Source organism: Paraglaciecola sp. MB-3u-78 (assembly GCF_002835935.1).
In the GTDB taxonomy this organism is placed as follows: domain Bacteria; phylum Pseudomonadota; class Gammaproteobacteria; order Enterobacterales; family Alteromonadaceae; genus Paraglaciecola.
Genome location: NZ_PJCF01000004.1, coordinates 634,385 through 865,070 on the forward strand (window position 1 = coordinate 634,385; position 230,686 = coordinate 865,070).

Sequence of the window (230,686 nt, forward strand, 5' to 3'; positions counted from 1 at the left end):
GATGACTTGTTAACTATTCCGTTACTTAAAAATAGTGCTGATTTGTCTGAGCAAGAGCGACAAGACGAATTGGATAATAATGTTCAAGGGTTATTAGGTTATGTCGTGCGTTGGGTTAATCAGGGAGTAGGGTGTTCTAAAGTCCCGGATATCCATAACGTAGGCCGCATGGAAGACCGAGCGACCTTGCGTATATCCAGTCAACATATCTGTAACTGGTTACATCATGGTTTATTGCATGCTGATCAAGTTTTGGAAACCTTAAAACGTATGGCTGTTGTGGTAGATTCTCAAAATGAGCAGGACAGTTCATATATTGCCATGGCACCTAATTTTGATTCCAGTTTAGCTTTTCAGGCGGCGGTTGATCTTATTTTTCAAGGTGAAAAGCAACCAAGTGGTTACACCGAACCTTTGTTACATAAAATGCGTAATCAGCTGAAGCACAGTTTAGCTCGTTAATGTTAACCAACGCCAAAGATTGTCATGGTAAATAAAAAAAATGAGGTGGGCGATATTCGTAAAAAGAATAAAGCGCTCATTCTTGATGCAGCAAAAAAAGAATTTGTTACTTTCGGATTTAAAGGTGCGTCAATCAAACGTATCGCCGAAAGAGCCAACATCCCCCGAGCCAACATCCATTACTATTTTGCACACAAGATGGAGTTGTACCAAGAATTGCTCAGTAATATTGTGAGTATATGGAACTCTAAATTTGACTCCCTGAGCATCGATGATGATCCTAAAACTGCTTTGTCAGCTTATATACGCTCAAAAGTGATGTATTCCCGTGATGAGCCAGACGCATCACGAATTTTTGCTAGTGAGATAATTCACGGGGCGCCTGTCCTGAAGGATTACCTTTCCAACGACTTTAAAGTCTGGGTGCAAACCAAGGTTGATGTTATTCAATACTGGATCAAGCAAGAGCTCATCGACGATATTAACCCTCACCATCTATTGTTTTTAATCTGGGGAGCCACTCAACACTATGCAGATTTTAATGTTCAGGTACTGGCCGCTATGGATAAGCAAGAACTGGATGAACAGAGTTTTGAAGCTATTGTTGACTCCATCACCGCTATTGTTTTGAAGGGCTGTGGCGTTAAACAATGACATCATGATTTCATTGTTTGATAAATGGATTTTATAAAAGGTGTTAGATAAACAGTTGTGTCAGCATCCGCAAGCCGGTGATGAGTAATACCACGGCAAACACTTTTTTTAGGAGCTTGGCGTCCATTATGCTGGCTAACTTAGCGCCTATTGGCGCAAAAATAACCGTTAGCGGCACAATACATAGGAAACCTAATAAATTAACTAATCCATAGGTGCCAATGGGAGCATCATCAGGCGTGACGCCGAATGTCAACATAGTCATGGCAGCTGGAAGAGAGATAATAAGGCCTATACCGGCAGCAGTGCCTACTGCTTTATGTGCAGGATAACGATAAGCGGTAAGTATGGGCACACTAAATGTTCCGCCGCCGATTCCAACCATAGCGCTAAAAAAGCCAATACAACTGGCAATTACCCGTTGACCAATTTTTCCGGGTAATGAGTCAGCCTTCGATGTTTTGTTTGCTCGAAATAACATATTAAGTGCGGATAAACTGGCTACCACACCAAACAATACGCTAAGCCATTGGCCACCATATTCGGTGACTAACAAGCTACCGATAATCACGCCAATCAAAATATACACACCCCAAGACTTAAGTAAGTTAAAATCTACGTTACCTTTTTTATGGTGAGACTTAATGGCACTAAGCGAAGTCGGGACAATAGTCGCTAATGAGGTGGCTGTGGCAATCAACATGGCACTTTGGGGCGAAACGTCGAAGCTTTGAAATAGAAAATACAACACTGGCACAATCACAATGCCACCACCAACGCCTAATAAACCAGCTAACAACCCAGCAAAAACCCCAGTTGTTATTAACGCAAAAATGGTTGGCAGATTGCCAAGTAAAACATCCATAATGTACTCTTAGTTTAATGATTGGGTGACATCGCTAATGCAGTCTTTTACAACGTCGCTGCGAAGGCTTTGCCGTCACTACGAGGGTCAGTTGCCGCTGCAACAGAATTGTCAGGCCTTAATACCACGGCGCCAGCGTGGCCCATTAATTCATTGCATGCTGCAACGGTCAAGACTTCATGACCTTTAGTTACTAATTCATGAATAACATCTTGCGGGATATCTTCCTCAAGCTTCAAATTATGGCTGTTTTCACCCCAAGAACGACCTAATAACCAGCGGCTTGCAGCAATGGCCTTAGGCAATGCTTGATGACCATACACGTAACGACTAAACACGGCGGCTTGTGTTTGCGGCTGACCTTCTCCGCCCATAGTCCCGTAACTTAAACGTCTACCATCTTTTAGTTCAGCAAAAGCAGGGTTGAGGGTATGAAAAGGTTTTAAACCAGGTTTGAGCTGCTGAAGATGATCAGGCTCGAGACTAAAGGAGGTACCACGGTTATTCCAAACAATGCCCGTTTGTGGCAATACAACACCACTACCAAATTCCCAGTAGATACTTTGAATATAGCTAACCATTCTGCCTTCTTGATCGCAGGCCCCCATCCAAACAGTATCGCCTGTTTTGGCAATGTGCGGCCATGGTAGAGCCTTATTTAAGCGGACCTTTTTTGCCAGTTGATTGAGCTTTTCTTCTTGTAAATAATGCTCTAAAGGAAAGGCTAAACGAGAAGAGTCTGTCAATACTGCATCTCGCACTATGAAGGCTTGTTTAGTGCATTCAACCAATAGGTGAATAAACTCAGCTTCAGTACTTGCTTGATGCTGAACCTTATCGAATAAGCCCAAGATGATAAGCGAAGCGATACCTTGGGTCGGTGCCGGCAAGTTATATAATTTGCCGGCAGACGTATTCAAGCTCAAAGGCGTGACCTGTTGCGCTTGATAATGGTTAAAATCGCTTAATTGAATCGGTGAGCCAACAGTGCTTAAATCTTCCGCCAATAATTTTGCAATGTCACCATGATAGAAATCATCAAGGCCATTTTTGACTAGGGTTTTTAATGTTTGAGCAATTTTTGGAAGTTTTAGTATTTTACCTTTTCTTAAACTTTTACCTTTAATCAAAAATTGTTCGAAATTGTCTAACTTATGCAAGTCATCAAACGTTTTCTCACTGGCATTTTGCAAACTCTGGGTCACTTCAACGCCCCATTCAGCTTGACCTATGGCAGTGGATAATAATTGTTCTAACGTAAGGGCTGACTGCCAACTGTGACTAATATCTAATGCTTTTTTCCAACCCGCAACCGCACCTGCCATATTTAAACAGGCACGAGGGCCACGACTCTCTATCATTTTTTGCCCTGAATAAAAATCAAGGTCGGCGCTTTTTGCCGCAGTACCACTGGCGTCTATGGCAATCGGCTCTTTGCCTGGCTCACTGATGAGCCAAAAACCGTCGCCACCTAAACTATTCATATGTGGGTAAACAACCGATATTGAAGCTGCCGCAGCGACCATCGCCTCTATGGCCGTTCCACCCTGTTGTAGAATATTTTGCCCTGCCTGGCTGGCTGCATAATGTGGTGCAGTAAAGGCAATAGATTTTGATGTAACACTCAATGTTTTGATCCCTGTAATATCTTCATCATTTTATTTATGGCTGTTTTGCTTGTCACTTTCCACTAATAGGTACGCCGCATAAACGAGATGGAAGGCTCCAGAGCCGAGTCGATCTAATGTACACCATAGGCTTTTACAGTCACTGATCAGAAATAAGACCGAGGTTGAATGAAAATAGCAGGTAACTATCTTTAGTTAGTTGTAAAAATCATGAATTTTTATACAAAATAAACCAATGCTTAAAAGTTATTTTTGATAGCATAATAACATTATAAAATATCTAAAAATGATGTTTAAGTAATCATATGTTTGTTATCAATTCGATTGTTCAATCTTGTTAGGCCTCCTATGTTAGCTAATCTTCCTTTTTATGAACTTAACCAGTTGAAAGTGATGGTGTTGGCAGGTACTGGTATTTCTGCTGAATCTGGATTAAAAACCTTATTAAAAGGGCATGAATTTGATTGAACATGTACAACAATATTGGGTAGAGTTTTTAACCATAGCTAGTGTGCACTTGCTGGCTGTCGCTAGTCCCGGCCCAGATTTTGCCATAGTATTGAAACACAGCATTAGTTTTGGTCGCAGAGCAGCCATCATTACCAGTATTGGTGTGGGGGTCGGTATTCTCATCCATGTGGGCTATTCATTATTAGGTATTGGTATTTTAATAAAGACAACACCTGTGCTTTTTCAAGTATTTAGTTATGTTGCTGCTGCGTATTTGCTGTATTTAGGTTGGGGGGCGATTAGAAGCCCTGCGCCTAAGCACTTAAATAATGTAGAGCTTGAAAAAACTGTTCAAATTATTTCTGATAACAAAGCCTTTATGGTGGGGTTTTTAACCAATGGTCTTAATCCTAAAGCCACGCTGTTCTTTCTATCGGTATTTGCCGTTGCAGTATCGCCAGATACACCCAATGTAATTAAGCTTGGGTACGGATTATATTTGGCTGTGGCCACAGGTATCTGGTTTTGTGTGCTGTCTTTATTTTTAAGTTCTAAAAAAGTCACACTGTTTATTGGAAAAAAAGGTTATTGGTTTGACAGAGTTATGGGAGTTGTTTTGATTTTGTTGGCGATAAAACTGGTTATGCCTGTATAGTGCGCTTTTATAAAGTTACGTAATAGAGATCCTTAAGTAGGAATATAAGTGGAAGAACAAAAACAGTTTGAAATACAGGGCGGCAGCCTTGAAAAGTCTCTAAAGGGTGAAACCCAATTAGATTTAAAAGCAATTGCTGAAGAGGCATGGAATTTATCCAAAAATACTAAGACAGCCGTTTTACACGGTGTGTTGTTGTTGTTTTTTATCGCCATTATATTTGCGTGGATATTGCAATCTTTCTTTGGCATATCCGATTTAAGTGTTGTTCCTCAGAGTATGATGATTTCACTCAAAGTCGCAGGTATTATTGTGACAACACCCATAATAGCCACTATGTTCTTGTTAGGTATTTCACATAGTGTAGGGATTAAGCCAAAGTTTTTATCCATTTTAAAAAATGTAATAGGCTCTATTTTAGTTATTTTACTGGCTCTGTTATTAGCCGCGATGTCAGATGTTGGCTCTTTTGTTGGTTCACAAATTAGTGTTTTGTTAGGTGTGGCGGTGTTGTTTTATATTAATCTTGCCACAGGTTTTTCAATTATGTTGTTGATTGAAAAAAGGCTAGCTCCGAGTCAATCTGTGATCCAGTCTTTAAAAGTGTTCCACAAATATTGGATGCCACTTTCAATGTTTTATATAATGTATTACCTTTGTTTGTTTTTAGGTGCATTGACCTTAGGTTTTGCCTACATTTGGATAATTCCATTTTTTATCAATATGAAAGGTATTTTATATCGGGAATTATTTGGCGTTAAGGTGCTTAGTGTTAAGAATCAATCTAACCCTGATGAGGCTGTCTTTCATGCGTGATTTTGTTAAAATATCGGTTGTCACAGTTGCGGTGCTAATCAGCACAATAACCTTAATCGTTTTACTTCAGCAATCTAAAACAGAAGATGTTGCAGAAGACATTATAAGCCTTGATGGATTGCACATACCCCCATTAGATAGCAGTGTGCAAGCGGTTCCCACGTTTTCTGGTTATGCTGATGTGACTGATAAAAAACGGGCATTCTTCGCTTATTTACAACCTGAAATTCAAAGACAAAATGCCATCGTTTTAAAAGAACGTGAGATGGTGTTTGCGTTACATGAAGTGTTCCTGAAACATCAAGCGTTTAATAAGCATCAACAACAAGTATTTAATAAATTAGCAAAAAAATACCATTTTACAAGTGATAAAAAACAATCTTTAGAGCAGACACTAGAAACCTTAATAAGAAGAGTTGATACCATACCTGAGGCCCTTATTTTGGTTCAGGCTGCGAATGAATCAGGTTGGGGAGACTCAAGGTTTGCCCAACAGGGGTACAATTTTTTTGGTCTTTGGTGTTTTAAAAAGGGCTGTGGTTTTGTACCGAAACAACGCAATGATGACGCAGTTCATGAAGTGGCAAAATTTAGAGATTTATCTCATGCGGTTATGACTTACATACGTAATCTTAATCGTCACTATGCTTATAAAGACTTACGTGTAATAAGACAAAACCTCAGACAGGCTGACAAACCTGTTACTGCAAGAGCGTTAGCTGCAGGCCTATCAAGCTATTCTGAGCGGGGACAAGAATACATTGATGAGTTACTCAGCATGTTGCGAGTGAATAGAAAACATATGGATACAGCGGGTTGAAAATAATTATATTTATAATAGGGCATTTGATTTTAAGTACCTATGCTACAGCAGATACTTTAGAAGTAGAATATTCAAGTTTTTATAGTCACGTTAAAAAACTGGATGATCCTGACACAGACGCATTAAGATTTGCCTTTGGATTTCAACATATTGCCCAGAAACGCCTTTGTCACATCATCAGTGCCAATATAGTCACGCAAAAACAAACATTGCCATTAACGGTTGAAAATAATGATCGTTTTACGGTACCCACAGATAAAATTCTTAAAATGGCTAAGGCACAGGTGATCATCGAATTAGATGACCAGGCAAATCGATGTGATATGTCAGTGCAGCTAGAGACGTTACCGAGTTTTCTGAAGACACAATACAGCCATGATGAGTTGTTATTGTTGTTTAATCAGTATCAGGCCTTTTTTGATGAGATGGGGAGTTTCTTGGCGTTTATGATGCCTTCAGCAGAAGGTTTATCGTTTCACTTTGATGAAGAAGTAGGTTTACCTGAAAGCTTACAACCCTTAATGAATAAAGAGGGAGCGTTAGCTTTGAGCAAGACATGGCTAATGCAAGCCAAGGGACTAGAATTACCTTATAAACCGTTACGCATAACCGCTATTGTTGAAAAATAAATAATTGAAGTGATGTATCTATGCAGGGACGGTGAATTTACCCCTGCATAGGTTCATTAAATACTATTACATTATCCTTGAGAATAAACGTCTACTTCCACCTGTACTGCGACCGCGACGCATTTGAGAACGAAGCTCCGTTCTTTTGCTAGTTAACCAACTGTCTCTATTCACATTCGCTTCGGCGCCTCTGCGGTTTTCTTCAGTGGTTCGGTATTTACAAAATTGTTTATAAGCCGATAAATCTTGTGACAACTCTTGAATAACCAATTCGATCATGATGGCATCATCCACATAACCTAAACCTGGAATGTTGTCAGGAACTAAATCCTCTGGTTCACTAAAATAGGCAAGGGAAGTTAAAATTTCATTTTTTTCATCTTCTGGCATTTGCCATTCAGGATCTTCCAAAGCTGATATAAGGGTTTCTAGAGATTCCATTCTGTGTTTTACAAAATCAGGCAAATTAGCCTGTTCCATTTCCGCACAGACGGCACGTGCTTTCTTTAATACTTCAGCCGGTGGATATTCACTGGCCTTTTCCATAGCGGCTTTCATCATGGAACGAAAATGATCTAAATCACTGTCAGAAAGTTCGAAACTAATTTGAATTGGCATGTTGGCATTCCTTGTTTTGTTGTTAGATTGATACATTAAAGAGCAGTCGAGGGTCTGTCAATTATACTGTTCAAATAACACATTTAATCAGTACCTAATTGATACTTAATTTGGTCTGAAATTCTATGAACACTCGCACGACCATGTTCAATGAGTTCTTTTGCTCGATAAAATTCCATCATGCCGAAATCTCGAAGTTGCGGTTCAATTAGAATGTCAGGTGGATCGCCAGCTAGGCGAGAGCGTGTGACTCTTGCAGATAGAATATCTAATGAACCTGACATAGCATTGATAATAGATGGGGCAGGAGGTACAGCAATATGATCCGCACTCAATATATCTGCTCCTTTTGGTTGTTCGACATTGGCAGATTCAAGTATCTCTAAACATTCTTTAGTCAAACATTCTTGGTCTGTATTTAAGTTTTGTGCAGTTGGTTTAGGGGGATCTCCATCCTTATGAAACCATTGTTGGATTTGTTGCTGACTACGTTTAAAAAAATCTGATGTCTTTTTTTGGTTATTCCCATGATCAATCGGATTAGCGACTAGAGATTGTGGTCTAAAGTCTGCACTTAAATTAACCGCAATCACAACATCAGCCCCTAACAATCTGCACATATTAACAGGCACAGGGTTGACTACCCCCCCATCAACTAACCATCTATTCTCAAATAAAAGCGGCGGAAACAAGCCAGGAATAGCACAGGACGCTTTAACGGCTTCAATCACAGAACCACTCATAAAATTAACTTCTCGGCCACTGTATAAGTCAGTAGCAACTGCTGCAAAAGGTTTATTTAACTCTTCAAAGGTTTCAAAACTAAAATTATCTTGCAGTGCTTTAAATACTTTTAGGCCACTCACTAGACCCCCTTTATAAAAACCGACCCCCATCAAAGCAAACACCTGCCAATCTGTTAGGCTTTCAACCCACTCTGATAAGGCTGGCAACTTTCCTGAGGCGTAAGCTGCTCCTACATAGGAGCCGATAGAGCACCCCGAAACTACATCTATCTCGATACCCATTTCTTCGAGAGCTTGGATCACCCCAATATGCGCCCATCCTCGTGCGGCACCACAACCTAATGCTAATCCGATTTTCATATGTTTATTCTTTTAATCCTAAATGTTGGTTATAACAAGTGATGCTACTTTTCCCAACTTGGTCGTTTCGGGTGAAGTCAGTTCGGGAGGATCAAAACCTATGTCACCATTTTTGAATGGTGTTGATTGGGTTTTTAAATCCACGAAATCAAATTGAGTGTTGTCTGCTAAGTGTGAAGGCACCACATTTTGTAACGCTTTTGACATAGACTCTATTCTGCCGGGAAAACGCTGTTGCCAATCTTGCAACATGCTTTTAATGACTTTTCTTTGGAGGTTTTCTTGTGAGCCACAGAGATTGCATGGAATAATGGGAAATTTAAGATGCTGGGAATAAAGTACGATATCTTGTTCAGCGCAATAAGCCAGAGGTCGAATGACCATTTGCTTACCATCATCACTGACTAATTTAGGCGGCATAGATTTTAGCTGACCACCATTAAACATGTTCAGAAAAAGAGTCTCCAACATATCATCCCTATGATGTCCCAGTGCAATTTTAGTCGCTTTTAAACGAGTGGCGGTGTTGTATAGAATTCCTCGGCGCAGCCTGGAACAAAGTGCACAGGTTGTTTTACCTTCAGGCACTTTATCAATCACGATTGAATAAGTGTCTTCTTCAACCACCTCAAAATCCACACCAAGCTGGGTCAGGTATTCTGGCAATACATGTTCTGGAAATCCAGGTTGTTTCTGATCAAGATTGACTACAATAAGACTAAAAGAAATGGGTGCTACTTTTTGCATATGTAGCAACATATCCAACATAGTGTAGCTATCCTTGCCGCCAGATAAGCAGACCATTACTTTGTCGCCATCTTCAATCATATTAAAATCAGCTATCGCTTTACCAGTATTATGTCTGATGCGTTTTTGTAATTTATCGAAGCTTCGGGTGTTTTTTTGTTTAATGCTGGATAATTGATTCATGAATATGGCTTATATTTTATAGACTAAAAAGGTTGCCTCAGGTGGCGGGGTAATTATACTGGAAAATTTCCTTCTTTCTAAACTAAACCTTTGTTTAATGGATATGTTGTTTTTATGTCTTATAGTTTATCAATAAAAAATCTGTTTTTTACTTGGTCAAAACAAACTGAATTTGCTCTGAGGATAGCTAATTGGCAGGTTGAAACAGGGAACAATGTATTTTTATATGGTCGTTCAGGTGAAGGTAAGTCTACACTGTTGAATTTAATTTCTGGCATTGAAAATCGTTACACAGGCAACATTCAAGTCTTAGGACAAGACATGGCCAAGTTAAGCCAAAGGCAAAAAGATACTTTCAGAGCGAATAATATTGGCATCATATTTCAACAGTTCAATTTATTGCCTTATTTATCTGCAGAACAAAACATACTCTTGGCTCAGCGATTTAAGAGTGTGAATAAGTCACCCCATGCAGATCAATTAGCTGCAATATGTGAACGCTTAGAATTAAGTCGAAATTTACTTAAGCGAAAAGCAATTGAGCTAAGTGTCGGTCAACAACAACGTGTAGCCGTTGCTCGGGCATTGTTTGCAACACCTGCGCTTATTATTGCCGATGAGCCCACCTCGGCGTTAGATACTCAAACCAGGGAACAATTTATTCAGCTACTTTTAGACTGCGCTCAAACCTCAACTGTTGTATTTGTGAGTCACGATATGTCTTTAGCGTCACACTTTGATCAACAATTGGCTCTAGCAGATTTACAGCAATCAAGGAGTGAGGGTGATGCTGCTTAAATTAGTTCTGGCGAGTCTATGGTCCCGTCGGGTTATGGCTATTCTGACCTGTACCTCAATTGGCATAAGTATGTTGGTGCTTATCGGTGTTGAGCATCTGCGTGCTGAAGTAAAGAACAACTTTGAACGCACTGTATCAGGGGTCGATTTGATTGTTGGCAGTCGTACCAGTGGGATTAATTTATTGTTGTTTTCGGTGTTTAAAATTGGTAACCCTAGCAACAATATACAATGGAAAACGTACCAAGATATTGTTAATAGAAACCAAGTGGCTTGGTCGGTACCGCTTTCGATGGGAGACTCTCATCAAGGGTTTTCTGTGATCGGCACTACAAATGACTATTTCAAATATTTTAAGTATGGCGACAAACAACATATTTCCTTTGTACAAGGTGAGTCTTTTAAACGGTTATATGAAGTGGTATTAGGCGCAGATGTCGCTAAGAGTCTGGGTTATAACATTAATCAATCGTTAGTCATGTCCCATGGCACAGGTAAAGTCAGCTTTACCCATCATGACAATCATCCATTTAGAGTGGTAGGTATATTAAAGTCCACAGGCACACCAGCTGATCAATCTTTGTATATTCCCTTACAAAGCATCGATATCCTTCATCAAACACAACACATTCATGATGAATTGTTAACAGAAGTGCCTTTAGGTCAAAAATATCAACCACAGCTCAGTGCATTTTTGCTTGGCAGTAAAAGTAAAATAGCCGTTTTACGATTGCAGCGTGATATTAACCAATATAAACAAGAGCCTCTTAGTGCAATTCTACCGGCTTTGGCTCTTCGAGAGCTTTGGAAAATAGTTGGCGCAGTCGAAATTAGCTTGAGGGTTATTTCATGGCTAATATTAGCTACGGCGCTTATTTGTATGACAACCATGCTATTGGCTTCAATGAAAGAAAGGGAAAGGGAACTAGCAGTGCTACGGGCTTTGGGTGCTAAGGCACATATCATTATTTTACTGATTGGCACTGAGGCCTTATTACTTACATTACTAGGGTCATTGGCAGGTTACCTGTTAGTCACTGTGGGGTTATTTCTGGGCCAACCTTTACTTGAACATCATTTTGCTTTGTATATCAGCCCATATGTGGATCTGACCTCTGTAGGACGATTTTTCTTAATAGCCGCATGCGCGGCTATTTTGTTGTCTTTTATCCCAGCAGTATCGGCTTATAAAAAGTCATTACTCAGTGGCCTCAAGCAATAGGCTCTATTGGTAAATGCCTAACATTTGACGGGGGATACAAAACCATCAGGTTTAATCGCTAATACGTCACAATTAAGCTTATCAATCACATGTTCTGCAGTGTTACCTATCAGCGCGGCAGAAATACCTTGCCTGCCAACTGTGCCAAGCACCACTAATTCTGCATCCAGTTGTTTAGCGTATTTTGGGATCACGTCCTCTGGCAAACCAATATCCACATGACAATGTTCTTTACTTATATGATGTCTAGTAGCGTGAATTTGCATAAAGTGTTCATGATGCTGCTTAGCTGACTCATCGTAAGTTGTGGGATCAAACTCAGGAATTTCGATGACAATATTGGCGGGTGTGCCAGGATAGGTATTTACTAAGTGGACATTTGAAGATAATAACTTAGCAAAATGTAATGCTTGTTTAGTAATTTCTTCATTTAATGAAATGTGCTCTTCGACATCCACTCCAACGTTAATTGCGGCAATAATTTGACCTCCTAAGGGCCAGTCATGCTCTTTTACCAACAATACAGGAACAGGTGCTTTGCGCATGATATGCCAGTCGGTTGGAGTGAAAATAACGGATTTTAATGAATCGTGTTCTTTTGTCCCTTTAACAACTAAATCGTAGCCTTTATCTATGACTTCATAAATGATGCTTTCATAAGGTCTATTATGCCAAACGATTTTTACATCGATGCTCACGCCTTGGGTACTGAATTGTTCTGAAACTAAATTAACTAACCAGTCAGTTCTATCATCTATAACGGCCTGTCGCATATTTTCACGTTCGTCCATCGACAACATGGTGGTCATTTCATATGAAAAGTCATAGATAGTTAAGAATGCTGTAATACTGGCGCCATTAATCTTGGCTATTTCAATGGCTCTGGCCAGTGATTTTTGAGTAGGAAGTTCTGGCTCTATAACGGCTAATATTTTTTGATAATTCATACCGGACCTTTATATAAAAATAGCGAATAAGAAGTTAACTAAGCTTATGAAATTATTTAAGATTATTCCAGTTGTAATACAGTAAAAACGCTGCGGTTTTATTGAATTGAAGCAGAGATGGCTTGGAATAATTGGTTTATAGCGAATACCATTAATAATAAACCCATTACTACTTTTGCTTTAGGGTTCTGCATTAATTGTTGAATTTTGTTGAACCCGGTAGCCATTAATATCATTATCGGCAAAGTGCCTAGACCAAAACCAGCCATAATGATGGCTCCTTGTAACGCAGAACCGCTTGCCAGAGACCAGGTAAGTACCGAATAAACCAATCCACAGGGTAACCATCCCCAAATCATGCCATAGGGTAGGGCGTGTAATGGGCTTTTAAAAGGTAATAACTTTTTTGACCAAGGGCGAATACATTGCCAAAACTTGCTACCAAGTCTTTCAATGTTGCTAAGACCTTGCCACCAACCCGCAACATATAGGCCTAACAAAAACAGAAAAACCCCGCTAACAAACTGCAAGATTACAATACCCTGATTGATTTGTTGAGAAAATAAATATCCAGCCCAGCCCGTAAGAGAGCCAGCAATAATGTAGCTTATAATCCGACCAAAATTGTAAGCTAAAGTATAAGGTAATAGTGCTGAATTTTTAGGCACCGCGTAAGTAAAAGCACCCACTATTCCTCCGCACATCCCTACGCAGTGAACCCCACCGGCTAAACCAATTAGGAAAGCTGAAAAAAAACTTAAGTCATTCATCACTTTTGTTTGGATCGGGTTGTGGTTTTGATGGTTTTTTAGGTAGGTCATCATCGAACAAAATACTGCTTCCGTGACGTTCTAAATCCTCAAATTGATTGGATTTAACTGCCCAAAAAAACACACCTATCGCGATACTCACTAGTAATATGGCGAGTGGGATCAAAACATAAATGCTGCTCAAAAGTAGGCTCTCTTTTATTTTAGAAGTCGAGTGGAATTTACCACTACTATTAAAGAACTCAGGGACATACCCAATACTGCCATCCAAGGGCTAAGTAAACCCATAACAGCCAAGGGTAATATTAATAAATTATATCCTATCGCCCAGCCGATATTTTGTTTGATTTTAGTTTTACATCTTGCCGCTATACTAAATATTGTTTGTAGCTTAACCAGTTCGTTATCGAGTAACACGATATCTGCAGATGATTTAGCTAAATCTGAGCCTGCTCCTAAAGTAATAGATACATCAGCTTGAGCTAATACTGGACCATCGTTGATCCCATCTCCAACCATCAATACCACATGATTATTGCTCTGAGCGTCTTTAATCGTTTGTAATTTATCTTTTGGGCTTTGTTCAGCTAACCAATTATTAATGCCTAACTCTGCGGCAACAGATTTCACTATAGGTGCAATATCACCACTAATTAAATTAACGTTGTAGGGTTTTAGTGCGTTTATTAATGCAGTACCCTTGGGCCTAAGTTTGTCGGTTAATAAAAAACCACAAAGTAATCCATTGTCTGACTGCAGAAAAACATTACAAGCAGACATACTATTTGGGACCGGAATATCCATAAAGCTAGCCGCTCCTAGTTTATAAAAAATACCTTCTATTATGCCACTTACACCTTTACCCATTTCACTTTGAAAATCAGTTACTGTGAATGGGCTCTCATAAAGACTAAATGCCCGAGCAATAGGATGAGATGAATACTGTTCTATGCTTGCCGCTATTTCAAGATAATCACTATCAGGTTGTTTACTTGGGTTAATGCACTGAGTGATAGTGAATTTTCCTTCCGTTAAAGTCCCAGTTTTATCTAAACCAATCCAGTCCACTAACGTAATTTGCTCTAACGCATCGCCTCGCTTTAATAACACACCTTTGCTGTTTAAATTAGCAATAGCACAAGATAAGGCGGAAGGTGTGGCCAGTCCTAAAGCACAGGGGCAAGTAGCAATTAATACCGCGACCATTACCCAAAGCGCCTGAGAAGAGTCGATTTGTTGCCACACTACATAACTAATACATGAAATCAGTAACACCACGACAACAAAATATTGTGAGAACCGATCTGCTAAACTAGCAATCCTTGGCTTAGTACTCATGGCTTGAGTCTGTAACTTACTAATTTGATTAAGAGTAGAATGTTGCAAGCTTGCTGTAACCCTCACAGTCAAGGTACCTAATTGATTTAAGCTACCCGCTAAAACTTGATCTCCGGTGTATTTACTAATCAAATCAAACTCTCCCGTTAACATAGCCTGATCAAGTTGACCTTGTCCTTGGATAATAATCCCATCTACAGGGACCAATTCACCAGCTTTAACTAAAACGAGTTGCTGTACCTTTAAGGATTTAGCCAACACTGGCGTGAGTACATCACCCTCAATCAAAGTGGCAGTAGTGGGCATATACTCGAGCATATTGGCTGATGCCTGGGCTGCTTTATAGCGAGCACTATGTTCAAGATACCGGCTAACCAGTAGTAAAAATACAAACATACATAACGATTCAAAATACGTTTGCCCAGTATTTTGTGCAGTGGCAAACACCCCTGATATATAAGTAATGCCTAAGGCCAAAACAATAGGCACATCCATATTAAAGGTGTGAGCACGTAATCCTCGAATGGCACTGGTATAAAATTCTGAGGCTGAGTAGACGATAACCGGAGTGGTCAATAACAAACTAATCCAATTAAAGTATTGCTTAGTTTGAGGGTCTATATGGCCAAACAAATCAAAAAACGCGCCTACGTTTAACATCATGACTTGCATCGTCATTAAACCAGCTAAGCCTAGTCGTTTTAGAAAGGCTTTGTTTTCCTGCCTGAATGTAGCTTCATGTTGTTCGGGTTGAAAAGGTTTCGCGTGATAACCTATTTTATCAATATGGCTCAATATTTGGCTAAGTTTTAGTTGCTGATTATTCCAGGTTACGCTTGCACGTCTGGCAGAAACATTAACACCGACTTTCATGATCCCGTTTAATTTAGCCAGTTGTTTTTCGATTAGCCAACCACATGCCGCACAATTAATACCGCTAATGGTTAATTGAATTTCGCTTGCGTCATCCTGACTTTCAACAAATTCTTGCAATATACTATCGTCATCAAATACTTTAAGTTTTTGTAACAACTCATCTTCGTTTTCTGAGGCCTTTTCTGCAAATTCACTTCGATAGTGATAATAATCTTCCAAACCATTATTCACTATTGCATCTGCCACGGCGCAACAGCCAGGACAACAAAAGGATTGCCGTTTTCCCAGTACGTTAGTGTGATAGTTATGTTGTGGGGCTACATGCAAACCACAATGAAAACACTTAACCAGCATTGTGATTAAGGATTTAAATCAAATGGATTTGTTTGCGGCAGAGAAACCACTTTTTGAATTTTCCAATTTTCGTTGAAGGGATGTAAACTCAATTGCCACTTACCCAGAACATCTCCCGTTAATGGCGCGCGGTATACCCCATTGGCATCACGAAACAATGTCACTGAAAAATCCTTGAACTTTTGTGTGGAATGAAAAAAGTCTAAAGTCAGAGCTTCACCATTTTCAGGTTCGCCACTGATAAAAATGACTTCAACGTAATCTGAAAAGACTTGGGTCTTAGTTGATATATTGAGGATTTTAGCTTGTTCTAATTTTTTTATTTTGAGATTGATAGCTCTCCCTTCTTTATAATAATCATCAATGACCATGCTGTCTTCGCCAGTAAATGCTAAATTCATCATAGTAAAGCTGAGAACCATAGATGTGAGCGGCACAATGATTAGAAACCAGGGCCAGAACTGTTTGTACCAAACTTTTGGAATATCAGATTGCATGTAAAGAAACTACTCAATGTTAAAATAAAAATAAAAAGGCCCCGTAAACGGGGCCTTCAGTAAATTACTTCGTTACTATTTGTCCTGAGATAAACTGTATACGTATGCACTAACCAGATGGATTTTCTTTTCTCCTAGTGTGGTCTTAAATGCAGGCATTACACCGTTACGACCATATCTAAGGGTTTCTGTAATCGACTTATCAGTACCTCCATATAACCAAATTTGGTCGGTTAAATTAGGGGAGCCTATCATTTGATTGCCTTTGCCATCTTGACCGTGACAAGCAGCACAAACAGCAAACCTACCTTTGCCTCCATCTACCATTGATTGGTTTAAACTTGGGTCATCAACATATTTTTGACCGCTTAACTTTCTATTACTTAAACTTAGAACATAAGCCACTAGTTCTTCGATACCATCCTCACCGTGTGCAGCTAATTGAGCCGGCATCATGGCCTTACGACCATTGATTAAGGTTTCAGTGATTTTTTCAGGTGACCCACCATATAACCAATCATCATCAGTTAAATTTGGAAAGCCTCTTTGACCCCGAGCATCAGAACCGTGGCACTGTGAACAATTTTGGCTAAACAAACGTTGACCAATTTTGAGTGCTTCAGGATCTTTAGCTAACTCAGGAATAGGCTGTTTATAATAAGCTTCAAAGATTGGGGCAAAAAGTTCATTAGCAAACTCAACTTCCCTATCATATTGATTTATCACTCCGTTGGTTTTATTTGCCTCAGTTGCTGCTCTAGACTCGGCCAATGATTGAATGTTTTGATTAGAACTTTGCCAGTTAATCAATCCTTTATAATTGCCTAAGCCAGGATACAAGGCTAAGTAAATGAGTGCCCAAACGATACAAATATAAAATAAGATCGTCCACCATCTAGGTAGCTGGTTATTGAGTTCGATAATGCCATCAAACTCATGATGCATATCGTCACCCTCTGCAACACCTGTTTTATTGGATAAACACCAGCGAAGCAATAAAAAACAACCTAATATTGACCCCAATGTGATCACAGTGATCCAGATACTCCAAAAACTACTCATTTACTTTAGACTCCCGCTTATCTTGTTGTGGCTCATCATCAAAGATAAGCATTTCGGCCTCGTCAAAACTTGCTTTTGACTTTTTACTATAGGCCCACCAAACGATTCCAATAAAACACACGAATACTAATACAGTGTAAATACTGCCACTTATTGCATAATCCATGTTATTTCAACGCCGTGCCAAGTGACTGTAGATAAGCGATAAGCGCAACCATTTCAGTTTTACCCTTAACGGCTTCTTTAGCCCCAGCAATGTCTTCATCGGTATAAGGCACACCAAAATCTCTAAATACTGATAGTTTTTTTGCTGTTAACTCACCGTCTAGAGTATTTTCCATCAACCAAGGAAAACCAGGCATATTAGACTCTGGTACTAAGTCTCTGGCGTTAATGAGGTGAATTCTATGCCAATCGTCGCTGTATCTACCACCAACACGGGCTAAATCTGGCCCAGTACGTTTAGAGCCCCATAAAAACGGGTGTTCCCATACTGACTCACCCGCAACTGAGTAATGACCATAACGTTCTGTTTCAGAACGGAAAGGGCGGATCATTTGGCTGTGACATCCCACACAGCCTTCACGAATATAGATATCTCGGCCTTCCATTTGCAGAGCGGTATAGGGTTTCAAACCATCAACTGGCTCCATCATTTGTTGTTGGTACATCAGCGGAGTAATTTGCGCCATGCCACCCAAACTAATGGCTACCAGTATAAGAACGGTCAATAGACCAACGTTTTTTTCAACTAACTCATGTGCGTTTTTCATAGTCTATCCTCCTTAAGCCGGTTGTACTTCTGGTTCAATTGCCTTTTCTTCGCTCTCACTTCTAATGGTTTTGTAAACGTTGTAAGCCATGATTGACATGCCTACCACAACTAATACACCGCCGATAAAGCGAACTAGATAGAATGGTTTGGAAGCTTCAAGTGATTCCACAAAACTATAGGTTAACGTTCCGTCGGAGTTGATTGCACGCCACATCAAACCTTGTAATACACCAGACATCCACATGGCGACTATGTATAACACCACGCCAATTGTGGCCAACCAAAAATGTACGTTGATCAATTTAATACTGTACATTTTGGGTTTATCAAACAAAACAGGGATCAGGTGATAAATAGAACCAATAGATACCATAGCAACCCAACCCAAGGCACCAGAATGCACATGGCCGATAGTCCAATCTGTATAATGTGATAATGCATTTACAGTTTTGATCGCCATCATAGGGCCTTCAAACGTCGACATGCCGTAGAAGGACAATGAAACAACAAGGAAGCGTAATATAGGATCGGTACGCAGCTTATGCCATGCACCTGATAAGGTCATAATACCGTTTATCATGCCGCCCCAAGAAGGTACGAATAAGATAATAGACATGGCCATACCTAAAGACTGAGTCCAGTCAGGTAGTGCTGTGTAATGTAAATGGTGTGGTCCGGCCCATATATAAAGAGATATCAGCGCCCAAAAATGTACTACTGACAACCGATATGAATAAACAGGGCGGCCCGCTTGTTTAGGTACAAAATAATACATCATGCCTAAGAAGCCAGCTGTTAGGAAAAAGCCAACCGCATTGTGCCCGTACCACCACTGGATCATGGCATCAACCGCGCCAGCATAAATAGAGTAGGACTTTGTCAAAGAAACAGGTATAGCCATACTGTTAGCGATATGCAATACCGCAACAGTTAACATAAAGGCACCAAAAAACCAGTTAGCTACATATATATGAGAAACTTTTCTGATAACCATAGTACCAAAGAAGTTAATCACATAAGACAACCAGACTATGGTGATTAATATATCAATAGGCCATTCAAGCTCGGCATATTCTTTTGAACTGGTCAGTCCCATTGGAAGAGTTATTACAGCGAGTACAATGACAAGCTGCCAGCCCCAAAAAGTAAATGAAGCCAGTTTGTCGCTGAACAACCTCACATTGGATGTTCGCTGAACTACATACAAAGATGTAGCAAATAAGGCACATCCGCCGAAGGCAAAAATAACCGCATTAGTATGCAACGGTCTTAACCTAGAAAATGTTAACCATGGAGTGTCAAAGTTCAACGCAGGCCAATATAGCTGAGCGGCAAGTAACACCCCTACGGCCATACCAATAATTCCCCATACTACGGTCATCACCGCAAATTGCCGAACTACTTTATAGTTGTATTCGGGATGTACTTGAATAGCTTCACTCATTTAATGAATCTTCCGCTCTTGTTAACAATAAATTTACAGGCTTGTTACAAATAAGATGCAACCAGAGGTTGGTACTTATTTTATTTTCTAAGATATTGATATTAAATCCAATAATCATTATAACCCTATATATAGTAAGGTTATGTCTTTTAAAAAGAAAGGTAAAAACACTCTTGTTACTTACCTTTTTTTTTATCACACTTAACAGGTCTTTAGTTTAACCGCTGTGCAATTTTGAATCCTACTTTTTTTGCTAGAATATTGCTTCCTTTGCTCGTTTTTACAGCAGCTGTAGGTATATTTTTAAATTATACAGATTCCCCATCAATAAAATCGACAAAACAGTGCAACATTGATCTAACGCAAGAATGTATTGTATTTAATAATGGCCAACAGATTTCAGTTCGATTTCTACAAGAGATTGAGGTAGAGGAAGAACTATTACTCACTATAACTGTTCCAAATAATACAAAAATCAAACAAATGTGGGTGCAAGGTATCAATATGTATATGGGGAAAAATGCCGTTCTTAATGACTCTGTTTACGCAAAGGAAGATAAAAAGGTTTACAACGCGCGTTTATTTTTAGGCTCTTGCAGCGAACCAGCTATGAGATGGCAGTTAATCATCCAGACCTTAGATAATAATGAATTAGAGCAATCTTGGTTTTTTAATTTTTCTACAGACAGAAACAAAAAAAACTGAATGAGCGCAGGCTGGTTCAGTTTTTTAAAATCAGTTATGTTATTTACATCTGTGATTGCAAGTAATTCGCCAAGCCTAAACGTTTTATCAAACCTATCTGCTGTTCAAGCCAATAGGCATGATCCATCTCAGTGTCGTCTAGTAAAATCATCAGCATGTCTCTAGTGACATAATCCTGCTCTGTCTCACAAATACTAATGGTATCTTTCAACGCTTGTGCAACGGCATATTCCACACGCAAATCACTTTCTAACATCGAAGGTACATCTGACCCTATCATCAGGCCGTCACGATCGACCATATTAGGCGTGCCTTCTAAAAACAGCATACGCTCTATTAATTTTGTCGCGTGGCCCTTTTCATCGTCAAATTCATGGGATATTCGCGTATATAACTTACTAAAACCCCAGTCTTGGTACATTTGAGAATGAATAAAGTATTGATCCATGGCTGCCAACTCATAAGCGAGTAGGGCATTAAGCTGATCAATTATGACTTTTTTACCTTGCATGTTAATCCTCCTCAACTTGGCTTTGTAGATATTTTTCTAAACCTAAATGCTTAATTTGATATTGCTGGGTTTCAATCCAATCAATATAGTCTTCCTCGTAGCTTAAAATGGAAACAAGCAAATCACGAGACACAAAATCTTGTAAACCTTCACATACGTTGATGGATTGTTTTAATAAGGGAATTTGTAAGTTCTGAAAGGCCATATCGCAGGTAAGCATTTCGACAGTTTCTTCACCTATCATTAATTTGCCCAACATTTGTAAGTTAGGTAACCCTTCCAGAAACAAAATACGTTCTATTAATTGGTCAGCTTGCTTCATGTCTTTTATGGATTTTTTATAAGCCGCGTTATTTAATTTTTCTAATCCCCAGTTTTTAAACATGCGAGCATGTAAAAAATATTGATTGATAGAGGTGAGTTCAAAGGTAAGTATTTCACTTAATACAACTAATACTTGTTTATCGCCTTTCATTCTAGGTAATCCATGAGTAATAACTAATAAAACAAATCATAATGGTAAGCGCTATAAAAAACCACTAGTTAATAAAAAAATCATCTTATAAAACAATGTGATACATAATGATAACGATTATCATTATGTATCACATTGTTAAGACTTTATGTAACGGGGTAAAAGTTGCAGACTTTCCTCAGCAAAACCTGTTCCTGCTTCGGTGAAAAAGTTAAAAACTTTATCTGAACCTGCATCTATAAGTGGTTGTATTTCATCTTCATAACGAGCAATTGAGGCTATTTTCCCTGTGTAATTTGCGTGTTGAAGTTGTTCAGTAATATTGCAAATATCTTCAATAGAAGGTAAGGCCAGTAAGATTAACTGTATTTGGGTTAGGTCCATATTCTCCCATAAATCGACGTCCTCGCCGTCTCCTACCATGGCCTGATAGCCTACTTTTTTTAGTTGATGTATGCGGCTACGGTCTGCATCCATTCCCCAAACTCTATTACCCACCATGCTGTTTAACGATAAATAAGCACCTTTGCCAACTCTTCCAAGACCAATCACGATAATTTCAGCCCCAACGGGTTGTACGTAGACATCCTCATGCAATCGATGTGGACTTTCAAAAGATTTAAGTCGATTTTTAAATTTGGTGTATTGGTTATGTGAGGTTTTGTAAAATAAGCCAGTTAACACGAATGAGAACGATACGGCCAAAGCCAAAACCACTAACCACTCGGCACTTAACCAGCCTAGACTTACTAACAATGCTACTACAATCAGACCAAACTCACTGTAATTTGATAACACCAGGCTGGCTAAATAACTGGTGCGAGCCCTTAATTTTAAAAAAGTAAATAACGAAAAAAATAAGGCAAATTTAATGGGGATAAACAGGCAAAGTATTATGGCCGTATAGATTAAATCTAGGGTGGGGAGTGCACTAAAACCAATGGTTAGAAAAAAACCTACTAGAAAAATATCTTTGAAATTCATAAGAGCTTTGGACATTTCTGCAGACTTTGCATGTGTCGCGATAAACATTCCGAAAATTAAAGCACCCAGATCGCCTTTAATTCCTAAGGCTTCGAAAAGCTCATAACCACCTAAAGCAAACATAAACCCTGACAATATGAGAAGTTCGCCGTGACCTACACGTTCCAAAATTATGGACCATATGGGTTTCGCGAAAAATAATAATAACAATAATAACGCCCATATAGATGGTACTTTACCCGTTGCTATAACCAAAAACAGCACCGCTACAATATCCTGCATAATCAACACTCCAATGGCTAACTTGCCATGACGGGTCTTGATTTCACCACTTTCTTCGAGAATTTTAACAATACAAACGGTGCTACTAAAACTGAGTGAAAAAGCAAGTAGGGCTTGTGTTGACCAGTCTAAGTTAGCAAAAGCCGCTAATCCAAGCCAAGACACCACAAATAATAGTAAGTTGATTAATGTTACCCATACAACTGAGTGAAAAATACTGCCTAACCAGACTTCTTTTTTATACAAGTCACGGACATTAAGTTTTAAGCCAATGGTAAACAACATCAATGTTATGCCTAAATTGGCGATTGTCTGCAAAGCGTCTGTTGAATGAAAGCCGAGGTAATTTAAAGTGAAGCCAGCAATCAAATAACCTATCAATGGAGGTAACCCAACTAATTTCAGACCTAAACCACAGATAAAGGCTAGGAGAATAAATGCGAATTCCATATGAACTCTATGACAATAAAAAAGTGACTATTATGGTAACGATTTAATTTAGGAAAGCTAGTTGAACAATACACAGGAAAAGTTTGAGTAATAATTAAAGAATCTTTGCGATGGTCGGTTATTCATCGAATAAACTAATCATTAATTACCATTGTTTGACAAGAATCAATATCCCATCGAGCAACGCCTGCATTATAGACTTCCAAAATTGGTTTTATCATCAGTTATTAATATTCATTAGCAGTGATTGGCAAAGACTGTTTTCGCCATTGTCATCTCAAGTCAGCTTTCATAATCAGTTGAAACTATTGAAAAGGGACGTTAGGTCATGAAATTAATCTATTTAAGGCCTCAGCAACATGACATTTGTACTAAACATCATTAATTCAGCGTCGACTATTATTGTCGTCTAAATAGGGATCTAAAAATGAGAATAGATAAATTTACTAGTAAGCTGCAGCTAGCCCTGTCTGATGCACAGAGCTTAGCTTTGGGTAATGACAATCCAACCATTGAACCAGTGCACTTATTGTTTGCTTTGCTCAATCAAGATGACGGCACCGCAAGGCCTTTGTTACATAAAGCCGATGTTGATATTAACAAACTTAGATCACAGCTAGGTGAATCTCTTGAGCGCATCGCTAAGGTAGAAGACGGTAACGGGGATATTCATGTCTCTAATGAACTTTCTAGACTGTTTAATCAAACAGACAAATTAGCGCAGAAACGCGGTGATAAATTCATTTCAAGTGATTTGTTTTTACTGGCTTGTACGCAAGACAAAGGACAAGTCGGAAAGTTGATGAAAGAAGCGGGTGCAACAGAACTCGCTATTGAAAAATCTATAGCCGATACGACAGGAGGACAGCCTATTAATGATGCTAATGCCGAAGAACAACGAGATGCTTTAGATAAATATAGTATCGACGTTACAGAACGAGCCGAGCAGGGAAAACTTGATCCCGTAATTGGTCGTGATGATGAAATCAGACGTGTTATTCAAGTGTTGCAGCGTCGCTCAAAAAACAACCCTGTTTTAATTGGCGAGCCGGGTGTGGGTAAAACGGCCATTGTTGAAGGTCTAGCCCAACGTATTGTTAATGGAGAAGTACCTGAAGGGTTAAAAGGACGTAAATTATTGTCTCTGGATATGGCTGCCCTGATTGCAGGAGCTAAATATAGAGGAGAATTTGAAGAGCGCCTAAAAGCGGTTTTAAATGATGTGGCTAAACAAGAAGGCAATGTCATTTTATTCATCGACGAAATCCACACTATAGTAGGAGCAGGAAAGAGCGACGGTGCCATGGACGCAGGCAATATGCTTAAACCCGCGTTGGCACGAGGCGAGCTGCATTGTGTGGGTGCAACAACCCTTGATGAGTACAGAAAATACATTGAAAAAGATACCGCACTAGAGCGTCGTTTTCAGAAAGTGCTAGTAGAAGAACCTTCGGTCGAAGATACCATTGCAATTTTACGGGGCTTAAAGGAGAGGTATGAAGTACATCACGGTGTTGCGATCAACGACTCTGCCATTGTTGCTGCCACCACGCTGTCACAGCGGTATATTACAGATCGCCAATTACCAGACAAAGCCATAGACCTCATTGACGAAGCTGGATCACGGATTAGAATGGAAATTGATTCTATGCCGGAAGTAATGGATAAGCTAGACAGACGCTTAATCCAATTAAAAATTGAACGTGAAGCATTAAAAAAAGAAACCGATGATGCATCTAAAAAAAGGCTAGACAACCTTGACGAAGAAGTAAACAGTTTAGAGCTGGAATTTGCTGATCTCAAAGAAACGTGGACCTCTGAAAAAGCCTACGTGCAAGGTGAAACACACATTAAGGAAGAACTGGAGCAAGCGAGAAGAGAGCTTGAGGCTGCAGGTAGGGCAAGTGATCTAACCCGAATGTCAGAAATTCAATATGGAAGAATACCCGAGTTAGAAGCGAAATTAGTGGTGGCGAGTCAGAGCCAAACCCAAGAGATGACGTTATTAAAAAATAAAGTAACGGACGAAGAAATAGCTGAAGTTGTCTCAAAGTGGACAGGTATACCTGTTTCAAAAATGCTGTCTGGAGAGCGTGAAAAACTGCTTAAAATGGAAGAAGCACTGCATAGCCGAGTCATTGGACAAGAGGAGGCTATCACTGCTGTATCAGATTCCATAAGAAGTTCAAGAGCGGGGCTGGCTGATCCTCAAAGGCCAAATGGCTCATTTTTGTTTTTAGGTCCGACAGGTGTGGGTAAGACTGAATTAACCAAAGCACTTGCTGAATTTTTGTTTGATACAGAGGATTCTATTGTACGCATTGATATGTCTGAATTTATGGAGAAACATTCGGTTGCTCGATTAGTTGGAGCCCCTCCTGGATATGTTGGCTATGAGGAAGGAGGTTATCTAACCGAAGCTGTCAGACGCAGGCCTTACGCAGTTGTATTGTTAGACGAAGTCGAAAAAGCCCATCCTGATGTATTTAATATATTGCTTCAGGTACTTGATGATGGACGCCTGACTGATGGACAAGGACGCACTGTAGATTTTCGGAACACGGTAATTGTGATGACTTCAAATCTTGGAAGTCATTTAATTTTAGATGTTGCAGGTGAAGAGAATTATGATGAAATAAAGACCAGAGTGTTGGAAGTAGTAGGTCAACATTTCAGACCAGAGTTTATCAATAGACTAGATGAAATAGTGGTGTTCCATCCACTTAAACAAGACCAAGTAAGAGAGATAGCAAAAATACAATTAAACTATTTACATACTCGCTTGGCGGAAAAGGACTTGTCATTAGATATTTCAGAAGAGGTTGTTGATGTCATAGCTGATGCAGGTTTTGACCCAGTCTACGGAGCCAGACCCTTAAAAAGGGTCATCAAAAACAAAATTGAAAAAGAGTTAGCAAAGCGCATTCTTGGAGGTGAATTTAGTCCAGGGGATATCATTAATATTGAGATGAAGGACAGTATTGTGGTGTTTTCTAAAACAATAAAAACCGACTAATTTAATCTGATCGGGTATCGCTCTATTTTTGATTGGCTGGACGTCAACTTCCATGTGGTTGGTGACGAAAGTGGTTTTGCCACGCAAGTTTCCTCCAATCAGTTACCCAATGATCGGTTCTCAAGCACGTCGAGAAATGACACTGCTAATTATTGAATATGAATTGGCAACAGGGGCACCACATCTGTATGCATTTTATGATGATTTACATCTCATAGAGCAGCAAGTTATTTTGAATCCCGACAAGGAGAGATGAACATGAATACGCATAATGAACATTTTGTTGGTGCTGTGTTTAACAATATTGATGATGCCAACGCCGTTGTGGAGGATATGATCAAACATGACTTTCCAATGGATCAGCTCTCCATCCTCCACAATGCTGGCGGACAGGGTGATGACACTCTTGGTATCGCCTATACCAATGAAAAGGAACGTTTTAAGGTCTGGGGTTTGGAGGGCGCGCTGGGTGGACTATTAGCAGCAGCCGCCAGCATGTTTTTGCTGCCCGGCGTAGGGACTGTGATTATTGGTGGGCCGTTGCTCAATGCTGTGGCCAGCAGCGCTGTTGGTGCCGGTCTAATGACAACTGGCGCTGCCTTGACTCACCTGACCATCGCCCAGCGTCGTCTTGGTATTCCCGAAGACAAGTTAGAAACACTGCATCGGGCAGTTATGGACGGTAAGACAGTGCTGCTTATGCACTGTGGTAATGACGACCCAAAAGTCTGGCATCAACGTCTAGTTTGGACAGGCGCAGACCCTATTTTTACTATGCCTTGATGTGATGTGATGTTATTTAGTTACCTTATTATCAAGTATCTGTTTTAGTCCTTGCATGAAATCCATAGGAATGGGGAAAATGATTGTGCTACTTTTATCGCCTGCAATTTCAGTCAGTGTTTGTAAGTACCTGAGTTGTAAAGCCTGAGGTTGTTTTGCCAAAGTTTTTGCCGCGCTTAGTAATTGCTCAGAAGCCTCGTTTTCTCCTAGCGCATGAATAACTTTAGCACGTCGGGTTCTTTCGGCTTCTGCCTGCTGGGCAATTGCGCGGATCATGCTTTCGTCTAAATCTACGTGTTTTATTTCCACATTAGACACTTTGATACCCCACGCATTGGTTTGTTTATCCAAAATACTCTGAATATCACCGTTAAGTTGATCTCTTTCCGCGAGCATATCGTCTAGCTCGTGCTGACCTAAAACAGATCGCAAGGTGGTTTGTGATAATTGACTCGTCGCAGCCAAAAAGTCTTCTACTTGGATGATTGCCTTCTCTGGATCAACCACTTTAAAGTAAACCACTGCATTGACTTTAACAGATACATTATCCCTAGAAATAACATCCTGTGTAGGTACGTCCATCACAATGGTACGTAAATCAACACGAACCATTTGCTGTATTAGCGGGATAACAATAATCAACCCTGGTCCTTTTACTTTTTGAAAGCGGCCTAAGAAAAAAATGACGCCTCTTTCATACTCGCGCAGTACTTTAAAAATTGAAAAAACAAACAAGGTGATAAAAAATGCCAGTGGCATCCAAACATAGTCAAAAGTAAATGTAGTGTCCATTTTAGTGCTCCAATTGTTTTAAAACATTTAACGTGAGTCCATTTATTGAGGATACGGTAACTTTATCTCCGGGTATAAGGGGCTCGTTTGCTTGTACCTGCCATAATTCCCCTTGTAGTCGCGCTAAAGTAATGTCTTCATGAATGGATTCAATTTCAGCTGTTTCACCCAATAAAGTTTCAATACCGCTAACCTTGGTTTGCTGACGAGATTTGAACAACATGCCAAATGTTAAGAAAACAAAGGCGAGACTGGAGATAGCAACAGAGAGGATAATAGGCCAGGCAATTTGAAATGCAGGCTCAGGTGTATCTATAAGTATGACTGAACCCATAACAAGACTCACTGCTCCAATAATACCCAATATGCCAAAGCTGGGAGAATATACTTCGGCTATCATCAACCCTATACCTAACAGAATGAGTGCCAAACCGGCATAATTTATCGGCAATACTTGAAAACCATACAATGCAGTTAGTATACAAACTGCACCGACAAGACCAAATACACCTCCCCCAGGATTTGAAAACTCAAAGATTAAGCCATAAATACCGATCAGTATTAATATGAAAGCAAAGCTAGGATCCCCAACTACTGAAAGAAATTTTTGTCGCCAATTTGCTGATATATTAACAATATTAATATCATTCAAATTAAGTGCGCTCTGCTGCCCGTTTATCACAACAGCGTACCCATTTAATTGTGTCAATAAATCATCTATGTCATCAGCAATAATATTAATGATGTTTGCTTCTAAGGCATCTTTCGCAGACATACTGGCTCCCGACAAAACGGCTTCCGCTGCCCACTCACGATTTCGACCTCTAAGGTCTGCGAGGCCTTCAATATAAGCAGTGGCATCGTTCACTATTTTGCGTGTCATGGCATTATTAGTATTGGATTGATTGATTTGTTCATCAGGATCAGTGGGTGCCCCAGATAAACCTATTTGCACAGGTGTCGCAGCACCCAGATTTGTGGCTGCTGACATTGCCGCAATATGAGTTGCATACAAAATGTAAGTGCCAGCACTAGCGGCTCTAGCTCTTTTAGGATGAACATAGCCAACGATAGGGATGTTTGAAGACAATATGCGTTTAATAATACTGCGCATCGCATTATCTAAACCACCAGGCGTATCGAGTTTCAGAATAATAAGAGTGGGCTGGATGGGGGAGTTATCACTATGGGCCAGATCAATAGAGGAAACGACGTACTCCATAGTCGCCACACCTATTGGACCCCGAACATCAAGTATCCAGACGTCATGGGTAGCGGAACTAAACCGAGAAAAACACAAAAATAATAAAAACATCCAAATACGTAAAATAAACATGTTTTTTACTCAAATTGACCAACAAGTTCAATGTAGAAGTTAATCAAGACTTTACTGATACTTGTTTTTAGTCATTTGACACAGATCAACACTTAATAAGAAAGTACCTAGGACGTTACGACGTCATCATTATTCTCCAATAATAAATATGAAATACGTGGTCCTTTATAAATGCCCAACTTAAAAAAAACATACTCTGCCTTGCTGCAACTAGCCTAGTTCTAATCTGGGTGTAACTGAATGCTGTCCTGTTTCTTATGAGGATAACCTAACCAAAACGGGAGTAATTATTTGATACTCTTTTGTGACGTCCTTAGCAAAACGGTGTTTTATTAACCGTTCAAAAAGTGCTGAAAAATTAATGCCTAATAAATAATACTAATTTGCAGTTGCTTTCGATGCTCAGTGAATGAACTTAAATGGGGGGGTATTTTGTAGTATCAAGGCTAAAAGGGTTACGCGTTACCATTTGTGCGTAATTAATACTAGCGTGAATGCCCATGTAAATAAGGTATCAAGGTATGAAACAACGATTAGGACTCATGACCTATTCAAGTCAAGCTTTAGCATCTTTATGTTTCGTAAAATTGCCTTTTTAACATCAGTCTTGTCACAGAAGCTATGAGTAATTAGGTGCCATATTCATCTCTCTCTCATTCATAGTAGGTGTCAGCGGGATAAATTTTCTATAGACCTGCATCTGATATTCGAGCATATTAATGTTTGAAACTCAGCCTGTTTAATAAACTGACAAGCGGGTTTGACCGAATTGGAGACCTTCTTTAAATTGCCTGTTGGTCTTAATAAACATGGAAAGTACGCCAAAGCGGACGGCAGTTAACGAAAGTTTACTGTGACCAAAAAGTAAACTCGCGGGGGCTCAAAAAGAGCTTCTGTTGTCCTATAATCTATTTTCGATTTATTACCTATTATCTCGATAAAAAGATATCTAATTCGATTGTGCTTTGATTCTTATTAGTTGATTTTTGGCATTTTTATTGTCTGGTTGTAGCGCCAGCACTTTGTTATAAAACTCAATTGCTTTTTTGCTATCGCCAAGTAACCAATAAGCTTCGGCCAAACTATCATAAGTATTGGCACTGGTAGGAAACAACTGAGTATTGAGGGTGAAAACTCCCACTGCTTGGTCCAATTTTTTCCGTCCTATTAGTTGATATCCCCAGGTATTCAAATCGACCTCAATCAGTTTGATAGCACCTTGGCTTTGCATTTCCTGTGCGACATTAGAAATATTGGCATAGCCTTGTATTTCTAATTGTGTCCACAAAGGTTTAATTGATAAAGGTAAACCAAAACCATTTTCGGCTTTCATGTCGGCGATATAAACCCCGGCAATTTCATCAATAAAAGTTGATGGCAATGAACCAGATAGATTAGTCAGTACCACAATTAATAAATTGTCATGAGGATAAACAACTAAAGCCGAACGATTTGCACCAAGGGGAGCCACCGCAGAGTGTTCCGCACGGCTTATTACAGGCCAACCTAAAGCATACCCATTAACCAGTTGGTTGAACCCCGCAGTCTTTCCATCAACTAGTATGTTGGGTTCCCAAAGTTTTTTAAGACTATCACTTTTATCAAAGAGCTTATTCGCTTGAAGTGCGATAACCCTTTGAGCTAATTCCTTAGCACTACTTGTCATGCCCGCAGTGGTGCGTAAAGGTGGCGCAAATTCTGCGCTCAGGTTAGTCAACTGCCCCGTTTTTACATAAGTATAAGCGCGCGCTTGATTGGGTACGACCGTTTCAAAATGGGCAAAACCCGCTGGCACTTATGCAAGGCCGTGAGAACAGTCAATCAACACTTTCATCAATTAAAAGTCGAGCAAGCACCGGATAAAACCTTTATCGGGCGTATTGAAAAAGAATTTATTCCAGGCATCTTGCCTTTCACCCTGCGGGCCAGCTATAGCTGTTCTAAATTGCTCCCGACAATTTGGTGATTTTTTGGGTTATCGATTTGTCCTGCCAGAATTAGGCTTAGCAGAAAAAACGATAACTAACGCGGTGAATAAAGTGCGTCAGCCCACTTTATTTATAGAGAAGGAGCAAAAGAAAACGGCCCCCAAAAGAGCCGCTATGCTTGATGATTATATTACCCGCTGGTTACGATGGGTAGTTGCAGGGCTGGATGACAATCCGATTAATATTGTTTTCTATATCGAGTAAATGACAAGCCCGCTAAACCCAGCAGCACCAATATAACCGAACCGGGCTCGGGGACTGTCACGCGGTTGACAAATTTGATACCCGAGCCGGTGAACGAATCGTAGTACGAAGGCGGGGTTATAGTATCGTTAAATAAATAATACTCCGCTGTGCCACTAAACCGATTAAAACGGAAAAAACTTACTGGGTTCGGCGCAAATGCATAAAATTCCGATGTGACCATTACACCGCCACTAACCGAAAATAAATTGTTAGAAACGTTATAAAACGGAGCTAAAAAATCGATGTAATCCGCATCCCCGTCGACAATAGTGATAATGACGCCGCTGGCCGCCTGCAATGAGGCGTTGTCCACTAACCCCAATATCTCGCCGCTAATCTTACCATTACTAGATTCCCACGAAAAATCAAATATCAACGACGCATTGGCGACGCCCATCCATCCCGCTAATGCTATTGCTCCTAAAAGCTTTGTGACCTTCTTAAACATACCGTTATCCTTTTAAAAATTAATTAAATGGAACTACAAGTCGTGCGCTCAAAAATATGCAAGAAAAAAGCCACATAAATAAAACCAATCTAATTCAACAGCTTAGTATTCTTAATACAATAAACATGGGATTAATTGTGTAAAAAAACCTGACTCATCCATTTGGATTAAGTTGTTATGTTGATTGCGCGTGCCATTCAAGGGCACTGCCATCACTTGATGTGCCGTTGTTTGCTAATAAGGCGGTGTGTAAGGGTGACGTTTGATGGCATGTCATTCATGATGTTGACTGCTCGGTATTTGAACAGTTGATTCAGATATCATTTTACTGTGAACGGCTGAGATGAGCGAAAGCGGGCATAGGATTGAATGCCCGCGACTGTCTGTAATTCGCTCATTGTCGTCAGTCGCCATTTTGCTAACGGCAAGTTTCCGACAAAGCAGACATTAGGAAAATCACTGAACTATGATTTTTTGAACAATCTATAGGTGTTATGTAGCGCCTACACCAGCGTCCTAGTTTTCTGACTGACTGCGGTTTTCATGCATGACTTATCTCGAATTTATTATCAAAATTCATTTTTTGTAGGAATGGATAGACAGAGTCCAATTCCTCTTTACCGACCTTCGACAAATCAACTTTATATATCCCAGTCATAGTAGCAATTTCTATATCTTTGGATGAAAGGGTAACTCGAACCAACATGCTATCCTCTTCATCCGTTTCTTGCCCCTCAAGAGAAACACGAACGCCCCTTTCTTCTTCAATTACAAGGGATTCAAACTTAGGGGTTCTCATTAATATGAGACTACGAACTCCTAAAGCTTCATCCTCAAGGGCAAAAGAAAGAATTAAGTCTACATCTTCATCGTCGATTGATATAAAGCTAGCTCGTTTCATCTCATATTCTCAGATCTATGTGGGCAACAGTTGATTAGTGTGAACTTGCAAGTTAGGTTACCTTATAATATAAACGGTGACTTAAATCAAAAGCTTGAGTAGTTATTTAGTGGCTAAGGCGTGCCGTAGATCCATTATAGTCATTGGCCGATATTCACTGACTGGGAACTAAGTGCCAATTGCCGTCATTCGCCATTGGTTTTGTAATCGCAATAAGTTTCAATAAAGCGGACTCTGAATTAACTGGCTCGCTAAATAGTTTCTACTTAAATTGACTGTATACAAAATCAGGTCTAATGAAATTTATTGAATAATGTCTATTTCGCTTCCTATTATATAATTTTATCTGGTCTCACTTTGTTTTTCTCAAAACGCTAAGTCATTCATTTAATTATTGAAAATATTATACCCATAGTATTTAATAGGAATCATAAAAGTCGCGTTAAAGTCAGGCTCATCTTGCTTTTTTAGGTTTTCATGTTTTTGTAACTACAAAAGTAAAGAATATGTAATTAAATCAATTGGTAAGTAATGAGAATGGTAGCGATTAAAAGTAAAACGAGCAATTACATATACGAAATGCTTTTTAATAAGTGTTAGGCGCCCCCGGTCTACTCAAATAGAATTTTAAAGGATGTAGTGTGAACAATAACAAAATAGGCTCTCTTTTTTTCGTACATGTGTTGATTATCCTGTGCTGCTCTTCTGCTATTGCTAATGAGAATATTGAGTCTAAGAATATTGAGACTCTGATACTTTGGAATGAGGAGGTTTGGTGTAAAGGTCGAGTCGATTTAGTGTCTCAGTTAGTAGCGCCCTCTTACACTCGACATGAGAATCAAGGAACTCGTAGCGTAACTCCTTCAGAATATGTGCTTGAGATTTTGGCGTTACGGAAACGTAATATCGAATTATTCTTGCCAAATGATATTGGCGTAGACGGAAACTTAATATGGACAAGATGGTCCATGCGTGCAGACGGACCCAATGGAGACAAAATAACTGGAAGGGTATTACAAACCTATCGATTCAAAAATGGAAAGCTGGCCGAAACATGGTTAGTATTTACTGCCGGTGAAATGTGGTCAAAAGATGAGCCGTTTACGAGTTGCAATATTTCCGAACTATTTAAGAGTAGATAAATGGGACGAGTGCCTAACAAAACCATGAATTCGTTCGCTTCGCTCACTGGGACGCTTCGCAGCAAGCTGCTTCGCGCCCATTATGGTAAGCGTTATGTTTCTTCCAACTGGACTAAGAGTAAAAATATACATATGATTTCTGTTAAAAAACAACCCACAACAAACGCAAGCGCGCTAATTGGTATGCCCCGAGTCTTTCGCACCATTACTTGCCTTATGCTGCTCGTTCTCGCCTCTTGCTCGACGCTCCAGGACCCGCAAAGGTCCAGGAATATCGCAATGGCGGAGGACTTGTTCGATAAAGTCAACTCAGCTGATCCGTACACTGCTCAGGATCTGCTTCACCCGGATTTTAGCTTCATGTACATGAGTCAGCTTCCTATCTCTGACGTTAACTACAACCGGGATACCTTCTTTACCGTCTGGCTTCCGACTGTGGGCAGTCTTGCTCCTAAAGGCATTGTCTTTGAGACTGTCGGTACAATTGCAGATAACCATGGAGTTGCTCTAATCAGGACCGGCGACGCGGAGGGAATTAACGGAGAGTACGACAATGCCTACGTTTTTATTTTCAAGATGAAGGACGGTAAAATCCACTCGATCGAGGAGTACAACAGTGATCTTCTGACCGCGACCCGCCTTTATAACAATAAACTCGTCCCTTCAAATTGAGTCAATAATGTTGTCCGCGAATAGCAAAACATAATAATCAGATCAAAAAGGACGCGCGTTGCGCGCCTATTATTCAAGGAGTTAATGTCCGCTTTACAGCGAAAGTTCGATGAAGAACTGGACATCCTCAATGACTGCAACTCGCTCATTGCTGTCAGTCAACTTATTCAAATCAAACCGAACTCGCCATACTCTATCTAATGCAAAATCGAATAGCATCAAAACATCTAATTAGCTTCATATAGGAAACGGCTATCGGGTAAAAGGCAATGAAAAGTCTCTATCATATAGGCTAGTAGTAGTTAATGTTTGGCTTAATGGTGTCTTGCCCCGACATAAAAGGCTTTGCTCAAGTTGCTATACGTCCACGAGAGACTGTACTCGTGAATTATTTGTGGTTTTAGTTTGTATAGAGGCTGAAAGGGGTTAGCTTGTTCACTTCTGTTAGCTGGTTGTTGTCGTATAAAAATTCAAACTTACTGCCTGTGGTGATTACTTTAACAAGCTTAGGGCTAAAGAGTGCATAGCAATCATTATGTGGATTCCTAACAGAGTTATAGACTAGCCCGTCCTTTTTGTCGGCTCTGAGTTTTAATGCTAGTGTCTGACTGGTGTCGTAATCGTTTGATTGGTGTGCATTTTTGTTGTTGCGTATATCGGCAAGCTTAGCGCTAAATGTCACTAAAAGCTCTTGAGCAATAAAGCGCTCTGTTTTTAAATCAGGAGTTTCTGCTAGTGTTTTTGCGTAATGGTAGGTTACTTCGAGTATGGCGGTTTCTATGGTGTTTGCCACGTACAAAACGCCAAATGCCGTATTGTCTGAGAATCGGCTTGGCTGGCTTGGTGACAAGTGAACAAAGGGCGCGACTGCGTATGAACACCCTTGAATATTGAACGGTATTTCAGATTTATTTAGCAGGGCGTAATTACCTGTTTCTGCTTTTAGTCGAGGATTCACTCTACTTTGTAATTGGTATAGGATCTCAAAGTCTTCGAAGTCTGCCGCATCTTCGTAAATAGCAATTGGCGGAAACTGGGTTCCTATTATGCGTTTCCCTTTGGTGTTACTGAGTACTTCTGTATTCACCATTGACCTCTTAACGCGTAGATATGTTTTGTAACAGCAATTAAGTTTTCCATGCTCCCTTCGAGGATCATAGACTTAGGGGGATTGCTATTGAAGAGAGGATTTGAGTTCTTCATGTTGATGTAGCCGTAAATATTTTCTGGGTTAGAGAAAAACATGCGAAGCCCTGCGTGAATGTTGAGCACGTATGACACTCTATCGAGCGCATCTCGGTTTAGTTTAGTCTTTTCAGGTGAGGCAAGGTAGCGCTGAAGCGTGGGTTTTGGAGTGCCCAATGTAATCGCCATTTCCGCTTGGTTAAAGCCCCATAGCTTCATTATGTTGGCGCAGGCGCTTATTCCTACTCCATCAGGATTCTTCGTTAGTTTTGTTGCTATGGCTGTATTCATGGTGACTTGCCTATAAAGCATCAAGTGATGCTTTATATTAGCATAGGTGTCATTTGATGTAAAAATAAAAATAAAAATAAAAGTAAAATAATTTCGGGTTGTTTGCTCTATGTTTTTGGTCTTCAAAAGGCGATTATTGTGGCGTTAATGCCGTCTTGCTTCGGCAAATCAATAATTTCGCCTACTTCACGGGGAAAAATAGCACTATTAGATAATTCTGATTCAACGAAACCTAATTGAGTAGCGCTGACTTTTGATAATTCATAATAATGTTTGTTCTTTTTTAATAGAGTTGATAATTTTAAGCTGCAACGTATCAATATAGACCTCAACATCTACTGGCGGTTCTATACCAATTTCGCCTAGTCTATTTATAAATACCAAATAAGCATTTTGTGCCACTACCGGACGTTTCAAATCATTCCCCAAGCGAGATGCAAAAGGTTGTTTGCCAATTATCGATGAAATTAACTGTAGGGCGGCTTAGAGCCTAAAACCGGACAGTCGAGCGTTAAACCTGAAGGAGAACTTTGTGCCAAAAGCCGACATAAGGTTCTAGTCTAGAAAAGGCTTAAATCGACCTAAAGCGGTCGTAAAAGAATTCGAACTATCAGACTATATTGAGCGAATAACAATCATACGATTAATCAAATGTGACTGACGGCAATGAGCGATCCAATGTCATTAACTTAAGCTTATTTTGCGTATTTACAACAAGTTACCTAGTTGATAATCTGTCGATGAATTAAAAATTTAGAGAAATTACCAATGAGCTGTTCAGTATTTAATTCAAATAGTACAAAATTTAACCACTAAAATTCATTCAACTGAGTTTTTAGAAAAGCATCGTAAAAAACCTACCGATTTCACACGAAATCGCACCCTTACTTTTCCACGTTTAATGAGTTTTATGTTGAATGCTCTCAATAGTTCAATTCAGGCTGAACTTGTTCGGTTTTTCAATGTTATCGATGATAGCTACTTGTCAACAAAATCAGTTAGCACCGCTGCTTTTTGTAAAGCAAGAATGAAACTATCTCATCAGGCATTTATCGAGTTAAACGATGATTTAGTTCAAGCATTCTATGAAGCTGCAACCATCGATAAATGGCAAGGACACAGACTGTTAGCCGTTGATGGGGCAGTCACACAATTACCAACCTCTAACGAACTACTTAAGCATTTTGGTAAAGCTCGCTCACATGCTGCTATGCCTGCCGTTCGTCTTTCTCAACTTTATGATGTTAAGAATAATATTACGGTAGATTTACAGGTCGAGAGCCATTCAACAGGAGAGCGTGAAATGGCACTAAAGCATTTAAATAAAACCCAAGCAGGCTATTTAGTCGTTTACGACAGAGGTTATCCAGCCGTTTGGTTTTATAAGTACCATAGGCTAAAGAATGTTGATTTCTGCATGCGCATTGTTCAAAGCTCTAATGTGGTTAAAGCCTTCTTAGAAAGTGGAAAATATAGTGATGTCGTTGACTTTCCTTGTACTGAGAAGTCTCTTCGCCGATGTAGAAAAGATAAAATATCGACAGAATCACTACGTTTACGATTAGTGCGAGTTGATCTGCCATCAGGTGAATCGGAGATTTTAGTTTCGTCATTAACAGATCTACAAGCTTATCCTACTGCTCTTTTTGCTGATTTATATCACCAACGCTGGGGAGTTGAAGAAGATTACAAAGTATTGAAAAGTCGCCTTAATATTGAAAATATTCTAGTGTTTCTGTTGAAGGTGTTTTACAAGACTTACACGCTAAGCTATTAACTAAAAACCTTGCCGCTTGTGCAATACATGATGCAAAACAAAAAATAAAGAAAGCTAAAAACAATAGGCTCTATGAATATAAAATCAATTTCACCTTTGCAGTAAATCAGCTCAAAGATAATGTTGTACAGTTCACAATGAAGCTAGCTGGGCTTGAATTATACGAACTGTTAATAAGCAAAATATCAAAGAATTTAAGTGTCATTCGACCCAACCGTAAGTTTTTTCGACAAGACCGTAGAAACAAGACAAATAAGTACCCAATGAATTATAAACGTATGTGTTAAATCCTTAAGTTAATGACATTGCAGTGCCAGGAGCAGACCTTACCGCGCACTCGCAGTGTGCTAACTGTTTAAGCTCTTCAACCCAGTTATCAACAAAAATAAAGTGACGACTATGAGCAGCTATCCATGGGCTAAGGGATCGACTGGCTCACACTTCTTTGGCTTTAAAACGAAAAAGCCACCTCTGTGAGATGGCTTTTTCTCTGTGACTATCAGTTAGCCGTCGGCAGTTGGGCTGCCGCAGGAATGCAGGGTATTAAGATTGACGTCTTCTAAGTGCAAAACCTAAACCAGCAAGCCCTAATCCAAACAAAGCGATGGTTGAGGGTTCTGAGACAGCCTGTGAATCACCATATATGTCCTGTTAACTAATGCTTAGCTACCGTCACCGTAGTTTCAGCAACCGTGGTATTACCGGTCTCATCAGCGCAAATAACCTCTACGGTGTAAGTGCGACCGTCTCTAGATCCATCGCGTTCAGAACGTAACTCGATGTTCAAGGTCGCTCCAACCTCGGTTAAATCCCATCCGTAGTCCTCGGCGGTATTACCGTCACCGGTGTCATTCAAATCCTCGCTGCTCGATATTTTATTGATCCTGCACACGGGCATAGAATTGTCACAGCGATCGCTAGTTATCACCGCTACGGCAACCTTATTCATCTTGTGATTAGGTGGCCACAGATTGGGCATTGATACGGTGACGGATTCAATCACCGGCGGGGTAGTGTCTTCAATAACAACATTGCTGCTGCAACTGGCCGTCAATTCCACTTCATCCGTCGCTACATACTCCAACGATGTTAAGCCCATGGGAAAGCTGGCCATGTCGTGGGTCGAGAGATTCACGGCGGCACAAATATCCGTACCCGTGGCCATGGCTGGTGTCACAGTAGCACTTCGGTTGCCAGTACATTCAGCCACAATATTCGCCGGGCAAGTGATCTCCGGTGGCGTAGTATCCTCAATGGTGACCGCAAACCCACAGGTGCCCTCGTTCCTTGCGGCGTCAAAGCCGCTACAGCTGACCGGGGTCGCACCAAAGCCAAAGGGGTGCCCGGGGGCCACACTACAGCCAGCAAATTCAGCGCCCGCACAGTTATCCTGGACTATTTCTCGAGGCTCGAAGGGTACAGAGGTACCTCTCAAGTCGCCCGCGGCATAAGGCCATGGCAATTCCTCAGGCCATTCATCAGGTTTAACCGGGGCGGGCTGTGTCACTGGCTTACATTCAGCGACGATATTTTCCGGACAGTACAGGGTAGGCGGCGTATCATCAACGACCGTCACGGTGCCAGTACAAGAAGAGAGTAAATTACCACAACTATCAGAACCGCCGGCACCTAAAATAACGGCTGTAGTGCCCAGTGCATAGGGGGCATCAGGCGTTTGTGGAAACGTAAAGTCGACAGTATTTTCGTCCGCAATGGTGGCGTCCCGGTCTGATTCACAGAACGCATTGGCACTGACGATAATATCCTGGCAACCTACAGCCGTATTGGTGGACGGCAACGGAATATGCTGACCCTCTCCACGTTTCCAGACATTGACAAAACCCATTGCCGAGTTAAACAGCGGTGCAAGTTCAGCATTCGATATTCCAATCCCACTGAGGTCAGCGACCATATCGGGCAACAAGCCAACATGAGCCAGACCATCGTTATTAAAGTCGAAGGTACGGGTACCGGTCTTTTGCGCTTCAAATTCATCAAAACCTGCCAGCTCGAAGGGGTACGCGAGGCGGTTATTGGCCAGCCCCTGCTTGGCTCGTTGCACATGGTCTTGAGCACAGGCATCGTAACCAAAGCGCGGTCCCACATGACCAGCCACGCCATTAAAGTCACTGCCCATAGCCACCGGGCCTTTCATGACATCCACCCCATACTGATACATCTGTGCCCAGGTCTTAGAGGAATGTGTACAATCGTTGGTAATGGTATTGCCATTGGCGCTGGAATACTGCACTGGACCTTCACCGTAATTGCCTTCCTGCTGATCATCTTTCAGCATTGCGCCGATCATGCCTCCCAGCTCGGCAATGCGCTCAAGGTGGGCCCGTGTGCGCATCCGCTCGTGGCGCACTTCTGGCTGGTTGAGGTCAAAAAACTGGACGTGGCTGGCGATCACCGGCCGACTCTGCTCTTCTGCAATAGCCAGTGTGGCATCGAGTGCCTTGTTGGACATATGATCAACATCCACCAGGATGCCCTTGGTCATCATATATTCGATGGTACTCGCACCCAAGCTTGTCAATCCATTATGGTTACAGTGGGCAGCTGCGGGAGGGAGAGAAGGGCCTTCGGGTAAATTATCAAATGAGATTAAAGCCAGCACCCAGGGCAAGAAAGGTCCAAGCTCCAGTCCATAGCCCTGATCACCGCAGTCTTCCACCGTCCACCAGGCATTCTCGGAAGCCGCATTACCCGCATGAATCGCATCCTGCCAGGTAGCTGGCGCACCAAATGCGTTGTCGAAATTGTGAATAGGGAAAATCACGCGAACGCCCTTATCGTAATACTTATCGACTTGCTGCTGGACATACTCCTCGGGAGTTTGCGGCCGGGTATCCATCTCAATGATGACCTGACCATCGTCATCCAATTGCTCGAGGTCGTCCTCATCAAGCACCGGTATTTCCATTCCTTCTTCATCAAGTACTGCAAATTCAAACTCGCCAACCGGGCAACCATCTTTTTTGCAATCGAACAAATTGGCCACTTCGATACCGAGTACCACCGCCAGTTTGCCCTCATCAATGATAGCCTGGGCGTCGCTTGGGTCTGTCACAATCCGGAACCATCCCATGCCCTTACCGCCGTGTTTATCATCAATAAACTTTTGGAAGGCAATGGTGGCGTCAATTTGGGCATCGACAGGGCCCATCTCATCGGCGCAATCAACACCATCGTCTTCGGCCCCCGTAGACAGACACAACGCCTCGTTGGTGACAGCAAATTGCACCATCAAGCGCAGCCCGCCCCGCCACGCGCGCTCCAGCCATTTGTAGTACATCTGTTGATGGGTAGTACTGCTCCAGGTGGGCCAGGTATTAAAAGTAGGTGAGCCATAGTTAAGCCCTCCCACGGGCTCAAAATTATGGGAACCTTTAAGGTCACTGGTACCGAAACCCAAAGCATCCCCTGTTAAACCATGGATACCATGCAGGTCGAAATCATCCTCTTTACTGAGTGCCTTATTGAAGCCCAAATCTATGCCTTGGTCATCCACGGCATAGGGCTTACCGGCCAGCACTTTGCCACCATGAGCCAGGTGGCCAAACATATGGGCGTGCAGGTCGGCATAGCCCTTACCACTTATGGCATCACAGGCTTCAACCTCAGTCTCACCCAGCCAGCCAGTGGTGGGTTCCGGATAATCAGAATATGGCTTGCCCAGGTCGACGCAGCTGTGCCCTGCCGAAACCGGGTTAGCAACCAGGTTACCGATCCCGCAGGAGGAATCTCCGGCCACACCCGGGACTTTAGTCAAGCCAGCATTGCAAGCACGACTATCTGTCGTATATTCACCAATGAAGTCACAGCAGGCTCGCTGACCATTACCGCCGCAAGCGCTAGGCTTGGTACACCAACCACTGGAAGGACCAAACTCCAGTGGATCCTGATAGCGGTCACCGCCAATTTCAATAAGGCCCGCCGCACAGGACTTGCCAGCAATGAGACCGTCGCCGATGGTGCAGGCTCGCTCACCTTCATTGCCACAGGACGTTGGTTTCCAGCAGGTTCCCGCGGAAGCGCCGACGAACCACGAGGGGCTGGGGCACGCACCGCCGTACACATCCAGCACTTCGATATTGCCTGTATCACAAGGGGTGAATCCTTCTGTCTCACCTACACAACAGGCGCGCTGACCGTCACCACCGCATTGATCCAGATTATCCGGAGTACTAAAACCACAGGTACCATCCGGAAAGCCACCACACTGAAAGCTCCATACCGCTCCAGTTTCCCGAAGACCGGAATCACAAGAAGGTACTCGTTCACTCAGGCAACAGGCACGCTCACCAAACCCCCCGCAGCCAGCAAGGGCTTCTGAAGTCATAAGGGTAAGCAACAGTATTGCCAGGCACAATTGCAGTGGCGTCAGCAGATTCTTCTTCAGTAGGATTAACATGGGATCACCCGTTTATTTGTTGTTTGTTTTAATAGGCTATATGCAGCCAATAACATTACATCTTTGTTTACCGCGTTTAATTCATCAGTTGCTTGCATATGCCCGGGCCTTGATCCATGGTTTGCACCCCGGCGGCATCTTCTTTCCTAGTATGCTAATCGTCATTCCAGACCACGCTACCATGACCGTTGGCTTGCTTGATACTGACTGCCATCTGCTCGTTGACGTAGGTGGCAAAATCCAGGCTGTACAGCTTGTCAGACTCAATCGACAGGGTCAGACTCGTTGAAGCAGTGCGTTAACAGAGTTCAACGTCTCTGACCCATTGGTTCGGTTGCTCGTTATCATGGGTCTTGTTAATTTGTAAAAAAGCTGACTTGCCTATTATTCCCCCCCGTTGAACAACGTGCTGAGGAATTCCAGGTAAATTTAATCGAGGTAATCTAGCCATCGCCACACAGCCATAAAATGCAGAATAACTGGAGTATAGAACGCTAACTCACCAAATCAACGAATCTGTCCGAATATAGGTAAAATAAAATGTCATTTTCTAAAATCAAAATACATGATGCCTTGTACTTTCCATATTGACATCTATTTTATATGCTTAAGGGAGTGAAAGTCGGCTATTTTTCGTCTATTAATCAACTGTTTCCACGTAATTCAGAATTCAAGACAAGCGCCTCCCGCTGTTGTGCAAACCAGTTTTGTTTATGATGATGAACGGCTTTTATTCAAACAGACTTATCTGAGGTAGTGCTCTACTTTGTGGGGGCAATAATTCAACGACTTTGTCATTTTTTGTATTCAGGCCACTGAGTACCATTGCTGTTGCTACGGGAATTTCAATGCTTCCAGTGCCTGAGGCTGACAGTCCGTTGATCGCTCTTTGCCGTCAGTTATGTATGATTAATCGGATGATTGTTTTTCACTCAATATAATCTGATAGTTTGAATTATCTAACGACCGCTATAGGTCGTTAGCTGTCCTTTTGGGCTGCGAACTAGACTGACAATTTATCGCGAAAATCAGTTTAACTGAAGTGACTCCGAATGATGGGTATTGGCACATTTTCGACGCTCAGCGAATGGCTCCAATGAGCGATCAGCGGACATACGTCTAGGCGGTGTAATATAACAAGGTCACACCGCGTTAGCGGAATATCAATCGACGCCTTTTCAAGTGCTGTGCCCCCTTGATTTTAAGTATGTATGCTTTGAGCGACGCACTGTCAGGTTCTTTTACATAATTTAACTCTGGAATATTCCCTTGAAATTGATAATTCATTGCCTATTTAACGCTGTAACCTGCGTAGCCAGTCACACTTATCATCATACGGAGTTGATTTCAGTCAATTACTTAGTGATTATTGTGTCAGGTTTTTTTACAATGTTCGAGTGAAGTTAGTCACTGCCGAGAGCGGAAGCTATCTCGATGTCGCAAAGTTAGCATAGGGTCGAAAGCGACTTAAATGGGCCTGAGTGGCGCCAGATCAAGCGCTCGGGTAGGTTTGTGAGTCGGTCATGGGCAGTAACTCTAAAGATAGGCTCGCTAACCCGTTAAGCGATAAATAACAGTAACTTGGGCGTTGAATTCACGCTTAGCTTATAAATGAAAGTTAGTTTGCTGCGCTGTAAATACCATTTAATTAAACCCTCCGGGGGATGAAGGATATTTTTTGATTTAGTAGATAGTTCTTACAAGCCGCAATAGATGTTTTGTAGTTGTCAGGCAAACGAAACATATTAAGAAGTGGCGGGCCTCGCCAGCCGTCATCGTAGTTGCGGTCAGGCCTTGATAGCGGATACTCAGCTAACAGAAGCTTTTTTGAGGTGATTTATGTCAGTATTTTTTACATCTAAAGCTAGAAAAAATTTAATGAATGTTTAGATGTTTGTAATAATAAAATATTTTTATTTGGCCTGATTATTGCTTCTTGTTGATTTATTAACTAGTTAAATTAAGGCATTATAATGAAAGGTTTGATACATATGTTGCGTTATTTTTGCATCGCTATTCCGATGTTGTGTTACGCGTCGTTCTCCCATGCGGGGTTGATAACTTCGTTCCATTTTTCCATATTGGGATCACCATTTGAACTTTCGTGGGTATTACCTTCATCTCCTACCCCCGACTTGTACAATACAAGTTATTTTGAGATAAATGACGTGAGTGTTTACAACGTGGCTACCGGTGAAACACTATCGGCCACGTTTTACGGCTATGCTAATCCCCAATGGGGCGGATTCGAGTTGGCCAACAACGTTCTTAACATCATAAGAATGGAGGGCTCAAAGATTTATTCAGGATCTCCAAATAACCCCGTATTTGTTAATGGAACGTATTTCCACACCGACTACGCCGATAAGGTACTTGTGGTGGCAGATGTAATTGATGTCCATGAACCCGCGTCGCTCGCACTTTTTGCACTAGGATTGTCAGGTTTGGCATCACGTCGATTGAAGAAGAAAGCTTAATAAAGCTTCACGATCTAAACCAATTATCAAAAAGTATCTGCCAATTGGGTAGATGCTTTTTTTGCTCATAAAGCTGCGTTAATCGATGCAGGTGATTGTGTACCGTTCGTTTTGACACGGTTAATTTATTTTTGCCAAATTGATACCCTAGAAAATCAAAACTTCTTGACATCTTTTCAATAAATGTCTCGTCCGGCGCTTGCTCGACCTTTAAACGGACCTGCGGGGTTCTGAGGTAAACCTGCGGGGTCACCCATTAGCCAGCCGGTGTCAATAGAGCGTCAGTAATCGGAGCGCCCAGGCAAGCATAAAGTTATGTGACTCTGCTTCGGTGTACCGGTTATATTATTCGCAATATTTGTTTTTCTATTGGTCGTGCTGGATAAATATCCGCAACAGTCACCCATCTGGATCTAGGTCGAGAAATACTTCTTCCTTCCCCCACGTACCTAAGTACGCCACAAAAACCTCAGTTCCCCTAACGGCGTTACGCATATTATCCAATGCGATATTACGCACAGAGTAAGTGGCTAAGCTTGCACTTTCCAGACCCAAAGTGGCTTAACATGTGGGCGAATAAAAATAAATACCGGCATCATCCTCCACTCAGAGTGTGATGGCTTGTTATCCAACCCCGCAAACGGGCTGAATGATGCCAGTAAACTAGTGAAACACTCTATCGATATCGAATGCCTCGTTGTTCTTTAACATATGAAATACTGCCCGTGAGAGTTTGTGTGCCACTGCGCGTATGGCGACTATCCCATTACGTTTTTGTCTTTTACGCTCATAAAAACCTTTTGCTTGGTTGTTGAAACGCACCATGTAGTGAGCGGCTTCTGAAAATGCCCACGATAGATATTTGTTTCCTGCCTTGCGATTACCAGTGCCTTTTTTCTTGCCGTTACTTTCACGAATGCTATTCACGCAGCGGCAATAAGACGCGTAATTCCCTGGCGAGTCAAAACGCTGAATATCGCCAGTTTCGAGCATAATGGTTAAACCCAAAATCGGGCCAATACCTGTGACTGATGTGAGTAACTTATATTCATTTTTGAGTGATACACCTTCCAAAACTTGTTGCTCGACGAGTTTAATTTGTGTATCCAACGTACGCATCAACACCAGATTACTATTGGCAGAATGGTAAAGGTAACCGTCTTTTTCGAAGGGAAGCACAAAGCCTTTTCTACGAATGGCAGTACACGTTTGTTTATAACCTAGCGAGCGCCAGATTTGGTTTTGAATACTGAGAGCGTGAGTAGAAGCATGTCTGACAAGTTGCCGTCTTCGCCTGAGTAAATCTCTTACTTGGCGATATTCTGGCGGGTAAATATAGCCCGTAGGTAGAATGTTTAAACGCATTAGGTGCGCCAAGTGAAAAGCATCCTGATGGTCACCGCTGTATTTTAATCCATCGTATTGCTTCACCGCTGTGGTGTTCACTAGCTCTACCTTGAAACCATTTTCTATCAGCCCATCGACGAGCCAATACCAGTTAAAAGTGGATTCAACGGCCACTGCCTTCAGCTCCTTTTTATAGGGCAATAGTAACGCAATGGTTGTATTTAAATCATTGTCGATGCGCTTATCCACTAGCTTGTTATCCTCTTCATCAATGACAACCACTACGTGGTTGTTTGAATGTAAATCAATGCCGCAGTAATATGACATTACAGTCTCCTGTTTTCGTTTGGTTTAGGAACCTACAGCTTAGCTGGAACTTAAACTAGGAGGCTGGCTAGAGGATTATCAGGTTCGCTGAAACGTACCATTTGTCACCAAGTTTACCATTCAACCTGTTAAGTTATTTAGTCTGCTTTGGGCGTATAGCCGAAGTAACAATCAAAGGTACCCAATGACCAGTTGAACTCACAGCACAAACCCGACCAAAAGCGGGTTTAAACTAGTTGTTCGAGTTTCAAACATTAATTCCCAGTTTCAAACTTTAATATGCTCGTACATCTCATACTATTGTTCGTGAACCGGACCACCACTTTATAAAGTGGTTTTCACAAGGCACTTGAACACTTGTATGAACGGCAATGACCCGTGGTGTGTAGTCCTCAACCTGACGATTTGATTGCAACTCAATTCGGTATATAAAGCCATTAAGTGAACCGGGTATCGCTGTTTCACAATTCATCTTTTGACAGAAAGGGGAGTGCGTTGGATTTTTAGCATCTGCAAATAGTTGAACTTCAATATAATCAACAGGCACGTCACCCAAATAAACAGATACAACAAAACTTCTGCTATCCGTATGTTGTTCTACCCGTAAATCACCCCAAAGAATATTGTCACCATAGTGGGCTAATTGAGTTTGCCATTGTTCTAATTTATGGGCTAATTCAACTCCGTTTTCATTGCGCATCTTGTAGTCAGCCAGGGCTGGGAGATACAGCTTTTCGGTGTATTCGCGTAACATGCGGTTGCTACTGAATTTTGGGGTCAGGGAAGACATGCTATTACGGATCATTTGTATCCACTCAATCGGTATACCTTCTACATCTCGATGATAAAATGCAGGTATAATTTGGTCTTCTAATAAAGTATATAATTGTTGCGCTTCGATTTGATCCCAATCACTTTCATGGTGTTGTTCCCCGTCACCCAGTGCCCAACCCACATCGGCCGTATAGGCTTCTGCCCACCAACCATCCAATTCTGAAATGTTAAGCCCCCCATTTACTAACACTTTCATACCACTGGTTCCACATGCTTCCCATGGACGGCGGGGGGTGTTTAACCAAAGATCTACACCCTGAACCATATGTTGTGCCAGTCTAATATCATAATCTTCAAGAAATACTATGTGTGGCCTTACATCGGGACGTTGCAAAAAGGAAAACCATTCTTTAATAAAATGTTTGCCTGTATTGTCTTTAGGATGTGCTTTGCCAGCTATGATGATTTGTAGTGGCATTTGGGTATTGGACAATAGATTGATTAAACGTTGTTGATCAGACAATAACAAGTTTGGGCGTTTATACTCAGTAAAGCGTCTGGCGAAACCCAAGGTCAGAATATTTGGATCGAGTATTGTTTGAGCCTGTTCAATGGGTTGACCACTATTAGGTGAACGTCTTTTTTGATCGCTTAAACGACGGCGAACATAATGTATTAAATCTGTACGCTGTTGTCCCCGTAAACTCCAGATTTCATTGTCGTCCAGTTTTTCAATTTTACTATCCAGACACTCTTGTGCGCCTAACCAACGGTCTTTGCCACAACTATCAGTCCATACTTTGTCGGCCAATGCTGAATCCCATGAAGGCATATGCACGCCATTGGTAACATGACTTACGGGGATTTCAGCCAATGGCCAATCGGGGTAAAGTCCGGAAAAAATCTTTTTACTTACCACACCGTGTAATTCACTCACGCCGTTAATTCTGGCGCAAGTGCGAGCCGCTAGATAGGCCATATTAAAACGTTCATTATTATCATCAGCAATCATTTTACCCATATTTAGCAAATGTTCAGGGTTGATCCCGAGAGTATCGGCATAGTGCTGTCCATAATGTTCCAATAAATCAGCAGGAAACGTATCAAAGGCAGCTGCTACTGGCGTATGGGTCGTGAATATGTTGCCCGCGCGCGTTGCCCAAAGTGCCTGCCAAAAATTCAAATTGTTTTTGTTCATAAAACAGCGAGCACGTTCTAGGGCTGCAAACGCAGCATGGCCTTCATTTAAGTGGCATATTTTGATATCCAGTTTCAAGGCTTCGATAACTTGCCACCCACCCACGCCCAAAACTATTTCCTGTATCAAGCGTAATTCCTCAGAGCCTGCATACAGTCGTCCTGTTATGGCTTGATCAACTGGGTTATTTAATGGGTCATTACTGTCAAGTAAATACAAGGTAGTGCGCCCAACTTGTGCCTGCCATACTTGCAGGTATAAGATCCTCCCAGGAAGAGTAATTTCAATGGTTAACCATGCACCATCTACCGTTATAACAGGCTGTAAGGGTAGGTTTCGTGAATCGTTGTGTGGGTACATTTCATGCTGCCAACCCTCACTGTCTAAGTATTGGCGAAAATATCCTTCATCATATAATAAACCGATACCAATCGCGGGAACCCCCAGATCACTGGCGGTTTTTAAATAATCTCCGGCTAAAATACCTAGGCCACCAGCATATAGTGGCAATGCCTCAGATAAGCCAAACTCCATACTGAAATAGGCAATCTGAGCTTGTTCACTTTTAGTGAAATGCTGTTCTGCCCAACAATCTTTAGTCAGATAGTCTTCACGGGCACCCAATAGGGTGTTCAGGTGTTTAGAAAAATCTTCATCAGTATGCAATTCAGTTAGGCGCTTTACTGATAGTTTTTGCAATACAGCATAAGGGTTACGGGTTAACGTCCATGTTTTGGTATCTAAGTATTGCCAAAACGTGTCTCCATCGTGGCTCCATGTCCATCGTAAATCGGTTGCCAAAGTTAAAATTTGTTTAACCAAAGATTCTAATTCGAGTGGAATATTTCGAGCAAGGAGAAGCATGATGATTGAACCGATATCTGACTTATTGAGTGATTATCTAGCATCTTTATTTTTAACTGTTGACTAAGATCAAAGATGGCGCATTTTAGTATTAAGAATTTTATCTGGGTTAATCATTTATAGGTCCAACGGGATGCTAAGTGCCCAATTTACCATTTCATCATGGTTCATTTGTTTATCTGTTCGCGCGAGTTCTTCATTTCGATAAAATATACCTATGGTTTGAGCCGCAGATATTCCAAGTGCGATAGCGGTATTCTTTTCGCTATCTATATTGATTCTAGCAAGCCTAATATGTGGCTCTAAGGTCCCAACACAGTCATCAAACGCCAATATCATTTTAGTGTTAGGACTGGATAAAACAGACCAGAAAAGGATCATCAGTGGAATGTCATTACGTGTCATAAAGTGACTGATATTAACACCAGATAATTCTATGGATTTCCCCATGAAAAGAATTTGGTGACATTTTCCACACATCGGTTTGCGTACTATGTGTTGATACTGAAGTCTGTTGATAGCCCAACAGATTGGACATGCGATTTGAATATGGGTTTTCATTTAAACTTTTCCTCTAGGCCATTATTTTTTTTGACAAACGATAGTTGCGTAATTTTTCAAGTTTGTGTCCGTATAATGCTAGATGCGCTCTATTGCCTTCCATTCTGCATAAATGTGAATTTTATTAAATGATGGAAATGATCCCACATGTTTTTACAACTAAAATTACATACTTACCAAGTTAAGTATTGACGCTGATCAAATTTCATTTTTGTATTTTATTTAGTTTTGAAAAAGACAAAGATACATTGGGCTGTTTTATGAAAGGGTTAATGATTTGTGGGCTTTGGCTAAACGTTTTATTTTCTTCTTTTATTTACTCACAACAAACAGATACTGACGCCCATCAAGATTTTAGTTGTACCAGTATTGAAGTGTTTTCAAGACAAGGCTGTCCCCACTGCAAAACAGCATACCAAGCACTTGATAACCTGACCTCCTTGCATCCTGAACTTAGGGTAAGCAAACGTGATATTCAGCAAACTCCAGCAAACTGGGCACGTTTTGTTAGTCTTAACGAGGCCCATAAAATAGATAAACCCGGTGTGCCTTCCTTTTATATGTGTGGTCATTTTTGGGTTGGCTTTGACCACGTATTCACACCACAGCAAATATTGATATATTCTGGATTAGAAAAAACCGATCGCCGTAATGATGTGTCCCCTTCAAACTCGGTGCGGATGCCAATTTTTGGAGACATTACTGCTCAACAGTATGGTTTACCACTTTTTACTGTTGCGACGGGTTTGTTAGATGGCTTTAATCCATGTGCTATGTGGGTTTTGATGTTTCTGTTGTCAATGCTGGTCAATGTTAAAAGTCGTAAACGTATGGTCATCATAGCTGGTACTTTTGTGCTGGTCAGCGGTCTTGTATATTTTGCTTTTATGGCTGCATGGTTGAATCTTTTTATCATTATCGGGATTTCCCGAAATGTTCAAATTTTGATTGCAGCCATTGCCATAGTTATAGGTAGTATTAATCTAAAGGACTACTTTGCCTTTAAGAAAGGGTTAACCTTGGGTATTTCTGAAACATCAAAATCAGGTCTATATCAGAGAGTGCGTAATATTGTGCAAGCACAGAATATGACCGTGGCTCTTTTGGGGGTAATAATGGTTGCTGTGTTGTTCACTCTACATGTTAAATAAAAATACCAGTGACATTTCAGCCAGACTTTCCATTTTTGAGGTTTCTCATATAAGTTAGATAAACGACCCATATCTTTAATGGAACTGATATGGCAAGTACGTCTTTCATCAAATACCCCTGTGTTAGGACAGCTGCTGATGAGTCCAGTATTTGATGAATATCAATATTTGTCCGCTAAAAACCTCCAAAGTAGTAATTATTATTGATAAAAAATTGTCTATTTAAAAGAGTGAAATCTATGAGTATAAAACTTGGTTTTAGTGCTTATTCACCAGCACAAATTGCTGCAATGGTGGATGAAATAGGTGTAAAAAAAGCGACCATGCCCTTATTACCTCTTGTGATGTTGGGTTTTTTAGCCGGTGCCTTTATTGGACTAGGTGCAATGTTGTATGTGTTGATTAAATCCGACATCACACTAAGTTTTGCCAGCACGCAACTTTTAGGTGGATTGGCATTTTGTCTGGGACTGATTTTAGTGGTTGTAGCGGGGGCAGAATTGTTTACCGGTAATAACTTAATTGTTATGGCATGGGCTGATAACAAAATTTCATTGTATGGGTTGCTTAGAAATTGGACGGTAGTCTGTATCGCCAATTTGTTTGGTGCGGTGGGTATGGCAACCCTTGTTTATTTATCAGGCCACGTAATGATGAATGACGGAGCGGTAGCTGAGCAGTATTTGAATATCGCTGCGAGCAAAAGTGCCTTAACAAACACAGAGGCTTTGTTTCGCGGGATACTATGTAACGTGTTGGTATGTATAGCGGTATGGATGGCAATTGCAGGTAAAACAGTAACCGACAAAGTGGTAGCTATAATCTTTCCCATAACCGCATTTGTCGCCGCTGGGTTTGAGCATAGTGTGGCGAATATGTATTTTTATCCCATGGCTCTGTTGATCCAACATTTTTCTATCCTAGAAATACCAGGAAGTCTTATCACTTTTTTGGACTTCTTTCGAAATATTTTTTTTGTGATCATCGGTAATATAATCGGTGGTAGTGTTTTTGTTGGATTGGTATATCACATTATCTATCAGCGAAAATTTTGAGCTAATGCAGTTTTTTTAGGATAAAGGGCATAAGTTTGATACCCGTCAAAAAACTGTTTCGAATAGTTATTTTAATAGATGTTAATTTTTTAATGGCTAGGCTGACTATTTATGAGTCAAACTCAGGTTAACAGTATCTGTCCTTTTTGTGGGGTAGGTTGTGGTATTGCACTTGTGGCGAGTGACAATAATATCACTGCAGTTCAGCCTCTTAGTAAGCATCCTATTAGTCAAGGAAAGTTGTGCGCAAAGGGTTGGAATACCCCCTTTGGTATCAACCATCATGATCGGTTAACGCAACCTTTAATGAAAGTAGATGGCGAGTTTAGGGTAGTGAGTTGGAAACATGCTCTAAGTCATATTGCCGAAAATCTTAAACAGTTCATCTGCGAAAGTGGCCCACAAAGTGTCGGTCTTATTAGTAGTGCCAGAGCAACCAACGAAGATAACTACGCGGCGCAAAAATTTGCCAGAGCCGTGTTAAAAACCAATAACATAGATCACTGTGCACGTATTTGCCACAGCCCCACAGTCGCAGGTCTCAAAAAGACCTTAGGCTCGGGTGCGATGACAAACAGCATTGATGATGTGGGCAAAGCAGATGTGATATTGGTGATTGGTGCCGACCCCACTGAAAACCACGCAATAATTGGTGGGAAAATCATGAAAGCCAAGCTTCGAGGGGCAAAGCTTATTGTGGTTGATCCCCGTCAAACACGCCTTGCCAAAGTGGCTGACTTGCACCTGCAACTTAATATTGGAACGAACATCGCACTCCTAAATGGCTTGTTGAATATTATCTTTGCACACGGTTGGCAAAATGATGAGTTTATCGCACGCCGTTGTGAGGGGGCTGACGCTCTCAAGGCCCATGTTGCAGATTATACTGTTGAAAAAGTATCTGTCATTACCGGAGTCGATGGCGCTGATTTAGTCAAAGCGGCAAAATTGTATAGTCAAGCAAATGCCGCATTTCTTGCTTATGGAATGGGCATAACCCAATTTGTTAGCGGTACAAATAATGTGATAGCTGTATCAAACCTTGCGCTTATTTGCGGGCAAATTGGCCGCGAAGGAACAGGCATTAACCCGTTACGTGGACAAAATAACGTGCAAGGTGCCTGTGATATGGGGTGTTTACCTAATGTTTATCCTGATTATCAAAGCGCCAATGACGAACAGGTTAGATCAAAATTTAGTCGAGCATGGCAAACAGAAGTAGCTCGATTGCCGGGCTTAACATCATTAGGAATGAGTCATCAGGCACGGCATGGCAACTTTAGGGGATTACTTATTTTTGGTGAAGATCCAGTCGTGACTGATCCTGACCGCAATAAAGTGGCTCAGGGGCTGCGGGCAATGGATTTATTGGTAGTGATTGAATTATCGATGACAGAAACTGCAAAAATGGCGGATATCGTATTGCCTGCTGCTAGTTTTGCTGAAAAACGAGGCACCTTTACTAACTGCGAACGCCGTGTGCAATTGATCCACAAGGCCGTTTCACCTCCTGGTGAGGCGAAGATCGATTGGCAGATACTGAGCGAACTAGCAAAGGAAATGGGGTTTCCTGAATTAATGAATTGGCAAACAAGTGAACAAGTTTTTGATGAAATGTGCAAATTAACCGACTCCTTTAGTGGTATGTCATATCCTCGTTTAAAACAAAATAATGGCCTGCAATGGCCCTGTAACAATGAATATCCAGATGGTAGTCGTTGTTTACATTCAACAACTTTCCCCATAGGTAAAGGTAAACTTATACCTGTCTACCATGTGCTGACAGACGAAGTACCTGATGCCGAATATCCGTATTGGTTTACCACCATGCGCTTGCACTTCCATTATGGATGCGGCTCTATGACCCGCCAATCACCGTTGTTAGAGCGTGAGACACCTATTGGACTGCTGTTTATTCATCCACAGGATGCATTGGATTTAGGATTGAAAAATCATCAAGGGGTGACGGTTTCATCAAGGCGTGGGTGTGTCGAAACAAGGATTGAATTCAGTAACCAAGTGAGTCCAGGTTTGTTGAGTATGCCTTATCATTTTAAAGAAGCACCTTCCAACTTTTTGACTAACGATGCAATGGATCCGATCACAGAAATGCCGGAACTTAAGGTCTGTGCTGTCAACATTATTCCATTACCTGAAAACCAACCGCCACGTTCATCTGTATTAAGTGATGCAGGGAGTAGAGTGTCCCAATGATTGAAAGATACAATATTGTCAATAATCGTTATTTACTCAAAGACTTAGGTGTTTTAAAACATCATCTTGCTAAGTATTATTCGGTAGTGCAGATCCAAAAAGATGCCGATGGTGAGAAACTGTGGACAGAACAGTTCGGTGATAAAATTGAGCCATTATTTGGTCATAATCACTTACCTTTGACGTCTCCCAAAGGTTTTTTGTTTGCCGAAAAAGAAGTGCTCTATAAATTTGATGGCGAAACCTTCAAAACCATTCTGCCGCAAGTTCAGCCAAAAGTAATGTTTGGTGTTCAGGCCTGTGATTTAAGCGCTATCGCCTATCAGGATAAATTTTTTGAACACGACCCCTATTATCAGAAAAGGCGTGAAAATATTCTTCTTGTTGGGATCGATTGTGAGTCACCTTGCGTTACTGGATTTTGTGTTCAAGTTGATGCGGGACCACATGTTAAAGATAATACAGCCGACTTGGTGTTAAGCCGTTTAAATGTGGATGACGCTAATGGATCCTCTGAATGGCTAGTGATCGCGGCGACTGAAAAAGGTATTAACAGCATTAAAGGTATGACGTTAGATAAGGCCGATAACAAACATCTTAAATTACGAACAAAATTGTTAGAAAAGGTACGTTCTGAGTTTGTTGATTATAGTTATATTAGTAACGCTATTGAGTACCTAAACAACAATTCAGTTCCCGCGCAACTCTGGGAAGAATTAAGTGTACGATGTTTGGGGTGTTCTGGTTGTACCAATCTTTGTCCTACCTGTTCTTGTTACACTACTTATGACGTTGTTGAACAACAACCAGAGAAGCCCGTATCAATATCCAGAGAAGTGAAGCTAGAGGTTACCAAGTCCGAGACAATAAGATGTTGGGATTCCTGTCTGTTTGAAGGTTTTCAAAAGGAAGCCAGTGGTCATAATCCTAGTCAAAAGGCCGCCCAAAGAGTTGAAAGGTTTTGGTTTCATAAGTTTTCGGATGAATACCTACCAGAATTCCAACGATACGGCTGCGTGGGTTGTGGGCGATGTGAACAGACCTGTCCTGGCACCATTGGAGTGCATTCAGTCATGAAAAGGATAGATCAACAATGTTGCAGCTAACACCACAAACGATACGCATAGTTGATGTGTACGATGATGGCAGTCATGCAAGGCACTTTACCTTTGAACCCAAAGGGTTTGTGCATGACAACCCCATAAGCATTGGTCAATTCTTTATGTTGACATTACCTGGCGTTGGACTTGCCCCTTTTACCTATACATCTATTCCTGACAAAACAGGTCGTTTTAATGCTCTGATTAGAAATGTCGGACATTTAACCGAAAAGTTATTTTCCTTAGGCAAAGGGGATGTGTTGGGATATAACGGTCCATTTGGTAGAGGGTGGCCAGTCGGCCTGATTAAGCATAAAGAAGTATTAATTGTTGCAGGTGGTTGCGGGTTAGCGCCCGTAGCAGCCACCATTGACTACTTAATCAATAATGGCTATTCGAAGTCAGTCACATTGTTATATGCTACTCGCGACTCAGCCTCACAAGTACTCAAAAAAGAAAGAACTCGCTGGTCCTCTAGTATCAAACTGATTGAAACGCTGGAGGTAGGAGGGGATAGCGACCACTCTGGTTTGCCGACACAATACTTATCCCATCTTCTAAACAAAGATGATCAATATCCAGACATTGTGCTTACCTGCGGACCGGAAGCGATGATGATGGCGGTTGCCAATTCCTGTGTAGACTTAGGCTTAAAAACGTCAGACATTTGGATGTCAATTGAACGACGAATGCGCTGCGGTGTAGGGCTATGTGGTCATTGTTATGTGGCCAATAGTTACGCGTGTCAACAGGGGCCTACTTATCGCTATGATGAGTATCTGGCACTTGAAAGTAAAACAGTGGCCTTTGAAAAGGATAAAGTTCTATTTCAGTACTGCTAAGTGCAATACTTTTTTGACACAGTTCATGTTTTCAAAATATGCAAAATTACACTAGTAATGCTGAGTTTAATCAATGATATAGAGTGAATTATGATAAGTCGGTCTAGTTATTTAAATCCATTTAACTCATTTAAGTACAAGTATCATTGTTCACGGCCGGTGCCAATCCACATCGCCAAAATGAAACCATTTATATTTTGATATGAATCAATGTCTCAATAAAAACCGACCACAGTCTTTAAAGGTAGCGGAACCAAAATTTAGCGCTCTGAAGTTTTATAGTCTAGTGTTTGTGAAAGACCGACTAGCGAAGCACTGAAAGACGGTAACCAAGGCTGATAAATCTAAGAATAGTATTCAGAAGGAATAAAACCATGAAAACTAATTATGGTTCTACTGTAGATAACAAAAAAAACGATAATAAAAAAGATACGTACTCCTCATCAAATCAGGATGTTAATCCTTATTGGCCTAAGGCTCAGGTCTTACCCTCAGCAATCAATAGTAGGTCTGTACAGAGTAAACCCAGTTTCTCCGTATTTTTTGCTTTAAGAAAGGCCTTAAAAAGTAAATTTATTCGCAATGACTCCCACGCAAAGTAAATGTCCCAATATATTATCGCCTGTTTCACTGCACTTATGTCGACTCATATTATTAGAGTAAAGGTAACTGAATAGCGGCTTTATGCTTAACCACCAGTCACTATGCGATTTAATTATTTGAAAATTTGAATGCAGTTATTTATGTTCCCAATCAACTTGCTACACAAAAGATTAATCAGTTAGCAATTCTCTTAGGTATTAACACCGATGATATCGAGACTTTCGCAGCCCCATGACTTTTGGCTCTAATTTGATCCTGTTTGGCCTACATTTTGACACGGATCAATGTTTCTGTTTTGAACTGTCGTTTAATGAAGTTGTATTGGTGCATTGATTAAGTGATTGTTTGTTTAAAACAACCACCACCTTCTATTTCAAAGAGTACTGATGTGCAGGAAGAAAAAAGCTTTGTATCCAAGGAAAAAGACCAACATGTTCTTCAATAAAACACCCACTTTAAGTTATAAATCGATTATATAAACGCTTTGGATTGATTATGTTAAAAACTCTTTCACTGTTATTACAGCAAGCGACACAAAATGTGCAACTTATCACCGCCAGAAAAGCAGCTCACGACCGCAGTCAAAATAAAGGATTATTGATCGATGTGAGGGAGTCCGCAGAACATTTCGCCTCACCTGCTATCGGCGCGATCAATATACCTCGAGGTGTACTAGAAATAAAAATGCTGGAAATCGAAAAGGACCCTAATCGACCCATTTACCTGCATTGTGCATCTTCACTGCGCGCAGCATTAGCAGCCGAACAATTAGCCAGAGTGGGCTATACAAATGTCAGTGTCATCAGTTGTAAAATGGATGAAGTACATAAAATGCACCAATACTCACAAGAACCGATTTAGGGTTGCAAGTATTTCCCCTTGTCTGCATAACGTTTTTAAATACTTATCAAAAAATCCCCGGCTGTTTCGCCCTTCCAAAAAGTTCTTAACCTCCAGCATTGATTACAGATTCATCAACTAAAAAAAACTAACCTGAGAGCCTTTTTACTGGGGCGAATTTTGATACAGATCAAATCGCCCAAGCCTTGTTTGATTAAGCTTATTAGAGCTTTTGGGGAAATTGGAGCCAGTATGGATTATGTCACTATAGAGAAAAAAATAAATAGACAAGATAAGCCACCAAATATGCAAGGTTATCTACAAAGTTATGATGATTTTTCTTGGCAGCAGGCTAATGCGTTAATTAAGGGCTACAAAAACGGGATTAACATTGGTTACGAAGCGGTTGATCGTCATGTTGAGGAAGGACATGGTGAGCAAACTGCGATAATTTTTTTAGGGAAAAAAGGCCAAAGACAAATTTTATCCTATCGACAGCTGCAACAAAGTAGCAATCGGTTTGCTAACCTACTGAATCACTTACAGGTTGAAAAAGGACACTTACTTTGTAGTTTGACAGACCGAAGCTCAACTATGTATACCGCTATTATTGGTTGTTTAAAATCCGGCGTAGTGTTTTGTCCATTGTTTGCTGCATTTGGGCCTGAACCAATAAAATCTAGAATGAAAATAGGGGGTGCCAGATTACTCCTTACAAGCGCTCGACTTTATTGTAAAAAAATTGCCTCTTGGCGCGATGAATTGCAGTCTTTACAACAGGTGTTACTTTATGACTGCCAAGGTCAATGCCCTGAAGGGTGTGTTGATTTAGACCTAGTACTAAGCCAATACAGTGATGACTACCCAATATGTGAAACAGCCGCACAAGATACCGCTCTTTTGCACTTTACAAGTGGCACAACTGGCAAACCCAAAGGCGTGGTTCATGTTCATGAAGCCGTTATTTATCATAAATATTCAGGCTACTGTGCTCTAGATATTCATCCTCAAGATATTTACTGGTGTACCGCTGATCCAGGATGGGTGACAGGAATATCATATGGGGTCATTTCGCCATTATGTAACCGGGCCACACTTATCGTTGACAATGCTGAATTTGACCCAATTCGCTGGTATAGCATTTTGCAAATAGAAAAAGTCAATATTTGGTATACCGCACCCACCGCCATTCGGATGTTAATGAAGTCAGGAAGCGAATTATGCCAACAGTATGATTTATCCGCATTGCGGTTTTTAGCGAGTGTAGGCGAACCTCTTAACCCAGAAGCAGTCGTTTGGAGTCAAGAGTTCCTAGGAAAACCTTTTCATGATAATTGGTGGCAGACTGAAACGGGTGGGATCATGTTGGCTAACTTCATTGGTGAAAATGTTAAACCTGGTTCAATGGGCAGACCATTACCAGGTATTCAAGCATCGATTGTTAAGACAGATAAACAAGGGCATATCATCAAAGTTATCACTCCTGGTGAATCGGGAGAGTTAGCATTTAAGCCAGGTTGGCCGTCAATGTTCCGTAATTATCTCAACGAAACCGAACGTTATCAGAGTTGCTTTAAAGATGATTGGTACCTAAGTGGTGATTTAGCCTATCAGGATGAAGACGGGTATTTTTGGTTTGTGGGTCGCAGTTCAGACTTAATTAAGTCTGCCGGTCATTTAATTGGACCCTTTGAAGTCGAGAGTGCATTAGTAGAGCATCCTGCTGTGGTTGAAGCTGGAGTCATAGGCATACCAGACCCAGTATCAGGTGAAATAGTCAAAGCCTTTGTGTCACTCAAATTCGGTTACGAACCTAACGAAGCTTTACTTAAAAGCATCATGGCCCATGCACGGAAAAAGTTGGGATCGGCTTTAGCGCCAAGAACCATTGTTATTAAACAAAATCTACCCAAAACCCGTAGTGGAAAAATCATGCGCAGATTGTTAAAAGCCCGCGAACTTGGATTGTCTGAAGGTGACCTTTCTACTTTAGAAAGTGACGAAAACGACAGCATCAAACCAAACAATGAAGACTATCTATATGAAGAAAAAAAGCCATGAATATTGATAACAGTAAAGTCCATATGGGCATAGCACACATGCAATTTCTGTTCAAACAAATGTTGCGCATAAGGCGTTTCGAAGAGAAGTGTGCCGAACTCTATACTCAAGAAAAAATTCGAGGATTTTTACACCTCTACATAGGTGAAGAGGCAGTTGCAGTCGGTGTGATGCAAGCATTAAAAGCCGAGGATGCAGTATTTGCCACTTACCGAGAGCATGGACATGCCTTAGCCCGTGGTTTAAGTATGGATAAAGTTATGGCTGAAATGTTTGGCAAAGTCACAGGCAGCAGTAGAGGCCGTGGTGGCTCGATGCATATTTTTGATGTGGAAAAACGCTTTTATGGAGGCAATGCTATTGTTGCCGGAGCCTTACCTTTAGCGGTTGGTTTAGCCTTAGCCAACAAGATGCAGAAAAAAAATGATGTTGTGGTGTGTTTTTTTGGTGAGGGTGCAGTTGCAGAAGGGGAGTTTCATGAAAGTCTTAATTTGGCTCAGCTATGGCAGCTACCCATCTTATTTGTGTGTGAAAACAACGGCTATGCGATGGGCACTGCTCTGGCTATTTCAGAGTCAGAACGACACATATTCCGTAAAGCACAAAGTTACGGTTTAAAGTCACATGCGGTTGATGGAATGAATGTGGTTGAGGTTGAATCAGCTGCAACCCAATATTGTCAAAGAATTCGAAAAGGTGACGGACCCTGTTTATTGGAGTGTAATACCTATCGTTTTCGTGGTCATTCGATGTTTGATACTCAGCTTTATCGAGAGTCTGATGAAGTAGAAGCATGGAAAAGAAAAGGCCCTATTATGAAGTTACAGCGCTGGCTTGAAGCTAATGGAAAACTAAGTAGCGCTGAATTAAAACAGATCGAAGATCAGGTTGCTGATGAAATTAACCAATCCATAGCTTTTGCTGAGCGTAGTGAGATTGAAGATATATCTGACTTGTATCTTGGCGTTTATGGAGAGTCAGAATCTTGAAAAATCAAAGTTTAACGTATCGAGAGGCCCTCAAAATCGCTATTTCTGAGGCAATGCGTAACGATGAACGTGTCTTTCTGATGGGCGAAGATGTGGGTAACTACGGTGGTTGTTATGCGGTATCCAAGGGGTTATTAGAGGAATTTGGAGCTGATAGAATCATTGATACCCCCTTGTCTGAATCAGGCTTTGTTGGCGCGGGCATAGGTGCAGCTATAGGTGGAATGCGTCCAATAATCGAAGTAATGACAGTTAATTTTAGCTTGTTGGCACTCGACCAAATTGTTAACAATGCGGCCACATTGCGGCATATGTCTGGGAATCAAATTGGTGTGCCTTTGGTTATACGTATGGCCACTGGAGCGGGCAAACAATTAGCTGCACAGCATTCCCATAGCTTGGAAAATTGGTACGCACATGTGCCAGGCATCAAAGTACTCGCGCCTGCTACAGTGGCAGATGCTCGCTATATGCTTTCAATGGCTCTGAAAGACCCAGATCCCGTCATACTCTTTGAACATGTCATGTTGTATAACGATTCAGCTGCTACTCCAAAACCAGAAGATTGCCCCGACATGCATCAAGCCTGTGTCAGAAAAGCCGGCAATGATATTAGCTTAATTACTTACGGTGGCTCCCTTTCAAAAACATTGCATGCTGCCAGTGAATTAGAGAAACAGGGGATAAGTGCAGAGGTAGTTGATTTAAGGTGTCTGCGCCCACTTGATACTCAAACCTTGTTTAAATCGGTGGATAAAACCCATCGAATGATAGTGGTTGATGAAGGATGGCGTACCGGAAGTTTAGCAAGTGAAATATGTGCATTAGTCGCAGAACATTGTTTTTGGTCTCTGGATGCGCCACCAAGCCGTGTTTGCAGTAAAGAAGTTCCCATTCCTTATCCGCAACACTTAGAGCGCGCCGCAACTCCGCAAGTTGCGCAAGTGGTCGAGGCTGCTTTGACATTGTTAAACCGAGATGTCACTTAATGAAAATACTCACTATGCCTTCTTTTGGTGCTGATATGGCTGTGGGCACTATTGTCAAATGGAACGTGAAACCAGGCGACCCAGTATCTAGAGGCGATATCATTGCCAGTATTGAAACCATGAAAGGTCTCATTGATATGGAGGTATTTGACGACGGTATCATTGTTACATTACTGGCGGCTGAGGGGGAAGAGTTAGAAATTGGCCGTCCTATCGCAGAACTTCAGTTAAAAAACGAAGAAGACTCAAATAATAGTTCTGTACAAATAGTGGAAAGTGGTGACGCTCATAGCGTTGACGTTGGATCTAATACAGCAGTTAATCAAGAGGGGGCTAGCAACTCATCAGATAGTCAAAATGATGTAACTAAAGAGAGTAGGGTGCTCACTGACGTAGAAGTCAAAAGTGGGGATAGTATAAATACTCGACGGCCAAAAATATCACCCGCAGCCCGCAATAAAGCAGAACAGTTAGGCATTGATTGGCGACAACTTTCTCAAGGAACAGGGCCAGATGGCGCTTTGTTGTTAGATGATATAAATATTGCAGATACACAATCTGCAGAGCCCGCATTGGATAGTGTGAAAGGCCCTAAGGATATGATGCGTGATGCCATTGCTGCCAATGTCAGTCGTTCAAAGCGAGATATTCCTCATTATTACCTGCAATTGGATATGGTGCTAGACAACACATTAAATTGGTTAAGTCTACACAATGCAGATTTGCCTCCCAGTAATCGCATATTAAGCAACGCGGTTATCTATTCAGCTATTGCTCGTACATTAAGTGAGTTTCCTGCGTTTAATGGTTTTTATCGTGACGGCCACTATCAGCCATCTGACTCTGTACATTTGGGTAATGCGATTAGTTTACGACAAGGCGGATTAATGGTTGCAGCTATTCATAATGCACAAAATCTAGGGCTGTTGGAGTTGATGGAAAAAATCAAAGACCAAGTAAACCGAGCTAGAAAGGGAGGGTTACGCATGTCTGAAATGCAAGATGCGACGGTCACAGTATCCAACCTTGGAGACAGAGGAACAGACAGTATTCAAAGCATTATTTATCCCCCTCAGGTGGCTATCATTGGCATTGGTAGGCAGCGCATCGTGCCTTGGGTAATAGATAACGTGGTTAGCAGTGCCACCATTATAAGCATGAGTCTTGCAGCCGATCATCGAGTAAGTGATGGTCATTCTGGGGCGCGCTTACTCAACAAAATTAACAAACTTCTACAAACACCCGAGAAACTAGTATGAAAAACCTCCACTCACTGAAAGACCTCGTATGTAAGCTGATATTGGATATTGCCCCTGAAGCAGATATGCAGAGTCTTGATCCTAACGAGGAATTAAGAGAAGAGCTTGATTTGGACTCGATGGATTTTATGAATCTATTGGATTCAATCGCAAAAGAAACGGGAGTGAATGTGCCTGAGAGTGATTATGCAAAAGTGAATTCGTTACAATCCTTGACTGAATATATTGCCACTCGGAGATAGTTTTTCCTTAAAGTGACGGGGTAAGCTTTGAACAAAATTAAAGTTTAAAAACGTACGATTAATTAAATTGTTTTGAATCTAGCATTTTTGAAAGTTTGTTAAGCTCTTCCATTAGTCTGTTTTCCTTGACCCTGAGTTCACCTAATTCAAAAGTGATTTCAGTTTCTCTGTGTATGATTTGTTCGTAAGTCATCATGCTTGTGCCATGATTCTTTTCTTGATGTGACTATTCTAAACGTCTGGTAAGAACAGCTCTGTCTAGTAACTCTAGCTTCTCAGAGAATCGTGACCAGAATAAAAGAGATAAATAAAAGGCGTTCTAGTCAATTTAAATAATAGTATTCTCGCCAATCTGCCTTTATATCAACAGTCCTTACCTCCACTCCCTTTCGCCAGTGCGAGGCGGCTTGGACAATGGGGCTATTATCACTACGGTTGGTTAAAAGACCCCTGGGGTTGAGGCATTGACTTGCCATTTACACACTGGGTTTACCCCAAAATCTAACCAGACTGAAAACGTCGTATATCAAATGGCTTAATCGGCAGCTCTGTTTGTCCATCAAGGATCAGCTGCGAGATAATGCGTCCCACTATGGGAGATAATTGAAATCCATGAGCGGAAAAACCAAAGGCATGGAATACGCCATCTGCTTTTGAGCTTGCGCTGATGACAGGAATATTGTCAGGCATAAAGGCTTCGATCCCCGCCCAAGCTCGCACAATACGCACGTTGGCCATATGAGGAAAAAATGTGCTGACGGTTTGGGCACTGGTCTTAAGTTTGGCAAAATTTATCTCGGTCTTTTGTTGTTGCATATCCAAATGGGCTAAATGGGCACCACCAATGATAACTGTTCCATTTTGCATCTGTTTGAAGGACAGTTTATGGCCTACCGCACCCACCACAGGTTTTAGAAAAGGGGGCAGGCGTTCGGTAACCATTAACATGGGGGCTTTAGGTGTCAGGGGTACTGACTCATCAAATGCGCAGGCAATTTTGTTGGCCCATGCACCCGCACAGTTGACAATATTGACGGCTGTGTAGGTTCCCTGATTGGTATTGAGTTGCCAGCCACCAGTGATTTTATCGATACTTTGGACTTCAACTTTGCTATGTATTTTGGCACCCAGGGCGCTTGCTTTATACCTAAATGCACTCGTCGCATGAAAAGGACGAGCTGAACCATCATCGGGGTTATAAAGCGCACCCACGCAGCCAGCAATAAGTTGCGGCACCAGGCGATAGAGTGTGTCTTTATCAATAATACGCTCGTGAGAATAACCTTTTGCTTGCAACGCCCCGACACGCTTTTGTAAGGTATTGAGCTCTTCTTGTGTTTCGGCAACGCGTAGCTGACCATTAAATTCTACATCACAATCCCTATCGACCAGACTGCGAATGTTTTTCCAAATTTCAGCGGCGGCGATGGTAAGGGGGATTTCATCCATATGCCGATTGAGTTGGCGCAGTCCGCCAGCATTGACGCCTGAGGCATGGCGGCCAGGACTGTCTTTTTCTAACACCGTTGCTTTCACGCCACGCAGTCCCAGGTGAACAGCCGTGGACAGCCCCATGAGACCGCCACCGATGATGATGACCTCTGATTTCATTTTGCTTCTCCCGCTTCGTGTAGATCAGCGAGCTGCTCTATCGTTAACGGTCGAATGGGCGGACGGATACGATAGCCCTCATTTTTCTCGATATCATTGCCAAGCTCATGGGCAACAAGTTGGCTGATAGCGTTATCGCATTGGCGGCCCTGACACGGACCCATTCCGCAGCGGGTGAGAAATTTAATCTGATTAGGATCGCGATGGCCATCTTCAATGGCCTGACGGATAGTCCCTGCTGTGATCTCTTCGCAGCGACAAATTAGCGTGTCATTTTCAGGTTCAGCTAATAGGTTGGGGGCAGGGCGAAAGAGTGCCTCAAGAAAGGGCCGAACATGTAAATCCTCAGCCAACCAGCGACGGTCTTGATGAGCCTTTTCATCTCGTTCTTTACTGCCAATACAACCGAGCAGGTGGGCACTTTCTAATCCGGCCAGGCGGCCAGCATGTCGCGCAGCGACAGCACCACCTATTCCGGCGCTATCACCGATAACGGCAATCCCCTCAATGGAACTATTGCTCCACGGGTCTATCGTCGCTCGCCAACACAGCTGGGATGGCGACCAATAATGATGGCACCCCGTGCTGCGACTCAAATGGCTATCGGGTATTACGCCAAAATGGCTCATCAATAAAGGGGTTTCAATCCTTTTACGGCCACCATTATGGGTAAATTCTACGGCTTCGATTGACTCCTTGCCTAGTGCGCACAAATCAGCAACGCCACTATAAAACGGGACGCCGGCTTTTTTTAGCTCTAGCTGATATTTAAGTCCTTTAATAAGGTAGTGGTATGCAAGTAAAGCCCTAGGTAAGTGAGGCAGTGCGGTCCAGAAGTTGCGCTTTGGGCTTAAATCAACAATGGCATTAATCGTGACTCCAGCGTGCATATACTGCCAGGCAAGTAGCAGCAGCAAAGGGCCTGAACCGGCCACTACCACACCGTTGTTGGGCACAATGCCGGCCGACTTTAATAATATCTGTCCAGCCCCTGCGGTCATGACGCCGGGCAAAGTCCATCCGGCAAAGGGGACCGGGCGCTCCATGGCACCGGTGGCAATAATGACACGATCGGCCCTCAGCAGCGCTGCCTGGTTGTTATGTAATATGCCAATTTCCCGCTGCGCATCAAGACTCCAGACGGTTGTACTGGGCTGGTGTATCGCCTTGCTCGCGTTAAAGTCTTCTACTAACATTCGGCCATATTGGTAATCCGGACCCAGTAATTTAGCCCGCTGCGGGGGAATGTCAGTAATTGCTCTATATACCTGACCACCGGGTGATGCTTGCTCATCTATGAGCAGACACTCCACTCCCGCATTGGCTGCCGTAGTTGCTGCGGCGAGTCCTGCCGGGCCGCCACCAATGATAACAAGTTGATGGTGGGCCATTAAATGTACCCCCTACCGCGACCCAGCTGACGGCGAATTTGCATGCCTTCCTTGACCGGTATTTGGCAGGTCTGCCGATTGGGTGTGCCATCAACTTCCATAAGGCATTCGAAACACACGCCCATCATACAAAACGGTGCGCGGGGCTGGCCAGATAATGGCGTTGTGCGACAAGATTGAATACCCGAAGCCAGAATGGCCGCGGCGACAGTTTCCCCTGCTGCCACGCGCACAGTCTGGCCATCGATCTGAACTTGGATCCATTGTCTGCCGGGCTCGTCTAATCGACGAAAAGAGGAAGGCATAGTTTTTTACCTGCGGTTAAATTTGGGGGGTTATAAACGTATTTTTTTGGCAATATCAGGATGCTCAAAAATCATCTTATGTTGTAACGCCAAGGATTTACCCACACCCGCATCCCTGGCTTTACGATACATAGTAAGCGCGATAGCAACATCTAGGTACGACAGGCCAACGGCGTTAAAATAGATCCGCTCTTGCTCTGACTCTCGGCCAGGTTTATCACCTGCCACTAATTCATAAAGATCAGCATGTAAATCGTGACTACCAAGTAAGCCTTCTTTATACATCCTGCTTAATGTTTGTGTGCGGTGCATCACCGTTTTCCAATCGTCACAGACAATTTTGTCGCTTTGTGTGACAACCGCATATTCGTCTTCCCACCCACCCACGTGGCTATAAAAAGCGCCGGGCTTGACCCAATCAGCCTTAAGCAGTGGCGCTTGAGCGCTTGTGGCTGTCACCAGAATATCTGCATCTTCCATCGCTGATTTGGCATCACCCTTTGTTGGGATAAACTGCATATCCGGCAGGACTGGCGAAAGTTGCGCGATAAACTCATGCTCTTCAGCTTTGCTTAACGCCGAAACACGGCAAATTTTCAGGCTGGGGCGTGCCACTTTCATGGCCAGCAAATGCATTTTTGCCTGCTCACCTGCGCCGATAAAACCAATGGTTTGTGCATCCTTTTTCGCAAGATACTTGGCCGCAACCGCACCGACCGCACCAACCCGCATGTTGGACGCAAGCGTCCCATCCATAACGGCAACAGGAAAGCCATGTTCGATTTCAGAGAGCACAAAGATAGCGCAAAGATTTTGCAAATCGTATTTACGTGGGTTGTCAGGAAAGACAGATACCCATTTCATACCACATATTTTTTCGTCTAACATGGTCGCGGGTAAGCAGTTGATCCGCTCTTGTGTATGGGGATCGAAAATCTGTACAATTTTTTCAGGAAACATAATTGAGCCTTTCTCGAAAGCAAGTAAGGTTTGCTCCACGACATCCATGATGCGTTGCATATCAAAACAACCTGAATCGAGTAAATCTTCCTGGGAAAAATAATTAAAATCGACTTCGTGATTACGCACCGTTTTACTCTCCAATAAAGGGCTTTGGGTGGGGGAGGCCGCCCCATCGAGGCATTCGACCAAAATACTCAATATATAAAATTGTAGTTAAAAAGCGGTAACTAGCGAGCGATGCAATGAAAAATAGGCTGTGGGGGCCTAAAACCAGCATCTGCTAAACAATTTAATGAATACATATCAAAAATATGTGGATGCAATGTCTGCTCTGACAACTGAGCATTAACGGGGAACGAGGAACGGGGAACGAGGAACGGGGAACGGGGAACGGGTAACGGGTAACGCAATAAAATGCTACTGAGCGTCCCGGGACGGGTGAATTTAAAAGGAATGCCCAGCCTGATATTCATCACATTACTGGGCTCGTGAAATAATGAAATTGTGGTGCTATTTCTATTGGTCACCCTTACGCTATGAGTGGTGCTAGTATGGTAATGCACGCCCTATCGAAGGTTAGCGACGCGGCGTTAAATATGTTGTTGTCACTATGTGCGCGCGCGGCGGCATGGGTGCTGCAGGATTGTTCGAAGTGTTATAACATCTAAGCCATTTATGGGGCATTTACCGTCCCTTTTTTATCTTAAACTTGTAGCATAATTAAGCATGTTAGTCATACCAAAGGCTACAAATTTGGCGTTTTTTAAATTTTGACGTTTTTTAAATTTTGGCGTTTTTTAAATAATAGGGAGCATATATGAATAACTTTTTTTCGGTTGCTGGAAAAATTGCAGTAGTTACCGGTGGTTCAAGCGGAATAGGCGCAATGATTGCCCGTGGTTTTGTTGAAAATGGCGTAAAAACCTACATCACTTCTCGTAAACTTGAGCAGCTACAACACACTGCTGATGAACTATCCGCTTTAGGTGAGTGTATCGCTATTCAATCTGATTTATCAACGATGGCTGGGGTTGACGCATTTGCAGATGAGATGCTTAAGCGAGAGTCAAAAATCGATATATTAATTAATAATGCCGGTGCAGTCTGGGGAGCCCCAATTGAAGATTTCCCCGAATCAGGCTGGGACAAAGTCATGGATTTAAATGTAAAGTCTATATTCTTTCTAAGCAAACGTTTATTACCCGCATTACGTGAAGCTGGAGAAACAGATGAACCTTCGCGTATCGTGAATATTGCCTCGGTCAATGGGATCACCCATCCGCATATGAACAATTATTCTTATTCGGCGAGTAAAGCAGCGGTTATCCAATTAACACGCCATATGGCAGCAGACCTTCGTCCAAGCAACGTTAATATCAATGGTATTGCTCCTGGGTTTTTCCCCAGCAAAATGACAAAACATGTAATGGAACATGAACAGAAGTTTTCCAATAATCTCCCTGCTCGCAGAATTGGTGAACTGGCTGATGTGGCTGGCACTGCCATTTATCTTTGCTCACGTGCGAGTAACTATGTATGTGGTCACACGGTAGTTTTGGATGGTGGACAAGTGGCTAATGCAGGCTGAGTTTAGATAAAATAAATATTTTAGGTTCAGACTCTGTGTCTATCTTAATAAAAATTTGACTCTCAGTTTATCTCAGTGTTAAACAAAAAAAGCGCAAGGGTTTAGTTTGCGCTTTTTTTTTCTACAAATTTTCGTCTTCGCACCATGGTAAAGCATGACAAGTTTAACGGATTTACGTTAGCTAATTTGACGTTCTTGATCTTTCCAATAAGGCGCTCTTAACTCGCGCTTGAGAAGTTTGCCGCTTGGATTGCGCGGTAACGCATCGACAAAATCAATACTCTTAGGCACCTTATAACCCGCAATTTTACTTTTGGCGTGGGTAATAATATCTATCTCACTCGCGGTACTACTGGGTTTGAGTACCACTATCGCCTTGACGGATTCGCCCCATCTTTTATCAGGCACACCAATCACCGCTACATCAGCAATGGCTTCATGGGAGAATAATGCATTTTCTACTTCTGCTGGATATACATTTTCACCACCAGACACAATCATGTCTTTGATCCTGTCATGGATAAACAAAAAGCCCTCTGTATCAAGGTAACCAGCATCGCCAGTATAAAACCAGCCGTCCTGAATAGATTTAGCCGTGGCGTCATCGTTTTTCCAGTACCCTTTCATCAGGCTACCTGAACGATATAGGATTTCGCCCACAACATTGGCGGGAGCATCTTGACCGTTCTCACCAATGATCCGAAATTCTGATGTAGGAGCAGGTTTGCCACAAGAACGCAGTTTACCCCGAGCCGGATTGTGATCTTCTGGGCCTAATATAGCACCTGAACCACTGGTTTCGGTCAGACCATAAATCTGATAAAAGTCACAATCAAAAATTTCTTTGGCGGTAATTAACACCTCTTCAGAAATAGGGCTGCCGCCATACATCATGATGTCTAAGTTTGAAAAGTCTCGCTCACGCACGCCGGGAATAGAATTGAGATACAAGATCACCGCCGGTACAAATAACGTATATTTGACCCGATACTTTTCAAGAGAATCTAGAATGACCATAGGATCAACATCTTTCATCACAATGTTTGTGACACCTTGAAGCAGACCCAACAAGGCAGTATTGAGACCAGCAACATGGAAAACCGGCATCGCCACCATGCAGGTCTCACCGCTTTGCCAGTCACCAGCGCCCCCTAGTGCGCCTTGATTGGCTGCGTCTAAATAGTTTCCATTGGTTAGCTGTACGCCTTTAGGGTGGCCTGTTGTGCCGCTGGTATACATCTGCACCATATCGTCGTCTAAGTCGATAGACAGCATAGGATCCGTTTTATCTTGCGCATCTCGCCAGTCGATATAATTTGGCCATGTTATATGGCCGCCATCGATGGCAATGATTTTAGTCAGAGTGGTAATGTTTGTGGCAATTCGTTGGACCGTTTCATAAAATTCAGCCCCAACAAATAACACTTCAACTTCTGCATTGTTAAGAATGTATTCTATTTCAGGGGGGGCAAGTCGCCAATTTACCGGTGTGGTAACAACATTCGCTTTGGCGGCACCCATCAACACTTCAAAAAAGTAATCGCTGTTTTTACCCATAAACCCAATTCGTGAATTGGGGCTGCATTTAGCGGCGATTAACCCGTTTGCTACTTGACTGGCCAAGCTATCAAAGTTTTGGTAGCTGGTTTCGCGTTCTTCAAAAACATGCGCAATGCGTTCACTATTAATACGGGCTTGATAGCGGCTAATATCTGCAATACAGTTAATTTCATTCAAGTTGATCACTGTCACTTTCCTTCTGTTAGTCAACATCTGTTGTTTTGTTAATCCAGAGTCCTGGTTCCTCTGATCTCAAAAAGTGAAATTGCCGGATATTAACCCCCTCTTTTGAGAGTGGATTTTCGATGGCTGCTATCGATCTAGGTTGCGTCCATATATTCGACATGCCATCGCTAGGGATCCCCACAATCCCCTTCAGCGCTGCTCACTCAATCATTGTTTCACATGTGGAGATTACCAATAATAACAACACTGAGCTTTTTTACTACCTATCCCAGTTCGACGAAAAAAAGACGTGATTTCTCTTCAAACTAGGAAATAAAAGGGTCAGATCCAAATTAAATCATTAACCGGTCACCCATAATAACGAGCAGCCCAAAAATCAGCATATGCTAAACAATGTATTACCATGGGTGATGAGATGGGCGCTCCCTATTAGGGCGTGAATGAGCATATGAAGCCGCAGTTTAATACGCGCTTAAAGCGCAATCAGTTGCACGACTTTATGCGCCAGCAACCACATACTAGGGTCGTGATACAGGCCTTTTATTCATCCCATTACTGGGCTCATGAAATCGTAAAACGTGAAAACGTGAAATCACTCAATCTATCCAATATTGCACAGTGCAAGACCTGACACCTAGAATAGAGCAAACTTAGTTTTGATAGTTTTAATGATTAAATGACTTGAGTCCTTTTTAACCTTGATGTTTCGAAGTGCTGATGCTAATGCTAGTATCGACTTGTTGTTATGTAGCAGCATTGAATTAAGGGAATAATAGTGAGCAAAAGCAATTATCGGCCTAAAGGGTTACCTCGTCATCAGCAGCCTTGGTTCGTTTCTGTTTGGCGTAAAAAATAACTCATAGATTTTGATAGCTTAAAACTGGGGTCAGTAAAACTGGGGTCAGGGTCAACTTAACTTAACATCCTGAAATATATGCTGAAATATCTGTGGTCAGAGTAAACTTTTAAGTACTAAAGTATCAGCTGAAATAGATGACTATTGAATAAAAGGGCTGAAGCATACCCATCCAAACATCATGATAATAAAACACTAACAGAACTAGATACCAAAGGCAGCTATATAAACGTTGCTGAGCTAATGACATTACAGCTGAATATTTAGAGCCAGTTGAATGGATTGAATCTACGTCTTTAAGTAAGGCATTTAGTGAAACGGGATTATTCAAAAAATCAAAATTCCGTCTGCAAACCCACAGCGTCTAAATGGGGACATACAGTAGAACGAATAAAAACGCAGTTTAAGATTCAATAGAAAGTCCCATAAGCATTACAAACACGAGACATTCATGATCGATTTATACTTTTCATATCATGAATGACGAATAGGATAAGCCTTCAATTTATGTATTTTAAACTCTGATTGTTTAGAACTTAGCGTTAGGTCACGTTTACAGTAGGGAGCAATTCCAGATTAGTTACACACAATTCCAGTTCTGGAATACATTTGCCAAAGGTAAGAACCAGCAATCCAGAAATATATTCAATTTAACATAATATACATTATAGGAACTCTAGTATGGTGTTCCTTTATAGGCAGTATATCGACATGTGACATTTCGAATTTAGATTTGGATCAATCTACTTAACACATTTAGCCTTAACGCTGATTGATTTTAAAAATAACTCTATTTAAAAATTATACATTATCTAATATATATTAACGTTCGCTAAGTAAATTGCATTAACTCTTACTATGCCTCGTACTGATTCGTTCACGTAGTTGAAAATTTTAGCCTCACAAACGCGACTAAATGATCAAAATTCACATTTAAACAGTCGGTTACAGCGTGACTGTTAATGGTTTTTTAAGGGGCCTAGCTAAAACCAAACCCATTAAGGTTTTATGGCTACTTTAAGTACACCGTCTCTTTGATTGGCAAAAAGTTCATAGGCATCCTCGATTTGATCGAGTAAATAATGATGGGTAATGAGTGGTTTGAGATCAATACGCTCGGCAGCCACCACATTCATCAGTCTACGCATGCGTTCCTTTCCACCTGGACATAAAGAAGTAATAATTTTGTTATCGCCTAGGCCTGCATGGAATGCATCAAGGGGGATGGTTAGGTTTTCAGAATACACGCCAAGGCTAGACAATGTGCCACCGGGTTTAAGTGCCCTCAAGCAGTTTTCAAACGTCAATTGTAGCCCTAGCGCTTCAATGGCAACATCAACCCCTCGCCCCTTGGTAATGCGCATGATTTCTTCGACTGGGTCGGTTTTATGGTGGTCAATAACAAAATTTGCACCTAACTGTCTGGACATTTCCATACGTCGAGGGACGGATTCTACTGTTATAATGGTAGTTGCCCCGCGTAACTTAGCGCCTGCAGTAGCACATAAACCGATAGGCCCTTGAGCAAAAATGGCAACAGTATCACCGATTTTTATGTTACCTGCCTCAGCTCCTGCAAAACCGGTAGACATGATATCAGGGCACATAAGTACTTGCTCATCACTCAATTCATCCGGTACTGGGGCTAAGTTTGCCATTGCATCTGGAACCAACAGAAATTCGGCTTGAGCACCGTCAATGGTATTCCCAAAGCGCCAACCTCCGAGGGCCTTGATGCCATGTCTGCAGCTCCCGCCATCTTGTGAATGTAATCCATCTAAACACGCGTAAGAATGCCCACTTGGGCAAATGGCACCAGCAATAACCCGCTGTCCCTCTTCATATCCCGCTACATTAGCTCCGATTTTTTCTATTATGCCTACAGGTTCATGGCCTATAGTTAAGCCTTTGGCTACAGGATATTCGCCCTTTAGTATATGAACGTCTGTGCCACAAATGGTAGTGGTTGTTACCCTGATTAATACATCGTTGGGCCCAACGTTTGGTATCGGTTTGTCATCTAGGACAATTCTTCCTGCCTCTACAAATATGGCAGCTTTCATCATTTCAGTCATAACACCTTACTCCGTTATTTAGTCGTGAAAAAATTAGCATCTTTACTGATTTGGACTTTGATCTCAGTCAAAGCAAATCACGGCTACTAACACTTAGAGGAATAACTCATTCTGTCCACGACTTAATAATGATTGGCTTTGTTGCTGCAATGCATAGAGATATCCGTGTACGCAATTTTTATTGTTAATACCAAAACCTATACTGTATTTATACGCTGATACGCCAGTCGAACCTGCTTTTCAACCTCAATGATGGTAAATAATGCGACACCTACACCGAAGATCAACACGCCATCCCAAAAAGGAATGGCGGCGGCAGCAAATACGGATTGTAGTTGAGGTAGGTAGGTGATCGCGAATTGGGCAGCCGTAACGGCAATCACCACAGACCAGACGACTTCGGTGCCGCGTAACGCCTTCCAGGTCAGCGAAGTACCGTGGATATTGCGGATGAAAAACAGGTGGAATATTTCCATTACCACTAGGGTATTGAGTGCGATGGTGCGGGCGAGTTCTACTGAATACTCTTGGTCGATGGCGTAGTGGTATGTATCGAATACGCCGCAAAGGAACAAAAAGGATACCAACACAATATGCCAGATCAAATCATTGGTCAGTAGCGGTTCTTCTCGCGCCCGCGGTGGGCGGCGCATCGTATTATCTTCGGTCGGTTCAAAGGCCAATGCCATTCCCAGAGTGATAGCGGTAATCAGGTTTGGACTGAACAGCTCATTACCCATCAATAATTATAAGGAACAGCAGCAAGAAAAAACCGAGTAGGTCAATCTTTGACCCCCATCAATATATTTCTTCTCTAACATGCCATCGTAGACATTCGCACTAACCTTTTTGGTGAGTGACATTCGATGCAAGGAGATGACACATGAATACCTCTCTTTTTAACGGCTTGTTTTTTTTACTGCTTGTTCTGTTAACACTGGGTTTATTCGCTTGTGAGTCAGGACCCGAATCGCCAAAAGGTTTTAGTCTTCCACAAGGCGACATTGCTATGGGAGAGACAACATTTTTGAAGTATCAATGTCTGGCTTGTCATACTCTTGATGGAGTTGAAGACGAATCCGTTATTAAAGTTTTCGAGCAGCCAGTGAGACTGGGAGGCCGTTACTCAATAGTCAAAACCTATGCCCAGTTGGTGACATCTATTATTAATCCGTCACACAAACTCGCCCCCCGCTCTATCCATTTAGAAAGTGTGGTAACTGAGGACGGACTCTCCAAAATGCCGATATTTAATGATGTTATGACGGTCACTGAACTGGTGAATATTGTTGCTTTTTTACAACCTAAATATAAAGTGAAACCTATGCAGTACACTCAATATCATCATTACCATATTCCGTAATATCGCATTTTATATTCTCGTTGAGCCATTATATGAATAAGGTTCCCCAATCAGAGTTGCAGCCTGGAATACAACCCGCGTTGGCGGCCTATAATTTGACTAAAATTTACCACAGCGGTGAAGTGGAAGTACAAGCTCTTAGAGGGGTGAACTTCGAACTTTATCCGAAAGAATTGGTGGTGCTGTTAGGGGCTTCAGGGAGTGGTAAGTCAACTTTATTAAATATATTGGGGGGCCTTGATTTACCTACATCAGGGCAGATCCTCTATAACCAGCAAGATTTAAGTAAGGCCAGTGAGTATGAACTGACACGTTTTAGGCGCGAACATGTAGGCTTTGTATTTCAATTTTATAATCTGATCCCAAGCTTGACTGCTTACGAAAATGTGGCACTGGTTACGGAAATTTCACCTCACCCCATTGCTCCTGAAGCAGCCCTAGAACTAGTGAAACTTGGCGATCGCATGCATCACTTCCCCGCTCAACTCTCAGGCGGCGAGCAACAACGTGTAGCCATTGCTCGTGCGATTGCCAAACAACCCGATATTTTATTGTGTGATGAACCCACTGGAGCCTTAGACAAACAAACCGGAATTTTGGTGCTCGAAGCCATAGAGAATATCAACCAACAACTAGGGACAACTACAGCCATCATTACCCATAATACGGTGGTTGCCAGCATGGCCGACAGAGTAGTTAATATTTCTGATGGTCAGATAGCGGGCATACGAAATAACGCTGTTCGCGTTATGGCCAAAGAGCTGGAATGGTGATGAAAGTCTTAAACAAAAAGTTAATACGAGACTTATGGAAATTGCGCGGACAAGTCCTAGCAGTTGCCCTCGTTATTGGTTCAGGTGTGGCAACCTTAGTGATGTCGTTATCAACTATCGAAGCCCTTGAAGACACCACTGAAGCCTATTATCAACGTTATCGCTTTGGTGAAATATTTGCTTTTGCCACTCGCGCCCCATTGCGGTTAACCAACCAAATTGCACAAATAAATGGCGTACAAACAGTTCAGACGCGGATAAGTAGCTATGCAAATATAGACATTCAAGGATTTGACCAACCTGCTATAGCGCAACTTATGTCAATCCCAGAAAAAGGCCAGCCTTTACTGAATCAGTTGGTATTGCGAAAAGGCGGCTGGGTAAGCCCTGGGCGTGATGATCAGGTTATCCTCAATGAGCCTTTTGCAGAAGCACACCAACTCGATATTGGCGATACGGTCAGTGTCATTATGAACGGTCACAAAAAACATTTTTATGTGGTGGGGATCGCTCTAAGTCCAGAATTTATTTACGCCATTGGCCCAGGTGCGCTGATGCCTGACGATAGTTTGTTTGGCGTGATGTGGATGTCATATGAGGTGCTTGCAGCGGCTTATGATCTGCAAGAGTCCTTCAACTATCTAAGTTTAACCTTAACGCGCAATACCCTGCCAGCAGATGTGCTTAATCAAGTTGATGTTTTACTTGAACCTTATGGTGGAGTCAGCGCCATTAAACGCGAAGATCAAATATCAAATTGGTTTGTGAAGAACGAAATAGAACAGCAAAAAAGTATGGCCACCATATTGCCCGCTATTTTTATCACTGTGGCGGTATTTTTAACCAACATGGTGTTGTCACGTTTAATTGCAACAGAAAGAACCGAAATTGGCTTACTCAAAGCTTTTGGTTATGGCAATTTTCAAATCGCCTGGCATTACATTAAAATGATGTTGGTGATTGGGATCATAGGCGTGACAATTGGCTCAGTTATTGGCGCTTATTTTGGCCGTCTTAATACTGAAATGTATGCAGAACTGTTTCGTTTCCCTTTACTGATTTATCGTCCCAGCCCTTATGCTTTTATTATTGGTGGGTTAGTCAGTATAATCGCTGCTATTTTGGGGGCGTTAACTGCCGTTAGATCTGCTGTCAAATTACCCCCTGCTGAAGCGATGATACCGCCCTCCCCTGGCATTTATAAACGAACCTTTTTATCGTCGCTGGGCCTAGCTAGATTATTGGATCAGCCTACTCGTATTGCATTACGTCAAATATCTCGTCGGCCACTACGTTCATTTTTAACCAGTGCTGGGATCGCCATGGCAACCGGCTTAATTATTATGACCTTGCAGTGGGACGATTCGTTGTCGCATCTTAAACGCGTATATTTTTTTGATAGCCAGCGGCAACATATTACTGTGGGTGTGGTTGATCCTTTGCCGCTGCGTGCCATTTATGACTTCGAAAAATTACCTGGTGTCCTGACTGCAGAACCCATATATGCAGTTAATGCAGATTTTAGTTTTGGCTCAAAGACCCACAGAGGGGGCATTACAGGTATGCAGCCTGACAGCACCCTGCAAGTAATTTACGACGACGGGCGTAAACAAAGTATAGAGGTGCCCGACTCAGGGATAGTGATCGCCAGTCGTCTAGCTCGCAAACTCAATATTAAGATTGGGGACGTTATGGGGGTTGATGTTTTAGAAGGACGCAGGCCGGAATTATTGATACCTGTAGTGGGCATTTTTGATTCATATATCGGTCTGCCAACCTATATGAACTTAGACACCCTAAATCGCGCACTCAATGAAAGCCCCAGCTTTAAATATGCCAACCTGTTAATCGACCCGTTATATCAAGATGAACTGTACGCAGCATTCAAGAATATGCCCAAGGTTAGCACTGTGATGTTGAAACAGTCTGCATTGGATTCATTTGATGAACATCTGGTGGAACATTTGATGGTGTTTATCTCAATGTTTACTGGTTTAGCCGTGGTATTGGTATTTGGCGTGACTTACAACAGCACTCGGGTTGCGCTATCAGAGCGCGGGCGAGAACTAGCCACCTTACGTGTGCTGGGATTTACCAAGGGAGAGATTTCTTATGTATTACTGGGTGAAGTCATGTTTTTGATTTTACTAGGATTGCCTCTTGGCTGTTTATTTGGAGGCATTTTAGTGTGGTCGATGGCACAGTCGTTTGACACCGAAATGTATCGAATTCCTTTGGTGATCGAGGCTTCAACCTACGGATATGCCATTGTGTGGGTTGTCATCGCCGCTATCTTATCCGCGGCTCTGGTCAGGCGAAGAGTGAACAAACTTGATTTGATCAGAGTATTAAAAACGAGGGAATAAATGATGCAAAGCAAACATGTGCGGTTTTTACTTTGGGCTGTGATTGCTATGGTCTTGTTATCAGTGTTGACTTATCTTTTTAGACCTAGAGCGATAATTGTGGATATAGCTCAAGTGGTTAAGGGAGAGCTACAAGAAATTATCACTGACGAAGCGAAGACAAGGGTTCACGATGTTTATATCTTATCAGCCCCTGTTACTGGGCATCTGCGGAGGATAGAGGCTGAAGTGGGCGACCAAGTCGAACGGTTGACAACTATAGTGGCCGAAATAGAACCTATCGACCCTGATTTTCTTGACCCACGAAGTGAAGCCCAAGCAAAAGCTGATATCAAAACTGCAGAGTCGGCGGTGTTGCTGGCACAAGCTCGAGTTAATCAGGCTCAGGCTGAGTTGGATTTTGCGAATGCAGAATTCGACAGAATGCGTGAACTACGAGTCAGCAATAGTGTGTCTGCGCGCGAACTAGATAATTCTGAACGAATATACAAAACCGCATTAGCTGCCTTGGCTACCACTCAAGCTGGGCTGCAAATGCGAGTCTATGAATTGGAACGATCCAAGGCATTAATGTTGTCCCCTTCTACAACTCAAACTCAACACGGTAACTGCCAATGTGTCAACATAACCGCTCCAGTTAGCGGACGCATATTAAAAGTATTGAATAAAAGTGAGGGAGTGGTCATAGCGGGGACTGCTTTGCTTGAAATTGGCAATCCAAAAGACCTTGAAATAGTCGTGGAATTACTGTCTTTCGATGCAGTAAAAGTAGAACCTGGCCAAGTAGTCAATATTAAAAACTGGGGCGGCCCCCAGCCACTCACAGGTAGAGTCAATCGTATTGAACCTATAGGTTTTATGAAAGTATCAGCCCTAGGTATAGAAGAACAAAGAGTGAATGTTATTGTTGATATTACCAGTGAATATAACAACTGGGCACGTCTGGGACATGGGTATCAGGTGGATGTGGAAATAGTCTTATGGAATGGCTCAGATTTATTAAGTGTGCCCGTCACTGCTTTATTTAGGGAACAAGATAAGTGGGCGATATTTGTGGTCAGAGAAAAAACTGCCTATAAGCAAATAATCAGTATTGGCCACAAAAATGCCTTTAATGTTGAGGTGATTTCAGGGCTTAACGAGGGCGATTGGTATGTGTCCCATCCAAATAATCAAATTACTGACAATGTGAAAGTATCTTCACGTACAGATTATATTGAATAAGGTCAGAGCAGGCGTCAAAGGTTCCCGGATAGCCAATCCTATATTTTGGTTTGTAGCACCTACTAGCCTTCCTCGACGAAACTTTGTCAAAGGGGCAATGGCTGGCTCTATCGCTTTAGGCGTGGTTAATTTAGGCAAGGCACATAGTACAGAATATAGCGGTAGCGATACGAAGAACATGTTAACCGGTAATGAATTTGATCTTACCGTGTCTGATACCCCTGTTAATTTCACCGGCGAGAAACGTATTGCCACTACTATTAATGGCAGTGTTCCTGGGCCTACCCTAGTTTGGCAAGAAGGCGAAACCTTTACTATTCGGGTTACCAATCATTTATCTGTGTCTACTTCTATTCATTGGCACGGGCTTATCTTACCTTTTCAAATGGCTCAAGCAATACCTTTTTCGATGTACGCATTCCAGGTTTGAAGTTAACAGTCATCTGTGCAGATGGTCAGGATGTTGAACCGGTAAGTGTCGATGAATTTAGATTTGGTCCCGGCGAAACCTACGACGTTATAGTTAAACCCACCGACGATGCACACCAGTGCACTTTCGGCACGGAGAGCGCGTCAGGGTAATATTGCAAAATGACACTATGATGACTCATCCCATGCATTTACATAGCGTAGGCAAAGGGCTTTCATCAGTTACAACTGGTTTTCGCTTGCGCTACGAATTTAGCTGAGAATTCGCGCCCTATTTAGGGATTGAATGGACTGGCCAATACGGTAATACCGCAGATTTCATCAAATTGGAAGGCGGCTCAACCAGGCAAACACAATGGGTCGCTGGAATTCGTTTCTTGTTTTAAGAAGAAACAATTGGACGTTGACTTTATCTGACTCAACGTTCAATTCAATTTATTAAATATTAGAAATCCACTTTGAATATTTAGTTATAGCCGAATATATGTTTAATGTGTTTCGAGAAGTCAGGGAATTCACTTTAGGCTTCAAATTGAATGGATCAAGACTGATGCAAACACAATCAAAAATCGTCGATTTACCTGAGTTTAATGTGGTGATCTTCTCATTTCTTCTAAATTTTATTTGGGAAATGTGGCAAATACCTTTCTTTATGGCGATCCCTAACGGCACACATTGGGCTGGTGTGGTTGCCTGCACGCAGGCAACTTTTGGCGATGCAGCGATTTCCATCGTAGCATTCTGGTGTGTTGCTGCGTTCGCAAAATCGCGGAGGTGGATTATTAAGCCGAGTCCTTCCCAGATTGGAAGCTTCGTCATGGTGGGAGTCGTCATTACGATCGCATTCGAGGCTATAGCCACAGTTTTATTAGATCGGTGGAGTTATTCGCCATCAATGCCAACACTACCGATCCTTGGAACTGGGCTATTGCCAGTACTCCAGTGGATCTTATTGCCACCCTTGACTATTTGGTTCGTTCGACGCCAGCTTACATAATTTACAATGTGGTGATCACTTTCGCACCGCCTAACTCAGGCGATATACTCGCGTTAAAATTTGTACAAGAACTTTAACTTCAAACCCAAAGTATGCTTTGGTCATCATCTACTTGTAAATAATCACTAGAAACGCCTAAGTCATGACGGTTTGGAAATATACGCAAGGATAAAACCAAGTTTGGGACTTTGTGAACTATATGCTATCACTAGCAGATGATTCAAAAGATAAACGATGTGATCTTAATTAAAGTTAATTTAACCTCGGTACATTTTCCTAAGGAATAAATAATTTATGTTTTTACGTTATTTGTTGTTTTTTATTTTGATTAACCCGTTGAGCGCAATTGCTGCCACTCAAACAATCCAAATATACAGATGGACGGATGATTCTGGGATAAACCATTTGTCCCAATTCCCCCCTGAAGGCAAAAACAATAATTTTAATGTAGAAAAAATTCAGGTATCAATCCTGATTTCAAAGCCTCCAAAAGAAGAAAGTAACAAGGAGCGGATGGAAAATATTAAGAAATACATCGAAGAAAGAGAAAGTGCTAGAAAAATGCAAATAGAATCATCAAAAACAGCACAAACAAATAAAAAAAATTGTGCACTCGCGCGCAAGAATCTCGATCTTTATCAAAGTGGCCAAAGAATAAGAACAGGTGTTAATGACAATAGTGATACTCAAATATTAACAGAAAAAGAGCGGCTCAAACGCATCAAACGATCAGAAAAAAATGTCCAGTCTTATTGTTGAATAACGGGGACCAGTAAATGCCCAATATTAGCTGATAATTATATCAGTTAATATTGGGCGACAAAGTCACTTGCTCAATAAGCACTTCCAGCTTCCCAGTCAATTACATGTCTGAAAACCGATTTACCCCTTGTACCATTCGTTTAATTTCATTTTCCTCAATACCTTTTATCGTATCAAGCAATTCTTTGGCGCTGTCTATATCGACACGAGAATAAAGATGAGTGTACAACTCAATCACTTGCTGGTGATGGTTTACAGTCTTTTCCATAATGTGCGTCATATCTAATTCTTTAAAGGGTGAGTCGCAATGACCATGCTCAATAAAGGGGTGTTTTTCGATATAGTCATAACACCAAGTGTTCAATGCTTTTTTATCAGCAGTATTGATAAACCCCTGCACAATGCGCTCTAAACTCGCTTCGTGATCAGACAAGTAGTGTAGGGTCATTTGTGCCCGCTCATCTTTATTTTGTTCAGAACAGTGTTTTAAGCAGTCCTTTAAGTTTTTATGAAATGTAACAGTCCAATTAAGTACGTCTCTAATTGTTTCAACTTGCATAGTGATATTCCTAAGTTTAATCGTATTTATCTTCGCTAATTGTTTGATTACGGGTCTGACTACTCAGATGTTTCAGTTGAGCCTTTACCGTACCACTTAGACAAGTAAAAGCGTTCGTATGAAAATATGCTAACAACAGCAACCGCTGAATAAACAACGATGAGCGGATCTGTGTTTATTTTGTACATTGTAAGAGCCGTAAGAACGATCGCATCGAAAGTCAACGCCATCAATATTATCGGTGACGAAGCACTTATTTCCTTTCGCATATAGCGATAAACACCCCATTGAATGATCATGTCCATTACTATGTATAAAAAAGCGCCAAGTGAAGCAATCCTTCCGATATCAAAGAATACGGCAAGTAGCGAAGCAATCACCACAGCATATACAAGTGTGTGTTTACGAATAGAGCCTGACATCCCAAAATGGCTGTGGGGGATCATTTTCATATCAGTCATCATGGCCAACATGCGCGATACCGCAAAAACACTTGCTAATACGCCAGACAATGTCGCCACAGCAGCAAGGACGATGGTTAAATAGAATCCAGTGCGACCAAGAGCTGGCTCTGCCGCTTCTGCCAACGAGTAATCTTTTGCTGAAATGATTTCTTCAATGGAAAGACTAGAGCCAACAGCAAATGTGACAAGCACATAAACGACAGCACACAATGCAATAGAAATCATGATAGCCAAACCGATATTTCGATGCGGGTTGGTGATTTCCGACCCGCTATTCGTGATGGTCGTAAAACCTTTAAAGGCTAAAATGGTGAGTGCCACTGAAGCTATAAATCCCGTTAAACTAAAGGTAGATGTCGTATCAACGTTGGCAGAAAATTGAAATCCACTCGACCACAATGCGGCTATGGCAAACAGGGAAATGCCACCAATTTTAATGACCGCCATAATTGATGACAGAAAGCCAACCGAACGATTTCCAGCCATATTGACGGCAAATGCAAAAAGTATGACGCCAACAGATATGATGGGCACCAATAGACCACCCGTGATATCGAAAGGCCGCAAAACGTAAGAGGCAAAGGTTCTAGCAACAAGGCTTTCTGCAATGACCATGGATAGTGCCATCAATAAAGCCGCGCCAGCGGCAATCGCGCCAGTGCCATAGGACTTTTGTAAAATCATCGCAACACCACCCGATGATGGCCATGCATTGGACATTTTTATGTAGCTGTAAGCACTGAATCCGGCAATGATAGCGCCGATAATAAAAGCAAATGGAAAGAAAGGCCCGGCTAATTCGGCTACTTGACCTGTTAGCGCAAAAATACCGGCACCAATCATAACGCCAGTTCCCATCGCAACTGCACTAGTAAGAGAAATTGACTCTTTACCCTGTGTGTTGTGTTTATGATCCATTTGTCGGATACCCCATTGGTAATTGAATGAAAATGTTGACTAAATTAGTTTTACAAACGCCATCGGCTCCAATTATTTAACTAAGATAATCTCCTGAATGAGTATAATGAGCCCCCTATTAGTTAATTTACTTGGTGTTACTTACCGCTACTGCGCCGAACACCAATTCCTTTAATTGCATTACAAAGAAGCAGTAGCTCTCCTCTATAAAATGTGTTCACCAATAGTGACTAATGCTGGTGACATGGCGCTTCAACCTCCACTTTCGTATTTATTTTGATTGAGCGATAAAAGACTTCCATTGCGATACGCGAGGGATAAACATCGGTACTCGTTTTTGATATTCGATATATTCCTCACCAAATTCTTTTATTACCGCTAATTCCTCCCGTTTGGACAGTCGGTAATAGATAAAGATGATAACCGGTAGTAATCCGACAGAAAAAAGTGTTGGCCAGTGCACCACGCCTTCACCAAACAACGCAATAAATAACCCCGTGTATTGTGGATGCCGTGCCAGGGCATAAAGTCCATCAGTCACCAATTTGTTTTCGTGTCTGGCTCGGTGTACCTGACGCCAACCTTGAAAAAAGATACCGATGCCAATGAAAAGCAAGATGTAGCCCAAAATCATTGAGATCATCATCCCTGTTTCGCCCATCCCCATCAAAGAAGACCACAGATTGGCATTGAGGCCGGTTCGGTCGAGACCACCAAAACGTGCAAGTAAGTAAATCGTTAATGGAAATCCATACATTTCTGCATATAGCGCAATAATAAAAGCTTGTACCACCCCTGCCCCTGCCCATTCGTGCCAAGAGGAAGGGGCCAAATATTTATACATATACCATGAGACAAGCACGATCATGATCAGCGCTAGTACCCACATCCCTGAATGTGCTATTTGTTCGTTCATATTATTTTGCCTTGCTTCCAAAGAAGTTATAGAGCGGCACCCAAATCAATGCGATAAACCAGCCGTATGCGTAACTTTCTAACGCGCCTATGAAAAAACTTTTCCAGCTTATCCATTCAAAGCCAGGTAGCAGTTTTAACCAGACTTCATACATAGCTTGCTGAGGAAACAGCAGACCAAAGCCTACACAGACACTGAAACTCATGAGTAAAAATAAGCTCGTTGCATGCCCAAAGGCGAAAAGTGATATTTTATGCTTCATGCTGTTGTCCCTCTTTTACTATTAGTGTGTTTGGCTTTTTACTAAATTCAGCTTTATTTTCATCAAACTCTTCTAAACATGCTTTAGAGCAAAAACGAAACAATTTTTTGTCAACTAACTCTCCATACCCCTCGTCATCCGCGACTTGTTTTCCACAAACCGGATCAATAAAAATGTCTTTATCTTTAGGTTTTTCATGGCCGTGATGATGGCCATGGGCTAGATGTGCGCCACAACCAAAGCGCATAAAAAGGTAAAATAGTCCTGCGTAAAGCAATAGTGTAAATAATCCACCCATGAGTTTTTCCTTTAATTAATAGCGCTGTAAATTTAATGTGTATTTCAATTGGATCTGGCAGATAGTAATGTCATATCCTCGTTTTTTTGTGCTTCGAGTGATTCACTTGAGGACTGGCATGACAGCTCCAAGGCTTATGTTTAGCGTTATCTCTGATGTTCTCATCAACAAACTGGTAATAGCCTTCTTTGAAATTTGTCCACCAATCGTGTGAAATATCAGCACCATTTATTTTTATTATGTTTTCTATGCCGTCCAGCTCACAATGGGTGGCGTCATAACCTATGTGCAATTATTCGACGATTAACTCACCTAGGTACATTTTCATTTGGCAGTGAAACGGATAACGTCCAGGTAATGAGGCAGGTATAGTGACACTCACTTTTTTGTTTAAGGGTAAGGTGGCATTAATCTCCAAATCAGGGATGAGTAATGTCTCAGAACAAGATGACGCATCTAATCTTGTAAAAGTGATCGCAGTGTCTTTATTCGCCGCTATTTTGATAGTTGACGGTTGATATACTCCATCTTTAACGACAATTTCAACCGCTCCATCTTGCATAGCCACGTTGGGTGATTTGTACATCCAAAACCACCAGATAATGAGCAGTATCAATCCGAATCCAGCTAAGTTAATCCACATCATAATTTCAAACTCCTAATGTTCTTTGGCTTTAAAAAAACGCAAACGATTGGCATTGGTCACCACAGTAAGCGAAGAAAACGCCATTGCTGCACCTGCAATAACCGGACTCAGTAATAGACCAAAAAAGGGATATAGCACGCCTGCTGCAAAAGGAACGCCTGCAGCGTTGTAAATAAATGCGCCAAACAGGTTTTGCTTAATATTGGTAAGGGTGGCTTTACTGACTGCTATTGCATCGGCTAAACCATGCAAAGAGCCACGCATAAGCGTGATATCTGCGCTCTCAATGGCCACATCGGTGCCGGTTCCAATGGCAAATCCTACATTGGCGTGAGCCAGTGCGGGGGCATCATTTATGCCGTCACCGGTCATGCCAACTATTTCGCCATTGGCTTGGTATTCCGCGACTTTTTTGGCTTTGTCTTCTGGCATCACTTCAGCCACAAAATCGGTGATCCCCACCATGCTAGCTACCGCTTTAGCGGTCATTCGATTGTCACCGGTTAACATAACAACGCGGATCCCATTATTCTGAAGACGTTTAATGGCTTCAATCGAGTCTGATTTAATCGGGTCTGCTACGGCAATGACTGCCGCTAACTCTTCATCAACAGCAAAATACATAGGCGTTTTAGCCTCTGCTGCGAGTTGTTGGGCTTTGTCTACGAACTTATCGATTGCAATGCCCTGCTGTTTCATCAGTTTTTCATTACCAAACAACAGTTTTTTGTTTTGCAACGTTGCTTCTACACCCATACCCGAGAGTGAGGCAAAGTCAGTGACTTTTTTAGGGGAAATCCCCTTATCTGCCGCAGATTCAACAATTGCCATGGCCAGAGGATGTTCTGAACCTGCCTCCAGACTGGCGACTAACAGTAAAATTTCATCTTCAGTTTGCGAACCGGCAACAATAATATCCGTTACCTTAGGTGCCCCCTCCGTTATCGTGCCTGTCTTATCGAGAACCATGGAAGTGATCTTGGATGCTGTCTGTAATGCCTCACCGTTACGGATTAAAACGCCCGCTTCGGCTGCTTTGCCAACTCCGACCATCACTGACATCGGCGTAGCCAGTCCTAATGCGCATGGGCAAGCAATAATCAACACAGTCGTCGCGGATACCATGGCATAGGCGATGGCGGGTGAAGGCCCAAAATTCAACCACACCAGTGCGCTCAACACCGCGATAATCATCACAACAGGTACAAAGTATGCGGATATAACGTCAGCCAGCCGCCCTATTGGGGGTTTTGAATTTTGCGCACGCTTAACCATATTGATGATCTGCGCCAGTGCAGTATCTTTGCCTACTCTGGTGGCCTTAAAAACTATCGAACCTGATTTGTTGATAGTGCCTGCGACCACCTGCCCTCCCTCAGATTTTTCCACAGGCATAGGTTCGCCGGTAAGCATTGATTCGTCGATTGAGGTATGCCCTTCAACCACATCGCCATCAACAGATATTCTTTCACCGGGACGGACTCGAATTAAGTCGTTCAAAAGAACGTCTTCTATAGGAATATCGATGTCCTTATCATCCCTGATAACCTTGGCCGTTTTTGCCTGAAGGCCAATCAAACGTTTGATAGCCTCAGAGGTTTTTCCTCGTGCCTTTACTTCAAGCGCCAAACCTAAATTAATCAAACCAATAATCATGGCAGTGGCTTCAAAATAGACATGCCGAGCCATTAGAGGTACAATTTCTGGAGCAAACACCACGACCATGGAATATAACCATGCGGTACCGGTGCCTAATGCAATCAGTGTGTCCATATTAGCGGAATGATTTTTAAATGAATTCCAAGCTCCGATGTAAAAATGCTTACCCGCAAACACCATCACACCCAGTGTAAGCAAGCCAACTAGCAGCCAGACTAACCTTTCTGTGTCAGTATTCACGGTCATTTCACCGACAACTAAACTGTAAATCATTAAAGGCACACCAAGCACTAAAGCAAACGTCATATCTCGCATTAGCTTTTTATAATACTGCCAATCGGCTTGATCTTTTTCTTCTAACGCTTCCTCTTCGGACTCGCTTGTTGATACCTTGGCGTTATAATCGGCTTTTTCTACCGCTTGAATTAATTTGGTTACTTCCACATTCGTTTTTACTTGCACAGTTCGCTGAGCGAAGTTCATCTGTGCTGATTGAACACCAGACACTGACAGCAATGCTTTTTCAATTTTATTCACACAACTAGCACAACTAGCACCGTCAATTATTAACTCATGTTCGATCGTTTCGTTTCCTGTCGCATTCGCTTCCAAGGTCTCAGAGCGACTAGCCGTTTTAACGTTGGGCTGTTCTGATCCGGTTTGGCAACATTTGTGGGGACTTCCCGCACCTTCTTTGTGGCTATCAGTATTCATAAATCCTCATATTTAAAAACATTCACTCTGGCGTCTTGGTGAATTCATCTATCAAGTGGCAAATAACATTTCCACTTGGCTTTTTATCTGGTTTACCACCCCAATTTTCGACTGCGGTGTGCATTCTTGCTCTGAGTCTCAATGTATCTTGAAAACGTTGTTCAGTTTCATGTAAGCGGTTGTCTATCAATCGCCTAACCGTTGGGCAAGGAGACTCTCCTTCGTCCGCTTTATGAAAAATCTGTTTAATGTCATCTACTGAAAAACTTAAATCCCTTGCGCTCAAGATAAAACGCAGACGGTTTTGCTCGTTTGGGCTATAGAACTTGTAACCATTTTCAATCGACTTTTGCGGTTCTAACAAGCCAATTCGTGTGTAGTACCGCACCGTATCAGGGCTTACGCCGAGCATTTTTGCTAATTGTCTGACGTGCATTAACTGGTCCTCCTCACTTACCGCTAATCATATAACCGTAACAATCCTATGACTAAATCCTAGGTATTTAGGCAACTGTAAACCTGTGAGTTAGACACAGGTCAATCACTTTTTAAAACTCGTATTCATACACAATTAATTTGAACCCATAGGCTGTTAACTAGCCCAATGGGTTCTTTCCCTGACTGAGTTATACGGCTACTTGTGTTTGTGAAGCACTTTGCTTTTTTCAGCAGTGTGTCCAATCATTTGCCCCATCATTTTTTCCATCATTTCCAAACGTTTCTCCATCATTTCCATCTTTTGTTCAGTGGGCATGGCGGCATCGCCTTTTTTCATTTTATCCATATTATGCTTGCCCATAGATTGACCTTTCCCCATCTCATTACCATTCATCATTGCCATCATGCTCACCATGCTATTGGCATGATCCTGCAACATCATCTGACGCTTTTCTTGATCAGTTTCTTTCTTTACTTTCTCAAGCACTGTGCTCATTTCAGACATATGTGTCTGCATTTTTTCCATTTTTGCTTCGTCCATCATGCCCATTGACATCTGTGCTTTATCACCATGTTGATGGGCATTCACAAAAGCAAGTGGAGAGAGTGCTAACAAAGTGATTAACGTAAGTGATGTAAATTTTTTCATGTTTATTTCCTTTTTTTTGCGCTAGTAAGCGCAGTTATTAATTGAATACTTTATAAAGTTTGCTATGAAACATCCTAAACCTATGAGTTACTCACAGGTCAAGCGTCTATTATTGACTTAAATATGCCGCTAAGGAGGGTGAAATAATGATGAGGAAATATGGTTTTGAACGCTAAAGGCTAGATAGGAGTTTTTAACTTCTTTGTCTTGTTCAATTGGAACTAAAATTAAGTTCGATAACTCAATGAACAAATGACTTGGGACTAGATCAACGTAATAACACTCACCACAACTACATTCAAAATTTTGGTCATGTTCCGAATGAGTGATCACCGGCTCTTCATAATCATCAAAGAAGGAAGTGATAACAGAGAACGATGTCGCATAGTCTTTTTGCAAACTATATTTTATTGCATGTTCATCTGCCTTCACTGAATTGATCAGCAAAACCATCATGCAAAATAGAGCGACAAAAGACTTTCTCACCTGAAACTAATCCTCTTCGTTTTGTGAAATGACATACTACTTTTCACACAAAAAAGGGAGTTGATCTGGATCAATATTTTATGGCAATTGGATTACAGGTTGATTACATTTATGTAATGTAATCAACTGTTTATATATTTAGAAGCGACTTGATTGACTGAATTTTCCAGAAGCTTATTTAGAATTCATGCTTTTCTTTATTGAATAAACTATGTCAATCAATATGTTAGATCGAGGAAGCAGCAAGCTGCTTCCTTAAATATTAAAATTCATTATTATTCTTAACGTTCAAAATCTTCCCATTGTTAGCGATCCGAAAAAATATCGTGTTTTCACTAGCAATATTTTTGGCGCTAATAATGAACGAGTCCTCCAAAACATCGACGACACTAAAATGACTGTCTTTTAATGCTTTCCAACTGGCATCGAGTTTTCCAACTTCAAAACCGAAATCTTTAAAGGTTAATTGTTTAACTGATTTGCTCGCAACACTCAAAGCAGTCTGCCCGCTGATGACATTGTGATTGCTATGAGCAAAGGCATTACCTTGCCCAAGAAGAGCGATGAATAAAACTGCACTTGTCAAAATTTTCATGTTTTTAGTCCTCATATGTTTACTGTTTAAGTCCAATCACTTCAAATTGACCTGCTACGATCAATTGGATCGCAACGGGGGCGTCACTATTATTTTTCCAATACCATCCATGAGAACCGGTAAAAGGCGAGGTAAAACTTCCTTTCATCTGTGCCAAGGTAGCAATGGCATAACTTTCAAAATATCCGGTCGTATCTCCTTCTGGCTCTCCATGCAAGTCAAAGTAAAGCGGTTCGCCATCGGTTACCCATTCATAAGTCAGCTTTTCATGCTGGCTCATGTGGAACTTATACTCGATCCCTTTGCCAGCAGGCACTGTTACTTCTATCACCTGTTGTCCTTTTACTGGAGCAACAGAAGTTTCAGCTTGTGGGGTTGCTTCAGCGTCTTGATGCGCTAATGCTGTCAAACCCAACTTATGACCGATATGCGTTGGGTCAATGTTGTATTCTGCTGGAAGAATAAAAACAACGAATACAATCAGGGCAACTACCGTGGCCGCAATCGTAGATTTAAGTAATGTTTTAGTGCTAACTACATGTTGTGTCATAGGGTTTCTCGTTCTTTATTAAGATAAATAGTAGCCGGTTAATTGCAGCCCAATTAACATCAGCCCGGCGCTCATTAGCATAGTGTTAGTGGTAGTCGCAAAGCGTTGGAATGAAGGTGATTTTCGCCAAAAGTTAATCGCAATGACGATAAACGCGAGCGCCATAAATTGGCCGAGTTCAACGCCGATGTTAAAGGCAATCATGTTGGTGATGAGGCCATCTGATGCTAATTCAAATTCTTGCAGTTTGGTGGCTAAACCAAAACCATGAAATAAGCCAAATATTAATACGGCGAGCTTAGTGCTGGGTTGTTTACTCAGAAGGCGTTTAAATCCGCCTAAGTTGTCAAAGCCTTTATACACCACAGAGAAACCAATTATGGCGTCTATCAGATAAGGATTGACCTGAATATCGCCCAGCACGCCCCATAGCAAAGTAATACTGTGACCAATGGTGAACATGCTTATATACAGCAGTACATCACGGCTTCGATAAAGAAAAAATATAACACCTACCAAGAACAATATGTGGTCATAACCCGTAAACATATGTTTTGCACCAATGTAAATAAAGGGGATAAATTGCACCCCTGTATTTTGTTCTAAGAACATACGGGTCTTGTCGTCAACGCCATGGGCGAGTATATCGAATGACATACTCATTAATACAATACCAAACACCAATATGGCCAATCGTAAAATATTACTGGGCATGGGATAGCTCCTCAGTGCTCATATTCTTGTTGTCTTTATGCAATATGCGATATAGCGCTGGCACTACAAACAAAGTCAGCAAAGTGGCAGAAATGATCCCACCAATAACAACAGTAGCAAGCGGTCGTTGAACCTCAGAGCCAATACCGGTATTAAGCGCCATCGGCACAAAGCCTAAAGAGGCAACCAACGCGGTGGTAATAACCGGGCGCAGACGAGTGATCGCACCGTTAAATATTGCCTCCTCTAGCGGGATATTTTGTTTACGCAAGTCACGGATAAACGTCACCATTACTAAGCCGTTTCCTATGGCGATACCCGATAGCGCAATGAACCCCACAGCCGCTGAAATGGAGAATGGAATATCGCGCAACAAGAGCGCTGCAATACCACCCGTTAGGGCAAGTGGCACGCCTGTAAAGATGATCATGGCGTCTTTAAATGAGCCTAAAGCCAGAATTAGTAATCCAAGGATCATAAATAAGGTCAGCGGCACCACAATCGATAACCGCTTTGAGGCTGATTGCAGTTTTTGATATGTACCACCGTATTCAAGCCAGTAACCAGCAGGAATATCCACGTTTGCGTTAATTTGCGTTTGAATATCGGTGACAAAACTGCCCAAATCACGGCCTCTAACATTCGCGGTGACCACAACCCGTCGTTTACCGTTTTCTCGGTTCACTTGGTTTGCACCTAGTAACATCTCTAGGTTAGCCAATTCTTGCAGCGGCACATATTGCCCATCGGGTAAATGTATTGGCAAACGATAAAGGGCATCAATGTCGCTACGCATGTTTTCTTGCAAACGCACTACAATGTCGGCTATGGCATCGCCCTCATAGAACTTACCGGCAACGCGACCACCCAATGATGTGGACAGTTGTTGCTGAATGTCAGCTTTAGAGATCCCGTATTGCGCAAGTTTCTCAAGTTTGGGTTGTATGGTTAGCATGGGCAAACCTGTAGTTTGTTCCATTTGTATATCAGCAATGCCCTCAACGCTGCCAATCGCTTCTTGGATGCTACTGCCAACCGTGTCTAGTACTTCAAAATTGTCGCCAAACACCTTGATAGCCAACTCTGCTCGCACGCCGGATAAAAGTTCATTGAAGCGCATTTGTATAGGTTGTAAAAATTCGTATCGATTACCGGGTATCGGCTCAACTAATGCGGCTAATTCTTCAATAATTTGCTCTTTTGGTTTCTTGGGATTAGGCCATAAGTCGCGTGATTTTAGAATAATAAAGTTGTCGGCAACACTTGGCGGTACTGCATCCGTTGCCACATCAGCTGTGCCAATTTTGGAGAATACTCGCTCTACTTCTGGCATTTCCATAATACGTGCTTCTAAGCTTTCTTGAAGTGCAACCGCTTGACTCAATGAAGTGCCAGGTATGCGCAGTGCATGCATGGCAATATCACCTTCATCTAGGTTAGGTACAAATTCGCTGCCAAGACGTGTAGCTTGGTAGCCCATAATGCCCACCAAAGTGATAGCAGAAATAACTACAAACCATCTGGCTTTAATCACCCAGTCAAGTGCCGGTCGATACAAGAAAGTAGCGCCACTCATAATATAATTGTGGCGTTCTTTGACCGGCTTTTTGAACAATAATGCCGTTGCGGCTGGCACAAACGTGACGGACAAAATAGTAGCACATAGCAATGCGATAACGACGGTCGTTGCCATGGGATGGAACATCTTACCCTCAACGCCTTCAAGTGCAAATATAGGGATATACACAACAGTGATAATAAACATGCCAAACAAGGCGGGGCGTATCACTTCTTTTGTGGCCGTAAAAACCACTTCCAAACGATGTTTTAACGCTAGCTGCTGGCCGTCGGGAGTCGCTTGACCTAGCCGTCGTAAACAGTTTTCCACAATAATAATGGCACCATCAACCAGCAAACCAAAGTCCAATGCACCTAGGCTCATTAAATTGGCACTCACCTTGGTTTGCACCATACCAGAGATTAACATTAACATCGTGATGGGAATAACCAGTGCGGTCAAAAACGCGGCGCGAAAGTTACCCAGTAATAGAAATAACACAACGATAACTAACAACGCACCTTCCGTCAGATTGGTCCTCACGGTGTTAAGTGTTTGGTCGACAAGCTTAGTTCGGTCATAAACTGCGGTGGCGATTATTCCTTTGGGTAGTGATTTGTTTATGTCTTTTAGCTTTTCTCCCACAGCAGAAGCTACCGTACGACTGTTTTCACCAATTAACATAAACACGGTGCTCATGACGACCTCTCGCCCACCTTGTGTTGCAGCACCGGTGCGTAATCCATGCCCTTCGCTAACATTGGCAACGTCACTGACTCGGACGCTAGCGCCGTCTGTGGTTTCAATCACAATATGTTTCAGTGCGTCTATATCTTCAATTTGCCCGGGGATGCGAATTAACCACTGAGCACCGTTTTTTTCTATAAAACCGGCTCCTTGGTTAGTATTGTTATTTTCAATAGCGCGAACGATATCAGCCTGAGTAAGACCAAATGAGAGCAACTTTTCAGGTTCAAATGCGACTACCAGTTCTCGTTCAAAGCCGCCAATAGGATTGACTTCAACCACACCAGGCACACGCATTAATTGTGGACGAATAACCCAGTCGTGAACTGAGCGTAAGTCCATAGGGGTAATTAGCTCGCCGTCTTTATCAGTTGCATCGGGTAATGCATCGACCGTAAACATAAATATCTCACCAAGCCCCGTGGCTATTGGGCCTAACTGAGGTTCAAGTCCAACGGGCAGTGAAGACTTTGCTGATGATAGTCGTTCATTTACCAACTGACGGGCAAAATAAATATCAGTGTCGTCACCGAAAATAGCAATAACTTGAGATAAACCATAGCGCGAAACTGACCGTGTTCCTTCAAGGTTTGGCAGTCCAGCTAAAGCAGTTTCCAGTGGGTACGAAATGCGTTGTTCGACTTCCAAGGGTGTATAGCCGGGAGCATCGGTGTTTATCATCACCTGAACGTTGGTAATGTCAGGCACCGCATCTATGGGTAACTTGGTAAAGTTCCATAAACCTAGCGCCGATACGCCAAGTACTAACACCATAATAAGAATGTTGCGCTTAATGGCAAAACGTAAAATAAAATCTAACATGCAGCGCTCCTAGTGGTCGTGTGATGCGCCGGACTTTTCAATGTCGGCTTTGATGATGTAGCTATTGGTAGTCACGTATTCTGTACCCAAATCGACACCGCCAAGTACTTCATTCCATTCACCTGCTTCGCGGCCTAATTCCAACATGCGTACTTCGTATTGCTCGCCCACCTTCGCATACACCACGGTAAAGTCTCTGAAGCTTTGCAACCCAATACGTTTGACTGCCAAAGGCACATCAAAGGTATCAATCTCTATCAATGCTGATACAAAAAGGCCTACATTCAAGCTGCCATCAGAATTATCGATTTCAACTAAAAACAATCTGGCTTGATCGTCTCTAGCCGTTAATCTTTTATCACTAATGACTGAGGATATAATGGTGTCGTAACCGTTAACGGTCAGAATGACAGGTGCGTCTTTTTTTACTTTGGACATATCCATTGGGAACACTGCCAACTCAGCCAATAGCTTATTTGGCTGAGTAATTTCCAATAGGATGCGATCGTTAGTCTGTTCACCTGTATTGGCTAATTGTTGACTGATAATACCAGCAATCGGGGCATGTATTTGAAACGACTTTAGGCTCTCATTACTTTCTATTGTCAGTAACAATTGTCCTTTCTTAACAGCATCACCCAAGCCAACATGCACTTGTTTGATTTCGCCTTCAAAACGCGCTTGTATTGTGCGTTTAGCATCGGCTGGTAAGACAAGCTTGCCATAGACTTTAATCGTTTGGTGCAAGGTTGCAGACGCTACAAATTCAGTCTCAATATTCATCGCCTTGGCCACTTTATCCTCGATAAGTGTGCGCCCTTCAAAATTGTCGTACTGCCACGTATATTTTCGACCTTGGTAATTAGCCTCAATAGAAACCATAAAAGAATGAGGTTCATATATAACCGTGTCGCCGCGAAGATAGTCGCCTTCGACTCTAAAGTTGATATCATCGACCACTCCCCCTAAACGTATCAGCTTAACGTTCAAGTCAACATCGGAAGGAGATACCGCATTTTTGCCTTTAGTGATCCAAACGCGAAATTCAGGTGGTACGCCTGATTCGAAAATAGCTAGTTCAATAGCAAAGTCCCCATCACGTAACATCCTTCCTTTATGTGGTCCTTTTTCCGGCTCAGACTCTTCTTCTACGGGGGCAGATTCTGCGAATACAATGTTAGGCGACATAGTAGAGACCATCCCTAACAGGCATAACAACACTAAAAAATTCGTTGGTTTGTTCATTTCTTTCTCACTTAATTGGATACAGAGACACCCGTCAGGCGCTGAATTTCGATATGTTGTAGATGAATAGCTTGATAGGCATCAAGCAACTGTGCCTGAGTACTGAGCAATTCTTGCCTTACAGTAGTCCACTGCAAATAGCCTATTTTTCCAATGTCGTATGCCTTACTGGACTCTGCTGACGCCTGCTCCAACAAGGGGATCACCTTGTCAGTCAGGGTATCTATCACATGTTTGCTATGATTGATGTTTTGCAATAGCACAAAAAGCTGAGTGTTGAGCTTTCGTGATAAGGCAATGGCTTGGCTTTGGAGTTTTGCTTGCTGAGCTTTGACCACCTGTACTTGACCAAGGATGCTTTTATCACTGCCCCAAGGGATCGAAATTCCAGCAACCAATCCAAAGTCATCGGTTGTTTCATAGCGCCTGATCCCAGCCGAAACTTGCCATTTTGGCTTAGCTTCTATGCGAGCCAGCTCTATTTCTGATTCTGCAATCCGCTGCTGATTTGCAAATGCTAATAAAGCGGGATGTTGGTTAAGTTTCTCAAGCTCTGATTGCAAATTGTCTATCACTGGCACCATTAGCAGATCACCTTTGAGTGAATAGTCATTCGCATTCCCGCCCCATTGAGCCACTAACTGGTAGCGGCTGGCATAAAGTTCATGCATGAGATCTTCTACCTCTAGATCTCTGCGCACTAATTCTGCCTCTGCTTGCAGCTTTTCGATCTCTGAGCTTTTCCCAGCCTCTAATCTTCGATTTATCGCATCCACAGCAAGTTTTGCTTGTTGCTCAGCAAGTTTAGCCAGTTGCATCCTTTGCTCGAAGACAAGTGATTGTATGAATAACTTAGCCGTTTGTGCGGACACATCTAATGCTTTGATCTCTTGTTCAAAATCAACTTGGGTTACGGCTTTTTTTGCAGCTCGCACTCGACTTTTTATTACATCCTGTTCCAGCACCCAAGTGATGTTCAATGTGCTTTGTGCCGCGCCAAAATTACTGTGTTCTCCGGTTCCCATAGCATCTTCAATGGTAAGTCCAATCACAGGTCGTGGCAGAAAACCAGCCTGTTTTACTCTTGCATTTAAGCCAGAACGCTGATGTGAAAAAACCTCCATGTCGGGGTTCTCAGCAAGCGTAAGGGTGATGGCTTGTTCAAGTTGTAAGACTTTCTGCACCTCACTGTCCTGAGAGTTGGCTGCCTGTGCAAACAGCAATACACTTGCTGTCATATAGCCGCAAAAACGACGAGTAAACGCACTGTAAAACCGAGCCTCGGTCGGTTTTATGCGTAAGCAAAGACCTGTTGTTGGTTGCATTAAGATGTCCTTAAGAATGAGTAAATATAGTTTCAACGAGATGGTGAGTGGCATCAACTGCTAGGACCGTCAAGCACAGCATTATCAACATTGAACTCAACGGTATTAATAGCGGAATAGATTTGTTTGTTGGATTAAGCAGTTGCTGTACCCGTTGTGTAATAGAGTTTGCGCCGAAGTAACTCAGTGCTGGGTTTTGCACCTGCGTTGGCATCACTTTTTGTAACCTAGCCACCTTGACAAGGGTACTTGCAACGTATTCAGCAGAATGCTGAATTGCAGTGGCGCGATCTGCTAAATGTTCGGTGATTAACGAATACTTTGCGTTCAGATCCATTGCGATTTTTTTGGGATAATAAGCTGACAAAAAGGCGATGAATAATTTGCTTAACGGGTCTTTTTTGTGAGCGTGTGCCAGTTCATGCTGGATCACTATGTCTAACTCTTTGTCGCTAAGATTATTTATTAGACCACTGGAAACGTAGCATTTAGGCTTAAATAATCCTGATGTAAACGCTGTTGGAACATCGCTTTGTAATACCACTACATTATGCAGTCCGTAATTTTTTTGATGGGAATTCGAGAAAGCATTCAACACCTGTACTGCGCTGTTTTGCTGATACAATTGCCAACCTTTCATGGATATTAGCGCAACGCTAAAAAATACGAATAATATGACAGAAATACCGTGCCAACTGCTCATTTGAAATACATATAAATGATGCCAGTGTGCTACCTCTTCAATCCACCTATATAAAAATGTATTTGCAAATAAAGGGCTGAATAATAATGTCGTTATTAATCCTAAAAACCAAGGCCCTGCTACCCAACCCCATACCAGTGACTTTTGTGACTTCATAGAAAACAAGTTAATAAACTTGTTTAACAACAACCATGCACAAGACATGATTAACGCAGCAATAAAGAACCCCAACAATGCAATTGCTATAAGATTCATAGCGACAGCCCAGCTACTAATCAACATTATTCGTAACTATTCAGGTCGCGCAGATGAAAAGATGTCAGGAAGCCTGCCCTTGAACAATAGTCGCAACGCCTCACTTGCTGAAACATCTTGCTTGCGACAACTGGATATGTAACTGCGAAGCAAACAAAACATATCCGCACCGTTTTGACTTCTGAAACATCCCGATATTTTTTGATGTACTTTTGTCATTCGAATATCGTTTTCCCCTTGATTGTTAGTAAAGGGGACATCTTTTATTTCGATAAATCTAAGCGCATCATTTTCAAATTCTCTGAGCCGTTCAAGCAAGGCGCGCGCTTTGGTTCGTTTTAAACGACCCCGTTGTCCTGCTGGTCGGTCCTCCTCATTTGGTGGCGGACACTCCTTATCACCCTCAAAGAGTATTTCACGGTACTGTTCTCTGGCGACGCGGGCAGACTCTGGCGTTAACTTACCGTCATTATCCTTCACGTCCTGACAAAGCTTGGTCAGCAGTGCACGCATTTCATTGGCCCATTTCTGCTTGTCTTGCTCCCACGCTCTTTCCAATTCTCTCAAATGATGGGCATTGCACAGAGAATGTTCACATAGGATATATTTGTAGTAAGGTTTCCAGTGGTCATGGCACAGAATGCCCGTAAAGCATGGCAGTATCTCGGCCGCATCCATGGCCTCTTTCCCACGTTTATCGTGGGCATGGAAATACGTCCAGGTAAGTGATGAGGCACAATGTAACCAACGCCGCTTGCCGTTAATGTTGACGCCTGTTTCATCAACATGCAGCACGGGTGATGCTCGTAGTGCGGCTTTGATCCGATCCGCGGCACCTGTTTGCTCAATTAAATCTGACGCTTTTTGATTGAAGTTAAACAAGGTTCCCGCACTGATCGGAATATTGAGTTGATCGGAAAAATACTCTTCAATACGTTTATAAGGCAGCAATTGATATTGTGACAGGTAAACCGCGTGCGCTTTAATGCCATCGCCATATTGGATAGCACTGTTAACACCTTGTGGAAACTCAGCTGTGAATTTCTTGCCTGTTTCGTTGAGCAGTATTTGCGCTCTGTATTCGGTGACCATGCGTGATATTTCTATGTCAACCACTTGACGACACTGGACGCCAGCATCACGATACTTCCCAGGAGGCAATAGCGCCCTGTTTACGGGAATATCCTTGACTACATCGGGCTCTTCGAACGGGCTCAGCGTTTTACCCTCCCGCCCTTTCTGGCCGCCGGCCGGATTGTCAGATTTAGTCCTTGAATTCTTCTTTCTATCAAAATCTGTGGAGGGTGGTTTACTGCTGTTTTGGCTATTTAGTCCTAATCGATTAGCAAGCAAAGACACAACCAGCATGATCAATTCAATTGCCGCTCTTAAGGCCGGCGAAATTGATTTATCCTCTGTAAGCAACTTTTTTGTTGAATCGATCACACTGTCGATTTCAATGCCGTCAATCTTCATTGGTTAATAACTAAAGTGATATTAAGGCAAGTCTGACATCCTAGCGGGATCAGTCAATACGATCGCTGGGATCGTCAAAATATATTTTCATGAGGCTGAATAGTTACCATTATTCTTACTCTTTTGAAGCTGTTGGCGCTGTACTTCAATTAATTGCTCTAACTGATCAAGTTGTGCTTCATCTAATTCGTTGGAAACAGAAGAAAACGCAGCTACTAGGCTATTTTCTCCCTGGCCAATGAAATCACCGGTAACACTGTCTATTAATTTTGCGATTAGATGCTCACGGTCTATTTTTGCACGATACAGATATGCGTGGCCCTTTTTATCGCGGCTCAGTAAACCTTTCTTGAATAGTCTCTCTAATGCGCTTTGAACTGTATTCAATGAACTTTCACGGTGAGGAGCCAAAGCAGCATGCACTTGTTTTACATCGGCATCAGGCGATGCCCATAAATATTGTAATACTTGTCTTTCAAGTTCTCCGAGAAACATTCAGAACAGCCTTTCTCATTTTTAAACGGTGTTTATACTGGCACAGAGAAAACCGATAGACAATCGGTTTTATGTTTTGGAGGCGTATTATGCTGTGGGTAATGACAAAATATTTAGTGACCACCGCAATGATTGTTGCCGCTTTAGAAGTTGCCAAACGCAATGACAGATTAGGTGCTTTATTAGTTAGACCAATGGATGTGAGCAATCTTCCAACCATCACTGTCTTGCAATAAGGTAATTGTTTCATTCCCTGCGTTATCGATTTTCTTGCCCTTATAAACACCTTTACTTGAGCTTCGTGAAATTGAAATGGCGATTGAACTAAACACCTGTACATGATGTTCCAGTGTTTTTACGTCGATAGCTTGTAAATATTTCATATCAGATAACATATGGTGGCTAGCATATTCATCTGCACTGCGTTCAACCCCGCTTCCTTCTAATATCAGCACATCATCTGCCAGTAAACTTCTAGCCTTCACTGCATCTCCAGATTCAAGCGCTTTGTGGAATGCGACTACTACTTGTCCCGCCTCAGTGTCAGTTCCTGTGAACATAACTTGCTTATCTTGATGTTTTTCTTCTCCGTGAGAAAAAGCAGCGCTGCTAAAACACACGCTAAGTAACAAAAGAAGTGACTGTATTTGCATTGTAATTTTCATATAATAAGAATCTCTATTCTGAGTTGTTTTTATTCTATTGCCGTAATTATTTGATATTGCTCTGGTGTTAATGTGGGTAATCTGTTTATAAATGCCACCATCGCCCAAATCCGTTTATCATCATGGGTTTTACCCCAAGCTGGCATACCAGACGCTTTGATACCATGTTTGATTACCCAAAAGTTTTGACGAGCACTTTGTGCATCATCCCCGTGTTCATCACCTTCATGGCTTTCAGGAGCAATGGTTAAATTAGGCGGTGCTGGGTATAAACCCACACTCATATCGCTTTGATTTTGTCCTGGTTTTAAATGGCAACTTGCACACATAAAGTTATAGTCAACGCCGCCACTAAGGAGTAATTCAGGATCGACTAAATCTGGCACTTCAATATCTTCCGCTGCCTTTATTATGGACGTTTCTCTCGTTTCTTCTAAAAGCCAATAAACTAGGTCACTGTGAGGTTCATCGGCTGCAACATTAACAATGCCTGAGTAAATAACGGTTGTAGCGGCTGCTATGCCTAACACAACAAGTAGCAGTAATAATTTAAGTATTTTCATAGCCTGTCCTTCTTTAGTTAAAAGACACTTAGCCCATGACTTTGCGCTAAGTGTTCTCTCAAATGTATTTAATGATTGCTATGCTTATCTTTCTTCATGTCTTTATCATCCATCTTTTCACCCATTTCGCTGTGATCCATTTTGCCATCCATCATTCCGTCAATTTTGTCGCTCGAAACTTCTGCTTGTTTCATGCATTTTTTCATCATGGCCATAGCGACAGGATCTTTCATATCCATCTTGCTGTGATCCACTTTGCTACAATCGGCTTTTTCAGGCTTTTTTGCGTGCAACTTGGGGTCATGCGCCGCAGCCGTCATTGATAAAGTAAGTGTTGGTATTAATACCAAAGCGATTTTACTGATTGTTTTAATTAAGCCTGTTTTCATGGTTTATTCCTACTTTTGTCATTAAGGTTTTCTAGGTAAATTCATCCAATGCAATGTGTTTGCATCAGAGTTATTCATTTTTAAAAATTCATACAATTATACTTTTGACGCTGTACTTTTTATTGATGACGAGCGCCATAAATAAAATAACGCGGGCAACACAAGTAACGTCAGAATGACCGCACTCGACATCCCACCGACCATTGGCGCTGCAATGCGACTCATGACCTCAGATCCAGTACCCGTACCGTACAAAATAGGTAATAAGCCAACAATAATCGCTGCGGCTGTCATCATCACAGGGCGAACACGCATACCCGCGCCGTGTAAAACGGCCTGGAGTACATCTTCTTTGGTTGTCGAAACATTATTTAATTGGTGTTCACTGAGCATTTCTTTGTAAGCTTGATTTAAATACACCAGCATAATGACGCCAATTTCTACAGCCACTCCTGCTAGCGCGATAAAACCCACGCCAACCGCCACAGAGAAGTTATAACCTTCTAAATACATCAACCATATGCTACCGACCATGGCTAGTGGCAAAGTACCCATGATCATCGCGACTTCAATCACGTTACGAAAGTTAAGATAAAGTAATATAACGATGATAAATAAGGTTAATGGCACAACGTAGGTCAGCTTAGCTTTTGCACGCTGCATGTATTCATATTGCCCAGCCCAAGTGATAGAGTAACCAGCCGGTAAATCTAATTTATCTGCCACCACTTTCTGTGCAGCTTCAACATAAGTCCCTACATCAACGCCGTCGATATCCACAAATGCCCAACCATTTAGACGTGCATTTTCAGATTTAATACCCGGAGGTCCATCTTCTACGATGATATTAGCCACATCTCCCAATGAAATTCGTTGACCGTTAGGCGTCACTATAGGCAGCAATGATAGCTGTTCAGGCGAATCACGATAATCTTGTGGATAACGTAAATTCACCGGATAGCGCTCTAACCCTTCAACCGTTTGAGTAACATTCATGCCACCAATAGCGGTAGCCACCACTTGCTGTATTTCAGCGATATTCAATCCATAACGAGCCGCTTTTGCCCGTTGGATATCAACTTTTATATATCGACCACCGGCAACACGCTCTGAATAGACTGACGAGGTGCCAGGAACATCGGCTAAAATCACTTCTATTTGTTTACCTATCTCTTGAATAGCGCCTAGTTTAGGACCGGCAATTTTTATTCCTACAGGTGTCTTAATGCCTGTTGCCAACATATCAATACGCGTTTTAATTGGCATAACCCAGGCGTTAGTTACCCCTGGTAGTTTGACTAATGCATCCAGTTCTTTTTTCAAGCTTTCTGTCGTTACCCCTTCTCGCCACTCATCATGCGGTTTTAACTGGATGAAGGTCTCTATCATGGTAAGAGGTGCTGGATCGGTTGCCGTTTCGGCACGACCGACTTTACCAAACACGGTTTTTACTTCTGGAACAGTTTTAATCAACTTGTCCGTTTGTTGCAGAAGTTGTCGAGCCTGACCGATAGAAATACCGGGGTAAGTCGTGGGCATATACATCAAATCACCCTCATCAAGGGGTGGAATAAACTCACTACCTATTTTATCCAGTGGATATATGCCAATGGCAAGAACCGCTAATGCAGCTACTATCGTCACTTTTGGGAAACGTAAAACGGTTTTCAACGCTGGCATATAGATAAAGGTTAAAAATCTATTGACCGGGTTTTTATGTTCAGGTAGCACTTTACCTCGAATAAAATACCCCATTAGTACCGGCACTAAGGTAATGGCCAATGCAGCAGAAGCAGCCATGGCATAGGTTTTAGTAAATGCTAGCGGAGCAAACATTCGACCTTCTTGGGCTTCTAAGGTAACTATCATGGTAAGAGGTGCTGGATCGGTTGCCGTTTCGGCACGACCGACTTTACCAAACACGGTTTTTACTTCTGGAACAGTTTTAATCAACTTGTCCGTTTGTTGCAGAAGTTGTCGAGCCTGACCGATAGAAATACCGGGGTAAGTCGTGGGCATATACATCAAATCACCCTCATCAAGGGGTGGAATAAACTCACTACCTATTTTATCCAGTGGATATATGCCAATGGCAAGAACCGCTAATGCAGCTACTATCGTCACTTTTGGGAAACGTAAAACGGTTTTCAACGCTGGCATATAGATAAAGGTTAAAAATCTATTGACCGGGTTTTTATGTTCAGGTAGCACTTTACCTCGAATAAAATACCCCATTAGTACCGGCACTAAGGTAATGGCCAATGCAGCAGAAGCAGCCATGGCATAGGTTTTAGTAAATGCTAGCGGAGCAAACATTCGACCTTCTTGGGCTTCTAAGGTAAATACAGGAACAAAGCTCACCGTAATAATTAATAAACTAAAGAATAATGCCGGACCTACTTCACTCGCCGATTCAGTGACTATTTGCCATCGATTCTCATTAGTTAAGGGCGTTTTTTCCATATGTTTATGCATGTTTTCTATCATGACGATAGCACCATCAATCATCGCACCAATAGCAATAGCAATACCTCCTAGCGACATGATATTGGCGTTAAGTCCCTGTAAATGCATAACAATAAAGGCAGTTAAAATACCTACGGGCAAACTAATAATCGCTACTAAAGATGAACGAACGTGGAATAAGAAAATGATGCAAACTAACGCTACCACACCAAACTCTTCCAGCAGCTTGTAGGTCAAGTTATCGACTGCTCGTTCAATCAAGGCAGAACGGTCATAAACAGGCACTATCTCTACGCCGTCCGGCAGTCCTTTCTTTAGTTTTTCAAGCTTTTCTTTGACATTTTTAATCACTTGTTGAGCGTTTTCGCCAAAACGCATGACGACTATGCCACCGACTGTTTCACCTTCGCCGTTAAGCTCAGCAATTCCACGACGCATCTGCGGGCCAGTTCCAATATCTGCAACATCCTTTAACAGTAAAGGCGTACCATTTTCATTAACTCCCAAAGGAATATTTTCTAAATCATCTACACCTTTGATGTAACCCGTCGCTCTGACCATGTACTCAGCTTCGGCCATCTCAACCACTGAAGCTCCTATTTCCTGATTACCTTGTTTAATGGCCGTTTGAATATGAGAAAGTGGAATACCAAAAGCACGTAACTTATCAGGGTCAACTCTCACCTGATATTGCTTGACCATACCGCCAAGGGCAGATACCTCTGAAACGCCAGGTACAGTTTGCAACTCAAACTTTAAAAACCAATCTTGTATACTGCGTAATTGACTTAAATCATGTTGGCCTGTTTTATCGGTAAGTGCATACAAGTATACCCAGCCAACGCCTGTTGCATCCGGACCCAATTGAGGCCGTGCATCAGCAGGTAGATCCGGAGCAACTTGACTTAAATACTCAAGTACCCGTGAACGTGCCCAATAAAGATCGGTATCTTCATCGAAAATAACGTAAACATATGAGTCTCCAAAGAATGAGTAACCTCGCACGGTAACGGCACCCGGCACCGATAACATGGCTGTGGTCATTGGGTAAGTGACCTGATCCTCGACAACTTGTGGTGCTTGCCCGGGGTAGCTTGTTTTAATGATCACTTGCACATCTGATAAATCAGGAAGTGCATCAATCGGTGTTTTGTTGACGGAATATAATCCAACGCCAACCAATAAAAATGTCGCTAGTAATACGAAAAATCGATTGCTAACAGACCAACGAATAATCGAGGTGATCATCATTATTCTCCTTTGTCGTTAGCAGCATCTTTGATTGCAGCCTCAGTTTTCGGCTTATCCATTGCCATCGCGCTGACAATAATAAAATTACCTTCTCTAATTTCAAAGGTGAACATCACATAAGCATCATTTGAAAATAAGGACATATCAACATTCTCATCAACAATAAAATCAACTCTGTCTGCCTCACGTCCCCACTTTAAGATGGCTTCTCGGTCGATGGTGACCATTCGATGATCAACCATTGCCGACACCACAGTACCGTTCACTGTGGCTGAGGAAACACTATCCTTACTATTACTCATATCCTTTTGTGGTGACTCATTTTGGGCAGTTTCATGATTCATGCGTTTAAAATCAGATGATTTACTTGATTCTGAATCAAGTAAGAATTGCGCCGAACTGACGACTTTTTCTCCCTCGCTTAGCCCTTTCAATATTTCTACACTTTCGCTGTCATAACGACCCACAGACACCTCAACAGATTTAAAACTACCTTCACCTAGTGCCAGCACAACTCTATCTTGATTACCTGTTCTAATGAGGGCCTCTTTTGGAATGAGTAGCGTTTGTTCATCACCTGTCGTATGAATGGCAATTTGTGCAAACATATTAGGTTTAAATTCACCCTCTTCATTATTGAAGCGCAATCGTACTTTCACCGTTCGTGTTTTAGCATCAAGGGTTGGGTATATATAATCCACTTGACCTTCCCATGTTTTACCTGGTAAATAATCTAGTGTCATAGTGACGGGTGTAGCTTTCTTAACTTGGCCGGCCTGTCTTTCGAATACTTCTGCCTCGACCCACACATCTGATAGGTCACCTATTACCATCAAGGTAGAACCAGGTTTTACGAAGGAGCCTTCGCGTATGTTAAGGTTTTCAACAACGCCATTTTGCGGAGAATAAAAAGTAATGTTTTGTTGAACGTTTCTGGTTTTTTTGAGTTTTTCAATAGCCGTCTTAGGTAACTGTAATGCTGACAACCTATTTTCAGAAGCCGTGATTAATCGACTGTTTTTTCTATCTAACGCCAGTAATAACTCCTCTTGAGCATTAACTAACTCAGGAGAATAGATATCGTATAATGGCTGTTTTTTTTTAACAGGATCTCCGGTAGCCTTAACATAGAGCTTCTCGACCCATCCTTGAACACGAGGGTGAATATGCGCAAGTTTATCTTCATTGTAAGTAACATAACCCACTGTGCTTATTTTGGTATGTAATTGGTTGTAACGTGCCGTTGTTGTACGTACCCCTAAATTATTCACAACATCAGGTGAGATGCGAATTGTACCTGGACCTGCATCAGGTCCTTTTCCGTCATCGTCATAAACAGCCACTAAGTCCATTCCCATTGGCGATTTACCTGGCTTATCCTTCTTATAATTTGCATCCATTGGTGCGACCCAATAAATCGGTTTCTTCTCTTCAGTTGTTGCGTTAGTTATTGAGATACTTTCTGAAGGAGCGATAAAATAAGTTGCACCAAAGGTTAAAATACCACCTAAGATCATGCCAATAATTATCGGTTTAGTGTTTTCCCTTAAGGTGTTTGGGCTCATTATTTTTCTCCCGAAATAGCAGCATATTGGCGGCTGTTAAATAAATTCATATGATTTTTTGTGGTTGAAGTATCGAGACTGTCGATAAAAAGGTAATTAAGTTCTAGCCGTATTTTCTGCTCTTCTACGTTGAGTGTTAGTTCGTCTATTTCGGCATTTAACACGGCAATACGTGAGCGAACAACTTCTGAAAAATCGCCATCATCATTGGTATAAGCAGTCAAAGAGGCTTCTGCTTGATCATATATTTGCGGTAATAATTTGGTTTTATATAAATTCTGCCTGTCGATTAGGCGCAATAACCTTCCTTTTGCGCTCGAATAAGTACCTAACAATTGTCTAAGTAAGAGTAACTTTTCGGTTTTAACCGCTTCTGTTTCAGATATCGCTGATTGCACCTCTTTATCTTGTCTGTTTTCAGTAAAAAGTGGTAAATCAAACGTCACACCAACCGAAAATAAATCAGCTCGACTGGTGCCCATAGGATCATCCCCACGATAGCCATAGCTTGCGTTTACAGCCCATTCAGGTTTGTACTTTTGCTTCGCTGATTTAATGCCTGCTTTAGAAGCGTTTACTTTTTTTTCTATAGCGACAACAGAGGGATGATTTGAGAAATATAGGACCAACTCATCTGGCTTGTGCCAATTTTCTTTGTAGACTAAATCACTATTAAGTAACTCAATTTGAGGTAGCACTTGGTTAAGAACGATATTGTGTAAAGTAAAATCAGACCCTAATGGCGCTGCATATTTAGCACTATTTTCAGTAGAAAACGTGGTAAGCCATTGTGCAAGCATGCCGTCATAGCGGTTTTTCTGTTGCTCTAGTTGATCTAATCTATCTTCTAAACGTGTTAACTCTAATTGTGCTCGAACAATATCTTGCTGACGCGTTTTACCTAAAGCTGATGAGTAGCTTGCTGCAGCTACATCGGCTAACTGTTCAAACAACGACCTATTAGTTTCAATTAATGCGATACTTTGTTGAACTTGATAAGCATCCAACCATAAGCTTCCTAACGTAACGGCCACTTTTGATTCCCTGTCTTTTCGTTGATATGGGAATGCTTCACTTTGAGTTTTCAGTTGTTGGCTTTTAATATCTAAGGTATCGCCGCGAGGAAACATTTGTGAAACGCCCACTTTAGCCTGTGTCATCCCTTCCTGACCAAAATCGAAACCGTTAGTGGGCAAGTTTGCCAGTCCAATCGTCACCTTAGGATCCGGTAATGTATTGACTGCAATACTCATCGATTCGATGGTTCTTTGTTTATGAACATTCCCAGTTAACCAAGGATCATTTATTTGGGCCGCCCTGATAGCCTTTTCGAAAGATAAAGGTGTATTAGCGTTCATCAATGGCAACTCAGAGGCACTAGCAGATAAAAGAATAAAAGCTAAAATCCCTGCACCGAATTTCATGTGGAATTTACGATTTTCATTGAATTTATTCATTAGTATTGTTCCTCATAAGTCATCACTTTCTTATATGCAGTTACAGTCTCGTCTACATTAAGAAGTAAGATATTTATTAATCTCATTTCAATATTCTCTTTCTTTTTGACATTGCGTAACACAAGGTCGAAACAAATCAGTTCCAGCTACTCTGGAAAGTCAAATTTAAAGCAGATCTTCACTGCTTAAGAAGAAGTTGTTATTGGGGGGCGTTGAGGGAGAGCTAAGAATATATTATGTATAGTAGAATGATTCACAATCAATTGAGTTGTTTTGTAGTCAATTGGCGTATCAATATTGGGTTCACTTGGCACGGCAACAGTCATCAAACCCATTGGACAACAACAGTCTTTTTGACAGCAATCTTCATCAGGTATCACGCTAGATTTATCCATAGTCATGGCGTGTGTAGAATGATCTATATTTTTACCGTTCATCACCCTAACTCCGTCATCGGCGCACGGCATAAATGAAAGAGCAAAAGACTCCCCGATTTGAGCTGTGAGCATGATAAATATCATAAAAATTTTGGTGATTTTGTATAACACTTGAAACCTTAAACTTAAAAAACCAAGTTCACTAAAAAATGTGTAAGTCTTAACTTGGAGAAGTGTTGAGTTAGAATACACGTTTATAATACTCACCTAACATGTCACGGCCATTACTCAATGATTACATTTTTGTAATCAACACCTATTACACTGATTTATATTTTATATTGGTTGTTAGTAGCCGATTATTAGGTAAATTGGTTATTTTAAATAATGCAGTTAAAGTTTCCTGCTTTGATCGATTGAATACGCAACACCTTTCAATAACTAACGAGGTTAATAATGAAAATCCTTGTCGTCGAAGACGAAACTAAAACCGGAGATTATATAAAGCAGGGTTTAACCGAATCAGGCTTCGTAGTTGAATTAGTAAGAACTGGGCTTGATGGTCACCACAAGGCAATGACAGGCAGTTTTGAACTAGTGATACTTGACGTAATGCTGCCAGATATTGATGGATGGAGAATTTTAAGCTCTATGAGGGAGTATGGTAATCAGACTCCAGTGTTGTTTTTAACTGCTAGAGACAGTGTAAAAGACAGAGTAAAAGGTCTTGAACTCGGAGCAGATGATTATCTAGTCAAGCCATTCGCTTTTGCTGAATTACTTGCAAGAGTCAGAACACTGCTAAGAAGAGGCACATCCGTGCCGTCAAATACTATTAATATTGCTGATCTTGAATTAGATATTCCCTCCCGTGTAGCAACACGGTCAGGTAAACCTATAAGTCTTACGACTAAGGAATTTATGCTTCTTGAACTCATGGTTCGAAGACAGGGGGAAGTGTTACCTCGCTCGCTAATAGCATCACAAGTTTGGGACATGAACTTTGATAGTGATACCAATGTAATCGACGTGGCAATTAGGAGGCTAAGAGCGAAAATAGATGATTCGTTTACACCTAAACTGATCCAAACTGTCAGAGGTATGGGCTATAAGTTGGCGATAGATGAGCGTGAGTGACGTGCTAAAGAAACCTAATTCGCTTGCATTTAGAGTCACAGTATTAGTTGGGGTTACCATTTTTATATGTTTGAGCATCATGAACTTAATTGTTATTGAATCCATAAATCAGCATTTTATAGAGCAGGATGCGGACGAGCTAAATGAGGTGTTCGAAGCTGTTCAAACTAAGCTAGGTGAAGCCCATGAACAGAATGTACTACCATCTAGCATCCTCTTTCAAGCAGTATCTGGCCATCACGGCGTTTACTATCACGTCAAAGACAAAAATGACAATACGATATTCACCAGTCAAGGTGCTGACTTATCTACATTTCCGACAAAGTATAAAGCGCACAAGCAAGTTATTCCCTCGACTTTAATTCTATTTAACGATGGAAAGCATATGTTGAGAGGTACAAAAATAACCTTTGAATTACCAACCAAATTGGGACTAGAAAGGTACACAGTGACCGTTGCGTCCAACATGGAATTCCACATGAATTACATGCAGAACTTCAAGAGTACACTGTGGGGAATTGTATTTTTAGCTGGTGTGATTACCGTTTTTGCGGCACGTTTTGCAGTATACAAAGGACACTCGCCGTTAAGGCAATTGAGCAGGAAAATTGAGTCCATCACTGCTGATAAGCTTGATATTAGGCTGGATCCTTTAAATGTACCAATCGAACTCACCACACTAGTGGATTCTTTTAATACGATGTTAAAGCATCTCGAAGACGGTTTTGAAAGGCTTTCTCATTTTTCAGCAGATATCGCACACGAATTACGCACCCCAATCACAAATTTAACAACACAGACTCAGGTAATGCTCAGTAAACCGAGAGATAGTGAAGCATATATTGAAATTCTATATTCGAATCTTGAAGAATATGAACGTATGACCAAAATGGTGAGTGACATGCTTCTACTTGCACAAGCCGAGCATGGCTTAATTAAACCAAATCAAGATACTGTAGTAGTAAATAAGGAAATAAAGGGTTTGTTTGAGTATTTTGAGTTGCTCGCTGATGAGAAAAATATACAGCTTATATTAGACGGTTCGAATGTAGAGTTAGTGTGTGATAAAACTCTGTTGCGACAAGCGCTGAGTAATTTAATTTCTAACGCAATTCGTTACTCACCTAAAAATGACAAAATCATAATTAAAACAAAAACCTCATCTGATTTAATCTCAATTGCTATTATAAATCATGGCGACGTAATTCCTAAAGAGCATTTGGGTCGTTTGTTTGATCGCTTTTACAGAGCAGACGTCTCGCGTAATCGAGATGGTCATGGCGCGGGTCTCGGTTTGACGATTGCAAAATCTATAGTAAATATTAACGGAGGAGATATCTTTGCTGAATCCTCAGAAAAAAATACCTGCTTTACCATTATATTCAAGAAAGATAAGGTAGCTAAGTTTGATGACTCCACAAATGAAGCTATGAAAACGTGATGTTCTCTCCTTTTTCCAATTGTTTACCTGTAGGTAAACCAACACTGGTCGCCGTGTCTGAAAAAGAAACCGATGATGTTGAGGCTATAGAGAAAAACGCCCTAATATTGTTAGTTGACGATGATCCCGACGTGCTTGATGCTTCAGAAATGCTTTTATCAATGGAACCAGGTTTTGACATAGTGCGCGCGTCATCTCCTGCAGAGGCTTATGGGAAAATGGATAAACATTTGCCAGATTTAATCATTACTAATTTTTATCTTAACCATAAAGAGTCAGGCTGAATTGTTAGGGCTAGTGAAATACCATCAATCGCGGCTAGCGCGGTTGATGTGGTTATAAAGATTAACGCTATCAGGCCCTAATAAAATCCCTAAAAGCACACCAAGTGCTAGTGCTATGATAACTTTTAGCCAAAGTCTACCACCAATTAATTTATCAAATTGCTCAGTAAGGTTTTTTAGAGGGCTAGAAAATTGATTAACCACTATCTTTATCCGTCTATATCACAGAAGGTGTTTAAAACTTTTTCTGATACGTTATTGATAGCAAAACCGCAGTGTGCATTACGGATTAGATTCTAAATAAGGTAAAAATTAACCCGCAACAATATACTGTTCGCAAGTCGAGTAGTTTGTGAATTCAAGCATATAAAATCAAACATCTAATCGTTTAAATTCGGTATCGACAAAAATACATTTTAGGTGTTTTTGTCATTATTACATCGTTAACTGATTTACCTAAAAGGCTATGCAGTGACCTAATTGTGGAATGTCAGTAGCAATACTTTTTTCTTTCCATAATCTTTGTGATAACGCTTCCAATGCCTCTGGATCACCATGCACCAAGGCCACTCTTGTTGAATTATCAAAATTTGAAACCCAATCTACTAATTCCTGTTGTCCAGCATGAGCCGAAAAACCACCTAAGGTTTCAACTTGGGCTTTCACATTATAAGTTTCGTTGAATATTTTAATATGCTGTTTGCCATCCACTAACAAACGACCCAAGGTACCTTGAGCTTGAAATCCGCAAAAAATGATAGTGTTGCGAGAATCCCATATTCGTTGTTTAAAGTGATGTCGGATCCTTCCACCAGTGCACATCCCGCTGCCAGCAATAATAATGGCGCCTTTGGCAATATTGTTCACCGCCATGGAGTTTTCTGTTGTAACAGACAAAAATAGACGTGGAATAAAGTCTTTAATAATAGAATGGGCTCTAGGTGTCGCTTCCTCAATTTCTTGACTATCAAGAGATTCAAACCAGCGGTCATAGACTTTAGTCACTTCAATTGCCATCGGGCTGTCGAGTATCACTTGCCAGTTATCCAACAACCCTTCCCTATGTAACTGTCCTAGATAAAAGAGTATTTCTTGGGTGCGCCCCACAGCAAACGCGGGGATCATGATATTTCCTCCTCGTTTTTGTGTTTCAAGTAATATCTCTTTTAATTGAGCAACCGTATCTTCTATTGGTCGGTGGTTACGATCGCCATAGGTACCTTCCATCAACACTAAGTCAGCCTGTGTGAGCACTGTTGGATCATTCATTAATACTGCCGTTCTGTTACCTAAATCACCGGAGAAAACGACCTTTTTATGTTTCCCTTTATCACTAAATGAAAGTTCAACAATGGCTGATCCTAGAATATGTCCCGCATCATGAAATGTCACTTTTGCTTCAGAAGATATAAAAACCTCTGCTCCATAAATGTGGGATTGGCACAAAGATAGTGTTTTTAAAACGTCTTCTTCTGTGTATTCAGGCTCTAATAAAGGTTTTCCTTTGCGGGCCAGCTGACGGTTCTCACGCTGTAAATCACCTAAATAAATACTCACTGAGTCAAGTAACATGACATGTAATAAATCAGCGGTGGCGTCTGCGCAGTGAATGGGCCCGTTATAACCGTCGTGTACTAATTTTGGTAACATTCCGCTATGATCAAGGTGAGCATGAGATAGGATGACGGCATCAATGGTATGTGGGTCAAATAAAAAAATTTCCTGTTGTTCCCTATCCACTCTATTACCACCTTGATGCATACCACAATCAAATAATATGCGACCAAATGCCGGCGCCTCAAACATATGACATGATCCTGTAACTTCTTGTGCTGCCCCTAAAAACTTAACTGTAGCCATTGTTTACAAACCGAAATAAAAAGTATATTTGAATTCCATCTCACCATGAAGAGCTGTATTTTGACTTGATCTGAGTCAAAACAATTCACAGTTCTTTTAGTCTTAGTAGTTTGATCTGTGATTCAATATGAACAGTCACATCACGAATACTCATAGGAAGAATTTGATCATCATCAATAGTCGTCATCCAATATCTCGTATAATAAAACAATTACTTGAAACCATAAAAAGAGTCGTCCTATGAAGAAAAAAGCATTGCGTATTGGTGTGTTAACCGGTGGTGGAGATTGCCCTGGCTTAAACGCCGCTATTCGTGCGGTGTCTAAAAGTTTGATGATCAATTGCTCAGCTGAAATCATCGGTATACATGATGGCTTTTTAGGACTGATAGAGCAGCGAACTAAAAAATTAAATTATGCGGATTGCAGTGGTATTTTGTCTCAAGGTGGCACCATACTTGGCACAAATAACAGTGCCAGCCCTTTTAACTTTAAAGGCAAAGATGTCTCAACAGAGGTGATGGATTATTATCTCAGTCTAGGTTTAGATGGATTAGTGGTCATTGGTGGTGATGGCACGTTATCTATTGCCTATGAGATGTCGAAACTGGGTATGAATATAGTCGGCATCCCTAAAACCATTGATAATGATTTAATGGGAACGGATCGAACCTTTGGCTTTGATACCGCTATTGGCATAGTGACTGAGGCATTAGATCGTTTGCGCACGACTGGACAATCCCATAAACGTGTCATGATCCTTGAAACCATGGGTAGATATGCTGGGTGGATAGCCTTGCATGCAGGTATTGCTGGTGGTGCCGACGTCATTATTATACCTGAGTTTGCTTATGATATTGATGAAGTAGCCAAAGCCTGTCAATCACGAATGGGCGAACAACATTATTCTATTGTGGTAGTTGCCGAAGGAGCTAAACAGGCTGGGGGGACATTGACCGTTCGCGAAACCAATGAATTTGGATCGGATCCTATACGCTTAGGTGGTGTCGCTAATGTTTTAAAAATGCAGTTAGAACAAAAGATTGACGCTGAAATACGAGCCACAACCTTAGGCCACATTCAAAGGGGAGGCTCGCCTTCGGCATATGACCGAATTTTTGCTACTAATCTCGGCTGTTATGCTGCATCTTTAGTGGCAAACCAACACTTTGGCACAGTAGTGGTGTTGAAAAACAACCAACTATGCAGTACCTCCCTTAAAAATGTCGCTGATAAAAGTAGATTAGTGACAACAGAATCCCCTGCCCTAGCCAGTGCACTGTCAATGGGGATATGTTTTGGAAATGCTGATCTCATACCGGAATTACACAGTTTAAAACATGAGATCCCAGGTTCAGTTGGTAATCATTGGCCAAGGACCAAAGCATAAATATGTATCGCGAACACCAGCACATTGGTCAATTTTAGTGGGAGCAGTCCCACTGCTTTGAGACCTGTTACCTTTGGTGGACTATTTGGCATGACCTTGAGCCTATTGAATGACTTATTTTAATCAAAAATGAAGGGATCTTTATTAGCTTTAATTCGGATCCAGTTGAGGGAAGATCTTACTGACTTTCGCGAAAGAATATTTTGTTCCATCTTGTTTTTACCCGGAAACGGGAGCAAGCTAAAACCAATTAACATCGTGATTAAACCCTGACCAGGTAAAACCAACATCACAAGCCCAATCAACAAAAAAGATACCCCAACAAGCATTTTTGCCATTTTAAGGAGCTTGGTTCTGTTGCTATGCATCGAGGTTAAATGAGGGGGGATAATCCCATCTTCTTCAGAGAGTTGTCTGCGAATAAAGTATCGTTTATCCAGTTTGGTAATGATGTAACTTATGAATATAAAGTAAGCTATAGCAGTGGTTGTCGTTATTATTATTGTTAAGAATATAAAATTAGCACCAAAAGTCTCCATTAGATAATTTGCAATATTGTTGTAATATTCAATAAGCACTTTTGGTTTCCGCCATTGATTTAGTCCCGTGAATTGTTGATTCACTGCGAAGTTGGAGCTAGGAGTTGGGTTTTATGCAAATATTTGAAGTATTGGTTGAATGGGTTTACATCCATTGGGTAACCATCACCGTTATTTTGCATTTTAGCTTATCTCTTTTGGCATCGTTACATGTACTTCTTTTCAAAGAAAACGAACGTACATCATTGGCTTGGATTGGCCTTGTTATACTTTCGCCCGTTGTGGGAAGCCTGTTTTATTGGTTGTTTGGGATAAATCGTATTAAACGTTTAGCTCAAAAAAAACATCCAGAAACACTTAAACAAGACTTTCATCTCCAAGATACCCCTATTAAATTTCACCAACTGCCTAAACACTGGCATTCAGCCATCATCGCGGGTCATACTATTCACCCGGTCAATCATGTTGTAAATAACAGCGTTGAACCTCTCATTAATGGCGATTCTGCTTACCCGTCTATGATCCAATCCATTCATAGTGCTAAAAGTAATATCCTGTTGTCGAGTTATATATTTGATTACGATTCAATTGGACGCCAATTTATTCATGCGCTAGCTGAGGCTCATCAACGAGGTGTGATTGTAAACGTGTTACTGGACAGGATTGGCATTGGTGATAGCTGGCACAAAACAAACCGAGCTTTAAAAAAATTAAAGGTAACAACAGCCCGTTTTTTACCTTCAGATTTTATTACTAGTATTCGCTTTATCAACCTAAGAAATCACCGCAAAATTTTATGCGTGGATGGTGAAGTGGCTTACATCGGTGGAATGAACATAAGTCAGAAAAACCTGATTAAAACCGCAGCAAAGCCCATTGATGATATTCAATTTAAAGTCACAGGCCGAGTCATTGACCAGATTAGTCAGGTCTTTATAGAGGATTGGTTTTTTGCTACAGGTGAGTTAATTCAATTTCCCCGCTATAACTCACACACTCAGAAGCAGAGAAGCGCCCAGTCCGTCGTTGCTCGAATTATTCAAGATGGTCCAGATGAAGACCATAACAAAATCCGCTGGACATTAATTAACGCTTTAGTGTGTGCACAAAAAAGCGTAAAAATCATGACACCTTATTTTATTCCAGACCAAACACTCATGACGTCGCTTCACGCAGCGGCTTTGCGTGGTGTATCAATTGAAATTATTGTGCCTGAACACAGTGACATTCCTTTTTTGGACTGGGTTATGGAAGCCAATTTCTCGAGAATAATCGAGCACGGTATTCGGATATACAAAAATAAAAGACCTTTTGACCACAGTAAAATTGTGATTATAGATGACATCTGGTCATTTATAGGTTCCACCAACTGGGATGCTAGAAGTCTTGAATTTAATTTTGAAATCAACTTGGAATGTTTTGATACCGAACTCAATTCGAAACTAACAGAATTTTTCACTTTAAAAAAACAAAATGCTGATCCCGTCGATGCGGGCGAGGTGAATGGCTTATCTATTTACAAAAAACTTCGCAACAATTTGTTTCGTTTATTTTCACCCTATCTGTAATGCTATAGGTGGGTTAATACACTTAACGGTTATACGTTTGATTAAAGGCAAATATTTTCATGATAAAGCGTCGCTATAGCAAAGTTGAATCTCTAAAAATCATGGGGTTTTCCTCGAAACAGATGTTAGGCCCAGACATCAATATATTGCTGTGGAATGTGTTTAAATGCGGCAAGAACGGTTGGCGGGACGATTTTATAAAACTGCTCCATGGAAAAGATTTGATTCTGCTACAAGAAGCTATTTTAAATTCACCCTTCGACCTTCATTTCAAAAAATCATTAAAGCATCAGTGGATTATGGCCCGTAGCTTTAGAAATGTGAAAACCAATATTGAAACTGGTGTTAAAACGGGGTCGACTGTTGCAGCAAAAAAACACTATTTTTCAGCATCAAAACATAGCGAACCCTTTTCAAAAACAAAAAAAATGATGCTGGCAACGGAATATCCATTAGATACATCTGGGCAGTCATTGCTTGTTGTCAATTCTCACATTATCAACTTTGTTTCTTTTGACAAATTCAAATCGCATCTAGATCAAGTTTTCCAACCTCTTGAACATCATGATGGACCCATATTATTCGCAGGTGATTTTAATACGTGGAATGGGAAACGATTGCAATATTTTAATACACTTGCAATGTCGTTTTCCTTAGAGGAAGTGGAAATGAAGCGTCAGCCAAGGCTAACTCATTTATTTCAGCATCTTGACCATGTTTATTGTCGGGGTTTAGAGATAGTAGATACCCAGGTGCATACAGATATTCACACTTCTGATCATTACCCAATCAGTTTGTCGCTGCGTACCTTAAATCCATTAAGCGAGTAGCAACAGAATATTAGGGGTAAGGGTCATAATTATTTCAGTATTATGACCCTTACCGGTGACTGATTAGGCTACTGCTTAACTGCCTTAAATATGGCTAAACTCACTGCGTTTAAATCTCACATCAAACAGTATCTTCAATCTTGATAGTTTTAACGACTGACACCCCAGATCGAGTTAGGTAATGACCACATTTCAATAGGTACAATACCGAATACTATCTTACTCATGTCTCGGTCATGATGATTCCCGTTTAATGTAATTTTTAATAGGGCTCTTTTCATGAAAACAAAGAAGCAGACAACAGAATTTCAGTCAAGCTATCAAGCTATGGTAGACAGTGTCGAAGCGTTTGTAGTGAAAGAAGGTAAAAGCTTGCAACAGGCTTTTTTCGCCGCGGAAGAAAAACTCGAAGATGCCAAAGAAATAAGTAGAGAAAAAATTCAGCAAGCGAGCAGAGACTTAAAGCATAACTTACGTTTGTGGGGTGAAGCAGTAGATGGGGCCAGTGAAGTCTATAAAGATCAAATAAAATTTGATCTAGCCTATGTAAATAAATCAATTTGGAATAAATTTCAGACTATTGCAAATTCGAATACCGCGGAGTTTATAGCGTTCACAAGAACACTCAAGGAAGAAGCTCAAACAGTCATAACCGATGAACATATAGCCGCGCATCAGGAACATCATCAATGGGCTTCTGAACATGCTTTATGGCTAGATGAGATCGATTTTTGGAAAAAAGACCACGAACAAGCGCTAATTAAACTATTAGCAATTGAACAAGCATTGAAACAGCAATCGACGTCACTGTTTGAACATGCTCAGGTCATTCAGGCCCATGGCAACATAGACCATAAACATGAAAAAATCATGACAAATGCTGAACAAGATCCAAGTAGTGAGGTTTTCAATGTTGCCGATGAGAAAGAAATTGCATTGCATAATAAAGAACGCCAAATACACGCACAACACTCAGAATTCCATCAAGCATTAAAAATCCATCATTATAAAATAATGGCGATGATCAACATGCTTTATAAGGAAAGTTAATGACTGATTACAACGATCAAAGCAAGCTCAAACACTATTCCGTATCAAAGATGCAAGCCTTAAAAACGGAAATCGTTAACGGCGATGAGCAACGATTAAAAACCCTTTAAGTTCAACGTTTAAATCATCAAAGGACATCAATAATTCTATTGGGGATAACCACTTTTGCCGTTGTGATTATTGTAGATAATACCCGTTTTGGGGTCATAAAATAATATATTGCAATGCAATGTCGTTATATTCCCCGTTTGCAACACTAGGCGAATAACAACCTTGTGACACTTATTACTACATATTGAGCACAGTACCTAAGGGTAAAGGCTAATTAAAATAGTGCTTGAATTGTAGATGAAGTACACAAATAAATATTCAAATTTATGCCACTAGATGGTTTAACTAAACTTCAGCTTTCGCAAGCTAACAAGTCCCAATTTAGATGAAAAGGTACGTTTAATGACAGATTCAACAAGTTATATTCGCTGGTTCAAGGAACTTAATATTGACGATGTAACTTCAGTCGGTGGCAAGAATGCTTCGTTAGGTGAGATGTACCAAAACCTAACAACTGAAGGTGTGCGAGTACCCAATGGTTTTGCCGTTACCGCACAGGCTTATAACTATGTACTTGAATACAATAAGGCGTGGCCATTATTACATGCCGTGCTTGATGGACTTGACCCCGATAATATTCGGGACTTACAGGTATGTGGCAAAAAAGCCCGCGGGATTGTATTAGACTGCAAATTACCTGATGACCTAAAGGCATCGATATTGGGTGGTTATGCCCAACTTAAACAAGAATATGGAAAAGAAATTTCATTGGCTGTACGTTCCTCGGCGACGGCTGAAGATTCCCCTGAAGCTTCTTTCGCTGGACAAAATGATAGTTACCTAAATATAAGTAGTGAAGAGGCATTACTGGATGCTTATCAACGGTGCCTAGCCTCAAATTTTACCGACCGTTCTATTCACTACAAATACGATAATAACTTTGATTTTTATAACGTATTTCTCTCAGTTGTGGTGATGAAGATGGTACGCAGCGATATTGGGTCCAGTGGTGTTATGTTTTCGCTGGATACAGAAACAAACTTCAAGGATGTGGTTTTCATCAATGCTGCTATAGGTTTAGGAGAAAATATTGTTCAGGGCACGATCGAACCTGACAGTTTCTATGTTCATAAACCCACGTATAACAAGGGGTATCGAAGTGTATTAAAACGCCGCTTGGGTCAAAAAGAATTAAAAATGATTTTTACCGATAGCCTCAACACTAACAATATCTCTGTGGAATATACTGAGAATGTAGAAACCAGCAATGAGGAAAAATCACAGTTTTGTATCACCGACGACGATGTCATGGAGTTAGCCGACTTCGCCATAAAAATTGAAGATCATTATTCGCAAAAAGCTGGATTCTATAAACCTATGGATATGGAGTGGGCTAAGGACGGTATCGACGGCAAACTCTATATAGTGCAGGCTCGCCCTGAGACAGTATCCTCACAAAAAAGCGCCACGACGCTTGAAATATTCCACCTCAAAGATTGCTCCAACATTCTTGCAAAAGGTCAGGCTGTTGGCACTCGAATAGGTGCTGGAAAAGTAAGAGTGATCCAGGATGTTAATCTTCTGAGTGACTTTAAACCAGGAGAAGTACTGGTTGCCGATACCACCACTCCAGACTGGGAGCCTGTCATGAAAATTGCTGCAGCGATTGTGACTAACCGTGGTGGTCGCACCTGTCATGCCGCCATTGTGGCCCGCGAATTGGGGATCCCCGCGATTGTAGGAACCAATAACGCCACTGAAAAGCTTGGCAATAAGCAAGCAGTGACCGTTTGTTGTGCAGAAGGTGAATTGGGTTATATCTATGACGGTATTTTAAACTTCGAAATTGAGCAGACCGATCTCAGTCAACTGGCAAAACCCAAAACTCAGATTATGATGAATTTGGGCAATCCAGATAAGGCCTTCAGTCTTGCGGCTTTACCCGTGGATGGCATTGGATTGGCGCGAATGGAATTTATTATTAACGAATACATCAAAGTGCATCCAATGGCGTTTAAACACCCAGAAAAAGTGGATGATGTCACTTTAGATAAAATCCAATCGCTTTGCACCGCCTATAAAAACCCTCAGGACTTTTTTGTCAAAACTCTTTCTGAAGGTGTCGCTACCATTGCAGCCGCTGTGTATCCAAAACCCTGTGTAGTGCGTATGAGCGACTTCAAAAGTAATGAATACGCCACTTTGCTAGGGGGAAAGTTTTTCGAACCCCAAGAAGACAACCCGATGATTGGGTTTCGGGGTGCAGCTCGTTATGCTCATCCTGCTTATGCCGATGGCTTTGCGCTAGAGTGCCAAGCGATGAAGCGGGTGCGTGATGAGATGGGCATGACCAATGTGATATTGATGATCCCTTTTTGTCGTCGCGTACAAGAAGGTGAAAAGGTACTGGAATCTATGGCTAAAAATGGGCTTAAGCGTGGCGACAATAACTTGCAAGTGTATGTCATGTGCGAGATACCCAATAATGTCATTCAGATCGATGCCTTCGCAAAACTTTTTGACGGGTTATCCATAGGTTCTAACGACCTGACCCAACTCACCTTGGGTGTTGATCGAGATTCACAAATTGTTGCCTTTGATTTTGATGAGCGTGATCCTGGCGTTAAAGAGATGATCCGATTGGCAGTAGAAGGTGGTAAACGTAATGGTATACATACCGGTATTTGTGGCCAAGCTCCGTCAGACTATCCAGAAATAGCCGAATATTTGGTACAGCTTGGAATTGATTCTATGAGCCTTAATCCAGACACCGTGCTTGCTACAACTCGACGTGTACTGGAAGTAGAAAAGCGCCTGTTACACATGCCCAAATCCATAGACCAAGGTGAATAGTCAATGTTTATCTAAGCCAGAAACATGTATTCCAAAATCTTAGTTAGTTCATGCCAATAATACTACTGGAGGGTAGCAACATGGAAAGAGTCCATAAAAAAACAGCATTAATTACCGGGGCAGCATTGGGTATTGGTAAAGCCACCGCCCTGCTGTTAGCTCATGAAGGCGCTAAAGTAGCCATAACAGACATCAATGATGAAGAAGGTGAAAACCTAAGGGATGAGATTAACGCAGCTGGCGGCCTAGCTAAATTTTGGCATCTCGATACATCGGATGAATCTAAATTCGTAACCGGTACTGAATTGGTTATTGATGGTGGATATACCTGTCAGTAGAGACATTAATCTGCACGGGGTACATTAAGCGGTAATGCTTTTCTAGATACAAATATCAAAATCACCGTCCCAATAATCCCAGCTATAAGTGAACCAAGTAAAATTCCTAATTTGGCTTGTTCAATCAATGCTGGATGTCCTTCAAATGCCAATGCAGAGATAAACAGTGACATTGTAAAACCGACGCCAGCTAAAAAGCCGATGCCAACAATGTGATTAAAATGTACGCCTTCGGGAAGTCTTGCAATCCTCATTTTTAAAGCTAGCCACGCAAACATACTGATACCTATTCCTTTGCCTAAGACTAGACCAAAAAATATGGCTAGCGTGATCACCGTTTCACTAAATTCAGGGATGGCGTTAGGGAGCAGCATTCCAGCGTTTAAAAAAGCAAACAACGGCAATATAATGAGGCTAACGGGTTTATCTAAGGAGTTGCCCCAGCGTATAATCGGTGTAGTTGTTTTTTTTGCGATATCTTCGGCTTGAACCGCAAGATCATGTTGCTCACTGCTCTGAAGAATAGTGGTTTGCGGTTTGTTCGCTTCCCCAAAGTCTTCGACAAGGTGTTTCATTTTACGATGAAACCATTGTTTTTGGGCATAGGGTCGTGTGGGCACCATCAAGGCCGCCAAAATACCTGCTGTCGTTGCGTGAATGCCTGATTGAAGAACAAACCACCATAATATGACACCACCAATCAAATAAAATGAGGCCATTCTTATTCCAAGCAGATTCATCAAAAACATCGCCGCTAATGTCAAACCTGCCCATAAAAGGGAGCTGACCACAATTTGCTCAGTATAAAAAATCCCAATAACCACAACTGCTCCCATGTCATCAACTATGGCTAAACCTGTTAGAATGATGGCAGCCGCTCGTGGTGCTTTAGTGCCTAATAATGTTAAAATGGCTATAGCAAATGCAGTATCCGTTGCCATTGGCACGCCCCATCCCTGAAAAGCATCTGATCCGCCAATCCACACAATCAGCAGATAAGTTAGTGCTGGCAATAGCATCCCACCGGTGGCCATGGCAATCACTAAGGTGGCATCTTTTAAGTCACTCAGTGCACCCACTAAACACTCATATTTAATTTCCAATCCTAATATAAAGAAAAATAACACCATCAAGCCATCATTGATCCAATAATGAACTGAGTGACTCATTTCCCAGTCCCCAAGTGAAATTGCGAGCACCAGTTTATTTATCGACTCATACTGCTGTTGCCATCCTACATTGACCATAAGAATGGCCAGTATGGCAGAAATAAGTAGCACTATTCCGGCCATGGCTTGGCTATTGATAAAGGCTTCTACAGGAGAAGACAATTTAAGAAAACCTCGCTCTAATGGAGCATGCTCACGGTTTGCTTCTCTAATTTTAGATTTCATCGCCTTTCCTTCCTGGTTTTAACGGTGCACTGAATAAAGAGAATAATTAACACCCCTAGGTACTTATAAAAGTTTTGATCCAAAACAATAAACCCGCTTTAATTATTAGATAGTATACTAAATAAAATTGCTAAAATATATGAAATGAATTACACGGGTTTCTGCAAGGTTTAGTTTATTTTTACAGGCTTATTTAGAAGCTTCAGCACTAAAACCTCAACCTCTATAATTGCGTAGTGCACTATCTATATTTGAAGTTTTACAACTTTTGGAATAGTATCTCGAGAGTTTGAAAAAGAATATTTCGATTATTTTGGTTATGGCTATTATTGGACAGGTGAAGGTACATGGGGCGAATACGCTTACCCAACAGCGCTGTTTTACGGCAATATACTGCCCATTAACCATGATGACGTTAGCCAAAAAATTGCAGGACAGTGATATCAATTAAGTCATATTTCAATGGGCAGGTTGCTGATGAGAACATTATACTGTTGGTAACTGCTACAAATGTGTCAATCATTGTGTCAATTATATTAAAACGCTATTTTTTACTCTACAAAGAGACCTTTTATTGGTGGCAAAAATCATTCTATGGACTAAGGGTCGAGGATAATATATGAATACAAAAAATAACCTAAATGCGAGTAATCCAGAGCACATCAGCAAGGTGTTGTATGGCGAAGAAACAGCCAAAGCCCTTGTGAATTTTACCATTAGTGAGATGAAAATGCCCCGTGCTTTTCTCTGGGCACTTGGGGCTGTAAAGGCCGCTGCTGCTCGAGCTAATATGGAACTAGGTTTACTTGAAACAGACAAAGCTATGCCTATTATAGCTGCAGCTAAAAGTGTTGCTAACGGCTTCTATGACGATCAATTCCCAGTGGATGTATTTCAAACTGGCTCTGGCACCAGTACCAACATGAACGCCAATGAGGTGATTGCCTTCCTTGTGAATTTACAAAGTGAAGGAAAACTTTGTGTGCACCCTATAGATGATGTGAATTTGGGTCAAAGCTCTAATGACGTTATCCCCTCATGTATTCATTTAAGTGCTGCGACGCTTATCGACAACGAACTACTGCCTTCCCTATCACACCTAGTCTATACCTTAGATAATAAAGTAAAGGAACATCAGAATACTATCAAAACCGGTAGAACCCATCTGATGGATGCAATGCCGATCAGTTTGGGCCAGGAAATAAGTGCTTGGCGAGATCAGATTAAATACATACATAACCAACTCCAACACAGTTTACAAAGTTTATGTAAGCTTGCTATTGGTGGCACTGCGGTAGGCACTGGTGTCAATACACATCCAGAATTTGGGACTGTTGTGACTCGGTTGTTATCAGAAAATAGCGGCTTAGAGTTTACCCCAACTGACAATTATTTTCATGGAATAAGCGCCCAAGACACGGCTGTTAGTGTTAGTGGGAACCTCAAAACCGCCGCTGTTAGTTTGAGTAAAATTAGCAATGATATTCGTTGGCTCAGTAGTGGACCCTTAAATGGCTTAAATGAAATACACTTACCCGAGCTTCAAAAAGGTAGCAGTATCATGCCAGGGAAAGTCAACCCAGTCATCCCAGAAGCGGTACTCATGGGGTGTACCCAAGTAATTGGCAATGACACTACAATCACCTTGGCAGCTCAATCAGGCAACTTTCAATTAAACACCATGTTGCCTTTAATCGGACATACTTTAGTACAAAGTATTCAACTACTGACTACATGCAGCACCACACTTGCCGATAAAGTGATCAAAAACATGGAAGTGAACCATGCAATGCTTAAGCAGAACGTGGCACGAAATCCTATGTTAGCAACGGCATTAACAAGTATAATTGGTTATGATAAAAGCGCCGAGATTGCCAAAATAGCCTATACAGAAAATAGAGCAGTGTTAGATGTTGCCAAAGATTTGACCGATATAAATGAAGCTGAACTTATCGCAAGGTTAGATCCCAAGGCAATGATAGGTAAATCAAAAAACTAAACACTAAACACCAAAGCCACCATGGATGGTTCTACGTGGAAGAAAATATTGATGTGCACACTGCCAATAACTCACTATATGAACTTATATTTTTTACGTCATTATCTGTCTGTATGTAACTTATCCAGATAATTTGATTATAAAATTCGCAGTCTATTTTTAGTCCTAGCAGTGGCATATGCTTTAAATAACAAACAACATAACTAATGGGATCTAACATGACGGTTCAGAAACATCACGACATCGCAACTTTTGCGGCCTTAAAAACCTCCATAGCAAATGGTGAAGAGTTATCGGTAAAAGAATTGTTAGCAAATCAACCGATGCAAGAACTTGAAAAAAGCTACCTCATTGACTTAGCTAAATTAAACAACAACCCTACTATTATAAAGCTACTTGAAGATATTCCCTTAAAGGAATAGGTAAGATAAAAACTCTCAATTTGGCATCGGTTATCATAGGAAGCAACCAAATAGATTATGAAAATGGACTCAAGTGTTAGCTGAACTCGCCTATATTTTCCTTATCATGACTATTGCGACCACTGTAGTATGGAAGGCGTGTAACTTCCTTGAGGACGCATGCCACGATCTAGCCCTCTGTTACGGTCTTCCAGACTCAGTCAAAGGTTCTACAGTGATGGCAATCAGTTCGAGCTTTCCCGAATTGGTCACTATCATCCTGGCCGCAGGCATTCATGGGGACTTTGAACTAGGTTTGGCTACCATTATTGGTTCGGCAGTGTTCAATATATTGGTCATTCCGGGAACATCGGTATTCTTCCGCCCAGGTTCACTTCACGCAGGGCGCGACGTGATCTATCGAGAAGCGCAGTTTTACCTGATCAGTGTGCTGATCGTGATGGTAACACTGTCATTTGCTGTTATTTATCAACCGTCTACAGAAGAACCATTAAACGGAACATTGACACTTTCCTTGATGATCCTTCCGCTACTATTTTACGTGCTGTACATCTACATCCAATATCAAGAAGTGCGTGACCACATACCAGAGGACATAAAGCGGGAACCCAATGCACTTAAAAGCTGGGGTAAGCTGATTATATCCATGGTGCTGGTTACCATAGCGGTGGAAGTACTGATCCAAATGGTCATCGAACTTGGCGAGATGTTCCGTACTCCGAGTTATTTTTGGGGTGCAACCCTATTGGCCGCGGCAACTAGCATCCCGGATCTTTTTGTCAGCGTCAAAGCAGCCCAACGTAAGCTGAGTACTGCAAGCCTAACAAATGCCTTCGGCAGTAATATCTTCGACTTATTGGTTGTGTTACCTGCTGGAGTCATCGTTGCCGGCGCAGTAGGTTTTAACTATCCTCGGATTATTCCAATGATGATGTTCCTATTATTTGCCACTGTGACTTTTTTGGTGCTGGCACGAAGTGGTTCCGAACTGACCAATAATAACGGTAAAATTCTGCTGTTGCTGTATGTCGGATATATCATCTGGATGGGAACACAATATATCGGTATTGGAGGCACCTGATCTTCCCCCAGTTTTGTAGACACTTAGCTTGCCTGTGAATATATATTTTAATATTCATTAGCCTTAAGTTTTAAAGGCAGTGTTATTTATTTCTATCTTTTGCTTATCATTCATCAGTTCATAACTCATCAATTTCATTAGTTCACTAAACTCTTCTGACAATATAGCCAATGCATCTTCAATGCTAAATAAACCAACAAGCACACCTTTTACGTTCACAACAGGAGCACTTCTAACACCGTAATAACGTAGGTATTTAAGCGCCTTTTTCACATTATGTGTTTCAGTCACGCAGAACAATTCACAGGTTAGAATATCTTCCGCTTTTAATACAGAGGGTGCTATGTTTGCAGCGAGCACTTCGAGCACCAAATCATGATCGGAAATTATGCCTTTGGGCATAAGTTCTCCACTTATATTATCAACTACCACGACTAACCCAACCTGTTGTTCCCTCATCACTCTAGCGATATCTAGCACTGAATCTTGCTTCAAAACATATACAACATTTTTTGAACATATTTCTCCAACATTCATGTGGTTTACCATTTATGAAACATAAAATGATACTAGAATATTTTTGGGGTCCATTATTGATTTGGGTCAAATAAAAGAATTGGTTTAGATGAGACTAAACATTCAAACTGTGTTTTCTCTATCTCTACTTTTGATACAACATTCCTCGCCTTATTAAGTATTTTTCACCTTCTACCGCCCAAAAAATAATGGAAGAAACAGCAATACATATAATCAGTTCAGATAATGGTAATGGCTGTGTATGCAAAACACGGTTAAAAGCGGGAGTATAAATCACCATTAGTTGTAAAAAAACCGTGATCCCAATGGCAACTAACATGGGCTTATTACTGAATATACCTAGTATAAAAATAGACTCTTTATCACTGCGCACAACCAACGAATGAAAGAGTTGGGAAAAAACCAAAACAGTGAATACAGATGTTTGCCAATAGTCTACTTTACGTTCAATTGTCCAAGCTAACATTGCAATGGATAAGCCCCCTACCGCTAACCCTACCCATAAAATATGTTGCCACATTCCGTGTGCAAATAAACTTTCATTATAGGGCCGTGGAGGACGTTTCATAACATCCCGTTCAGCTGGTTCAGCACTAAAGGCTAATCCCGGTAAACCATCAGTGACAAGATTTATCCATAAAATATGAATAGGTAATAGAGGGATTGGAAGACCAAATAATGGTGCAAGAAAAAGTGTCCAAATTTCCCCTGAATTTGAGCTCATGGTGTCTTTAATAAATTTTCTAATATTATCGAATATTCTACGACCAGCTTTTACCGAGCGGACTATAGTTGAAAAATCATCATCCAATAACACCATGTCTGCAGCACCTCGTGCTACGTCAGTCCCTGTTTGTCCCATGGCGATACCAATATTAGCGCGCTGTAAAGCCGGTGCATCATTGACCCCATCCCCTGTCATGGCAACAAATTGGTTATTTTCCTGCAATGCTTTCACAATCTTTAATTTTTGAATCGGCGATACTCTGGAAAAAAGTTGAATTGAACTGACTTGATTGACTAATTCCTGATCAGATATGAGTTCGAGCTCTTTGCCATCTAACATTTTGGGGTCACCTTTAGCGATATGTAGACGTTGGGCGATTGCCAGTGCTGTTCCTCGATGATCCCCAGTAATAATTACAGGTGTGATGCCGGCCGAAATACAATCAGCCATTGCTTTAGGTACTTCGGCTCTAAGTGGGTCGGTTAGCGCAACCAAGCCTAAAAAAGTCAGGTTTTGCTCAATAGTGTTGGCGTTTATGTGTTCGGGAAGTGACTCGAAGTTACGTTTGGCCAACGCTAATACACGATAACCGCCATTAGCTAACTGCTCAGCCGCAGCTACAATCTGGTTTTTGTTTAGGTCTATTTGCTCAGCGCCATGTTGTGCATATAAACAACTAGATAGTACATTTTCTGTCGCACCTTTCACATAAGCCACAACACCAGATGAATTACGATGCAGTGTAGTCATGATTTTTCGTTGACTGTCAAAGGCAATAGCAGCTTGACGGGGAATATCTTGGATTAATTTGTCCTTGTCGAAACCGCTGTGTTTAGCATATTCAAATAAAGCCATCTCTGTGGGCTCACCAAAAGGGATGCCGTCTTTTTGCATCACATCATTACTAATCGCAAGGGCTTCTCCGAAAGCCTGCCCAAGCCCTTCATAATCTTTGGCTAAATGGCTAGACTGTTGTTGCCCTTCGAACACCCGCTCAACGGTCATTTTATTCTGGGTTAATGTGCCAGTCTTGTCGGTGCAGATAAAGGTAACTGAGCCCAATGTTTCAACCGCAGGTAGATTGCGCACTAAAGCATGTTGCTTAAGTAATTTACGAGCACCAAGTGCAAGGGAAATAGTGATAACTGCAGGTAACGCTTCAGGTATCGCGGCAACAGCTAAACTGACAGAGGTCAAAAACATTAACAGTAATGGTTGCCCTTGTATGAGTCCTAACACAAACAATATTGCACAGATACATAAAATAGCAGTAGCAAGGTAACGGCCAAACTTCACCAATCTTATTTGCAGAGGAGTCTTTATTTCCTCTCCTTGCTGTAATAACTTGGCAATTTGGCCAATTTCTGTGTTCAGACCTGTTGCAAAAACCACTCCTGAGGCTCGTCCGTGAGTAATCAAACTTCCCTTAAAAACGCAGTTTTTCTGATCACCAGTAAAAAGATTGTTTTCGTTTAGTTTTGTCTGCTGTTTGATTATCGATTGTGATTCTCCAGTGATTGAAGATTCGTTAACCTGTAATTCTTCTACCATAATCAAACGCATATCCGCAGGTGTGATATTACCTGTCTCTAACAATACAATGTCACCAACAACCAGTTTTTCTTCTGGCAAGGTGACGGTTTGACCGTCACGCAACACACTAGCAGTTGGGGATGCCATTTTTTGTAGTGCCTCAAGGGATCGTTGGGCCCTAAACTCTTGAATAGTGCCTACAACCGCATTAAGTAACAAAATGATAAATATCGCTGCACTATCTATTAATTCGCCAATCAGGCCCGAGATCAGAGCGGCAACTATCAATACCATAATCATAAAATCAGCAAACTGTTTAAAAAATAACTGCCCAATGGATCGCGTTTTCTTGGAAGGAATGTCGTTAGGTCCGTTTTGTTGCAAGCGCTGTTGTGCCTTTTGAGACGTCAGACCATTAGCTGAAGTTTCAAGGTCACTTAAAACTGTTTTGACTTCTAGGTTGTAGTAATTTTCGTTCAAGCTTTTACCCCACAAAGACAAAAATAAGTGCGGCGGTTAATATGCCAACTAATAATGTTCTTATTCCGCTTAGCCACCAAGACATACCTGAAACGCGACTAAGAAACACACCGAGCAAAAAGATAACTGTCATCGCGATAAAAACAGAAATAATAAGAGGAGATATTGGTAATACCACACCACTTTTATAAAGCCATAATGGCAGCAGGATAAGCAGCGAAATCAATAACGGAGCTAGACCATTAACCAGCGCAATGACAATGGGAACAATGCGCGCTGCATGGGCGTGAGAGCTTTGGCTTAAATCAGTTATCATTGCATTTTCAAGCTTGGTTAAAACGTATTTTCGTTCAGCACTTTCGCTTACATACGCACTGCTAATACCACTCACACATAAGGCAATTGATGCTCCCATACACACGTTTATAATATTATTTATGTCAGTTGGAGTGCTGAATAAAAAACCTAAAATGAGACCCAACATTGTTAATGCACCATCAAATCCATTGACGATAAAATAACGTCGTATAATGCCCTGTGAATGTGTCAACGCCACGAGACCTTTTATGTCCATGTAAGTTGTCAATTAATCTTGCTGATTAACATTTATCTGGCTACAGGCATCGACTTCATCAATGCTGTGTAATGAGGCCCCCATCTCAATTATCGCGGCTTGCACCAATTCAAAATCTATACTGGGAGCCTTCAACTCAAGTTGCACAGTTTCAGTATTTTCATCCACTTCAATAACAGCTAAATGAACGACGTATTCGTTGCCTAAGTCTGCCAAAAACATGGCGAATTCATAAGCGTTAGGATGATGAGGCTTCAGTACATCTAGGATGATCCTGCGAATAGTTGCCATTTGTTTAAGCCTTAAAGAATTAAATTAAGATAAAGTGTACGAGCATTAGAATTAACATTTATTGATACAGATCGATTATTTGCGAGTTTAAGGATGGAATTAGTCCTTATCAAACGACTATGATAAGCAGATTCTTACTTTATGTAATTCACTCCCCTGATGCCCAGAAAAAATTTCCTGTTATCTATTCCCAAGCCCCCTCACTCCATCAAACGCAAAGAAGCCTTGCCATGGCAAAAGCCCAAACCTATTAGTGAAGATCCGGCAATTGAGAATAAGCTAGACGCGATAATGACCAACCGCTCCTATGTTCCTGCAATTGAGGATATCGATTTTTTAAAAGGGCCTAATGCAAGAGGAATTAGGTTGCAGTTAGATTACCTGAAACCACAAGTGTTATTAAATAAACACGGTATTGAACACACTATTGTGGTGTTCGGTAGCACTCGGATTGTCGAACCACAAGGGGCACAAGATAGAATAGATTCATTAAAAATACAGCTTGAACAAAAGCCACAAAACAAAAGGTTAATTAAAAAATTAGCGGTTGCCAAACGTATTCAACACAATAGTCAGTATTATCTGGTCGCACGGGAATTTGCAGGCCTTGTGGGTAAGTCTGGAAACGGCCCTAATGACTCTCAGTTAGTGATCATGACAGGAGGTGGCCCAGGTATAATGGAAGCAGCCAATCGAGGCGCTGCAGAGGCACAAGCTGAAACAGTCGGTCTCAATATCACTCTGCCAAATGAGCAATTTCCTAATCCTTATGTCACACCAGAACTTTGTTTTCAATTCCACTATTTTGCCATACGTAAATTACATTTTGTACTTAGAGCTCGTGCATTGGTCGCTTTTCCTGGCGGTTATGGCACCTTAGATGAGTTGTTTGAAACATTAACTTTAATTCAAACACGCAAAATCACGCCTATGCCAGTTGTTTTAGTGGGCCAGTCGTTTTGGCAAAAAGCGGTAGATATTGACTTTCTTGTTGATGAGGGTGTGATCGATGAAGAAGATCGAGATTTGTTTTGGTATGCAGAAACCGCCGAGGATATTTGGTTAAGCATCAACAAATGGTATGCAGATAAGGGAGAAAGTTTGCAACCTTAAACTGGCATACCAATTGAACATAGCTATTTATATTTGCTATTTATATTAGCGATTGATATTAGACTTTATTCTGAATACTGGTGCATCTTAAGTATTTCGTCCATTTTACAAGTGATCACACTGACATTTGTATAACCCATTCTGGCTAATTGTTCTGCCGCTAAGGTAGCACGTAGCGAAGATGCACAATGTAAATAGATTGGACGTTCTGGATCTTTTTCTATTTCCAATATTTTCATTTCCAATACACCCCTAGGTATATTAATAGCGCCAATAGCAGGCGTTGCAAAATGTTCAGCTGACTCCCGAACATCTATCAGTAAACCTTTGTTTTGACTCATCTCTTGTGCCGCTTTTTTAGCTGTCAAAAGCTGCACATTTTGTTTCGATTGCTCTAGTAACTGGGGAAGTGTTTTTAGCATAATAATTCCTGAATGTTTAAATCTTATTTAATTAGCGCTCAATGCCAGAGTGTCACCTGAATTGAGACCTGTAACAATTTCAACCTGATCAAGCTGTGACTTTCCTAATCGCACAAAACGCCGGCTTAAATTACCCTCTTTTAACAGCCATACCATATCAAGTTGGCCGAAACTTTTCACATAATCAACGGGGACGGATAATACAGTTTTAGTGCCATCTTCTATTAACATTCTAGCAAACATACCTGGTCTTAGAACCGGGTCGAATTCAATTCCTGCTTTGACTAAAAATGATCGAGCATTGGGATCCGCAGCTGGCACGATTTCAACGATAGTTCCATTAATTTCTTTGCCCAGAGAGTCTACTTTCACTGTGATTTTACGACCAATGTGGAGCTGAATCGCCAGTGATTCGCGGACATCGGCCTCAATTTGTAGGGTTAGAGGATCATACAATGACAAAAGCAATTGTCCTGGTGATGCCATATTGCCAGGCTCAGCAGACCTCTCAACCACGACACCAGAAAATGGTGAGGTTATCTTGCTATATTCAAGGGCTGTTTGTGCGGCTTGTTTACGCTGTTTTGCTGCCACAAGTTCTGATCCATAACGGCGAAAATAAGTCACGGCATTGTCAAGTTCACTTTGAGAAACTAAACCTTTTTCCTTTAGTGTTTGCGCCCGTTCAAAACTGGTCTTTGCTTCAGTTAGCAAAGCTTGTGAAGCGTCTACCATAGCCATGGCTTGAGCTAACTGAGCCTTAAGCCCTTCACTTTCAAGGGTGACCAGTAACTGGCCTTTCACTACGTTTTCCCCTGCTCTTACATGAATCTTCTCAATCCGAGCCAAAATCTGGCTTGATAACAAGGTCGCTTCTCTTGCTTTGATGCCCGCCGGTATCGATTCTAATATTGGCTTGGTGATATATTTAACCGTGTAACTGTTTAACACTTTTTCAGCTGGGCGTGTTAGCAACTCAGGGGAGACTTGACTGGTAAATACGCCTGCCATCCAAGCCACAACGACCAATAATCCTGCAACAGTGAATAATGGGATAGCCCACTTTTTAATACTCATAACGATTGTTCCTCTAACTGTGCTTGCTGGTTATCTTCGAACACTAGGAAATACACCATAGGGACGACAAAGAGTGAAAAAAGCGTTGAAGCAATGATGCCAAAAATAATGGCTAAAGCCAGTCCGCTAAAAACGGGATCTAGGGTAATCACTAAATTACCTAACATAGTGGTACCTGCAGTAAGTAAAACCGGTCGCATACGCACCTCACCCGCGGCTAAAAGTGACTGTTTAATATTCATGCCTTTGGCTCTGGCTAAGGTGATGAATTCCACTAAAATCAGCGAATTTCTAACCACTATGCCGGCAAGCGCAATCATGCCTATCATTGCGGTGGCGGTGAATAATATTGGGTCAGGCGCTCCAGCAATTTCACGTTCGCCAAATTGATTTAAAAGCCAAAAACCTGGCATGATGCCAATGATAGTAAGTGGGATGGCCGACATAATGATTAACGCTAAGGCCGAACTCGAGGTTTGTAATTTAAGTAAAAAGAAAATTGCCACTAATGCAAACGCAAAGGCAATGCCCATATCTCTGAACACGTCTAAGGTAATCTTCCATTCTCCTTCACCCGAAAATGAATAAGACGTTCCCTCAGGTAATCTCCATGGCTCACCGCCGCCAGATTGTAAATACGTTCTGTTTTGCCAATCATTCTGTGTCACTGAATGACCCGCTTCATCAGTAATAAGGTCTGCGCTTAAATCTGCAATGACTTCTGCAGGTGTGCGACCAGCCAACTCTGCAGTCACATATATCACTGGAACCAGATCTTTATGTAAAATGGGTTGAGAAACTTTGGTTTGTTGCCATTGCCCCAACTCTGCAAGACTCACCAGTGACTGGGGTGACACTTCTAATCCAAGGCCATTATCCTGCTGTGCAATCGCACCTTGTCCCACAACCTGCAATGACAAAATATCGGTCAGTGATTGTCTATTTTTATAGGGCAATTTGACCTCTATCGGCACGGGCGTTGCGTCGTCTTCAACTTGATAAGTCCCTGCCCTTTTAGATGCAATAGCCACAGTCAAAGCATTATTAATATCAACGGTGGAAATACCCGACAGAGCCGCTTTTTGTTTATCTGCAACAAAACGCCAGATTAACTGCTCACTGTTGAGACTCGAATCAATTTCGACCACATGAGCTTCAGATTTAAGACGAGACATCAGTCCTATAGCCGCAGCTTGATGAATTTCGGGGCTAACAAAAGGTTGCCCATAGATTTCAGCAACAAAAGTACTCAGAACAGGTGGGCCTGGCGGTACTTCAATGACTTTAATTGACAGGTTGTCTTGTTGTAAGGGTGCAAGTAACTTTCTAAGACGTAACACAATCCCATGGGATTGATGTTCACGCTCGGTTTTATCCAGCAAGGTGACTCTTAACTCCGCTAAATTTGGTGCTTGTCGCAGATAGTGCTGGCGAACCATGCCATTAAAATCTATTGGTGATGGCTGACCAATATAACTAGCAATAGCTTTAGCCTCTGGTAATAATTTAACTGATTGGATCACATCTTCAACGGTTGCTGCTGTCTGCTCTAAGGAGGTGCCCTCTGGCATATCTATTAAGACCTGGATCTCATTTTTGTTATCAAATGGCAGCAGTTTAAGAGGCACACTTCTCATTAGAGGCAAGACACAAGCAACAATGAATAAAACTAACACTATCCATAAGCCTAACTTGCTTCTACTTTTTTTAGCTATCAGTGGATTTAACATGCGAGAGTAAATGCCATTGGTTTTATCTGCTACTGCCGTTCTCGAAGGTTTTAATAGTTTAGACGCTAACCAAGGTGTGATAGCAAAGGCCACAAAGGTGGAAATCACCACACTAATAGGCACATTAAATGCCATGGGTGCCATGTAAGGCCCCATCATCCCGGTAATAAAAGCTAAAGGTACAAAGGCCAATATGATGGTAACCGTTGACATAATTAACGCCGGGCGTATTTCTGACATGGCATCAATGATATTGTTTTTTTTGGAGGCGTTTTTATTACCCATAAAACGGGTGATATTATCAATGCCGGTTATCGGGTCATCCACTAATAATCCCAATGAAAGAATTAGCGCAAACAGTGTGACCCTATTAATGGTGTAACCAAATGCTAAGTCCAACATTAAGGTCAGTCCATAACAAATAGGCACCGCCAAGGCCACGACTATGGCTTGGCGCCAGCCTAAAAATACGCCAATAAACACCACTACAGTAAACACCGCAAAAGCCAAACTTGAGGTCAGATTATTGACTTTTTCATTCGCCGTTTGGCCATAATTTCTTAGGTATTCATAATGCACTTCAGCAGGTAATAATTGTGTTTGTAACTCTGCCATTTTAGCCAGTACATCATTCGCCACAGTGACAGCATTACTGCCCTTTTGTTTGGCTACACTGATAGTTACCATAGGATATTTGTCTTGTAGTGTAGTATTCGCCCCATTTGCAAATTCTAACCACTGGTAACTTTTAGGCTCGGTAGGTCCATCACGAATTTCGGCAATGTCTTTTAGCAATACCATTTTTCCATTGATGACGTTCACCACAATGTTATTTAACGACTGCAAATCACGGATGACATCTCCAGACTCAATCACAAGGGTATTTTGTCCCAGTGATAATTCGCCATGTCTGGAAAGCTGATTCGATTGCGCCAGAGCGTCCACCACATTCATGACACTGGTTTGACGGGCAGCCAGTGCCTGTAAATCAAGCAATACTTGTATCGATCTTGAGCGGCCACCTACTATGTTGACCTCACTGGTATTAGGTAGACTTTGAATAACAGTCGACACTTCTTGTGCCATTCGGTGTAGTTCATAATCAGAATAGAGATCCGGTGAGGTGCTATAAAGCCCAACCATCAGTATTGCAACATCGTCTACTTCAATGGGTTTAACAATCCAATTAGCCGCAACTTCGGGGATTTTGTCTTGATTAGAAAAAAGTTTATTATAGGTGTTGACTAACGCCCTTTCTCTGTCTTCGCCAACATTAAATCGTAAGGTGACATTCAACGCCCCATCGTGTGATGCAGAGTAAATGTGTTCAATGCCGGGGACTTGTTTGAGTAGTTTTTCTAATGGTACGGTGACTTGTCGTTCAACCTGACGAGCAGATAGATTAGGCACATCCACCCATACATCAATCATTGGCACCACTATTTGTGGCTCTTCCTCACGTGGTGTATACGTAAGCGCAATGGCGCCTAAAAATATGGAAACTATAAATACAAATTGAGGAAACCCTCCTTTCAAGGAAAAGGCAACAAGTCTGTCTATTGGGTGTTTTTTCATATCATTCAACTATTCGGTAGCACAGAAAAATTCATACATTTTCTCGATTATTTGTTTCACTCTGACATCTGTAACCGAGTAAAAAATGGTTTGCGCCTGACGTCGTGTTGATACCATTCCTGCTTTTCTCAGTGCTGCCAAATGCTGTGACAGTGCTGATTGCGTAAGAGGTACTGATTGATTTAACTCGTTTACCGAACATTCTTTGTCAACTAGGCTGCATAAAATCATTAGCCTGTTTTTATTCGCTATCATTTTTAAAAATGATTCTGCCTCAGAAGCATTGGCTTTAATTTGATCTAGATCCAAGTTTGTTGACTCCGATTTGATTTACACTTGCATTATTATAATCATTATATTAGCTTTGTCTAATATAAGAATCTGCTAATGTTAAATGAGGTGTAAAATGAATATTAATCAAGGCTTGAGATTGGTCGCTGGGATCATGATTTTAGTGTCGTTGGCATTGACATACTTTGTGCATGCTAACTGGGTATATTTTACAATGTTTATTGCGGCAAATCTTATTCAGTCAGCGTTTACAAACTGGTGTCCTATGATGACAATTATGAAAAAGTTGGGTGTGCAGGATTAGTCTCTTTTGGGGAAAAAATATGGGGTCACCTCTTAGCTGTAATCCCCTATTTTATTGCTCTGACTTAGGTTTAGACCTGAGTGACATACGCAGCAAAGTATTATCCTAGTGTATGTGTAGCGCAAAATGCAAAGCCTCGCTAACAATTTTTGCCACTTAGGTATTGGAGGTTAGATCTCAGGTGTTAATTTAAATAAGCCTGACAGCCAATACATCCTGCTTTGCACCATGTAACACCGAATTGGCTGTTGAACCCAACAATAGTTTAATCCCACTACGACCATGTGTTCCGATTACAATAAGATCTGCATTTATCTCATTTGCTAATGTGTGAATTTCCTCAGCTGCATTACCAATGGGTAAGTAAAGTTGTTTATTTGGGATGTTATTGGTTTGTCCAATTTCATCTAGGCGAGTTTTTGCTTGTTTATGTATATCGGCAACGTAGTCACCTCCTACGGCACTAATATAGGGTTGAAAATAAGTGGTAGGCAAAGTCACAAAGACGATACTCAGATGACTTGCGTTTTTGGCAACCAATAAAGCTCTTTTGAGTACTTGATCATATTCAGAATAAATATCAATAGCCACTAAAATACGTTGATACGTTTTCATGTTTCTTCTCCAAATAGGTGATGTATGATGACGTTTAATTCCTTTAAAAATTACATACAAAATTGAGTTAGGTTACTTGAGTCATTGCGTTACGCGTAAATAATTGCCTAATTTAAATAACCTTATAAGGTTATTTAAACAAAAAATACATGTTGTATATTGACTGATATCAATCTTATTGGTCATTTTCCATCTTAAGGAAATACTGAATAATCAAATGGTGTTTTCAGTATTAAATCAATTCATTGCGTACTTTGCTTGTATGGGATTTGAAAGACTAGTATTGGGTTTAGTACAGATATCTATTGCAACACTTCTGTTTAACGCAGCAAAGTCCAAAATAGACAGATATCGAAGCTGAACTTCAATAATGTTTCTTTGTTGAAAGCTAGCAAATATGCGACTCACTGTTTCTATTGCCATACCTAAATAATTGGCGATATCAGTTCTTGTCATGCTTAACATAAATTCACTGCCTGACAGGCCTCTTTCAGAAAAACACACAGATAAATCAAGCAAAAACATGGCTAGTTTTTGTTCGCTTGAATAGGTGCCCAAACACATCATCATCGCGCTGTTGCAAGCTAAGGTGTGACTCATCGCTTGCAATAAACCATCACGAAAAACACTGCTTGTTGTTATCAAACTATGTATCTCTGATTCTTTTATTAAACACACACTGCTAGTTTCAAGAAAACGCACGGTTTGCTTATGCTTATGTCCATGAAAACCATCAATACCTACCATATCCCCAGGATAATAAAACTTAGTGATATGTTCTTCACCATCTCTGGAGGTATTAAATGATTTAGCCGAACCTGAACGCAACACATAGATACCTTCGAAATGGTCCCCTACTGAGAAAAGACTATCTCTACGATGAAAAACACGATGTGAATTACGTTTTTGTGCGTTATTAGAAGGGTTAGTATTTACTATACAAATGTCTATTTGTGATGCGGCGTTGTAATAGTCATTTTGTGCTTGGTATGAAGTCTTCATCTCGGTATTACCTCTAAAATTAAGGAATATCAACTGACATAAAGCTTAATTGTCTAGCTGCCACTTTTACTCTTGGGTTAAATCATATACCGTTAATAACAACTCACAATATCCGGAATAACTCGTAAATTACTTCGGAAACTACTTATATATTATATAGGATACTTGTTAATGCCTGAACCTGATAAGTCAATCTTGAACGAAATATTGGCTAATAAGGCCAGTAGTCAAGGGACGATTAAAGATGCTAACCAAAGGTTGATTGCGTTACTTGACGCCGCAGTTGACGCTTTAGTTATTATTGATGGAAAAGGAAATGTTGAGCTTTTTAATAGTGCTGCTCAGAAGATGTTTGGGTATACCAAGCAAGAAGTTTTTGGTAAAAATATAAAAATGTTAATGCCAGCTCCATTTAGTATTGAGCATGATAAATATTTATCATCTTATTTGGCCTCTGGTGAAGCAAAAATAATTGGTAGAGGCAGGAAAGTGAAAGGTAAAAAATCTAATGGCGAAGAATTTCCTATATTTTTGAGTGTTGGAGAAGTAAAAGATACAAGCCATATTCAGTTTGTCGGTATTATTCGAGATATCTCTGAACAAGAACGTGACAGAATTGAGGCTCGTCAAAGTAGAGAGCGTTTATCCCATGCTTCCAGGTTAAGTTCTATGGGAGAGTTAGCAGCAGGCATTGCCCATGAAATGAACCAACCTCTTTCAGCCATATCGAGTTATGCCCAAGCGTCCAAACGACTTTTGAAATCTGCCACCCAAGATAACCAAATAAAGGTGGTCGCTGCGTTAGATAAAATTTGTGACCAAGCCATTCGTGCCAGCGAGGTAATCAATCGACTTAGAACCTTTGTCAAAAAACGTGTAGCACAGAGAGAAACGGTTGATCTTAATGGGCTGATACTTGAAACGGTCAATTTAGCAAAGGTAGACACTCGTATCCTGGACCACGAGGTAATACTAGAATTATGCCACGATAATAAGCCGAAACTGTTAGCTGACCCAGTGCAAATACAGCAGGTATTACTTAACTTAATCCGCAACGGTATTGATGCTATGGAACATATAAAAGGCGCACCACTGCGTATCCAAAGCCAATGGTTATCGCAATCAATGATAGAGGTGTCTGTCATTGATTGCGGTCTCGGAATTGATAAGAACACCAGCAGTGGCATGTTCACCCCGTTTTTCACCACCAAAGAGACCGGCATGGGGATGGGATTAACAGTGAGTCAAACTATCATTCATGCCCATGGAGGAAGAATATACTTTGACCCTGGGCAGACTTCAGGGTGTATCTTTTCTTTTTGTTTGCCAGCCACTTTGATCCTCCAAGAAGGTAATGAGAAATAATATGCAAAATAATAAAACTGAACATATGTCTTCATCACCTATGGTACATGTGGTAGACGATGATGAAGCGGTGTTGGATTCCGTTGGCATGTTACTCGACAGTATTGGACTGATAAACACTTGTTATAAAGATGCCCAAGAATTTTTAGACGCATATAGTGAAACAGAGTTCGATAAACACAATGGGTGTATTTTACTGGATATCCGAATGCCGTTTATTAGTGGCATAGAGTGTCAACATAGGCTTGAACAAATGGGCTGTCGTATGCCGATTATTTTTGTAACCGAGCATGGGGATGTGCCTACAGCGGTAGAAGCAATGAAAAATGGCGCTGCTGAGTTTATTCAAAAACCTTTTAGGGAGCAGCTACTAATAGATGCGATTCAAAAAGCACTGCAAACAAATATGAAAAATCAAAAACGTCTAGAAATAGTGAATCAGACTCAAGGCAAACTAGCATCCCTTACCAACCGAGAGAATCAAATCCTGAATGCCATAGTAACAGGCAAAGCCAATAAGGTGATTGCTATTGAACTACACCTTAGTCAAAGAACAATAGAAATCCATCGTGCTCATGTTATGGATAAAATGGGGGTTAATTCTCTTGCCGAACTAGTTAAAGTGGTGATTGATGCCTCCCCTACTGACTAATTAGAGCCTAATCTAGGTATAAATGCTTATTGCTGTATGCCACATTGGCATTGATAATAACCACTATAAATAATGCGTTTCGAAAATATATCTATCAGTGGTAATTAGTTTATTTATGGTGTCCAAAATGAAAGCTCTTGAAAAACCAATTGTGTACATAGTTGATAGTGATCATCAATTACTGTGTTCACTTTCGAAATTATTAGAGCAACAAGATGTGATAGTAGAGGTGTTTACTTCTGCAGAAGATTTTTTTAATACAAAATTAAGAAGTAGAGCTGCTTGCCTAATCGTTGAAGTCAATTTACCCAATATGGACGGCATCGAGTTACTCGAACAGATTAATAACTTAGGCGTTAGATTACCCACAATAGTTTTATCATCAGGCAGCGATGTTTCTAAGGCTGTTCGCGCAATGCAAGCTGAGGCCATTGATTTCATTGAAAAGCCGTTTATAGAAAACACGCTGATTAAAAAAGTTATGGGTGTAATAAATCAGACTCAAATAATTTTTTAAATAACCTGAACTCGGATTAAGACGTGCCGCGTCCCTAGAAGTGATTTCAATAAAAACAATATGTTAGATGGTGGCAATTGGTTTGCAAAGACATTGAACGCATCCAGTGCTGCTAATATTGCGTTTATCGAGGCGAGCTTGTGAGGGAATAGCCCACTATTCCCACTATTGTGAGCAAGTTCAACGAAGATAGGCGCGATAATAGTGGTACTGGCAAGACCTTTTAACGTCGTCTGTGTTTTTGTAAACGTTGTGATTGACGAATCCGTGCTCAAACACTGCAATCTTTTCACCATAATGTTCAGATTAAAAGTGGCTAACGGGTTTCTCTTTATAGCTCCCACCACATACTGATAGTCTGTATTTAAACGAAGGAACAAAGAATGGAATTTAAAGATTATTATAAAATTTTGGACGTGAAAGAAAATGCTGACCTAAAAGAAATCAAAAAAGCATACCGAAAACTCGCCCTGAAGTTTCATCCCGATATGAATCCTGACGCGGGTGCAGAAGAAAAATTCAAACAGGTAGCAGAAGCCTATGAAGTGTTAAAAGATGACAATAAACGAGCTGAATACGATGAAATGAAACGTTATGGTTCAAGTTCAGAGCAAGGCTTTAAAGCACCTCCGGGTTGGCAAAATTCAGCAGAAAATAGAGGAAGTAGCGCTGGTTCTTCAGCTGATTTCTCTGACTTTTTTAATTCAGTTTTTGGTGGTGGGCAAGATAGTTTTAGACAGGCAGGGCAACAACAGCCTAATCAATACAAAGGTCAAGATCTTGAAATGGAAGTACCCATTTTTTTGGAAGAATCAGTGTCTGGACTCACAAAGAACGTAGTGTTTTTGGTGCCAGTTTTTGATGGTAGGCAAACAAAACAGGTTAAAAAATCACTAAAAGTAAAAATACCTGCGGGTATTGCAGATGGCGAACGGATTAGAGTGAAAGGCCAAGGGGCCGCCGGCCATGGAGCCCCCGGCCATGGAGATGACAGCACAAAAAACCAGTTAAACGGAGATCTATTTCTACATATTCGTTTAGTGCCTCACCCATTATTTGACGTGCAAGGTATAAATCTACTGTTAACCGTTCCTCTTACTCCATGGGAAGCCGCACTTGGAACAAAACTTGAGGTGCCTACACTTAATGGAAAGATAAACCTAAACATTCCTGCTAACAGTCGTACAGGTAAAAAATTACGGATAAAAGGCAAAGGACTTAAAAACAAAGCGGCACAAGGGGATTTGTTGGTTATTATTAAAATCGATATACCCCCAACAACCAGCGACGAAACCAAAAGGTTATGGGAACAATTAGCTGAAATTGAGCAATATAATCCACGCCAAGATTGGAGCAATTAAGCATGACTAAAATCATATTACATATTCACGTAGATGAATTATGCCTCAGTGCTGACATAAGCCAAGAAGCGGTTGTTGAGGTTGTTGAATACGGCATCGTTACGCCCCTCGAAGGTGATGATTTTTCCGAATGGGTGTTCGATTTAGAAAGTGCCCACTGGTTAAAAAAGGCCATCAAACTGAGTCAACAATTACAAATTGACTGGGTAGCAACGGCTATGGTGATAGAATTAATGAGAACCAAACAACAATTAGAAAATGAAAATATCCATTTAAAATCTAGGCTAAGCCGTTTACTTTAGCTGCTTGAATAGACTGCTGTAATAAGTTATTTTGCTCTCAAAAAGTAGCGCCCAAAAGGACGCTACTTTTTTTGAATGTTGGGCAATCCATTAACACTAGAATGAGCCTGGTCAAATAAAAGCTATCCTGATAATACTGATGTAAGTCTGGAGTATGCCTTGTGGTAGCAGTGATAGAAATGTCATCATGGCAAGTCCAATGTTGAGGGACCAGAATGAAATTTTCAGGAGTTTTTCATTCCAAAAAGCCGGATTAGTCAGGCCGCGCATACTAACAACTGAGTCAATACTTACCGCAACAGCCCGAAATCTTGAAAAATCCGTTGTACCACAACAGTTACCTGTGTTTCAAAATGTTGATCTACATCAACTATAAGACCCACCAAAGATAAACCAGCATAGCCACACCACCTCAAAACCTGAATTTTAAATGATATGGATAGTTATCTTGATCAAGGTCAAATACCAACACTTCCAATTCTGCAAAATACTGCTTCATATATAGTGAGCTAATCCATGCAAAATGAAGATATTGGGACTCATGTTGGCACAGTAATTTCGGTACGAGGCAGCGTGGTGGATGTTAAGTTTGCCAAAAATTTACCGCATATCCACGACATACTTTATGCCACTGATAAAAAAATTGTTCTGGAGGTAATGGCACAACTGAGTATAAACAAAGTTCGGGCTATCGCTCTAACACCCACTCAAGGTTTAGCCCGAGGTATGGTAGTTAAAGCATCAGGAAGTCCTCTTGCAGCGCCAATCGGCAAAAATATTTTATCCCGTATGTTTGATGTGTTTGGAAATCCTATAGATGGTGGTTCCATGCCTGAAGGTGTGCGTTGGAAAAATGTACACCAAGCTCCACCTCCGCTGGTTGATCGTTCAACAAGCTCTGAGATCTTTACTACCGGCATAAAAATCGTCGACGTTTTGGCTCCCATTGAGCGTGGAGGTAAAGCTGGATTATTTGGCGGCGCAGGAGTAGGAAAAACAGTGCTGCTAACTGAAATGATCCACAACATGATAGGCCATCACAAGGGTGTCAGTATATTTTGTGGCATAGGAGAACGCTGTAGAGAAGGTGAAGAATTATATCGTGAGATGGCACAAGCGGGTGTATTAGAAAACATGGTGATGTTATTCGGGCAAATGAATGAACCCCCGGGAAGCAGATTCAGAATAGGTCATTGTGCGCTGACTATGGCTGAATATTTTCGTGATGAGGAACATCGTGATGTATTACTTTTAATTGACAATATATTTCGATTTATTCAGGCCGGCTCTGAGGTGTCAGGATTAATGGGACAAATGCCTTCTAGGATGGGCTATCAGCCTACTTTAGGTACTGAATTATCTGCCCTTGAAGAACGCATAGCGAATACAAAAAATGGTGCTATCACTTCCATACAAGCGGTTTATGTGCCCGCTGACGACTTTACTGATCCTGCAGCAGTGCATACATTTTCTCACTTATCTGCTTCATTGGTGTTATCTCGAAAACGTGCAAGTGAAGGGCTTTACCCTGCAGTCGACCCGCTGCAATCGAACTCCAAAATGACCACTGCTAGTATAGTTGGTGAGCGGCATTTTGCCCTAGCCCATCAGATTAAACAGGTATTTGCACAATACGATGAGCTGAAAGACATTATTGCCATGTTAGGTCTTGAACAGCTATCTATTCAAGACAGAGACATCGTAAAACGCGCTAGGCGCTTAGAGCGTTTTTTTACACAGCCATTTTTCACCACCGCACAATTTAGTTCTGCCGAGGGAAAGTTTGTCACCTTAGAGCAATCTCTGGATGGATGTGAACGTATTTTGAAAGGTGAATTTAATCACTATCCAGAAAAGTCCTTGTACATGATTGGTGCAATCAACGAGGCAAAACTAGACGATAAAAATATAAAAAATGAAAAAATAGCTGCGGAAAAACAAACATCCAGCTCTGGGGTCCAGTGAATGAACTTAGATATATTGCTTCCAAATAAAGTTTTTGCCAAGCATAAAAATGTATTGCGGGTAATAGTGGAAACTTTAGAGGGTTCATACGGGATCTTGCCTAACAGACGTGACTGCACAGCTGCTTTGGCACCAGGAATACTCACCTACGAAATCGAATCTGGAAAAGAAATATATATCGCTATCGATCAAGGAATAGTGGTCAAAAAAGGCAATGATGTTTTAGTTTCTGTTCGACAAGCCATTCAAGGTATTGGTCTTAGCCAGCTTAGAGAAGCGATAAAGGCAGAGTTTTTAACGCTGGATGAGAAACAACAAGAAATACGTTTTGCCATGGATAAATTAGAAAGTAGTTTTTTACAGCGTTTAACTGAATTTTCAACAGGCGCAAGATGAGTATGAAGCCTAACAACCCCGAAACTGATGTGAAAACAACAGAAAATCGGAAATTAGTATTAGCTGAGAAAATTGACAATAAGGCGAAACGAAAACTTAAGGCACAACGACATTCTGGTACCAGCGCTTGGTTTGGATTAGGCATGATGGGGTTAATTGGATGGTCGATTGCTTTACCAACAATATTAGGCGCCACCCTAGGCATATGGCTAGATAAACATTACAAAATTGAGCATTCGTGGACCTTATCACTGATTGTTGCCGGCCTGACATTAGGCTGTTTCACCGCATGGAATTGGCTGAGTAAAGAAGATCAAGCCATGCGTGAGGAAAATGAAGAAGACAATCAGCAACGAATAGAACAAAAACAAGAACAAAAACAAGAACAAAAAAGAGAGCAACATAATGATTAACGCCTTAACAGAAATACTCTATTCACCTATAGAACTGTGTATCACCCTAATATTTGGATTTTCATTAGGGTGCGTATTCTTTTTGAGTTTGTGGTGGACGGTCTCCAGGGGACTGACATCAGAACGACCAGTTCTGTGGTTTGTAACAGGTTTTTTCATCAGAATTGGCACATGTTTGTTTGGCTTCTATTTTATCGCAGATGGAAACTGGCAACCATTAGTCATTAGCCTCATAGGTTTTATTATTGCTAGGCCTGCAATCAAATTATTGATTGACCTAAGATGTAATCACAACCAAACCAAAGGGAGATTTAAAGATGCAACTTAGCCCTGATGAAATTGTGTATTGGCAATTAGGATTTATCAAACTCAACGCAACCATAGTATTTACTTGGTGTTTGATGCTGATTTTTTTCATCAGTGCAAATGTCCTTGCACAGGCATTAACACACCACGATAAACGCACTCGCTGGCAAAATGCTCTGGAAACTATTGTGTTGGGTATTGAAAAACAAATTTCCAGTGTTGGCCTAACCTACCCTAGGCAATACATAGGTTTCCTCGGAACATTATTTTTATTCGTAGCCCTAGCTAACCTGTTAACTATTTTACCAGGATACGAGCCTCCCACCGGCTCACTGTCTACGACTTTGTCTCTAGCATTATGTGTGTTTATTGCCGTACCTTATTACGGAATTAAAAAGCGGGGGGTAAAGGACTACCTTGCATCCTATGCCAAACCTACCGTCATAATGTTGCCGTTTAACATTATTGGTGAAATATCCAGAACCTTTGCATTAGCGGTACGACTGTTCGGGAATATAATGAGTGGCACCATGGTCATAGCAATAATGATGCTCATTGCACCATTCATTTTTCCCATCGTTATGACAGCCCTAGGTTTATTAACCGGCATGGTGCAAGCGTACATATTTTTTATTCTGGCAAGTGTTTATATCGCGGCTGCAACAAGTGTTAACAATACTCAATCTCATATACAAAAACACACACTTAAAAACACCCCACTAACCAAACCATCCGAGGAGAAATAAATATGGATAGCCTGACTATTATTGCCATTGTGTCGATCATCACAGGAGGTGTCACTATCTGTTTTGGTGCTATCGGGCCGGCGTTTGCTGAAGGTAGGGCTGTGGCCAATGCAATGACTGCGTTGGCACAACAGCCTGACGCTTCATCAACCATAACGCGAACCTTGTTTGTTGGTTTGGCAATGATTGAATCGACTGCCATTTATTGTTTTGTAGTGACCATGATCCTGTTATTTAGCAATCCTTTTTGGAATTACTTCATTACACAAAGTGGCTACTAAATCATGACCATAGATTGGTTTACAGTGAGTGCACAAACACTCAACTTCCTGTTGTTAGTGTGGTTATTAAAGCGCTATCTTTATGGCCCTATATTGAAAGCAATAGATGCCAGAGAGAGTCAGGTTGCAAAAGTATTGAGTGACGCTGACACGATAAAATCAGATGTTGAATCACAGCGTAATTTGCTTGAGCAAAAGAATGCTGAAATCGATACAAATCGCGATGAATTGCTAAAAGTCGCCACAAAAACGGCGAATGACCAAAGTGAGCAGATAGTGTTCCAAGCTCATAAAAAAGCAGATGAAATAAGTCACAGTCGTTTTTTAGCATTAGATAAAGAACTACAACATTATCAAAATGATATTGCTTTAAAAACGTTACAAGAAATATATGAAATAGCACGTAAAGTGCTTGCAGATCTTGCTGATGTTGAACTCGAACAAAAGATGTTTGAGTGTTTTTGTAAACATTTAAAGAACCTGAGTCCTGACGAAAAAACCAACCTGAATAAAACTCTCGAAGCAGACAACACTGAGATGGTTTTATACAGCGCATTTGAACTTACACAAGCTCAATTAGAAGCAATAGACGACATATTAAAAAAACTTACATTGGCTAATACCGATAGACAATATCAACTAAAACAGGAAGTTAAAGTTGCACTTATTAGTGGTATTGAACTTCGCTCAAATGCATGGAAAATTTCGTGGAATAGTGAAGATTATCTAAAAGTCCTACAAACATTTATTAATCAATTGTTAACTGAGCAGCGTGAAACATTAAATAACAGAACTGCACAATTAAACAGCCGAATGCACACTACTAAAGATTCAGCATGACAATCCCACAATCAAGAAACATGAAATCAACGTTGAACTCTTTATACAGCTCATTGAAACAAGGGCGATTAAAGGTCAAGGCAGATTTAAACACACAAGAAGTGGGGACAGTAACCAGTGTATCAACGGGTATAGCGTTAGTAAGCGGGCTACCAAATGTTGGTTTTGACGAACTCTTAAATTTTGGTAACGACTTGTACGGTATTGCCTTCAATCTTGATGAAGATGAAATAGGTGTCGTGATGCTTGGCGATGCTTGGCGTTTAAATGTAGGTGATGACGTTAAACGCACAGGACGAGTGATGGATATAGCTGTTGGGTCAGAATTACTTGGCCGAGTTATCGACCCTCTAGGTAGGCCTCTGGATGGTAATCCACCGCCAGCATTGACACAAAGACTACCCATTGAACGCTCTGCCTCCGCCATTATAAAGCGCTCTCCTGTCACTGAACCATTGCAAACTGGTATTAAGGTTATTGATGCGCTTTTGCCAATAGGCCGAGGACAGCGCGAACTAATACTCGGAGATAGGCAAACAGGTAAAACGGCGATTGCCATTGATACAATCCTGAATCAGAAAGGAAAAAATGTCATATGTGTTTATTGCGCAATAGGGCAAAAAGCCTCTTCGGTTGCAAAAACATTGGCAGTTTTAAAAAATAACCATGGGATGGATTATACCGTTGTGGTGGTGACTGAAGGTAATGATCCACCTGGCCTTGATTATATTGCGCCTTACGCCGCCACAAGTGTAGCCGAATACTTTATGGAAGCCGGTGAAGATGTGTTGATTGTGTATGACGATCTGACTCAACATGCACGCTCTTATCGTGAACTGTCATTGCTGCTGCGGCGTCCACCTGGAAGAGAAGCCTTTCCTGGCGATATTTTTTATCTTCACTCAAGGTTACTTGAACGCTCTACTCATTTGAACAAGGACAATTCTGGTGGCTCTTTGACAGCGTTACCTATTATTGAGACAGAAGGACAGAATATGTCGGCCTATATTCCAACAAATCTGATCTCGATTACCGATGGACAAATATATTTGTCGCCCACTTTGTACGATTTGGGTGTACTGCCAGCAGTAGACGTTGGCAAGTCAGTATCACGAGTGGGCGGTAAAGCACAGCGTGACGCTTATAGAAAGGTAGCGAGTGATTTAAAACTGGCTTACGCACAGTTTGAAGAGCTCGAAAATTTCGCCCGATTTGGGGCACGACTGGATGACGATACACTTAGTACAATAGACCATGGCCGACATATTCGAGCCTATTTTAGTCAATCTGAATCAGATCCATTAACCGTAGCTGAACAAATAACCTTGTTGTTAGTGCTTGGCCAGCGGTTATTTGATGCAGTGCCTCTGAGTGAAATGCCAAAAGCCCAAGCTAGTTTACGCGCCGCAACCAAAAGCATGCCAGAGACGTTAATAACATGCCTAGAAAATGCCCAGAATATAACTGATGAAGACAAACAGTTAGTCATCAACATCGCCAAGAAAACATTAGCGCCTTTTATAAAAAAGGTTGCAGTTGAGGATACAGACAGCGGATTAGAAAAAAATTCTACACAAAGTGTTTTTAATAAACCAAGTGAGACACCAGATAAACATGAGTAATTCACTGGCAAACCTACAACACAAAATAACCAGCGCCAGCGATTTACAGTCGGTAGTGCGTACCATGAAAGCAATGGCCGCAGTTAATATCACCCAATATGAAAATGCAGTTAATTCCCTCGCTGACTATTATCAAGCGGTGACATTGGGGCTAAATGTGTGTTTTCATCAAACCAATACAGCAGGCTATGACGGGCGCTATGGGGTAAATGACAATCATAAAAATATTGGTGTTATTGCATTTGGCTCCGACCAAGGGCTCGTTGGCCAGTTCAATAATCTGTTGGCTGAATTTTTAATTGAAACCATGCAAAGTTATCCTCAGAAAAAGCTCGTTTGGGCAATTGGTGAGCGAATACAGCCTCTATTATCAACAGCAAATATGAATACAGGGAAAAGTTATCGACTTCCTGGCACCTTAGACACCATATCTGAACTTGTGGGTGAACTCATATTAGAAATAGAATCCCAGAGAGAAAAAAATGATATAGGGCAAATATTTGTTTTTCACAATACGCCCACATCCAAGGCAACTTATACTGCAACTTTCCAAAAACCGCTGCCTTTTGATCAAAACTGGAAGGACGAACTTTTGTTGACCCAATGGCCTACTAAAAGTTTACCCGAACTTCTTAATAGTAAAGAAACCACGTTTAAGGCATTGATCAGCGAATATTTGTTTGTATCTATCTACAAAGCCTGTGCAGAGTCTTTGGCTAGTGAAAATGCCAGCCGTTTAGAGGCAATGCTACGAGCCGAAAAAAATATTGAAGAATTATTAGATGGGTTAAACCAAAATTTTAGGTATCAGCGACAAACGGGTATCGACGAAGAGTTATTTGACCTAGTTGCAGGCTATGAAGCTTTACTCGAAAAAACCTATAAAAAATGATTTATTTGATATTCATCAATATACATCGTTAGATTACATGGATAAATAGAGCAATTCCTGCTTGATAGAGATTTGTTATGTTTGTCCCAACCTCAATGTTGAAACAGCTATATACCCTTGGCAGTTTAAAAGAGACTCAAAATGGATTGTGTTTTTCATTAAAAAACCGGATTAAAAGTGCACACTTTAATCAGGTATTACACCTTTCTATTAATGATCAAAGAGTTGATAACAACAAAATAATGGTTGCGCTGAATTCAGAGCAAAAAACAAGTCTAGATACTCTTAAACACAACCAAGGTGTTGAATTTCCACTTGGCGCAATCTTACATGTCTTTGTTGAGGGCATTTTCGTTTCAGAGTCAAAAAACTTCAATATTCATATCACCCTTGATACCCATCCTTTTGGCGAAATTAACTTAACCTTAAAAGATAAAATGTCACTTCCAACTCCAGCTTTGCATGATATTCCTCGCAGTATAGAAAATGACTTACATCTAGACATGGTACAAGCACGACAAAATTATGTATCAGAGGTAACAGGAGTGACGCCCACAAAGTTATTTAACATTGATGTGGATCTAGAGTCTTTTCGGGGAAATATTGAACATTTTTGTGGTATTGCCCAAGTACCTGTTGGTATAGCAGGACCTATTAAAGTCAATGGTGAACACGCTACAGGAGAGTTTCTTATTCCAATGGCTACAACCGAAGGCACGCTGGTGGCTTCGTATAATCGAGGGATGAAACTTCTGAATAAATCAGGAGGCGTAAAAGCAACAGTGGTGGATGATGCAATGCAACGCGCCCCTGTTTTTGTATTTGATGATGCAAGAAAAGCCAGAGATTTTGGAAGTTGGGTGGCAGATAATATTGATGAAATACGACGTCAAGCGGAGGCAACAGATCCTTTTTTAAAACTACGTAATATTGAACAATACAAATCCAACAAATTTGCGTTTTTGAGGTTTAATTTTACCACAGGTGATGCAGCGGGACAGAACATGGTGGGACGTGCAACCTATGTGGCCTGTGGTTGGATACTTGAGCACTATGCTAATGTAAAAAACACGAAAATAATTAATTTTTTCCTTGAATCAAATATGGCAACTGATAAAAAATCGTCTTTTATTAACATATTAAATACCCGAGGAAAAAGGGTCACGGCCGAAGTTACCATCAAGCGGGATGATTTAATGGAAGTCATGAGAGTGGAACCAAAACAGATAGCACAGCATCAGAGAGTCGCATCTGTGGGCGCATTTTTAGCCGGTGCCAACAACACCGGGTTACATTCTGCAAACGGTATTGCAGCTATGTTTATTGCGACCGGCCAGGATGCGGCTAACGTATCTGAATCATCATCTGGGATTATTTATTCAGAAATAACCGAGGCTGGAGACTTGTACCTCTCGATAACCTTGCCCTCTTTAATCATCGCAACCTGTGGTGGCGGTACTGGCCTTGGCACCCAAAAAGAATGCCTTGAAATATTGCAATGTTATGGCCCAGGAAACGCATTGAAGTTTGCTGAGATAGTGGCCTCTGTTGCACTTGCAGGTGAAATATCTCTGGCATCAGCGATTTCATCTTTAGACTGGGTAACATCTCATGAAGAGCTTGGTAGAAATTAAAGACAAATTTTAAAGTAATAAATAATCATAATAATGCATAGGTTGCAGTTGTCGTAACGTAAGATGTCAGTATGGATCACACTAAATCCATTATTGAAAATCGGCTGCCAAAAGTTGATATTAAAAATATCTTTTATTACTGCAACACCTGATACCTGAATATCGAACTTGAATCCCAGCAGAGCGACTAACCACCCTGTCATAGTTGTACCTAGATTTAAGCCATATGTCATCATTCCTATTGCTAATAAGAACAGACCCAAGCCACCAAAAATACTGTCAATTAACGTTATCGTTTGTATACAGAATTTTTAATATGACTTTTTTGTGCTAATAATATTGAAACCGACTTATTAGGCAATATCTTAATCATATGGCCACACCCAATTGGTGATTTCGGGACTGTCTACTCCATGTTCATGAGCATAGAGTTTGCATTCAATTTGGCAGTCTTTAAAAAGTTGTTTAGCGTGTGCACCAGCTACTTTTAACTTAGGTACACGATTAATAACATCAATGGCTAGGCTATATCGGTCAATACGATTATCAATCGCAAGCTCCATCGGAGTGTTAATATTACCCTGCTCAACGTAACCTCGAACATGCAGATTATGGTGATTAGTCCTGCGATAAGCTAAACGGTGTATTAACCAAGGATAACCATGGAAATTAAAAATAATCGGCTTATCCAGGGTAAACAAACTATCAAAATCACTGTCAGATAAACCATGAGGATGTTCTGAATCCTGTGTCATCCGAAACAAATCAATGACGTTAATGAAGCGTATTTTAAGCTCGGGAAATTCCTCTCTTAGCAATGCGGTGGCCGCTAATGCTTCTTTGGTAGGAATGTCACCACAACCAACCATCACAACGTCTGGTTCAACCCCTTGATCATTGCTTGCCCATGACCAAATACCAATTCCTTTAGTACAGTGCTTAATTGCACTTTCCATGTCGAGGTACTGCATATGAGACTGTTTGTCACAGACAATAACGTTAATATCATCGTGACTTCGTAAACAATGGTCAGCGGTAGATAAAAGACAATTAACATCAGGTGGCAGATAAATTCTGGTAACTTGTGGGCTTTTATTGACTACCAAATCAAGAAAACCTGGATCTTGATGGGTGAAGCCATTGTGATCTTGACGCCAAACGGTAGAAGTGATCAATAAATTAATCGAAGCTATAGGTGCACGCCAAGGTAACTTTTCACTTATAGCCAGCCACTTTGCATGTTGATTAAACATGGAATCAATAACATGCACAAACGCTTCGTATGTAGCAAAAAATCCGTGACGACCAGTCAAAACGTATCCTTCAAACCACCCCTCAAGGGTATGTTCCGATAACATTTCTAAGACTCTACCATCAGTACTTAATTGCCCACCATTGTCATCTTCTGGCAAATAATCACATAACCACAATTTTTTACTGACTTCGTAAATTGCATCTAGTTTATTAGATGAATTCTCATCAGGTCCAAACACCCGAAAGTTTGTATTGTTGCGGGCCATAATGTCACGAAGCATTTCACCTAGCGGTTGGGTATTCATAGCAAATGACTTGGCCGGTTGTTTCACATCATTGGCATAATGTCTGAAATCAGGCATGCGCAGATTTCTTTTTAGTAAACCACCGTTGGCATGAGGGTTAGCGCTCATACGGTGGATACCCTTGGGTGCTAATTGTCGCAACTCAGAGACTAATCTTCCTTGATCATCAAACAACTCTTCAGGTTTATAGCTGCGAAGCCATTTTTCTAGTATTTCTAGCTGTTCAGGGCTATTTTTAACATTAGTTAAAGGGACTTGATGGGCCCGCCAAAATCCCTCTATTTTATTGCCATCCACTTCTTTTGGTCCAGTCCAGCCTTTGGGTGAACGCAATATGATGAGTGGCCAATGCGCACGATGTGCGATGCCCGACTGACGAGCTCTTTGCTGTATCTGACGTATCTCACGTAAACACGTTTCCATAACGTCAGCCATTTGTTTATGCATCGTGATGGGGTCATCTCCCTCTACAAAGTAAGGTTTCCAACCATAACCAATAAACAAGGCTTCTAATTCTTTATGCGGAATACGAGATAACAATGTAGGGTTATTAATCTTATAACCATTCAGATGCAATATCGGTAATACTGCACCATCTCTAATGGGGTTTAAAAACTTACTGGAATGCCAAGAGGTGGCTAGTGGGCCTGTTTCAGCCTCTCCATCACCTACTGCTACTGTGACAATTAAATCTGGGTTATCAAAAGCAGCGCCAAATGCGTGAGAAATACTGTAACCCAGTTCTCCCCCTTCATGGATCGAACCGGGCAACTCAGGAGTGCAATGGCTTCCAATACCCCCAGGAAAAGAGAACTGTTTGAACAAGTGTTTCATGCCTTGTAAATCCTGCTCTACATCCGGATAAACCTCTGAATACGTGCCTTCAAGATACACTGGCGCAATCACCCCTGGTGCACCATGCCCTGGCCCTGCTAAAAATATAGCATTCAAGTCGTACTTATTAATGAGTCTGGTCATATGCACATACATAAAAGATAAGCCTGGGCTGGAACCCCAATGCCCTAACAGGCGCTTTTTTATATCTCCTATTTCAAGAGGTCTGCGTAACAAAGGATTGTCTTGTAAATAAATCATGCCAGCTGCCAAATAATTGCAAGCACGCCAATAGGCATCTAGTAATTTTAGTTCTTGTTCTGATAATGTAGTTTTATTACTGGCAGTGGTCTGTATCTGTTTTTTCATGGTAATGATGTTCCGATAGGTGTCGAAATAGCTGAGAAAGAGATTGTCTTTGCATCGGTATTTATCTGTATATTGAATATTCCTAAGTTGGTACTTGATGAAACTAAATTGAGTACCAGAAAAAACCGTTGTGTCGCAAAGCACAACACCGCAACCCTGACAATTGAAGTCAACAGGAGTAGTACAGCAATCATCTGATATCCCTAATCAATAAGTTAAAAAACTACATGTATGAGTCATGGGGTTGTGTTTATCTCAAATACACATGCTAATGCTCTAAAATACAAAAAATCATATCTTTTATTGAATGGCCTATATTGATGTAAATCAAGACTTCAACTGGTTACTCAGCCCTAGGTTATTTTAGGAATATGCCGTGCAGCATTGACTAGGACAATCCTAAAGAGTCTAAGCCCAGATATAAGTAACTAGACAGCTGTAAAGGATGTGTGCATGATCTTTAGATTGCGTTTTTGATTTGAAGTTACCGTATTTTTAATACTGTTATACCCTCAATACCTAATATCTTTGCAACCATCAAACGCCCTATATTTATATTACTTTTAGGAACCAAAATGCAGAAAATCGTTATTGTAGGTGGCGGTGCAGGTGGACTAGAACTCGTTAGCCGCTTAAGTCGAACATTAGGTAAAAAGGGCTTGGCCGAAATCATATTAGTTGACCGACAGCCAACGCATGTATGGAAACCACTACTTCACGAAGTGGCGGCCGGTGTGATTGATAAAAACTCAGATGGCGTGGATTATCGTATTCACGCTGCTCGGCATAACTATCAATTTCAACTTGGCACCATGAGTGATATCGACCATAAAAATAAGCTAATTAAACTCGATCCGATACTTGATGAGCAAAACGAAATTCTGATACCTAACAGAGAGATTAACTATGATTATCTAGTATTAGCTATTGGCAGCGTGAGTAATGACTTTGACACACCTGGTGTGAGTGATAATAGCTATTTTCTTGACTCATTGGCTCAAGCTGAACGTTTTCACAAAGCATTGTTAAATCAATTGCTGAGAATTAATCAACAATCTGACTTATCCAGTACTTTAAAAGTGGCAATTGTTGGGGCAGGTGCAACCGGTACAGAATTAGCGGCTCAATTACATCATGTGGCTAATTTAGCGCGTTCCTATGGCATGCCCAAAATGTCATCAAAGCGCCTCGTCATATCTATTATTGAAGCAGGGGATCGCATATTACCGGCTTTACCCGAAAAAATTGCAAACTCAGCAAAGAGCGCATTAACAAAACTTGGCATTAACGTCTTGGAAAGTACTCGTATAACCAAGGCTCAAAAAGAAGGATTTATAACTAACGAAGAAGTATTGATTGAAGCTGACTTATTAGTTTGGGCTGCAGGAGTTAAAGCCCCCGACTTCATTCAAAACTTAAATTTATTTGAAACTAACAGAGCACAGCAAATTTTAGTTAATGCCAGTTTACAGAGTACCGTTTGCGATGAAATATTTGTGATTGGCGATTGTTGTGGATTTAAACAAGATGATGGTTCTTGGGTCCCTCCCCGCGCACAATCTGCTCATCAGATGGCCAGTGTTGCAGCAACCAATTTAATTAATATAATTACATGCTTCTCCATTTAACTCAGGTTGATTTTAAAGGAGTATGAATAATTGCCAAGTTTAACAATCGATTAGGTATTTGTTTTTCCACAAAACGGCGATTATACCGATAACAAAACTCATTCAAGTATTCTTGTAAGTAATTACCCGTAACGCCATGAAACGTGCCCAACAAAAACGTTTTCAAATTACCTATCGCGATATGAACCCAAGGCAACCATTCGTCTACCTTTTCACTTGGCGTGACTCTTGGCTCATGTTGCTGTGTTTTATCTATAATATTTAACGCAGGATAAGCATCCGTTCTGACATGCTGATTAGCTAAAAGGTGATGTGATACAAATTCTTTTACTGTTTTAAAATTCACATTTTTAACCGCTTTCATTGCGATAAACCCTGCCTTTTTATGCTTGTTTTCACATGCTATGATAATGGGGGTTTTCCCTTCTGCTCCACGACCACGCTTGCCTTTGTGCTTACCGCCAACAAAGGCATCATCTAACTCTATTGTGCCCGACAATCGGTAGAGGCTATCCCTGTGTCCCATAGCCGCTCTCACTTTCGTTAACATAAGCCGAGCAGTCTTCCAATTCACTTCAATAAGCTTGCTTAGCCTTAACGCTGAAATACTGCCTTTGTCTGAGCCTATAAAATACAGTGCCCAAAACCATTTGAGTAACGGTAGATGACTACCATGAAATAAAGTACCTGACATCACCGATGTTTGCTTATGACAATGGCTGCATTCGGTTAATTCTCGGCAGTGAAGGTCAATCCCATTGTCGTGACCACATTGAGGACACATAAACCCATTAGGCCACTTCATTTCCTTCAGATACTGGAGACAATCTTTATTCGTTCTGAATTGCTGTTGCCACGTTAAAAAACTGGCTTCTGGCGTGTTCATGTTCGAACTCCCTTAAACTGTTTATTTTCATATACAGTTTAGTTCATGCCTGAGCAAAGTGGAGAAGCATGTATAATTAAGTCAAAACCCCTTAAAAATTACCGCTACACCGACTATGGGTCTTTGGTGCATTTAACTAAATACAGCACGGTCGGCAGCCTGATGGGTAGCTTGAGCAATAGCAGTATGTTTATCGAAGGTCGTCTTGCAAGGTTAGTGTATATTTCTTTATACAACATGCACCAATTCGCTGTGCATGGCTGGCGTAAAGGATTATTAGTGTTACTGAGCCGAAAGTTAAGCAACATAGTCGGGGCTAAGTTAAAACTTCATTAATGAGTCTTTGGTTCAGTGGATAAATGTCTATGAGGCAGTTCATCCACTGCGCAGTTTAAGTTAATGATCAACGTCCTAAAATCAGATTTGTCAGACCAAATAAGCCATATAAAATGGGCTGATGTATTAAATAAATAATCAACGAATGTTGACCTAAAAAAGCCAAATTATTTGAAACGGCACTGGTCTTAACTTTTAGGTGAAAAAGCTCTTTATACATCACAAACACACCAATCAATACCACACCAATCCAAGGAAAAAAACTCACTAAGTCGACTGTTTGTGTGGGTATGCCCAAATGCAAGACTCCCCACTTCCAAATAGGGAATAAGTTTAAAATACCCATCCAATAGCCAACTATGCATCCTGTCCCAATCACTAAGGCAATATAAGGAATGCGAACAAATAACACTGAAATCGGTAATGCTAGGGTAATAAAATGTATGATACCAAAATACACCCATGTATTAGGGTTCATAAAAAGACTCCCTAAAGTGATAAACACAGAAACGGCGAATAGTTTGCCTACAGCCTTAGTCAGTTTCTTTTTATTGACCGATTTTTGATATGCCAAATAACTGCTCATGCCCACAGCCAACAAAAAACTACTCACAATAATCGTTCTGAATATTCTCCATTCGATATCCTTACCTGTACTAAAATCCGCCCAATCAAAAACCGTTAAGTCATAACCAAAATGGAAAATAACCATTAACACAATCGCTAAACCTCTGAGTAAATCAATCTCATAGCTTCGACTAATGCCATTCTTTGTAAAATGACTCATATTATTTATCGTGATCCTTAAGCCATTCATTTAAAAGTTTAATTTGGCCGCACTTATAGGCTGCATAGGTTATGCGTAACGCATTGGATAACATTTCACTGTCAGTCCATTTAGTTTTGTCAGATAACTCATTGTAACAATCCATAGCTTGTGGAGTAACATATCCTCTTACTTGTTTCTTACCCTTATCTTTTTGTTTATCTCGGAAACGTTTTTGTTTCTCTGCGTTAGCACTGCGTTTAATTATGCTCATATTGTTCTAATAATCATTTGTTGAGGTTTAAATTAGTCAAAAGTTGAAATATATCACTGTTCAGAGTTGTTTAGCTTACAACTGTTCGCTAAATTACCCACCTCAGTTTATTTAGGCAGTATATAGAATGACAGATCAACAAAATAGTTTCACAAAAGAAGAACTTTTATCTTGTAGTACTGGAGAGTTATTCGGTCCAGGAAATAGCCAACTACCCGCGCCAAATATGTTGATGATGGATCGCATTGTTGAAATTCATGAAACCGGTGGTACCCATGATAAAGGTTATATAGTGGCAGAGCTTGATATCACACCTGACCTTTGGTTCTTCGCATGCCATTTTCCAGGTGATCCCGTTATGCCTGGTTGCCTGGGTTTGGATGCTATGTGGCAGTTAGTTGGGTTTTTCCTAGGTTGGTCTGGTGGACCGGGCAAAGGAAGAGCACTGGGTGTGGGAGAAGTTAAATTTAAAGGGCAAGTGTTGCCTACCGCTAAAAAAGTAACCTATCGGATTGATTTAAAACGTGTAATTAAACGTAAATTGTTTATGGGTTTGGGTGACGGTACGGTTGCAGTTGACGGTAGAATAATTTATGAAGCTAAAGACTTAAAAGTAGGTTTGTTCCAAGATACCAGTAATTTTTAACTACATGTTAACTCACAAAAAATTAAAGCCCCATATGGGGCTTATGTTTTAACGACTAACTAGTCCTATACTTCTATCCCCTAAAGCTTCTCGCCATCCACCTAACCATTCAGATCGTATATTGATTGACTGAAACGGGCAATGCTCTTTTGAGCGGCCGGTAATGCCTGCTTGGTAACCTTTAGAATGTGCTCTTGAAAGTTTATCTCTCTTTTGTCGCTTCATTGAGTTTCCTCTTTTGAATGATTAATTATTTGTGGTTGATGACTCGTGGTTGATGACTCGTGGTTAATGACCACGTAATAGAGATAGTTGAATCGGGGATTTGGTTCAATAGTAATTAACACTTTTATTATTTGACATTATTTAACTAATTGAATAAGTGAGTTTTTTATCCATAAACTAAATTTGTATATAAAACCGAGATTTTTAACTTATTCGTAATAAAAAGTTCATATTTACAGTGCACAAAAAAAACCCGCCTAAAGACGGGTTAGAAAATACGATTTGGAACCGTTTAAAACAGACTTTTAAAGCGTCTCCAGCCCAATAGTACAAATCCAAAAGCTAACATCCAGCTTACACTCGCTCCCTGTCTAGCTCTATTTATTTCATCAGCAGGTGCATCACAATTTTCTACTTCACCACCTGTAATTGGCTCCAATTTGACAGCAACAACTAAGTCAACAATGGTTTCATTACCTGTAGAATCGATTATGACTTCACCTCTCGAATCTCTTTGTGGGCCTTTATATAAAGCAGTCGCCGCTATTTCGTTTTTGTCATTAATACTGTTGGCTTGCACTATGGTATAAGGTGAATCACAACTGATTAGGTCTCGAGCACCATAAAACTGTTCGGCCTCATGATCATATAAAAAACCTTCAGTTCGACGCCCAGTTAAAGAAGCATCGACTTCTCCATAACCGACAACTAAATCATTGTTATTGATATCTAAAGCAACACTCGAGGATCCTAAGAAAAAGTCATCAGGAAATGTAATCTCGCTTAAGTTCATATCGTAAACAAAAAACTTGGTTCTGTTTGAGCCATTAACCGCTTTAACCTGATAACCCACGACTAAGTTGTTGTTATTGATATCTGCAGCCGAGCTAATAGTGTTTGAAGACCGAGCTACAGCGCTATCTGGATCAGGTGTGAGACTAATAACCTCATCTTCGTCGAATATTACACCGAAGTTTCGAGTGACAGTGACGTCATTTTCAGTGTATTGACCGTTTGAAATGCCTACGGCAATACCGTTGTCGTTAATGGCTAACGCTTGACTACTATAATTAGCAGTATCATCTGCTTCCGGTTCAAAAAGCAATCCTAGTACTTTAGTATCTAACAAATTTCCTTGGCCATCTAATTGCCAAATCAACCCTCTTAATTGAGCGTAAGTAGTGACAGCATTCGTCAGTGTGCTTACAACACTACTAATACAAGACTCAACGGGTATGTCACCTCTTAAAGGAAAATCGACTGTACCTGAATCGCCGTCATCTATTATTTCCTCATCTTCACAGTTAGTTATGGCCGTTTCTAAGGTGTCAGATAAAAATAAGGTAGTACCATAACCTACCACTTGGTTACTCTCATTTATCCCGAAGGCATCACTAAAGCCGCCTGCCATGGTCTCGGGTGCGGGTAAACCAACAACAGTATCTCCACCAAGACTAACAAATCCTCGTGTACCGAATTCATGTACTACAAAAGTGACGTCCTCACCGCTTTCAAACGTATAATCAACTTTATTATAAAACCCTTCTCCACTGCCGACAGTAAAATCTGAACCGTTGACATCCCTGAGTATAATATTGGTGCTAATAGAAAACTCATTATTAGGGGTAGAACGTTGATCAAAACCAGGAATATAGTTGGTTTCATTTTCCGAGGCTAAAAAGCCAATAGTATTGGCAATTTGTTGGGCGCTTTGTGCGCCGTCACTGGCTCTTATCAAGGCTAGGAGGAACTCATAATCTGTACTATTGAAGTCTCCGTTGCTGGCTGACTCAACGTCAGTTAGACCATTAATTAATGTCTCTGATTCAAAATCTAATAAGTCTAAATCAATTGGAATATTGTATGCAGTGCTCAAACGAGTTGTCGACGTTGATGGTGCACCGACAATTACCGTGATATTTCCATCTTCGTTGATGGCACTAGGAAAACTACTTTGTCCTTTATCAGCTACAGGTAATTCAACTACTCTGTACTTAGCTGCTTGGCTAACAGGTGCTACCAAAAGGGCTAAAGATAATGCGGCGTACAGCCTTGTTTTAGTCATGTATAATTAATCCTACTTACTACTAATATGTTAATTTGTAATGTCTCTTTTTTGTTATCTACTATTAGAACATACCTTCAATCTCATCCCACCTTTCATACGTTTGTTTTAGCCTTTGTTCTGAGTCAGCTAAATCTGTAAGTATGGGGTCTGATTTTGACGCTTCTTGTGTAAAAAAGTCAGGGGCGTTAACTAATTTTTGCAAAGTTTCGACTTGAGTTTCAAGGGTTTCAATTTTCAAAGGTAACGATTCTAATTCAAGTTGCAACTTATATGACAACTTTTTACCTTTTACTTCTGGCAAACTGCTCTTAGGACTCTGAGTTTGTGATTTAGTTGCAGCAGGTGTGATTTTTTGTGTCAATTGCTGTGAGTACCAATCGCTAATATCGGTACAACCACCTACAAACTCTCTTACTATGCCATTGCCTTCGAAGAAGTAACTGGATGTCACAACATTATCAACAAATTCCCTGTCATGGCTAACCAAAATAACCGTACCAGGGTAATTACAGATAGTATCTTCCAACAGCTCTAGGGTTTCTACATCTAAGTCATTGGTCGGCTCATCCAGAATAAGCATATTGCTGGGTCTTAACATTAATTTTGCTAACAACAAGCGATTTTTTTCACCGCCTGATAACGACTTAACGGGAGAATTCACTCTTTCTGGTGTAAACAAGTAGTCTTGTAAATAACTCATGACATGTTTTGTTTTGCCATTAATGGTCACTTCCCGTCTTCCATCAGCAATAGCGTCAATGACTTTAAGTTCGCCATCTAACTGGTCTCGGTGCTGATCAAAATAGGCCACCTCAAGCTTTGAGCCAGATTTCACCACACCAGAGGTTGGAGATAATTGGCCTAATAACAGCTTAATTAAGGTACTTTTACCACAGCCATTTGGACCGACTAAGGCTAATTTTTCGCCTCTTTGAATAGTGGTAGTCAGTGATTCTACAATCAGTTTATCGGCAATGATGTAATGCAAATTTTCTGTTTCAAAAACAATTTTACCTGAACTTTTAGACTCGCTAACGCTGACCTTCGCCGTACCTAACTTGTTGGCTCTTTGGGAACGTTCAGTTCTTAATGCTTTTAAGGCACGGACGCGACCTTCGTTTCTAGTTCGACGGGCTTTAACGCCTTGTCTAATCCAGGTTTCTTCAATACTGAGTTTCTTATCAAACAGCGCATTCTGTGTTTCTTCAACTTCTAAATCATGGGCTTTTTGATCAAGGTAGGCCTGATAATTACCCGGATAACTCACCAAATTCCCACGGTCTAAATCGATTATACGACTGGCTACTTTTCGAATAAATGCCCTGTCATGGCTAACAAACACCACGGCTCCAGCATAACCGATGATGGCATCTTCAAGCCACTTGATCATTTCAATATCAAGGTGGTTGGTAGGCTCATCTAATAAAAGAATATCTGGCTCACTTGCCATGGCTTTGGCTAATGCGGCTTTTCTTCTCCAACCACCAGATAAATTACTGAGTTGTTGGTTAGGATCGAGCTGAAGCTTAGTCAATACTTGCTGAATACGTTGTTCAAGCTGCCAGCCATTGTGATGATCAAGTTGCTGTTGAAAGAACTCCAACTTTGCCATATTAGCATCAGACGGGTCTTCAGCGACCAAATCAGCCGTATGAAAATACCCTTTCAGATACTCACCTACCTCTGCCAACCCTTCTGCTACATAGTCAAACAAGCTACATTGCACACTTGCTGGAGGGTCTTGTGGCAAGCGTGAAATTTTCACTTCTTTGTTTACCAAACGTTGTCCGTCGTCTAGTTTGATATCTGCTTCAATCACTTTAAGCAGAGTAGACTTACCGCAACCATTGCGGCCAACTAAACATAATCTTTCACCGGGATGAATGACTAGTTCAATACCATTTAATAAAGGGGGATGACCAAGGATAATACTGGCATTTTTTAACTGCAATAAACTCAACGTAAAAACTCACCTAATTGAAAAAAATCGAATGGCCAAGGCAATTCACTATGTATGTCTTCGCGATATAAAACCGGAATTCGGGCACCATATAAATGGTACAAATCAGAATTAGCACGCACATCCACTTTTTTAAGCATGGAGGCCGCACTTTTATCTACTTCTTCAAGTAAAGTCTCGGCTTGATCACAAAGGCTACAACCTTGACCTGTATATAAAATTAAACCCATATAACTTAACACGCCCTACTTTTTAACTAGAGACCAACAATGATGGATTTTAGGATTACGCAGAAAATCTTCGGGCAAGGTTTGCTTCGAAATATCTTTAATGCTCAGTCCTAACTCAACCAGTGCAACCTCGTCTAACTTAAACTGTCGTAAGTTGTTTGAAAACAAAATCTCGCCGCCAGAATTGAGGCAAGTTACTGCATCTGTAATTAATGCTATATGGTCTCTTTGTACATCCCATGTTCCTTCCATTCGTTTTGAGTTGGAAAAAGACGGGGGATCAATAAACATTAAATCGTATTTACCGTTATGACGGTTTAGCCAAGTTAAACAGTCGGCTTGAATAAATTCATAAGCGCCAGTTAACTTATTAATCTTGAAATTCTCTTTTGCCCAATCAATATAGGTATTAGACATATCGACTGTGGTAACAGATTTTGCACCACCTAAAGCGGCATGAACAGAAAAACTGCCCGTGTAGGCAAACAAGTTAAGTACGTCTTTGCCTTTGGATTTCTGTTGGAATAATTGACGTGTCACTCTATGGTCTAAAAATAACCCAGTATCTAAATAGTCATATAAATTGACCTGAAACTTTGCACCGTTTTCAAACACTTCAATCGTTTCTTTTCGTTGCGACACTTTTTGGTATTGGTTTGTACCTTTTTGTTGTTCTCTGACTTTAAGAACAATCTTATTGGGATCAATACCTGTGACTTGTGGTAAAGCCACCATGACTTCCTGTACGCGTCTTTTCGCTTTTTGTTCAGGAACGTCTTTAGGTGCTGAATATTCTTGTACCACTAAGTAATCAGCATATCTGTCCACTGCTACATTGTATTCAGGTAAATCGGCGTCATAAATACGATAACAATTAGTATTTTGATTTTTTAACCATTTATTGGTTTTCACCAAGTTTTTACCTAAACGATTAGAAAAGTCAGTATTAACTGTTTTATTTTCTCTAACTTGGCAGTTTTTTTCATCTAATTCATAGTTAACTAATAAACATTCCAATTTACCGTTCATTAATTTGTATTCTTTTTTGGCCGCTAATTTCATTTGGCGTAACAAGTCACGGTCAGATGTTAATAACGACAGATGCCAGCTCTTAAATTCTTGTTTTAACCAACTGCCCCATTTTTGGAAAATGGGGATAAGTGAAGTGGTTTCACTTAACCTTTCACCATAAGGAGGGTTACTTACCATGTAACCGCTAGGTAAATCTGTCGATGGTAAGCTACATGCATCCTGTTGGGTAAATTTAATTAAGTTAGCAACACCTGCTGATTCTGCATTTTCTCTGGCAACAGAGATTATCGAGCTTTCAATATCATTGGCCCAAATAACGCCGTTATGAGGCCGTCTAGCCTGCTCTGCTGCTTGGATTAGATTGTCCCAGCTAGATTTGTCATGCTGTTTCCATGCATCAAATCCCCAGGACTCGCGTTTTAAGCCTGGTGCTATATTTGTTGCCATCATCGCCGCTTCTATCGCAATGGTGCCAGAACCACACATGGGATCTATCAATGGTAATTGCTTATTCTTGGGCCACCCGCTTCTAATAAGCATGGCACAGGCTAAATGTTCTTTCACTGGGGCTATGCCCGTTTTAGACCGATAATGTCTTTGATGTAAGCTTTGACCTGTTATATCAATATAAACACCCAAAATGCTTCGCCACATGCGGGCTTGAATTCTAATATTTGGAGAGACTTTACTGACTGAAGGACGAACATCGAAAAAGGTTGAAAATTGATCAACTATGGCATCTTTTACTCGCAAACCGCCAAACTGAGTATTATTAATGCTTTGGTTGGTACCGGTAAAGTCCACCATAAAGGTATCGTCTACGCCAAAATGTGTTGGCCAGTTTGCTTGATCAGTGACTTTGTATACATCGTCTGCAGTATTGACTTCGCCTTCGGCAAGCTTAACTAACACTCGGTTTGCCAAACGCGACCAAATACAGACTTTATACGCGTCAGCGAGTTCGCCGCTAAACAACACTTGTCCGGGTTTTGATTTTACTGCCACGTCTGGGCATATCTCTGCTATTTCTTCTAAAAGCAGTCCGTCTAAGCCCTTAGACGTAGTGATTAAAAATTCGAACGTGTTGTCGGTCATAGTGTGGCTCAAGATACTCATAGATTAAAACGGCCGCGATTATACGGTAAATGTCGACTAAGCGCATGTTTAATCGACATTTAAAAGAAGCGAACTATTTGAATTAATTATCGTGGTGTAAAGGTATCTATTAAAAGTTATGCGCTAAGTTGGGAGCTGATTTCAGATAATAAAGGTTCAAGTCGAGTTTTTGCTAGCTTAATTAAATCAAACTGTTTTAAGAATTTGTTTTCATTAAGTTGTAGTTTCGACGATATCAGCATACAAGTTGCAAGAGATTGTTCATCAGTCAAAACCAATACAACGCCAGAATTAAATTGATTAACAACTCTGGCTAACCTGTGATGAAAACCAAAAGGCTCAACCTCATCTAAAAACCAACTTTTGGGTGACACAGGCTTATGGAACATTGTCGCTGCCGTGGCATTAATTAAAATGTGTGTGAGTTGCGCATCTGAAAATTGCCCGCCACTAGCAAGCAAGTGATCAGCAAATGTTAGATAACATTCCGTGTCAGATAAATTGAACAACTGATCCGACGTTGGTAAATCTATAATCTGTTTTTGTCCATACGCAGTTGTACACTGCCACTCTTCTCCCATAGACAACATCAGTTGACTATTTTCAGAAAACCAATACCAATCTGACATGGGATGGAGCATAAAACTGAACAATCTCTGTAGTTAATAACAGTTAAAAAATACCATATGTTTTTAGCCTTTGGGTGATTTATTACCATTTTAATTAGTCTAAAAGAACCAGATCAATGCAGGATCATTATATAGCATCAACGATCTCCTTGATCACTTTTGGCCCCTGGTAGATCAATGACGTATACAGTTGGATCAATGTTGATCCGGCCTCGATCCGTGCCTTTGCAGACTTCGCGGAGTGAATGCCCCCTACCCCTATAACCGGTATTCTCCCTGCTATCACTTCGACAAGCTTCTCAGATACAGCCTGACTCTTAGCTGATAACACTGCGCCGCTTAGACCACCCATTTCCTCTGCATATTCTTGTCCTAACACTTCTTTTCTATCTAAAGTGGTGTTGGTTGCGATCACACCATCGATCTTGGCATTGATCAAAGAATTAGACATGTCGACAATTTCCTGCTCCGTTAGATCAGGTGCGATCTTAACGAGGATCGGTACATATTTAGCGTACTGAATTTGCAATAACTTTTGTTCATTCTTAATACCAATTAACAGCTCATCTAAGGCTTTGCCGTGTTGCAAATTCCGTAATCCTGGCGTGTTGGGTGAAGAGATATTGACGGTGACATAACTCGCATAGTTGTAGACTTTACGCAGACAAATGAGGTAGTCATGCAACGCCTGCTCTTCCAAAGTATCTTTATTTTTACCAATATTGATACCTAGAATACCTGTATATTTTGCCTTTTTGACGTTTTCAATCAGGTTATCCACCCCCTTATTATTAAATCCCATACGGTTAATAATGGCCTGACCTTGAGGTAAACGATACATTCTGGGTTTGTCATTGCCCGGTTGTGGTTTAGGTGTGACGGTGCCAATTTCAATAAAACCAAAACCCATAGCGGCAAAAGCATCAATGCACTCTCCGTTTTTATCTAAACCTGCAGCTAGTCCCAGGGGATTTTTAAAGGTTAATCCAAACACTTGCACTGGTTTATCAGTTAAATTTTGTTTATATACACAATTTAATAGATTGTTCTGAGTACGTTTAAGCCAATTAATTGTGAAGTCATGGCTCCACTCGGCATCTTGGGTAAACAATAATTTTTGGATAATGGAATACATAATTTCTCTTTAATCATAAAAAAGCCCTGGCACGTATTAACGAAAACCAGGGCGTTGTTAAATGTAAAGGGCTTAAATAAATAGGCCCTATTATCAGTTATTGGCGTTGATGCTCAGCAGCATTAACTCCCTAAGGGCAACTGAAAACTTAGCAAACTCATGGGTACTACTGGTTTTAAATTCAGACATCATATGATACCAGCGATCGAGTAACACTTGGTTATTGTGCATCCAATTATTTAGAATTGATTCTGCATCTTTATTCTTTGGATCGGATGCTAACAATACTGACGTAATCGATCTTTGTTGCCAATCAAGCTCTTCACGATATGAAGCTCGTGCCAATGCTTGCCAATGATTACTCACTGCTTGACTATCTATTTGTGCCAAGAACCAATGTAATTCAAGCTTTGAACCTAACTTAAAGTACAAATTAGATACCAGTTTTATATCTCGTTTGTCAGTTTCAGCCACTTGAGTTAAGTCCATACATGGGAACATATTACTAAGAGATGAAACTCTGTAAGCGATTGAGTCTGGCACGCCGGCATTGGTCAGCTCAAGACACGCGCTTTCAAGTTGTTGATATTCACTTTCTACTAAATAATCCTGAATATTGACGAATAAATCCTCAAAAGTAGAACGATAACTATCAATCGAATCTTGAATACTAAGAGTTTTACTACAATGACGTAGATACCAGCGAGAGGCACGACGCAATGTTCTTCGCATACTTTCGAGCATGCGCAATTGCACGTCTGAAGATACTTTATTATCTAAGTCTTCAACCTCATGCCATAAGCTTTGCATTCCAAAAATGCCTTTCACCACAGAATAAGCAGTGGCTATCTCATCAACACCAGCCCCGGTTTCTTCTTGTATTCTAAAGACATAATTCATGCCCATATCATTAATGATATTATTGGTTAATTTTGTGGCGATGATTTCGCTTCTAAGGGGGTGCTGTTGCATCTGGGCAGAGAAATTTTCTTGTAGCTTTTTAGGGAAGGCTTCAATCAATAACTTTCCGTGGTATGGATTATCAGTTATAGATGCAATATTAAACTGTTCTTTCATGACCATTTTCCCATAAGCAATCAAAACTGATAACTCTGGTCGTGTTAAGCCCGTGGACTTCGCCAGCCGGTCAGAAATTTCATCATCAGCAGGGATAAACTCTAGTTCCCTGTTTAAGTACCCTTCTCGCTCTAAGCCATGAATAAAACGTAACTGCTCTCTAAGTTGGTTTACTCCGCCTAACTCAGATATTGATATGGACTCTGTTTGACGGTAACAATCTTGGATAACCAATTCGCCTACTTCATCCGTCATTTCATACAATATATTGTTACGCTGTTTAATGGTTAAATCACCAGCATTAACTAAAGAGTTAAGCAGAATTTTGATATTAACTTCATTATCTGAACAATCCACACCACCCACATTATCAATAAAGTCAGTGTTTACTTTGCCGCCATTTCTAGCAAATTCTATTCGTCCAAGCTGAGTCGCCCCTAAATTTCCACCTTCACCGATTATTTTGGCTTGTAACTGGTTACCATTTACCCGCACATCGTCATTAGCACGATCACCAACTTGGGTGTGGTTCTCTTTAATACTTTTAACGTAGGTACCAATGCCACCATTCCAAAGTAGGTCAACTGGCATTTTTAATACGTTATGAATAAGTTCATTGGGTGTCATGTTTTGTTGTTTAGTCCCCAGCCACTTTTTCATTTCTGTGGTCAGTTTAATCGACTTAGCGGAACGACTGAAAATATCACCACCTTTAGAAATAAGCTTTCTGTCATAATCGTCCCAACTCAGTGAAGGATTTTCAAATAACCGTTGCCTTTCTTTATATGTAGTCTCAATATTTGGGCTAGGGTCAAAAAAGATATGTAAGTGGTTAAAAGCACAGATTAATTTAGTATGAGTAGATAACAACATACCGTTACCAAATACATCACCCGCCATGTCGCCTATTGCAACACAAGTAAAATCAGTGGTCTGACAATCTTTACCCATTTCTCTGAAATGACGCTTAACAGACTCCCATGCTCCCTTTGCGGTAATGCCCATTTTTTTATGGTCGTAACCAATGCTGCCACCTGAAGCAAACGCATCACCTAACCAAAAATTAAACTCGTCTGAGATACCATTCGCAATATCAGAGAAGGTAGCCGTTCCCTTATCTGCTGCAACAACCAAATAAGCGTCATCTTCATCTAGTCTGACAACATCTTTTGGATGCACCACTTTGCCTTCAACTATGTTATCGGTGATATCCAGTAAACTACGGATAAATATTTTGTAGCACTCTTGGCCTTCTTTTTGGAAAGCTTCACGGCCCTGATCCATAGGTAAGTTTTTACAAACAAACCCGCCTTTAGCGCCTACTGGCACAATCACAGTATTTTTAACTTGTTGTGCTTTTACTAAGCCTAATATTTCTGTCCTGAAATCTTCTTGTCGGTCTGACCAACGTAACCCACCTCGTGCTACCTTTCCGCCTCTTAAATGCACACCTTCAATACGCGGTGAGTACACAAAAATTTCAAACTTAGGTCTAGGTAATGGCATCTCAGGAATAAGTTCAGGCAACATTTTGTATGAAACATAAGGTTTTTGATTGCCCAGTTCATCTTTTTGATAAAAGTTGGTACGCAAAGTCGCCAAAATCAAATCCAGATAACGACGGATAATCCTGTCATCATCTAAATTAGATACGTTCTCTAATTGTTCTTTAATAGTGTTGAGCATTGTTTCTTCAACTTTGCTAGTACCCTTAGTTTTAGGGTCAAACTTTTGATGAAATAATTGAACCAGTAAAGTTGCGATTTTGGGATAGTTTGCAAGGGTATTTGCAATGTAGTCACGGCTAAAAGAACCGCCGATTTGACGCATATATTTTGCGTAGGAACGTAAAATAGTCACATTTCTACCCGTTAATCCTGCACCCAATACTAAACGATTAAACGGGTCATCTTCTAAGGCGTTATACCAAACTTCTGAAAATGCTGTTTGGAATAACATCTGAGCCTGCCCCATATCCATGTCATTGCTGGTGTTATGCAACATTGAGAAATCCATGATCCAATTAACTTGCTCTTCATTATGGCTGATTTTAAAGGGACTTTCATCTATGACTCGTAAACCAAAGTTTTCAAGCATAGGCAATACAGCTGACAAATGGATGGGTTCATTCCCGTGAAACAGTTTCAACCTAACCGCTTTACTTTCTGGCCCTTCTTCTTGAGGTCGGTAGAACAACATATCTAAAGTATGTTCTGTATTAAGCAACTCAAGTTTTTCGATATCAACTAATGCAGCACTGGGCAAATTGTACTCTTTGTAACTGCTTGGAAAAGCATTGACATAACGCTGTTCAAGTTTTTTGCCTTTTGCCTCACCATGATTAGAGCGAATAGTACTGGCTAATCTGTCATCCCAGCTTCTATTTAATTCGATGATGTTTTTCTCGATATCCTTCACATTATATTCCGCATTATTATTTTTCACTCTGACAATGTAATGGGTTCTCGCATAGACAGATTCTGAAAAATAAGTGGTAAATTCAACATCTTCTTCGCTGGCGAAAGATTGTTTTAGTAGTACCTGAGTATCTTTTCGTAACTGGGTGTTATAACGCTCTCTGGGTACAAACACCATACAAGAAATAAAACGGCCAAATACATCTTTACGTGGAAACAGCCTAGAGATCCCACGCTCTTGCATTTGAAAAATACCCAATACAATTTTTGCGAGTTCTTTAACGCTGCCTTGAAGTAATTCGTCTCGAGGATAGGTTTCAATTATATTCAAAAAAGCTTTATGCCCATGTGAGCCAGGATCAAAACCAGACAATTTAGATATTTCGTTGATTTTTTCCTGAAGCACAGGCAATTGTGTAGCACTACTATTATAAAATGAAGCTGAGTAAAGACCAATAAACCTATCTTCTCCAATGACCTTACCTTCATCATCAAAACGTTTAATGCCAACATAATCTAAATAGGCGGGACGATGAACCCTAGAGCGTGAATTGGTTTTTGTCAGCATCAATGGGTTATGACTCAGTGCTTCTTCTCTAGCCGAAGGCGGAATATTTGACAATACTCGGTCACGATTAGTCTTTGAGTTTTTCATCAGGCCTAAACTAGAATCATTATCGGCGACCCAGCGGTAATCACCTTTTATAGCCTTAGCGCTATAAGAACGGTATCCCATTAAGGTGAAATTGTGATCGTTAAGCCATGCTAAAAAGTTTTCAGTTTGTTTTTTCTGCACTTCAGATATTGGACACTGACTAGTTTTGAATTCCTCAATAATATCTCTTAACCTAGCTCGCATGGGTTGCCAATCTTGCACCGCCATAGACACATCGTTAACGACTGACATCAGCTCATCTGTGAGTTGCTCTAAAGCAAGTTTTGATGTTTGTCTGTCTACTTCAATCAGAACAACGGTTTGTCTGATAACCTCTTTGTTTTTACTGCTACTACTTTCAAAGGAAACTAATGTGTGTTGATCATCACGCTTCAGTCCAATAGGACAATGCAATAACAAGTGTGCCGTTATGCCCATTTTATTCAGTGCCATTCGAACTGAATCCACTAAAAATGGCATATCAGTGACAATAATTTCTACTATAGTATGAGTTGATTGCCATCCGTGTTTACTAATGGCGGGATTAAAAGCGCGAATAAAAGGTGCATCGCCTTGATAATCCACAAACTGATTCCACAAACTCAAGGTTGCACCGTAAAGGTTATCCTCAGTTCGGTTATCTAAATCATCATGTGCAATGTTTTTGAAGAGTATTTTGGAAAAATTTGTAACTTGTTCAACCCGATCAGAAGCGACTTTTTTATTAATCAATTTATAGACATTTTCAAGTAGAACTGAATGTTGGTTATCTGCAACCGTCATATGTTTACCCATTCTTTTTTAACTTATTAGTAGTAGGAAAATTTGTAATTACCGAGCAGACTAAGGTATTTATGATTAGCTACGCTCGATTAGACAAAAGACTGAGATATATAAAATTTTTTGTAACTTATGACACATTCTCGCTAAAATTATCGCGCAATAAAAGACTTATATTTACTTAATCTTTACAAATTTCATAGCTATGCAAATTGAAAGCATAAAAAAGGCCCATAAGGGCCCTTAGAGTGGAAATTGACTAAATACTTATGCAGTTTATTTTCACAAGCAATGCAGTCTTATTATGCTACTTTTTCAAAACTCTTAATTTTATTATTATCGTCAATCATTAATCTAAATCTACCCTTTATACCCATTGGACTCACATGGGGTCGTAAATTTCTGACTGGTAATTGGATCCTTTTACCGTTGTCAGCTTTCATCACAACACTATTGATGCCTGGAATATAGAGCTGCACACATAATTCATATTTGAGCGACAAGGTAAAATAAAAGGTCTGCATTGTGCTGTTCTTAATCTACGTTTAATGGCCACTAGGGCAAACTTTTTGTTATTTTTTCAAATAAGTCGATACTCAACCCCTTTGTATTACCGATACGCATTAGCTGATGTTGCATAAGTTGTTGTCTGGTTTTATCTACTTTTTGCCATTGTATTAAAGGCGTAATAATCCGCGCAGCAATTTGAGGGTTAACCTCATTTAACTTTATCAGATAATCAGCTACAAACTTATAACCAGAGCCATCAATATTGTGGAATCCAGCCACATTAAAAAAGCTAAAGGTACCGATTAAAGCTCTCACTCTATTAGGATTATTAATGGTGAATTGGCTGTGCCCCATCAATATGCTAATACGCGCAAGAATATCTGATCGATCGGTATTAGCATGCAAAGCAAACCACTTATCCAACACTAACGGGTCCCCATGCCATTTATGTTCAAACGCTAACATCAGTTTTTCAAATAAATCCAAGTCGCCTAATTGAGCTGCACCTAACACACCCAAAGAATCGGTCATATTATCTGCGTTATTAAATTGATGTGTTAAAAGTTGTTCAACATCAGGTAGTTCTGACAGGGTTAAATACTTAAGCGCAAGATTTCGCATTTTTCTTTGTTCAACTTGCTTTGATTGGTAGACATAAGGTTGTTGTTCAAACGTCGAATAATGGCGCAACCAATTAGCTTGATATGTTTTAGCTAATGCTTTGAATAATTGTTTTCGTGACTGATTTAATACGTCTATATCGACTGATTCCATTTGTTGGAACAAAGTCTCAAAACTTGGCAAGGTCAGTATCTCGGCTTTTAATGCCAACGAGATATCCATTGCCTCAATAATAGGTTCAAACATTCCGACGGTTTGAGCAATAGAGGCCATTTGTTGCTGTTCAGTTTGATCCGCTAAATTATGGATACAATCACTAAATAATTTTTGACCTGCATCCCAACGAGCAAATTCATCAGGTGATCCCAACATAACCTTGCCTAACTGTTGTTGGCTGTAGGGATAATCTAGCTTAACAGGCGCACTAAAACCATGAAGCAATGAAGGAATGGGTTTTGAATCAACATTTTTAAATTCGAGACTTTGTTGGGTATCATTTAACTCTAAAGTCATTTGCTCTTTGTCAGAATCACCCAACATTAAAGGTTCAAGTTTATCGTTAAGCAGACTAAATTGAATAGGAATGACTAAGTTCTGTTTTTCTTTTTGTTCAAAAGTAGCAGAATGTTGCTGTTGGAATTCAATTCGATACATTTTTAAACTTGCATCGTAAGAGTCTGTAACTACAACTTGAGGTGTCCCCGATTGACTATACCAACGTCTAAACTGCGATAAATCTTTATCATTGGCATCTTGCATGGCTTGCACAAAATCATCACAAGTAACAGCTTGGCCATCAAATCGTTTGAAGTAGAGTTTGATACCTGCTAAGAAGCCTGTCTTACCTAACAATGTAAATAACATTCTGATCACTTCAGAGCCTTTGTCATACACAGTAACAGTATAGAAATTATTCATTTCAATCACTTCATCAGGCCTGATGGGGTGTGACATAGCGCTTGCATCTTCGGCAAACTGTCGTTCTCGAATGACTTTTACGTTTTGGATTCGATTAACAATAGGTGAAGACATGTCAGCACTAAATTGCTGATCACGAAAAACAGTTAATCCTTCTTTTAAACTTAACTGAAACCAATCACGGCAGGTTACTCTATTACCAGTCCAATTATGGAAGTATTCATGGGCAATAACGGCTTCGATATTAAAATAGTCTTCATCTGTGGCGGTTTGTGCATCGGCCAACACAAATTTACTGTTAAATACATTAAGCCCCTTGTTTTCCATGGCACCCATATTAAAAAAGTCGACAGCCACTACCATGTAAATTTCAAGGTCGTACTCTAGACCAAACTCAGTTTCGTCCCACTTCATGGCTTTTTTTAGTGAATCAAGGGCGTGTTGGCCTCTGCCTAACATGCCTTTATCTACAAATAACTCTAAGGCAATGGTTCTACCTGACTGGGTCACAAAACTGTCTTCCAAAAGATCAAAATCACCAGCGACTAAGGCAAATAAATAACAAGGTTTTTTAAAGGGATCTGACCACTTCACCCAGTGATTGCCATCACTTAAGTCACCAGAATCGACCTTGTTGCCATTAGACAGTAAAAAAGGAAAATGTTTTTTGTCCGCAATTATTTTGACATCATAAGTTGCCAATACATCAGGTCTATCCAGAAAATACGTGATTTTTCTAAAACCTTCGGCCTCACATTGAGTGCAATACGCCCCTGCTTGGAGATATAAACCTTCTAAACTAGAGTTATCTTTGGGGTTAATAATATTTTCAATACGTAATTCAAATTCATCATTATCGGTATCAATTGTCAGGGACGTGTCTGTTTGCTGATAATTAGAAACATCTTTACCATTGATGTGCACAGACGATAACTGAATGCCTTCACCATCCAAAATAAGAGGTTTGTTGTGTGTTCCGTTTCTGGTGACTTTAGAAACACAGATCACCTTTGTGCTTTTATCAATCAAGGTAAATTCTAGTTCTACGTGATTGATTAAAAAGTCAGGTTGTCGGTAGTCGGAGCGCTTTTTTACAGCAGGAATAATAGTAGACATCATATCCTCAAAAATGAATAAGATTTAATAGGACATGCAAAACGTGCTGGTAAGCCAGCACGTTTTGCATATTAGGCCTTGGTTGTGATTGGTTCCTGTTCAGGTTCAGGAATAGGTATACGTAAGATTTTAATACCTAAGTAAGCATAAATAATAGCTAAAACAGGGTTTATCAAATTAAAAAACGTATAAAAAATATAATCTAATGGGTTTACTGCCAAAACACCGTGCATATAAACCCCACAGGTGTTCCATGGGATAAGCGGAGACGTCAATGTTCCGCCATCTTCTAAGCTACGGGATAAATTCAGCTGATGTAAGCCACGTTTTTCAAATTCATTTTTATACATTCTGCCAGGCATCACAATCGCCATATACTGGTCGGCGGTAATAATATTAGTACCAATACAGGTTAAAATAGTCCGCGTGATCATATCACCTGCTGTTGTGGCGCCTTTTAAAAATGCACTCACCACTCTTTTAAGCAGCCCAATTCTTTCCAATACAGCGCCAAACGTCATTGCACACATAATTAACCAGATAGTATTCAGCATACTCGACATACCGCCGCGACTTAAAAGGTTGTTTAAGGTATCGCTGGGAGTTGAGAAAGAGACACCATCAAACAGTGCCGTCCATACCACGACTATCGAGCCTCGAAGAGGGCTTACGCCTTCACCTGCTAGGCTTGCAATAACTTCAGGTTGGAACACCGCAGCCCATATACCACCTAACAATGCGCCTATAGCAACGGCTGGAAATGCTGGTACTTTTTTAATCGCCATAGTTAACAACACCAACAACGGTATCAACATATGTAAACCCAAATTAAATTCTTGCTGTAACAAGGTTTGCATTTCTTCGATGCCAGTGGCTGAGTCGGGTAAATCAGCGCCTAAACCAATCACCACAAATAAAATGAGGGTGATAATAATACTAGGTATAGTGGTCCACATCATATACTGAATATGTTCAAATAAATTAGTCCCCGCTATAGCGGGTGCTAAGTTAGTTGTCTCAGAAAGAGGCGATATTTTATCACCAAAATAGGCGCCTGAAATAATGGCCCCGGCTGTAATCGCTTCGGACATGCCCATTCCTATAGACACTCCCATCAGGGCTACACCCACTGTCGCGGCTGTGGTCCATGAACTACCAATGCTCATTGCGACTATGGCACAAATAAGGCAAGTGGCGGCGTAAAACATCGAAGGGTTTAACAAATCTAAGCCGTAATATATCAGGGTTGGAACTGTACCCGCTAACATCCAAGTACCAATAAGTGAGCCCACGGCCAGCAAAATAAGAATGGCACCTAAAGAACGAGAAATTCCTTTAACAATACCTTGTTCAATATCATCCCAGCTATAACCATTTTTCAAACCAATAATGGCGGCTATGCCCATAGCTACCAATAAGGCAATTTGGTTAGGACCAAAAGAGGAATTATCTTCAAATAAATATACCGACCCACCCAACAAAATGACCAATATTACAATTGGAATAAGTGCATCAGATAAAGATGCTTCTACTTTTGGTTTTTTAATCGTCATAACATTTTACAATCCTGGAGTTTTAAATTGGGTTTAAATCTATGTTGTGGGACTAATCCACTATCGAACGGTAAAACATAATAGCGATAACCACAGGACATACAAAACGTACATACCATGGCCAAATTTTCCAAAACATACTGCGCTCTGCTTGTTCACTACCCTGTTTTAGTTCCGCTAATATTTGATCACGTTTCCATACCCATCCAGCAAAAATACATAAAACGAGTCCGAGCAAGGGCTGACTATACTTAGTGGTTAAGTCTATGACGAATCCAAACAGGCTATCCATATTAAATGCAATGGTTGAACTCATAATAAATACTAGAAGCGTTAAAAACCATACTGCCCGTTTCCTGCCAATGCCTTTGCTTTCAACTACATAAGCAACAGGGACTTCAAGCATTGATATTGAGGACGTTAATGCAGCAATGATCATTAAAGCAAAAAATACAAATGCTACATATATACCGACTGTACCCATTGTTTCAAATAACGAAGGCAAAACCGCAAAAATCAGGTTTGGGCCTTCGATTAATGCACCACTATCAGAAAATATTTTGACACCGTTATGCAGCGCCACATACATAGCGGGAATAATCAGCATTCCTGCTAAAATAGCGACCCCTATATCAACTAAGGCAACGGAAGCCCCAAGGGTGGGCAAATTTTCTTTTTTACTGACGTAAGACCCGTATACCAACATGGTACCGACTCCTAAAGACATAGAAAAGAAAGCCTGTCCCATTGCATTTATCAGCAGGTTGGGTTCCATGATCAAACTAAAATTAGGAAGCAGATAAGCTTTCCATCCCTCCACAGCACCGTCTAAAGTCGATACATAAATAATCAACAAGACAATAATAATAAAAAGGGCTGGCATTAGACGGACAGACCATAGCTCAATACCTTGTCTCACCCCTCCAGTGACAATACTGGCAGTTAAACAAAGAAAGATACCAGAAAAAAGAATGTCTCTAGTGTATGAAGATGATACTAACCAATTTGAAATGGCATCTTGACCCAGCATATCGCTGATAGTTTGCAGAAAGTGGGATAACATCCACCCCGCGACTAATGCATAAAAAGAAAGAATTAAAGAAACAGTTACAAACCCCCACACACCTGTTGCGCGACCAATATTACTGCCTGATATTTTGCCTAATGCATCCACCATATTTGACCGCGTTGCGCGGCCAATGATGAGTTCTGCCATCAGCACTGGGTAAGCTAAAAGAAAGGCTAAAACAATATAAACCAGCACAAATGCTGCGCCGCCATTACTAGCCACTTGAGTTGGAAACCCCCAAATATTACCTAATCCCACCGCCGAGCCAGCGGCAGCCAGCACAAATCCCATTCGAGACGAAAATTCTCCACGTGCAGCCATGTGTTGCCCTTTTAAATATTTTTATTATTTTTATTATTTTTATTATTTTTATATTGAAAGGGCTGCATGTGGCAGCCCGTTGTTATTTTATTTGTTATTAATGGCGTATTTTCCCATAGTTAATACGTCATAAGTAATATTCGCAGCTTCTTCTAAAAACGGGTCAACTGTTTCAAGTTCTTCCGGTAAGTCATCTAAGTTTTCAACTTTTTCTAAACCAAGACGAACAAGGCGTTCATTAGTACGCATCAGGTTACGTTGTTCAATTTCGGTTTTTTCTTTTAGTCGTTCTGTTTCGACCAAAGAAATAGTTTTATCTTCTTTTTTAATTCTGTAACGCTCTACATCCTCATAGATGTAGTTGAATTCTTTTTTAATCCTTTGATTGTATAACTCTGTTAAGCCTTTAACCGTATTTTTATTTTCACCAAAAGTGGTGTAGTTGGCTCTAGCAATACTGTCCCAAGGTAGCGCATTTTCTTCTTGGCTTTCACCCCAATCAGCATGGTCTATTACCGATGGAAACAAAATATCTGGGATGACACCTTTATGCTGAGTACTGCCACCGTTTATCCGATAAAACTTGGCTATGGTAAATTGCACACTGCCCAAAGGGTTTTCGTATAAATCATAAATTCTACCTAACGGGCGGTGTTGCTGCACTGTACCCTTTCCAAAGGTCTGTTCGCCTAAGATTAAAGCTCGATTATAATCCTGCATGGCGGCAGCAAATATTTCGGAAGCAGATGCACTGTAACGGTCTACTAATACTGTTAGTGGTCCATCATAAAACACCTTACCGTCTACATCCTTTTCAAGACGGATCCGACCAGCGCCATCACGAATTTGAACTACAGGACCTTTATCGATAAATAAGCCTGAAAGCAGAGTTGATTCGGTCAAAGAACCACCACCATTGCCCCTCAAATCAACAATAATACCTCTTACGCCTTGTTCATTAAGGCTTTCAATTTCTTTCGCAACGTCTTTGTGTAAATTGTTATAAAAAGAAGGTATTGATATCACCCCCAACTTTTGGTCTTTGTTTGGACCATCTTTAGGGATGTAAACCTCAGATTTTGCAGCGCGATCCTCTAATTTTATTTTGTCTCGGGTGAGCGTTACGACTACTGGCACAGTGGATTCAGATGATCCCTTTACTACCTGAAGTTTTACAACGCTGCCTTTGGGTCCTTTTATCAGTTCTACTACTTCATCTAAGCGCCATCCAATAACATCAACAAACTCATCTTTATCTTGGGCAACACCTACAATCTTATCTTCAGGTTTAATGTTATTAGATAAATCGGCAGGACCGCCAGGCACAACACTACGAATAACAGTAAAGTCATCTTCGCTGAGCAATACGGCACCTATACCTTCAAAAGAGAGGTTCATTTCCATTTGGAAACGTTCTGCATTGCGTGGAGACAAATAACTAGTATGCGCTTCGATGCTGCGGGCGAATGAATTCATAACCGTTTGAAAAACATCTTCGCTAGATGTTTGGGTTAAACGTTTGATTGCACGTTCGTAACGTTTAGTGAGTAGTTCTTGAGTTTTTGGCCAATCTTTACCTGCTAACTTTAAATTAAGTGCGTCATATTTAACTCTCTGACGCCATAATTCATCTAATTCCTCATTACTTTTAGCCCAGTCTGCCTCTTCTCGGTCATAAACAAACTTGTCATTAGTCAATTCAAAATTAAATTCTTTATCTAATAAGCTAAGCGCGTATTCGTATCTCTCGGTTCGACGCTGCATATTAAGTTGATAAATTTCATAGGCAATACTTAAATTACCCCGCTCAATCGCATCATCAAATTTAACCCTGTAAGCAGAGAAACTTTTAATATCTGCAGCGCTAAATACATTACGATTAAAATCTAAAGAGTGAATAAACCGATCAAATATTTTGATCGATAATTCATCATCTAAATCAATCTGTTTATAGTGGGCGCGCAGAAATTGCGAGGACACTCTTTTAGCTGACGCTACGTGTTGCGATTCTTGAGCCAATTTAGGTAAGTCTTTCACACCCAAACTGCTCTCTATTGCTATAGAGCCTGAACTCATCACCAATAAAGCTGATGCCACAGATATACGAATTGATTTAATCATTTATTACCTCTTTGAACGAGCCAATCTCAAGTTTTCCAATTGAACTTTGACCACCATTCCTGTATCTAGTTGCACTTGAATGCCATCTTTACTGACATCAGTAATAGTTGCAGGCATAGGGCTCTTACCAATCTTCACTGTCACAGCGGTTCCTGGGACAATATGTTGTTGCTCTAATCTTTCAGCGGTAGGCTGCTTAACCTTTGTTTGTTCTTTATTAACTACTTTAGACGTAAGTTTAAACTTAGGCGCATCTTTCTTTTTGTAATTGGGTTTGACATCAGTACCCGACGCTTTTAGTTCTTTACGCTTCTCTGCTACTTTGGCTTTACTTTCATCAAGTTGTTTTTTAGCGTGTTCTACGTGTTCATCTTCAATGGCAGCTACATCTTTACCATCTAAATCAATACGCTGCGCGCCCTTTTTGATGCTATGAAGATAACGCCAACTATTAGTGTAGTGTCTTAATGACGAACGTAGTAGTGTTTTACTGACTCGCTCTTCATTTTCTAAACGTTCAGCTAAATCTTGAAAAATACCTATTTTTAAAGGTTTTGCATCACCTTTATTACTAAAACAAGCGGGGAATTGTTCAACTAAAAAGCCTATGACTTCTTTGCTGTTCGAAAATTTTTGTGGATTGTCCATTCATTCTTCTAGTTAGTTAGTGTATTAACGGGGTTCTTGGTGCTCATCATCCCAAGTTGCTAGAAGCTGGTCAACCCAGTCATACAAATCATCTTCATCTATATCGAGTAAATGTGCATCTTCTCGCCAATTTTCCCAAATATATTGGATCATATTCTCTAAAGAGGTGGAATTGATATCTTCATGTGCTTTATCGTAGAGCATATGCAGAATAGTATTTAACCTATCTGTGGCTTCACTAGCCCTATCATCCCAAAAATCCATATCCTCAACAGTTGCGAGCACCACTTGAATATCTATTGTATGTTTCACTAAACAACTCTCCTAGCTTTGAATTCGTCTGAGTTGTAAAAAGTGGCTTGTAATATATCTACTATGAGGCTCAAACCTGATTTATCTTCATGATCAAACCTTGCAATATCCGGGCTGTCTATATCTAATACTGCGATAATTTGGTTGTTTTTGCGAATGGGTAACACTATTTCTGAATTAGAGGCGGCATCACAAGCAATATGACCAGTAAATTGATGTACATCGTCAATCATTTGAATGCAATTGTCAGATACTGCCGTTCCGCACACTCCTTTACCAATTGGAATACGAATACAAGCGGGTTGTCCGTGAAATGGCCCCAAAACCAATTGTTCTTCTTTTACCAAATAAAAACCAGCCCAGTTAACGTTTTCTAAATCCCAATAAAGTATCGCACTAATATTCGCCATATTAGCGACTAAATCTTGTTCTCCAGCAACTATTGCTTCAATTTGTTGAGCTAATTCTGAATAGTGTTGCCGTTTGTTTTCTGCCATTAATCTAACCTTAATTAAAATGTATCTATTTATAACTGTCTTTTAGGGCAAAAATAACTTTTACCCTTGCCTGTGTAGACATTTCTCCTGGTTGGTAACTTTCTGATGCCTGTAATTGTCGCACCCCCAATGATATTGGTGCTACCCCGCCAGTCGATTGTTCTGATATGGATATTACACCCGCTAATTTCAAGTCCAACACATTAGCCATATCCATGGCACGCTGTTTGGCATTCAATAAGGCATGTTTTAATGCCTCTTGATAATGTGCATCGGCTTGACTGTTAGTGAAAATAAATTCATTAATGTTATTTACTCCAAGACTTAATACGGCGTCTATAGACTTTTCGTATTGAGTTAAGGTTTTCAATGTGACCTTAACTTGCCGGGTTAAAATAAAACCTTTTTGTTCCCGAGTATTACCATTGTATTCAACCCAAGGATTAAACTGTACTTGTAATGATTGAACCGCTTTTTTGTCGATGCCAATTTTTATCAAAGCTTGGACCACAGTATTTGTTCTTTCGACGATAGCCGTATTTAGTTCTGATGCGACGCCACCTTTTTGTTCAATTGACAAACTAAAACTAAAACGATCTGGCACACTTAGAACACTACCCACACCAGACACTTCAATTATTCTATGGTGTTGGCCATTAGAATCATCTTCAGCGCTGGCGTAGCCAATCACTAATATCAATAAAAATAAAAACCATTTACGCATTTTAACCTCGATAAGCAGACATTTTTGAGTGAATGACATTTATGATGCCTTCACCGTTATGAACAAAGAATGAATCGACTAGAGTAACGTTATTTAAGGTGGCAGCTTAATAGTTTTAATCCATTAATTTCTGAGATAAAAAAGTGTATTCCAATGCCGTTCGTTTTGCTCTTTCTTGTAAATTAGCAGATGCCGAATGCCCCCCATCAATATTTTCATAATATTCAAAATCATGACCATACTTTTCTAATAAATAAGCCATCTTCCTTGCATGCCCTGGATGCACTCGATCGTCTTTAGTAGAAGTAACAAACATGATTGATGGATAATCACCATCGGGATCAATATTGTGTAGCGGAGATATTTTCTCTAAAAATGCACGTTCATCGGGGATGTCTGGACTACCGTATTCCCCAACCCATGAAGCCCCTGCTAATAACTTGTGATAACGCAACATATCCAACAAAGGTACCTGACAGACAACGGCGTTCCATAAGTCTGGTCTTTGAGTATACATAACCCCCATTAACAGGCCACCATTTGAGCCACCCATTATGCCTAAGTGTTTAGAGGAGGTGATCTTTTTAGCGATAACATCTTCGCCAACTGCAATCATGTCATCAAAAATAACCTGTCGTTTAGTTTTTAGTCCCGCTTGATGCCAATTTGGACCAAACTCTCCTCCACCACGAATATTTGCCAATACATAAACACCACCTTGTTCTAGCCAGTTTTTCCCTAGCAGCCCTGAATAACTCGGTTTTAATGAGACTTGAAAACCACCGTAAGCGTATTGTAATGTTGGGTTTGTTCCGTCAAATTTTATGTCTTTTTGTCGGACTACAAAATAGGGGATCTTTTCACCGTCTTTTGAACTCGTTTGAAATTGTTCAACTACAATATTTGAGGCATCGAAACGAGCTGGGATAGATTTAATCTCTGTGATATCCAGATTGTTTACATCAATTTTAAATAAGGTATCAGGGGCAACAAAACTTTCTTGATTAATAAAAATAATATCACTATCAATATGGGCTGACGAAACTGACATTGAACCGTTTTCAGGCATCGCTAACTTCATCTGTGACCATCTATCAGTAAAGTCATAAATATAGATATTGCTCACAACATTTTCTAACAAGGTTAAGACGAGTGTATTTTTGGTTATAGAAACAGCATCGATAGTGGCTCGCTCATTGGGATGGTAAACCAGTTGTAAGCCTTTTATTTGTTGATTTTGCAGCCAATGTTGGAGATCAAAAGACACTAAATCGCCGCTATCAAAGATTTGTTCTGTACTTTGTGGCGACCATTGTTGCTTCAGAGATAAAACTAATTGCCCTTTGAAAACCCCTTGTACTGCTACCTTTTCAGGTATAGGCAATTGAATTCCTTGGCGTTCGTCATCGGGGAGCCAAAAATATAATGATTCAAAAAATGTCACTGAGCGCACAACCATGTTTAGGTTGTTATCGCCAAACTTAAGAGAAAATGGCCATACTCCTACATCTGTTTTTTCGCCTTCAAATATTTGTTTTGCTTGGGTAAGTGGCTGCCCTCTTTTTAATGACTTAATGATAAATGGGTAACCACTTTCGGTTACAGAGCCTTCACCCCAGTTAGTCGCAATATTGATGTTATCAATATCTTTCCAGCTTACCCCTGTTTTTGCATCTGGGATAAAAAATCCATTTTCAACAAAAGATTGCTTGGCATGATCCCACTCACGTATTTCGACCGAGTCTTTGCCACCATCAGAAAGGGATAACAAGCAACGGTCATAATTACTCTCTAAGCACTCTGATCCTTTATATACCCAATTTTTTTCTTCTAAAGCTGAAAGATTGTCAATGCTAAGCAAATCTTCCCATTTAGGTTGAGACTTAGTGTATTCATCTAAAGTGGTTCTTCGTAGCATGCCTCGAACCTGATTTTCGTCTTGCCAAAAATTGTAAACAAAGCGGCCACGATAAGTACCATAAGGAATTTTATCTTTGGCATTAACAATTTCTAATCCAGCTTCGAGATACTGAGTATAACGACTATCAGCCATTAGTTTATTTAAGGTCTCTTTATTCCAAGCATTGACCTTATCTAAGGCTTGTTTGCCTTCTACTTCTTCCAACCACAAGGGGGCTTCTGCGACTATTTCTGTCATAGGTATGCTTTGTTCCAATTTGTTTTGTGCTTTTTCAGGATTACTACAGCCAGCTAATATAAATGCGCCGGCGATAGTGAGAGAGGTTAAAAATTTTAGCCTCAATTTTTGGCCTTTTAGAATATTAATAAATGCTCTTCTTATTTAACAGAGGGGTTAACTGACTAAAATACATTCAAATATTATCACTTGGTATAAAAACTTCACCTTTCATCAATTTTCTTGCACTTCGGCTCATGGAAACTTTATTAACTGTCCATACTCCATTGTGAATTTGGGTTTGTGCGCCTACCTTTAACGTTCCAGAGGGATGGCCGAAGGTAACAGAATCAAGGTCTCCACCGCCTGCGGCTAAATTGACTAACGTGCCAGGGATAGCCGCAGCCGTGCCTATCGCGACCGCTGCGGTGCCCATCATGGCATGATGTAATTTACCCATTGAAAGCGCTCTGACCGCCAAATCAATAGTCTGTCTATCCACAGTTTTGCCACTCGAAGTCAGATAATCTATAGGTTTAGCTACAAAAGCAATTTTCGGTGTATGTTGGCGACTAACAGCTTCATCAATATGTTTAATCAAACCCATCTTTAAGGCCCCATACGCGCGAATAGTTTCAAAACGATTCAGGGCTTGATTATCACCGTTAATTGCTTCTTGTAGTTCAGTACCTAAATACCCTAGCGCCTCAGCATTTAGAAATATAGTGGGGATACCTGCATTGATCATCGTGGCTTTAAAATCACCCACGCTCGGAACATGCAAATCATCAACAAGGTTACCAGTGGGAAACATGGCTTCATCACCATCAACTGGGGCAACAAATTCGACTTTTACTTCAGCTGCAGGGAAAGTCACGCCATCTAATTCAAAGTCGCCGGTTTCTTGTACCTGACCATCGGTGATAGGCACATGAGCAATAATCGTTTTGTTGATATTAGCTTGCCAAATGCGTACTACGCAGAAACCATTGTCAGGAATACGATTGGCGTCAACCAAGGCATGACTAATTGCAAATGAACCAACAGCGGCGGTTAAATTGCCACAATTTCCACTCCAATCGACAAATGCTGTATCGATAGAAACTTGACCAAACAAATAATCTACATCGTGATCCGCTTGAGTACTTTTAGATAATATGACGATTTTACTGGTACTTGAAGTGGCTCCGCCCATTCCATCGGTTTGTTTGCCGTAGGGATCTGGGCTGCCAATCACTCTAAGTATCAAGTTATCTCTTACCTCACCAGGTATCTGTGCAGATCCTGGTAAATCCGTAAGCTTAAAAAAAACACCTTTGCTGGTTCCGCCGCGCATATAAGTGGCAGCAACGCCTATTTGTGGTTTACAACTCATAAATTTATGTCCTATTTCAGTCTTTCTCTTTATGCCAAGGTAGACTCAAGAAAGTCTTGAGCAAAACGTTGTAGCACACCACCTGCTTCGTAAATACGTACCTCCTCAGCGGTATCTAAACGACACGTCATCGGGACTTGGAGTTGTTCACCATTTTTACGGGTAATATTTAAAGTTAATGTGGCGCCAGCGGCATAATCACCTAAAACATCATAGGTTTCAGTGCCATTAATGGCTAAGGTATGACGAGTGGTGCCGGGTTTAAATTCTAGAGGTAACACACCCATGCCAACTAAATTAGTGCGATGAATCCGCTCAAAACCTTCAGCGGCAATAACTTCAACGCCAGCTAAACGTACACCTTTTGCTGCCCAATCTCTTGAAGAACCTTGGCCATAATCAGCACCTGCAACAATGATGAGTGGTTGTTTGCGCTGCATATAAGTTTCGATGGTTTCCCACATACGCATATTAGTGCCTTCAGGCTCTAATCGGGCAAACGAACCTTGTTTTACTTCACCATTTTCCAGTACCATTTCGTTTAATAATTTGGGATTAGCAAAGGTTGCTCTTTGAGCGGTAAGGTGATCGCCCCTGTGAGTGGCATAAGAGTTGAAATCGACTTCAGGCAACCCCATTTTATCTAAATATTCTCCAGCCGCACTGTCTAACATAATGGCATTAGAGGGGGACAAATGGTCGGTAGTAATATTGTCACCTAAAACGGCTAATGGCCTCATTCCCTTCATGGTGCGCTCTCCTGCCAGCGCTCCTTCCCAGTATGGAGGTCTTCGGATATAGGTACTTTGGGGACGCCAATCATACAAAGGACTTTCTGCAGGTTCGAATGATCCTAAATCAAACATGGGAGCGTAAACTTTTTTAAATTGCTCAGGTTTAACAAACTCAGTCACTATGGCATCAATTTGTTCGTCACTTGGCCAGATATCTTTTAAGGTAATAGCGTTGCCATTTTTATCATAACCTAGGGCATCTTTTTCAATATCAAAACGCATGGTACCCGCGATAGCATAAGCCACCACTAAGGGCGGAGATGCTAAAAATGCCTGTTTAGCATAGGGATGAATGCGCCCATCAAAATTACGATTACCTGATAGAACTGCTGTGGTATATAAATCACGATCCACCGCTTCTTTTTGAATGGCAGGATCGAGGGCACCGCTCATGCCGTTGCAGGTGGTGCAAGCATAACCAACAATACCAAAGCCTAACTTTTCCATTTCTGGCAATAAACCGGACTCTTGTAAATAATACTTGGCCACTTTTGAACCCGGTGCAAATGATGATTTCACCCATGGTTTTCTTAATAAACCTAATTCGTTGGCTTTTTTAGCAATTAAACCCGCTGCTACAACGTTGCGAGGATTACTGGTGTTAGTACAGCTGGTAATCGCAGCAATAATTACTGCGCCATCGGGCATTTCGCCCTCTTTCTGCTCAACTTTATAGGCAATGCCTTTTGAAGCTAAGTCTGCTGTAGCAAGACGACTATGTGGGTTAGAGGGGCCAGCCATATTACGCCCTACTGATGATAAATCGAACTCTAATACACGTTCGTATTCAGCATCTATTAAGTCATCTGCCCAAAGACCAGTATGTTTGGCATAGGTTTCAACTAATTCTACTTGCTCAGGCTCGCGGCCAGTGATTTTTAAATAATCTATGGTTTGTTTATCAATATAAAACATACCCGCAGAGGCACCATATTCAGGGGTCATATTTGAAATGGTGGCACGATCACCTATGGTTAATTCTGCAGCGCCGTCGCCAAAAAACTCAAGATATGCGGATACAACTTTGGCATTTCGTAAAAATTCTGTGATCGCCAGTACAATATCTGTCGCTGTGATACCTGGCTGACGTTTTCCGTTTAATCTAACCCCAACAATATTGGGTAAACGCATCATGGAGGGTCTGCCAAGCATAACTGTCTCTGCTTCTAAACCTCCCACTCCAATAGCAATCACACCTAATGCATCTACATGGGGAGTATGACTGTCTGTACCTACACATGTATCAGGGAACGCCACACCGTCTCGTAATTGAATAACAGGCGACATTTTTTCTAAATTAATTTGGTGCATGATGCCGTTGCCAGCGGGGATGACATCCACATTTTTAAAAGCTGTTTTAGTCCATTCAATAAAATGAAACCTGTCCTCGTTGCGTCTGTCCTCTATGGCTCTATTTTTATCAAAGGCGTCAGGATCATCTCCATTATTTTCTACAGCCAGTGAATGATCGACAATTAATTGAGTCGGCACTACGGGGTTTACTTTCGAGGGATCGCCACCCTGTTCAGCGATTGCATCACGTAAACCTGCCAAATCAACAAGAGCGGTTTGTCCCAAAATATCATGACAAACAACACGTGCTGGATACCAAGGAAAATCCAAGTCTTGTTTGCGATAAATAATCTGCTTTAGGCAATCAGTTAGAATATCTGGCGCGCATCTACGAACCAACTGTTCGGCTAACACGCGGGATGTATAGGGTAACTTAGCGTAAGCACCTTGACTGATAGCTTCAATTGCCTCACGGGTGTCAAAATAGTCAATATTGGTTCCAGCTATTGTGTAACCAGGAAGGGGTTTGCGAAATTCATAATTCATATATAGGCCCACAGAATAGATAAGGAGAGTCAGGCCGATTATTATCGGCCTGTAATTAAGATGTTTTTAACGCTGACTGATAACCGTGACCTTTCTCGGCTCAGAACCTACATAATCGGCACTGGGGCGAATGATACGGTTGTTTGAACGTTGCTCCATGATATGTGCAGCCCAACCGGTCAATCGCGAACAAACAAATATAGGTGTAAATAACTTAGTCGGAATACCCATATAATAATAAGCAGAGGCATGGAAAAAGTCAGCATTGCAGAATAATTTCTTTGTATCCCACATATATTCTTCACAAGCCACTGAAATATCGTAAAGTGAACTATCACCAAACTCTTGTCCAAGCTTTTCTGACCAGGCTTTAATTATCACGTTACGTGGATCCGAATCACTATAAATGGCGTGGCCAAACCCCATAATTTTTTCTTTACGCTCTAACATACCGGCCATCTGTACTTTCGCATCGGCAGGCGAGCTAAACTTCTGGATCATATCCATTGCGGCTTCATTAGCACCACCATGCAGTGGTCCCCGAAGCGAACCAATAGCTCCTGTGACACAGGAATACATGTCAGACAAAGTAGAAGCGCAAACACGAGCAGTAAAAGTAGAAGCATTAAATTCATGCTCCGCATATAAAATAAGCGATACATCCATTACTTTTCTGTGCAGTTCAGAGGGAGCGTCACCGGTTAGCAGTTTTAAGAAATGGCCACCAATAGAATCCTCATCAGTCATACAATTAATTTCAACACCATCATGACTATATTTGTACCAGAAACACATAATGGCTGGGAAAGCAGCAAGCAATCTATTAGAGGCTGTGTGTTGTTCACTAAAGTCTACTTCAGGTTCAAGGTTACCTAAAAATGAACAACCAGTGCGCATGACATCCATTGGATGAGCGTCTGCGGGGATCAGTTTCAACACTGTTTTTAGTGCTTCAGGTAAATCTCGGTGAGTGAGTAACTCTGCTTTATAACTGTCTAGTTGCGCCTGATTTGGAAGTTCGCCATTAAATAATAAATACGCGACTTCTTCAAACGTTGCGTTGTCTGCTAAATCCGACACGTCATAACCACAATAGGTCAGTCCGGATCCTGATTTGCCAACAGTACAGAGTTTGGTTTCACCAGCACTTTGGCCACGAAGACCAGCACCACTTAGTTTTTTTTCAGCCATAATTTATTCCAACTTATATAATTTAAACCCTTGGTTCTATTAATAATTAAGGGTTTTAGGGTTTCTAATGTTGTTTACAGAACGAGATTAAATCGAACGTTACTTGTTTTTACCTTCAGAAAATAGTGAGTCCAGCTTCTGTTCGTAGGCGTAATAACCAAGATAGTCATACAATTCCATGCGTGTTTGCATGCTGTCAACCACCGCTTTTTGATCTCCATTGCTCAAAATAGATTGATACACATTTTCAGCGGCTTTATTCATCGCTCTAAATGCACTCAATGGATAAAGCACCATATCAGCCCCCCACTCACCTAACTCTTTCTTATTCCATAATTCAGTTTGGCCAAACTCTGTAATATTTGCGAGTATTGGCACCTCTAAAGCGTCTGAAAAAGCACGATAGTGTTCTTGTGTTTGTACCGCTTCTGCAAAAATTCCATCTGCGCCAGCTGCAACGTAAGCTTTAGCCCGTTTGATGGAGGCATCTAATCCTTCTTGAGCAAAAGAATCGGTTCGAGCCATAATAAAAAAATCAGGATCAGTACGGGCGTCTACCGCGGCTTTGATTCGATCGACCATCTCTTCAGTAGAGACAATTTCTTTATTAGGGCGATGACCACAACGCTTTTGCGCCACTTGATCTTCAATATGCACAGCTGCAGCACCCGCTTTTTCCATATCGCGTATGGTTTTAGCAATGTTAAAAGCCCCGCCCCAACCTGTATCAATATCGATTAATAAAGGCAGGTCACAGGCAGCAGTTATACGCTGAACGTCAACTAACACGTCGTTTAGAGAGGTTAATCCTAAATCAGGTAAACCATAGGATGCATTAGCAACACCACCTCCTGAAAGATAGATCGCCTGATGGCCTACTTTTTTGGCCATCATCGCTGTATACGCGTTAATAGTGCCAACAATTTGTAAAGGTTGATTGTCTTTTAGTGCTTGACGAAAGCGTTGTCCGGGAGTTTTCATAAGGTATTCATCCTTTTTTCTACGTTTTTACGTGATGCTGAAATATGCCGACGCATTAGTATTTCAGCCAGTTCGCCATCTTGATCTTCGATGGCTTGAATAATGTGGTGGTGTTCAGAGAAGGCTCTTTTGGCACGAGGACTGGCCATACCAAATTGATAACGGTACATGCGCACCAGAAAATATAATTCTTCACATAACAGTCGAATTAACAGTTTGTTACCACTGCCCATTACTATACAAAAATGGAAGTCTAAATCTCCTTCTTCTTGAATATACGCCTCTCCTTGCTGTAATGACTCGTACTGATTGTGCACTTCGAGCAAATGTTTTAAATCTTCAATTTGTTTGGACGTCATATTTTGTGCCGCTAATCGACACGCCATCCCTTCTAAAGATTCTCTTACTCGAAATATCTCAAGTAGTTGTTCTGTCGACAATGTCACCACGCGGTAACCAATGTTGGCTTTGCGCTGAAGTAGGCCGCTGCCTTCTAAGCGGGATAATGCATCCCGTAATGTACTTCGGCTGATGTCGTAATATTTGGCGAGTTCTGGTTCGCTTAATTTAGAGCCCGTTAATATATCTCCCTCAACAATACGCTGACGGAGATCAGTGAATACCGTGTCTGCACGTGTGATACCAGGCGATGTAGTAGTTGATATTTGCAAAGTTTGATTGTCGACAATAAATAAATTATAAAGCTATGGTATAGCTTTATATGTAAATATCAAGGAGAAACTGTCGACAATCCCTCCCTTTGTGAAAATCAAACGGAATTAGTCGAGAACGGCTTCTAAACTAGAAACACAATAATCAACGTTCTTTTGACTGGAACTACAGCCCATTAAACCAATTCGCCAGACTTTACCCGCCAAGTCCCCTAAGCCAGCGCCTATTTCTAAATTAAATTCATTTAATAATCTATTGCGAACTTGTCCATCATCTATACCTGCAGGAATACTAACCATATTCAATTGCGGTAAACGATAAGCTTCTTCAACAACAAACTCTAATCCTAATTTTTCTAACCTTGATTTTAAACTTAAATGGTTTTGCTGATGTCTCGACCAAGCATGTTCTAACCCTTCTTGATGTAAAATCAGTAACGATTCGTGTAAGGCATAAATACTATTAACCGGCGCCGTATGGTGATAGGCGCGTTTAGCTCCCTGCCCCCAGTACCCCATCACTAAGTCCATATCTAAAAACCAACTTTGCACAGGGTGTTTACGCTGTTTAATGACTGAAATAGCCTGCTCACTAAAAGAAACAGGGGACAATCCCGGAACACAAGAAAGGCATTTTTGTGTGCCTGAATAGATAGCATCAATGTGCCAATCATCCACTTTTAATTCGCTCCCCCCTAAAGAGGTCACAGCATCAACTATGCTTAAACAATCGAACTCTTTGGCAAGTTGGCACAATGCCTTGGCATCATTTAACACTCCAGTTGACGTTTCGGCGTGAACAAAAGCTAAGGCTTTTGCATCCGGATGAGCCTGAAGTGTTTCTCTCACTTTATTTAGGTCTGTGGGTTTGCCCCATTCGTCTTGCACCATGATAGCCTGACCACCACAACGCTGAACATTTTGCTGCATACGTCCACCAAACACACCATTTTGGCAAACAATGACTTTGTCGCCTGGCTCAACTAAATTGACAAAAACAGACTCCATTCCTGCAGAGCCAGGTGCCGAAATAGGCATTGTTAAGGCATTGTTAGTTTGAAATGCGTATTGCAATAACTGTTTTACTTCATCCATTAAGTTAACAAACTTTGGATCTAAATGACCAATAGTAGGTCTAGACAATGCTTCAAGAACTTGAGGGTATACGTCTGAAGGACCAGGGCCCATGAGTACACGTGTAGGAGGTATAAAAGATGATAATGATGATAATGACTGAGACATATATATTCCAAACTAAAGCTAAACTTACATTACAATTTTCACAGCATTCAGTCCTAGCTACAAGACAAGTATACCGAGCATAAGCAATATAAATACTCACTCACCTAAACATTTTTGAGTTGAATAAAGAATTAAAAACATTATATAAGAATAATTATGTAGACCTCATAAATAAGTATTAAGGTATTGTTTTTCCAAGATAATTAAATAAACATTGAAAGTTGTTTATTTTTTGTACATAGATGTTCTATTATTACACATCAGGTTTCATTAATTCCACTTCAAGGACGAAGTTTATGATTAGCGCACGGCTCTAATAAAGAGCCCTTCCCCTAAGCCCGAACTAGTAATAGCTTCGGGCATTTTTTTGTCTATGCCACCTCAAAATGCAGCTTTAAGAATGACTGGGATGCTCCACCTAAACTACTTTAAACTCTCGCTGAATTTGTTATTTTGAGGTGGCTTGTGTATTTGAGTTCAACACGCCTTTAAGTCTATTGAAAATCTTTTAGCATTATCCACATAATGTTGAGCAGATTGTTCAAGCATTTTTTGCTGCTTTTCAGGAATAAGTTTAATGACCTTAGCTGGCGATCCCATCACCAATGAGCCATCAGGTATCTGCATGTTTTCGGTAATCAAACTATTTGCACCTATTACACAATACTTACCAATTTTTGCACCGTTTAACACCACACTATTAATACCTATTAAACTATAATCCCCTATCTCACACCCATGCAGCATTACTTTGTGACCTATAGTGACGCCTGTTCCTATGGTTAAAGGTACACCAACATCAGTGTGTAATACTGAACCGTCCTGTATATTACTATTTTCACCAATTGTGATGACATCACAGTCGCCACGGATCACTACATTAAACCAAACGCTGCTGTTTTGTTGTAACACTACTTTGCCAATAACATGAGCACCTGGCGCAATAAATACATCTTCTGCAACCTTGACATGATCATCACCCAAAGAATAAATCATTGATTTTCTCCTATTTGACGCAATAAACCCTCTTGCATTGTTGATGCGACTAACTTGCCTTGTCGATTAAAAAACTGCCCCCGTACTAATCCTCTGGCCCCTCCAGAAAAGGGACTTTCAGCGCAATACAATAACCAATCGTCAAAATCAAAAGAGTGATGAAACCACATGGAATGGTCAATCGTTGCCATACGTATATTTTTATCCCTAGTCGACACTCCGTGAGGATGCAGGGCGGTGGATAAAAGATGATAATCAGAAGCGTATGCCAGCATCACTTGATTAAGGTTAATATTGCCAGACAAAACTTCTTGTGCCTTCATCCAAATATAGCGTTTTGGCTCTTGTACTATCTCTTTAGCAGGGTCAACATAATCAACGGTACGCATATCAATGGGTTTGTGATAACCAATGCTTTCACACATACGTTCAGGCATATCCTGATTCTTACCAAACACTATGTTATCGGACTTTATATCTTCAGGAGGCGGAACATTAGGCATCTCAGCATATTGGTGAGCCAGTCCTGCTTCGGGAGTTTGAAAAGAAGCCGTCATGTAAAAGATATTTCTTCCATTTTGAATGGCTTTTACCCTTCGGGTTGAAAAACTACGACCGTCTCTAACATTCTCCACATCAAATATTACCGGCTTATTTGCATCTCCAGGTAATAAAAAGTAGCTATGGAATGAATGGGTAATTCGCCCTTCGGGCAAAGTGAGTTGAGCTGCAGCAAGGGCTTGACCTAATACCTGCCCTCCAAATAACGCGCGGAACCCTAAATCCCAACTTTGACCACGAAACAAACCTTCTTCAATTTTATCTAAGGTTAACAACTCTACTAGTTTTACTTCTGACATAAGCTCTCTGTCTGTTGATTACACTATGGACATTGACACTAAGTGTGTTGATGTGGATCCTTAGGGTAAAATTTATCAGGTAATTGACCTTGATGGGTAAAAAATCGCGTATCTTTGAAGGGTAATTTCATAAAACCTGAAATCCCAAGACCTTCAATAGTTGGGATGAGATCAATAACATCTTTTAATAAACTCTTAAACTCCAATTCCATATTGTGATTTAGCAACTTGTAATCGCTATGTATTTTAAGGTGAGTAGGTAATGATTCAAATATGATACAGCCTGTATGATGAATACTATTTAATTGACTGATTACAGCCATTAACTGTTTAGGCAGAGTTAATAATTCGTCTGGGTCATCACCATCTTCAAAGTAAGAATGCATATGGGTGTCATGCTCAGCAAGTGATACTGCGCTTAATTCATAAGGTATTTGCATGGTCTTTTTAGGAATAAATGCACTGTTTTCATCTTTTCTTTCAACATGCAACGTATCACGAGCGTTAAACATACAACACTTAAAAACGCCGTTTCGGTTGATGGCTCTGGCAAAATGCACAACATTATTAACCGACGCTTCGAATGACGTTTGTAGTGTTGTATCATATAAGTTCAGACTAGAGTCTATATATACTCCCGTGTCTTCCCACCTTACCGCCAACCCACCCACCACCGGATATTTACCTAAACGACTCACCGCAGCGACAAAGGCTTTTTCGGTATCACCCATGCCTTGCATATAGTTTTTATAATACCGTTCAAACTGAGCATCGTTGATATATCTAAGTTCTTGCTCTGCTTGGTAAACCTCTATTCGCAAAAATGACTTTCGAGAACTGTAAACAACGGTATCAATTTCTTTGTAGTGAGGGCTGACTCTAGAAGGTATAAGTGAAATATGCAGATGATGAATATTTTCATTTAACACCAAATTCTTCATGTATTGCATATTATTAATGAAATAGTCTCCCCCCCGCTCACGCTGCTCTGGCGAATCACTCATCATTGCGGTTAAGGTTTTGGCCAGTTCTTGAGGTAATCCAAGGGAATTTGGACTGATAACCTTATGCCCAAAACGGCTGGATTGACCTGATGCTAGTGCATACAGAGTACTGGCCAAGCCTTGTTCATCAAATCGTACCGAAGATAATCCGCCATTAAGCTGTTCTTCGCCGATAAAATACACGTCACCTAAACGCGCATTAGTTTGCTGCATATCACTAGACATCAAGTCCATGACATTATTCCCCACAAACTGCCCTTGGTGGTCAATTTGCGCAAAAACAGACGAGCCCCAATCGATTAGTCCTACTTGTTCATTGGTTTCATCAAACACTATATTCGAAGGTTTGATATCACCATGAACGATAGGTTTAGTCTGATCTTGTTGTTGATGCCCTCGTAAATACAACAAAATATCAGCAAGTTGTACCGCTATTTTAATCACCAGTTGTACCGTCAAGGGACCATATTTTAGAGATATCTTCTCTAAATCTTCTCCTTTAGCTCTTTCCATCACTAAAACTGACTGTTTTTTAATCCGCTGATATTGGATTAAACGAGGCACATAGGGATGTTCGACTAAGCTCAACATATAAGCTTCTTCTTCTAATCTGTCTTGAACATGTTGAGGCAGATTTATTCGCGAAAATTTAAAAACCTGTTGCTGAGTTTGTGCTGTGTTTTGTGAAATATTTGTCTTTGAAACAGTTCCCGCGAAAGCAAAACCAAATGCACCTTTGCCAATTAATTCAATATTTTGATAACCAAGTAATAACAATTGATCGGTACACAACTTAAACCAATTTTTTAGTTTTTTGGCATCCTTGTGTGACAGCAAATAAATGGATTGCTCATCTGGGATGTAAAAATGTTTTATGTTCGCAGGTGTTAACATCTCAGGATTACCAATTATTCCTCAATTAGCCAATCAACTGAGTACGATGCGCTATCACTTTGGGCCATTAGTGGTGCCAGATCTTGCAAACATTCTTTAATTTGCTTATCTAGTTGCCAAGGTGCATTAATGATAAGCATGCCAGAGCCATACATGCCTCCAGCCTCATTAGCGCCAGTTACGCGTAACTCAATTTTAAGCACGTTTTTGAAAGGATGTTGGGTTAAACTTTCCAGCATAGCTTCACTTTTACCTTTTTTACTGTCGCTGCTTTCAAAGTTTGAATTTGGTGCTTTTCTATCACTTATTAGTGGATACCAAATGGCATAAATCGCTGAATTCCATTTCTTATAGGCCGTTATCACAGTATCCACTACTTGTTGATATTCACTCGCCATTTCATAAGAAGGATCAATAAGCACCATACCCCGTTGCATATTTGGTGGCGTTAAAGCTAATAACCCTTCGTATCCATCCCTATGATGAATAGCGATATTTTTACCGCCAAGATTACTTTTTAAATTTTGTATTTCCTGATTATGCCATTCCATCAAGATCAGTTTATCTTGGGGACGTAACATAGATTTAGCAATTTCTGGTGAACCTGGATATTGATTAAATTCTTTATAAGCTGTAATTAAAGACAAATAATCGCTTATAGCTCTGTTATGGGCTAAATGCCCAGCAAGACGATCAATGCCGTGTTTAAATTCTTTAGTTTTAAGGGCTTCTTCTGAATTTAGCTGATACACCCCTGCACCACTGTGGGTATCAAAATAACAAAACCCTTTGTTTTTGCTTTTAAGCTTGTCGATAATCAACATCTGACAAATGTGCTTTAATACATCACCATGATTACCTGCATGAAAGCTATGTCGATAACTTAACAATAGTGAATTCCTTAATTAACAAATTTATATGAATATTGGCGCTAATATTAAAGCAAAAATAAACCCGCTGTTAGCGGGTTTATAATTTAATTTATATCATTATCTCGTCATCGCTAACATTGTAATTGGATTTTCCAAGTATGATTTCCATAGGTTGTTAAACCTCACCATAGTTGCCCCATCGATAATTCTATGATCCCCCGACCAACTGACATGCATGATGTTGACTGCTTTCACTGCGTCATTTTCATCAAATCTAGGTAATCGTTGAATTTTACCCAGTGCCACAATGGCTGATTCAGGCGCATTAATTACCGGTGTGGCAACCGTTCCACCTAGAACACCAATATTAGAAATGCTGATAGTACCGCCTTTTAGATCACCACTACTTAATCTTCCTTGACGTGCTAGGTCAACTAACTCGTTAGATTTTCTAGCGACCTCTAATAAAGACAGATGCTGCACACCTTTAATGTTAGGCACTACTAGACCAATTTTAGAGTCTACTGCTAGACCTATATTGTGATCGTCGAAATAGGTCACTTCTGAACAATCAGTATTAATTTGGCTGTTTATTATTGGGAAATGACTTAATGCTAATGACATTGCTTTGATAAAAAATGGCATAAAACTGAGTTTGACACCTTCTTTTTCAAATGACGCTTTAAGTTGTGCTCTAGCGTCAATCAATTTATCCATTTCGATTTCTTCACTGACACTAAAATGAGGCACTGTAAAGACCGAATGCATCATATGTTTAGCCATAGCCGCTTGCACACCCCGAATTGGCTCTACGCGTTTTCCGCCTGTTGATACTTGAGTGACTGGAGTGTCAGCAGAAACCATAACAGATTGAATGATCGGCGACGAAGCAGCGCTGAGATCATGTTTTAAAACACGTCCCTTATCGCCACTGCCTGCTATCAGAGATAAATCAACTTCCAATTCTCTCGCTAATCGCCTTACTGCTGGACTTGCTAACGCTTTACTGGTGTGTTTTTTTTCAGTGTTGGTGGGCATTTGTATATCGCTAGAATCGGTATTTGACGACTTAACCTTAATAGCTGCTATTTCTGCGGTGGATACTGTCACATCCTGCGACTGAGAATTATCTTCAGTAATTTCCATGGAAAACAAAGGTGAATGCACTTTTGCAATATTGCCTTCTGCGTAATAAAGCTTAGTCACTACACCGCTATACTTTGCGGGGATTTCTACCAAAGCTTTATCAGTCATTACTTCTACGACTGCTTGGTCTTCAATTATGTTTTGGCCTTCAGCGACTAACCACTTGACCACTTCGCACTCCACAATGCCCTCGCCAATATCAGGCAGAATAAAATCTTGCATAGTTTGCTCCTTATAATTGAGCTAAAAGTTGAGCTGAAAATCAACGCTAAAAATTGACGGTACGTTTTATCGCTTCGAAAGTTTTAAGATGATCCGGCATATATTCTTTTTCATGGGCCAACGGATATGGGGTATCTAACCCACAAACTCGACAAATAGGAGACTCAAGGTGAAGAAAACACTTTTCTTGTACACTTGCTGCTATTTCACTAGCAAAACCAGCTGTTAGAGGTGCTTCGTGATTGATCAATAACCGCCCCGTTTTCTCAACTGAACTGCATACTGTCTCAATGTCCCAAGGTAATATGCTCTGTAAGTCAATCACCTCACAAGAGATGCCTTGTTCTTGAGCCATGGCCGCCGCTTTTTCTATAATTTCAACTTGTGCGCCCCAAGCTAACAAAGTGATATCAGTGCCTTCTTTAACGATATCAGCTTTTCCAAGAGGTAACTGGTAATCCTCTTCAGGTACTTCACCTACTGATGCACGGTATAAACGTTTAGGCTCCATAAATAACACTGGGTTGTCATCACGAATTGACGCTAGCAACAATCCCTTTGCCTGATATGGATTACGAGGAATAACCACCTTAAGACCTGGTACATGAGCAAAAAATGCCTCTGGTGACTGAGAATGATAAAGCCCACCTGCTATTCCGCCGCCGTAAGGCGTGCGAATAGTGAGTGTACCGCATGAAAACTGGCCGCCAGAACGATAACGGAACTTTGCCGTTTCGTTCACAATTTGATCAAAAGCAGGGAAAATATAATCAGCGAACTGGATTTCAGCAACAGGGACTGATCCTTGTGAGGCAAGGCCAGTAGCAAAACCTATGATGCCTTGTTCGGTTAAAGGGGTATTAAAACACCGGCCTTTTCCAAATGTTTGTTGTAGGTTACTCGTGGCTCTAAATACACCACCAAAGTGCCCCACGTCTTCACCAAACACCATGACTTTTTCGTCATCATTCATGGCTGTGATTAGTGCATTATTCACAGCTTGCAGCATATTCATAGTCGCCATGTCATGATCTCCCTGACGTTTTTGGATATGCTTCTGGATACATATCTATATGTGTTTTTAACTCAGCTAATTGTGCCTTTAAGTGCCATGGAGGTGTGTCATACACATCTTCAATGATTTGTTCAATCGGACATACAGGTACTTGTTCAGCAAGTTTTAGCTCTTTTAAAATATCTTGTCTGGTTTGCTCAATAAAAGCTAGGTTGTGTTTTTCATCCAACCAGCCTTTGGATTGCATCCATGTTTTAAATCGTGTTACGGGATCTTTTAACTGCCAGCTCCCCTCCTCGTCTTTTGAACGGTAACTTGTTGGATCATCAGACGTGGAATGTGCTGCTAACCTATATGTCATCGCTTCTATAAGGACTGGGCACTGGTGTGCTAATGCTAATTCTCTGGCTGTTTGGGTGGCAGCGTAAACAGCTAACACATCATTACCATCCACACGGATAGTTCTGACCCCGTAACCTAACCCTCTAGAGGCAATACCATCACCTTTAAACTGTTCTTCTGAAGGAGTTGAAATGGCGTAGCCATTATTTCGACAGAAAAAGATAACGGGACAACTCAGTACCGCTGCCATGTTAAGTCCAGCATGAAAATCACCCTCAGAGGCGGCGCCCTCACCAAAATAACAAATAGTGACAGCTTCAAGTCCGGCCATCTTCTGACCATAAGCATAACCACTTGCTTGGGGGATCTGTGTGCCTAAGGGAGAAGAGATAGTCATAAAATTAAGGGGTTTAGATCCATAATGGATCGGCATTTGCCTACCTTTGTTCAGCTCATTTTGATTACTGAACATTTGGTCCATAAATTCTTTACTCGTAAACCCTCTATAAGCCAATGCACCTTGCTCACGATATTGAGACATTATCATATCTTGAGGTTCTAGTGCGGCGGCACTGGCTACTGTTGAAGCTTCTTCACCGGTACAGGCAAGATAAAAACTGATCCGACCCTGGCGCTGTGCGGCCACCATCCTTTCATCCAACAATCGGACATATTGCATGGTCTGTAGGACTTTCAGCCCTAGTTGTTGGGTAATAGTGGGTAATTCTGCTTGAGGGTGCAGCGTACCGTCTGGTTGTAAAACTTGCAGCATTGGAATATCAATCAGGCCATTTTCAATAACGTTAACCTGATGAACCAGTCCAATATTAGCTAAATGATTTCTATCTTTCATTTATCAACCTATGGCAAAACAAACTAAATTTTTCGTTTGTTTATAAATTGTAATTAGGTTGTTAATTCTAAATTAGAATTGAAAAATTGGCGTTGCCAATTAGCTTATTTAAGGATAAAAAAAGAAATGAAACCCATAATTAGAGATAATAAAGATGATGAATGTCCTAGTACTACTTAGTGATTATACTGCACGTAGTGTGACGAATAATATACTCTTAGGGGTAAATGCTGTATTAATTTTTACTAGACCACATATTATTCTATAAATATTTTTAAAACTCATACATTCCCCGTAGATAGTAAAAACCACCATTAATTCCTATAGGTGAGGTGGCTGGGTATAACGCACCCGCTTCACCACTGAATGGGTTATTGTCTGGGCGGTTATCAAATAAGTTTTTTGCGCCTATTGAGAGTGTAAAGTTGGCCTTGTATTGATAACTGATATCAACATCTAGCGTTATCTCTGAGCCTGCGACAATATCTAATCCTGCAGCTGCATCTAAATGATCTTCATAAAATCCATCGTAGAAATTGAGTCTGAAATTATTCGTTAATTTTTTAAAAGATTGCTTCAAAGACAAACTAGCTCGTTGCGCTGGTAGATTATTTTCAATCATTTTTATACGCTGTTGAGTGAGGTTTGACTCTACATATGTTGAGCCATCAGAATCAACTCTATTATATAAGGTGACTCTATCAACGACAGTATCAGTCCAGTTATAATTAAACATAAAACGGCTTTGAGTATTAAATATGTAGGTTTCGTAATTTATCACCAAGTCTAAACCTTGAGTGGTTGAATCAAAGTCATTAGTAAAATATTTCGCACTTCCATAACTGGTAGCTTCTGTTATGCCTGCAGCCACTAGAGTTTGAATATCCTCTTGACTTAAGGTTAATGCCGAAGTGGTACTGATTCGATCGAAAAGTTGGATATAGAAGTAGTCCAAAGTGAAATAGAACCGCTTAGCTATTTTTCCGACTATGCCAAAACTTGTATTGAGAGATTCTTCGGGACGAAGCGGTGTAGCGCCAAGTTGAATAGAAATTGCGTTGGTGGGTGGTAATGTCGCTTGGTCTTCTAAACCATTGGCTGAAAAAGCCGTTGTCACGTTAACAACGTTGCTTTGGCCTACTGTTGGAGCCTTAAACCCTGTACTCATTGACCCACGTAATGTCAGCGACTCATTCAATATCATTCGCGCAGACAGTTTTCCATCAAATGTAGCACCAAAATCACTAAAATCTTCATACCGTGCGGCAAGACCAAATAAAAATGCATCGCTCATATGTACTTCAAAGTCTGTGTAGAATGCCCAATTTCCACGACTCCATTCACCCGATGATTGAGGGTTATATCCAGGAAAACCGTTTGATCCAACGCCAAAGCCTTGAGACAAACCAGTATTAGGATCAAACGCTAAGTCACCTAACGCATAAGAAGCCAAATCCCCTTCTTTTTGTCGATAACTTTCTTTCCTCCATTCAAGGCCTGTGGCAAAATTTATCGTATATTTTTCATCTATATTAAATTGTTTAAACAGATCTAAATTAACATTTTTTTCTAGTTGGCTGGCTAAACCCGGGTTAAAAGAAAAAGGAGTGTTTGGACCTAAAGATGGGTTAACTGTGCGACTTATCTGGTAATCAATTTCAGAATATCCAACACCCACACTCAGATCGTAATCCCACGCAGAGGATGTTTGACCTTTAATACCTAACACCCAAGATGCATCGCTTATTGTACCGCCAAATAGTGGAGTAAATCCGCCAGGTAATATTTCATTAAATGAAAAACAGTTTTGCCCTAATGCTGTAGATTTATCCGCAATAAGTAGAAAATTACTATCGTCTAATACATTGTTATCAGTTATGGGTATTTCTGGGCAACTAATGCCTTGACCAGTCCCGTCTAAGTCAGCAACCAATAATGTGGGTGCACTATTTTTATCTGTTGTACCTTCAAATAAGCCGTCTCGGGTATGTGGATTACGAAAATAGAACCCTCCTTGTATTTTTCTTTGGGCTAGATTACTGAATGAATAAATTTGGTTACTGGTATTAAGCTGGTATCCCATATTAATTAAAGACTTAATATTATAGTTTACCTCCGGACTACCCCAAACCTGTGCTGGATTGGCCACGTATTCATTTCCTGCCTCAGATAACGCCAACGCATCGTCTCGTTGTACACTTCTATCTGTGGCTCCTTGCTGTTTAAATTCTGTACTTATATTAATAAAACCATTGCTACCAAGTGGTAACCCAAGGTTGCCTTGAATTTGTAGTAATTCCCCATCACCCTCAGAGAATTGACCTAATCTAACATCGACCATACCTCCTTCATCATTGTCATTAAGCACAAAATTAATCACACCCGCAATTGCATCAGAGCCGTATTGCGCTGCAGCACCATCACGCAGCACTTCAATTTGTTGTAAAGATGACGCCGGTATATTTGATATATCAACACCTTGTGCTCCATCTGATAAACCGCCACCTAAAAACGTGATAGCTGAAGATCTATGGCGTCTTTTACCATTTACTAGAATCAAGGTATGGTCAGAAGCCATACCTCTTAAGTTGGCAGGGCGCACTAAACTGGATGCGTCATTTATAGGTTGATCATTAACGTTAAAAGATGGCACTAAAGTAGCAAGCATAGAAATAATATCCGTATCCCCCTGCTGGATAAATTCAGCGACCCCAATAATGTCTAGTGGGACGGGGGAATCAATTATTGAGCGAGGTGCTGATCTTGTTCCTACTACTGCAATCTTTTCCATTTCAATTGAGGAAAATACATTTTGAGTTGTCTTTGTTGCGGCTAAATTCATCAGTCCAATACGCTCAAATTGAATAATCGCTTTTACACTCAGTCCTTTTTCATCTTTTATTGGGTATAACCCTGTGCCTTCTAGCAATTTAACTAAGCCTAATTCAACAGTGTAATTACCGTTTAAACCGTTAGTCACTTCATGCTCTGCAAGTTCGACAGGAAATAAAAGCGTAGAATTAGCTTGTTTGGCAAATAAAATAAGCGCTTTATCTGCCGCTTGAGGAGGAATATCGAACTGATATTTATTCTCTGCAGATGACTGAAATGAAATAATTATTAATAAAACGAGTAAACGCATATAATCACAGATAAATCTGGCAACAATTTGCAGTTTAGCACGTATATTTTTTTTAGAAAATGGCTAGCTAAAGCGAATACAATAGCCTTATTTGTTTAGTTAAAAATCAGCTACAGACCGGATGACAACACTATGGTTTGGTCATCACGTTTTGAGTAAATAATATTAAAATTGTTTTCAAGTGCAAACAATAACCCTTGAATATCACCCGCTTTGAAGTAACCCGCGACCCTTCTCTTTTTTACTTTTTCATCTGCTAAAGTAAAATTGATTGATGTATAACGGCTTATTTCCTTAAGTGCCTCAGCTAAAGGTTCACCGTGAAAAACCAACATCCCCTGCTGCCAGGCTAAATCACTCTGGATCTGCTCATTAGACACCGTCAATTCTTGAATTGATTGCTGACTAATAATTGCCTTTTGACCCGCATTCATTAACTCACCAGCCCCATCAAGTGGGTGGGACAACTCAGTAATAGTTGAAGTACCATTGTGCTGTTGTTTATTTTTGACTAACACTTTTCCATCAGTCACCAATAACTCTACATTTTTGGCGCTGGTTATTTGAACGTTAAATGCAGTTCCTACGGCGGTCACTGTATTATCACCAGCCTTAACAATAAATGGACGTAACTCATCATGGGCCACGTCAAAGTGTGCTTCACCACGAAGTAGATGTATATCTCTGCGAGTGTCAGAAAAATCAACCAAGATCGCACTATCAGTATTTAAGTGGATCAAAGAGCCATCTGCTAACGAAAGCTTGTGTTGTTCACCTACAGATGTTTCAGCATTCAGCACCAACAAGGATGGGTCGGCTATGGAAGACATCATTTGCGAGTTGACTAACCATACTAAACAGCTAACAAAAACTATGGCTAAGCTTGCAGCAATCCCAAAGGTTCTTTTGTTTGCAAATATATTCGTATGGCGTTCGTTATTGGCTCGTAATGGAAATAAAGTACTTAATTCATTTAATACACTTAGTTCGTCCCATGTTTGGGCAACATCAAATAGACATTGTCTATGTGTTTTACTGATATTCACCCAATCAGAAAATGCACTTTCCTCGTTCTCACTCAACCCACGGTCGAATCGACTAATCCATTCACAGGCTTGCTGTTGAATATCTTGCTTACTACTAAATTCCTGAACATTATTCATTTATTAACTGATTCACTGTGTTTTACTGCCGAAGCAGTTTGTTTCAAGTCAGAATTGACTAATCGCTGCAAATACAATGAACATTGCAATAACCCTTTCGCCACATGTTTTTCAACTGTGCTTTCGCTTAACCCAATATAACTAGCGATATCTTTCTGGCTCATGCCATAGACTTTTTTCAATAAGAAAACGCGTTTGACTTCAACAGATAATGTATCTGTGGCTCGGCAGAAATTTAAAAACCGTTCTTTACTTTCAACCTGACTTTCCAAACTCTTACTGGTTAAATCACTAGGCAAACTTTGCATATCATCTAGCGACTGGTTTTTTTGGGCGCTAGCTCTTGAAACATGATTAAGGGCTAGATTTTTAGCAGTTGTCAGCATATACGTTCTTTCGTATGTTATTTCTTGCTTTAGTTCAGCCTCATAACTTTTAACGAAGGTTTCTTGTACGATATCTTCAATATCATCACTGTGAACAATGCCACCGATCACTCTTATTAATTGAGTTCGGCATTTGAAATATGTCTGTTCTAGTGTCGATTTTCTTATCATTTTAGCTATATATGCTCTGTAAGGGGTTAATTACAGTGTTTGTTAATTTGTGACTTATTTAACATTAACACTTCACCAAAAGTCGAATAACATATAAGTCGCAATTGGGTTCTGGAGTAAATCATTAACCATATTCACTATCGGTAAATTGGCTTAGATGATCTGCATAATTGTACCAGTTGTTAATGGGTGTTGAACTCATTGGCCGCCTCACTTGGATATTACTTAAGGTTTTTACCACTTTATTGACCTCTGGGGACTTGGATTCAACCATTTGTGAAGGTAACCCACAAAATTCTAGGATATCTTTGATAGTCTGATCTTTATTTACAACCAGTTGTTCGTAACTAACTTCATGTATAAATTCAGGTAATTGAGTGTTCCAGAATGCCATCAAGTCTGCATACAAAGTGTGATATTGCTTAAATTCATTTAATGAACAAAGATAAGGTTCATTTTGAGCAAAATAATTTCGGTAAATAGATAAGGCTACATCAGGTAAATTGCGCTTAAGATGCAGTACTTTAGCATTTGGAAATAATTTGTAAATCAAACCTATTGACTGAAAATTGGCAGGTAACTTATCAATCACATAACCTTTACCATTTGCATTAACAGACATTTTTTGTAGGTATATTTGTGCGGCAGCATTTAATTGTTCACTACTGATGTTAATCATCGAGTAAGGATAATGTGATTTCGTTTTACTAAATAAAAAGGCTGCCACTTCACGGCTTAAATAAGGTACTTCACCAGCAGAGGAGATATCCTGATGCTCGGTTAATAAATGCTCAAGTAAGGTCGAGCCGGTTCTTGGTAAACCAAGAATAAAAATAGGTGTAATCTCAGTGAAAACGTTGTTTTTGGCGGAGCAACTGCATATTGATAAAACATGTTCTGACGCGGTTGTTTTAACTTCTTGGAAAAAACTTTTCAGCTCAGATGTTTTAAAATTGCAAAGCTCAATTTGAAGTAGATTAGCACGTTCAAAGTGATGCCAGGCTTGATGGTAGTTTTGTATGCCATGGAATACATTACCCAGAGCATAATGAAGAGCGGTTGCCTCTTGAGATGTAATGTTTATTTGCTTTAAGCGCTCTTCAAGTAAAGGTAAATATTGATCGGAGTGACTCTCAAGGCGAGTGAGTTCTAGCAGTGCATATGATGCGATTGGATCTGTTGTTAACTGAATAACCGTTCTAAAGGCATATTGCCCTTTAGCTAAATCTCCCAAAATGATGTATTGCAGACCCAAGTGGTAATGGACCATTGCATTGTTGGGCAAATGATTTGCTGCATACTCCAGTGCGGTTAACCCATCAATTTCAGAATTGACCCCATTAAATGCCTCAGACAAGTGGATGAGGGGAAACGCTTCATTAGGTAACAACTCACAACTCTTGGTCAGAAAAGACACGGCTTTGTCAAATTGTTGAACTTCCAAAGCTATGACACCCATGCCTAAATAGGCCTTACCACATTCTGGATGACTGATTATTGCTTGCGTATATAAACGTTCAGCTTGTACTAAATCACCCATTTTAAAAAAATCTGCAGCTTGTTGTAGTTTTGACAAACTCTTCAACTTAACCATAATAAAAAGAATTTAAAAATGGCCCTACCGATTAGGTAAGGCCGTTATACTTAAAAGTTATAGTTTGCACTTATGTAGTACAGACCACCATTAAAGCCCATTGGTGAAGTCTCGTAATAGACACCGCCCCAATTGTTATTAGGAATACCTTGATCTGCAGGAATATTAATTCTTTCTGCTTCTTGATCAAACACATTCTGAGCACCAACACTCACTGTAATAGCATCACTGAACATATAACTTACCTCAATATCAACAGTTACAGCAGCATCGGCGGTAATAGCAGTAGCATCATAGTCAACATGTACACCTTGATATTCGCCGTAGTAGTTTGCCCGCGTAAACATCGAGACATCATCCCATGATTGAGCCCAAGTAAACGTAGCTCGATGATTAGGTAAGTCTTCTTCTAGGCGTTTAACCTTAAAGGCACCGGTGATTTCAGAAAATTTAGTAACTTCTGTATCGTTCCAGTTGTAAGCAAGGCTAAAAGTAGAGCTACCATCAAACAAGTCTGCAGAATAGTTTGCCACCACATCAATACCTTGTGTAGTAGTGTCAAAGTCATTAGTAAAGAAACTAACTTGTTGGAAACTGTCTATATTCGGCTCGATGGCTCTAAGAGCATCCTTATCTTCTGCTGTTAAGTTGATTTTATCAGACTGACTAAGACGATCTGATACTTCAATATGGTAGTAATCCACCGTCATAAAGAAATCGCCGTCTTGATAGACGCCACCTAATGTATAACTATCTGATTCTTCGGGCTGTAACTCAGTACCACCTAATTGAACTGCAATAGGGTTAGTTGGCGCTAAAAGCGCTGAATCCACTAACACACCCCCATCCAAGTTGGTTTGCACGTTACTCACATTGGCTTGACCAACAGTAGGAGCGCGGAATCCAGAACTGATTGAACTACGCAATGACAACTCATCAGTCAGATGGAACTGAGCAGATATTTTATAATTGGTGGTAGAACCAAAGGTATCATAATCTTCAAAACGTAACGCACCACCTAATAATAAATCTTCAGTCACTTGGGCTTCCAAATCGACATAAGCGGCGTAGTTTCTTCGGGTTGAAACACCGGCATCATCTGGCTTGAAGCCAGGAAAACCGTTTGAGCCAATACCAAAGCCTTGTGAAGTCAATGGTCCAGCAGTAAATGAGGCTACATCACCTGCTACTACTTCATATGATTCCTCATGCCATTCTAAACCACCAGCAACATTTACGTCTTCATATAAACCAGCATCAACTAATTTAACTAAATCGAAGTTAAAGTTTTTCTCAAGCTGGATATATTTACCAGGGCGAAAATCGCGCGGCGTAGTCGGCCCCAAAGAAGCGTTAAGGGTATTGTAAATAACATACTGAGACTCACTACGTCCCACAGAGCCACTTAAGTCATATAAAACACCATCGGCAAAACCGTCTCTGAATTCGCCTTTTGTGCCTATTGTTAAAGATGTATCGGTAATATTACCGCCAAAGTTAGGAGTAAAACCTTCAGGGATCAGTTCATTAAACGCAAAACAATTCGCATCATTTTGTACGCCATCGATATAGTTTTGTTGAGATGTCACATTCGCAGAGGTGATAGGGATAACTGGGCAATCAATGCCATCGCCTTGCCCAAGGCCAGTATTAACTTGGCCAACTGGACCAGGTGTTAAATCGCCCACAAGCAAAGTAGAACCACCATCTAAGGAATATACTGTGCCACGTGTATGAGGGTTTCTGTAGTAAAACCCGCCACGCACATCTCGCTCAGAATAGTTACCAAACATATAAAATTCTTTACCGTCACCTAAGTCCAGACCAACGTTACCAAAGATAGTGATATCGTCGTTGATCTCGGGAGAGCCCCAAATTTGCGCGGGATTAGCCACATCCAAACCTGCAGCACCAAAGGCTGCAGCATCGGGACGTTGTACACTTCTACTAGTAGCGTCGGCATTTTTATATTGAAAACTGACGTTAGCAAATCCGTCATCTGTAAATGGCATACCTAAATTACCAGAAACTTCAGTGGAGGCGCCGTCACCTTCATAATACTCACCACGACGAACCGATAAAGTACCGCCGTCGGAATCATCTTTCAGAACAAAGTTCATTACGCCAGCAATAGCATCTGAACCATACTGCGCAGCAGCACCGTCACGTAACACTTCAACCTGTTTTATGGCAATGCTTGGGATAACAGATATATCAGGACCTTGTGCTCCATCATTAATACCGCCACCTAGAAACGCGATAACAGATGAACGATGGCGCCTTTTACCATTCAACAGAATTAAAGTACTGTCGGCGGGCAAACCACGTAAGTTTGCTGGGCGAACGAGTGAAGCCGCATCACTAATGGGGTTCGTATGCACATTTAAAGAAGGCACTGTTCCTTTTAAAATTTCTAACATGTCAGTATTGCCTGACTTTGATAACTCGTCAGCACCTATGATGTCTATAGGTACAGGTGAGTCAGCAATAGAACGAGGAGCCGCTCGTGAGCCAACGACGGCAATTTTTTCGTAACTATTATCATCATCATTTACTTCTTGAGCAAATACAGGTGATACAGATACAACACTAGCTGCTGCAGACGCCGCTATGATATAACGAATGCTTTTACTAAGTTTTGTTTTTGATGTTCTCATAATTTTTTTCCAGCTTAATATTTTTATAATGCTTAATGGTTAAGGTAATAAAGTACAAACCTTGAAAAGTCCATTAAGTGCTTGATGTCCATTAAATGTTTGTGTGTCCATTTGACGCCCACAAAAAACGAGCGCAAACAACTTATAAACCTGAAATGCGTTAAAAACAAACAAAACACAGAAAATAAAAAATATACTTTATTTGATAGAGGATTTTAGTTTTTGCTTTGTCTATAGAGGCTAGGAGACATTTTGTTGAAGGCTGTAAGCTTTGAAATGTCTCACATTGAAGTGTTAGTTATTAAATGTTGAATGCCATAAATGGTTATAATGTTTTCTAAAATAAAAAACCACTCGTTTTTATGCGAGTGGTTTTTAAATATTAACTAAATGATTTAATAAGTGAATCTAGCTTGTACGTACCAAGTCCCACCATTAAAACCAAATGGACTTGATTCTGAATACAATTGACCAGAACCTAATGCACCAGGGTTTTCTTGAGGGTAGGTATCAAGAAGGTTATCAACACCAGCAACAAACTCGAGTTGGTCGCTGAATTGATAAGCAACTTGTACATCAATTAATACTTCTGCACCAATTCCGTTTACACCATTTCCAGTATCATCCCATCCTCCGAAATAACTTGCACGTAACAGTGTTCTGTAATCACCTTGGGTGTGATTCCACGACACATTACCTCGAATATTAGGTAGTAAATCTTCAAGTGCTGCAACTCGACCTGTACCAATAGGATTTACCGTGCCGAGGCTGTCTACTTCAGTTTTATTATAATTAGCAGCAATTGTGATACCAGAGTCACCGCCCATAAATTCGAAGTTGATGTTACCAACCACATCTATACCCGTAGTAGTGGTATCAAAGCTGTTAGAGAAAAACCTAAATTCAGCTAAGTCATCTAGCCCAATAAAGTCATTGCGATCGATAACACCTTGCGCATCCAAACCTGTTAGAGCTGCGGATACTGAGGTGTAATTAGCTCCGGTAGTGTCAGTAAAATTAAGAGCATCAAGAAAGTCTACATTAGCACCAAGGGCAACACGATTTGTTAACTCAATATTGTAGTAATCAATTGTCCAAGAAGTGTCTCCGACATTAAAGCCAACACCGATTGAGAAGTTTTTAGCATCCTCTGGACCCAATTCAGGTCGACCATTTCCTTGACTTTGTATGAAGTTAGCACCCAATTGTCCTGCTGCCGAAGACAGCGGCAAAGTACCTTGGTCAACTAGTACACCTGCAACGTTTTGCGTCGTAACGTTGGTAATATTGGCTTGACCCGCCGTTGGAGCATGGAATCCAGTCGAAATGGCGCCTCGAATTCGAATGTCATCAGTTACATGATAAATACCTGCCACTTTAAAATCGGTGGTATTTCCAAATTCACTAAAATCTTCAGCTCTAACAGCGGCTTGAAGTGTCAATTTTTCTGTAATATCGGCCTCAACATCAACATAAAATGCGGTACTGTCTTGTGATGAAGTAAATGACGCAGGGAAACCACCAAAACCATTCGAGCTTGATGAGAAACCTTGACTAGCAAGAACACCTAGTTCGAAAGAAGCAGCGTCACCGGCAAAAAGGTCAAACTCTTCTTCTCGATACTCTGCCCCAAATGCAATGCTTAGGTCAGAATCAAAACCCACATCTAAATCATAGACTAAGTCTAAATTAAACTGAGTTTCTGTTTGTTCCTGGCCACCTGGTACAAAATCTCTAGGTGTGTCGGGACCCATAGAAGCATTAATAGTATTGCGGATATAGAAATCTGTTCTGTTCGAGCCTTGCTGTGCACTCAAATCATAACGTAGGCCTGAACCTACATTGACTTCACCACGAACACCAACAGCAATTGATTGATCTTCATTAGTGCCACCAAATCTAGGCACAAAACCACCTGGAATAGTTTCAATAAATGAGAAGCAATTATCGTCTGCAGTCACCTGTGCAAGAAAAGTTGGATCGGGCGTCACATTGCCTGCACCTCCGATAGGTATACCTGCGATACATGAACCACCCATGCCTAAACCATCAAGATCGCCTACTAATACAGAGTGAACACCCTCATCAGCTCTAAGACCAGTCAAAGGATCGACTGTTGGACCCGCGTAAACACCGCCGCGTTGTGAGCCTTCTGTAAGAGGGTTACGGTAGAAAAAACCACCGGTTACAGCTCTTTCTCCATAGTTACCAAATAGATAGACTTCTGCTTGTTCATTGATTTCAAATGCCGAATTGATAAACAGCTTAACGTCGTCTTCTACATCAGGCTGCCCCCAATACTGTGAGTATTCGCTTGTATAGCTATTTATTGTCTGAAAATCAGCGGCTGGCAAATAACCTGCATCAATCATACCTTGACTGTCACCTCTAACGACCGACCTTAGTGTACCTTCAACGTCTCGAATTTCAGCGGTCAAATTTACAAAACCAGAATCACCAAGGGGTAAACCTGCGTTAGCTGCTATTGTATAGTTATTACCGTCACCCTCATAAGTAGATCCATAACGAGTTACAACTTCAAAACCTTCTGAGTCGTCTTTAAGGATAAAGTTGAGTACACCCGCGATAGCATCTGAACCATATTGTGAAGATGCACCATCTCGTAATACTTCAACCTGTTTTAATGCCATTGATGGAATGGCAGAAATATCAACCCCTTGAGCTCCATCAGAAATACCACCACCAAGGAATGAAATAATTGAACCTCTGTGACGGCGTTTACCATTCACTAACACCAAAACGTGATCTGGAGATAGTCCGCGAAGGTTTGCTGGTCTTACAATAGTGGCAGCATCGCTGATTGGCTGGCTATTGATGTTGAATGAAGGCACGGCGGTACGAAGTAGATCCTGTACATCCGCTGAAGAGTTCTGTCGAAAGTCTTCACCACTTATTATATCTACAGGGACGGGTGAATCCCCGGCTGAACGGTCCGTCATCCTAGTCCCTGTAACAATTATACTTTCTGTATTGTCAGCTTCTTGTGCAAATACCGGTGTTACCGATACTAGGCCAACTGCAGCAGATGCAGCTAAGACATAACGAATGTTGTTCGCAAGTTTACTTATTGAAGTTTTCATAGTTATTTTCCAGCTTAATATTTTTTATAATGCTTAATGGCCAAAGTGTAATGCACAAACCTTGAGGAGCCCATTAAGTGTTTTGTGTGTCCTGTTCACGCTCACAATGCAAAGCGCTGCTAATTTATATACTTGTAACTCATTAAAAACAAACAAATCACAGAAAATAAAAAAATATTTTTTTGATCCGAGCTTAGTTTTTACATTGTTTTTAGGGGATAAGGGACGTTTTTTTACTGAGGACTTGCGCTTTAGCTTTTTTTCGAAGGGTCTTGAGGTCAGTGTTTTACTTGTCAGGAAAGGCGATCTCACCCTCCCCGACACTTGTACTTATTTAGCGAAAACTGGTTTCACTTTTACTCCATAGTTTCATCAATAAAGACTCAACAGAAAGACTAGCGGCTAGGCCTAGTCTTTCTGGTAAACTTTTTTTCATACTATATTTAACAGTGTAAATTTTCTTATTTTCATTGGCTGCCAATATGTAATCGTCAGATGTTTGAATATCATCAACTAAACCCAACTCCTTGGCTTTAATACCGTACCAATATTCACCAGTGGCTACTTTAGCAATATCTAACGCTGGTCTTTGTGTTTGCACAAAGTCCTTGAACATGTGATGCACATCTTCAAGTTCAGCTTTGAATTTCTCTCGACCTTGATCGTTATTTTCACCAAACATGGTTAAAGTGCGTTTGAATTCACCTGCTGTGTGTTGTTCAAAGTCTATATTACTTTTCTTCAACAACTTATTGAAGTTGGGCAACTGGGCTATCACACCAATAGAGCCAATAATGGCAAACTTTGCTGCCAACACATGATCCGCGACACAAGCCATCATATAACCACCACTGGCGGCGACTTTATCTACCGAAATAGTCAGTTTGATATTTTTGTCTTTGATTCGTTGTAGCTGAGACGCTGCTAAACCGTAGCCATGCACTACCCCGCCTCCACTTTCAAGTCTCACTAACACTTCGTCTTCTGGCTTAGTTACACATAAAATAGCCGTGACTTCTTCCCGCAGATAATCCACCTCATGGGCGTCCATCGAACCAGAAAAATCCACAACAAAAAGTTGGCCCTTGCTAGGCTCATCAACATCTTTGTTTTTTTGCTCTTTTTTCTTGGCTTTCAGGGTCTTCTTTTGTTCTTTGTGAAATTGCTTAAGTTCGTCCTTGCTTAATAATTCTCCCCTTGCAAAGTCAGTGATCGACTCTAACTTGTCTGATAAAGAGCTAATTTCAAGATGACCTTTACCTTGTTTTTGTTTACTAACTAAACCAATGATACCGCCAAGCGCCAAAAGAATAGCCGCTACTATTGTTATCGCTTTAGCAATAAATAATCCGTACTCATATAAAAAATCCAACCGGGTGTACTCCTTAAAAGTATTTTCACATATATGGGGATAAACGAACAAAAAAAAAGCCAAGTGATTAACTTGGCTTTAATATATTCAATTCATTACATCTGTTATTGCTCAACCACTATCGTGTCTGGCGCTATAACAATACTTTGTCCATCACTAGCAAAAAATGAAACGGCTTGAGCGTGCATTTCTTCAGTCACATCAGCGCTAGCCGCTGGACTAAATAAAGAAAAGTGATCTCCAGTATTAAAATAAACGACACCACTGCCATTTGACGTTTGTGATACTTTTGATAACCCCATTAAATCAACAAGAGGTTGGCCTCCAGCTAATGGAAGTGACGTCACTACTGGGTTAACTTGATCTGGTAGTCCAACGGATCCATCATCGTTCACACCGCCTCCAACCAATAGCTGTACCAATAAACCAGTGGTCTCACTTAAACTCTGTGCATAGTTTACCGGGTCAGCTGAATCGAGGGCGGTTTGAGCAGCAAATCCAAATGCAGAGAATGTTGCATTAATAGCGGCTAATTGCTCTGCACTTATTGCCTGTTCAAAAGCAATAAAGGCTGGGCGTATTGCGTCTTCTAAAGACAGGCCATTAGCCGTTGCAAATGTCGCTAAAAAGGCAGCAAATTCCTCAGATGATGCTGCTAACAAAGAACCTCTTACTAAAGGTCCAAAATCTGCTGATTCTAAAATAAACGACGGTACTCCCCCCGCTGGCACATTTAACGCTGCATTTGAAAAGGCATACATACCATCAAAAGCGGCTAATTCATCACCTAAGGTTTGGTTGGCAATGGCTAAAGCTCCAATGCCAGTAATAGAACCCAAACTATGGGATATAAAATGAACCTTAGATAAATCCAAGTCAACTAATCCTGTGGTGTCAATTATTGCATTTAAGGACAATCTGAAAGCTAAAATGTCAGCTATGCTTTGGCGTGAATTGTCTCTGCCTGTTAACAAACTAGAAAAGTTTAAGTAATCAGTTAGAGAAGGGCTAGAAGCATTAACTACGGTGCCATCATCTAATATAAAACCACGTTCTCCATGCAAAGGATGGTCTATGGAAGCAGTAGCAAAACCGCCTAGAGACAATGCAGCCGATAATGCTAATACATTTTCTTTGCCACCGGTAATACCATGCATAAACACCACTACTGGCCAACCACTTTCTGGCTTAGTTATAGCAGGGATAGCCCCGCCAGTTACAGCCGATAAAGTGGCAATAACAGATTCATCTGGCACGGTAAATTGAACAGCAACAGACTCAGTGCCCGCTTCATTGTATAAAGTGCTTATATCATCTATCTGTCGTCCCTTCGCCAGCGGAATTGGATTTACTTTGGTTAAATTTCTAGGATCATCCATACCTAAACTAGTCAGGTCTAAGTCATATAGCTGACGTTGTGAAACCAACTGACAATAATCATTATTTGCTCCCACTTGTCCAGCTACAAGCAAGTTAGTGACGTTTTCTTCACCCAAAGCCTGCAACGTTGCACCACTTGTACAGGCGGCCTTCCACCAATCAGTTAACGGGGCAGTTGTACTTAAATAGTAAGGTAAATCCACATCGCCAGAAACGATACTGGTCACACAATATGGACCAGCAATCGCAAAAGTTTCAGAAGCTGTCTCAAACAAGGGGGAACCACTACCCGCGGTTATCGCCGCCATCAAACCTGAGCATGTATTTAAACCAACAGCAGTTAAAGCCGCCAAGTCAGTTGCAGGTAACAAAATGGGTGCCAATGCTTCAAATGCATTAGCTGCAGAATCAGGCAATACTGTGTTGATATTTGGCAAATATTGAGAGGCAAAGGTTTTAGCCATTTGGTCTGCCGTAGCAAGCTCAGCGCCTCTCGCTAATGCCTGTTCAAAAGCACCAGCGTATGTTTGAGCGTAAGAGGCAATATTTATTTTCTTAACTGTGCTAACTACGTCACCTACAGATTGCGTAGAAAAATAAGCGGCATAGGAAATATCATTAGTTTCCAAACCTGCTGGTTGAAGCACATTCACAAGGGAGTTTACTAACCCTTGTAACTGCAACAAATCAGCTGAACCGAGAGGATTAGTATTAATATTTTGACGGGCTAACTCCCAAGTAATTGAGCCTTTTACAATCCTACCGTCCATTGCAGTCAAATCATCAGTAACAACCAACATATAACCCTGAGAAGACTTAAAAGGTTTAAGAGGTACTACCGATATTGCACCAGAACCCGGAGTATATGACGCCACAAAATCCACACCATATTCAACCTCTTCACCTAAATCACATGGTACACCGGGTGCACCAATTTCGGCGGCTAAGGTTTGACAAACAGCAGAGTCTCCCTCTAACGCTTGAGTGGCCTCAAAGATCCTGATGGAACTTGCTGATACAGAACTTGGGTCTATATCCATGCCTTCAGGCAAGGATACTCTAATAGAGAAAGGGTATTGAGTAGACCAACCATCAAGTGCACTTAAGGCGTGTTGAGGGTTACCAGAATCGAAGGTTTCCTCACCTTCAGTATTCAAAGTGAAATCAAAAAAGTTTCCATTGGGAATCATCAAAAAATCGTTGGGGATGTTTAAATCTCCAGTTGCTGGATTGAACACCACACGCACATAGGGCTCTTCTAATACAACCTCTTCTGCCTCTTCAACTGTTGTAAGCTCTGGCGTGTTTCCACCTAGACATCCAGATAAACCAACCAGCGTTATAATGCTAAGACTTAGCAAACTTTTTTTCATTACTATTCCTCTGTATATGAGATTTGTGATTGTTGTTATTAAACAATCACACTTAAAATTTATTTTAAATAATTTATTATTCGTAAACATCCAAGTCATTTATGGCTTATATCTTCCGCATAAGCTTATAAATTCAAGGTTCAAACTCCCTTCGGGATAACTATGCAAAATTATCAACCAAAAGAAAACAGTTAAGAGAAAAAATCTAGCCTTTATTCTATTGATACATTGAGGATTTAAGTGGTTTAACTAATGATATATCTGTTTTTTAGTCAAAAAAAAGCCAAGCGTTAAGCTCGGCCTTTTAATTTAATTGCATTACATCATTTAGTTTTCGACTACTGACGTATCAGAAACAACTATGTTTGTGCCACCAGAAGCAATAAATGAGACTGCCTGACTTTGCATTTCTGTTGTGGTTGCCGCACTAGGGGTTGGACTTAGCAATGACGAGTGGCTGCCTGAAATAAATCTTACAACACCACTTCCTTCAGAAGAGGTTGAGACTTTAGGCAAGCCCATAATATCAGCTAATGGCTGTCCACCTACTAAAGGCAATGAAGTAGTAATTGGGTTTACTTGATCAGTCAGCGCGGTGCTGCCGTCATCATTGTTTCCTCCACCTACAACCAACTGTACTAATGTTGGAGTTGTACTGGTTAACTCGGCGGCATAACTAATAGGATCTGCAGCATCGGTAACCGTTTGCGCAGCGAAAGAAACAGATGTGAAACCAGCATTAATTACTGCTGCTTGTTCAGCAGTAATGACTTGCTCAAAAGCTAAGTAAGCTGGACCTATGGCAGCTTCAGCAGATACCCCATTTTGTTCAGCAAAGGCCGTTAGGAACTCCACAAACTCAGGTGAGGTCGCAACTAATAGTTGCCCTTTAATTATTGGGCCAAAAACAGCTGAATCAAACGAACCTGCGCTGGTTCCTCCAGTGGGTACATTGATATTAGCCGTTTTAAATGCATACATACTATCAAATGCGGCTAAATCGCCAGCTAAACTTTTATTTGCTAACGCAACAGCACCTGTTCCATAAATGGCACCTAAACTCTGGCCGATAAAATGTACTTCCGCTGTATTTAAGTCGACTAAATCTGTTGAATCATTGATGGAATTAAGCGCTAATCTGAAAGCCATAATATCAGCGATACTTTGACGACCATTATCTCGTGTAGATAATAGGATCAAAGAGGTATAGCCGGCACTGTCAAAAACATCCTCACCAATTGTAATGATTCGATCACCATGTAGTGGGTGATCAATTGCCGCGGAAGCGTAACCAGCCATAGCTAAGGCTGATGCAACTAATAAGGCATTACTTTTTGATTGGCCTAAACCATGTTGAAACACCACCACTGGCCAGCCTCCAGCTGGTTTAGTTTGCGCAGGCACAATACCACCAGTTGCGGCAGATATCATGGCGATAACTGATTCGTCAGGCACAGTGAAAAGTACGCTAACAGCTTCAGTACCCGCTTCATTATATGAGGTATTTACATCGTCTGTTTGACGGCCTTGTAAAGCAGGAATAGGACTAAATTTAGTGATATTCCTTGGATCTGTCATACCTAAACTAGTTAAATCTAAATCAAATAAGGTTCCGCCTGAAGCTACCTGACACCTTGCATTGTTAGGACCCACTTGACCTGCTTGAATTAACCCTGTCACTACTTCAGTGCCAAGGGATTGTAAAGTAGCACCACTTGTACATGCGGCTCTCCACCAATCGTTGGCTGGGTTAGTCGTACTTGAGTAGTAAGGCAACTTTACCTCACCTTCGACTATTGTTGATGAACAAAATGGCCCTACTTGAGAAAAGGTGGCAGTAGCGGTAGCATTTAATGGAGAAGCAGGATCTGAAACAGCAGCAATAAGTCCATCACAAGTATTTAGGCCCACAGCTTCTAATCCAGCTAACTGATCAGCACTAAGTAACAATGCAGAAAAGTTTTCAAATACGCTATCCACACCTGTTGTTAATTCGGTAGTAATGGTCGGTAAATACTGTGATGCCACAGCATTGGCTGTGGCTAAATCTGCACCAGTAGCTAAGGTCGCCTGAAACGCTTGAGCATAGGGCGCGATATTTAATTGTTTCACAGTATTTAACGCATCTTCAGTCGATTGTGTTGAAAAATACGCTGCGTATGAAATATCAGCTGTCGCTAGTCCTACAGGCTCCAATACATTCACTAAGGAATTAACCAAACCTTGCAATTGCAGCAGATCATCAGAGCCTAAAGCATTAGTTGTTATATCTTGGCGAGCAAGCTCCCACGTAATAGAACCTTTTACTGCTCGACCGTCAGTTGACTTTAATTCTTCAGTGACAACCAACATATGGCCCTGCGAGGACTTCATTGGTTTAAGAGGGATGACGCTAATAGCGCCTGTACCTGAGGTATAAGAGGCAACAAAATCGACACCGTAGATCAATTCTTCGCCTAATTCACATGGCACACCTGGTGCACCAATAGACACAGCTAGCGCCTGACAAGTGTCCGAAGTACCTTCCAAGGCTTGTGTCGCTTCAAAGATTCTAATAGATGAACCAGACACAGATGCAGCATCAATATCCAAGTCATCTGTTAAGGATACTCGAATAGAAAACGGCATATGTGCAGACCAGCCGTCCAGCGCACTAAGAGAATGCAGCGGATTAGCAGGATCAAATTCATCACTACCTTCAGTATTAAGGGTGAAATCAAAAAAGTTTCCGCTTGGGATCATCAAAAAGTCGTTAGGCACATTTAAATCAGCAGTTGCCGGATTAAACACAACCCGAACAAACGGCTCTTCGAGCACTACTTCTTGAGTTTCGTCTGTTACTGTGACATCTCCAGGTAGATCACCTCCACAAGCTGATAATCCAAATAGTGTGATTATCCCTGTACTTAATAGTGTCTTTTTCATTATCCTGCCTCTATTTTGTTTTAATTTTCATATCGTAAGTTATTGTAATTGAGATCATTAATAAATTTTTGTAGTTAATATGTTTAAATTTTGTTTCAATGGTGTGACCAGTTATCGTGTATACAATACTATTGCCTTTCTAGTCTGTTTGTAAAGCCTATATATAAATCACTTTAAAAATATTTTGCTACTGCAGGCCTATGACTTTATTAGGCCTGCACTTCAGTGATACCATTTAGTTATTAATTTTATTAGATGTTCACTATGCATAACTTCACGCCCAAAAAACTTTATCTAGATAAAAAAACAATCCTAGTCACAGGTGCCGGAGACGGTATTGGAAAACAAGCGGCCCTGCATTACGCAAGATACGGGGCAACTGTCATTTTACTCGGTAAAACGGTAGTAAAGTTAGAAAGTGTTTATGATGAAATAATGAATAATGGGGGAAATGAGCCAGCCATTGTGCCTTTGGATTTAAAAGGAGCAACAGCAAAACACTACCGGGATATGGCAAGCACCATTAATGATCAATTTGGTTGTTTAGATGGTCTATTACATAACGCCAGTGTTTTAGGACATTTAGGACCCTTTGCACAAATAAGTGAACAAGATTGGCAAAATGTATTGCAGGTGAATGTAACCAGTCAGTTTTTAATGACCCAAGCATTATTACCTAGTTTAAAAAAGGCGCCGCATTCTTCGGTTATATTCACGACTTCAAGTGTTGGTTTAAAAGGAATTGCTTATTGGGGGCCTTATTCTATTTCTAAATTTGCCACCCAAGGCATGATGCAAATACTGGCTGATGAGTATGAAAACAGTAGTATTCGATTTAATTGTATCAACCCTGGAGCCACAAAAACGGCGATGCGAGCAAAAGCATTCCCAGCAGAAAATGCAGATCATTTAAAAACACCAGAAGAAATAATGTCACTGTATTTGTACTTAATGGACAATGAAAAAAGTATCGAGAATGGTCAGACATTTGATGCTCAACCCAAATAGCCTGAGATGTTGGTTTCATCCGTCATCCGTCATCCGTCATCCATTTAGATAACAACTAATTTAAACAAAAAACCGGACATTATCAGTCCGGTTTTTTATAATGCTTCAGTTTGTCCTTTACCCTTGATCCATTTTCGCCCAAGTATCTCTGAGCCCTACCGCACGATTGAAAACCAACTTATCACCTTGGCTATCTTTGTCCTTGCAAAAGTAACCCGTTCTTTCAAACTGGACTGGAGCACTAAGTTCTGCATCAACAAGACTAGGTTCAACTATTCCCTGTTTAATGACTAAGGATCCTTCATTGATACAAGCTATTAAGTTTTCCTCTGCTGCAGGATTGGCAACTTTAAATAATCTGTCGTACAAACGTATTTCAGCTGGAACACCATTTGCAGCAGACACCCAATGGATAACACCTTTAACTTTTCGCCCATCAGCGGGATCTTTACCTAAGGTGTCTTTATCGTAACTACAGTAAACGGTGGTGATATTTCCTTGTTGGTCTTTTTCAATTCGTTCTGCTTTAATGATATAAGCATTTCTTAAACGTACTTCTTTGCCTAACACTAAGCGTTTAAACTTCTTGTTGGCTTCTTCTCTAAAATCTTCAGCTTCGATATAAATTTCTTTACCAAAAGGCACCGTTCTACTGCCCATGGATTCATCTGCTGGGTGGTTTGGTGCAATTAAGTTTTCGACATTGGCATCTGCATAATTTTCAATCACCAGTTTTAGTGGTTCAAGCACTGCCATCGCTCTGGGAGCATCAGCATTTAACTCTTCTCTTAAACAAGCTTCAAGCATGGACATTTCAACCATATTGTCCATTTTGGTGACACCAATTCGTTTACAAAACTCTCTCACAGAAGCGGAGGTATAACCTCTTCGCCGTAAACCTGCCACTGTTGGCATCCGTGGGTCGTCCCAACCATTGACCTGATTTTCTTCGACTAATTGAATTAATTTTCGTTTACTCAATACAGTATATTCAAGATTCAGTCTTGAAAATTCGTATTGGTGAGGTGTGGTATCAATGGTGATATTGCTGAGTACCCAATCATATAAACGTCTGTTGTCTTGAAACTCCAGAGTACATAAAGAGTGGGTGATACCCTCAATCGCATCAGAAATACAATGGGTAAAATCGTACATTGGATAAATGCACCATTTATCACCCGTTTGGTGGTGGTGAACAAAGCGTACTCTATACAAAGCAGGGTCACGCATGCACATAAAAGGAGAGCTCATATCAATTTTGGCTCTCAGTAGACACTCACCTTCTTTAAAATCACCGCCTCGCATCTTTTCAAATAAAGCTAAGTTTTCAGTAACCGTGGTTTCTCTATAGGCGCTATTTTTACCTGACTCTTTTAAGGTACCGCGTAACTCACGCATCTGTTCTTGGGATGAAAAATCTACATAAGCCAAACCTTTATTAATTAATTCAATGGCAAAAACATATAGTTGATCAAAATAATTGGACGAATAACGGACATCACCATCCCATTTAAAGCCTAACCAAGAGACATCTTGTTGAATAGCGTTAACGTAGTCGATATCCTCTTTTTCAGGGTTAGTATCGTCAAATCTGAGGTTACATTGACCTTGATAATCTTCGGCAATACCAAAATTAAGACAAACAGACTTTGCATGGCCAATGTGAAGATAACCATTTGGCTCAGGTGGAAACCGAGTCTGGATCTTGGTATGTAAACCTTCGTTAATATCTTTATCTATGATTTGACGAATAAAATTGGTCGGACGACTGTCAGTCTCAGCCATTAATGCACTCTCTTGGTAAAACTTGCGAATTTCAAAAGATATTATACCAGTATCAAATATCAAGATAATGGTTTTTACTAATGTGTTTGGTGTTTTATGTAGCTCAAAGCTGATTAATTTTTAAGTACCTGTTGAGTGTTGATTAAAAGTCGTTGTTAAATGACTAAGAAACAATCTAAGATAATGGCATATAAAGAAATTGTTCGTAATTTCATTTAAGGTTAGAAATTTGGTACCCATTCATTATGAGAGATAAAGCCACATCTTTTGATATTGCGCATCGTGCTGGTGTATCCCAATCTACGGTGTCCAGAGCATTACGTAATAGCCCGTTAGTTAACAAAGAAACTCGGGACAAAATTCAAGCTATAGCGACAGAACTCAACTACAAGGTGGATAAAAACGCCAGTAACTTGCGTCGTCAACACAGCTTGACTCTTGCGCTATTATTATTTGAAGATCCCACGTCAGACGATTCACTTATCAATCCATTTTTTCTGTCGATGTTAGGTAGCATTACAAAAGCGAGCACTAAAGCGGGTTATGATTTATTGGTTTCATTTCAAAACTTAAGCGATGACTGGCAATCCGAATTCGAAGACTCCAACAAAGCAGATGGTCTTATCTTATTAGGTTATGGCGATTATACAGACTACAGAGATAAATTGACTAAGTTGGAAGAACAAGGCACACATTTTGTTAGATGGGGTGCCCACGATGCCGATCATCCGGGGGTGTCTATCGGTTGTGACAATGTGCAAGGTGGTTTTGATGTGACTCAACATTTACTAAACATGCAGCGCAGAAAATTTGCATTTATTGGAGATGCAGGCAGTCAAGCGCCTGAATTTGAGGAGCGTTATCTAGGACACTGCCAAGCTTTAAAAGAAGCAGGAATAGCTGTCGATAACACCATGCAATTTGATGCTATCTCTACTGAGCAATCAGGTTATCAAGGGGTACAAAAATTAATTGATTCAGGTAACAGCTTTGATGCTTTATTTTGTGCCAGTGATCTTATTGCATTAGGAGCGTTGCGTTGTTTGCGCGAAAAAGGACTGCGTATCCCTGAAGACGTTGCGATTGCCGGTTTCGATAACATTCCTATTTCTAGTTTTGCTAACCCAGCATTAACGACTGTGCATCAAAACACCAAATTGGCTGGCGAGATATTAGTGCAAAGTTTGTTGAAATTAATCAGCGGTGAAGAAGTGTCTCATTATCTTATGCCAGTAGATTTAGTTGTGCGCCAGTCATGTGGCGCAAAAACCTAACACTATTTATTATCCATCAGCCGTTGTAACTCATCTATTAATAATGGGTCTGAAATCGGCCCTTGGCGCAACCATACTTGAACACCATGAGCTGCGACACTTGTTTGTAAATTAAGACTCGACTCAGTGATGCTAAGGTTATCATCACTCATTTGACTTACCCAGCTACCTGCTTGCATATATTTTTCTATCAAAAAATTGGTTTCTTGTTCACTTTTGTTCAACAACACTAAGGCAATTTGAGATACACCATCTTTCACTAAAACTCGGTAAAATGCCGCTTTGTTACCAGCCAATTCAAGATTAACTTGTAAACCACTTTGTAATGCGGGTACATTTTTACGGGTATTCACAATTTTGGTTAATGCGTTATGTATATTATGACCCTTTGCCAATTCTATGTTACTTTGACCTAGATAATTTCTATTTCCTTGGTGCTCGGCTTTTCCTCGCATGAATCCCAACTCCGATCCTTGATACAACACTGGGATACCGCGGCTGGTAAATAACCAATTATTAGCATCAATAAAACCATTATCGGTAGCATTCATTCTAGGCATATCGTGGTTGTCATAAAACGTAGCTAAATCATAAGGATTGGCATAAGGCCCGTGAGTCAAATATAAGTATTCTTCGAGATCTGCGTAATCACTTTCAGGATTTTCAAAGGTTGCGACAATGGCTTGTTTACCCACAAAATCCAATACGCTTATGGCTCCATTTTTGACCAAGGTATGTTGAGCTAAGAAATTTGCGTTGTAATCAAAACTCTCACCAAACATAAAGAACCCTGGATGTTTGGCACGAATTTGGTCTGACATGCGTTTCCAAAACTCATGGGGCACATGTTTAATGGTATCGATGCGAAACGCATCAGCGCCCTGCTCTATCCAATATAAATAAGAACCAATTAAATACTCTTGTAGTTTTGTATTACGATCATCGAGGTTTGATAACTGCATGATATCTGGCGTATGTCGAAACAACGCATGAAGAGGATTATTTGAATCCAATTCTTCGGGTTTAAGGTTTTGATGATCCGCGACTAACTTACCATCAATATCATATAACTCACCAAATTTAGGCTGATCGTTTGGCATTCCAAAAGAAGGTGAACCATGATTTGCTACAATATCAAACACAGACTTTAAGCCGTATTGCTGGCGCATTTGTTGAGTGTATTCTTTATACCCTAGATTTTGAGAAGGATAATGTTCGTCAATCTGGTAAAAGTTATTGGCCCAATAACCGTGATAGCCTGTTTTACCACCATCTTTGAAGGCACCGCCGAATTCTATCGGTTCACCACCTGAAAAAGCCTGATCGGGATTGTCTAAAATGGGCGTTAACCACACAGCAGTAAATCCCATATCACTAATATATTGACCGTTGTTTAATACACCTTTGAGATCACCGCCCATGTAGCCGACATTGGCTGTTTCTCCGTTTTCACCCACTAAGGGTAAGTCGAACGTTGGCCATTCACCGCCCTGATCCAATTGATTATTACTTGGGTCACCGTCGACAAACCTGTCTGTCATCACAAAATATATTGCTTCTTTAGCGAAAGGCTCTGTGGTTCCATAGAACTCTTGGACAGGTTTGTGGTTTATTGTATTTTCTTTAGATGTATTCTGAAAGTCGCAAGCCACCATAAATAAACACGATACTAAGGTCACCCCAAAAACTTTTTTATTTGAACTTAACAAAGTGTAACTCCTATTCAGGGATTTTAACTCGCAGGGTCATAACACCCGCGATTAACATGCTGCAACCACCAATTACTAAGGCGTAAACAGGCTGATTATCAAATACTTTAGTGATTAAAAAGCCTAAAATACTGGCAGCTAAAATTTGTGGGATAACTATAAAAAAGTTAAATATACCCATATAAACTCCCATCTTTTTGGCCGGCAGAACATTTGATAAAATCGCATAAGGAACCGACAAAATCGAAGCCCAAGCAAATCCTACTCCTACCATAGACAACACCAACCAAGCAGGATCTTTGATAAATATAAAGGAGATGAAACCAATGCCACCTAAGGTCAGATTTAACAAATGGGCAAATTGTAGGTTAGAGTAACGCACTACCACAGGAATAATAATGGCAGCGAAAATAGAAACACCATTATAAGTAGCCATTAGGATAGACACCCAATCAGCACCTTCGTTATAAATGGCTGAAGTGACGTCTTTAGTTGAATAATGGAAAGAGGTAACAGCAGAGTTGGTATAAATCCACATGGCAAATAACGGAAACCAAGAGAAAAACTGTACAACAGCTAACTGCTGCATAGCTTGGGGCATAGCAAACAAGTCATTCATGACTTCAGAAAAACCATTGCTGGTGCGGTCATTTTTACATAAGTAACCCGCTATTATTTGGCACACACCAAATGCCGCTAAACCACCTGCCATAATATACAAATTTTTATCTAGGCTTTCAATATTGCCTGCAATCAACAAGTACAACAGTAAACCAATTACCGAATAAATGATCCCGCCTTTAAAATATTTCTGACTGGAGCGTACCTTTTGAGGTTCAGTTGAGGAACCATCCTCTGCCGCTTGAGCGTCTTCATAAGCTGCTAGTTGTTCTGGTGAATACTCTTTGGTTGATAACACTGTCCAAAGCACAGCCACTAGAAAAATACTGCCACCTGCATAAAATGAAAACTTCACCGAATCAGGGATTAAGCCCGCAGCAGCAACATTGCTGATATCAAACCAATTGGTCATCATCCAAGGTAACGCAGAAGCCACCACTGCACCCACACCAATAAAAAAGGTTTGCATCGCGTAACCCATGGCCCGCTGTTTTTTAGGCAACATATCACCCACAAAAGCTCTAAAGGGCTCCATTGATACATTAATCGAAGCATCCATTATCCATAACATGCCCGCTGCTAACCAAAGTGTTGGTGAGTTGGGCATAATGAATAACGACAAACTAGCGGCGATAGCGCCCCATAAAAAATAGGGCCGTCTTCGACCTAAGCGATTCCAAGTGTTATCACTCATATAACCAATGATAGGTTGTACAATTAACCCGGTGATAGGTGCTGCCACCCAAAGTATGGCGAGGTTACTATAATCGGCACCTAAGGCTTCGAATATTCGACTTACGTTGGAGTTTTGTAAGGCAAAGCCAAATTGGATCCCTAAAAATCCAAAACACATATTCCAAATTTGCCAAAAATTTAACTGGGGTTTTGTTTTTTGCTTCATTTTCTGCATCAAGTAATCTCTAATACAGCTGTGAAATTTTGCAGATCTGCAAAACATTCACAGCTGTTAATAAAAAGTAAACGGTAAGATTAGAGAGTACCTTGAGTCTTGGTAAATCAACAACTTAATGCATACGTATTCACACTAAACGAGAACGCCTGCTTGGTTAATTAAGGGAATTGGACTCGCTGTAAGTAACCTTTCTCGCAACCAATCAGGTACAGGCGTTTTTTGATAGGTTTGGGTATCGACCATCACATAAGTCACCGTACTTTTAGCAATCTGTTGTTGTGACGTGAAGTTGCTGATCAATATCTCAAAACCATAGGACGTATTGCCCACCTTTTTTGTTTTTACCTCGAGCGCCAGAACATCATCAAACTTTGCAGATGCATGCCAATCGATATGCAAACTGACCACTTGGCTGTCTAAGCCTTTATCAAGTAAGGCTTGAAATCCACCCACTGCAGCTCTGAAATATTCAGTCATAGCAATATCAATATAATCAGCATATCGAGCGTTAAACACAACCTGTTGGGCGTCACATTCTCCATATCGAACCCTTAATAACAAGGTGAACTGTTCTGTTATCAAAGATGTATTTGGCTGGGTTATATTCTGCATTACGTTCCTTAATGTAATCGGGGTTTGTTTTCTGATCCTGTTGGGTCTTCAACTTGAACTTGCCATTCCTCGCCAATGTCGATGTCATCATCCGAGGGGCTCTCTTCCCATTCATAGCGTTTCAGTACTGGTTTAGGATCGCTGTTTCGCCATATGAAGGCTGCAATCACTCCAGCTAAGGCCCCAAAAAAATGATACTCAAATGAGATACCTTCTTCTCTAGGAAAAATCGTCATTGTCATGCCGCCGTACAGTAAAAAAGCAATCATCATAATGGCAACTGAACTTTTATCACGGCGAAAGATACTGGCAACAAACAAAAAGAAAAATAAGCCATGAGTCACACCACTAGCGCCTATGTGGTTAGCTTGACGGGCAAACAACCACACACCTACGCCAGACAAAATCCACACTAACGTCAACACCTTCCACCAAGACTTAGGATAACCGTAATACAAAAAACTAGCTAAAATCAGGATCGCAAAGGTATTATTAAAAATATGTTCCAAAGAACCATGCACCAAAGGTGCGGTGAAAATGCCTAACAATCCTGAGACTTCTAAGGGCATCAGTCCCAAAAAAGATAAATTCAAACCGAACAATATCTCAGCGGACTTCAGGCACCACAGCAAGGTAATCGCTAATATTGAATACAGGATACTTTTGGACAATCTTTTATTTTGTTTCATGTTTCATGATATTGGGCAGAGTTATGTATTTTAAAGAGGCGGCTTGGCTGAAGGGGGAGAAATATTTACGCACAGTTATGGCTGCTTACTAATACCTGATACAATTTAATTCATTTTAGATAAATCTTAACCAATTCCAGCTAAACACCTGATTTCAATTATAAGAGGCAAAGAAATCCAATAAGCTAATATAAGTTGGAACTTGAATATGGATTCGTTATAAATACTCATGTCGGATGTTAAAGCATTAAATGGATAATCAAACTGTTATAAATTTTCATAGAAGGTATTTGCATATTGTTTTTTACACAATGGCGATCTGCACCTTATTTTCACCAAAAATTGTTTTCGCCGATCAATATCAATTACAACTAATAGTTGATCTAAGTGAGTTAAACGATGAAGGCAATAATGCAGTATGGTTGGAACCGTTAGCTAGTCCCACTAATAACGGTGAGTTTTTTGTCGCACAAGATAATGGGCGGGTTTATTTGACGAGCCAAAATCCTAAAAGCAACCAAAAAACAATTTTAAATTTACCATTAACTACGAATAGCCCAGGTTTTATTTCCCTTACCGCAATGACCCTACACCCAAATTTCACAAGCCCTGAACATTCGGGATACGCCACCATATTTACGGCGCACACCACAGAATTTCATCAAAAAACTAATAATAATCGATTAACACTGAATGATACTAATATTACTTTTGGTTTTGAAACTGTGATCACAGCCTGGCAGTATGATTTTGAAAAACAAAAAATAGATCCTAAAACTAAGAGAGAAGTGTTACGTATTCCCATAAATAAGCAGGATAGCGGTATACGAAATCTGAAATTTGATCCATATCAGAAA

The 230,686-nt window shown here is 40.7% G+C and carries 198 protein-coding genes and 7 pseudogenes (2 of these 205 cut by a window edge); 77 read left to right on the plus strand and 128 right to left on the minus strand.

What is annotated here, in order from left to right:
• Both CXF95_RS09580 and CXF95_RS09585 read left to right on the plus strand, forming a co-directional pair.
• A protein-coding gene (locus CXF95_RS09580) for a malate synthase G (RefSeq protein ID WP_101198445.1) crosses the window boundary here: on the plus strand, nt 1-462 show its 3' portion. The gene continues 1,734 nt to the left of window position 1, outside the view; only the last 462 of its 2,196 coding nucleotides appear in the window; its start codon lies off the left edge, out of view; the stop codon is at nt 460-462.
• 24 nt (nt 463-486) lie between these two features.
• The gene (locus tag CXF95_RS09585; protein WP_101198446.1) at nt 487-1,116 is read left to right on the plus strand and encodes a TetR/AcrR family transcriptional regulator; all 630 of its coding nucleotides are present in this window, start codon (nt 487-489) and stop codon (nt 1,114-1,116) included.
• 43 nt (nt 1,117-1,159) lie between these two features.
• Here CXF95_RS09585 and CXF95_RS09590 read toward each other — a convergent pair whose 3' ends face one another.
• Both CXF95_RS09590 and CXF95_RS09595 read right to left on the minus strand, forming a co-directional pair.
• The gene (locus CXF95_RS09590) at nt 1,160-1,981 is read right to left on the minus strand and encodes a sulfite exporter TauE/SafE family protein (protein WP_101198447.1); all 822 of its coding nucleotides are present in this window, start codon (nt 1,979-1,981) and stop codon (nt 1,160-1,162) included.
• Nucleotides 1,982-2,028: 47 nt separating this feature from the next.
• The gene (locus CXF95_RS09595; RefSeq protein ID WP_101198448.1) at nt 2,029-3,609 is read right to left on the minus strand and encodes a gamma-glutamyltransferase family protein; all 1,581 of its coding nucleotides are present in this window, start codon (nt 3,607-3,609) and stop codon (nt 2,029-2,031) included.
• A gap of 454 nt (nt 3,610-4,063) precedes the next feature.
• Here CXF95_RS09595 and CXF95_RS09605 point away from each other — a divergent pair, with 454 nt between their 5' ends.
• From CXF95_RS09605 to CXF95_RS09620, 4 genes are read left to right on the plus strand one after another with little or no spacing between them, the layout of a single operon-like run.
• A complete protein-coding gene (locus CXF95_RS09605; protein WP_198556541.1) occupies nt 4,064-4,714 on the plus strand; it encodes a LysE family translocator in 651 nt (216 codons plus the stop codon).
• A gap of 48 nt (nt 4,715-4,762) precedes the next feature.
• Entirely contained in the window at nt 4,763-5,530 is a 768-nt protein-coding gene (locus CXF95_RS09610; RefSeq protein ID WP_101198449.1) for a hypothetical protein, read from the plus strand.
• Nucleotides 5,523-6,350: a glucosaminidase domain-containing protein gene (locus CXF95_RS09615; RefSeq protein WP_101198450.1), complete on the plus strand. Its 828-nt coding sequence runs from the start codon at nt 5,523-5,525 to the stop codon at nt 6,348-6,350. The genes CXF95_RS09610 and CXF95_RS09615 overlap by 8 nt, the downstream gene beginning before the upstream one ends.
• Nucleotides 6,347-6,982 (plus strand): DUF2987 domain-containing protein, encoded by a 636-nt coding sequence (locus CXF95_RS09620; RefSeq protein ID WP_101198451.1) that lies wholly within the window; start codon nt 6,347-6,349, stop codon nt 6,980-6,982. The genes CXF95_RS09615 and CXF95_RS09620 overlap by 4 nt, the downstream gene beginning before the upstream one ends.
• Nucleotides 6,983-7,048: 66 nt before the next feature.
• On the opposite strand, the gene CXF95_RS09625 is transcribed toward CXF95_RS09620, so the two are convergent.
• The 3 genes from CXF95_RS09625 to ttcA all read right to left on the minus strand — a co-directional run bounded on the left by CXF95_RS09625 (nt 7,049) and on the right by ttcA (nt 9,636).
• Nucleotides 7,049-7,600: a YkvA family protein gene (locus tag CXF95_RS09625; RefSeq protein WP_101198452.1), complete on the minus strand. Its 552-nt coding sequence runs from the start codon at nt 7,598-7,600 to the stop codon at nt 7,049-7,051.
• An 83-nt stretch (nt 7,601-7,683) separates the two neighbouring features.
• Entirely contained in the window at nt 7,684-8,706 is a 1,023-nt protein-coding gene (locus CXF95_RS09630; RefSeq protein WP_101198453.1) for a patatin-like phospholipase family protein, read from the minus strand.
• 18 nt (nt 8,707-8,724) lie between these two features.
• Nucleotides 8,725-9,636, minus strand: a complete 912-nt coding sequence (ttcA, locus tag CXF95_RS09635; RefSeq protein WP_101198454.1) for a tRNA 2-thiocytidine(32) synthetase TtcA — start codon at nt 9,634-9,636, stop codon at nt 8,725-8,727.
• A gap of 114 nt (nt 9,637-9,750) precedes the next feature.
• On the opposite strand from ttcA, the gene CXF95_RS09640 reads away from it, so the two are divergent.
• Together CXF95_RS09640 and CXF95_RS09645 are read left to right on the plus strand one after the other, a co-directional pair.
• Nucleotides 9,751-10,434 (plus strand): ABC transporter ATP-binding protein, encoded by a 684-nt coding sequence (locus tag CXF95_RS09640; protein WP_198556542.1) that lies wholly within the window; start codon nt 9,751-9,753, stop codon nt 10,432-10,434.
• Nucleotides 10,424-11,656, plus strand: coding sequence for an FtsX-like permease family protein (locus CXF95_RS09645; RefSeq protein ID WP_157828120.1), 1,233 nt, complete (start codon nt 10,424-10,426; stop codon nt 11,654-11,656). The genes CXF95_RS09640 and CXF95_RS09645 overlap by 11 nt, the downstream gene beginning before the upstream one ends.
• Before the next feature lie 17 nt (nt 11,657-11,673).
• Here CXF95_RS09645 and uspE read toward each other — a convergent pair whose 3' ends face one another.
• The 9 genes from uspE to ccoN form a co-directional block, all read right to left on the minus strand.
• Entirely contained in the window at nt 11,674-12,603 is a 930-nt protein-coding gene (gene uspE / locus CXF95_RS09650; protein WP_101198455.1) for a universal stress protein UspE, read from the minus strand.
• A gap of 98 nt (nt 12,604-12,701) precedes the next feature.
• Nucleotides 12,702-13,373 carry a sulfite exporter TauE/SafE family protein gene (locus tag CXF95_RS09655; protein ID WP_101198456.1) on the minus strand — a complete coding sequence of 224 codons (672 nt, stop codon included), beginning with the start codon at nt 13,371-13,373 and terminating at the stop codon, nt 12,702-12,704.
• Entirely contained in the window at nt 13,366-13,557 is a 192-nt protein-coding gene (ccoS, locus tag CXF95_RS09660; RefSeq protein ID WP_198556543.1) for a cbb3-type cytochrome oxidase assembly protein CcoS, read from the minus strand. The genes CXF95_RS09655 and ccoS overlap by 8 nt, the downstream gene beginning before the upstream one ends.
• A 14-nt stretch (nt 13,558-13,571) precedes the next feature.
• Nucleotides 13,572-15,941, minus strand: coding sequence for a heavy metal translocating P-type ATPase (locus CXF95_RS09665; RefSeq protein WP_101198457.1), 2,370 nt, complete (start codon nt 15,939-15,941; stop codon nt 13,572-13,574).
• A gap of 5 nt (nt 15,942-15,946) precedes the next feature.
• Entirely contained in the window at nt 15,947-16,438 is a 492-nt protein-coding gene (locus tag CXF95_RS09670; protein ID WP_101198458.1) for a FixH family protein, read from the minus strand.
• Nucleotides 16,439-16,513: 75 nt separating this feature from the next.
• Nucleotides 16,514-17,500 carry a cytochrome-c oxidase, cbb3-type subunit III gene (gene ccoP, locus CXF95_RS09675; RefSeq protein ID WP_101198459.1) on the minus strand — a complete coding sequence of 329 codons (987 nt, stop codon included), beginning with the start codon at nt 17,498-17,500 and terminating at the stop codon, nt 16,514-16,516.
• Entirely contained in the window at nt 17,493-17,666 is a 174-nt protein-coding gene (locus CXF95_RS09680; protein WP_101198460.1) for a cbb3-type cytochrome c oxidase subunit 3, read from the minus strand. The genes ccoP and CXF95_RS09680 overlap by 8 nt, the downstream gene beginning before the upstream one ends.
• Before the next feature lies 1 nt (nt 17,667).
• Nucleotides 17,668-18,273: a cytochrome-c oxidase, cbb3-type subunit II gene (ccoO, locus tag CXF95_RS09685; RefSeq protein ID WP_101198461.1), complete on the minus strand. Its 606-nt coding sequence runs from the start codon at nt 18,271-18,273 to the stop codon at nt 17,668-17,670.
• A gap of 12 nt (nt 18,274-18,285) precedes the next feature.
• On the minus strand, nt 18,286-19,719 hold the full coding sequence (gene ccoN / locus CXF95_RS09690; protein ID WP_101198462.1) for a cytochrome-c oxidase, cbb3-type subunit I: 1,434 nt from the start codon (nt 19,717-19,719) through the stop codon (nt 18,286-18,288).
• Nucleotides 19,720-19,953: 234 nt separating this feature from the next.
• On the opposite strand from ccoN, the gene CXF95_RS09695 reads away from it, so the two are divergent.
• Nucleotides 19,954-20,424, plus strand: a complete 471-nt coding sequence (locus CXF95_RS09695; protein WP_101198463.1) for a hypothetical protein — start codon at nt 19,954-19,956, stop codon at nt 20,422-20,424.
• A gap of 43 nt (nt 20,425-20,467) precedes the next feature.
• Here CXF95_RS09695 and bfr (CXF95_RS09700) read toward each other — a convergent pair whose 3' ends face one another.
• From bfr (CXF95_RS09700) to CXF95_RS09710, 3 genes are all read right to left on the minus strand, one after another.
• Nucleotides 20,468-20,935 carry a bacterioferritin gene (gene bfr, locus CXF95_RS09700; RefSeq protein ID WP_101198464.1) on the minus strand — a complete coding sequence of 156 codons (468 nt, stop codon included), beginning with the start codon at nt 20,933-20,935 and terminating at the stop codon, nt 20,468-20,470.
• Nucleotide 20,936: 1 nt separating this feature from the next.
• On the minus strand, nt 20,937-21,410 hold the full coding sequence (gene bfr, locus CXF95_RS09705; RefSeq protein ID WP_101198465.1) for a bacterioferritin: 474 nt from the start codon (nt 21,408-21,410) through the stop codon (nt 20,937-20,939).
• Between the two features lie 138 nt (nt 21,411-21,548).
• On the minus strand, nt 21,549-23,126 hold the full coding sequence (locus tag CXF95_RS09710; protein ID WP_101198466.1) for a cation:proton antiporter family protein: 1,578 nt from the start codon (nt 23,124-23,126) through the stop codon (nt 21,549-21,551).
• A gap of 427 nt (nt 23,127-23,553) precedes the next feature.
• Between CXF95_RS09710 and clpB the strand changes: the two genes are divergently transcribed.
• From clpB to CXF95_RS09725, 3 genes are read left to right on the plus strand one after another with little or no spacing between them, the layout of a single operon-like run.
• Nucleotides 23,554-26,142, plus strand: a complete 2,589-nt coding sequence (gene clpB / locus CXF95_RS09715; RefSeq protein WP_101198467.1) for an ATP-dependent chaperone ClpB — start codon at nt 23,554-23,556, stop codon at nt 26,140-26,142.
• Between the two features lie 52 nt (nt 26,143-26,194).
• Nucleotides 26,195-26,398: a hypothetical protein gene (locus tag CXF95_RS09720; RefSeq protein WP_101198468.1), complete on the plus strand. Its 204-nt coding sequence runs from the start codon at nt 26,195-26,197 to the stop codon at nt 26,396-26,398.
• Nucleotides 26,399-26,400: 2 nt separating this feature from the next.
• Nucleotides 26,401-26,925: a hypothetical protein gene (locus tag CXF95_RS09725; RefSeq protein WP_101198469.1), complete on the plus strand. Its 525-nt coding sequence runs from the start codon at nt 26,401-26,403 to the stop codon at nt 26,923-26,925.
• Nucleotides 26,926-26,937: 12 nt separating this feature from the next.
• Here the strand turns inward: CXF95_RS09725 and CXF95_RS09730 are convergent, their stop codons facing one another.
• The 3 genes from CXF95_RS09730 to CXF95_RS09740 form a co-directional block, all read right to left on the minus strand.
• The gene (locus CXF95_RS09730; RefSeq protein WP_101198765.1) at nt 26,938-27,684 is read right to left on the minus strand and encodes a slipin family protein; all 747 of its coding nucleotides are present in this window, start codon (nt 27,682-27,684) and stop codon (nt 26,938-26,940) included.
• Between the two features lie 34 nt (nt 27,685-27,718).
• A complete protein-coding gene (locus CXF95_RS09735) occupies nt 27,719-29,053 on the minus strand; it encodes a nodulation protein NfeD (RefSeq protein ID WP_232787744.1) in 1,335 nt (444 codons plus the stop codon).
• A gap of 949 nt (nt 29,054-30,002) precedes the next feature.
• Nucleotides 30,003-30,848, minus strand: coding sequence for a tetratricopeptide repeat protein (locus tag CXF95_RS09740; RefSeq protein ID WP_232787745.1), 846 nt, complete (start codon nt 30,846-30,848; stop codon nt 30,003-30,005).
• Nucleotides 30,849-30,860: 12 nt separating this feature from the next.
• On the opposite strand from CXF95_RS09740, the gene CXF95_RS29565 reads away from it, so the two are divergent.
• Together CXF95_RS29565 and CXF95_RS09745 are read left to right on the plus strand one after the other, a co-directional pair.
• Nucleotides 30,861-31,019, plus strand: a complete 159-nt coding sequence (locus CXF95_RS29565; RefSeq protein ID WP_157828121.1) for a hypothetical protein — start codon at nt 30,861-30,863, stop codon at nt 31,017-31,019.
• A 4-nt stretch (nt 31,020-31,023) separates the two neighbouring features.
• Entirely contained in the window at nt 31,024-31,245 is a 222-nt protein-coding gene (locus CXF95_RS09745; RefSeq protein WP_101198471.1) for a hypothetical protein, read from the plus strand.
• On the opposite strand, the gene CXF95_RS09750 is transcribed toward CXF95_RS09745, so the two are convergent.
• Together CXF95_RS09750 and CXF95_RS09755 are read right to left on the minus strand one after the other, a co-directional pair.
• Nucleotides 31,220-31,735: a PEP-CTERM sorting domain-containing protein gene (locus CXF95_RS09750; protein WP_101198472.1), complete on the minus strand. Its 516-nt coding sequence runs from the start codon at nt 31,733-31,735 to the stop codon at nt 31,220-31,222. The genes CXF95_RS09745 and CXF95_RS09750 overlap by 26 nt on opposite strands.
• Before the next feature lie 541 nt (nt 31,736-32,276).
• Nucleotides 32,277-32,636, minus strand: coding sequence for a hypothetical protein (locus tag CXF95_RS09755; protein ID WP_101198473.1), 360 nt, complete (start codon nt 32,634-32,636; stop codon nt 32,277-32,279).
• Between the two features lie 680 nt (nt 32,637-33,316).
• Here CXF95_RS09755 and CXF95_RS09760 point away from each other — a divergent pair.
• Together CXF95_RS09760 and CXF95_RS09765 are read left to right on the plus strand one after the other, a co-directional pair.
• On the plus strand, nt 33,317-33,778 hold the full coding sequence (locus tag CXF95_RS09760) for an ester cyclase (protein WP_255418911.1): 462 nt from the start codon (nt 33,317-33,319) through the stop codon (nt 33,776-33,778).
• Entirely contained in the window at nt 33,779-34,450 is a 672-nt protein-coding gene (locus CXF95_RS09765; RefSeq protein WP_101198475.1) for a nuclear transport factor 2 family protein, read from the plus strand.
• Between the two features lie 400 nt (nt 34,451-34,850).
• On the opposite strand, the gene CXF95_RS09770 is transcribed toward CXF95_RS09765, so the two are convergent.
• From CXF95_RS09770 to CXF95_RS29570, 3 genes are all read right to left on the minus strand, one after another.
• Nucleotides 34,851-35,540, minus strand: coding sequence for an RES family NAD+ phosphorylase (locus CXF95_RS09770; RefSeq protein ID WP_101198476.1), 690 nt, complete (start codon nt 35,538-35,540; stop codon nt 34,851-34,853).
• Nucleotides 35,534-35,926 (minus strand): antitoxin Xre-like helix-turn-helix domain-containing protein, encoded by a 393-nt coding sequence (locus CXF95_RS09775; RefSeq protein ID WP_101198477.1) that lies wholly within the window; start codon nt 35,924-35,926, stop codon nt 35,534-35,536. Before CXF95_RS09775 ends, CXF95_RS09770 begins: the two co-directional genes overlap by 7 nt.
• 261 nt (nt 35,927-36,187) lie before the next feature.
• Nucleotides 36,188-36,343 carry a hypothetical protein gene (locus CXF95_RS29570; protein WP_157828122.1) on the minus strand — a complete coding sequence of 52 codons (156 nt, stop codon included), beginning with the start codon at nt 36,341-36,343 and terminating at the stop codon, nt 36,188-36,190.
• 400 nt (nt 36,344-36,743) lie between these two features.
• On the opposite strand from CXF95_RS29570, the gene CXF95_RS09785 reads away from it, so the two are divergent.
• Entirely contained in the window at nt 36,744-37,703 is a 960-nt protein-coding gene (locus CXF95_RS09785) for an IS4 family transposase (protein ID WP_232787778.1), read from the plus strand.
• 543 nt (nt 37,704-38,246) lie between these two features.
• Here CXF95_RS09785 and CXF95_RS31405 read toward each other — a convergent pair.
• Nucleotides 38,247-38,348, minus strand: coding sequence for a PEP-CTERM sorting domain-containing protein (locus CXF95_RS31405; RefSeq protein WP_101198766.1), 102 nt, complete (start codon nt 38,346-38,348; stop codon nt 38,247-38,249).
• 10 nt (nt 38,349-38,358) lie between these two features.
• Nucleotides 38,359-42,120 carry a membrane dipeptidase gene (locus CXF95_RS09795; RefSeq protein WP_101198480.1) on the minus strand — a complete coding sequence of 1,254 codons (3,762 nt, stop codon included), beginning with the start codon at nt 42,118-42,120 and terminating at the stop codon, nt 38,359-38,361.
• On the opposite strand from CXF95_RS09795, the gene CXF95_RS09800 reads away from it, so the two are divergent.
• Nucleotides 42,119-42,409, plus strand: coding sequence for a hypothetical protein (locus CXF95_RS09800; RefSeq protein WP_101198481.1), 291 nt, complete (start codon nt 42,119-42,121; stop codon nt 42,407-42,409). The two genes, CXF95_RS09795 and CXF95_RS09800, sit on opposite strands and share 2 nt — an antisense overlap.
• A gap of 1,792 nt (nt 42,410-44,201) precedes the next feature.
• Nucleotides 44,202-44,597 carry a PEP-CTERM sorting domain-containing protein gene (locus CXF95_RS09810; protein WP_232787747.1) on the plus strand — a complete coding sequence of 132 codons (396 nt, stop codon included), beginning with the start codon at nt 44,202-44,204 and terminating at the stop codon, nt 44,595-44,597.
• Nucleotides 44,598-44,996: 399 nt separating this feature from the next.
• Here the strand turns inward: CXF95_RS09810 and CXF95_RS29575 are convergent, their stop codons facing one another.
• The 4 genes from CXF95_RS29575 to CXF95_RS09830 all read right to left on the minus strand — a co-directional run bounded on the left by CXF95_RS29575 (nt 44,997) and on the right by CXF95_RS09830 (nt 49,668).
• Nucleotides 44,997-45,152, minus strand: coding sequence for a hypothetical protein (locus tag CXF95_RS29575; RefSeq protein WP_157828123.1), 156 nt, complete (start codon nt 45,150-45,152; stop codon nt 44,997-44,999).
• A gap of 108 nt (nt 45,153-45,260) precedes the next feature.
• On the minus strand, nt 45,261-46,271 hold the full coding sequence (locus CXF95_RS09820; protein ID WP_101198484.1) for an IS110 family transposase: 1,011 nt from the start codon (nt 46,269-46,271) through the stop codon (nt 45,261-45,263).
• Nucleotides 46,272-46,563: 292 nt separating this feature from the next.
• Complete coding sequence (gene glgP, locus CXF95_RS09825; RefSeq protein ID WP_101198485.1) at nt 46,564-49,107, minus strand: alpha-glucan family phosphorylase; 2,544 nt, start codon at nt 49,105-49,107, stop codon at nt 46,564-46,566.
• Between the two features lie 117 nt (nt 49,108-49,224).
• Complete coding sequence (locus CXF95_RS09830; protein ID WP_101198486.1) at nt 49,225-49,668, minus strand: hypothetical protein; 444 nt, start codon at nt 49,666-49,668, stop codon at nt 49,225-49,227.
• Between the two features lie 260 nt (nt 49,669-49,928).
• Here CXF95_RS09830 and CXF95_RS09835 point away from each other — a divergent pair, with 260 nt between their 5' ends.
• The 11 genes from CXF95_RS09835 to CXF95_RS09890 all read left to right on the plus strand — a co-directional run bounded on the left by CXF95_RS09835 (nt 49,929) and on the right by CXF95_RS09890 (nt 63,013).
• Nucleotides 49,929-50,819, plus strand: a complete 891-nt coding sequence (locus tag CXF95_RS09835) for a glutaredoxin family protein (RefSeq protein WP_157828124.1) — start codon at nt 49,929-49,931, stop codon at nt 50,817-50,819.
• A 239-nt stretch (nt 50,820-51,058) separates the two neighbouring features.
• Nucleotides 51,059-51,874 carry a formate/nitrite transporter family protein gene (locus tag CXF95_RS09840; protein ID WP_101198488.1) on the plus strand — a complete coding sequence of 272 codons (816 nt, stop codon included), beginning with the start codon at nt 51,059-51,061 and terminating at the stop codon, nt 51,872-51,874.
• Nucleotides 51,875-51,985: 111 nt separating this feature from the next.
• Complete coding sequence (gene fdhF, locus CXF95_RS09845; protein WP_101198489.1) at nt 51,986-54,088, plus strand: formate dehydrogenase subunit alpha; 2,103 nt, start codon at nt 51,986-51,988, stop codon at nt 54,086-54,088.
• The gene (locus CXF95_RS09850) at nt 54,085-55,194 is read left to right on the plus strand and encodes a 4Fe-4S dicluster domain-containing protein (protein ID WP_101198490.1); all 1,110 of its coding nucleotides are present in this window, start codon (nt 54,085-54,087) and stop codon (nt 55,192-55,194) included. The genes fdhF and CXF95_RS09850 overlap by 4 nt, the downstream gene beginning before the upstream one ends.
• Nucleotides 55,182-56,030, plus strand: coding sequence for an FAD/NAD(P)-binding protein (locus CXF95_RS09855; protein WP_101198491.1), 849 nt, complete (start codon nt 55,182-55,184; stop codon nt 56,028-56,030). The genes CXF95_RS09850 and CXF95_RS09855 overlap by 13 nt, the downstream gene beginning before the upstream one ends.
• 1,098 nt (nt 56,031-57,128) lie before the next feature.
• Nucleotides 57,129-57,494, plus strand: coding sequence for a rhodanese-like domain-containing protein (locus CXF95_RS09865; protein WP_101198493.1), 366 nt, complete (start codon nt 57,129-57,131; stop codon nt 57,492-57,494).
• A gap of 231 nt (nt 57,495-57,725) precedes the next feature.
• A complete protein-coding gene (gene acsA / locus CXF95_RS09870) occupies nt 57,726-59,534 on the plus strand; it encodes an acetate--CoA ligase (protein WP_101198494.1) in 1,809 nt (602 codons plus the stop codon).
• Nucleotides 59,531-60,523 (plus strand): pyruvate dehydrogenase (acetyl-transferring) E1 component subunit alpha, encoded by a 993-nt coding sequence (pdhA, locus tag CXF95_RS09875; RefSeq protein ID WP_232787748.1) that lies wholly within the window; start codon nt 59,531-59,533, stop codon nt 60,521-60,523. Before acsA ends, pdhA begins: the two co-directional genes overlap by 4 nt.
• Entirely contained in the window at nt 60,520-61,512 is a 993-nt protein-coding gene (locus CXF95_RS09880; RefSeq protein WP_101198495.1) for an alpha-ketoacid dehydrogenase subunit beta, read from the plus strand. The genes pdhA and CXF95_RS09880 overlap by 4 nt, the downstream gene beginning before the upstream one ends.
• Nucleotides 61,512-62,771, plus strand: coding sequence for a dihydrolipoamide acetyltransferase family protein (locus CXF95_RS09885; RefSeq protein WP_101198496.1), 1,260 nt, complete (start codon nt 61,512-61,514; stop codon nt 62,769-62,771). The genes CXF95_RS09880 and CXF95_RS09885 overlap by 1 nt, the downstream gene beginning before the upstream one ends.
• A complete protein-coding gene (locus tag CXF95_RS09890) occupies nt 62,768-63,013 on the plus strand; it encodes an acyl carrier protein (protein WP_101198497.1) in 246 nt (81 codons plus the stop codon). Before CXF95_RS09885 ends, CXF95_RS09890 begins: the two co-directional genes overlap by 4 nt.
• A gap of 501 nt (nt 63,014-63,514) precedes the next feature.
• Here CXF95_RS09890 and CXF95_RS09895 read toward each other — a convergent pair.
• The 4 genes from CXF95_RS09895 to CXF95_RS09910 are packed head-to-tail and all read right to left on the minus strand — an operon-like array spanning nt 63,515 to nt 67,409.
• Nucleotides 63,515-64,624: an FAD-binding oxidoreductase gene (locus tag CXF95_RS09895; protein ID WP_101198498.1), complete on the minus strand. Its 1,110-nt coding sequence runs from the start codon at nt 64,622-64,624 to the stop codon at nt 63,515-63,517.
• On the minus strand, nt 64,621-66,015 hold the full coding sequence (locus CXF95_RS09900) for an NAD(P)/FAD-dependent oxidoreductase (RefSeq protein ID WP_101198499.1): 1,395 nt from the start codon (nt 66,013-66,015) through the stop codon (nt 64,621-64,623). Before CXF95_RS09900 ends, CXF95_RS09895 begins: the two co-directional genes overlap by 4 nt.
• Nucleotides 66,015-66,320: a (2Fe-2S)-binding protein gene (locus tag CXF95_RS09905; protein WP_101198500.1), complete on the minus strand. Its 306-nt coding sequence runs from the start codon at nt 66,318-66,320 to the stop codon at nt 66,015-66,017. The genes CXF95_RS09900 and CXF95_RS09905 overlap by 1 nt, the downstream gene beginning before the upstream one ends.
• Before the next feature lie 30 nt (nt 66,321-66,350).
• The gene (locus tag CXF95_RS09910; RefSeq protein WP_101198501.1) at nt 66,351-67,409 is read right to left on the minus strand and encodes an ornithine cyclodeaminase family protein; all 1,059 of its coding nucleotides are present in this window, start codon (nt 67,407-67,409) and stop codon (nt 66,351-66,353) included.
• 374 nt (nt 67,410-67,783) lie between these two features.
• Between CXF95_RS09910 and CXF95_RS09915 the strand changes: the two are divergent.
• Nucleotides 67,784-67,944 (plus strand): annotated as a pseudogene (locus CXF95_RS09915) (acetyl-CoA C-acyltransferase); the annotation flags it as partial.
• Nucleotides 67,945-68,100: 156 nt separating this feature from the next.
• Nucleotides 68,101-68,871 carry an SDR family NAD(P)-dependent oxidoreductase gene (locus tag CXF95_RS09920; protein ID WP_101198502.1) on the plus strand — a complete coding sequence of 257 codons (771 nt, stop codon included), beginning with the start codon at nt 68,101-68,103 and terminating at the stop codon, nt 68,869-68,871.
• Nucleotides 68,872-69,048: 177 nt separating this feature from the next.
• On the opposite strand, the gene CXF95_RS09925 is transcribed toward CXF95_RS09920, so the two are convergent.
• From CXF95_RS09925 to CXF95_RS09940, 3 genes are all read right to left on the minus strand, one after another.
• Nucleotides 69,049-70,617, minus strand: coding sequence for a long-chain-fatty-acid--CoA ligase (locus tag CXF95_RS09925; protein ID WP_101198503.1), 1,569 nt, complete (start codon nt 70,615-70,617; stop codon nt 69,049-69,051).
• A 1,854-nt stretch (nt 70,618-72,471) separates the two neighbouring features.
• Nucleotides 72,472-73,548, minus strand: a complete 1,077-nt coding sequence (locus CXF95_RS09935) for an NAD(P)-dependent alcohol dehydrogenase (protein WP_101198504.1) — start codon at nt 73,546-73,548, stop codon at nt 72,472-72,474.
• Between the two features lie 197 nt (nt 73,549-73,745).
• The gene (locus CXF95_RS09940; protein WP_255418906.1) at nt 73,746-74,288 is read right to left on the minus strand and encodes a cation transporting ATPase C-terminal domain-containing protein; all 543 of its coding nucleotides are present in this window, start codon (nt 74,286-74,288) and stop codon (nt 73,746-73,748) included.
• 143 nt (nt 74,289-74,431) lie between these two features.
• Between CXF95_RS09940 and CXF95_RS09945 the strand changes: the two genes are divergently transcribed.
• The 9 genes and pseudogenes from CXF95_RS09945 (at nt 74,432) to CXF95_RS09985 (ending at nt 81,459) form a co-directional block, all read left to right on the plus strand.
• Nucleotides 74,432-74,911 (plus strand): cytochrome c family protein, encoded by a 480-nt coding sequence (locus tag CXF95_RS09945; RefSeq protein WP_101198505.1) that lies wholly within the window; start codon nt 74,432-74,434, stop codon nt 74,909-74,911.
• Nucleotides 74,912-74,943: 32 nt separating this feature from the next.
• The gene (locus CXF95_RS09950; protein ID WP_101198506.1) at nt 74,944-75,684 is read left to right on the plus strand and encodes an ABC transporter ATP-binding protein; all 741 of its coding nucleotides are present in this window, start codon (nt 74,944-74,946) and stop codon (nt 75,682-75,684) included.
• Nucleotides 75,684-78,050, plus strand: a complete 2,367-nt coding sequence (locus CXF95_RS09955) for an ABC transporter permease (protein ID WP_101198507.1) — start codon at nt 75,684-75,686, stop codon at nt 78,048-78,050. Before CXF95_RS09950 ends, CXF95_RS09955 begins: the two co-directional genes overlap by 1 nt.
• Nucleotides 78,051-79,274: an efflux RND transporter periplasmic adaptor subunit gene (locus CXF95_RS09960; protein ID WP_101198508.1), complete on the plus strand. Its 1,224-nt coding sequence runs from the start codon at nt 78,051-78,053 to the stop codon at nt 79,272-79,274.
• 97 nt (nt 79,275-79,371) lie between these two features.
• Nucleotides 79,372-79,820: pseudogene (locus CXF95_RS09965) on the plus strand (multicopper oxidase domain-containing protein); the annotation flags it as partial.
• 2 nt (nt 79,821-79,822) lie between these two features.
• Nucleotides 79,823-79,963 carry a multicopper oxidase domain-containing protein gene (locus CXF95_RS31410; protein WP_369809301.1) on the plus strand — a complete coding sequence of 47 codons (141 nt, stop codon included), beginning with the start codon at nt 79,823-79,825 and terminating at the stop codon, nt 79,961-79,963.
• Between the two features lie 12 nt (nt 79,964-79,975).
• Nucleotides 79,976-80,089: pseudogene (locus tag CXF95_RS31415) on the plus strand (copper resistance protein B); the annotation flags it as partial.
• A gap of 164 nt (nt 80,090-80,253) precedes the next feature.
• Nucleotides 80,254-80,700 carry a hypothetical protein gene (locus tag CXF95_RS09980; protein WP_101198769.1) on the plus strand — a complete coding sequence of 149 codons (447 nt, stop codon included), beginning with the start codon at nt 80,254-80,256 and terminating at the stop codon, nt 80,698-80,700.
• 294 nt (nt 80,701-80,994) lie between these two features.
• Complete coding sequence (locus tag CXF95_RS09985) at nt 80,995-81,459, plus strand: DUF4124 domain-containing protein (RefSeq protein WP_101198510.1); 465 nt, start codon at nt 80,995-80,997, stop codon at nt 81,457-81,459.
• 103 nt (nt 81,460-81,562) lie between these two features.
• Here the strand turns inward: CXF95_RS09985 and CXF95_RS09990 are convergent, their stop codons facing one another.
• The 27 genes and pseudogenes from CXF95_RS09990 to CXF95_RS10120 all read right to left on the minus strand — a co-directional run bounded on the left by CXF95_RS09990 (nt 81,563) and on the right by CXF95_RS10120 (nt 108,941).
• A complete protein-coding gene (locus CXF95_RS09990) occupies nt 81,563-82,021 on the minus strand; it encodes an ATPase (RefSeq protein WP_101198511.1) in 459 nt (152 codons plus the stop codon).
• 59 nt (nt 82,022-82,080) lie between these two features.
• Nucleotides 82,081-83,403, minus strand: coding sequence for an APC family permease (locus CXF95_RS09995; RefSeq protein WP_101198512.1), 1,323 nt, complete (start codon nt 83,401-83,403; stop codon nt 82,081-82,083).
• A 271-nt stretch (nt 83,404-83,674) separates the two neighbouring features.
• Nucleotides 83,675-84,319: an isoprenylcysteine carboxylmethyltransferase family protein gene (locus tag CXF95_RS10000; RefSeq protein ID WP_101198513.1), complete on the minus strand. Its 645-nt coding sequence runs from the start codon at nt 84,317-84,319 to the stop codon at nt 83,675-83,677.
• Between the two features lies 1 nt (nt 84,320).
• On the minus strand, nt 84,321-84,581 hold the full coding sequence (locus CXF95_RS10005; RefSeq protein ID WP_101198514.1) for a hypothetical protein: 261 nt from the start codon (nt 84,579-84,581) through the stop codon (nt 84,321-84,323).
• Complete coding sequence (locus CXF95_RS10010; protein ID WP_101198515.1) at nt 84,571-84,879, minus strand: metal ion permease; 309 nt, start codon at nt 84,877-84,879, stop codon at nt 84,571-84,573. The genes CXF95_RS10005 and CXF95_RS10010 overlap by 11 nt, the downstream gene beginning before the upstream one ends.
• Nucleotides 84,880-84,949: 70 nt before the next feature.
• A pseudogene (locus CXF95_RS31420) lies at nt 84,950-85,171 on the minus strand (cation transporter); the annotation flags it as partial.
• Nucleotides 85,172-85,525, minus strand: a complete 354-nt coding sequence (locus CXF95_RS10020) for a cupredoxin domain-containing protein (protein ID WP_101198516.1) — start codon at nt 85,523-85,525, stop codon at nt 85,172-85,174.
• Nucleotides 85,526-85,537: 12 nt separating this feature from the next.
• A complete protein-coding gene (locus tag CXF95_RS10025) occupies nt 85,538-87,898 on the minus strand; it encodes a heavy metal translocating P-type ATPase (protein ID WP_232787750.1) in 2,361 nt (786 codons plus the stop codon).
• Nucleotides 87,899-87,920: 22 nt separating this feature from the next.
• Nucleotides 87,921-88,334 carry a MerR family transcriptional regulator gene (locus CXF95_RS10030; protein ID WP_101198517.1) on the minus strand — a complete coding sequence of 138 codons (414 nt, stop codon included), beginning with the start codon at nt 88,332-88,334 and terminating at the stop codon, nt 87,921-87,923.
• 198 nt (nt 88,335-88,532) lie between these two features.
• Nucleotides 88,533-88,985 carry a hypothetical protein gene (locus tag CXF95_RS10035; protein ID WP_101198518.1) on the minus strand — a complete coding sequence of 151 codons (453 nt, stop codon included), beginning with the start codon at nt 88,983-88,985 and terminating at the stop codon, nt 88,533-88,535.
• A gap of 129 nt (nt 88,986-89,114) precedes the next feature.
• A complete protein-coding gene (locus CXF95_RS10040) occupies nt 89,115-89,471 on the minus strand; it encodes a hypothetical protein (protein WP_157828125.1) in 357 nt (118 codons plus the stop codon).
• Between the two features lie 262 nt (nt 89,472-89,733).
• Nucleotides 89,734-90,066, minus strand: a complete 333-nt coding sequence (locus CXF95_RS10045; RefSeq protein WP_101198520.1) for a DUF6488 family protein — start codon at nt 90,064-90,066, stop codon at nt 89,734-89,736.
• Between the two features lie 19 nt (nt 90,067-90,085).
• Nucleotides 90,086-90,616, minus strand: coding sequence for a hypothetical protein (locus CXF95_RS10050; protein WP_101198521.1), 531 nt, complete (start codon nt 90,614-90,616; stop codon nt 90,086-90,088).
• An 18-nt stretch (nt 90,617-90,634) separates the two neighbouring features.
• Complete coding sequence (locus CXF95_RS10055) at nt 90,635-91,330, minus strand: HupE/UreJ family protein (RefSeq protein ID WP_101198522.1); 696 nt, start codon at nt 91,328-91,330, stop codon at nt 90,635-90,637.
• Nucleotides 91,320-94,457: an efflux RND transporter permease subunit gene (locus CXF95_RS10060; protein ID WP_101198523.1), complete on the minus strand. Its 3,138-nt coding sequence runs from the start codon at nt 94,455-94,457 to the stop codon at nt 91,320-91,322. The genes CXF95_RS10055 and CXF95_RS10060 overlap by 11 nt, the downstream gene beginning before the upstream one ends.
• Nucleotides 94,458-94,466: 9 nt before the next feature.
• Nucleotides 94,467-95,702 (minus strand): efflux RND transporter periplasmic adaptor subunit, encoded by a 1,236-nt coding sequence (locus CXF95_RS10065; protein ID WP_101198524.1) that lies wholly within the window; start codon nt 95,700-95,702, stop codon nt 94,467-94,469.
• Nucleotides 95,703-95,713: 11 nt separating this feature from the next.
• Nucleotides 95,714-97,027 (minus strand): TolC family protein, encoded by a 1,314-nt coding sequence (locus tag CXF95_RS10070; protein WP_101198525.1) that lies wholly within the window; start codon nt 97,025-97,027, stop codon nt 95,714-95,716.
• Between the two features lie 10 nt (nt 97,028-97,037).
• The gene (locus CXF95_RS10075; RefSeq protein WP_232787751.1) at nt 97,038-97,985 is read right to left on the minus strand and encodes a M56 family metallopeptidase; all 948 of its coding nucleotides are present in this window, start codon (nt 97,983-97,985) and stop codon (nt 97,038-97,040) included.
• 36 nt (nt 97,986-98,021) lie between these two features.
• On the minus strand, nt 98,022-99,461 hold the full coding sequence (locus CXF95_RS10080) for an IS66 family transposase (protein ID WP_101197042.1): 1,440 nt from the start codon (nt 99,459-99,461) through the stop codon (nt 98,022-98,024).
• Between the two features lie 87 nt (nt 99,462-99,548).
• Nucleotides 99,549-99,956, minus strand: coding sequence for a BlaI/MecI/CopY family transcriptional regulator (locus CXF95_RS10085; protein ID WP_101198527.1), 408 nt, complete (start codon nt 99,954-99,956; stop codon nt 99,549-99,551).
• 182 nt (nt 99,957-100,138) lie between these two features.
• On the minus strand, nt 100,139-100,621 hold the full coding sequence (locus CXF95_RS10090) for a DUF4440 domain-containing protein (protein ID WP_232787752.1): 483 nt from the start codon (nt 100,619-100,621) through the stop codon (nt 100,139-100,141).
• A 29-nt stretch (nt 100,622-100,650) separates the two neighbouring features.
• The gene (locus CXF95_RS10095; protein ID WP_101198528.1) at nt 100,651-101,184 is read right to left on the minus strand and encodes a cytochrome c; all 534 of its coding nucleotides are present in this window, start codon (nt 101,182-101,184) and stop codon (nt 100,651-100,653) included.
• Between the two features lie 68 nt (nt 101,185-101,252).
• Nucleotides 101,253-101,573 carry a hypothetical protein gene (locus CXF95_RS10100; protein WP_101198529.1) on the minus strand — a complete coding sequence of 107 codons (321 nt, stop codon included), beginning with the start codon at nt 101,571-101,573 and terminating at the stop codon, nt 101,253-101,255.
• A 96-nt stretch (nt 101,574-101,669) separates the two neighbouring features.
• Entirely contained in the window at nt 101,670-105,287 is a 3,618-nt protein-coding gene (locus CXF95_RS30520; protein WP_101198530.1) for an efflux RND transporter permease subunit, read from the minus strand.
• A gap of 2 nt (nt 105,288-105,289) precedes the next feature.
• Nucleotides 105,290-106,855: an efflux RND transporter periplasmic adaptor subunit gene (locus tag CXF95_RS10110; protein WP_101198531.1), complete on the minus strand. Its 1,566-nt coding sequence runs from the start codon at nt 106,853-106,855 to the stop codon at nt 105,290-105,292.
• Nucleotides 106,855-108,312 carry a TolC family protein gene (locus CXF95_RS10115; protein WP_101198532.1) on the minus strand — a complete coding sequence of 486 codons (1,458 nt, stop codon included), beginning with the start codon at nt 108,310-108,312 and terminating at the stop codon, nt 106,855-106,857. The genes CXF95_RS10110 and CXF95_RS10115 overlap by 1 nt, the downstream gene beginning before the upstream one ends.
• Nucleotides 108,313-108,497: 185 nt before the next feature.
• The gene (locus tag CXF95_RS10120; RefSeq protein WP_101198533.1) at nt 108,498-108,941 is read right to left on the minus strand and encodes a hypothetical protein; all 444 of its coding nucleotides are present in this window, start codon (nt 108,939-108,941) and stop codon (nt 108,498-108,500) included.
• Nucleotides 108,942-109,145: 204 nt separating this feature from the next.
• Between CXF95_RS10120 and CXF95_RS10125 the strand changes: the two genes are divergently transcribed.
• From CXF95_RS10125 to CXF95_RS10135, 3 genes are read left to right on the plus strand one after another with little or no spacing between them, the layout of a single operon-like run.
• Nucleotides 109,146-109,826 (plus strand): heavy metal response regulator transcription factor, encoded by a 681-nt coding sequence (locus tag CXF95_RS10125; RefSeq protein WP_101198534.1) that lies wholly within the window; start codon nt 109,146-109,148, stop codon nt 109,824-109,826.
• Complete coding sequence (locus CXF95_RS10130; protein ID WP_101198535.1) at nt 109,813-111,267, plus strand: heavy metal sensor histidine kinase; 1,455 nt, start codon at nt 109,813-109,815, stop codon at nt 111,265-111,267. The genes CXF95_RS10125 and CXF95_RS10130 overlap by 14 nt, the downstream gene beginning before the upstream one ends.
• Nucleotides 111,267-111,551 (plus strand): response regulator, encoded by a 285-nt coding sequence (locus tag CXF95_RS10135; protein ID WP_101198536.1) that lies wholly within the window; start codon nt 111,267-111,269, stop codon nt 111,549-111,551. Before CXF95_RS10130 ends, CXF95_RS10135 begins: the two co-directional genes overlap by 1 nt.
• A gap of 24 nt (nt 111,552-111,575) precedes the next feature.
• Here the strand turns inward: CXF95_RS10135 and CXF95_RS10140 are convergent, their stop codons facing one another.
• Nucleotides 111,576-111,755, minus strand: coding sequence for a hypothetical protein (locus CXF95_RS10140; protein WP_101198537.1), 180 nt, complete (start codon nt 111,753-111,755; stop codon nt 111,576-111,578).
• Nucleotides 111,756-112,007: 252 nt separating this feature from the next.
• Nucleotides 112,008-113,411, minus strand: a complete 1,404-nt coding sequence (locus CXF95_RS10145; RefSeq protein ID WP_101198538.1) for an MBL fold metallo-hydrolase RNA specificity domain-containing protein — start codon at nt 113,409-113,411, stop codon at nt 112,008-112,010.
• 240 nt (nt 113,412-113,651) lie between these two features.
• Here CXF95_RS10145 and CXF95_RS10150 point away from each other — a divergent pair, with 240 nt between their 5' ends.
• Complete coding sequence (locus tag CXF95_RS10150; RefSeq protein WP_101198539.1) at nt 113,652-114,800, plus strand: 6-phosphofructokinase; 1,149 nt, start codon at nt 113,652-113,654, stop codon at nt 114,798-114,800.
• A gap of 119 nt (nt 114,801-114,919) precedes the next feature.
• Here CXF95_RS10150 and CXF95_RS10155 read toward each other — a convergent pair whose 3' ends face one another.
• Complete coding sequence (locus CXF95_RS10155; RefSeq protein WP_101198540.1) at nt 114,920-115,378, minus strand: hypothetical protein; 459 nt, start codon at nt 115,376-115,378, stop codon at nt 114,920-114,922.
• Nucleotides 115,379-115,452: 74 nt separating this feature from the next.
• On the opposite strand from CXF95_RS10155, the gene cls reads away from it, so the two are divergent.
• From cls to CXF95_RS10180, 5 genes are all read left to right on the plus strand, one after another.
• Entirely contained in the window at nt 115,453-116,907 is a 1,455-nt protein-coding gene (cls, locus tag CXF95_RS10160; RefSeq protein WP_101198541.1) for a cardiolipin synthase, read from the plus strand.
• A gap of 59 nt (nt 116,908-116,966) precedes the next feature.
• Nucleotides 116,967-117,737, plus strand: coding sequence for an endonuclease/exonuclease/phosphatase family protein (locus CXF95_RS10165; protein WP_101198542.1), 771 nt, complete (start codon nt 116,967-116,969; stop codon nt 117,735-117,737).
• Between the two features lie 279 nt (nt 117,738-118,016).
• Nucleotides 118,017-118,787, plus strand: coding sequence for a hypothetical protein (locus tag CXF95_RS10170; RefSeq protein WP_101198543.1), 771 nt, complete (start codon nt 118,017-118,019; stop codon nt 118,785-118,787).
• A gap of 453 nt (nt 118,788-119,240) precedes the next feature.
• Entirely contained in the window at nt 119,241-121,691 is a 2,451-nt protein-coding gene (gene ppsA, locus CXF95_RS10175; protein WP_101198544.1) for a phosphoenolpyruvate synthase, read from the plus strand.
• A gap of 80 nt (nt 121,692-121,771) precedes the next feature.
• On the plus strand, nt 121,772-122,029 hold the full coding sequence (locus tag CXF95_RS10180; protein ID WP_101198545.1) for an SDR family NAD(P)-dependent oxidoreductase: 258 nt from the start codon (nt 121,772-121,774) through the stop codon (nt 122,027-122,029).
• A gap of 5 nt (nt 122,030-122,034) precedes the next feature.
• Here CXF95_RS10180 and nhaA read toward each other — a convergent pair whose 3' ends face one another.
• A complete protein-coding gene (gene nhaA / locus CXF95_RS10185; RefSeq protein WP_101198546.1) occupies nt 122,035-123,423 on the minus strand; it encodes a Na+/H+ antiporter NhaA in 1,389 nt (462 codons plus the stop codon).
• A 276-nt stretch (nt 123,424-123,699) separates the two neighbouring features.
• Between nhaA and CXF95_RS30525 the strand changes: the two are divergent.
• From CXF95_RS30525 to CXF95_RS10200, 4 genes and pseudogenes are all read left to right on the plus strand, one after another.
• Nucleotides 123,700-123,801: pseudogene (locus CXF95_RS30525) on the plus strand (PRC-barrel domain containing protein); the annotation flags it as partial.
• 241 nt (nt 123,802-124,042) lie between these two features.
• Nucleotides 124,043-125,422: a lyase family protein gene (locus CXF95_RS10190; RefSeq protein WP_101198547.1), complete on the plus strand. Its 1,380-nt coding sequence runs from the start codon at nt 124,043-124,045 to the stop codon at nt 125,420-125,422.
• Between the two features lie 218 nt (nt 125,423-125,640).
• Entirely contained in the window at nt 125,641-125,844 is a 204-nt protein-coding gene (locus CXF95_RS10195) for a hypothetical protein (RefSeq protein WP_101198548.1), read from the plus strand.
• A gap of 73 nt (nt 125,845-125,917) precedes the next feature.
• Nucleotides 125,918-126,925 carry a sodium:calcium antiporter gene (locus CXF95_RS10200; RefSeq protein ID WP_101198549.1) on the plus strand — a complete coding sequence of 336 codons (1,008 nt, stop codon included), beginning with the start codon at nt 125,918-125,920 and terminating at the stop codon, nt 126,923-126,925.
• Nucleotides 126,926-126,988: 63 nt separating this feature from the next.
• Here the strand turns inward: CXF95_RS10200 and CXF95_RS10205 are convergent, their stop codons facing one another.
• The 4 genes from CXF95_RS10205 to CXF95_RS10220 form a co-directional block, all read right to left on the minus strand.
• A complete protein-coding gene (locus CXF95_RS10205; protein ID WP_101198550.1) occupies nt 126,989-127,462 on the minus strand; it encodes a CBS domain-containing protein in 474 nt (157 codons plus the stop codon).
• A gap of 124 nt (nt 127,463-127,586) precedes the next feature.
• Nucleotides 127,587-130,202, minus strand: a complete 2,616-nt coding sequence (locus tag CXF95_RS10210; protein WP_101198772.1) for a calcium-translocating P-type ATPase, PMCA-type — start codon at nt 130,200-130,202, stop codon at nt 127,587-127,589.
• A gap of 4 nt (nt 130,203-130,206) precedes the next feature.
• Nucleotides 130,207-130,758 carry a VIT1/CCC1 transporter family protein gene (locus CXF95_RS10215; RefSeq protein ID WP_232787753.1) on the minus strand — a complete coding sequence of 184 codons (552 nt, stop codon included), beginning with the start codon at nt 130,756-130,758 and terminating at the stop codon, nt 130,207-130,209.
• A 30-nt stretch (nt 130,759-130,788) separates the two neighbouring features.
• Nucleotides 130,789-131,067 carry a DUF211 domain-containing protein gene (locus CXF95_RS10220; protein ID WP_101198552.1) on the minus strand — a complete coding sequence of 93 codons (279 nt, stop codon included), beginning with the start codon at nt 131,065-131,067 and terminating at the stop codon, nt 130,789-130,791.
• A 159-nt stretch (nt 131,068-131,226) separates the two neighbouring features.
• Between CXF95_RS10220 and CXF95_RS10225 the strand changes: the two genes are divergently transcribed.
• Nucleotides 131,227-132,180, plus strand: a complete 954-nt coding sequence (locus CXF95_RS10225; RefSeq protein ID WP_101198553.1) for an LOG family protein — start codon at nt 131,227-131,229, stop codon at nt 132,178-132,180.
• A 65-nt stretch (nt 132,181-132,245) separates the two neighbouring features.
• Here CXF95_RS10225 and CXF95_RS10230 read toward each other — a convergent pair whose 3' ends face one another.
• Genes CXF95_RS10230 through CXF95_RS10245 form a run of 4 tightly spaced genes read right to left on the minus strand, consistent with a single transcriptional unit; the run spans nt 132,246 to nt 137,293 of the window.
• Nucleotides 132,246-132,602, minus strand: a complete 357-nt coding sequence (locus CXF95_RS10230) for a rhodanese-like domain-containing protein (RefSeq protein WP_101198554.1) — start codon at nt 132,600-132,602, stop codon at nt 132,246-132,248.
• A gap of 27 nt (nt 132,603-132,629) precedes the next feature.
• On the minus strand, nt 132,630-133,679 hold the full coding sequence (locus tag CXF95_RS10235) for an efflux RND transporter periplasmic adaptor subunit (protein WP_198556549.1): 1,050 nt from the start codon (nt 133,677-133,679) through the stop codon (nt 132,630-132,632).
• Nucleotides 133,676-136,984, minus strand: a complete 3,309-nt coding sequence (locus tag CXF95_RS10240) for an efflux RND transporter permease subunit (protein ID WP_232787754.1) — start codon at nt 136,982-136,984, stop codon at nt 133,676-133,678. Before CXF95_RS10240 ends, CXF95_RS10235 begins: the two co-directional genes overlap by 4 nt.
• A 9-nt stretch (nt 136,985-136,993) precedes the next feature.
• Nucleotides 136,994-137,293 carry a metalloregulator ArsR/SmtB family transcription factor gene (locus CXF95_RS10245; protein ID WP_101198555.1) on the minus strand — a complete coding sequence of 100 codons (300 nt, stop codon included), beginning with the start codon at nt 137,291-137,293 and terminating at the stop codon, nt 136,994-136,996.
• 97 nt (nt 137,294-137,390) lie between these two features.
• Here CXF95_RS10245 and CXF95_RS10250 point away from each other — a divergent pair, with 97 nt between their 5' ends.
• Nucleotides 137,391-137,579 carry a DUF2892 domain-containing protein gene (locus CXF95_RS10250; protein ID WP_101198556.1) on the plus strand — a complete coding sequence of 63 codons (189 nt, stop codon included), beginning with the start codon at nt 137,391-137,393 and terminating at the stop codon, nt 137,577-137,579.
• Between the two features lie 189 nt (nt 137,580-137,768).
• Here CXF95_RS10250 and CXF95_RS10255 read toward each other — a convergent pair whose 3' ends face one another.
• Nucleotides 137,769-138,194: a universal stress protein gene (locus tag CXF95_RS10255; RefSeq protein ID WP_101198557.1), complete on the minus strand. Its 426-nt coding sequence runs from the start codon at nt 138,192-138,194 to the stop codon at nt 137,769-137,771.
• A 237-nt stretch (nt 138,195-138,431) separates the two neighbouring features.
• Nucleotides 138,432-139,196 (minus strand): helix-turn-helix domain-containing protein, encoded by a 765-nt coding sequence (locus CXF95_RS10260; protein ID WP_101198558.1) that lies wholly within the window; start codon nt 139,194-139,196, stop codon nt 138,432-138,434.
• Nucleotides 139,197-139,367: 171 nt separating this feature from the next.
• Here CXF95_RS10260 and CXF95_RS10265 point away from each other — a divergent pair, with 171 nt between their 5' ends.
• The 15 genes from CXF95_RS10265 (at nt 139,368) to CXF95_RS10335 (ending at nt 152,488) form a co-directional block, all read left to right on the plus strand.
• Nucleotides 139,368-140,561, plus strand: a complete 1,194-nt coding sequence (locus CXF95_RS10265) for a nitrogen regulation protein NR(II) (RefSeq protein ID WP_101198559.1) — start codon at nt 139,368-139,370, stop codon at nt 140,559-140,561.
• Nucleotide 140,562: 1 nt separating this feature from the next.
• On the plus strand, nt 140,563-141,213 hold the full coding sequence (locus CXF95_RS10270) for a response regulator transcription factor (RefSeq protein ID WP_101198775.1): 651 nt from the start codon (nt 140,563-140,565) through the stop codon (nt 141,211-141,213).
• 127 nt (nt 141,214-141,340) lie between these two features.
• On the plus strand, nt 141,341-141,730 hold the full coding sequence (locus tag CXF95_RS10275; protein ID WP_232787755.1) for a response regulator transcription factor: 390 nt from the start codon (nt 141,341-141,343) through the stop codon (nt 141,728-141,730).
• 383 nt (nt 141,731-142,113) lie between these two features.
• Nucleotides 142,114-143,091 (plus strand): DnaJ C-terminal domain-containing protein, encoded by a 978-nt coding sequence (locus CXF95_RS10280; RefSeq protein WP_101198561.1) that lies wholly within the window; start codon nt 142,114-142,116, stop codon nt 143,089-143,091.
• A gap of 2 nt (nt 143,092-143,093) precedes the next feature.
• Complete coding sequence (locus tag CXF95_RS10285; protein WP_101198562.1) at nt 143,094-143,393, plus strand: chaperone modulator CbpM; 300 nt, start codon at nt 143,094-143,096, stop codon at nt 143,391-143,393.
• Nucleotides 143,394-143,909: 516 nt separating this feature from the next.
• The gene (gene atpD / locus CXF95_RS10290; RefSeq protein WP_101198563.1) at nt 143,910-145,358 is read left to right on the plus strand and encodes a F0F1 ATP synthase subunit beta; all 1,449 of its coding nucleotides are present in this window, start codon (nt 143,910-143,912) and stop codon (nt 145,356-145,358) included.
• Nucleotides 145,359-145,754, plus strand: a complete 396-nt coding sequence (locus CXF95_RS10295) for a F0F1 ATP synthase subunit epsilon (RefSeq protein WP_101198564.1) — start codon at nt 145,359-145,361, stop codon at nt 145,752-145,754.
• A 2-nt stretch (nt 145,755-145,756) separates the two neighbouring features.
• Complete coding sequence (locus CXF95_RS10300; protein ID WP_198556550.1) at nt 145,757-146,167, plus strand: AtpZ/AtpI family protein; 411 nt, start codon at nt 145,757-145,759, stop codon at nt 146,165-146,167.
• A complete protein-coding gene (locus CXF95_RS31425; RefSeq protein WP_101198566.1) occupies nt 146,160-146,495 on the plus strand; it encodes an ATP synthase subunit I in 336 nt (111 codons plus the stop codon). The genes CXF95_RS10300 and CXF95_RS31425 overlap by 8 nt, the downstream gene beginning before the upstream one ends.
• The gene (locus CXF95_RS10310) at nt 146,485-147,219 is read left to right on the plus strand and encodes a F0F1 ATP synthase subunit A (protein ID WP_101198567.1); all 735 of its coding nucleotides are present in this window, start codon (nt 146,485-146,487) and stop codon (nt 147,217-147,219) included. Before CXF95_RS31425 ends, CXF95_RS10310 begins: the two co-directional genes overlap by 11 nt.
• A gap of 2 nt (nt 147,220-147,221) precedes the next feature.
• Entirely contained in the window at nt 147,222-147,500 is a 279-nt protein-coding gene (locus CXF95_RS10315) for a F0F1 ATP synthase subunit C (RefSeq protein ID WP_101198568.1), read from the plus strand.
• Nucleotides 147,501-147,503: 3 nt separating this feature from the next.
• Nucleotides 147,504-148,340, plus strand: coding sequence for a hypothetical protein (locus CXF95_RS10320; RefSeq protein ID WP_101198569.1), 837 nt, complete (start codon nt 147,504-147,506; stop codon nt 148,338-148,340).
• Nucleotides 148,337-149,962: an alternate F1F0 ATPase, F1 subunit alpha gene (locus CXF95_RS10325; RefSeq protein WP_101198570.1), complete on the plus strand. Its 1,626-nt coding sequence runs from the start codon at nt 148,337-148,339 to the stop codon at nt 149,960-149,962. The genes CXF95_RS10320 and CXF95_RS10325 overlap by 4 nt, the downstream gene beginning before the upstream one ends.
• Entirely contained in the window at nt 149,955-150,854 is a 900-nt protein-coding gene (locus CXF95_RS10330) for a F0F1 ATP synthase subunit gamma (RefSeq protein ID WP_101198571.1), read from the plus strand. Before CXF95_RS10325 ends, CXF95_RS10330 begins: the two co-directional genes overlap by 8 nt.
• A gap of 77 nt (nt 150,855-150,931) precedes the next feature.
• Nucleotides 150,932-152,488 carry a hydroxymethylglutaryl-CoA reductase gene (locus CXF95_RS10335; RefSeq protein WP_101198572.1) on the plus strand — a complete coding sequence of 519 codons (1,557 nt, stop codon included), beginning with the start codon at nt 150,932-150,934 and terminating at the stop codon, nt 152,486-152,488.
• Between the two features lie 365 nt (nt 152,489-152,853).
• Here CXF95_RS10335 and CXF95_RS10345 read toward each other — a convergent pair whose 3' ends face one another.
• A complete protein-coding gene (locus tag CXF95_RS10345; RefSeq protein ID WP_101198574.1) occupies nt 152,854-155,250 on the minus strand; it encodes a phosphoketolase in 2,397 nt (798 codons plus the stop codon).
• A gap of 575 nt (nt 155,251-155,825) precedes the next feature.
• On the opposite strand from CXF95_RS10345, the pseudogene CXF95_RS10350 reads away from it, so the two are divergent.
• Nucleotides 155,826-156,857 (plus strand): annotated as a pseudogene (locus tag CXF95_RS10350) (NAD(P)/FAD-dependent oxidoreductase); the annotation flags it as partial.
• Between the two features lie 22 nt (nt 156,858-156,879).
• Here the strand turns inward: CXF95_RS10350 and CXF95_RS10355 are convergent.
• Nucleotides 156,880-157,764, minus strand: a complete 885-nt coding sequence (locus CXF95_RS10355; protein ID WP_101197018.1) for an IS1595 family transposase — start codon at nt 157,762-157,764, stop codon at nt 156,880-156,882.
• Nucleotides 157,765-157,836: 72 nt separating this feature from the next.
• Here CXF95_RS10355 and CXF95_RS10360 point away from each other — a divergent pair.
• Nucleotides 157,837-158,100: pseudogene (locus CXF95_RS10360) on the plus strand (NAD(P)/FAD-dependent oxidoreductase); the annotation flags it as partial.
• Between the two features lie 67 nt (nt 158,101-158,167).
• Here the strand turns inward: CXF95_RS10360 and CXF95_RS10365 are convergent.
• Both CXF95_RS10365 and CXF95_RS10370 read right to left on the minus strand, forming a co-directional pair.
• Nucleotides 158,168-158,887 carry a DUF1624 domain-containing protein gene (locus CXF95_RS10365; protein WP_101198575.1) on the minus strand — a complete coding sequence of 240 codons (720 nt, stop codon included), beginning with the start codon at nt 158,885-158,887 and terminating at the stop codon, nt 158,168-158,170.
• Nucleotide 158,888: 1 nt separating this feature from the next.
• On the minus strand, nt 158,889-159,140 hold the full coding sequence (locus CXF95_RS10370; RefSeq protein ID WP_101198576.1) for a hypothetical protein: 252 nt from the start codon (nt 159,138-159,140) through the stop codon (nt 158,889-158,891).
• A 127-nt stretch (nt 159,141-159,267) separates the two neighbouring features.
• Here CXF95_RS10370 and fabA point away from each other — a divergent pair, with 127 nt between their 5' ends.
• Nucleotides 159,268-159,786, plus strand: a complete 519-nt coding sequence (gene fabA / locus CXF95_RS10375; protein WP_101198577.1) for a 3-hydroxyacyl-[acyl-carrier-protein] dehydratase FabA — start codon at nt 159,268-159,270, stop codon at nt 159,784-159,786.
• A gap of 48 nt (nt 159,787-159,834) precedes the next feature.
• Here fabA and rmf read toward each other — a convergent pair whose 3' ends face one another.
• The 40 genes from rmf to CXF95_RS10575 all read right to left on the minus strand — a co-directional run bounded on the left by rmf (nt 159,835) and on the right by CXF95_RS10575 (nt 221,218).
• Nucleotides 159,835-160,011 carry a ribosome modulation factor gene (gene rmf, locus CXF95_RS10380; protein ID WP_101198578.1) on the minus strand — a complete coding sequence of 59 codons (177 nt, stop codon included), beginning with the start codon at nt 160,009-160,011 and terminating at the stop codon, nt 159,835-159,837.
• 292 nt (nt 160,012-160,303) lie between these two features.
• Nucleotides 160,304-162,076 carry a DUF3466 family protein gene (locus CXF95_RS10385; protein WP_101198579.1) on the minus strand — a complete coding sequence of 591 codons (1,773 nt, stop codon included), beginning with the start codon at nt 162,074-162,076 and terminating at the stop codon, nt 160,304-160,306.
• A 64-nt stretch (nt 162,077-162,140) separates the two neighbouring features.
• Nucleotides 162,141-164,039: an ABC transporter ATP-binding protein gene (locus CXF95_RS10390; protein ID WP_101198580.1), complete on the minus strand. Its 1,899-nt coding sequence runs from the start codon at nt 164,037-164,039 to the stop codon at nt 162,141-162,143.
• Nucleotides 164,036-164,269 (minus strand): glutaredoxin family protein, encoded by a 234-nt coding sequence (locus CXF95_RS10395; RefSeq protein ID WP_101198581.1) that lies wholly within the window; start codon nt 164,267-164,269, stop codon nt 164,036-164,038. The genes CXF95_RS10390 and CXF95_RS10395 overlap by 4 nt, the downstream gene beginning before the upstream one ends.
• A gap of 15 nt (nt 164,270-164,284) precedes the next feature.
• Nucleotides 164,285-166,396, minus strand: a complete 2,112-nt coding sequence (gene rlmKL, locus CXF95_RS10400) for a bifunctional 23S rRNA (guanine(2069)-N(7))-methyltransferase RlmK/23S rRNA (guanine(2445)-N(2))-methyltransferase RlmL (RefSeq protein ID WP_101198582.1) — start codon at nt 166,394-166,396, stop codon at nt 164,285-164,287.
• Nucleotides 166,397-166,533: 137 nt separating this feature from the next.
• Nucleotides 166,534-167,058: a cell division protein ZapC domain-containing protein gene (locus CXF95_RS10405; RefSeq protein ID WP_232787756.1), complete on the minus strand. Its 525-nt coding sequence runs from the start codon at nt 167,056-167,058 to the stop codon at nt 166,534-166,536.
• A gap of 115 nt (nt 167,059-167,173) precedes the next feature.
• Nucleotides 167,174-168,181: a quinone-dependent dihydroorotate dehydrogenase gene (gene pyrD, locus CXF95_RS10410; protein ID WP_101198584.1), complete on the minus strand. Its 1,008-nt coding sequence runs from the start codon at nt 168,179-168,181 to the stop codon at nt 167,174-167,176.
• A 93-nt stretch (nt 168,182-168,274) separates the two neighbouring features.
• Nucleotides 168,275-173,113 carry an NAD-glutamate dehydrogenase gene (locus CXF95_RS10415; RefSeq protein WP_101198776.1) on the minus strand — a complete coding sequence of 1,613 codons (4,839 nt, stop codon included), beginning with the start codon at nt 173,111-173,113 and terminating at the stop codon, nt 168,275-168,277.
• A 299-nt stretch (nt 173,114-173,412) separates the two neighbouring features.
• A complete protein-coding gene (locus tag CXF95_RS10420; protein WP_101198585.1) occupies nt 173,413-173,634 on the minus strand; it encodes a DUF2835 family protein in 222 nt (73 codons plus the stop codon).
• A gap of 31 nt (nt 173,635-173,665) precedes the next feature.
• Nucleotides 173,666-176,275, minus strand: a complete 2,610-nt coding sequence (gene pepN / locus CXF95_RS10425) for an aminopeptidase N (RefSeq protein WP_101198586.1) — start codon at nt 176,273-176,275, stop codon at nt 173,666-173,668.
• Nucleotides 176,276-176,346: 71 nt separating this feature from the next.
• Nucleotides 176,347-177,828: a Na+/H+ antiporter NhaC gene (gene nhaC, locus CXF95_RS10430; protein WP_101198587.1), complete on the minus strand. Its 1,482-nt coding sequence runs from the start codon at nt 177,826-177,828 to the stop codon at nt 176,347-176,349.
• A gap of 52 nt (nt 177,829-177,880) precedes the next feature.
• Complete coding sequence (locus CXF95_RS10435; RefSeq protein WP_101198588.1) at nt 177,881-179,218, minus strand: sodium-dependent transporter; 1,338 nt, start codon at nt 179,216-179,218, stop codon at nt 177,881-177,883.
• 87 nt (nt 179,219-179,305) lie between these two features.
• Nucleotides 179,306-181,339, minus strand: a complete 2,034-nt coding sequence (gene prc, locus CXF95_RS10440; RefSeq protein ID WP_101198589.1) for a carboxy terminal-processing peptidase — start codon at nt 181,337-181,339, stop codon at nt 179,306-179,308.
• Between the two features lie 3 nt (nt 181,340-181,342).
• Complete coding sequence (gene proQ / locus CXF95_RS10445) at nt 181,343-181,987, minus strand: RNA chaperone ProQ (protein WP_101198590.1); 645 nt, start codon at nt 181,985-181,987, stop codon at nt 181,343-181,345.
• Nucleotides 181,988-182,011: 24 nt separating this feature from the next.
• The gene (locus CXF95_RS10450; RefSeq protein WP_101198591.1) at nt 182,012-182,299 is read right to left on the minus strand and encodes a hypothetical protein; all 288 of its coding nucleotides are present in this window, start codon (nt 182,297-182,299) and stop codon (nt 182,012-182,014) included.
• The gene (locus CXF95_RS10455) at nt 182,299-182,796 is read right to left on the minus strand and encodes a GAF domain-containing protein (protein ID WP_101198592.1); all 498 of its coding nucleotides are present in this window, start codon (nt 182,794-182,796) and stop codon (nt 182,299-182,301) included. The genes CXF95_RS10450 and CXF95_RS10455 overlap by 1 nt, the downstream gene beginning before the upstream one ends.
• Nucleotides 182,797-182,821: 25 nt before the next feature.
• On the minus strand, nt 182,822-183,559 hold the full coding sequence (locus CXF95_RS10460; protein ID WP_232787757.1) for an SIMPL domain-containing protein: 738 nt from the start codon (nt 183,557-183,559) through the stop codon (nt 182,822-182,824).
• 76 nt (nt 183,560-183,635) lie between these two features.
• The gene (locus CXF95_RS10465; protein WP_101198593.1) at nt 183,636-185,783 is read right to left on the minus strand and encodes a prolyl oligopeptidase family protein; all 2,148 of its coding nucleotides are present in this window, start codon (nt 185,781-185,783) and stop codon (nt 183,636-183,638) included.
• A gap of 70 nt (nt 185,784-185,853) precedes the next feature.
• Complete coding sequence (gene prpF / locus CXF95_RS10470; protein ID WP_101198594.1) at nt 185,854-187,032, minus strand: 2-methylaconitate cis-trans isomerase PrpF; 1,179 nt, start codon at nt 187,030-187,032, stop codon at nt 185,854-185,856.
• 29 nt (nt 187,033-187,061) lie between these two features.
• On the minus strand, nt 187,062-189,665 hold the full coding sequence (gene acnD / locus CXF95_RS10475) for a Fe/S-dependent 2-methylisocitrate dehydratase AcnD (protein ID WP_101198595.1): 2,604 nt from the start codon (nt 189,663-189,665) through the stop codon (nt 187,062-187,064).
• Nucleotides 189,666-189,731: 66 nt separating this feature from the next.
• Nucleotides 189,732-190,856 (minus strand): 2-methylcitrate synthase, encoded by a 1,125-nt coding sequence (gene prpC, locus CXF95_RS10480; RefSeq protein WP_101198596.1) that lies wholly within the window; start codon nt 190,854-190,856, stop codon nt 189,732-189,734.
• A 99-nt stretch (nt 190,857-190,955) separates the two neighbouring features.
• Complete coding sequence (gene prpB, locus CXF95_RS10485) at nt 190,956-191,837, minus strand: methylisocitrate lyase (RefSeq protein WP_101198597.1); 882 nt, start codon at nt 191,835-191,837, stop codon at nt 190,956-190,958.
• Nucleotides 191,834-192,508: a GntR family transcriptional regulator gene (locus tag CXF95_RS10490; protein ID WP_101198598.1), complete on the minus strand. Its 675-nt coding sequence runs from the start codon at nt 192,506-192,508 to the stop codon at nt 191,834-191,836. The genes prpB and CXF95_RS10490 overlap by 4 nt, the downstream gene beginning before the upstream one ends.
• A 108-nt stretch (nt 192,509-192,616) precedes the next feature.
• Nucleotides 192,617-193,750 carry an alanine--glyoxylate aminotransferase family protein gene (locus CXF95_RS10495; RefSeq protein WP_101198599.1) on the minus strand — a complete coding sequence of 378 codons (1,134 nt, stop codon included), beginning with the start codon at nt 193,748-193,750 and terminating at the stop codon, nt 192,617-192,619.
• Nucleotides 193,751-194,227: 477 nt separating this feature from the next.
• On the minus strand, nt 194,228-194,746 hold the full coding sequence (locus tag CXF95_RS10500; RefSeq protein WP_101198600.1) for a gamma carbonic anhydrase family protein: 519 nt from the start codon (nt 194,744-194,746) through the stop codon (nt 194,228-194,230).
• A complete protein-coding gene (locus CXF95_RS10505; RefSeq protein WP_101198601.1) occupies nt 194,743-195,606 on the minus strand; it encodes an acyl-CoA thioesterase domain-containing protein in 864 nt (287 codons plus the stop codon). The genes CXF95_RS10500 and CXF95_RS10505 overlap by 4 nt, the downstream gene beginning before the upstream one ends.
• 38 nt (nt 195,607-195,644) lie before the next feature.
• Nucleotides 195,645-197,504, minus strand: coding sequence for a protein kinase (locus tag CXF95_RS10510; RefSeq protein WP_101198602.1), 1,860 nt, complete (start codon nt 197,502-197,504; stop codon nt 195,645-195,647).
• Between the two features lie 14 nt (nt 197,505-197,518).
• Nucleotides 197,519-198,394, minus strand: a complete 876-nt coding sequence (locus CXF95_RS10515) for a 23S rRNA (adenine(2030)-N(6))-methyltransferase RlmJ (protein ID WP_101198603.1) — start codon at nt 198,392-198,394, stop codon at nt 197,519-197,521.
• A gap of 99 nt (nt 198,395-198,493) precedes the next feature.
• On the minus strand, nt 198,494-199,744 hold the full coding sequence (locus tag CXF95_RS10520; protein WP_101198604.1) for a 2-oxo acid dehydrogenase subunit E2: 1,251 nt from the start codon (nt 199,742-199,744) through the stop codon (nt 198,494-198,496).
• 46 nt (nt 199,745-199,790) lie between these two features.
• Entirely contained in the window at nt 199,791-200,768 is a 978-nt protein-coding gene (locus CXF95_RS10525; RefSeq protein ID WP_101198605.1) for an alpha-ketoacid dehydrogenase subunit beta, read from the minus strand.
• Between the two features lies 1 nt (nt 200,769).
• Nucleotides 200,770-201,954: a thiamine pyrophosphate-dependent dehydrogenase E1 component subunit alpha gene (locus tag CXF95_RS10530; RefSeq protein WP_101198606.1), complete on the minus strand. Its 1,185-nt coding sequence runs from the start codon at nt 201,952-201,954 to the stop codon at nt 200,770-200,772.
• Nucleotides 201,955-202,228: 274 nt separating this feature from the next.
• Entirely contained in the window at nt 202,229-205,096 is a 2,868-nt protein-coding gene (locus CXF95_RS10535) for a TonB-dependent siderophore receptor (RefSeq protein ID WP_101198607.1), read from the minus strand.
• A gap of 110 nt (nt 205,097-205,206) precedes the next feature.
• Entirely contained in the window at nt 205,207-206,259 is a 1,053-nt protein-coding gene (locus tag CXF95_RS10540; RefSeq protein WP_101198608.1) for a FecR family protein, read from the minus strand.
• Nucleotides 206,256-206,816 (minus strand): RNA polymerase sigma factor, encoded by a 561-nt coding sequence (locus CXF95_RS10545; protein WP_101198609.1) that lies wholly within the window; start codon nt 206,814-206,816, stop codon nt 206,256-206,258. The genes CXF95_RS10540 and CXF95_RS10545 overlap by 4 nt, the downstream gene beginning before the upstream one ends.
• Before the next feature lie 124 nt (nt 206,817-206,940).
• Nucleotides 206,941-208,392, minus strand: a complete 1,452-nt coding sequence (locus tag CXF95_RS10550) for a sulfotransferase (protein WP_232787759.1) — start codon at nt 208,390-208,392, stop codon at nt 206,941-206,943.
• A gap of 68 nt (nt 208,393-208,460) precedes the next feature.
• Entirely contained in the window at nt 208,461-211,067 is a 2,607-nt protein-coding gene (locus CXF95_RS10555) for a TonB-dependent siderophore receptor (protein WP_101198611.1), read from the minus strand.
• 395 nt (nt 211,068-211,462) lie between these two features.
• Nucleotides 211,463-214,168: a TonB-dependent siderophore receptor gene (locus tag CXF95_RS10560; RefSeq protein WP_101198612.1), complete on the minus strand. Its 2,706-nt coding sequence runs from the start codon at nt 214,166-214,168 to the stop codon at nt 211,463-211,465.
• A gap of 334 nt (nt 214,169-214,502) precedes the next feature.
• Nucleotides 214,503-215,540, minus strand: coding sequence for a protease SohB (gene sohB / locus CXF95_RS10565; RefSeq protein WP_101198613.1), 1,038 nt, complete (start codon nt 215,538-215,540; stop codon nt 214,503-214,505).
• Nucleotides 215,541-215,644: 104 nt separating this feature from the next.
• Nucleotides 215,645-218,293 carry a VolA/Pla-1 family phospholipase gene (locus CXF95_RS10570; RefSeq protein WP_101198614.1) on the minus strand — a complete coding sequence of 883 codons (2,649 nt, stop codon included), beginning with the start codon at nt 218,291-218,293 and terminating at the stop codon, nt 215,645-215,647.
• Between the two features lie 327 nt (nt 218,294-218,620).
• Nucleotides 218,621-221,218, minus strand: coding sequence for a VolA/Pla-1 family phospholipase (locus tag CXF95_RS10575; protein ID WP_101198615.1), 2,598 nt, complete (start codon nt 221,216-221,218; stop codon nt 218,621-218,623).
• A 264-nt stretch (nt 221,219-221,482) separates the two neighbouring features.
• On the opposite strand from CXF95_RS10575, the gene CXF95_RS10580 reads away from it, so the two are divergent.
• Nucleotides 221,483-222,226, plus strand: coding sequence for a YciK family oxidoreductase (locus CXF95_RS10580; protein ID WP_101198616.1), 744 nt, complete (start codon nt 221,483-221,485; stop codon nt 222,224-222,226).
• A 117-nt stretch (nt 222,227-222,343) separates the two neighbouring features.
• On the opposite strand, the gene glnS is transcribed toward CXF95_RS10580, so the two are convergent.
• Complete coding sequence (gene glnS / locus CXF95_RS10585) at nt 222,344-224,011, minus strand: glutamine--tRNA ligase (protein ID WP_101198617.1); 1,668 nt, start codon at nt 224,009-224,011, stop codon at nt 222,344-222,346.
• A 245-nt stretch (nt 224,012-224,256) separates the two neighbouring features.
• On the opposite strand from glnS, the gene CXF95_RS10590 reads away from it, so the two are divergent.
• A complete protein-coding gene (locus CXF95_RS10590) occupies nt 224,257-225,285 on the plus strand; it encodes a LacI family DNA-binding transcriptional regulator (protein ID WP_101198619.1) in 1,029 nt (342 codons plus the stop codon).
• A 2-nt stretch (nt 225,286-225,287) separates the two neighbouring features.
• On the opposite strand, the gene CXF95_RS10595 is transcribed toward CXF95_RS10590, so the two are convergent.
• From CXF95_RS10595 to CXF95_RS10610, 4 genes are all read right to left on the minus strand, one after another.
• Nucleotides 225,288-226,940 (minus strand): alpha-amylase family glycosyl hydrolase, encoded by a 1,653-nt coding sequence (locus CXF95_RS10595; protein WP_101198778.1) that lies wholly within the window; start codon nt 226,938-226,940, stop codon nt 225,288-225,290.
• Nucleotides 226,941-227,004: 64 nt separating this feature from the next.
• Complete coding sequence (locus tag CXF95_RS10600) at nt 227,005-228,516, minus strand: MFS transporter (RefSeq protein ID WP_369809302.1); 1,512 nt, start codon at nt 228,514-228,516, stop codon at nt 227,005-227,007.
• A gap of 144 nt (nt 228,517-228,660) precedes the next feature.
• A complete protein-coding gene (locus CXF95_RS10605) occupies nt 228,661-229,140 on the minus strand; it encodes a thioesterase family protein (RefSeq protein ID WP_101198622.1) in 480 nt (159 codons plus the stop codon).
• Between the two features lie 8 nt (nt 229,141-229,148).
• On the minus strand, nt 229,149-229,733 hold the full coding sequence (locus CXF95_RS10610) for a rhomboid family intramembrane serine protease (RefSeq protein ID WP_369809303.1): 585 nt from the start codon (nt 229,731-229,733) through the stop codon (nt 229,149-229,151).
• A gap of 347 nt (nt 229,734-230,080) precedes the next feature.
• Between CXF95_RS10610 and CXF95_RS10615 the strand changes: the two genes are divergently transcribed.
• On the plus strand, nt 230,081-230,686 hold the beginning of the coding sequence (locus CXF95_RS10615; protein WP_157828126.1) for an SHOCT domain-containing protein. Its footprint extends 1,458 nt past the window's final position; the window shows 606 of its 2,064 coding nt (coding positions 1-606); its start codon is at nt 230,081-230,083; its stop codon lies off the right edge, out of view.

What these genes read in the sequence shown, in the direction of transcription:
- CXF95_RS09585 (WP_101198446.1), top strand. Translation starts at nt 487, where the DNA reads ATGGTAAATAAAAAAAATGAGGTGGGCGATATTCGTAAAAAGAATAAA.
- CXF95_RS09590 (WP_101198447.1), bottom strand. Translation starts at nt 1,981, where the DNA reads ATGGATGTTTTACTTGGCAATCTGCCAACCATTTTTGCGTTAATAACA.
- CXF95_RS09605 (WP_198556541.1), top strand. Translation starts at nt 4,064, where the DNA reads ATGAATTTGATTGAACATGTACAACAATATTGGGTAGAGTTTTTAACC.
- CXF95_RS09615 (WP_101198450.1), top strand. Translation starts at nt 5,523, where the DNA reads ATGCGTGATTTTGTTAAAATATCGGTTGTCACAGTTGCGGTGCTAATC.
- CXF95_RS09625 (WP_101198452.1), bottom strand. Translation starts at nt 7,600, where the DNA reads ATGCCAATTCAAATTAGTTTCGAACTTTCTGACAGTGATTTAGATCAT.
- CXF95_RS09630 (WP_101198453.1), bottom strand. Translation starts at nt 8,706, where the DNA reads ATGAAAATCGGATTAGCATTAGGTTGTGGTGCCGCACGAGGATGGGCG.
- ttcA (WP_101198454.1), bottom strand. Translation starts at nt 9,636, where the DNA reads ATGAATCAATTATCCAGCATTAAACAAAAAAACACCCGAAGCTTCGAT.
- CXF95_RS09640 (WP_198556542.1), top strand. Translation starts at nt 9,751, where the DNA reads ATGTCTTATAGTTTATCAATAAAAAATCTGTTTTTTACTTGGTCAAAA.
- CXF95_RS09645 (WP_157828120.1), top strand. Translation starts at nt 10,424, where the DNA reads ATGCTGCTTAAATTAGTTCTGGCGAGTCTATGGTCCCGTCGGGTTATG.
- uspE (WP_101198455.1), bottom strand. Translation starts at nt 12,603, where the DNA reads ATGAATTATCAAAAAATATTAGCCGTTATAGAGCCAGAACTTCCTACT.
- CXF95_RS09655 (WP_101198456.1), bottom strand. Translation starts at nt 13,373, where the DNA reads ATGAATGACTTAAGTTTTTTTTCAGCTTTCCTAATTGGTTTAGCCGGT.
- CXF95_RS09665 (WP_101198457.1), bottom strand. Translation starts at nt 15,941, where the DNA reads ATGCTGGTTAAGTGTTTTCATTGTGGTTTGCATGTAGCCCCACAACAT.
- CXF95_RS09670 (WP_101198458.1), bottom strand. Translation starts at nt 16,438, where the DNA reads ATGCAATCTGATATTCCAAAAGTTTGGTACAAACAGTTCTGGCCCTGG.
- ccoP (WP_101198459.1), bottom strand. Translation starts at nt 17,500, where the DNA reads ATGAGTAGTTTTTGGAGTATCTGGATCACTGTGATCACATTGGGGTCA.
- CXF95_RS09680 (WP_101198460.1), bottom strand. Translation starts at nt 17,666, where the DNA reads ATGGATTATGCAATAAGTGGCAGTATTTACACTGTATTAGTATTCGTG.
- ccoO (WP_101198461.1), bottom strand. Translation starts at nt 18,273, where the DNA reads ATGAAAAACGCACATGAGTTAGTTGAAAAAAACGTTGGTCTATTGACC.
- ccoN (WP_101198462.1), bottom strand. Translation starts at nt 19,719, where the DNA reads ATGAGTGAAGCTATTCAAGTACATCCCGAATACAACTATAAAGTAGTT.
- bfr (WP_101198464.1), bottom strand. Translation starts at nt 20,935, where the DNA reads ATGCAAGGTAAAAAAGTCATAATTGATCAGCTTAATGCCCTACTCGCT.
- bfr (WP_101198465.1), bottom strand. Translation starts at nt 21,410, where the DNA reads ATGAAAGGCGATAAACAAGTATTAGTTGTATTAAGTGAAATACTTACC.
- CXF95_RS09710 (WP_101198466.1), bottom strand. Translation starts at nt 23,126, where the DNA reads ATGGAATTCGCATTTATTCTCCTAGCCTTTATCTGTGGTTTAGGTCTG.
- clpB (WP_101198467.1), top strand. Translation starts at nt 23,554, where the DNA reads ATGAGAATAGATAAATTTACTAGTAAGCTGCAGCTAGCCCTGTCTGAT.
- CXF95_RS09720 (WP_101198468.1), top strand. Translation starts at nt 26,195, where the DNA reads ATGTGGTTGGTGACGAAAGTGGTTTTGCCACGCAAGTTTCCTCCAATC.
- CXF95_RS09725 (WP_101198469.1), top strand. Translation starts at nt 26,401, where the DNA reads ATGAATACGCATAATGAACATTTTGTTGGTGCTGTGTTTAACAATATT.
- CXF95_RS09730 (WP_101198765.1), bottom strand. Translation starts at nt 27,684, where the DNA reads ATGCCACTGGCATTTTTTATCACCTTGTTTGTTTTTTCAATTTTTAAA.
- CXF95_RS09735 (WP_232787744.1), bottom strand. Translation starts at nt 29,053, where the DNA reads ATGTTTATTTTACGTATTTGGATGTTTTTATTATTTTTGTGTTTTTCT.
- CXF95_RS09750 (WP_101198472.1), bottom strand. Translation starts at nt 31,735, where the DNA reads ATGTTTAAGAAGGTCACAAAGCTTTTAGGAGCAATAGCATTAGCGGGA.
- CXF95_RS09755 (WP_101198473.1), bottom strand. Translation starts at nt 32,636, where the DNA reads ATGAAACGAGCTAGCTTTATATCAATCGACGATGAAGATGTAGACTTA.
- CXF95_RS09765 (WP_101198475.1), top strand. Translation starts at nt 33,779, where the DNA reads ATGGGACGAGTGCCTAACAAAACCATGAATTCGTTCGCTTCGCTCACT.
- CXF95_RS09770 (WP_101198476.1), bottom strand. Translation starts at nt 35,540, where the DNA reads ATGGTGAATACAGAAGTACTCAGTAACACCAAAGGGAAACGCATAATA.
- CXF95_RS09775 (WP_101198477.1), bottom strand. Translation starts at nt 35,926, where the DNA reads ATGAATACAGCCATAGCAACAAAACTAACGAAGAATCCTGATGGAGTA.
- CXF95_RS09800 (WP_101198481.1), top strand. Translation starts at nt 42,119, where the DNA reads ATGGGATCACCCGTTTATTTGTTGTTTGTTTTAATAGGCTATATGCAG.
- CXF95_RS09795 (WP_101198480.1), bottom strand. Translation starts at nt 42,120, where the DNA reads ATGTTAATCCTACTGAAGAAGAATCTGCTGACGCCACTGCAATTGTGC.
- CXF95_RS09820 (WP_101198484.1), bottom strand. Translation starts at nt 46,271, where the DNA reads ATGTCATATTACTGCGGCATTGATTTACATTCAAACAACCACGTAGTG.
- glgP (WP_101198485.1), bottom strand. Translation starts at nt 49,107, where the DNA reads ATGCTTCTCCTTGCTCGAAATATTCCACTCGAATTAGAATCTTTGGTT.
- CXF95_RS09830 (WP_101198486.1), bottom strand. Translation starts at nt 49,668, where the DNA reads ATGAAAACCCATATTCAAATCGCATGTCCAATCTGTTGGGCTATCAAC.
- CXF95_RS09835 (WP_157828124.1), top strand. Translation starts at nt 49,929, where the DNA reads ATGAAAGGGTTAATGATTTGTGGGCTTTGGCTAAACGTTTTATTTTCT.
- CXF95_RS09840 (WP_101198488.1), top strand. Translation starts at nt 51,059, where the DNA reads ATGAGTATAAAACTTGGTTTTAGTGCTTATTCACCAGCACAAATTGCT.
- fdhF (WP_101198489.1), top strand. Translation starts at nt 51,986, where the DNA reads ATGAGTCAAACTCAGGTTAACAGTATCTGTCCTTTTTGTGGGGTAGGT.
- CXF95_RS09850 (WP_101198490.1), top strand. Translation starts at nt 54,085, where the DNA reads ATGATTGAAAGATACAATATTGTCAATAATCGTTATTTACTCAAAGAC.
- CXF95_RS09855 (WP_101198491.1), top strand. Translation starts at nt 55,182, where the DNA reads ATGTTGCAGCTAACACCACAAACGATACGCATAGTTGATGTGTACGAT.
- CXF95_RS09865 (WP_101198493.1), top strand. Translation starts at nt 57,129, where the DNA reads ATGTTAAAAACTCTTTCACTGTTATTACAGCAAGCGACACAAAATGTG.
- acsA (WP_101198494.1), top strand. Translation starts at nt 57,726, where the DNA reads ATGGATTATGTCACTATAGAGAAAAAAATAAATAGACAAGATAAGCCA.
- pdhA (WP_232787748.1), top strand. Translation starts at nt 59,531, where the DNA reads ATGAATATTGATAACAGTAAAGTCCATATGGGCATAGCACACATGCAA.
- CXF95_RS09885 (WP_101198496.1), top strand. Translation starts at nt 61,512, where the DNA reads ATGAAAATACTCACTATGCCTTCTTTTGGTGCTGATATGGCTGTGGGC.
- CXF95_RS09890 (WP_101198497.1), top strand. Translation starts at nt 62,768, where the DNA reads ATGAAAAACCTCCACTCACTGAAAGACCTCGTATGTAAGCTGATATTG.
- CXF95_RS09895 (WP_101198498.1), bottom strand. Translation starts at nt 64,624, where the DNA reads ATGAAATCAGAGGTCATCATCATCGGTGGCGGTCTCATGGGGCTGTCC.
- CXF95_RS09900 (WP_101198499.1), bottom strand. Translation starts at nt 66,015, where the DNA reads ATGGCCCACCATCAACTTGTTATCATTGGTGGCGGCCCGGCAGGACTC.
- CXF95_RS09905 (WP_101198500.1), bottom strand. Translation starts at nt 66,320, where the DNA reads ATGCCTTCCTCTTTTCGTCGATTAGACGAGCCCGGCAGACAATGGATC.
- CXF95_RS09920 (WP_101198502.1), top strand. Translation starts at nt 68,101, where the DNA reads ATGAATAACTTTTTTTCGGTTGCTGGAAAAATTGCAGTAGTTACCGGT.
- CXF95_RS09935 (WP_101198504.1), bottom strand. Translation starts at nt 73,548, where the DNA reads ATGACTGAAATGATGAAAGCTGCCATATTTGTAGAGGCAGGAAGAATT.
- CXF95_RS09940 (WP_255418906.1), bottom strand. Translation starts at nt 74,288, where the DNA reads ATGGGTAATGAGCTGTTCAGTCCAAACCTGATTACCGCTATCACTCTG.
- CXF95_RS09945 (WP_101198505.1), top strand. Translation starts at nt 74,432, where the DNA reads ATGAATACCTCTCTTTTTAACGGCTTGTTTTTTTTACTGCTTGTTCTG.
- CXF95_RS09950 (WP_101198506.1), top strand. Translation starts at nt 74,944, where the DNA reads ATGAATAAGGTTCCCCAATCAGAGTTGCAGCCTGGAATACAACCCGCG.
- CXF95_RS09955 (WP_101198507.1), top strand. Translation starts at nt 75,684, where the DNA reads ATGAAAGTCTTAAACAAAAAGTTAATACGAGACTTATGGAAATTGCGC.
- CXF95_RS09960 (WP_101198508.1), top strand. Translation starts at nt 78,051, where the DNA reads ATGATGCAAAGCAAACATGTGCGGTTTTTACTTTGGGCTGTGATTGCT.
- CXF95_RS09980 (WP_101198769.1), top strand. Translation starts at nt 80,254, where the DNA reads ATGCAAACACAATCAAAAATCGTCGATTTACCTGAGTTTAATGTGGTG.
- CXF95_RS09985 (WP_101198510.1), top strand. Translation starts at nt 80,995, where the DNA reads ATGTTTTTACGTTATTTGTTGTTTTTTATTTTGATTAACCCGTTGAGC.
- CXF95_RS09990 (WP_101198511.1), bottom strand. Translation starts at nt 82,021, where the DNA reads ATGCAAGTTGAAACAATTAGAGACGTACTTAATTGGACTGTTACATTT.
- CXF95_RS09995 (WP_101198512.1), bottom strand. Translation starts at nt 83,403, where the DNA reads ATGGATCATAAACACAACACACAGGGTAAAGAGTCAATTTCTCTTACT.
- CXF95_RS10000 (WP_101198513.1), bottom strand. Translation starts at nt 84,319, where the DNA reads ATGAACGAACAAATAGCACATTCAGGGATGTGGGTACTAGCGCTGATC.
- CXF95_RS10005 (WP_101198514.1), bottom strand. Translation starts at nt 84,581, where the DNA reads ATGAAGCATAAAATATCACTTTTCGCCTTTGGGCATGCAACGAGCTTA.
- CXF95_RS10010 (WP_101198515.1), bottom strand. Translation starts at nt 84,879, where the DNA reads ATGGGTGGATTATTTACACTATTGCTTTACGCAGGACTATTTTACCTT.
- CXF95_RS10020 (WP_101198516.1), bottom strand. Translation starts at nt 85,525, where the DNA reads ATGATGTGGATTAACTTAGCTGGATTCGGATTGATACTGCTCATTATC.
- CXF95_RS10025 (WP_232787750.1), bottom strand. Translation starts at nt 87,898, where the DNA reads ATGAATACTGATAGCCACAAAGAAGGTGCGGGAAGTCCCCACAAATGT.
- CXF95_RS10030 (WP_101198517.1), bottom strand. Translation starts at nt 88,334, where the DNA reads ATGCACGTCAGACAATTAGCAAAAATGCTCGGCGTAAGCCCTGATACG.
- CXF95_RS10035 (WP_101198518.1), bottom strand. Translation starts at nt 88,985, where the DNA reads ATGAAAAAATTTACATCACTTACGTTAATCACTTTGTTAGCACTCTCT.
- CXF95_RS10045 (WP_101198520.1), bottom strand. Translation starts at nt 90,066, where the DNA reads ATGAAAATTTTGACAAGTGCAGTTTTATTCATCGCTCTTCTTGGGCAA.
- CXF95_RS10050 (WP_101198521.1), bottom strand. Translation starts at nt 90,616, where the DNA reads ATGACACAACATGTAGTTAGCACTAAAACATTACTTAAATCTACGATT.
- CXF95_RS10055 (WP_101198522.1), bottom strand. Translation starts at nt 91,330, where the DNA reads ATGCCCAGTAATATTTTACGATTGGCCATATTGGTGTTTGGTATTGTA.
- CXF95_RS10060 (WP_101198523.1), bottom strand. Translation starts at nt 94,457, where the DNA reads ATGTTAGATTTTATTTTACGTTTTGCCATTAAGCGCAACATTCTTATT.
- CXF95_RS10065 (WP_101198524.1), bottom strand. Translation starts at nt 95,702, where the DNA reads ATGAACAAACCAACGAATTTTTTAGTGTTGTTATGCCTGTTAGGGATG.
- CXF95_RS10070 (WP_101198525.1), bottom strand. Translation starts at nt 97,027, where the DNA reads ATGCAACCAACAACAGGTCTTTGCTTACGCATAAAACCGACCGAGGCT.
- CXF95_RS10075 (WP_232787751.1), bottom strand. Translation starts at nt 97,985, where the DNA reads ATGAATCTTATAGCAATTGCATTGTTGGGGTTCTTTATTGCTGCGTTA.
- CXF95_RS10080 (WP_101197042.1), bottom strand. Translation starts at nt 99,461, where the DNA reads ATGAAGATTGACGGCATTGAAATCGACAGTGTGATCGATTCAACAAAA.
- CXF95_RS10085 (WP_101198527.1), bottom strand. Translation starts at nt 99,956, where the DNA reads ATGTTTCTCGGAGAACTTGAAAGACAAGTATTACAATATTTATGGGCA.
- CXF95_RS10090 (WP_232787752.1), bottom strand. Translation starts at nt 100,621, where the DNA reads ATGAAAATTACAATGCAAATACAGTCACTTCTTTTGTTACTTAGCGTG.
- CXF95_RS10095 (WP_101198528.1), bottom strand. Translation starts at nt 101,184, where the DNA reads ATGAAAATACTTAAATTATTACTGCTACTTGTTGTGTTAGGCATAGCA.
- CXF95_RS10100 (WP_101198529.1), bottom strand. Translation starts at nt 101,573, where the DNA reads ATGAAAACAGGCTTAATTAAAACAATCAGTAAAATCGCTTTGGTATTA.
- CXF95_RS30520 (WP_101198530.1), bottom strand. Translation starts at nt 105,287, where the DNA reads ATGATCACCTCGATTATTCGTTGGTCTGTTAGCAATCGATTTTTCGTA.
- CXF95_RS10110 (WP_101198531.1), bottom strand. Translation starts at nt 106,855, where the DNA reads ATGAGCCCAAACACCTTAAGGGAAAACACTAAACCGATAATTATTGGC.
- CXF95_RS10115 (WP_101198532.1), bottom strand. Translation starts at nt 108,312, where the DNA reads ATGAATAAATTCAATGAAAATCGTAAATTCCACATGAAATTCGGTGCA.
- CXF95_RS10125 (WP_101198534.1), top strand. Translation starts at nt 109,146, where the DNA reads ATGAAAATCCTTGTCGTCGAAGACGAAACTAAAACCGGAGATTATATA.
- CXF95_RS10130 (WP_101198535.1), top strand. Translation starts at nt 109,813, where the DNA reads ATGAGCGTGAGTGACGTGCTAAAGAAACCTAATTCGCTTGCATTTAGA.
- CXF95_RS10135 (WP_101198536.1), top strand. Translation starts at nt 111,267, where the DNA reads ATGTTCTCTCCTTTTTCCAATTGTTTACCTGTAGGTAAACCAACACTG.
- CXF95_RS10145 (WP_101198538.1), bottom strand. Translation starts at nt 113,411, where the DNA reads ATGGCTACAGTTAAGTTTTTAGGGGCAGCACAAGAAGTTACAGGATCA.
- CXF95_RS10150 (WP_101198539.1), top strand. Translation starts at nt 113,652, where the DNA reads ATGAAGAAAAAAGCATTGCGTATTGGTGTGTTAACCGGTGGTGGAGAT.
- cls (WP_101198541.1), top strand. Translation starts at nt 115,453, where the DNA reads ATGCAAATATTTGAAGTATTGGTTGAATGGGTTTACATCCATTGGGTA.
- CXF95_RS10165 (WP_101198542.1), top strand. Translation starts at nt 116,967, where the DNA reads ATGATAAAGCGTCGCTATAGCAAAGTTGAATCTCTAAAAATCATGGGG.
- CXF95_RS10170 (WP_101198543.1), top strand. Translation starts at nt 118,017, where the DNA reads ATGAAAACAAAGAAGCAGACAACAGAATTTCAGTCAAGCTATCAAGCT.
- ppsA (WP_101198544.1), top strand. Translation starts at nt 119,241, where the DNA reads ATGACAGATTCAACAAGTTATATTCGCTGGTTCAAGGAACTTAATATT.
- CXF95_RS10180 (WP_101198545.1), top strand. Translation starts at nt 121,772, where the DNA reads ATGGAAAGAGTCCATAAAAAAACAGCATTAATTACCGGGGCAGCATTG.
- nhaA (WP_101198546.1), bottom strand. Translation starts at nt 123,423, where the DNA reads ATGAAATCTAAAATTAGAGAAGCAAACCGTGAGCATGCTCCATTAGAG.
- CXF95_RS10190 (WP_101198547.1), top strand. Translation starts at nt 124,043, where the DNA reads ATGAATACAAAAAATAACCTAAATGCGAGTAATCCAGAGCACATCAGC.
- CXF95_RS10195 (WP_101198548.1), top strand. Translation starts at nt 125,641, where the DNA reads ATGACGGTTCAGAAACATCACGACATCGCAACTTTTGCGGCCTTAAAA.
- CXF95_RS10205 (WP_101198550.1), bottom strand. Translation starts at nt 127,462, where the DNA reads ATGAATGTTGGAGAAATATGTTCAAAAAATGTTGTATATGTTTTGAAG.
- CXF95_RS10220 (WP_101198552.1), bottom strand. Translation starts at nt 131,067, where the DNA reads ATGGCAACTATTCGCAGGATCATCCTAGATGTACTGAAGCCTCATCAT.
- CXF95_RS10225 (WP_101198553.1), top strand. Translation starts at nt 131,227, where the DNA reads ATGCCCAGAAAAAATTTCCTGTTATCTATTCCCAAGCCCCCTCACTCC.
- CXF95_RS10230 (WP_101198554.1), bottom strand. Translation starts at nt 132,602, where the DNA reads ATGCTAAAAACACTTCCCCAGTTACTAGAGCAATCGAAACAAAATGTG.
- CXF95_RS10235 (WP_198556549.1), bottom strand. Translation starts at nt 133,679, where the DNA reads ATGAGTATTAAAAAGTGGGCTATCCCATTATTCACTGTTGCAGGATTA.
- CXF95_RS10240 (WP_232787754.1), bottom strand. Translation starts at nt 136,984, where the DNA reads ATGAAAAAACACCCAATAGACAGACTTGTTGCCTTTTCCTTGAAAGGA.
- CXF95_RS10250 (WP_101198556.1), top strand. Translation starts at nt 137,391, where the DNA reads ATGAATATTAATCAAGGCTTGAGATTGGTCGCTGGGATCATGATTTTA.
- CXF95_RS10255 (WP_101198557.1), bottom strand. Translation starts at nt 138,194, where the DNA reads ATGAAAACGTATCAACGTATTTTAGTGGCTATTGATATTTATTCTGAA.
- CXF95_RS10260 (WP_101198558.1), bottom strand. Translation starts at nt 139,196, where the DNA reads ATGAAGACTTCATACCAAGCACAAAATGACTATTACAACGCCGCATCA.
- CXF95_RS10265 (WP_101198559.1), top strand. Translation starts at nt 139,368, where the DNA reads ATGCCTGAACCTGATAAGTCAATCTTGAACGAAATATTGGCTAATAAG.
- CXF95_RS10270 (WP_101198775.1), top strand. Translation starts at nt 140,563, where the DNA reads ATGCAAAATAATAAAACTGAACATATGTCTTCATCACCTATGGTACAT.
- CXF95_RS10275 (WP_232787755.1), top strand. Translation starts at nt 141,341, where the DNA reads ATGAAAGCTCTTGAAAAACCAATTGTGTACATAGTTGATAGTGATCAT.
- CXF95_RS10280 (WP_101198561.1), top strand. Translation starts at nt 142,114, where the DNA reads ATGGAATTTAAAGATTATTATAAAATTTTGGACGTGAAAGAAAATGCT.
- CXF95_RS10285 (WP_101198562.1), top strand. Translation starts at nt 143,094, where the DNA reads ATGACTAAAATCATATTACATATTCACGTAGATGAATTATGCCTCAGT.
- atpD (WP_101198563.1), top strand. Translation starts at nt 143,910, where the DNA reads ATGCAAAATGAAGATATTGGGACTCATGTTGGCACAGTAATTTCGGTA.
- CXF95_RS10295 (WP_101198564.1), top strand. Translation starts at nt 145,359, where the DNA reads ATGAACTTAGATATATTGCTTCCAAATAAAGTTTTTGCCAAGCATAAA.
- CXF95_RS10300 (WP_198556550.1), top strand. Translation starts at nt 145,757, where the DNA reads ATGAAGCCTAACAACCCCGAAACTGATGTGAAAACAACAGAAAATCGG.
- CXF95_RS31425 (WP_101198566.1), top strand. Translation starts at nt 146,160, where the DNA reads ATGATTAACGCCTTAACAGAAATACTCTATTCACCTATAGAACTGTGT.
- CXF95_RS10310 (WP_101198567.1), top strand. Translation starts at nt 146,485, where the DNA reads ATGCAACTTAGCCCTGATGAAATTGTGTATTGGCAATTAGGATTTATC.
- CXF95_RS10315 (WP_101198568.1), top strand. Translation starts at nt 147,222, where the DNA reads ATGGATAGCCTGACTATTATTGCCATTGTGTCGATCATCACAGGAGGT.
- CXF95_RS10320 (WP_101198569.1), top strand. Translation starts at nt 147,504, where the DNA reads ATGACCATAGATTGGTTTACAGTGAGTGCACAAACACTCAACTTCCTG.
- CXF95_RS10325 (WP_101198570.1), top strand. Translation starts at nt 148,337, where the DNA reads ATGACAATCCCACAATCAAGAAACATGAAATCAACGTTGAACTCTTTA.
- CXF95_RS10330 (WP_101198571.1), top strand. Translation starts at nt 149,955, where the DNA reads ATGAGTAATTCACTGGCAAACCTACAACACAAAATAACCAGCGCCAGC.
- CXF95_RS10335 (WP_101198572.1), top strand. Translation starts at nt 150,932, where the DNA reads ATGTTTGTCCCAACCTCAATGTTGAAACAGCTATATACCCTTGGCAGT.
- CXF95_RS10345 (WP_101198574.1), bottom strand. Translation starts at nt 155,250, where the DNA reads ATGAAAAAACAGATACAGACCACTGCCAGTAATAAAACTACATTATCA.
- CXF95_RS10355 (WP_101197018.1), bottom strand. Translation starts at nt 157,764, where the DNA reads ATGAACACGCCAGAAGCCAGTTTTTTAACGTGGCAACAGCAATTCAGA.
- CXF95_RS10365 (WP_101198575.1), bottom strand. Translation starts at nt 158,887, where the DNA reads ATGAGTCATTTTACAAAGAATGGCATTAGTCGAAGCTATGAGATTGAT.
- CXF95_RS10370 (WP_101198576.1), bottom strand. Translation starts at nt 159,140, where the DNA reads ATGAGCATAATTAAACGCAGTGCTAACGCAGAGAAACAAAAACGTTTC.
- fabA (WP_101198577.1), top strand. Translation starts at nt 159,268, where the DNA reads ATGACAGATCAACAAAATAGTTTCACAAAAGAAGAACTTTTATCTTGT.
- rmf (WP_101198578.1), bottom strand. Translation starts at nt 160,011, where the DNA reads ATGAAGCGACAAAAGAGAGATAAACTTTCAAGAGCACATTCTAAAGGT.
- CXF95_RS10385 (WP_101198579.1), bottom strand. Translation starts at nt 162,076, where the DNA reads ATGACTAAAACAAGGCTGTACGCCGCATTATCTTTAGCCCTTTTGGTA.
- CXF95_RS10395 (WP_101198581.1), bottom strand. Translation starts at nt 164,269, where the DNA reads ATGGGTTTAATTTTATATACAGGTCAAGGTTGTAGCCTTTGTGATCAA.
- rlmKL (WP_101198582.1), bottom strand. Translation starts at nt 166,396, where the DNA reads ATGACCGACAACACGTTCGAATTTTTAATCACTACGTCTAAGGGCTTA.
- CXF95_RS10405 (WP_232787756.1), bottom strand. Translation starts at nt 167,058, where the DNA reads ATGCTCCATCCCATGTCAGATTGGTATTGGTTTTCTGAAAATAGTCAA.
- pyrD (WP_101198584.1), bottom strand. Translation starts at nt 168,181, where the DNA reads ATGTATTCCATTATCCAAAAATTATTGTTTACCCAAGATGCCGAGTGG.
- CXF95_RS10415 (WP_101198776.1), bottom strand. Translation starts at nt 173,113, where the DNA reads ATGACGGTTGCAGATAACCAACATTCAGTTCTACTTGAAAATGTCTAT.
- CXF95_RS10420 (WP_101198585.1), bottom strand. Translation starts at nt 173,634, where the DNA reads ATGCAGACCTTTTATTTTACCTTGTCGCTCAAATATGAATTATGTGTG.
- pepN (WP_101198586.1), bottom strand. Translation starts at nt 176,275, where the DNA reads ATGTCTACTATTATTCCTGCTGTAAAAAAGCGCTCCGACTACCGACAA.
- nhaC (WP_101198587.1), bottom strand. Translation starts at nt 177,828, where the DNA reads ATGACGATTAAAAAACCAAAAGTAGAAGCATCTTTATCTGATGCACTT.
- CXF95_RS10435 (WP_101198588.1), bottom strand. Translation starts at nt 179,218, where the DNA reads ATGGCTGCACGTGGAGAATTTTCGTCTCGAATGGGATTTGTGCTGGCT.
- prc (WP_101198589.1), bottom strand. Translation starts at nt 181,339, where the DNA reads ATGATTAAATCAATTCGTATATCTGTGGCATCAGCTTTATTGGTGATG.
- proQ (WP_101198590.1), bottom strand. Translation starts at nt 181,987, where the DNA reads ATGGACAATCCACAAAAATTTTCGAACAGCAAAGAAGTCATAGGCTTT.
- CXF95_RS10455 (WP_101198592.1), bottom strand. Translation starts at nt 182,796, where the DNA reads ATGGCAGAAAACAAACGGCAACACTATTCAGAATTAGCTCAACAAATT.
- CXF95_RS10460 (WP_232787757.1), bottom strand. Translation starts at nt 183,559, where the DNA reads ATGTCATTCACTCAAAAATGTCTGCTTATCGAGGTTAAAATGCGTAAA.
- prpF (WP_101198594.1), bottom strand. Translation starts at nt 187,032, where the DNA reads ATGAGTTGTAAACCACAAATAGGCGTTGCTGCCACTTATATGCGCGGC.
- acnD (WP_101198595.1), bottom strand. Translation starts at nt 189,665, where the DNA reads ATGAATTATGAATTTCGCAAACCCCTTCCTGGTTACACAATAGCTGGA.
- prpC (WP_101198596.1), bottom strand. Translation starts at nt 190,856, where the DNA reads ATGGCTGAAAAAAAACTAAGTGGTGCTGGTCTTCGTGGCCAAAGTGCT.
- prpB (WP_101198597.1), bottom strand. Translation starts at nt 191,837, where the DNA reads ATGAAAACTCCCGGACAACGCTTTCGTCAAGCACTAAAAGACAATCAA.
- CXF95_RS10495 (WP_101198599.1), bottom strand. Translation starts at nt 193,750, where the DNA reads ATGTCTCAGTCATTATCATCATTATCATCTTTTATACCTCCTACACGT.
- CXF95_RS10500 (WP_101198600.1), bottom strand. Translation starts at nt 194,746, where the DNA reads ATGATTTATTCTTTGGGTGATGATCATGTCAAGGTTGCAGAAGATGTA.
- CXF95_RS10505 (WP_101198601.1), bottom strand. Translation starts at nt 195,606, where the DNA reads ATGTCAGAAGTAAAACTAGTAGAGTTGTTAACCTTAGATAAAATTGAA.
- CXF95_RS10510 (WP_101198602.1), bottom strand. Translation starts at nt 197,504, where the DNA reads ATGTTAACACCTGCGAACATAAAACATTTTTACATCCCAGATGAGCAA.
- CXF95_RS10520 (WP_101198604.1), bottom strand. Translation starts at nt 199,744, where the DNA reads ATGCAAGATTTTATTCTGCCTGATATTGGCGAGGGCATTGTGGAGTGC.
- CXF95_RS10525 (WP_101198605.1), bottom strand. Translation starts at nt 200,768, where the DNA reads ATGGCGACTATGAATATGCTGCAAGCTGTGAATAATGCACTAATCACA.
- CXF95_RS10530 (WP_101198606.1), bottom strand. Translation starts at nt 201,954, where the DNA reads ATGAAAGATAGAAATCATTTAGCTAATATTGGACTGGTTCATCAGGTT.
- CXF95_RS10535 (WP_101198607.1), bottom strand. Translation starts at nt 205,096, where the DNA reads ATGCGTTTACTCGTTTTATTAATAATTATTTCATTTCAGTCATCTGCA.
- CXF95_RS10540 (WP_101198608.1), bottom strand. Translation starts at nt 206,259, where the DNA reads ATGAATAATGTTCAGGAATTTAGTAGTAAGCAAGATATTCAACAGCAA.
- CXF95_RS10545 (WP_101198609.1), bottom strand. Translation starts at nt 206,816, where the DNA reads ATGATAAGAAAATCGACACTAGAACAGACATATTTCAAATGCCGAACT.
- CXF95_RS10555 (WP_101198611.1), bottom strand. Translation starts at nt 211,067, where the DNA reads ATGAGAACATCAAAAACAAAACTTAGTAAAAGCATTCGTTATATCATA.
- CXF95_RS10560 (WP_101198612.1), bottom strand. Translation starts at nt 214,168, where the DNA reads ATGAAAACTTCAATAAGTAAACTTGCGAACAACATTCGTTATGTCTTA.
- CXF95_RS10570 (WP_101198614.1), bottom strand. Translation starts at nt 218,293, where the DNA reads ATGAAAAAAAGTTTGCTAAGTCTTAGCATTATAACGCTGGTTGGTTTA.
- CXF95_RS10575 (WP_101198615.1), bottom strand. Translation starts at nt 221,218, where the DNA reads ATGAAAAAGACACTATTAAGTACAGGGATAATCACACTATTTGGATTA.
- CXF95_RS10580 (WP_101198616.1), top strand. Translation starts at nt 221,483, where the DNA reads ATGCATAACTTCACGCCCAAAAAACTTTATCTAGATAAAAAAACAATC.
- glnS (WP_101198617.1), bottom strand. Translation starts at nt 224,011, where the DNA reads ATGGCTGAGACTGACAGTCGTCCGACCAATTTTATTCGTCAAATCATA.
- CXF95_RS10590 (WP_101198619.1), top strand. Translation starts at nt 224,257, where the DNA reads ATGAGAGATAAAGCCACATCTTTTGATATTGCGCATCGTGCTGGTGTA.
- CXF95_RS10595 (WP_101198778.1), bottom strand. Translation starts at nt 226,940, where the DNA reads ATGGTGGCTTGCGACTTTCAGAATACATCTAAAGAAAATACAATAAAC.
- CXF95_RS10600 (WP_369809302.1), bottom strand. Translation starts at nt 228,516, where the DNA reads ATGAAGCAAAAAACAAAACCCCAGTTAAATTTTTGGCAAATTTGGAAT.
- CXF95_RS10605 (WP_101198622.1), bottom strand. Translation starts at nt 229,140, where the DNA reads ATGCAGAATATAACCCAGCCAAATACATCTTTGATAACAGAACAGTTC.